This is a genomic window from Leuconostoc sp. C5, assembly GCF_056530425.1.
On sequence record NZ_CP134351.1, the window covers coordinates 152501 to 383186 of the forward strand.

The window sequence follows — 230686 nt, forward strand, 5'->3', positions numbered from 1 at the left end:
GTCACGCAGGAGATCGCGGGTTCGAGCCCCGCTGTGACCGTTCATTGGGAACAATGAGATGGCTCTGTAGCTCAGTTGGTAGAGCAATGCATTGAAGCTGCATGTGTCGGCGGTTCGATTCCGTCCAGCGCCATAGGGAGAGGATCCCGAAGAAAAGCTTGCGAATGTAGTTCAATGGTAGAATTCCAGCCTTCCAAGCTGGCTATGCGGGTTCGATTCCCGTCATTCGCTTTTGTCTATGTAAGAGTAGGCAAGGGGAATACGGGCCATTAGCTCAGTTGGTTAGAGCGCTGTGTTGATAACGCAGAGGTCCCAGGTTCGAGTCCTGGATGGCCCATTAAGAAGTAGGAGAGGTTTAACTCTCCTTTTTTGTTGCCTTTTGGTAGATAATGGGTTAAAATGAGAACATCAGTTACCATAAGTAGCGCATTTTAGAAAATCATTGGTTGATGAAAAATGGTACGCGTGAAACTCCAGTAACAAACAGTTTAGCAGGTAATGCTGCTCGGGATCACCGTTATTGATAATGAAGTGTTATGGTTTATTTATATAATCATAAAAATTGGGTGGTACCACGGAAATGCGTTTTTCGTCCCTTGTTTAGCGACGAGAGAAGAACGCGTTTTTTATTTTATGAAAAAGAGGACATATTAAATGTTAGATATACGTTATATGCGTAAAAACAGCGCAAAAGTCAAGCAACGTTTAGAATACCGTGGCGTTAACCCAGAAACAATTGACGAGTTATTGGAACTTGACCAAAAACGACGGGATTTGATCCAAAAAGTTGAGTCTCTTAAAGCACAACGTAATGATGTATCAGATAAAATTGCTTTTGCTAAGCGTCAAAAAGAAGATGCTAGTGAAGCAATTTTGCAAATGAAGCAAGTCGGGGCAGATATTAAGAGTCTTGATAATGAGCAAACATTGCTGGATGAACAGGTTCGAGAAATCGCTGCTCATTTGCCAAACTTGGCTGCTGTTGATGTACCAGTTGGGCCAGATGAATCTGCTAACGTAGAACAACGAAAGTGGGCCCCAGAGGAATATGGATCACGTCCGCATGCCTTAGAAGAAGCATCGTGGGTTAAAGCTCATTATGAAATTGGAGAGAATCTGGGGATACTTGACTTTGAGAGAGGCGCAAAAGTTTCTGGTGCCCGCTTCTTATACTACGTTGGTGATGGGGCAAGGCTTGAACGTGCTGTCTATAACTTTATGTTAGATGAGCATAGGCAAGAAGGTTACACTGAAATGATCACGCCGATTGTGGTGAATGATTCAGCAATGTTTGGAACAGGACAATATCCAAAGTTTCAAGATGATGCTTATCGTGTAGAGGGATTGAATCAAACATATATTCCAACAGCGGAAGTCCCTTTGACTAACTATTATTCAGGTGAAGAATTGCCAAGTGAGGACTTACCAATCAAGTTCACTGCGCTGTCACCTTCTTTCCGTAAAGAAGCGGGATCGGCAGGTAAAGATACGCGTGGATTAATCCGTTTGCATCAATTTAATAAGGTTGAAATGGTTAAATTTACCAAACCAGAAGATTCTTACGAAGAATTAGAAAAGATGACACTAGATGCGGAAAACATTTTACAAAAATTGAATTTGCCTTATCATGTGATTGTATTGTCAACAGGCGACATGGGATTCTCAGCAGCAAAAACATATGATATTGAGGTCTGGATGCCACAGCAGAACGTTTATCGAGAAATTTCTTCAGTATCAAACACTGAAGATTTCCAAGCCCGTCGAATGCACATTACCTATCGTGATGCAGATAATAAGTTACAGCTTGTGCATACATTAAATGGTTCTGGTCTAGCAGTAGGGCGAACAGTAGCGGCTATTTTAGAAAACTATCAAAATGAGGATGGTTCAGTAACTATTCCAGAAGTTTTGCGACCTTATTTAGCCGGACAAGAGAAGCTTGAGCCAACAACACACCATTAATTCAAAGGAAGGGTCTATATTTTGGACTCTTTTTTTGGTATAATTAGTCATATAATACACATATTTTGCAGTAATATACAAAAAATAGATTTTAGAGGAGAAACGAGCGAACTTATTACTCGCACGTTAAAAGTAATGGCCAATCCAATACGTAAATTAGTTGATAATTCAAAGCAACAACTAAAGAAATTAAATAAAATTGCCGATCAAGTCGAAAGTTATGCAGACACTATGGCTAGCATGTCAGATAGTGAGTTACAGGCTAAAACTGGAGAATTCAAGTCAAAAATTGCTGATGCAATTGATGGTATTGAGGACAAGGATAAGCAAAATAAGGCTTTGGCAAAAGTTTTAGACGAGCTGTTACCAGAAGCTTTTGCTGTGGCGCGGGAGGGAGCTAAACGAGTTCTTGGTTTGTATCCTTTCCATGTTCAAATCATGGGATCCATCGTATTACACGGTGGAAATTTAGCTGAAATGCGCACAGGTGAAGGTAAAACCTTGACAGCAACAATGGCTGTTTATTTAAATGCGTTATCAGGTCGCGGTGTGCATGTTGTTACAGTGAACGATTATTTATCCGCTCGAGATGCGGAACAAATGGGTCAATTATACAATTGGCTTGGATTGACAGTCGGTGTCAATGTTGGTGATGCGCCAGCAGAAGAAAAGCGTGCTGCTTACAACGCTGATATCACTTATTCTACCAACTTTAACATCGGGTTTGATTACCTACGTGATAACATGGTACGACGCGCAGACGAGCGTGTTATGCAACGAGGATTGAACTTTGCACTTATCGATGAAGCAGATTCAATTTTGATTGATACGGCACGTACACCTTTGATTATTTCTGGACCAGGTTCAGGAGTCTCCCAACTTTATGCTCGCGCTGACCGTTTCGTGAAAACTTTGCAACGTGATGAGGACTTTAAGGTTGATGAAGAAGCCAAGGCGACTTTGTTAACACCTGAAGGAATTCACAAAGGCGAGATATTCTTTAACTTGAATAACTTATATGATGCTGACGATACAGCCTTAACGCATCATATTGACCAAGCCTTGCGGGCTAATTTTAATTACATTAAAGATAAGGATTATGTCGTTCAAGATGGCGAGGTTAAGTTGATTGATCAGTCAACGGGCCGTATTTCTGAAGGAACACGTTTATCAGACGGTTTGCACCAAGCTATTGAAGCTAAAGAAAACGTCGAGATTCAAGAAGAAAATAAATCAATGGCGCAAATTACTTATCAAAATTTGTTCCGTATGTATAAGAAACTTTCAGGTATGACTGGAACCGCTAAAACTGAGGAAGAAGAATTACGTGAAATTTACAATATGGAAGTAATCAGTATTCCTACGAACCGTCCTGTTAGACGTGTGGATAAACCTGATTTGCTTTATACGTCTATTCGTGCCAAGTATAATGCGGTTGTTAAATTGATTGTTGAATTGCATGAAAAGGGACAACCTATCTTAATTGGTACGGGATCTGTCGAAGATTCAGAATTATTATCAAAAATATTGATGACGAAAAATTTGCCTCACAATGTTTTAAATGCCAAAAACAATGCCAAAGAAGCTGAGATTATTGCTAATGCCGGACAGCGTGGTGCAATAACTGTTGCAACCAACATGGCTGGTAGAGGGACTGATATTAAACTTGGTCCTGGTGTTGCGGAACTCGGTGGGTTAGTTGTTATTGCCACAGAACGTCATGAATCACGACGTATTGATAATCAGTTACGTGGTCGTGCAGGACGTCAGGGAGATGAAGGCTTTTCACAATTCTTTCTTTCATTGGAAGATGATTTGATGATTCGTTTTGGTGCTGAACGTGTCCGCTTGATGATGCAGAGAATGAATTTGGATGAAGATACAGTGATTACCAATCGGTTTATTACTCGTTCTGTCGAATCAGCCCAAAAACGTGTTGAAGGAAACAACTATGATACACGTAAAAATGTTTTGCAGTACGATGATGTTGTACGTGAACAACGTGAATTGATTTATCATGAACGTGATGTTGTCATTGATGAATCAGAGTCATTGGAATGGGTTTTGATGCCAATGGTTGAACGTACTATTAACCGTGTCGTGGATGCTCAAACGAAAGAGAAGAAGTCTTCCGATTGGAATCTGCCGCAAATTGTTGCTTTTGTTGGCAATGCCCTAGCACATGATGATGCCGTTACAGTGCAACAACTGCAGGGATTGACTCGTGATGAAATCAAAGCAAAATTATTAGAGCTAGCGAAGTTGAATTATAAAGAAAAGCAAAGCCAGCTTTATGATCCAGAACAAATGTTGGAGTTCGAGAAAGTTGTTATTTTGAGAGCAGTTGATCAACACTGGACAGATCATATAGATTCTCTTGATCGGTTGCGTCAAGGTGTTGGTTTACGTGGATATGGACAATTAAATCCACTCATCGAATATCAAAGCGAAGCATTTGCGAACTTTCAAAAAATGATTGCAGATGTTGAATATGACACAACACGCACATTTATGAAAGCTGAAATTCGTCAGAATTTACGTTCTTAATATACAAATAAAAGCGAACTTTGTTCGTTTTTATTTTGAAAGGAATTAATATGGAAATTATTGATGCAAAGCATGCCGTCAGTGATATGCAGGAGAATATCGAACGTTTTCGCGGAACGCTCGATATGGAAGCACTTACGGAAGAAATTGCTGATTATGAAAATCGTATGACGGAACCTGATTTTTGGAACGACAATGAAAAAGCGCAAAAGGTTATTGAAGAAAATAATGTTTTAAAAAATCGTCGTGATTCATTTTTGAATTTAACAAATCAAGTTGAAGAATTAGAACTATTAATAGAAATGGCTGTGGAAGATCCTGAGGATGAGGACACGCTAGGTGAACTTGAAGCAGGGGTTGCGAAGGCGCAAAAAGATATTGATGCTTATAATTTAGAGCAACTATTAACTGAGCCGTATGATGCAAATAATGCCATTTTAGAAATTCATCCAGGTTCTGGTGGTACTGAGTCGACAGACTGGGGTGCTAACCTATATCGTATGTACACGCGTTGGGCACAGCAACATGATTTTCAAGTTGAAACCTTAGATTATCATGCAGGAGATGAAGCGGGTATTGATAGTGCAACGATTAAAGTAACTGGACATAATGCCTATGGCTTTTTACGAAGCGAAAAAGGTGTGCACCGTTTCGTAAGAATTTCTCCTTTTGATAGCGCTGGTCGACGTCATACGAGTTTCGTATCAGTTGATGTAATGCCTGAGCTAGACGATTCAATTGAGGTTGAGGTACGTGATGATGATGTTAAAATGGATGTGTTCCGTTCTGGTGGCGCCGGTGGACAAAACGTCAACAAAGTTTCAACAGGTGTTCGTCTAACGCATGAACCGACAGGAATTGTTGTTTCATCAACTGTAGAGCGTACTCAGTATGGTAACCGTGATTATGCCATGCGTCTGTTGAAAAGTAAGCTATACCAGTTGGAATTAGAGAAAAAAGAAGCTGAGCGTGCGGCGTTGACAGGCGAAAAAATGGAAAATGGTTGGGGATCACAGATTCGCTCTTACGTTTTGCACCCCTATCAAATGGTTAAGGATCATCGAACAAATTATGAAACTAACCAACCACAAGCAGTACTGGATGGTGATTTAGATCCTTTCATCAATGCGTACTTGCAGTGGCAGTTATCACTTAAAAATCCTAATTAATAAAAAGTCGAAACATTACTGTTTCGACTTTTTAAATTTTATAAGTATAAAATAGACTAAACAAAAAGATTTCCTAATAAATGTTTAATAGGTTATAATATAAGTCAATATAAGACGTAGGCAGCCTAATTTTAAGGAGGCAAACATGGATAATAATTATACACCAAGTGCGCAAAATGTATTGGTTTTGGCACAGGAACAAGCAAAGTATTTTAAGCACCAAGCTGTGGGTACAGAACATCTTTTACTCGCCCTAGCAATAGAAAAAGAAGGCATCGCCAGTAAGATATTAGGTCAGTTTAATGTTATGGACGATGATATTCGTGAGGAAATTGAACACTTTACAGGATATGGTATCACTAGTCGGTATGATAAAAACATCTATTTACCTTATTCACCAAAAGCGGCAGATATTTTACATCAAGCGAATGAAGAGTTGCGTGCTTTAGCACAATCAAAAGTTGGAACAGAGCACATTTTGTTAGCTTTATTACAGGATGAAAGCATACTATCTTCACGAATTTTACTAGCATTAGACGTTAATTTACAAGATATGCGTCGTGCAATTCTTCGAAAATTAGGCATTACTGATGTGCGGAAGCAAATGAAGCAACAGGAGAAGCAGCAAGCATCAGCGGGAACCCCTACTTTAGATGGATTGGCACGTGATTTGACTCAAATGGCGCGAGACAACAAAATTGATCCAGTAATCGGTCGCCCAAAGGAGGTTCGTCGTGTTATACAAATACTATCCAGACGAACAAAAAATAATCCTGTATTGATTGGAGAACCTGGTGTTGGAAAAACTGCCATTGCTGAAGGACTGGCACAAAAAATCGTAGACGGTGAAGTACCTGAAAACTTAGCCAAGAAACGGTTGATGGCATTGGACATGGGGTCACTGGTTGCAGGAACAAAATATCGTGGAGAATTTGAAGACCGATTAAAAAAAATCATTGAAGAAATTTATAATGATGGCGAGGTCATTCTATTTATCGATGAGTTGCATACATTGATTGGTGCAGGTGGCGCCGAAGGCGCCATTGATGCATCGAATATTTTAAAGCCAGCATTAGCACGTGGTGAATTGCAAACTTTGGGTGCTACGACATTTGATGAGTATCAAAAATATGTCGAATCCGATGCAGCTTTAGAGCGCCGCTTTGCATCAGTAACAGTTGATGAACCAACTCAAGATGATGCTATTGCTATTTTGAAAGGAATTCGTTCTCATTTTGAGAAACATCATCAAGTTCAGATTGATGATGCAGCTATTGAAGCGGCTGTGAAACTTTCGGCTCGCTATATTTCGGATAGATTTTTGCCCGATAAAGCCATTGATTTGATGGATGAAGCTGGAGCAAAAGTACGTATTGATGCCACTGGGAAAGCAACACCAATATCGAAAGCCAAGGTTCGTTTTGCAGAAGTTCAAGCGGAAAAAGAAGCTGCTATTACGTCATTGGACTTTGAAAAGGCAGCCCAGTTGCGCACTGAAGAGATGAAATTGAAGCAGAAACTGGCAAAGTCAGAAGCTAAAGATACTCAAAATAACCAAAAAGAAAATGCTGAACGATATTCGCTTCATGTTACAGAAGAAGATATTGCTGAGGTTATTTCGCAACAAACCGGTGTGCCTGTTATGCAAATGGAAAAGAACGAGCAACAACGTTTGGTCAATTTGGAGTCAGTTCTGGGGCGCCGTGTTATTGGACAAAAGACAGCTATATCCGCAGTGGCTAGAGCAATTCGTCGTGCTCGTTCTGGATTAAAAGACCCTAGTCGCCCGATTGGTACATTTATGTTTTTGGGACCAACTGGTGTTGGAAAAACAGAACTAGCTAAAGCGTTAGCTGAAGCAATATTTGGCAGCGAAGATAACTTGATTCGAATTGACATGTCAGAGTATCAGGAACGTTGGTCATCTAGTCGTTTGATTGGTTCGGCACCCGGATATGTTGGTTACGACGAAGGTGGCCAATTAACGGAGCAGGTTCGTAATCATCCCTATTCTGTTGTCCTATTGGATGAAGCGGAAAAAGCGCATCAAGACATCTTTAATTTAATGTTACAGGTGTTTGATGATGGTTATTTAACGGATTCAAAAGGACGAAAGGTTGATTTCAAAAACACAATCATCATTATGACTTCCAATCTTGGTGCAACACGATTGCGTGATGAAAAATCAGTTGGGTTTGGTGCAGTTGATTTGAAGGACGATCACGAAGCAGTAGCTGCAAAAATACGTGAAACCTTAAAAGAAACATTCCGACCAGAATTTATTAACCGACTAGATGAAGCTATCGTGTTTGAAAGTTTGACGAAGCCTGAATTGCATGAAATTGTCAAGCTAATGAGTCGTTCAGTTCTACAGCGTGTTGCTGAGCAAGGTATCAGTGTTAAGATAACACCAGCAGCAATTGACGTAGTAGCTTCAGCGGGATTTGATCCCGAATATGGTGCGCGTCCAATTAGACGTGCACTCCAAACTAAAGTTGAAGATGCATTAAGTGAAGAATTACTGCGAGGTAATATCACAACTGATGATGCGGTAACGATTGGTGCCAAAAATGGTGAAATCAGAATTAGCACAAAGCCATTAAAGAAAGATACGACAAAAGCGTAAGTTTTTAAAGTAAAAATAATATGTAAAGATTAGTGATTACCCAACCACCGCTTAAAAACGGTACAAAGGGTAATCTTTTTTGTTGTGAGTATAATAGATAGAGTAAAGCCAGGCAACAACTGATGAGTAAAGTACAAGAAAAAATAACAGGCGTGTTTGATAGTACTAAACTTAGTAGTACCGGTATATCACCACTGCCTAATGTGTGCCGATGTTTTACAAGAATTATAGATAAAATTAAAATGAGGACTGTTAAACACAGATGTGCAGCATCATGATGAAGTATAAGTAGATAGCCTATCCAGGGGAATAAAATATTCGCGTGTATGCTTTGTTTCGAACAGTCTTCTAACGATAAAAATAATAATAAGACTCCTGTAATCCAAGTTACAGGTGTAGCCCATAAGAGTGTGCCAATTAATATATAAGACAATTCAAAAATAGCATAGTAGTGACCAAAATGAGCATGACAATAGCGACATTTGTTGCGTAGAACACATGCCGAAATAACTGGTATAATATCAAACCAAGCTAAATTATGATCGCAATAAAAACAAAAAGAGCGTTGTATTTTCAAAGAGACACTGTTGGACAACCGAGCCGCAGCACATATAATAGTTGAGACGATAATACTATTAAACAAAAAGACAAATATATTTTCCATAACTTATCATACGTTGTGGTAATCATTTTTTCATTTAGCATGGAAAGTTGTTAAAACCTATTGACAACACGGCTCAAAATGGTATTATATTGAACGTGCTTTTGAGTAATCTGTTCTGTGACATCGTCACACTGTGCTGAACGGCGCTGTAAAGGCAATTGTCAGCAGATTTTCAGTGATATGATTTTTGGAAATATAAAAATGATACACCTGGAACTGTGAAATTAATGAAAATTTAAAGGAGACTGTAGCATGCCTACAATTAACCAACTGGTTCGTAAGCCACGTAAGTCAAAGGTTTCTAAGTCAAAATCACCTGCTTTGAACTTTGGCTACAACTCAATGAAGAAGAAGGCAACTAATAATGCTGCACCACAAAAGCGTGGTGTTGCTACTCGTGTTGGAACAATGACACCTAAGAAGCCTAACTCAGCTTTGCGTAAGTACGCCCGTGTGCGTCTTTCAAACTTATATGAAGTAACTGCATATATTCCAGGTATTGGACACAACTTGCAAGAACACTCTGTTGTTTTGATTCGTGGTGGCCGTGTTAAGGATTTGCCTGGTGTACGTTACCACATTATCCGTGGAGCTTTGGATACTGCGGGCGTTGATGGTCGTATGACTTCACGTTCAAAGTATGGCACAAAGGCACCAAAGAAGTAAGAAGGAGACTGACTAATGCCACGTAAAGGTTATACTAAGCGTCAGGAAATTTTGCCTGACCCAATTTACAACTCAAAGCTCGTTTCACGTTTGATCAACAAGTTGATGCTTGATGGTAAGCGTGGTACAGCTTCAACAATTTTGTACGATGCTTTTGATCGTATCAAGGAAGCAACTGGTAACGATCCATTAGAAGTTTTCGAACAAGCTATGGAAAACATTATGCCAGTATTGGAAGTTAAGGCTCGCCGTGTTGGTGGTTCTAACTACCAAGTGCCAATCGAAGTTCGTCCAGATCGTCGTTCAACTTTGGGACTTCGCTGGTTAGTTAACTACTCACGTTTGCGTAACGAACATACAATGGATGAACGTTTAGCTAAAGAAATCATGGATGCCGCTAATGATACTGGCGCATCTGTAAAGAAGCGTGAAGACACACACAAGATGGCTGAAGCGAACCGTGCATTTGCACACTACCGTTGGTAAAAATTTGATACTGAGGCTAGTAGATAATACAACCCTTGGTATGCAGATAGTGTACAATTGTCATAGATGGTGTTTGTCACACACAAGCACCGTCAAAAAGCGAACACAACTATGTGTCGCTTTTTGTTGCATATAGAACTAAACCAGGAGATAACTCACAATGGCAAAACGTGAATACCCACTAGAACGTACACGTAATATCGGAATCATGGCCCACATTGATGCGGGTAAGACAACGACTACTGAACGTATCTTGTACTATACAGGTAAAATTCACAAAATTGGTGAAACACATGATGGTGCTTCACAAATGGATTTCATGGAACAAGAAAAGGAACGTGGAATCACTATCCAATCAGCTGCTACAACAGCTGTATGGCATGGTTTCTTTGACCAATTCGCTAAAACACCTTACCGTGTCAACATCATTGATACACCAGGGCACGTTGATTTCACAATTGAAGTTGAACGTGCATTGCGTGTTTTGGATGGTGCCGTAGCGGTTTTGGATGGCGCTGCCGGTGTTGAACCACAAACTGAAACAGTTTGGCGTCAGGCAACAACATATGATGTACCACGTATCGTATTTGTTAACAAAATGGATAAGTTGGGTGCTGACTTCCAAATGTCAGTGGATTCAATTCACGAACGTTTGCAAGTTAATGCAGAAGCTATTCAATGGCCAATTGGTGCTGAAGATGACTTCGAAGCGGTTATTGACTTAATCACACAAGAAGCATACTATCCTGAAGATGATTTGGGCGAAAAGTGGGCACCTCGTGAAATTCCTGAAGAATTGAAGGAATTAGCAGAAGAAAAGCGCAACACATTGATTGAAGCTGTAGCTGATGTTGATGATGATTTGATGGAAAAGTATCTTGAAGGTGAAGATATTTCAATCGAAGAATTAAAAGCTGCAATTCGTCGTGCTACTTTGGCATTGCAATTCTACCCAGTTCTTGCAGGCTCTGCCTACAAGGATAAGGGTGTCCAAATGATGTTGGATGCGGTTGTTGATTATTTGCCAGGACCTTTGGATGTTAAGCCATATATCGCTAACGACCCAAAGACTGATGAAGAAATTGACTTGATTGCTGATGATTCAAAGCCATTTGCTGCTTTGGCATTTAAAATCATGACTGATCCATTCGTTGGTCGTTTGACATTTATGCGTGTGTATACTGGTACTTTGAAGTCTGGTTCATACGTACAAAACACATCTTCTGATACTCGTGAACGTGTTGGTCGTTTGCTACAAATGCATGCTACTTCACGTACTGAAATCGAAGAGGTATTCTCAGGTGATATCGCTGCTGCGATTGGCTTGAAGAATACAACAACTGGTGATTCATTGACAGATGTTAGTCATCAATTGATTCTTGAATCAATGGAATTCCCAGAACCTGTTATTGAATTGGCTATTGAGCCAAAGACAAAGGCTGACCAAGACAAGTTGTCAAATGCTATTCAAAAGTTAGCTGAAGAAGATCCATCATTCCGTGCAACAACAAACCAAGAAACTGGTCAAACTTTGATCGCTGGAATGGGTGAATTGCAATTGGATATCATGGTTGATCGTATGCGCCGTGAGTTTAACGTTGAAGCAACCGTTGGTGCGCCTCAAGTTGCTTATCGTGAAGCGTTTACCAAGACAGTTCAAGCTCGTGGATTCTTCAAACGTCAATCTGGTGGTAAGGGTCAATATGGTGATGTTTATATTGAATTCGCACCAAACGAAGAAGGCGCTGGCTTTGAATTCGAAGATGCTATTGTTGGTGGTGTTGTGCCACGTGAATACATCCCTTCAGTTGAAGCTGGTTTGAAGGATGCATTAAATGCTGGTCCTTTGGCTGGATTCCCATTAGTTGACTTGAAGGCTAAGTTGTATGATGGTTCATATCACGATGTCGATTCTAGTGAAGCTGCCTTTAAGATTGCTGCATCATTGGCTTTGAAGGAAGCTGCAAAGACGGCTGGTGCGGTTATTCTTGAACCTATCATGGCTGTTGATATTGTTGCACCTGAAGACAACCTTGGTGATGTTATGGGACATGTCTCAGCTCGCCGTGGTATGATCGAAGGTCAAGAATCACGTGGACCTGTATTGGCTGTTAAGGCTAAGGTTCCTTTGTCAGAAATGTTTGGTTATGCAACTACTTTGCGTTCAGCTACGCAAGGTCGTGGTACATTCCAGATGGTATTTGACCACTATGAAGCTGTTCCTAAGAACATTCAAGAAGAAATCATCAAGACAAACGGTCAAGAAGATTAATTCTAATATTTAAATATTTAACTGACAGATGGTTCAGTATAAACGGCGTCACTCATATTGAGTGACGCCGTTTTAATAGGAAAAAGTAAAATGCTGAAAAATAATAAAAATCATAGTAAATTTTTAGTACCCGGGATAATTGTTGTGGGAATGGTTTTACGCTTACCCTTCACGTCTATTCCACCGATATTGGGGAATATTGCGCGTTCATTGCATGTACCGGTTTCTAGTCTAGGAATCTTAACAACGATACCTTTATTGGCGTTCGCCATTTTTTCAGTTTTTGCGCCAAAGGTAGCACAAAAGTTGGGGTTAGAACGTGCTTTCACACTCATGCTTGGATTGCTTATTATTGGTTCGTTCATTCGAATCTTAAATACACCGCTTCTCTACATTGGTACGGCATGCATAGGAGTTGCAATTGCACATATGAACGTTTTATTGCCTAGTGTGATTCGAACGTATTTCCCACAAAAAGTTGGTTTTATGACTTCGATATTTACATTTAGTATGATGCTAGCGACTGCTATAGGGGCTGCGTTATCGGCACCTATTACTGCTGTAACTGGTTGGCATACATTTATAATTTTGTTAACAGTTTTACTAATAATCGCATTACTTGTTTGGTTACCTAATCAAAATTTTGTTCATAATAATCAAACAACTGTTAAAACAAAATCTGAGAATGTTTTGAAACCCAGTATTTGGCGAAATAAGTATGCTTGGCTATTGTTGTTTTTTAGTGGTGTACAGTCAATTATGTTTTATATTCTATTAGCCTGGGGACCAACGATGGCAGTGCAGACCGGTTTGTCGGCTTCTACGGCCAGCCTGTTTGCTGGCTTGAATTCATTGATTGGTCTGCCATTTGCTTTGTTTATTCCATCAATTGTTGCCAGACTTGATAGTGGGCAACGGCAGTGGCTAGTGGGGATGTTCTCAATATTGGGCACTTTAGGATATATGTTGTTACTTTTCCCGCAAGGAACGTTTACCTATTGGCTGATCGTTAATCTATTAATCGGGGTTGGCACATCAGCATTATTCCCATACTTAATGACAACGTTTAGTCTAAAAACTAGTAATGCAGAACAAACAGCACGGCTGTCTGGCATGGCACAAAGCGGTGGCTATTTATTAGCTGCAACTGGGCCACTGTTATTTGGTTATGCATATGGTTGGTTTCATTCTTGGATTCCGCAAATTATTATGTTAATTATCTTATTTATTCTGATGACAGTTGCAATATTAATTGTGGAAAATCAAGATAAAATTTTGGATTAAAAAGCGCAAGTCATCGCGCTTTTTTTGTTTTTATAATTAGTGTAAAATGTATTCTATTGAAAAGATTCGAGGGTGAGCAAGTGAGTGAGAAACAAGTACCAATTATTGCTTTTAATCAAGTAGATTTGTCTTTTGGAGATACACATGTTTTAAATAATGTTGATTTAGAGATAGAAGCTGGTAAATTTTATACTTTACTTGGACCATCTGGTTCAGGAAAATCAACTATCTTGAAACTGATTTCTGGACAGCTAACGGCTGACTCAGGAGATATATCTTTTGAAGGTCAACGTGTTAATGATGTACCTGCGGAAAAGAGAAAAGTGAATACCGTATTCCAAAACTATGCATTATTTCCAAATATGAATGTTTTTGATAACGTTGCTTTTGGTCCGACTCTAAAAGGAATGAATAAGACGGAAATTAAGAACAAAGTGAAAGAAATGCTTAATTTGGTCAAGTTAAGTGATTTTGTTGATCGCGAGATTGATGAGTTATCAGGAGGGCAACAGCAACGCGTTGCGATTGCGCGTGCTTTGGCTAATGACCCAGAGGTTTTATTACTTGATGAGCCTTTGTCAGCTTTAGACTACAAGCTACGTAAAAGTATGCAATATGAACTTCGAGAAATTCAACAGCGCTTAGGGATTACTTTTGTTTTCGTGACACATGACCAAGAAGAAGCATTGGCTATGTCTGATTGGATATTTGTTATGAATGATGGTGTAATTCAACAAAATGGTTCACCAGAAGATATTTATGATGAACCAATCAATCACTTTGTTGCTGATTTTATTGGTGAGAGCAATATTGTTGATGGCATCATGAAGGAAGATTATGTGGTCCATTTTGTGGGTAAAGATTTTGAAAATGTTGATGCAGGAATGCGCCCCAACGAGAGAGTTGAAGTAGTGTTACGACCTGAGGACTTAGATTTGACGTCCATTGAAAATGGTAAATTAGTCGTTACTATTGAAGACCAGTCATTTAGAGGAGACTACTATGAAATTACGGCTAGAGATGATGATGGCAATGAATGGCAAGTTCAGGCAACAAATTCGGCAATAATTGGTGCTAGAGTAGGTTTGACATTTGATCCTGAGGATATCCACATTATGCGATTTAATGAGTCTGAGGACGATTTTGATGCGCGTCTGGAAAGTTATGAGGACGATGATGAAATCTAAACAACAACGTCAAATATTTTATATTGTTCCTTATGGCATCTGGCTATTACTATTTGTTATTGCGCCATTGATACTAATGTTATTTCAGTCATTTACTACTGCTAGTGGACATTTCACATTTAGCAATTATGCGGCCTATTTTGGCAGTGGAACATATTTGCGAATGACTTTCAACTCAGTATGGTACGCATTTTTGATAACAGTGATTACTTTAGTGATTAGTTACCCAACTGCCTATTTATTGAATCAACTGAAACAAAAACAGTTCTGGCTATTGTTAGTCATATTGCCTACATGGATTAATTTACTGTTAAAAACGTATGCTTTTATTGGACTATTGTCCAAGACTGGGACTGTGAATAATTTCATTTCACTTTGGGGCATTGCGCCCCAACAGCTCTTATTTTCGGACTGGAGTTTTTTGCTGGTAGCGGCGTATATCGAAATTCCTTTTATGATTTTACCCATTTTTAATTCGTTAGCGGAGATTGATTCAAGACTTTCTCAGGCTAGCCACGATTTGGGTGCTAATAAGTGGCAGACACTCCGCTACGTTATCTTCCCATTGTCGATGCCAGGTGTTAAGGCCGGTATTCAGGCAGTGTTTATTCCTAGTTTGTCATTATTTATGATTACACGCTTGATTGGAGGTAATCGAGTGATTACCCTAGGAACCGCAATTGAAGAGCACTTCTTGGTCACACAAAATTGGCAAATTGGTTCAACGATTGGCGTAGTTTTGATTGCTGCAATGATTGCTACAATGCTGCTGACACGTGATCGTGCACGTAAAAATCTAAGAAAGTGAGGTATGGCTAATCATGCATAAAAAATTTAGATGGTCTAATTTGTATTTAGTGTTTGTATTTGTTTTGTTGTACTTACCTATTTTCTTTTTGATTATTTACTCCTTTAATGCAGGAGATGTTATGCAAGGATGGGATGGCTTTTCGTTGAAGCATTACACCGAGCTCTTTGTCGACACAAGAATTTTAGAGATTGTGGTTAACACATTTCTGGTTGCGTTATTATCTTCACTACTGGCTAGTATAATTGGCACAGCAGGGGCCCTATATATCTATAATCAACGTCATCAATTGGCGAAAAATATTTTCTTGTCACTTAATAATATTTTACTTGTTTCTCCGGATGTTATTATTGGCGCCTCATTTTTAATTCTATTTACCGTTGTTGGTTTTACACTCGGTTTTACTTCCGTTCTACTTTCGCATATTGCTTTTAGTATACCGATTGTTGTTTTGATGGTATTACCTCGTTTACAGGAGATGAATCCTTATTTAGTCACCGCAGCCAAGGATCTTGGTGCCAATAATTTACAGATGTTGTCTAGGGTAGTATTACCAGTTATATCACCGGGAATTTTAGCGGGATTTTTTATGGCGTTTACTTACTCACTGGACGACTTTGCAGTGACGTTCTTTGTAACAGGAAATGGTTTTTCAACTTTGTCAGTTGAAATATATTCCCGTGCGCGCCAAGGGGTTAGTTTAGAAATCAATGCGTTATCGGCCATGATGTTTTTGGTTTCACTACTATTAGTATTAATCTATTATTTTATTTCCAACAGATCTTCTAAAGGCAAAAAGCGCGGCGGAACAAACCTTGTAATGCCAGCTACGGAGGGACTGTAAGATGAAAAAATTATTATCCAGTGTAGTGGGGATATTAATTGTTGTTGCTTTACTCATTAGTGCGCAGCATTATTTTTCGGCACAGACAGGCACGGGGGACAAGAGCGGCAAAGTTTTGAATTTATATAACTGGGGAGATTATATTGATCCTGCCTTATTAAAAAAATTTACCAAAGAAACTGGCTATAAAGTTAGTTATGAAACTTTTGATTCAAACGAAGCGATGTATATGAAAGTTAAGCAAGGCAGTACATCGTACGACTTAGCAGTGCCTTCAGAATATATGATTGAAAAAATGAAAGCAGATAATTTACTATTACCACTTGACCATAGTAAATTAACTGGTTTGAATAATTACGATAGTCGTTTTCTAAATCAATCTTTTGATAAAGGCAATAAATATTCGGTTCCCTACTTTTGGGGTACACTTGGCATTATTTACAATGATAAATATGTCAAAGCCAAAGACATTCAACATTGGGATGATCTTTGGTCATCAAAGTTTAAAAATCAAATCATGTTAATTGATTCAGCAAGGGATGTTTTGGGTATCACTTTAATTACACAAGGGAAGTCCGTGAATAATAAATCGGTAGCTGATTTAGCTGCAGCACAAGGAAAACTAACAACCTTGATGCCGAATGTCAAAGCGATTATTGCTGACGAGATTAAAATGTATATGGCTCAGGATGAAGCTGCAATAGCCGTCACCTATTCTGGTGAAGCTGCAGAAGCAATGGACAAAAATTCTCATTTGCATTATGTTGTGCCTAATGAGGGATCGAATTTGTGGTTTGACAACATTGTGATGCCAAAAAATGCTAAACATAAAGCAGCAGCATATGCATTTTTGAATTTCATGAGTGAACCGAAAAACGCTGCTCAAAATGCAGAGTATATTGGTTATGCTACACCAAATAAGAAGGCGTTGTCGTTATTACCAAAATCAATTCGGGAAGATAAACAGTTTTATCCAGATGAAAAAACAGTCCGAAATTTACAAACATATGATGATTTAGGACAAAAATGGACAGAGAAGTATAATGATGCATTCTTAGAGTTTAAGATGACGCAGCGATGAAATAAAGTTAGTAGATTTAGTTGTGGAAATTTATTGAAAGAGGGTAATAAACATTTTTAAATTAAAAGAACAAAACCCTTGCCTTGCAAGGGTTTTTCTGTTATTATATTTAAGTACGCTTTTGGAACAGTAGTAGTAAAACCCTACCGAAAGCCTAGTGTATCAATGTTTAGCGATGATGATTAAGGTTGCGACACGCGCGGCCGCGTTGCCATGGGCGCGCAAAACACAAGCAGTGTTGTCGGTTTTTAATCGAAGTTAGCTGATTTACAAAATCAACGAGGAGGCATGAAATAATGGCACAAAAGAAGATCCGTATCCGTTTGAAGGCATACGAACACCGTATCTTGGACCAATCAGCAGAAAAGATTGTTGAAACGGCCAAGCGTACGGGCGCAGAAATTGCTGGTCCTATTCCGCTACCAACTGAACGTACATTATATACAATTTTACGTTCACCACATAAGCATAAGGATAGCCGTGAGCAATTTGAAATGCGTACGCACAAGCGTTTGATCGACATTGTGAACCCTACTGACAAGACAGTTGACGCATTGCGTAAGCTTGAATTGCCATCAGGTGTTGCAATTGAAATCAAGTTGTAATCCATAACGGATATAACTTTCATGCCTCATTGAGGCAAAATTAAAATAAGAAAAATATTTAAGGAGATTAGTCATGACTAAAGGTATCTTAGGCCGCAAAGTCGGTATGACTCAGGTTTTTACAGAATCTGGTGAATTGATCGCCGTGACTGCTGTTGAAGCAACACCAAACGTCGTTTTGCAAGTAAAAAATGCAGAAACAGACGGATACAGTGCTATTCAACTTGGTTACCAAGACAAGCGCACAGTTTTGTCAAACAAACCTGAACAAGGCCATGCTTCAAAAGCAAATACGGCCCCTAAGCGCTACGTTCGTGAAATCCGCAATGCGGGAGACGAATTTAACGTTGGGGATGAGATTAAGGTTGACACATTCCAAGCGGGCGAATACGTCGACGTAACAGGAATCACGAAGGGACATGGTTTCCAAGGTGCTATCAAGCGTTTGGGACAGTCTCGTGGTCCTATGACTCACGGTTCTCGTTACCACCGTCGCCCAGGTTCAATGGGTGCTATTATTAACCGCGTTTTCAAGGGTAAGCTTTTGCCAGGACGTATGGGTAATAATAAGCGAACAATGCAAAATATTGCCATTGTTCATGTTGATGTTGAAAACAATTTGTTGCTTTTGAAGGGTAACGTACCTGGTGCTAACAAATCACTTTTGACAGTCAAATCAACTGTAAAAGTAAACGCAAAGCATCCTGAAGTTAAGATGGCTAATGCATCTGCATCTGCTACTAACTCAGAAGAAGCTTAATATAAATTATATAGAAAGGAGAACAATCAATCATGACTAAAGTTGCTGTATTAAAGCAAGATGGTAGTCAAGCTGCAGAAATTGAATTAAATGACGCAGTATTCGCCATCGAACCTAACAACGCCGTTATTACTGATGCAGTATTGATGCAACGCGCATCATTGCGTCAAGGTACACATGCTGTTAAGAATCGTTCTGCGGTTTCTGGTGGTGGACGTAAGCCTTGGAAGCAAAAGGGTACTGGTCGTGCACGTGCCGGTTCAATTCGTGAACCTCAGTTCCGTGGTGGTGGAATTGTTTTCGGACCTTCACCACGTTCATATGCTTACCGTATTAACCGTAAGGCATATCAATTGGCATTAAAGTCAGTTTTGTCACAAAAAGTCGCTGATAACAAGTTGGTAGTTGTTGATGCTTTGTCATTTGAAGCACCAAAAACACAAGACTTTAAGAAAGTTTTGGCAAACTTGTCAGCTGATAAAAAGACATTAGTAGTTGTTGATGAAGACAACGAAAACGCAATCTTGTCAGCACGTAACTTGGCTAATGTTCAAGTTATGACAACAAAGGGTATCAACGTGCTTGATGTTGTTAATGCAGATAAGCTGGTGATTGTTCAATCATCAATCGAAGAAATCCAAGGAGGTCTTGCCTAATGGATGCACGCGATATTATCCGTCGCCCTATCATCACCGAAGCTTCAATGGCGCAAACAGAACGTAAGCGTTATGTCTTCGAAGTTGATACGCGCGCAACAAAGCCTGAAATTAAAAAAGCTATCGAAGAAATCTTTGAAGTTAAAGTTTCTGGTTTAAACACAGCGAACGTTCGTGGCAAGAAAAAGCGCCAAGGCCGTTATGTTGGTTACACACGTAAATTAAAGAAGGCAACCGTTACGTTGTCAAAAGATTCAAAAGATATTCAAATCTTTAACGAAGGTTAATCTAAATAGGAGGATAAGACATTGGCTATCAAGAGTTATAAGCCAACTTCTGCCGGACGTCGTAATATGACGACTTCAGATTTCGCTGAAATCACGAAGACAACGCCCGAAAAGAGTTTGTTGGCCAAAAAGTCAAAGACTGGTGCACGTAATGCATCTGGTCGTATGACAGTTCGCCACCATGCTGGTGGACATAAGCAAGCCTACCGTATCGTAGACTTCAAGCGTACTAAAGATGACAAGACAGCTACTGTAAAAGCTATCGAATATGATCCAAATCGTACTGCTAACATTGCTTTGTTAGTATACGAAGATGGTATCAAGTCATATATCTTGGCGCCAAAGGGATTGAAGGTTGGCGACAAAGTTCAATCTGGTCCTGATGCCGACATTAAGCCCGGCAATGCCTTGCCATTGAGTGCTATTCCTGAAGGTACTTTGATTCACAATATCGAATTGAAGCCTGGTAAGGGTGGACAATTGGCTCGTTCAGCTGGTGCATCAGCACAAATTTTGGGACGTGATGGTAAATATATCATCGTTCGTTTGACTTCAGGTGAAGTTCGTTTGGTATTAGCTACAAACCGTGCAACAATCGGTGAAGTTGGTAATGCTGAGCATTCATTGATTAACTGGGGTAAAGCTGGTCGTAACCGTTGGCGTGGAAAGCGTCCACACGTTCGTGGATCAGTTATGAACCCTAACGACCATCCACACGGTGGTGGTGAAGGTAAAGCACCAGTTGGTCGTCCAAGTCCTATGTCACCATGGGGTAAGAAGACTGCCGGTAAGAAGACTCGCGATAAGAAGAAGGCTTCAACAAAGTTTATCGTTCGCGGTCGTAAGAGTAAGTAAGGGAAAGGAGACAACTAATGGCTCGTAGTTTAAAAAAGGGACCATTTGCGGACCCACACTTGCTTAAGAAGATTGAAGCGCAAGTTGATTCTGAAAAGAAATCAGTGATCAAGACTTGGTCACGTCGTTCAACAATCTTCCCAAGCTTCATCGGCTTTACAATTGCCGTTTATGATGGTCGCAAGCACGTTCCAGTTTATGTGCAAGAAGATATGGTCGGACACAAGTTAGGTGAATTCGTACCAACTCGTACGTTCAAGGGACACAAGAACGACGATAAAAAGACTGGTAAATAAGGAGGAAGTGAAAAATGGCTGAACAAGTTACATCAGCTCGTGCGACTGCTAAGATCGTTCGCGTTGCCCCACGTAAGGCACGCTTAGTTCTTGACACTATTCGCCGTAAGAGCGTTAACGAAGCATACGCAATTTTGAAGTTCCTACCTAATACTTCTACTGAAGATATTTACAAGGTTTTGAACTCAGCAGTTGCTAATGCTGAAAATAACTTCTCATTAGACCGAGAAGATCTTATTGTGAAGGAAGCCTTTGCTAACGAAGGACCAACGCTTAAGCGTTTCCGCCCTCGTGCTAAAGGTTCTGCTTCACCTATTAACAAGCGTACAAGCCACCTAACAATTGTGGTTGCTGAGAAGGAGGCAAAGTAATGGGTCAAAAGATTAACCCTACTGGATTCCGTGTCGGCGTTATTCGCGACTGGGATGCAAAGTGGTTTGCTGACAAGGCTGACTATGCTAACCAACTTCACGAAGACTTGCGTATTCGTAAGTATATCGAGAAAAACTTAGCAGATGCCTCAGTTGATCGCATTGAAATTGAACGTACAACCAAGTCACGTGTTGACGTTTCTATCCAAACTGCCAAGCCAGGAATGGTTATTGGTAAGGGTGGTTCAGAAGTTGAAAAGCTTCGTACACAATTGGCAAAGTTGACAGACACAGATGAAAAAGGTCGCTCAAAGCGCGTCTTTATTAACATCGTAGAAATCAAAAAGCCGGATTTGAGTGCACATTTGGTTGGACAACAAATCGCTGGTGATTTGGAACGCCGTGTGGCTTTCCGTCGCGCCATGCGTGGTGCTATCCAACGTGCCACTCGTTCAGGTGCTAAGGGTATCAAGGTTATGGTTTCAGGTCGTTTGAATGGTGCTGATATTGCACGTATTGAACAATATACTGAAGGTACAGTGCCTTTGCATACTTTACGTGCCGATATCGATTACTCATGGGATGAAGCAATGACTGCTTATGGAAACTTGGGTATCAAGACTTGGATTTACCGTGGTGATGTATTGCCACAAAAAAAGAACAGTAAGTAAGGAGGGAAGCAAACATGTTAGTACCAAAGCGTGTTAAGTTCCGTCGTGTACACCGTGGTCACATGCGTGGCGAAGCAAAAGGTGGCAAGACGGTAACATTCGGTGATTTTGGCTTGCAAGCAACAACTTCAAGTTGGATTACTAACCGTCAAATTGAAGCTGCTCGTATTGCAATGACACGTTATATGAAGCGTGGTGGTAAGGTTTGGATTAAAATCTTCCCTCATAAGTCATATACATCTAAAGGTGTCGGTGTTCGAATGGGTAACGGTAAAGGTGCACCCGAAGGTTGGGTTGAACCAGTTAAGCGTGGCAAGGTAATGTTTGAAGTTGCAGGTGTTCCTGAAGCAACTGCTCGTGAAGCATTACGTTTGGCACAACACAAGTTGCCTGTACGTACAAAGATTATTGCTCGGGAGGCTGAATAATGGCTAAAGCAAGTGAATTGAAAGAATTGTCACTTGCGGATTTGCAAAAGCGCGAAGCCGAATTCAAGGAAGAATTATTCAACCTACGTTTTCAATTGGCTACTGGTCAACTAGAAAACACGGCGCGTATCGCACAAGTTCGTAAGGACATTGCACGAGTTAAGACAGTTATTCGTGCACAAGAATTGGCAAACGCCAACAAATAAGACGAAAGGAAGAAGCTGAAAAATGAGTGAAGAACGTAATACTCGTAAGGTTTACCAAGGACGAGTTGTTTCAGATAAGATGAACAAGACAATTACTGTTGCTGTTGATACTTATTTGACACATGATGTCTACGGTAAGCGTGTCAAGTACACAAAGAAGTTCAAGGCCCACGATGAAAACAATGCTGCCAAACAAGGCGATATTGTTCAAATCATGGAAACACGTCCTTTGTCTGCAACTAAGCACTTCCGTTTGGTTAAGATCGTTGAAGAGGCTGTTATTCTTTAATGCTCTACCCAAAACGTCGTAATTAATTGCTAACAAGGAGGAAGAACCATGATTCAACAAGAGAGTCGTTTAAAAGTGGCTGACAACTCTGGCGCACGTGAAATCTTGACGATTAAAGTGCTCGGTGGTTCAGGCCGTAAGTTTGCTGGTGTAGGTGACATGATTGTTGCTACAGTTAAGCAAGCTATCCCTGGTGGTAACGTAAAGAAGGGTGACGTCATTAAGGCTGTTATCGTTCGTACTGTTTCTGACGTTCGTCGTGCAGATGGCTCATACATCAATTTTGATGAAAACGCCGCTGTTATCGTGAAGGACGACAAGTCACCAGTAGGTACACGTATTTTTGGTCCGGTTGCACGTGAATTGCGTGACAACGACTATATGCGTATCGTTTCATTGGCACCAGAAGTGCTCTAATACTGACAAGGAGGAGCCAAATCATGTTTGTAAAAACAGGTGATAAGGTTCGCGTCATTGCCGGCAAAGATAAGGGAAAAGAAGGCACAATCACTAAGACTGTTGCTGGAAAAGATCGCGTCGTTGTCGAAGGCGTGAACATCGTTAAGAAGCATCAAAAGCCTTCTAACGAATATCCACAAGGTGGTGTTATCGATATCGAAGCACCAATCCATGTTTCTAACGTGCAATTGCTTGACCCTTCAACTAACGAACCAACGCGTGTTGGATTCAAAGTGGAAGACGGCAAGAAAATTCGCGTATCTAAAAAGTCTGGTAATGTACTAGGCTAATATCGAAAGGTGAAATCATTTTCATGGCTAATGCTTTAAAAGAAAAATATGTTAATGAAGTTCAACCTGCTTTGATCGAAAAGTTTAACTTTAAGTCATCAATGCAAGCCCCAAAGATTGATAAGATCGTCTTGAATATGGGTGTTGGTGATGCGGTTTCAAACTCAAAGAACTTGGATGAAGCGGTTGAAGAATTGAAGTTGATTGCTGGTCAACAACCAGTTATCACAAAGGCAAAGAAGTCAATCGCTGGGTTCCGTTTGCGTGAAGGTATGTCAATCGGAACAAAGGTTACACTACGTGGAGAACGTATGTATGACTTTTTAGACAAGTTGATCAACATTTCATTACCTCGTGTTCGTGATTTCCGTGGTGTATCATCAAAGGCCTTTGATGGCCGTGGTAACTATACACTGGGTATTCGTGAACAATTAATTTTCCCTGAAATTGACTTTGACAAAGTTAACCGCGTACGTGGTTTGGACATTGTTATTGTTACGACAGCGCAAAACGACGAAGAAGGTCGTGAGTTGTTAACACAAATGGGAATGCCATTTGCTAAGTAATTGGTAAATAAAAATGTTGTTGCTCTAAATGAGTGACGCGTTTTTAACTGTTATTGACAGAAATAGTCTATAATAGTTAAGAGCGTGTCATTTTGCATGATTACGTTCAAAATAAAAAGGAGGATATCGATAGATGTCTATGACTGATCCAATTGCTGATTTTTTGACTCGCGTTCGTAATGCCAATTTGGCACGTCACGAAGTAGTTGAAGCTCCAGCATCAAAAATTAAGAAGAGCATCGCTGAAATCTTGAAAGCAGAAGGTTTTATCCGTGACTTTGAATACATCGATGACAACAAGCAAGGTGTTATCCGTGTATTTCTCAAGTATGGGGAAGATCGTAATCGTGTGATTACAGGAATTCAACGTATCTCTAAGCCAGGCTTGCGTAAGTATGCTAAGGCTGAAGAGTTACCAAAAGTTTTGAACGGTTTGGGAATTGCTATTATCTCAACTTCTGCCGGTGTTATTACTGACAAAGAAGCACGTTCTAAGCAAGTCGGTGGCGAAGTTATCGCTTACGTTTGGTAATATATCTAAGAAAGGAGACTTACCATGAGCCGTATTGGAAACAAAACAATCACTTTACCAGCTGATGTAACTGTATCTCAAGAAGGTGCAGTTGTGACAGTTAAAGGACCAAAGGGTGAATTGTCACGTGAAATTGTTTCAGCTATCACAATGACTGTTGAAGGGAACGAAGTTTCTTTCAGCCGTGATAGCGATGACAGCAAGACTCGAGCATTGCATGGCACAACTCGTGCTAACGTTGCAAATATGGTCGAGGGTGTATCTGAAGGTTTCACTAAGACATTGAAGCTTGTCGGTGTTGGATATCGTGCAGCAAAGTCAGGATCAAAATTGACTTTGAGTGTTGGATACTCTCACCCTGTTGACTTTGAAGATCGTGAAGAATTGAGTGTTGAAGTACCAGATGCTTTGACAATCAAAGTTTCAGGAATTTCAAAGCAAAAGGTTGGCGATTTAGCAGCTGAAATTCGTGCCGTACGTTCACCAGAACCTTATAAAGGTAAAGGTATTCGTTACGAAGGCGAAGTTGTACGTCGTAAGGAAGGTAAGACAGGAAAGTAATTTATTACTTTTTGTCTGCCAAAACTTTATTAATAATAAACTTAAAATGGCATTTGCCATAAGAAAAGGAAAGCACAGCTATGATTTCAAAACCAGATAAGAATAAGCTCCGCGTAAAGCGTCATAAGCGCGTTCGTGGAAAAATCTCTGGTACTGCTGCTCGCCCACGTTTGAACGTTTTTCGTTCTAATGCAAACATCTACGCTCAATTAATTGATGACGTAGCGGGTGTAACGCTAGCAAGTGCCTCAAGTCATGATGCCGAAGTAACGGGATCAAAGACAGAACAAGCAGTTAAAGTTGGTGAGTTGATCGCTTCACGTGGTAAGGCCGCAAAGATCGAAGACGTTATTTTCGATCGTGGTGGTTACGTTTATCATGGACGTGTTCAAGCACTAGCAGATTCAGCCCGTGAAAACGGCTTGAAGTTCTAAGGAAAGGAGGAATATAAAAATGGTTGAATTCGTTAATCCTAAGTCACTTGGTGAATTAGAAGAGAACGTTGTTGCTATTAACCGTGTCACAAAGGTTGTCAAAGGTGGTCGTCGCTTGCGTTTCGCAGCTTTGGTCGTTGTTGGTGATAAGCAAGGACACGTTGGTTTTGGTACTGGTAAAGCACAAGAAGTTCCTGAAGCTATCCGCAAGGCTATTGAAGATGCTAAGCGTAAGTTGATTACTGTGCCAACAGTTTCTACAACTATTCCTCATGATGTCCTTGGTGAATGGGGCGGCGGTAAGATTTTAGTTAAGCCCGCCGAAGAAGGATCTGGTGTTGCCGCTGGTGGTGCAGCACGTTCTGTTATGGAACTTGCTGGTATTGCCGATGTGACTGCTAAGTCACTTGGTTCAGCAACACCAATTAACGTTATTCGTGCTACTTTCGACGCTCTTACAAGCTTGAAAGATGCCGAAGAAGTTGCTAAGTTGCGTGGTGTTTCTTTAGAACACTTAGCTGAATAAGGAGCGATAAAATGGCTGATTTGAAAATCACTTTGATTAAGAGTGCGGTTCATCGCTTACCTAAGCAACGCGCGATCGTTAAGTCTCTTGGACTTGGACGCGTATCTAGTTCAGTGGTGAAGCCTAACAACGAAGCTACACGTGGTGCGATTTTTCATATCGCTCACCTAGTTAACGTTGAAGAAGTTAAGTAATTACACAATTAAAATAGGAGGTACCGAAAGATGAATTTGAACGAATTACAACCAGCTGCCGGTTCACGTCATGTACGTAACCGTGTTGGTCGTGGTACATCATCTGGAAACGGTAAGACATCCGGACGTGGTCAAAAGGGTCAAAAGGCTCGTGGCAAAGTGCGTTTGGGGTTTGAAGGTGGTCAAATGCCTTTGTACCGTCGTATTCCAAAGCGTGGATTTACTAACATTTCACGTAAGGAATTCGCAGTTGTTAACTTGAACAAGTTAAACAGCTTTGATGATGGTACAGAAATTACACCAACACTTTTGATTGAAAACGGTATTGTTAAAAATCAAAAGTCTGGTATTAAGATTTTGGCTGTTGGTCAACTTGAAAAGAAGTTGACTGTTAAGGCACATAAGTTCTCTGCAGCAGCAGTTGCTGCAATCGAACAAGCCGGTGGGTCAACTGAGGTACTTTAATGCTTAGCACGTTATTTAATGCAGTACGTGAAAAGGACATTCGTAAAAAATTAGGGTGGACGTTTTTTATTCTGTTTATTTACAGAGTTGGAACGCACATAACTGTGCCTGGTGTTAACCCTTCTGCTATGTCTGAGATGGCTAGTTCCGGATTAATGAACATTTTGAACATCTTTTCTGGTGGTGGCCTGACAAACTACTCGTTGTTCGCAATGGGCGTGTCACCATACGTGACAGCACAAATTATTGTACAACTTTTGCAATTAGATATCGTGCCTCGCTTTGTTGAATGGAGTAAGCAAGGTGAAGTTGGTCGCCGAAAATTGAATAACGCTACACGGTGGTTAACGCTTGTTCTTGCGTTTGTTCAATCTGTTGGTATCACAGCTGGATTTAATTCATTGTCATCCTATGGATTAGTGAGTCAAACCAATAGCGTAATGTCATTTGTTGTAATCGGTTCTGTTATGACTATTGGAACATTTTTTGCAATGTGGCTTGGTGAAATGATTACTGAAAAAGGCTTAGGAAACGGCGTTTCAATGATTATTTTTGCGGGTATAATCGCCCAAGCACCAGAAGGTTTCTATGAAATTTTCAAAGAAAATATTCTGCAAGCAGACAGTAGTGACATGCTTAATGGTTGGATATTTGTTGTTGTATTAGTTATAGCGATGATTTTAGTGGTTGCATTTACGACATGGTCTTATGAAGGAACTCGTCGATTACAAATGCAGTATACGCGATCTGCCACATCATATGGTAGCGAAGCATATCTGCCACTAAAAGTAAATGTTTCTGGCGTTATACCGGTCATATTTGCCTCATCATTTATTAGTACACCACAAACGGTTATGTTAGCTTTTCAAGACAAATATTCATCAGCCCAGTGGTACCAAATTATGCAACAGATATTCAGTATGACAACGTTGCCTGGTGCAATTTTATATACTGCATTGATTGTTGTTTTCACATATTTTTATGCCTTTGTTCAAGTTAATCCTGATAAGTTATCAGAAAATCTACAAAAGCAAGGTGCATATATTGTTGGTGTTCGTCCCGGTGCAGAAACAAAAGCTTTCGTTTCAAAACTCTTGCTAAATTTGAGCTTTGTGGGATCAATTTTCTTGGGTGTTGTTGCATTGGTTCCGTTGATTGCATCGGATGTCTGGGGACTCAATGAAAAGATTGGTCTTGGTGGTACAAGCCTGTTAATTTCAATAGGTGTCGCTTTGGATCTAATTCGCCAAATTGATGGTTTGATGCAGAAAAAGAATTACGTTGGATTTATTACAAAAGATCAGTTAGCAGCTCGGGAGGCAATCAATGGCTAAAAATTTGATTTTGTTGGGTTTGCCAGGTGCTGGTAAAGGCACACAAGCAGACTTTATTGTGAAGGATTATTCTATTGTTCATATTAGTACTGGAGATATTTTCCGTGCTAATTTGGCAGAGAATACTGAATTAGGACAAAAGGCGCGTCAATTCATGGATGCGGGCGACTTAGTTCCTGACGAAATCACAAATGCTATGGTTGCTGATCGTTTAAACCAACAAGACGTTGAAACTGGTTTTATGCTTGATGGGTACCCTCGTAATGAAGCACAAGCAGTATTCCTAGATAAGTATTTATCAGATAACGGTAAATCTGTGTCAGCAACATTATATTTTGAAGTTGCTGATACATTGTTGCGCGAACGTCTTTTGGGACGTGGTCGAGCAGATGATACACCCGAAGTTATTGACAACCGTTTGGCAGTTAATAAAGCGGCTAACTTGCCTTTGGTAGATTATTATCAAAAAGCAGGTGTGTTGCACACAATCGATGGCGGTCGTGAACTTGCTGATGTGTATCATGATGTTAAGGAAGTTTTGGACAATTTAAATTAATTATTCAAAACGCCATTGTTGAGAGATATCAGTTTTTCTGGTATAATTTGATAGGTTAAGCACTTATCAACAATGTTGAACATTATAAGCACAGGAGGTTAAGTGCGTGGCCAACGATGTCATTGAAATCGAAGGTAAAGTGAAAGAAACTTTGCCAAATGCGATGTTCCAAGTGGAACTCGAAAATGGTGCTGTGATCTTAGCGCATGTATCTGGTAAAATCCGAAAGAATTTTATCCGTATCTTGCCAGGTGATCGTGTTACCGTTGAAATGTCACCATACGACTTAACGAAGGGTCGTATTACTTATCGTTTCCGATAAGTAAAAGATATAATAATCAGTTAACCGAATAGGAGGAATAGATTATGAAAGTACGCCCATCAGTTAAAAAGATGTGTGATGCTTGCCGTGTTATCAAGCGTAATGGTCGAACAATGATCATTTGTTCTGCTAACCCCAAGCATAAGCAACGCGCTGGAAAGTAATTTCTGCGTGTTATAAATATTGATTGAATAAAGACATAACTGTCATTTTCAAAAATACTAAAGGAGGTAAATTGTTATGGCTCGTATAGCAGGTATAGATTTGCCACGTGACAAGCGAATTGTCATTGGCTTAACTTACATCTACGGAATCGGTAATACTACTGCACAAAAGGTCTTGGCTGAAGCTGGCGTTTCTGAAGACGTTCGCGTACGCGATTTAACGTCTGACCAAGAAGATGCCATTCGTGCAACAGTTGACAAGTTAAACTTGCAATTAGAAGGTGACTTACGTCGTAAGGTATCACTTGATATTAAATCATTGCAAGAAATTGCATCATACCGTGGCATTCGTCATCGTAAGGGCTTGCCCGTTCGTGGACAAAACACGAAGAACAACGCTCGTACACGTAAAGGCCCAGCTAAAGCAATTGCTGGAAAGAAAAAGTAATTTACTTTTTCTTGTTGTATCCTCATCGATGCGACACATGATTATCGCAACCAAAGTTGTGTAATGTTGGTTAATTTATTTTAACCCGAGAAATTATAAGAAAGTATTGAAAAGGAGGCAAATAAATGGCAGGTCGTACAACGCGTAAGCGTCGTGTGAAGAAGAATATTGAATCTGGTGTGGCTCACATCCATTCAACATTCAACAACACTATTGTAATGATTACTGATGCACAAGGTAACGCAGTTGCTTGGTCATCAGCTGGTGCACTTGGCTTCAAAGGAAGTCGTAAGTCAACACCATTCGCTGCTCAAATGGCGGCGGAAGCTGCAGCAAAAAGTGCCATGGAAATTAACATGCGTACAGTTGCAGTAACTGTTAAGGGTCCTGGTTCAGGTCGTGAATCAGCTATCCGTGCTTTGGCAGCAGCTGGCTTGGAAGTAACATCAATTAAGGATGTTACACCAGTTCCCCATAACGGATCACGCCCACCAAAGCGTCGTCGTGTTTAATTGAATTTCATTGCTCTTGCTGTGAAAGAAGGGGTAAGAATTTACAGATGATTGAATTTGAAAAGCCAAATATTCATAACATCGAAGAGGATGCCCGCTACGGCAAATTTGTTGTAGAGCCTCTTGAGCGTGGATATGGTACGACACTTGGTAACTCGTTGCGTCGTATCTTATTGTCTTCGCTTCCTGGCGCAGCCGTTAATACGGTGCAAATTAACGGCGTGGTTCACGAGTTTTCAACCGTGGATGGCGTTGTTGAAGATGTCACACAAATTATCTTGAACCTCAAGAAGGTTGTGTTGGCGATTGACTCAGATGATGAACGTTCACTTGAAATTGATATTCAAGGGCCGGCAGATGTAACAGCTGCAGATTTGCAGGGTGGTGCTGATGTTGAAGTTTTGAATCCTGATTTGCATATCGCTACTGTGGCAGCAGGTAAGTCATTACATATGACAGTCACGGCAGTCAAAGGTCGTGGATATACATCAGCTGATGAAAATAAGAAGTTACGTGATGAAATGCCCATTGGTGTTTTAGCCGTTGATTCTATTTATACACCTATCGAACGTGTAAACTACCAAGTAGAAAACACACGTATCGGTGCGCGTGACGACTATGATAAGCTTACTTTTGATATTTGGACAAATGGTTCTATCAAACCAAGTGATGCCTTAAGTTTGGGTGCTAAGATCTTAGCTGAGCATCTTGGTTTGTTCATGGATATTTCTCCTGTAGCTGCTGAAGCTAGTGTTATGGTTGAAGCAGAGCCTGTTGCTGCTAGTGCATCAGATTCTGCACCAATTGAAGATCTAGATTTATCTGTTCGCTCATATAATTGTCTCAAACGGGCCGGTATCAACACTATTGTAGAGTTGACGGATCGCACTGAAGCTGACATGATGAAAGTGCGTAACCTCGGTCGGAAATCACTTGACGAAATCCAAGAAAAGCTCACTGATATGAACTTAGGATTTCGCAAGGAAGATTAACACATGTCTTTAAATTAAAAAAAGGAGGATTCACCAATGGCATATCGTAAATTGGGTCGTACATCTTCACAACGTAAAGCTATGTTGCGTGATTTGACAACTGATCTTTTGATCAATGGTCGTATTACTACTACTGAAGCACGCGCTAAAGAAGTTCGTAAGACAACTGATAAAATGATTACATTAGGTAAGCGTGGCGACTTAAACGCTCGCCGTCAAGCAGCTACTTTTGTTCGTAACGAAGTTGCGGACGTTATAGAAGATGGCGACGATGTTAAAGTACAATCAGCTTTGCAAAAGTTGTTTGATGATGTTGCACCTCGCTTTGCAGAACGTAATGGTGGTTATACACGAATTCTCAAGACAGTCCAACGTCGTGGCGATGCTGCGCAACTGGTTATCTTGGAGCTCGTTGATTAACAAAAAAACTTGAGAATTTATTTCTCAAGTTTTTTTTTTTGCTAATTTTTACGATTTAATAATAATGTGGCAAGATGGCTTAATTTTTGTCGTAATGCATTATTTGGCAATTTATTCAGGAGATCATCAAGTTCCTGACTATATTCAGCTAAAAGAGAATTTAGACGCGACATGGCATCACTTTCAAGAACAACATTGTGAATGTGTACGAGTTGATCATCGGTAATTCCATCTCTCAAAGCCAGTAGTTCCTTCAATTCTGCATTGATATCTGGATTTTCTAAAGCAAATAAGATAGGTGCTGTGTATATGCCATTTCGAATATCTTGACCAGCAGGTTTACCGAGTGAAAGCTGTTCAGTAATTGACTCAAAATCAAGATAGTCATCTAATAACTGAAAAGCAATGCCAAGATTCTCACCCAGTTTACCTACAACATCAAGTAATTGAGAACTTACACCATCTGAGCTTGTGGCTCCAAATAGGACACTGAGTTTAAATAAAGCAGCTGTCTTACCGGTGATTTGGGTGAGATAGTTATCAAAAGAAGTGTCAGTTAAATATCGATTGTGTTTTTGTGTTAATTCACCAAACAAGATATTTCTTAAAGCTTCTAATGCTAGCTTATTTGCTTGAATATTATCAGCATCATTTAATAGTGATAACATTCCAGTAAGCAAGTAATCGCCGGCATAAACAGCTGTATCCTTACCAAAATGTGCTTGAATACTATCTTGTCCGCGTCTCAGTTTGGATTCGTCAATGATATCATCGTGTATTAGTGTAGCAAGGTGCAAAAGCTCAATACTTGCTCCTAACACGATAGCTTTCTGATTGTACGGCGCATCAGTTAATTCGGAAAAAAGTAATGTCAGTGCAGGACGAACTAATTTTCCAGCACTAGCTTGTGAACGAATAGCATTATCAATTTCTGAAAAACCAATACGCCAACTTTCAGACATTTCTATTAATACATTTTGAAGCGGTGGGTTTAATTCTGGGAAAGTGTCCCAAATTTTTGGTAACGACGGCATTGCCATGGGAGTCTCTTTTCATTGATTATGTACAAAGTGCGAGAGTAATGATCCTCACACTTTATTATTATAACTTATTTTTCTAATTCATTATATGTTGATTTTGCTTTACCATACCAGAGACCACCAAAAATCTTTTGGAGTAGCGGCACGACATAAAAATCTAAACCAAATCCACGACCAGAACCGTTCATAATTGCCAAACTACTCAACATGACAAACCAGTGCGTGAGTTCAAACGAATGTGTTGCTCCGGAAACAATCGTAAGGAGGATTGATAATAAGCCCAAAGGCCACGTAAATAGTCCAAGTAAGATACCTGCGCCAGTAACAATTTCAATAAAGCTAGCAAGACCACTTTGCCAGAAGAAATTGTTTAAATCACCGGCATTTCCTAGTGCAACTAAAATCCAGAATATACCTAAAAACAAACGTAGTGGTGTTGACCATAGGACATTGCCAAGACGTGATATGCTTCCCTTGAACGGGTTACGGCCGTCTTCTGTACGGAAGAATTCATCCAACATATAATGGAAGATGGAATAGGCTGAACGGATTTGAGAGTAGAAGAAGAGGTTGATACCGTGCTTTGCAATGCTGGCGATAAATCCTGAAAAGTTAAGGCCCATTAAGCTAGCGACAGTGTAATGGGATCCAATTGAAACCGCGAAACCGTGATACTTTACAGCTTCAGAAAATGTTTTGGCTTTGCCTAGGCCAAAATCAGCAAGGATATTAGCAGACGCTGCACGAGCAGCACTTTCAGCACCTTCAACGGTTTGTGGGATTGGCCCGGTTTTTTCATCAACGTAAGAAAGTGTATCTCCAGCCACATAAATGTCCTTTTCTGGAGTGCCATCTTCTTTAGTGGCGCGCATATAATCATCAGCCTCAATACGACCACCACGGCCATATTTGAATCCCCAGTTTGATATGAATGATTTGGCTTTGACACCAGCAGTCCATATTAATGATTTTGTTGGTAATGTCGATCCGTCTTGGAAGAATACACCATTCTCATCGACCCCAGTGACTCTTGAGTTCAATCGTATATCAACACCATTGTCCTCCATATATTTGAAAGCCTTGTCAGCTAATTTGCGGTCTTTTAACATGTTTAGGATAGAAGGAGATGCCTCAAGTAGGACAAGCTTAATTTCGCTTTCATCTAATTTGTAAGTTTGAGCCAATACTTTACGTTGTTCGATAAATTCGCCCATTAGTTCGGCGCCCGTGAAACCAGATCCTACAACGGCAATAGTTAACATTTGTTCACGCTTGTCGGGATCAAGCTCAGCGGCTCCTTGACCAATAATGTTTTCAACGTGATTTCGAATTTTAAGTGATTCTTCCATTGACCACAATTCAAATCCATGTTCTTTAACGCCTGGCGTACCAAAATCGTTTGACTGACCACCAACTGCTAAAACAAGTTTTTCGTATGGAATATCACCCTGGGTTGTTGAGATTGTCTTTTTATCTTTATTGATATTTGTTACTTCAGTCGTTAATAATTTAACATTCTTATCTTGGTAGAAGAGATGTTCTAAATCTTCTTGCACATGTTTTGGTTTAACACGTTGAGAAGCAACTTCATGTAACTCTGTCATGTATGTAAAGTATGAATGCTTATCAACTAAGATGATATTATATTCTTTATGACTTCTTAGCTTTTTAGACAATGTTTTTGCTGCGAAGACGCCACCAAAACCGGCGCCGACAATGACGATATTTTTCTCGTTCATGGGATGCTTCCTTTGTGAAATTTATTGTTTATTAGCGTTTTACCTCTTCTAGTATAGACTAGTTTATGCTAATTTACTAGGTTTATGAGAGTAGTTCTTTGTGAAAATATGGAATTTGTATTGTGAAATGGTTCCACCTATTTTTTAGAGAAAAATATGCTAAAATAAGTAGTAATGGTTAAAGCGATAAAGATAGACAATTTAAAGTATAGTTATGACGAACGCTCCTTATTCAGCGATTTTAATTTAGATATTGATGCTGGACAATGGGTTGCATTGGTGGGACACAATGGCTCTGGTAAATCAACTTTGGCAAAACTGATTTTAGGGCTTTTAGTGGCAGAACAAGGTGATATTGATGTTTTTGATGAACGTCTGACTGTCGAAACTGTGCACCATGTCCGATCAAAAATTGGCATGGTTTTTCAAAATCCAGATAACCAATTTGTTGGTGCAACTGTTGCTGACGATGTTGCTTTTGGTCTAGAAAATATCCAGGTTGAGAGCTCGGAAATGCCTCAAAAAATAGATAATGCACTGACTATTGTTGGCATGCAAGAGTTTAAAAATCGGGAGCCACATACACTGTCAGGTGGACAAAAGCAACGCGTTGCCTTAGCAAGTGTGTTAGCACTACAACCCAAGATTATTATTTTAGATGAAGCGACTGCAATGTTAGATCCTGATGGCCGCGCTACGGTCATGGAGACATTACAGAAATTAAAAAAGCAGTTTGGGAAAGAGTTAACATTAGTGACTATTACGCACGATATGGATGAAGCGACACTCGCTGACCGAGTAGTGGTTATTAATGACGGGCAAAAAATCCTAGATGGTACACCAGCTGAAGTTTTTTCACAACGAAAAGCGCTACATGAAAATGGATTAGAGCTACCTTTTGCTAATGAGTTAGCATTTCATTTAAACGAGAAACCTAATAAATATATGGACGAAAGAGAACTGATACAGTGGCTATCAACTTTGAACAAGTGAATTTTAGTTATGGTGCTGGTACAACTTTAGCGCAGCCAATTCTGCATGATATTAATGTAACGATACCGGATGGACAAGTAACGGCAATTATTGGTCAGACTGGTTCGGGCAAGTCAACTTTCATACAACATTTAAATGGCTTATTGAAACCTACAACAGGACGAGTAGTTATTGATGATTTTGTTTTGACGAGCGACTTGAAGGAAAAAAACTTAACCTCTTTGCGGGCCAGAGTGGGTATGGTTTTTCAATTTCCAGAAAATCAGTTGTTCGCAAATACAGTCTTAGAAGACGTCATGTATGCCCCAATAAATTTTGGTTATGCTAAAGCAGATGCTGAGTTTGCGGCAAAAACTGCCCTGAAACAGGTGAATGTCTCTGAGGAATTATGGGATAAATCACCTTTTGAACTTTCGGGTGGACAGATGCGTCGTGTTGCTATGGCAGGGACGTTGGCAAGTAATCCAGATATTATTGTTTTAGATGAGCCAGCTGCTGGCTTAGATCCAAAAGGGCAAAAAGAATTGCTTGCAATTGTGAGAGGACTGAAAGAAGCAGGTAAACTGGTAGTTTTCATTTCTCATCAAATGGATCATGTAATTGCTGTAGCTGACCATGTAATTGTGATGCATGATGGTGGTGTTGTGGCAGAAGGAACGCCAGTTGAAATATTCAATAAAGATCTGGTTTGGTTTAAAACGGTTGCTTTGGATTTGCCTAAGGCAGGACAGTTTGCGGAGCAGTTGCGTCAAAAGGGACATATATTGCGGCATCGTCCATTATTATTGACGGAATTAGCGACTATGTTAAATGAGGAAAAACGGCATGAATAATATTATGATTGGCCGTTTTGTGCCAGGGGATTCTTGGATTCACCGTTTAGATCCAAGAACTAAAATGATTGGAACCTTTATTTTTATTTTTGTGATGTTGTGGTCAACATCGTGGGCGACCTATGCATGGTCAGCGGCTTTCGTTGTTTTAGCAATACGCTTAACAAAGCAGCCATTTAGACTTTATTGGGATGGATTAAAACCAATTTTTTGGCTAATTCTATTTACAGTGGTCTTGCAGCTTTTTTTTACGCCGGGAACACCAGTATTATTACATGCTGGACCACTAAAAGTGACGATTCCGGGCATTATTAATGCTATTTATGTTATGATTCGTTTTGTTTTAATCATTTTGATGTCAACAATTTTGACGTTAACAACGCCACCGACAAGTATTGCAAACGCGTTAGAATCTTTATTGAAGCCTTTGAAAAAGATCCATGTACCAGTAGCTGAACTTTCATTGATGCTATCAATCGCGCTGCGTTTTGTACCACTGTTAATGGATGAAACGCAAAAAATCATGAATGCACAAAAGTCACGTGGTATGAGCTTTTCAACAGGGGGACCAATTAAAAGAGCCAAAGCTATTGTGCCATTACTTATTCCGCTGTTCGTGGGTGCATTACAACGAGCACTAGATTTAGCCAATGCGATGGAGGTTCGTGGATTTCAAGACGCCACACAACGAACAAAGTATCGTGTACTATCTTATGGCAGCAATGATCGCAGCGCGTTTATAGGATTAATCGGGTTTACGATTATATTTATTGGTATTAAATTTTTTATAAAATGAGGCAATAAGAGGAGAAATTTATGCCACGATATAAAGCAGTTATAGCTTACGATGGTGCTGAATTTTTTGGGTTTCAATTGCAAACAAAAAACGGTGTTGAGTCTGTACGTACAGTCCAAGGGGAGCTTAATAAAGTCATCAATAAAATGGCAAAGAACCCATCACCGCAGATTAAAGTAGTAGGTGCATCGCGCACTGATACGGGTGTTCATGCTTTTGGTCAAGTAGTTCATTTTGATTTGCCATTCAATATTGATCCAGAAGGCGTGCGCAAGGGGATGAATACGTTGTTGCCATTTGATGTGGTTGTAAATCATGTAGAACATGTTTCTGATGACTTTCATGCACGATTTAATACACATTCTAAGCGGTATATTTATCGTGTATCTACGACTGACTACAAGGATCCTTTTAAACGCAAATACACGGGACATTTCCATTGGAAACTGGATATAAACAGAATTAAAGCTGCTTTACCTGACCTCTTAGGTGAGCATGATTTTGCTAGCTTTGCTGCCTCAGGAAATGAAACGGCTACAACTATTCGTTTGATTACTCGGGCTGACGTTGATGAGAAACCAGAAGAACATGAGATAGTATTCACCTTTGAAGGGAATGCTTTCTTATACAATCAAATCCGTATCATGGTTGGTGTACTATTAGAAATTGGTACCGGAAAACGACCAGTACATGATATTGTTCGACTGATAGAAGTTAAGGATCGGGAACAAGCTAGGTATACTGCACCAGCAAGTGGCCTATACTTGGACGAGATTGATTACAATTGAACAATATTTGTTATAATGAAACCAGTACTACTTTAAGGGGGGAGTAATTATGACGTTTTTTGAAGAGTATATTCAAGCTTCACGAGGGCTTGTTTTCGTGGCAACAACTAGAGATAATCAACCAAGTATTCGAATCATGGGATTTGCGGTCAGTCCAGAACGTGAAAATCTGTGGTACTTTAACGTTGATCCGACATCATATAAAGTTCATGATATCGATAATAATGACAAGGTAGCTATCATTACGCCATTTAATGAAAATGGCGCACGTATTGAATCAAATAATGCAACTATGAGACGTTCTGATAAAACATGGGCAGATGTTAAACCATTATTTATTGACAACAAATCTTATATGCAGGGGCACCCAGATATCGAAAATGAGATTGTACTGGAACTCCACATTCATTCTGCTAGTCTTGCGTCATATGGGTATAAAAAAGATGTTAATTTTGAGTAAAATAATTGACATGAGACGCTTTTTTGGTTAAGATAGAAGACGGTATTGTTTACCTCACGATAAGCCCCGGAAACTTATTGTAAATGCTTGGCAAGGAACGGCTGAGTCAGTAAACAACTAATCAAAGGAGCGCAAACATGCGTACAACATTTTTAGCAAAACCAGGTGAAATCGAAAAGAAGTGGTATATTATTGATGCAAAAGACGTCGTTTTGGGACGTTTGTCAACAGTAGTAGCTTCAATTTTGCGTGGTAAGAACAAGCCAACGTTCACACCAAACGTTGACATGGGTGACAATGTCATCATCATCAATGCAAGCGAAGTTAAGTTGACTGGTAAGAAGGCCACTGATAAGGTTTATTACCACCACTCAAACCACCCAGGTGGTTTGAAGGCTCGCACAGCTGGAAACTATCGTGAATTCAACCCTGAAAAGTTGCTTGAGTTATCAATCCACGGTATGTTGCCAAAGAACACTTTGGGACGTAAGCAAGGCTTGAACTTGCACGTGTATGCAGGATCAGAACATGATCACGCTGCACAAAAGCCCGAAGCACTTGACATCAACAAGTTAGTTTAAGAAAGGAGAATCTCAATTATGACTACAGCAGTACAATATGCCGGCACAGGTCGTCGTAAGAACTCAGTTGCTCGTGTACGTTTGGTTCCAGGTAATGGCCAAATCACAATGAACGGCAAGTCAATCGAAGAATATATTCCTTTTGCTAACTTGCGTGAAGTTGTTTTGCAACCATTTAACGTTACTGAAACATTAGGTAACTATGACGTATTAGTTAACGTTATTGGTGGTGGTTATTCTGGTCAAGCTGGTGCAACACGTCACGGTATCGCCCGTGCTTTGTTGACAGTAGATCCTGATTTCCGTGCAGCATTGAAGGCAGCAGGTTTGTTGACTCGTGACTCACGTATGAAGGAACGTAAGAAGCCAGGTTTGAAGAAAGCCCGTAAAGCATCACAATTCTCAAAGCGTTAATATTTTTATTATATCGGCGTTTAAAAACACTTTTCTTTTATTGAAAAGTGTTTTTTTGATTTGATATCACGTTGCTAGTAATTTAAATGTGATATACTGTTCATGAATTTAATCTTCATTTTGAAGCACTTAAAACTCTGTTTTTTAGTTTTTGTTTAGATACAGATAAATCATTTGAGGAGTACATCCATGAATTTTGACCAACTACTTTACGCGGAAGTTTTGGCTCAGCATAATTCTATGCAGAAAGCTGCTGATGTACTACACATCAGTAAGTCTGGACTAAGCATAGCCATACATCAACTTGAAAATGAATTAGAAGTAACTCTTTTTGATAAATCATCATCTGGAACTAAGCTAACCTCAGAAGGAAGACAATTATTGTCTTCAATTTCCGATATTTTACGTTTTAAAAATAATCTTGAGAAAACTGCTACGATTGTTGCTAATCCTCAAAAGCATCAAAAAGTTTCAATTCATTATATGAACACAATGTTAAAACCTTTTATCAGCACCTTTATTGATAATTATGTCGCTAAATTTGAAAATGTTCAGGTAAATATTAGTTGTCACGAATTTGAATCAATTGTTCGTCGTGTACGCAGTCAAGAAATTGATGCCGGCTTTATCGCAATAAATAATATCAATGATGAAAGCATTAAAAATTTAGATTTCACACCAGTTTGTGACAGTAAGTTAGTTTTATTTTGCGCACCGAATAATCCGCTAAATGCTTTGAATCGGCCGATATCTTTAACAGATTTAAAAAAACAAAAATTTAGTCTTTTCAATGATAAATTCCACGATGAAATTTTCGAAAGATTACAATTTCAATGTGGACCGTTATCACTTGTGTTAAGAGTCGATGATGCTTGGGCAATGAACCAAGCAATAATTAATTTAAACACCGTCTGTTTTGGTAGAATTGTTCAAGGGAATTTATCTAGTAATACAGATTTTTCGAAGCTTAAGATCATTGATATTGGTCATGTTTTTGATGATGATTTCAAGCTCGGTTGGTTAACTAATCCAAATTATATGATATCCGAGAAAGCCCAAGAATTACTGAGAGATATTACTGCAGAAGTAAAAAAAGATGCTCAATAAAGAGCATCTTTTTAAGTTAAATTTATTTTGTTCCGTCGTGAGTTACAGCGTCGCCTAGTTTAACATCTGTGAGCGTTTTAAGATAGTCTATGCCAGGCATATCGAAATATGCTGTGTTTGCAAGTAGATCAATCAATCCTGGTGTTAGATGTGATTCTTTCACTGATTCTTCGTTGAATTCTAAGAAAATATGGTCAGCTTGACCGTTTTTGATTTTATAACCAATTTGGTTGTCAATTAAAGTGGGGCGTCCTAAACTTACAATATCAACATATTGCAGAGCATCCTTCATTTTCTCAACTGTGTGGATACCGCCAGCAATCATCAGAAGAGCTGGCTTTTTTACTCGTTCTCCGAGTAGTTGTGCATAGTTTTTATCAGAATCGGTTGGCGTCGCAGTATAATCATTTGTCGAAAGGTGGACATAGTCAAATTCAAAATTTTCGGTCAATTGGTTAACTAGTAATTGAGCTTCGTGCCATGTATAGCCGATATTATCTTCGTGAACCTCTTCGGGGCTAATTCGATAACCGATAATAAAGTCTTTTGGGGCAATTTCCTTGGCTACCTTGAATACTTCTCGTGCGACTTCGAGGGCAAAATTCATCCGTTTTTCAAGACTACCGCCCCAAAAGTCAGTGCGAACATTAGAATAAGCAGAAAAAAATTCTTGATGCAAATAGTGATTTGCTCCGTGAATTTCGATGCCATCAAAGCCACTAGCAATTGCACGTTTTGTTGCGGTACCGAAATCTTTTACAATTTGCCAGACTTCATCTTCGGACAACTCGTGTAAAGGATAACTAATCCATGGAAAATCAATGTTTGAAGGTACCTCTACTTGTCCGCCGAGCGCATAGCGATACTGTGCCTCACGTCCAGAATGGACTAGTTGAAGGATAGCTTTATTACCATCTTTTTTTAATTTCTCAGTGATTTTTTTAAATCCTGGGACAAAACTATCGTCATAAATTGCTAATTGTTCACGGTCGGGTGCCCAAGAACGTGATGGACCGCCATTAGGACTGACGCTCGTGTACTCAACAATTACCATACCAGCTGATTGTGAACGGGCATTATAGTAATTGATTGTGTCTTGTGTTACTTTTTCATTTAAGCCACTATTTGTCAGCATAGGTGACTGAGCAGTCCTAGTATCTATTGTTGCGCCATGCCGAAAAGTTACCTTGTCTATTAAGTTTTTCATTATAAGAGCCTCCGTTTCATAAACAAAGTATAACATTTCACAAACTTTTCGGAATTTCTAAAAAATGAATGGATCGTCAACTTTTATTGAACACAACAGAATTTGAACGTGATGTGATGCCTAATAATATATTCATTTTATATTATTCTACATTAAAAAAATGGCTTCACCATATGAAAATAAAGCTTTTTCAATTTTAAAATAATTATGCTTCATTCGATGGATTATGTCATTCGTTCATAAATAATCCAAGCGATTAAGTATGTTAAAAACACAAGAGTCAGCATATTTGTTAACATTACAATAATAAAAATGCTTATACTTGTGATGTTTGTACTTATTGATAGACTGCGGTGAAAGGAATATGGATTGTATCATTGCAAATGCTATCAGCGGGGTAGTAATAATATTGCCTGTTTGCTCGAAAATAATTTTTTTCATGTTTGATTTTCCTCATTAATAGTGAATAGATCAGTCAGTGGTGTTTTCAGTGCTTGTGCTAACTGGAAGGCCAATATCAAAGAAGGTGTATAGTTTCCTTTTCTATAGAAACAATAGTTCGCCTTGAAACACCAATTTATTTTGCTAGAGATTCTTGCGTCAAATGAAGCGATTTTCTAACGGGTTGAACATTGTTATTAATTTTCATTAGAAGCCTCGCAATATTGATGAGCAATCTACTTCACTTTTAAATGTAATCACAACATGTAATTATCACAAAAATGCTTGCCATGTCTCTCAGTATTTGGTATACTATTATAGTTGTTTGAGATATGGGAGTGTAGCGAAGTCTGGCTAAACGCGACGGACTGTAACTCCGTTCCTTCGGGTTCGTAGGTTCGAATCCTACCGCTCCCATTGCCGATAAAAGCTAACGGCAAAATAAATTAGCTATTGCCCCTTCGCCAAGTGGTAAGGCATCGGTTTTTGGTACCGACATGCGCTGGTTCGAATCCAGCAGGGGCAACTATTAAAGGAATCCTTCGGGATTCCTTTTTTTGTATAAAATAAATTTTCAACACAAAGAAAAAGCTATACAATTAAGTATAGCCTTTGTTATAGTGCAGCTAGCGGGAGTCGAACCCGCACGCCCTAAACGGGCACAGGATCCTTAATCCTGCGCGTCTGCCAATTCCGCCACAGCTGCAAATATGAATTGACAACTATATAATTATACCCATTAAATCTAATCTCGTCAATAGATATTCAATGACAGCGAGCGTGTAATTTTGATAGAATAGAAGTAATGGAGAAAACACATGAGATTTTTTAATCGAAAAAAAACAGAAGTAATCACACCAGAAATACAGGCCCATAATGAAGCTTTACAAAATGAAAATGATGATTTATTAGATCAGATTGAAGCTTTGAAATTAGATGTTTCAGAACTGAAATCGGAAAACCAACATTTGACCGAACGCCTTTCACGTAGTAAGTACCAGCAAAAGTTAACTAAAACAGGTGGCGGACTGGCCGTTTTGTTTATTAGCTACATGTTGCTATCCTTGCTGGGTGAACCTTCTCGTTATATGATTTGGTTATTATTAATTGAGGCGGTCTTTATTTTTATGATGCTTAGAGGAGACGAAAAATGAGTCAACATAATGCTTCACGTATACCTTTTGTAGTTGCAAATTGGAAAATTAATAAGTTGCACGCTGATGTTGCAGAATTTTTGGACAAGGTGAACGGTAAGGTGCCTGCTGAAAATGTTGTGGAAACAGGTATTGCGGCACAAGATTTATTCTTGTCAGACATGGTTCGAGCTACAGCACAGTCACCCATACATATTGTCGCAGAAAATGTTCATTGGGAAGACAGTGGAGCTTACACAGGCGAAACATCACCAAAAGCATTGAAAGATATTGGCGCCAAATATGTTTTAATTGGGCATTTTGAACGTCGAAAGTTTTTTAATGAGACTGATTCAACAGTTAATTTGAAAGTCACTGCTGCACTTAGAAATGGCTTACGCCCAATTATCGATGTCGATGAGGATATGAGTACCTATGCCCAGTTTATGGACGCGGAACCCTCAGTGGCTCAAGTGGCTGCCGCGTTGGCAGGCGTCTCTGTTGACCAAATCCGCAACGTTACACTTGCGTATGAGCCCACATGGGCAATTGGATCAGGTGAGGCCGCAAGTGCGGTCCAAGCGCAAAAAGCAGCTCATCTGATACGTCAGACGCTGGCCAAGTTATATTCACCTGTTATTGCTGAACAAGTTCGCGTTTTATATGGCGGATCGGTGACACCAGACAACGCTCGCGAAATAATGTTGCAAAAAGATATAGATGGTGTGTTGGTTGGCACATCCGCTCTTGATCCAGAAAAGTTTCTACAACTTGTTGCCATTGCGCAAGATCCAGAAGTCCCAGAATTTAATATTGAGAATACTTAAAAAGCAGTGCCCTAAAAGGGTGAACTCAATAGTTGTTGCACATTACTTTGCTTTATGTATTGAGGAAATTTTTGGCTATGACTCTTACCCTGTGATATAATATACATGGTATATAACCGAAAACCAAAGGAGAATTAAAACATGTCTTTAATCACTGATATTATCGCACGCGAAGTCCTTGACTCACGTGGAAACCCTACACTTGAAGCTGAAGTTATCACAGAATTGGGTGGCTTTGGTCGTGGAATGGTCCCTTCAGGTGCATCAACAGGTGAACACGAAGCTGTTGAATTGCGTGATGGAGACAAGTCACGTTTTGGTGGTAAGGGAACAACAAAGGCTGTTGCCAATGTTAACGATGCTATCGCTAAGGCTTTGGTTGGTAAGTTCGACGTAACTGACCAACGTGCAATCGATCAAGCTATGATCGAACTCGACGGTACAGAAAACAAGGGTAACTTGGGTGCAAACGCTATTTTGGCTGTTTCAATCGCTGCTGCCCGTGCTGCTGCTGACGAATTAGGTGTACCTTTGTTCTCATACTTGGGTGGTGCAAATTCATACGTATTGCCAACACCTATGATGAACGTTATCAATGGTGGCGCTCACTCAGCAAACAAGGTTGACTTCCAAGAATTCATGATTATGCCTGTTGGCGCACCAACAGTTAAGGAAGCAATTCGTTATGGTTCAGAAACTTTCCACGCTTTGAAGAAGTTATTAGAAGCTGATGGTAAGGCAACTTCAGTTGGTGATGAAGGTGGATTTGCTCCTGACTTCGCTGATAACGAAGAACCTTTGAAATATTTGATCCGTGCGATTGAAGCCGCTGGTTATAAGCCTGGTAAGGATATCGCAATCGCTGTTGATGTTGCTTCATCAGAATTGTATGATGCAGAAACAAAGACATACAAGTTGCGTTGGTCAACTGGAGAAGAATTCACAACACCTGAATTTATCAAGTATCTTGAAGATTTGGCAGATCGTTACCCAATCATTTCAATCGAAGATCCTATCGACGAAAACGAATGGGAAGACTGGGCTGCAATTACCGCCGAATTGGGCAAGAAGGTTCAATTAGTTGGTGATGACTTCTTCGTTACTAACACACAATACCTTGAAAAGGGTATCAACATGGGTGCTGCTAACTCAATCTTGATCAAAGTTAACCAAATTGGTACTTTGACAGAAACTTTCGAAGCTATTGAAATGGCTAAGGAAGCTGGTTACACGGCTATCGTTTCTCACCGTTCAGGTGAAACAGAAGACACAACAATTTCTGACTTGGTTGTTGCTACAAACGCTGGCCAAATCAAGACAGGCTCATTGTCACGTACTGACCGTATCGCTAAGTACAACCAATTGATCCGTATCGAAGAATTGTTGGACACAACTGCTAAGTATAAGGGTATCCATTCATTCTATAACTTGTCAGCTGCTGCCCGCGAAGTTATTGAAAACAAGTAAAAAAAACTAAATCGGCCGTTTGGTCGTTTTTTTTTATATGAAATGATTAAAAACTATTTTGTCTTGCAAATATAAGTGAAAAAGGAGCAAGCACAATGGATGATTTGAAACGTTGCTCCTGGGTAGATAATTATCCAGATTCCAATATTATGACAACTTATCATGATGCAGAGTGGGGACAACCTAACCAATATAGTGACGAAAAGTTATTTGAACTGTTGACTTTAGAAGTGTTTCAAGCTGGGTTAAGCTGGGAGACCTCGTTAAAAAGACGTTCAGGGATGAACACTGCATTCCTCTCCTTTGATATTGATTTAGTGTCTAAAATGACAAACGAGGACATTGAACGATTAAAAAACAATCCTAATATTATTAGCAATAAACTAAAAATTACATCAACTATTCACAATGCACGAGTCATTAGACAGATTCGTCAGCAGAGGGGGAGTTTTTTTGACTATATGTGGTCGTTCACTGATGGTCAGATTATCAATCACCATATTACCAGTGGGGATGAAATTCCCAGTCAAAATGAATTATCGCAACAGATAACGAAGGACATGAAGAAACAAGGGTTTAAATTTATCGGACCGGTAATTGTGTATTCTTACCTGCAAGCAATAGGCATCATCAATGATCATGAACAGTGTTGTAGTTTTAATCCAGACAATGCAAGATTATAAGTAATAATGTAGTCATATTTTTTCTAATACAATCCTAATATTAAATGTGATAAACTACCCTTAGAGGGCTCAATCTATGGCAAAATTACAGGGTGTTATTCTTTTAAACACTGATGCTGCTGCATTGCAAATTGTTGACAGTCGTGGGCGTCAAATTGAGCATGTTAAGCGCGAATATAGCGAAAAAAATTTACCATTAGCTAGTTTTTCTGCTGAAGTGATGCAGCGTGCATTATCACAGCTACAACGATTCCAACAACTTCTTCGTGATTATGGTGTAGAAGATGTGCGTTTGTACGGTAGTGAAAACTTGTCCAAGATGCTGAATGCTATTTATTTTGTCGATCAAGTAGAAAATGTAACGGGCCTCGAATTACTTTGGCTAAATGCCAATCAAGAAAATTATTATCGGCAGTTGGCCTTGCGCGTTCATGATGAAAAAATTTTAAATGAACGGTACGCATTTGTACTAGGTGTTAGCTCTACAAGAATAGACTTATCCTATTTTGAAAATAATCAGTTTAAATTCTCGCAGCATTCAGCCATTGGACCAGTGCGATTAACACAGTCCATCAGAGATATGGCTGCAGAAATTACTGAAATACCAGATTTAATACCGGAATTTATTGATAGTAAATTAGCAGATTTTTGGCATATGTTACCGCCTTTTCAAGCAACTGATACAATTATTTTACTTGGTGCCGATGTATTAAATCAGCTGTTTTTAAATAAAAAGCCCAAAACTACAATTCATAAATCAGAGCTACAATCATTAATTCGTAGTTTTAATCAGATGAACAAACAAGCTATTGCTGAGCAATATAGCATTGATTTGAATGATATTTGGATGGTCTTCATGGAAGCTGTGTTGGTTGTCGAAGTGATGTCAGCTGTTGGTGCTAGTAATTTACATATGAGTAGCTTGACAGTCTTAGATGGGCTGGTCGTTAAAGACAACAATGCACAAAATGATATCATTACTGCCGCACGTGGTATTGCAGATAGATATATGGTTGAAGAGAAGCATCGAGAGTTGGTTCTGAGATATGCTTGGCGACTATTTGATCGTTTAAAAAGAATTCATCGATTGAGTGCGCGTGACCGGCTCTTATTAGGTGTCGCTGCTTTGACGCACGACGTTGGTAGTTTTATTAATTCTCAGAAGCATTATCAATATTCTGAAGAAATTCTAGAAGGAATTGATTTTCATGGATTATCAACCTCTGAGCAACGAATGATTGCGTCAATTGCACGGTATCATAGCGCTGAAACTCCTGATAATGCACTGCGATCAACGCAAGAGTTTTCTCCAAGGCAACGTATGCGCATTGCTAAAATGGCCGCATTATTACGCTTGGCGGATGCACTTGATGATAGCCGATTACAAAAAATTAGTAAATTAACTGTGTCTATCGGTACAGAAAAAATCACAGTAATCGGACAATCTGCCGCGGATTTGCAATTGGAAATGTATATATTTGCACAAAAAGCACATTTTTTTGAGGCTGTGTTTGGATTGCCCATTGTATTGAAACGTCAGGGGAAAAGGAGCTGAAAAGCACTATGACAGATCTGAAACAACACAAATATTATGTTAATCGTGAAATGAGTTGGTTAGCTTTTAATAAACGTGTGCTTGAAGAAGGGCGCGATACACAAAATCCTATCCTAGAGCGCGCTAATTTTTTGGCGATTACACAAAAAAACATGGATGAATGGTTCATGGTTCGTGTGGCAAGCTTACAACAACAAATGTTTGTAGGTCACGATAAGGTGGATGCATCTGGTTTATCGCCCAAACAACAGCTAATTAAAATTTCTGCCGCTGCAGGAGAACAAATTAAAAACCAGTACCAAATATTAAATCGTAGTATTATTCCGACCATGAAAAAGTTAGGTTTTTCATTGGTCCATAAAAATGATTTGACGAATGCACAAGTTAACTTTTTAAAGAAATTTTTTGAGAAGGAGTTACGTCCAGTCTTAACGCCGATGGCGATTGATAGTACACGACCATTTCCTTTTTTGGCAAATGATACGTTAAATATTGGTGTCCGTCTGAAAAAAAACGACGAAAAATCTGAAAAATATATTGCAGTATTACAGGTTCCAGAAACCTCTGGACGAGTAATCGCACTACCAGAAGAAAATCAAGTGATTTTAGTAGAAGATGTTGTGCAACTATTTTTAGATGCGCTTTTTCCAGGTTATACCATTAAAGAATCAAATGTTTTTCATATTTTACGTGATATGGAATTAGATGTTGATGATGATGAAGATACGCCCAATATTTTGCAAGAAGTACAAAGTAAATTGCAAGAACGGGAGCGTGGACAAGTTATCCGTGTGATTGTAAGTGCGAACACGGGTAAAATGTTGATGACCCAACTCATCAAAGCCTTACAGGTCCCTGATGATAGAATTTATGAAGTGAGTGGTCCGATTGATTTAACATTCATCAGTTCATGGTTGAAAGTAATTGATGCACCTACACTAGAATATACATCATTTCATGGGTACGAAAATCCCGACTTGACCGCTGATAAAATATTTGAAAGTATACGAAAACGCGATTATCTGTTGCATCACCCCTATGATTCATTTAAGCCAGTAGTTCAGTTTATTCAAACAGCTGCTATAGATGATGATGTGCTAGCCATTAAAATGACTCTATACCGTGTATCCGGCAATTCACCAATTATTAAGGCACTCTCTGATGCTGCTCAACGTGGCAAGCAGGTAACGGTATTGCTTGAAATCAAGGCACGCTTTGACGAGGAAAATAATGTCCATTGGGCGCGTGAATTAGAGCAAAAGGGCGTCCATGTGGTCTATGGACTTCGTGGACTAAAAGTGCATGCTAAAATGGCCATGGTAGTGCGACGGGAAAGTGATACTATTCGTCGATATGTCCATCTCGCTACTGGAAACTATAATGATGTTACAGCGAATTTTTATACGGATCTTGGATTGCTAACAGTGGATAGCGAATTAGGTGCAGATGTGGCTTCGATTTTTAATATTCTAACGGGTTACTCTGATCCGAGTTTTTTTCATCAACTGCATATGTCACCTAATGGCATTCGTGAGTTTATTTATGAAAAAATAAACGTCGAAATTAAGAATGCTAAGGCAGGAAAACCATCCGGTATTAAGATGAAATTCAATTCGTTATCTGATGAACGAATGATTCGTCATTTGTATGAAGCAAGTGAAGCCGGTGTACCAGTAGAATTGATAGTTCGAGGAATTACAATGCTCAAGGTTGGTATTCCAAAAGTCAGTGAAACGATAGCTGTGCATTCAATTGTTGGCCGTTTTTTGGAACATAGTCGGGTGTTCATCTTTCATAATGATGATAGTCCACAAGTTTATTTATCTTCTGCAGATTTAATGACAAGAAACTTAGATCGACGTGTTGAATTGTTATTCCCAATTCGCAATGCTGGTTTGTCTCAACAGGTGATTAATATTTTTGAAATCATGTGGGCAGATAATGTTAAAACACGTGTCTTACAACCAGATGGATCGTTTGATAAAATTGATCGTAGAGGCTTATCCTCTGTTAACGCACAAGAAATGTTTATAGCTGAATCTATGGTCAAACAAATTGAGTTAAAGCAACAACAGGACCGAGAAAATACGCAAAAAGAATTTGAGCCAATCAACAACCCGTTTATAGGAGGTGAATCATGACTGTTATAGCAGTAATAGATTTAGGATCGAACTCAGTACGGATGACAATTAGTAGATATCATCAAGATGGTCATTATGAAGTAGTGAATAGATTACAAGAGATGGTACGCCTCTCTGAAGGAATGAGTGAAAATAAAGTTTTACAACCTGAGGCTATTAAACGTACGATGAACGCCTTGAAGAATTTCAAGGAAACGCTGGACAAGTATCCAAAAGCGAAAATAAGAGCAGTGGCCACTGCAGCTGTCCGACAAGCAACAAACCAAATGGCATTTTTGACGGAATTTGAAGAAACAATGGGTTTCACGCTGCAAGTACTAACAGGTGAAGAAGAGGCACACTATGATTACGTTGGTATTGTTAATACACTAAACATAAACGATGCCTTAATTTTGGATACTGGTGGTGCCTCTGCAGAATTGATTTTAGTTCGAAACAAAGAATCAGTTCACGAAATAAGTCTGCCTATTGGCGCAGTGACGATTAGCGAAATGTTTCTTGAGAAGGATGTTATTAATGCGGATTCTTTGTTTCAAGCAACTGTAGCCTTAAGGCAAATGTTTGGAGATGTTTCTTGGCTCAGTGATGCCATGCATTTGCCGTTGGTGGCATTGGGTGGTAGCAATCGTACTTTAGCTAAAATTTCTCGACGTCAGCGAAAAATCACTGATATGCCAATTCATGGATACCATCTGAGTAAGCAAGATGCAACAGATATATATCAAAAGATATTAAGTAAAAATCTAGTTGAACGACAGAAAATGGCTGGCTTAGCCAAGGATCGTGGTGACATTATTGTCGGTGGCTTATTGCCGTTGGTAGAACTGCTGCTTTTTCTAGGCGGACAGCAGGTCATATTCTCACAAGCTGGTCTGCGGGAAGGTATTTTATTTGAAACGATTAGGCAAGAGACAGGGCAACATGTTATTGCGCCAGAACCCGCTTCAATGACGATAGACTAATAAAAAACAGCCAATATGATTATTGGCTGTTTTTTATTTATTTAATGATCCACCCGGGAGTCGAACCCGGATTTCAAGAACCGGAATCTTGCGTGCGATCCATTACACTAGCGGATCATAACTATTCAATTATAGCCTATTTTACTGGAATTTCAAAGTAAGTTTCGTCACCAATGTCAAATAATATATGCCCAGAAAACTGGTTCATCAAATCTGATTGAAACTTGGTCAGGTCTTCTTCAGATACTGGGACTACGACGTGAACATTTGTATCATACTGTGTGTCTATTATTTGATAATTATGGCTGTTTAGCCAATAATTTAATGTTTCGCCATGCTTATAATCAATGCTGATAGTAACTTGTAGACGTGTTAGTCGTTCCACAAAGTCAATTGACTCAAGTCCTTCAGCAATCGTGCCAGCGTAAGCACGGATCAGTCCGCCTGCCCCTAATTTAATACCACCAAAATAGCGAGTTACTACTGCAACAACATCATGTAGATCATTTTTTTGTAAGACCTCTAGCATTGGTATGCCAGCCGTACCACTCGGTTCACCATTATCACTATAGCGCTTAATGCTATCATTGTCACCTAAGACATAAGCAAAAACATTATGGCTGGCTTTATAGTGGATTTTATTTATTTTTTCTATAAAATCTCGAGCGTCATTTTCGGAAGTAATACGTGCCATGTTTAAAATGAAACGTGATTTTTTAATTTCTTTTTCCCATGTGAATGCTGTGGGCTTAATTGTGAAATATTTTACCATATAACGTATTATACAGCATGAATGATGAATATTTCTATGGTCGTCAAATTGTCCAACCAAAAGTGGAAACAACGACTAAACATATTATTGAACCTTTTATTGGGAAGAAGTGCCAACGGTGCGGACAGAAGAATACCGAGGAATTGCCTAACCAACATTATTACTGTAACGCTTGTTTGATATTAGGGCGAGTTAGTTCTCTTGATAATTTAGTTTCGTTACCGGAACCAAATCAATTTTCTGGTACTGCTAAAATGACATGGCAAGGTGAATTGACGCAACAACAGGAAAAAGTTAGCAATGAACTATTGGTGACTTTGTTTCAAAAAGGGGAACATTTAGTGTGGGCGGTTACTGGTGCGGGTAAAACTGAAATGTTATTCCCGGTTATCCACAAAGCATTGTGTCAAAGACTACGTGTAGCGATTGTTTCACCACGCGTAGATGTCATTGTGGAGTTAGCACCACGAATTCAGTCGGCATTTGAAGAAACTGAGCTAATGATATTACATGGCAACCAAAAAGAAAACTATCGATATACACAGTTAGTTTTAGCGACCACACATCAGATGTTGCGGTTTTATCATGCTTTCGATCTTGTTATTGTCGATGAAGTTGATAGTTTTCCGTTTGCAGGGGATGCCATGCTGGCTTATGCGGTGAATAAAGCCCGAAAGGAGAACAGTGCTTTAATTTATTTAACTGCGACACCAACACTAGCAATGCGAAAAAAAGCAGGTAAAAAATTACCGACCTCTTATTTGCCATTAAGATTTCACCAGCATGTCTTACCTGAAATAAAAGTAAGATTAGTTAGCAACTGGCGTAAAAGGCTACCGAACGTCATCAAAAAACAAATTATTCAGCTCATTACATCTAAACAACGATTTTTAATTTTTGTGCCAAAAGTCTCTGATTTAAAACCGCTACATCAAAAATTGCATCAATTATTTCCAAGTGTACAAAGTGATTACGTACATGCAGCTGATCCATTTCGACAAGAAAAAGTTAAAAAAATGCGTGACGAAAAGTTACAGTATTTAATTACGACTACAATATTAGAAAGAGGGGTTACTTTCCCAAGAATCGACGTATTAATTATAGGAGCAGACGATAAAACATTTAGTGAAAATGCGCTAGTCCAAATTGCAGGTCGTGTAGGGCGTAGTGCCGATCGACCCACTGGTTTAGTACAAGCATATGTACAACATATCAATTTAAAGGTTAGGGCAGCACAAAAACAGATTATCATGATGAATCGTCGTGGGGAAAAATTAAAGCGTAGAATGGACAACTAAAAAAGGAGAAGCTATGCATTGTGCATTGTGTCAAACACAATTATTTGAAGTAAATTCATTTTTGCAGTTTTTTGGCCTAATAAGACATGAAAATAGTGTGTTGTGTGAAAGTTGTCGTCACAATTTTGATGCAATCAATGATCAAAGTTGTCCAGCGTGCGGGCGACAGCAACTAAATAATGACGCATGTTACGACTGCCAAAGGTGGCAATTGAATAACAGGCCCAGCCTTCATCATCGGGCATTGTATCAATACAATGATGCCATGCGATTATTTATGCAACAATATAAATTTAATGGTGACTACAAACTACGTAAAATTTTTAATCGTGAGTTAATAAACCTAGTTCATACTTCAGATATGGATTTGGTAGTAGCAGTTCCTGTTAGCCAGCATACGATGATGACACGTGGATTTAATCAAGTAGCTAGCCTTCTAGAAGGCATTGAATTAACAGAAGCCTTACAAGTTAAGGTAACGAAAAAAATGCAACAATCACATTTTAATCGCAGAGCTCGCATGAAAAGAGAACAGCCATTTTCCATAATCGACGAAAAAATTATTGAAGGACAAAGTATTTTACTTGTAGATGATGTATATACGACTGGTAGCACATTGCACCACGCTGCCGATTTATTATTAGCACATGGGGCTGATTCTGTGAAAAGCATTTCATTAGCACGATGAAAATGAAGAAATTGTAATTTCGCGGTAAACGCTTACAGATATGTTATAATGATGATAGAACCAATATAAAATAACTGACTTGATGATAATATTTAGAATTTTATCATTAAAGAAGGAAATTTGGAGGAATTAGTTTATGTTAGATTACAATGTACGTGGTGAAAATATCACAGTCACAGATGCAATTCGTGAATATGTGGAAAAACGCTTGACGAAATTAAATCGTTATATCGAAGAAAATGCCAAGGCCAACGTTAACTTGCGCACATACAAGTCTGACAATTCTGGTAAGGTTGAAGTAACTATTGTGTTGCCTTACGTAGTTTTGCGAGCTGAAGATACTAATCAAGATTTATACGCAGCTGTTGATAATGTTTCTGAAAAAGTAGAACGACAAATTCGTAAGTATAAGACAAAGATCAATCGTAAATCCAGAGAAACTGGATTTAAAGGTATTGATTCGAAGGGTGAAATTCCTGAAGAAGAGGTAGATGATTCTGCTCTACAAATTGTTCGTACTAAGCAGGTTGATTTGAAACCTATGTCACCTGAGGAAGCTGCCTTGCAAATGGATTTACTAGGACATGTGTTCTTTATCTTCAAAGATGCAGAGTCAAATACTGATTCAGTAATCTATAAGCGGGCTGATGGAAAGTATGGCTTGCTTGAAACAGCTGAATGATATGCGTCATTGTGTATTATCAACTGCAAAGTGGGGAACATTTTTCCATAATTTAGTTAAGAATCGTAAAAGTTTATAAAGTTATCCAAAAGACCAGTTCAATTGCGTATGCTATATTAAGCAGAGTTTAAATTGAAGAGGTCTTTTATGTTTGGTTGGCAAACGATATTAAAAAATAAACACAGTTTAGTTAAGTGGCTATTAGCAATGGTGATTCCAGTAATTTTAGTTGCTGGGTACCTTGGAGCAACTAGTCATGTAACTCAGCATGCGAACCGTTTAAAGGTCGCTGTTGTTAATTTAGATAAGCCAGCGCAGTTTGAAGGTGAACAACAAAGCGTTGGTGCTAAATTGACTGATCAATTTAAGGCCAGTAAAAAGTTAGTGGTCAAGAAGTATAGTTCAGAGAAGTCAGCTCGAGAAGCCTTAAAGTTGGGACAGATTAGTAGTGTTATTGTTTTCCCAAATAAGATGACGCAGCAGTTGGCCAACTTTAAAAGTTCAGGCAAGAACGTGAATGTTAAACAAGTCATAGCTACTGGTAATAATCAATTTGCTACACAATATACGAGTCGTGTACTCGAAGACTTGATTAATGAAGCCAATGTAAAGTTGAGCATGGGTATCTCAAACGACTCTACCTTGAAAAATTTAGCAAAGCAAAGCAATAGTTTGGCGGACAAAACATCCGATTTGCAAGCCAATTTACAAGCTGTTGGGAATGCTATTGATACAGATACAGCTAAAGATTTGCAAACAGATGCGAGTGATTTAGCAACACAGTTAGCAACTTATTCTGTTGAGCTTAATACGGCCATTAGTAATAGTGACACCGACAAAATTAAAGAAGCAGCAGCTAAGATAAACGACGTTTCCTACAAAATGCAAACAACGGTAGTAGGGGGAATTAGTAATATTGTTGTGAATTTGAATAATACACAGGCTTTGAGTCAGAAGTCTGGTATTATCCAAACCGAAGCCACATCCGTAAAAAACGGTCAAACTGCTATCTCCAATAAATTAAAATCACTGCTTGGGGATAAGTCCGAGACGACCACTTCCTTGACGCAAATGCTTACGCTAAACATAACTGACATTAAGCCAGTTAAAAACGATGGACAAGTCATTTTGCCACAGGTATTGGCAGTTGGTGTGACAGTAATGGCAATACTATTTGGTTTGGTATTACCAATTAAACCAGAAAAGCCAGAAGCACTTGCGCTTGAACAATGGTGGGATAATTTCCAAATTGGTGGTCTATTGAGTGTTGTAGGTGCGTTGTTAATGACAACCAGTGTATTATTGTGGAAAATACCAATCACTCATTTTTGGTTCATTGTAGGAGTTGTCATACTAGCCGAGTGGATAATGCTAAGTTTTGTTTGGTACCTGAAACAACTATTTGGTCAAGCAGGCTGGTGGTTAGCTACAGGAATATCTGTTTTACAACTGATTATAGTTGCTGTTAGTTATCCAGCAATTGTACAAGATACAGCATTTGGTATTTCTAGACCATTTTGGCCATTAACAGCACTAATAAGTGCTGTCAACCACATTACGTTTAGTGGTGAAATACAGCAAAACGTAATGATCTTAGTAATTTGGTGGATTATACTTACTATTTTATTAGTCTCACAGTATCGTTTTAGGCAACGAAAAAGTTTGACAGAAAAAATTGATGAATAAAAAAAGCGAGCACATTTGAGCTCGCTTTTTTTTTGTCAATAAATTATGAATTAAATATAGTTGAATCATCGTTAAAGTTAGTAATTTTAGCATGGTCAGCAGCTAATTCAAGTTGCGTAACAGCACCATTTTTAACACTAATCTTGGCAAAATCATGATAGCCAAAATAATCAACAATAGCACGAATAGCTGTACCATGAGAGACAATTAGTACATTATCTCCATCTTGATGACGAGAAAGAATATCGTCAAAACCGTGTTGTATACGGTTTATAAACTGTTGATAGTCCTCTGCAATTTTGAAAGGGTCGCCTTCACGAATCAAGTCCATTGCTGCAGGCATACCATATTTAGCGATAACATCGGAAAAATCTGAGAAGGTATCATTTTTATAAGCACCAAGAGTTGTTAAGGCTAAGCCAGTGTGTACACCTTCAAAATAGCCAAAGTTTTCTTCACGGAAGTCTGGTAATTGGATAGCTTGATTGGGTGAATCAGATTTATTGTTGACTAAGATATATTGTGATGTGTGGATAGTTCGTGTTAAGCCAGATGAATAAGCACCATCGAAGTGTACGTTGGCCAGTCGAGTACCGGCTGCATAACCGTCTTGAATCCCTTTTTCTGTTAAGGGTGCATCGGACCAGCCTTGGAAACGATGCAAAAGATTAAAATAGGTTTCGCCATGGCGTACCATGTAGATGTTGACTGTCATAAGTTTCCTCCTGAAGATAACTATTTCCATTTTACCACAAGTGTTTTGGTAGCAGAATGAAAAAGATGCATTCCCGAAGGAATACATCTTTGATTAATTGGCAGCAACTTCATCTTCAGAATTTTTTTCTGAGGCTGCTTCATCCTCGTCAAAAATACCATTTTGATTTAAATCATCTTTTGGTAAAGGCAATTCTTTGACAATGAATTGAGAAATATAAGCATTATCATAATCCAATGCTGTCAACTCAAAGTTGGCGACTTTCATAGTGTCTCCGGCACGGAATTCGGGGTCATGATTCAAGACATATCCAGTTAAGGTAACTGCATCGTCATTTTCAAGTTCTTTGATATTGCGATTAAAGTAACGTTCAAAATCGTATAATGTCATCTTACCTGAGATCTTAAAACGGTGATCTCCGAGCTTTTCGATATAGTCATCAGAAACATCATCAATTTCATCACGTACGGTACCAAACAGTTCTTCATAAATATCTTTGTCAGTAATTAGTCCAGAAGTACCACCATATTCATCAACAACAATTGCAATAGGAGAACGCTTTATAATCATTTCATCCATGACATCATGTAAATCCATATTTTCTGGAACAGCTGGAATATCACGCATAATTTTGGAAACTGGATCAGATGACTTAATACGTGCTTGTCGTACTAAATCATAATTGAAAACATAGCCCAAAACTTTATCTTTATCGTTATCCGCTACAACGGGAAAACGTGAATATCGTTCTTGTAAGTATAAGTTGAGTCCATCCGCAATTGAGGCCGTAACATCGATGATGGTCATGGATGTACGATCGATCATTATGTCCACAGCGACTTTATCATTCATTTCAAACGCACGTTGCATGAAAGTAAGGTCTTCTTCATCTAGTTCACCAGCTGCTGCTGCATTCTTAGACAACGACAAAATTTCGGTTTGAGAATAAATGTCCTCTTCACCGTCTGTCCGGAAGCCAAGTAAATGGGTAATACCGTTTGACAAGTGATCTAATGTCCAAATCAAAGGAAACAAAGCAATATGGAAGAATCGTACAGGACGTACAATAAAGAGTAACACCTTGACCGGTGACTCAATTGCAATGTTCTTCGGTACTAAGTCGGTAAATACAGCGTGGACAATCGTGAAAATGATCATAGCGGCGACAGAAGCTACCGCGTGAGCATATTCAGCTGGGATAATCCCAGATCCAAGTATGATTTCAGCAACGGTTTCTTCACCAATCCAACCTAAAATCAAACTTGTTAACGTAATTCCGACTTGTGCAGTTGAAAGATATTCAGTTAAATGTGTTGTCATATAAATAGCATTGCTAATGTTACGTGAAGGCTTTTCACGAGTTTCTTGCAATGCCTTTAATGCACTTAAACGTACTTTTACTAATGAATATTCTGTTAAAGTAAACAAAATAGCTAGTAAAAGGACCACCAAAATAATGAAAAAATTGATGATCATAGACGGACCAGAATCCAAATTCGTAAACCTCTTTTCATATTATAACTAATACACATTATAACAAAGATCGTATGAGGACGTTGGATTTTATAACTTTCTTAAGGGTGACTATTGTCAGTATTAGACGTTTCTATGAAGTTAATGGGAAGGGAACAAACATATGGTTCTTGCGAGCAATTCAATATGATTTATAAAAAAAGTATGGTATTATAGAAATCTAAACAACATGCATGCATCAATGGAAATCCTTGATATAATAGGATTCTTTCCTTTTTATTGTCCTTTTATTTTCTAGCAGCCTTTTTTAAATAGGTTATTCAATTCATAAGAACATGCGTTCGCTGAGACAAAATTAGGGCTTGAAGAATTAATTAAAAAGGGTAAACTTAAAGTCAGTAGTTATTAGATTCAAAACAGAGGAAATAAATATAAAAGAGGTCGGTGTCATGGAAAAAGTTACAGTATATACAAAATACAATTGTGTGCAATGCAAGATGACCAAAAAGTTTTTAGAAGCGCAAGGTATACCTTTTAAAGAAATTAACATTGAAGAGGAAACACAATTTGTTGAGGAATTGAAGGCTAATGGTCATCGCCAAACACCGGTTGTGGCGGTGGAAGGCCTACCAGCATTTTCCGGATTCCGTCCTGATGTGCTAAAGAAAATTTCTGCTTGATTTTCGTTAACATCGTGCGGTGCAAAGCTTAGCGGTGTTTTTTATTACATTTTTTCTAGTAAGAGTGTTGATAAATTGCAGAAGTTTGTTGTCAATCAAAGGTAGTTCAAAATATAAAGTGTCAACACGGCAATCGATCACATTCAAAACCAAAGGACAATAAACTGATGTCATTAAAAGAGTTAGATTTAGAAAACGTAACATATTTTGATTTAAACAATCAAGTAAATATTCCAAAGAACAATGAAATTCAGCTTGATAAAGATCAAGAGGCATTGAACGCTTTTTTGGATGAGAATGTTTTGCCCAATGTGATGCATTTTGATTCCTTGCAAGAACGTCTGGATTGGATGTTTGATCATCGCTTCTTGGAACGTGAATTTATTCAAAAATACAACCTAACATTCATTGAAAAGTTATATACATATTTAGCGGGTGAACATTTTAAGTTTAAATCCTTTATGGCGGCCTTCAAGTTCTATAATCAATATGCGCTTAAAACTAATGATGGTGCATATTATATTGAAACATATGAAGATCGTGTTGCCATGAATGCTTTATATTATGCAGATGGGAATGAGAATTTGGCACTGCGTTTGGCTGATGAAATGATACATCAACGCTATCAACCAGCGACACCATCTTTCTTAAACGCGGGCCGAGCTCGACGCGGAGAATTGGTATCGTGCTTTATTATTCAGACTTCAGATGATATGAACTCAATTGGGCGGACCATCAATTCAGCGCTGCAACTATCCAAAATGGGTGGTGGCGTTGGTATCAATCTTTCAAATGTGCGTGAGGCTGGTGCACCAGTCATGGGTATCGATAATGCTGCCGGTGGTGTAGTGCCAATTATGAAATTGTTAGAGGACTCGTTTACATTTTCATCACAAGTTGGTGCTCGTCAAGGAGCCGGCGTCGTTTATTTATCAGTTTTTCACCCTGATATTTTATCTTTCTTATCCACTAAGAAGGAAAACGCTGACGAAAAGATACGAGTAAAAACATTATCTCTTGGGTTGACTGTCCCAGATAAATTTTATGATTTAGTCAAGCAAAATGAGACAATGTACTTGTTTAGCCCAGACGATGTTGAGAAGGTTTATCAACAACCGTTTAATTACGTTGATATTACTGCCGAATATGACAACATGGTCGCTAACGATAAAATCCGCAAGCAACGTATCGACGCGCGATCCCTTGAAGAAGAAATATCTAAGTTACAACAAGAATCGGGTTACCCATATATCATTAATATTGATACAGCTAATCGAACTAATCCAGTTCCTGGTAAGATTGTATCTTCTAACCTGTGTTCAGAGATATTACAAGTACAAACGCCGTCAGAAATTGACAATGAACAACATTATACAAAATTAGGTTCGGATATTAGTTGTAACTTAGGGTCGATTAATATCGTAAACATGATGAACACGAATGATTTCGGTGGATCTGTGGATACAATGGTCCGGGCACTAACCTTTGTATCCGATTCGTCTAATTTGGATGTTGTTCCTTCAATCGATTTAGGTAACAAAGAAAAACATGCCATCGGCTTGGGTGCTATGGGACTAGCAGCATATTTTGCACAAAATAAGATGTACTATGGAGATGAAGAAGCATTAGACTTTACATCAACATTTTTCATGATGCTGAATTATTATTCTATTAAATCTTCAATGGGCATTGCAAAAGAACGGCATGAAACGTTTTATCAGTTTGATCAATCGGGTTATGCGGATGGAACATACTTTGACAAGTACGTTGAAAAGAATTGGACGCCAAAAACCGAAAAAGTGGCAAAAGCCTTTGCTGGTTTTGATGTGCCAACAGAACAAGACTGGGCACAGTTAAAAGAAGACGTAGCAAAATACGGTATGTATAATGCCTATCGTCATGCAATCGCGCCAACAGGTTCTATTTCTTATGTTAACGATGCAACGGCCTCTTTGTTGCCAATTGTTAACAAAATTGAAGAACGTCAAGAAGGTATGATTGGTAAGGTTTACTATCCAGCACCGGGATTAAGCAATGAAACAATGCCGTATTATGTTTCAGCGTACGATACAGATATGCGTAGAGTAATTGATGTATATGCTGCTGCACAAGAACATATTGATCAAGGAATGGCGTTGACATTATTTATGCGTTCTACATTACCTGAACATTTGTACGAATGGAAAAATAATCGTACAAATAAAATGACGACGCGCGATTTGACCATTTTGCGTAACTATGCCTTTAACAAGGGGATAAAATCGCTTTATTATGTTCGTACGTTTACAGATGACAACCAAGAATCAGGTGTTAATGAATGTGAAAGTTGCTCAATTTAATTTAAAAGAGCGCTTAGCTATGAAATGAAGGAATTAATGACAACTATAAATATTCTTTATGCCTCTACTGAAGGTAATACAAAAGCGTTTATTGAAAAGTTAGCAGCTGTTGCTGAATCTAATGGTGATGGATTTTCCGCGCGTTTAATTGGTGATGAAACAGAATATGCAAATGAAACACAACCCTATGTTGCTTTCGTGCCGACTTATCTAACAGGCGGTACTGGAACAGGACCGGAAGTTAAAGAAATTTTTACAAATGCCTTGGGCGATTATATTGCATTTGGTAATAATGCGCGATACTTAAAAGGGGTGGTTGGTTCAGGAAACCGAAACTTCAACATCCAATTTAACTTGACAGCGATTCGCTATGGAAAAAACTTTGATGTTCCAATGATTGCAGCCTATGAATTGCGAGGTAGCAAGTTTGATGCAGAAAAGATATATAATAAGATAAAACCTTATTTTGGAGAATGACAATGGCACATATAAACAACGGTTCATACACAGCGATTAACTGGAATAACATTGAAGATGAATTAGATAAGGCGACATGGGAAAAGTTAACACAACAGTTTTGGCTAGACACCCGAATTCCTATTTCAAATGATTTACGTACTTGGCGTGGTAACATGTCCGAACAAGAACGCCAAACAATGAACTTGGTCTTTGGCGGCTTAACAACTTTGGATACATTACAATCACAAGATGGTATGGCGCAATTAAAGTTAGATGCCACGAATCAAAAAGAAGAAGCGGTATTGAATAATATTCAATTCATGGAATCAGTTCATGCCAAGTCATATTCATCAATTTTCGAAACACTAAATGAAAAAGTTGAGATTGAAAAGATTTTTGAATGGGCAGATTCTAACGAGTTTTTACAATATAAGGCGAATAGAATTAACGATATTTACCATAATGGTTCAGCGTTACAGAAAAAAATTGCTTCGGTTTTCTTAGAAACTTTCTTATTCTACTCAGGTTTTTACACACCATTGTATTTCTTGGGGCATAATAAAATGTTAAATGTGGCGGAGATTATTAAACTAATTATTCGTGATGAATCGGTTCACGGTACGTACATTGGCTATAAGTTCCAAATTGGGTTTAATAAAATTTCGGCTGAAGAACGTACAGAACTACAAAGCTGGATGTATGATCTGTTATATGAATTGTACGAAAATGAAGAGAAATATACACACGAGTTATATGATGACTTAGGTTGGACTGAACAAGTGCTCACATTTTTACGGTATAATGCTAATAAAGCTTTGATGAACTTAGGCCAAGAGCCAATGTTCCCTGACGGGGCTGAAGATGTTAACCCGGTTGTTATGAATGGTATTTCAACTTCTACAGCAAATCATGACTTCTTCTCAGGTGTTGGAAATGGTTATTTATTGGGTGAAGTTGAAGCAATGAATGATGATGATTATAATATTGGATTAGACTAAAAAAGAATCGCAATTGCGATTCTTTTTTATTTAAACTTCATCATGTGAGAAGAAGGATAGTGATGTAAGAAGTTTTGCTAATACTGGGTACAACTTCCCAGCAAATATAATCCAAGCGTATGCAAACAAGACAGCAGCTATTGTATCGCTTAAGTAATGTGCGTTAAAGTATATTCGTGACATTAAAGTCATTACGCCAATAACAGTTATTGCCCAAGAAATTAAGAACTGTTTTCGTGGCGATTCGATGTTAGGAATAACAAGCAAGGAAAGGATGAATATGACTGAAAATATACCAAACACATGACTGCTAGGGAATGAGGACCCTTGGTCGCTGAGTAAATGACCAACCGGACGGCTCCTATCGACGCTAAGTCGAATAATGGTATTGAAAATATTTCCTAGAATAATTGTGGTAACCGCCCAAATGGCTGGAATACGCAAATTAGCAAGTAGTAAGATGGCCGCTAGAATCAACACATAAATGACATCAAGGATGGGTGAACCTAGAAAGGAAAATACAGTCATCAAGATATCATTTAGACCAGTTTGAATGCCTGCCATGAATGAATGAATGCTATTATCAATGATGGTTGGAAATATAAACTTTATTTTGACAAAAACACTAATAATAAGGGCAGATATAAAGCAGATAATCGCATAACGCAATTGCTTATTTTTTACGGAAATAATCATTGTACTGATCTCCAGAAAGAGTTTTTTTAACTCCTTCTAGTATAAGGGATTCGCTATAGAAATTACAATACTATCATTTCTGCAATGCACAATCTTTATCTTCCAACGATGGAAAATTAGTTGCCTTTATAATCTGGGGCTAATTTGTTTACGGGTGGAGTGAACTTACGCATCGATTCAGCTAGATGTACAAAATTTGTTACTAAATGTTGGTTAGGTGCATTAACACCGTTTTTATCAGCCAAGTCTGCAATCCAACCGTTAATATAGTCCACTTCAGTTGGGCGTCCCTTGACAAAATCCTGATACATTGATGGGAAATGAAGCGGGTTACCAATATTTGAAACATAATCAACCTGCTTGACCATTTCATCGCGTGTTTCAATTAGTGTAATGCCTGCTGCCTCAGCAGCATCGTAAGCTTCATTAATTAATGGGCGAGCAATACCTTCAAGGAAGTTATCGTAGGCCATTAGCTGACCCATTCGTGACTGAAACATTGTGGCGATGGAATTTTCAACTGCGTTGAAAAATACTTTAGTCAATAGTGTACCCATAAAGTTTTCCGTATAAGAGGGGTTTAAGTGCGCTGCCTTGAAATCTTCTTGGATCTTATCCATAACCGTTGATGGTTTTTCGGTTAGATTAGCATAAACAGAGCTACCCATACTTTCTCCGCCCATGAAATCAACGTCGCCGTAATCATTTAAGACGGTGGCGATCATTGCTGTACCACCAATAATGTGTTCATCATCAAAATATTTTTGCAACTTTTCAATATGACCCATGCCGTTCATTGCACCGAGGGCAGTCTGTCCAGGTTTGAATTTTGGTGAAAGACGATCCAAGGTATCTTGGAGTTGCATTTGCTTCATGAAGAAAATCCAAACATCAGGGCTACCTTCATATTCTTCAGGAGAAAAAATGTTAATTTTAATTTCGTGACGGTCTTTGTGATCACGGGATTTCCAAACTTTATCACCTTGTTCGTGAATCTTATCGAGGCTTGCTTGCGTTGGTTCGACAAAATCAACGGGGACACCGGCATTTTCCTGAAGCAAAATGCCGTAACGAAGACCCATTGCACCGGCACCAACAACTGTGTATTTCATAATTATAATAACCTCCAAAGACTTGATGAGATAATACTAATCCTTTTATCACAAAAAGTCAATGTGATGGATGTATCAAATGGGAACTTTATTGACATCATGATGGCGTTTTTAATTTAAAGTAATCAATTAGCAAATCATATAACGTTCATTTAGCCTAGCTGATATAATATTAATGTATGCATATCGTATACTTAAACAATCAACAATATATCGCTCAAAGTGTTCACGCAACAACAATAGTTTCATTATTGTGTGTGTATATTTTGTTACGTCACACATTAAAGTCACTGCGCAATAAAAGCTTTTCATGGCGGGGTCTACTGGGGCGGGCTATTCTCTCGGTATATGCAACGTTGGTTGCTTCTTTTACACTAACCTTTTATAAATGGCCATCATTTGCAACATATTTGGCAGTGATAAAAGGATATGGCGGTTTTGGTCAGTACTCATTCGTCCATTTATCGCTGTTTAATGCAGATAATGTTGCCCTCAGCTGGTACCAGCTGACTGGTAATTTTATGTTACTGCTGCCGTTAGGGTTTATAGCTCCGTTCTTATTTCCAAAATGGCGGGGATTGCTTCGTATTGTGCCAAGAATATTTTTAACAACGTTAACTATTGAAATCATTCAGGGAACTAGCACATTCTTTTATCTTTCAAATCGTATCTTTGATATGAATGATCTTGCTGTAAACACAGCTGGGGGTGTGGTGGGCTATGTTATCTATCTGATAACAATTTTCGTTATGAAAAAAGATAAAAATTTTGTTCCAAACCATGTTGAGAAAGGCAATTTAAATGAGCACAATCTTTATATTAAGTCTTAATCTTGTATGTATTTATTTTTTCTTTTGGCTAATTAAACCAATAAACTTTGCCAGATTTATGCCATATACACCGCGTCAAGCAGCTTTTTTGAAAGTGGTACTCTCCATCATAGGAGGATATCTTTTGGCTAGCTTTTTTGTTTCAGCAACAAATTGGGTTATTCAAATACCAAGCACAATATTGGGAAATTAGCTTTTTTAAATTATTAAAGATATTTTTAGTTGAGCATCCCACTTGTATGAGAATCAAGCGTAAAAAGGTCTTTACAATATGTTATAATTTAATAGATTGTATATGAAAATAATTAACATTAATAAAAGTTAAAGTCTCGGAGACATGAAATGGCAAAAGATATTGGAATTGATTTAGGAACAGCCAATGTTCTCATTTACGTAGAAGGAAAAGGTATTGTACTAAACGAACCGTCAGTTGTTGCGGTTGATGATAAAACAGATCGAGTTTTGGCTGTGGGATCAGAAGCTTATCGTATGGTAGGACGCACACCAGGTAATATTCGTGCGGTGCGACCACTTAAAGATGGTGTTATTTCGGATTTTGATGTCACAGAAGCAATGCTAACCTATTTTGTTGACAAACTTAACGTTAAAGGATTCATGTCGAAGCCTAACATTATGATTTGCGCACCTACTAATATCACAGAGATTGAACGTAAAGCGATTATACAGGCTGCTGAAAAAGCAGGTGGGGCAAAGGTTTATCTTGAGTATGAACCTAAAGTTGCTGCAGTTGGTGCAGGACTGGATATTTTCAAGCCAATTGGTTCAATGGTGATTGACATGGGTGGTGGTACCTCTGATATTGCCGTATTATCATTAGGAGACATTGTTGTTTCTGAGTCCATTCGAATTGCCGGTGACAAAATGAATTTTGATATTGTTAACTTCTTAAAGCGCCGTCACAATTTAATTGTTGGTGAGCGTACTGCGGAAACAATCAAAATTCAAATCGGTTCTGCGCTGCAGGCTGATGAACCATTAACAATGGAAGTGCGTGGCCGTGATAATTTTGAGGGTATGCCTAAAACTGTAACGATCAACTCAAACGAAGTTGAAGATTCATTACATGATACGTTGCAACAAATTGTTCGTGCTGCACATTCCGTTTTGGCTAAATTACCACCTGAATTAGCATCTGACATTATTGACCGTGGTATCATGCTGACTGGTGGTGGCGCATTACTGCATGGCATGGATCAATTGCTTTCAGATGCACTGGAAGTACCGGTGGTAGTATCAGATTCACCGCTAGATAATGTTGCTAAAGGAGCAGGAGCCCTACTTGAACACATGAAATCAGGGCGCCGAGGATTATAATGAGAAGAAAAAATCAGAACTTTGACGTTGAATTAATTGTAAATGACCAACAAACACAAGTTTTAGTTGATAAGAAACAAATTGGATACATTGAAAAAGCTGATCGTGGTTTTGTTGGATTTTTTGGTCAACAAGCGATTATTAATCAAGCCAAAGACGAAGACGAAGCCTTGCAAGCTATCTTGGCAAGCTTTAATCTAAATCACTAAAAATAAGGCACGTTGTGACTAATCATGACGTGCTTTGTACATAATTTTTTTAAAGAAATAAAGCGGCTTAACAAAAATTGAATTGATATTTTTTTCTTTCAGTGTGCCGTTTTATATACTGGAGATGCTATGCAACAGACACGACAAACTTCAAGACGAACATCTGGATCAGAGCTTGATTGGGGAATCATTCTAGCTTTGTTGCTATTTATGATTATCGGCTTGAGTTCATTATATGAAGCAGCGACACATATGCAGGGTGCGACAACCTTAAGTGCTGTAAAAGTAGTGATGAACCAGGGCATATTCTGGTTTATAGGCGTATTATTAATTGTTTTTTTAGTCAGGTTTGACGGATCACAATTGTGGAAATTAGCACCTATTACCTATGGATTAGGCATCTTTTTGTTAGTAGCAGTGCTAATATTTTATAATCGAGCAATGTATGATTCTACGGGTGCTAGATCATGGTTTGTAATTGGCCCCTTATCATTCCAACCTTCTGAAGTTGTTAAACCGGCGTTCATTTTGATGCTGAGCCGTGTGGTTGCGCAGCATAATAGAAATTATCCGAATCATGCACTATCAACAGACTGGTTGTTGTTAGGTAAAATGGCGGTTTGTTTTATACCTGTTGCGGCATTAATTGCTTTGCAAAATGATTTGGGAACTTTATTGGTTTTCGTTGCTATTTTTGGTGGTGTTGCACTTGTTTCTGGGGTCACCTGGCGAATCCTTGCTCCGGTAATTATCTTGGGTGCGACCGTTGGCACAACGTTGTTAACTTTGGTTATTTCTTCAGCTGGTCGGACTATATTGAGCAAGTTGGGATTCCAATCTTATCAATTTTCTCGTATTGATACATGGTTAAACCCCGCAAATGATACGTCAGGGAATGGATATCAAACTTATCAAAGTTTAAAAGCTATAGGTTCTGGTCAATTAACAGGCAATGGATGGGGAAGTCTTAAGGTGTATGTACCTGTGCGCGAATCAGACATGATTTTTTCTGTTATTGGGGAAAGTTTTGGCTTTATAGGTGGTGCGTTCCTAATAGCGTTATATTTCGGTTTAATTTATTTATTAATTCGTGCCACTTTTAGAGCACAAAGTGCCTTTTATGCCTACATTGCCACTGGTGTTGTAATGATGGTATTGTTTCACGTCTTTGAAAACATTGGTATGAGTATTGGATTATTACCACTGACAGGTATTCCATTACCGTTTGTTTCACAAGGTGGTTCCTCATTGTTAGGAAACATGATTGGTGTAGGATTGATTCTTTCTATAGGTTACCAGCGTCAAAATAGCACGTTTACAGAAACGACAGGTTTTTTTATTTGATGATAGAATTAGATGAATTAAAAAAAGAATTTATAACATTGCGTCAAAAGGTGCGTAATGGGGATGTGTTCCAATCATTAGGAGAATTAATGAAGGAATCACTACATAAAATGCCCCCGCAATCTTTAACAACTGTGTCGTTGCCTGTTGATGGTGAATTTGCGTTAAAACGTATGCAGAACTATACGCAACGGGCAGATCAAATGACCGAATCAGAAACAGCGACGGAAGATTTTGACTTTCAAGTGAAGGACGCAGATTTGGCGTTGATTGTTGAACAGTTAGCTAGTCCGTTGCCAAAGTATCGAGATACGGGAGCATTCTTTTTCTTAAGTGATATGATTCAAAATGATTTGCTGTCAGAGGAGCAATTGCGTTGGCTAACAGATTATCTTGTTTCGGATGAGCAATTATTCGCTCATATCTTAGAACCACAGAATGACGCCATTTATCGTCGTTCCTTTAGTGTGTTAGTTTTATCTTTGTTATTATTTTCAAACCGTATAAAGACACCTTTTATGTCTGAGACGCAATTAAATCATGTTATCGATCAAGTTGCATTGTATGCCGCTTTGGAACGTGATGGACGTGGCTTTATTGATGAAAATGGTTGGGCGCATGCTTTTACGCATATTGGAAACGCTGTCGCAGAGATCTTCTTAATGCCTGATTTAGTAAGGGCCGATAAGGTATTTGTTCTGGGTGCGGTTCTCGCTGGTTATCATGAATTATCACAGCCGTTGACTTTTGGCGAAACAGAACGTTTGGTAGAAGTGATTACCCATATCTCCAAGCAACATGAGTTGTATGCAGATTATCTATTATTAACTTTAAAAATGTGGCGAAAAGATTTAGTGACCCAAACGCCACCAAAGACACAACAACAATGGCAACAATTGTATAACCGATCACAGTTTTTCCATGAAATTTTGCTACGTGGAAAAAATGAAGTACCAGAGGCGGTATTTGATTATGTGAGCGTTACAAAAAACTATTTAGCATAATAATTTAAAATGTTTATTGCACATACAAGGTGAGGACGGAAAGATGACTAAAAAAAGAGTAGCGCTTATTTTTGGAGGTAATTCCTCTGAGCACGACGTATCAAAGCGTTCAGCGCAAAATTTCTATAATGCAATCGAAGCAACTGGTAAATATGAAATTATTGTTTTTGCAATTGCCCAAAATGGTTTCTTTTTAGATACGGAAAGTTCTAAGAAAATACTTGCGTTAGAAGATGAACAGCCCATTGTGGACGCCTTCATGAAAACTGTCGATACTAGTGATCCATTGGCGCGCATTCATGCTTTAAAGAGTGCGGGTGACTTTGATATTTTCTTCCCTGTAGTTCATGGTAACTTAGGAGAAGATGGTACACTGCAAGGTTTATTTAAACTATTAGATAAACCATATGTGGGGGCACCGTTACGTGGCCATGCGGTAAGCTTTGACAAAGCTTTGACTAAAGAACTATTGACGGTAAATGGTATTCGCAATACTAAATACATTGTGGTGGACCCTGAGTCAGCAAACAATTGGTCGTGGGATAAGATTGTGGCTGAATTAGGCAACATTGTGTTTGTTAAAGCTGCTAATCAAGGATCTTCAGTGGGAATTTCACGTGTAACCAATGCCGAAGAATATACTGAAGCATTATCAGATTCATTCCAATATGATTATAAAGTTTTGATAGAAGAAGCAGTCAACGGTGCCCGAGAGTTGGAAGTTGGTGTGATTGGTAACGATCAGCCGCTTGTCTCTGAGATTGGCGCACATACAGTGCCAAATCAGGGTAGTGGGGACGGTTGGTATGATTATAATAATAAGTTCGTTGATAATTCCGCTGTTCACTTTGAAATTCCTGCTCAGTTATCCCCAGAAGTAACAAAAGAAGTTAAACAAATGGCTTTAGATGCTTATAAAGTATTGAATTTACGTGGCGAAGCGCGAATGGATTTTTTGTTAGATGAAAATAATGTTCCCTACTTAGGTGAACCAAACACGTTACCAGGGTTCACGAATATGTCGTTATTTAAACGTTTGTGGGATTATTCTGATATTAACAACGCCAAGCTAGTTGATATGTTGATTGACTACGGGTTTGAAGATTTTGCACAAAATAAAAAATTGAGTTACTCATTTGTGTCACTTGGAGAAGAAAAGATAGGGAAGTTTAACTAATAGAATTTAGTATTAGTAGCATTTCCACTTAGATTTATTTAAAAAATTTATTAATAAATACTTTAGCCCTGCAATGGAGAAGTTCATGGTACAAGTAATTTCACAAAATGAACATCGTCGTCAACAGATTATTGAAGCGGCGACAACAATCTTTTTATCAAAGGGTTTTGAGCAAACAACAACGCGAGATATAGCAAAGAAAGTAAACATTAGCCAACCCGCTTTGTATCATCATTTTGGTGATAAGGAGTCATTATTTGTTGAAGTAATTTCACGTGTTGGCGAGTCGACCTATACGGATATGCAAAGTATTTTATCACAAACGTATGCTGAACCAATCGATCAACTGGTTGATTTAACACAGGTTATTGTACTTCGGCATCCACGTGATGTATTTAGATTAATACATGACAGTTTTGATTCATTATCAGCAACGCATCGAAGTAAACTGGGCATGATTTTTGGACGGGATTACGTCGGTCCAATTGCACAATTTTTTGAAAGTATACAGTTGCGTGATAATGTTGATGCACAAATAGCTAGCTCATTTTACATTACTAGCTTATCGCCACTGTTTGGTGAATTTCATTCACTGGGTGAACAAATAACAATGCGTGAAAGAATTCAACAATTGTTGGACCTCATTTTATATGGGGTAGAAAAAAAATAGTATCAATGGTATGATACTAGAAGAATATGGAGGCTGTCCGATGGCTAGTCACAAAGTATCATTAGCGTGCACAGTTTGTGGATCACGCAATTACACAGTAACATTATCAAAAGATCGAACAGAACGTTTGTCAGTAAGTAAGTTTTGTCAACACTGTGGCAAGCATACATTACATCAACAAACAAAATAAGGGATTCAAAATGATTAACTATTTTAAAAACGTTGCACAGGAAATGAAAAATGTCACTTGGTTAACAGGTGAACAGACATCTAAGGAAACAATTACAGTTATTACTGTATCGATTATTTTTGCGTTGTTCTTAGGTGGCGTAGATTGGCTATTGCAACAAGGATTTAACTTCTTACTGGCGAAATAGTTTTTTTTTTGATATACTAATAATTACTGATACCAAGGACTCTGATGGGTTCTTTTTTATTTTGAAAAGGGGTAAACAATGTCTGAAGAAATTGAAAAATCATGGTTCGTTGTGCATACATATTCAGGGTATGAGCACAAGGTTAAGGCTAACCTAGAATCACGTACACAAACAATGGGAATGTCAGAGCAAATATTCCGTATCTTGGTTCCCGAACAAGAAGTTACAACCATCCAAGACGGTGAAGCTAAGCAAACTGTTGAAAACGACTTTCCAGGTTATGTATTAGTAGAAATGGCGACGCCATATGAAGATAATATGACAGACGAGGCTTGGTATGTTGTCCGTAACACACCAGGTGTTACTGGTTTCTTAGGCTCCCATGGTGCCGGATCAAAGCCAAATTCTTTGCTTCCTGAAGAAGTCGATTTGCTTATGAAGCGTATGGGTATGGTTACACGTGAGCAAGTTGATTTGGATGTTGCAGTAGGACAAACAGTTAAGATTATCTCTGGACCGTTTTCTGGTATGGAAGGCGTAGTAACCTCTATTGATCAAGAAAAGCAAACTTTGGAAGCTACTGTAGCAGTGTTTGGACGTGAAACACCAACAGAACTAGACTTTTCAGATGTTGATACAACGTTAGATTCTTTATAATTAGAAAAGACGACTAAAAGCATTGAGTTTTTGGTCGTTTTCTGTTATGATGTTATGGTATGTCATTGACATGCGTGGGAGCAGCACTAAAGCTGTGTTTCACCACAACACGAGGAGGAAAATATCGTGGCTAAAAAAGTTGTAAATGTAGTTAAGCTACAAATTGCCGCCGCTAAAGCAACGCCGGCACCACCAGTTGGACCCGCATTGGGACAAGCTGGTATTAACATTGCGCAATTCACTAAAGAATTTAATGCGCGTACTGCAGACCAAGCTGGATCAATTATTCCAGTTGAAATCTCTGTTTTTGATGACCGTTCATTCGAATTCGTCACAAAGACACCACCTGCAGCTGATCAATTACGTAAGATTGTTGGTAAGGGTTCAGGTGAACCTAACACAAAGAAGGCTGGAAACGTTACTCTTGACCAAATCCGTGCTATTGCGGAAAACAAGATGTCTGACTTGAATGCTAACGATATTACAAACGCTATGCGTATGATCGAAGGTACAGCACGCTCAATGGGTGTAACTGTTGACGGTGTTGACTTGACTGTTGAAGGTACAGCAATCAAGGAGGACGCAGAATAATGACTCAAAAGCATGGTAAAAATTATGTAGCAGCAGTTGCAAAGGTAGAAGCTGAAAAAGCTTATGCTTTAAACGATGCTGTTTCATTGGTAAAAGAAATTGACTTTGCTAAGTTCGATGCTTCTGTTGAAGTAGTTTTCAAGTTGAACGTTGACACACGTCAAGCAGACCAACAATTGCGTGGTGCTGTTGTGTTGCCAAACGGAACAGGTAAAGATAAGACAGTCGTTGTCTTCGCGCAAGGCGATAAGGCTAAAGAAGCCGAAGCTGCTGGTGCCGATGTTGTCGGTGCTGCTGATTTGGTACAACGTATCCAAGGTGGATGGTTAGACTTTGATGTAGCTGTTGCTACACCTGATATGATGGCTCAAGTCGGTCGCGTAGGTCGTGCATTGGGTCCTAAGGGATTGATGCCAAACCCTAAGACTGGCACAGTTACAATGGACGTTACTAAGGCTGTTTCAGATGCCAAGGGCGGACAAGTAACATACCGTACAGATCGTGACGGAAACGTCGCAGTTCCTGTTGGTCGTGTATCATTTGAAGAAGGTAAGTTGGCTGAAAACATTAAGTCAATCGCCGAAACAGTTCTTAAGGCTCGTCCTGCTGCTGTTAAGGGTACTTACGTACAACACGTGTCAATTTCATCAACATTTGGTCCAGCCGTAACGTTGGATATTAATACATTGTAATTTGACATTATCAACTTCGTTTGGTAAAATTTATTAAGTAATTGAATCCATTTTGCCTAAGACTCAGGTGATGCTTGCATCTTAATATCCTGCCGAGGAAGTTTAAAAAAACTTTTCCCGTGTGTCTTCTAGCGCACGGGATTTCTTTTGCAAAATAAATTTAAAGAAAGGAGATATATCATTATGAGTGAAAAAGCTATTGCAGTTAAAGCACAAAAAGTTGAAGAAATTGCTGACCAATTTAAGGCAGCTGCTTCTGCCGTTGTTGTTGATCCTCGTGGATTGACAGTTGCTCAGTCTACTGAATTACGTCATCAATTGCGTGAAGAAGGTGTTGTTCTTGAAGTTATCAAGAACAAAGTTTTGACACGTGCTGCTGAGAAAGCTGGTTACGCTGAATTGAACGACATCTTTGCCGGACCTTCAGCAGTTGCCTTTTCAAACGATGATGCAGTTGCACCAGCACGTATCTTGAAAAAGTTTGCTGATGAAAACGAAGCCTTGGAAATCAAGGGTGGTGTCGTTGACGGCACTATCGCTAATATCGATGACATTAACAAGTATGCATCATTGCCTTCACGTGAAGGTTTGCTTGGTCAATTGATGGCAGAATTCCAATTCTCAATTCGTTCATTTGCATATGCTGTTAAGGCAGTGCAAGACAAGTTGGAAGAGGAATCTGCAGCTCCTGCTGCAGAAGCATCAACGGATGCTGAATAATATTTAACTAAAAAAACATAAAAAATCATTTGGAGGATTTAGATCATGGCTTTTGATAAAGACGCGATCATCGCATCATTGAAGGATGCAACGATCTTGGACTTGGCTGACTTGGTTTCAGCTATCGAAGAAGAATTTAACGTTTCAGCAGCAGCTCCAGTAGCAGCTGCTGGTGCTGCTGACGGTGCTGCCGCAGCAAAGTCAGAATTTGACGTAGAATTGACTTCAGCAGGTACTGCTAAGGTTAAGGTTATCAAGGCAGTTCGTGAAGCAACTGGCTTGGGCTTGAAGGAAGCTAAAGACTTAGTTGACAACGCACCTTCAGTTGTTAAAGAAGGCTTGAGTGAAGACGATGCCAACGCATTGAAGGAATCTTTGGAAGCAACTGGTGCTTCAGTTACTGTGAAGTAATCTTTCTCAACATAAAAAAAGGAGTACTTTTGTACTTCTTTTTTTGTACATAATACATATTATAGGCAGTTATTATTTTAATCTAAAGGAGCTAGTACAATGACAGAAAAGAACATTTCTGGAGAACAGTATTTTACAGCTAATCCCAACGCAGAACATCATTATCAAAATTTTGATTTTGACTTGCTAGGGCATGAATTGCATTTTACAACGGATAGTGGCGTGTTTTCAAAATCTACCGTTGATTTTGGGACAAGAACAATGTTGGATGCTTTAGAAAAAACAAGTATACCTATTGGGAAGGTACTGGATTTAGGAACAGGCTATGGTCCTGTAGGTCTTACTGTGGCAAAAGCATATCAGCGTCATGTAGATATGGTTGATGTTAATGAAAGAGCGTTAGATTTAGCACGCAAAAATGCCCAACAAAACGGTGTTGCTCAACGAGTGAATATTTTTAAGTCGGATGTTTACGCAAGTATTAGTGATAAATATGCACTGATTTTGGTTAATCCACCAATTCGCGCTGGAAAGCAAGTTGTGACTGCAATGCTTCAAGAAGCAGCTAACTATTTACAAGATGGCGGAAAGCTAATTGTGGTGTTGCAAAAGAAGCAAGGCGCACCTTCGGCTCAAAAAAATATGTCACTTGCTTTTGGTAATGCTAAGGTGATTCATAAAAACAAGGGATATTACATTTTGGAGAGCACTTATGGCACAAATACCAGCATTTAGTGACGAACAAATTGATTATTTCATGCAAGAGGCGTTGAACGAAGCTAAAATTGCTCAAAGTGAAGGTGAAGTGCCAATTGGTGCTGTTATAGTTTATGAAAACCAGATGATTGCGCGTGCGCACAATCATCGGGAGGCGGATCAGTTAGCCACTGCCCATGCAGAATTACTAGCAATCGAGTCTGCCAATACAAAGCTTAAGTCTTGGCGGTTAGAAAACACAGCATTATTTGTGACGTTAGAACCTTGCATCATGTGTGCTGGCGCAATTATTAATGCACGCATTCCGGTTGTTTATTATGGTGCTAATGACCCTAAAGGTGGTGCTACGCGCTCCCTATATTCTCTATTAGAGGATAATCGGTTGAATCATATGGTTAAAGTGTACGAAGGCATACGTGGTGAAGAATCTGGTCTATTATTGCAGCGTTTCTTTAGCAACATCCGTGCGAAACGTAAAATTCGTAAAGCAATTGCAAAGTAAATAATTGCTATTTAACATAAAAAAAGTTTATAATAGCATGTAGAAAATAAAAGAGGCAAATGAATGCAAAATCCGAACGCATGGCGTACTGATAAGGACTATATAAATATTATTGATGATTTGTTACAGCATGAAGAAGTGCAACAACTGGCACTCTATACACAACATCATTTTTCTAACCGTTTAACTCATTCAATTTCTGTATCATACCAATCATATTTAATCGCAAAGAAGATTGGTGCTGATGAAGTGGCAACTGCACGAGCAGGTTTACTTCATGATTTGTTTTACTATGATTGGCGCGTAACAAAGTTTGACGAGGGATCACATGCTTATGTTCATCCACGTATTGCGTTGAAAAATGCGCGTAAAATTACAAATATCAGCGATAAAGAAGCTGATATTATTGTAAAACACATGTTTGGTGCAACAATTGCCTTACCAAAGTATCGGGAAAGTTGGATTGTTTCATTGGTTGATGATTTTGCGGCAGTTAATGAATACCTAATTCCTAAAACTTATCTGACTTATTTTAAGTGGCAAGAAAAATTGGCAACGAAATTTGTATCTGTATTTGCTTAAAGTCACAAAATTAGATATAATATAAAAGCAGGCAAATGTCGGCTCTCGAACCGGGTCAGGACAGGAATGTAGCAGCCCTAAGGTTGTTCGATGTTGTGCTTGTGTACATAAGTGGCCGCTTAGCGGTCTTTTTTTATAAAAACAAATGTTATAAATCGGTGGTTTTATGCAAACTAAGAACCCCAATATGATATAAAACATATAGCCGACAAGTAGCACCAAACATGTTTACCAATGATATATGGAGGTGATGAAATTGGCATATCAAGCATTGTATCGCGTCTATCGACCACGTTCTTTTGATGACATGGTTGGTCAAAAAATCATTACACAGACGCTAAAAAATGCAATAGCGACGCAACAAACAGGACATGCGTATCTATTTAGTGGTCCTCGTGGAACTGGTAAGACATCAGCTGCTAAAATTTTTGCACGTGAAGTTAATGGTATAGCGCCGGAAACTGATGATTCACAAATTCCTGATATTATTGAAATAGACGCTGCCTCAAATAACGGTGTTGACGAAATTCGAAACATTCGAGACGGGGCAAATTATGCGCCAATAGAATCTGAATATAAAATTTATATTATTGACGAGGTTCACATGTTATCCTCGGGCGCTTTTAATGCACTATTGAAAACATTAGAAGAACCACCAGCTAACGTTAAGTTTATTTTAGCAACGACGGAGCCACAAAAAATACCAGCAACTATTTTATCTCGGACGCAGAGATTTGAATTTAAACGCATTGATAATGATACTATTCAAGCTAGGATGGCTGAAATTCTGCAAAAAGAGGGCGTCTTGTTTGACGACGATGCACTTCATATTATTGCAAATGTTGCAGAAGGTGGGATGCGTGACGCTTTGTCAATTTTGGACCAAGTGTTAGCTTTTGGCGCTGATCATGTAACGCTTGAAAATGCTTTGCAAGTTACCGGATCCACAACAGCATCACAGTTAGTGACCTATTTGCAGCAAGTAAGTAATTACGATACAGAATCTGCCCTTCAGACACTACACGATATATTGTTAGAAGGAAAAGATGCAGTACGTTTTGTAGCAGATTTGTTAGGTGTGTTGCGTGATGTGATGTTAGCGGAAGTTGCCCCAAATTTAATTAAAACGACGGCACCATTGGCTGATTTGAAGGCCTTAACAATCAAGTTGGGTACTTCCCGTATTCAGCAAATGATGGTCACTTTGGATGATATTCAAAAACAGTTGTTACAGACTATGCAGAGTGATGTATATTTGGAGCTACTCACTGTTAAACTGTCTATGCCAGAACCCGAACAAACTGTACCCGCAAAACAATCCTCCAATGTGATTAAAGAAAAACCTCAAAATATTGATGATATTGTTAAAGCGTCAAAAAATACAGAAGTTCATGAGGAACAAGTTGTTGAACCAGCAATAGAAAAAACACCCGTAGAAGTGCCTGCTGTAGAGAATGCTGAATACGAGAATTTGTTAGTGCGTACTGGACAAAATGCAGTATTTGCAGTCTTAATTGCTGCAAAACGTGATGCCTTAGCACGAGTTAAAAACGCTTGGTCCGACTTATTGCGACAATTTAATGTTACGCAACAGGCAATGCTGACCATAGCCGAACCCGTTGCAGCAAGTGAACAGGCTGTAGTCTTGGCTTTTGATTATCCTGTGTTATTAGAACAGGCGCTACGCGATGCTACATTACAAAACCACTTGGTGCAGCAACTACAATCACAGAATTTACCAAGCGAACTAGTGTTTATTTCACAAGACGAATGGACCTCTGATCGTGCATCGTATGTGAATAAATTAAAAACTGGCGAAACACCTCAAATTCAATTAGAAGATGTGCCTCGAGTGAAAGCTGCCAATTTATCAGCGATTCCTACAAAAACTCCGCAAGAATCAAGCAATAAGGAGTTAAAAATTGTTAGTGAGGCTAAAGAATTATTCGGCGAGGATCTCGTGAATATCGTTGACTGATTAATATAGGAAGGAAATATGTTTAACGCAGTGCGCGTGAGGCATTTTGAAAATATGCAATACCCTGAACCTATCGCTAAATTAATAGATAGTTACACGAAGTTACCTGGCATTGGTCCCAAAACGGCCACAAGGCTAGCTTTTTATACATTAGGTATGAATGAAGAAGATGTGCAGGATTTTTCTAAGGCATTGATTTCCGCAAAAACTGATTTAACTTTCTGCTCTATTTGTGGTAATATTACTGCAACTGATACCGATCCATGCGTTATTTGTCGCGATCAATCACGTGATCAGTCAACTGTTTTTGTTGTCGAAAATTCACGTGATGTAATGGCGATGGAGAATACGCGAGATTATCACGGCCTATATCATGTTTTAAATGGTGTTATTTCTCCTAGCGCAGGAACAGGACCAGAGGATATTAATTTACCAAGTTTGATTCGACGTTTGTCTGAGCATGAAGAAATTAAAGAAGTAATTGTCGGCACTAACGCGAATGCTGAAGGAGAAGCTACTGCTATGTATTTAGCACGTTTACTGAAACCGGCTGGTATCGCAGTTACCCGTTTAGCACATGGTTTAGCTGTTGGATCTGATATTGATTATGCTGATGAACTAACACTCATTAAAGCAGTACAAGGACGGACAAAATTATGATATTTGGCAAGAAAAAAACTGGATTGCGCAAAGAGTATGATAGAGCACTTGTATTTCAAATTGATAAAGCAAAAATTGACTGGGATACGGCAAGAAACTCTGAAGCAGCATTACTTGATGGTCAAGTAAATTTACGGCTCATACAAGCGCAAACGGCACTGGCACGTGCTAAATTTAATTATTTATATCGTGAAGCACGTCGTCGTAAAACAGTTGGGCACATGCAAACCCATGTTTTAAAAACAGATCGTATTTAATCATTAGACAAATTACTCATAAGGACTGTTATGCCAAAACCAATATTTATATCATTCGAAGGACCTGAGGGCGCTGGAAAAACAAGTGTTCTTGAGGCATTGATTTCAGAACTAAAAACTAAACTTGGCGATGATTTGGTAACTACACGTGAGCCAGGTGGGAATCCAATTTCTGAAGCAATTAGATCGATTTTACAGCCAGAAGAAGATAATGGCATGGATAAACGAACTGAGGCGCTCTTATATACAGCTGCTCGACGTCAACATCTCGTGGAAAATATTAAACCAGCATTAGATCAAAACAAAATTGTGATATCTGACCGCTATGTTGATAGCTCACTTGCTTATCAAGGGGGCGGTCGTGGCCTTGGGATCGACAATATTTGGGAAATTAATCAATTCGCAATTGATGGTCTATTGCCCGATATGACAATTTATCTTGATGTGCCTGTTGAAATTGGTTTGGCACGCGTAAATGAGAATCGTCAGGGTAAAATTGATCGACTAGATAAAGAGAGTATTTCCTTTCATCAGAAGGTTCGAGAGACATATTTAAAACTTCAAAGTGAATTTTCTGATAGAATTAAGATAGTAGATGCTACGCAACCACTTAACAAAGTCATTGATGACACGCGGATACTCATCAACCAAATTCTGGAGGACAAATCATGAAATTAGTTACAGCAATTGTGCAAGATAAAGATACAACAAAACTCAGTAATGCTTTTGTGAAGGCAAATATTCGTGCGACACGTTTAGCCACATCAGGTGGTTTCTTAAGATCAGGAAACACAACGTTTATGATTGCCATTGAAGATGAACGTGTACCAGAAGTTATGGAAATTATTAAAAAGGTTTCACAGAAACGTAAGCAATTTATGGTGCCACCTATCAGCCTGGATGCTAGTGGTGACCACGCGGGTGCTTATCCAATTGAAATTGAAGTTGGTGGTGCGACGGTATTTACTCAGAGTATTGATTCATTTGAACAGTTCTGATGTTACCAGATTTTGCAACAATTGCACAAAAAAATTATCCAGCGCAACTCGCTCATTTTAATGATTTACTGCAACAAGATAAGTTGAGTCATTTATATTTGTTTGTTGGTCCAAGCCAGTCCGCAAAACTGGCTTTTTCGCGTTATATAGCTTGGCAAGTTGTTCATGCTGATGAACGCAATGCCTTACGAATTACTGAGAATGAACATCCAGACGTACATATCACAGCGCCTATTCCGCCAGCTACTTCACTAAAAGTGGCTCAAATTCGTGATTTAACACCTGAATTTGTAACAACAGCCACTGAAAGTCCACGGAAAATATTTATTTTAGATGCGGTTGAAACACTCACAGCAAGCGCAGCAAATTCCTTGTTAAAATTCATTGAGGAGCCTGCTGGACCACAATTAATTATGATGCTTACGGAAAACATGTCCGATGTTTTACCGACGATTAGATCGCGCGCGCAAGTAGTTCAGTTAGCATCAGCTATTGCCAGTGATGATGATGATTTAATGGACGGTGATTGGCAAAAGCAGACCCAATTAGTATTGTCTAAATGGTTTGAGCTTATGATGCAGAGACGAATTGAAGCATTTGCATTTGTGCAGACAAAGATTATTAGTCAATTAAACGACACGAAGCAACAGCAGTTATTTTTAAATTGGTTACATGAGTTGGCCAGAGATACAATTGTTTATGGCCAGATTCCCGATGAACGATTAGCTTTTCCCAATCTAATTGGGCTATATAAAACATTACGACAGCGCTATGATATGTATCGATTGGTTAAAGCAAGTGATGAAGTATTTGCTGACGATAAATTGCGTAAAGTGAACCTATCGTTACAAGCACGGTTAGAAAAAATGACACTAGACGTCATAATCGCTCTGGGGGAATAAAATGCAGCAACAAAAAAGTTTTGAAAATCAAGAGACAGGAACACTTTTTTTAGTTCCAACACCTATTGGTAATTTGCAAGATATGTCGCCAAGAGCTATTGATACATTGCGCGATGTAGATATAATTGCTGCTGAAGATACACGCCACACACAACAGTTACTAAATCATTTTGCAATCACGACAAAACAAACTAGTTTCCATGAACACAACTGGCAGGCGAAAATCCCTGGCCTTATTGCAGATTTACGAAATGGGAAAAATGTAGCACAAGTTAGTGATGCGGGGATGCCTTCTATTTCTGACCCAGGTAAAGAATTAGTTGCGGCAGCTGTGGCTGAAAACTTAGCCGTCGTACCGATTCCTGGTGCAACGGCTGGTGTGACAGCATTGATTGCCAGTGGTTTAGTGCCGCAACCGTTTTATTTTTATGGGTTCTTACAACGTAAAAATAGTGAACAATTGGCAGAATTACAGCAGTTATCCACAATGCGGGATACAGTCATTTTTTATGAATCACCACATCGATTAAAGCAAACTCTAGTAAATATCCAAAAAGTAATGGGTGATGAGCGTCGTATTGTTTTAGCACGAGAGCTAACAAAACGCTATGAAGAATTTATTCGTGGAACTATTGATGAACTAGTTTCGTGGTCGCAATCAAATGAAATTCGTGGTGAGTTTGTAGTAATGATTGATGGCTTTCATGGAGAAATTTCTGAACCAGATAACAGTATTGCACTGACTGTCCAAGAAGCAGTATCAGCACTGATTAAAAAGGGCTTAAAGCCTAACGCAGCAATAAAACAAATAGCAAAGGAACGAGGCCTTGATAGACAAGCAGTATATGCGGACTATCACGAGATAGAGTAGTATGAAAAAGTATGAAATAAAAAGACGTGTTGAATATTATGAAGCTGATACAACACAAAAATTATCTTTACCAATGATTTTAAATTATGCTGTCTTAGCGTCTAAATGTCAGAGTGATGAACTTGGCGTGGGGCAGGACTTCCATTTAGGTCGAGGCCTTGGCTGGATCATCTTACAATATGAAGTAATAATTAAGCGACGTCCTAAAATTGGTGAAATAATTCGTATTCAGACCTTTGCTACACAATACAATCCTTTTTTTGTTCGTCGACCATTCGTCTTTTTAGATGAAAATGATAATGAAATTATTCGTGTTGATTCTATTTGGACTATGATAGATATGACAAATCGTCGCATGGCACGTTTACCACAAGATATAATTGATCAGTATGATGCCAAAAGAGTTAAGCAAATTTCACGAATCCCTAATCCTGAGAAGTTTTCAGATGATGATCAATATACTGAAAGGGACTATTATGTGCGATACTTAGATATTGATGGTAATAAGCATGTGAACAACTCGAAGTATTTTGAATGGATGCAGGACGTTATCGCACCAGAGTATTTGTTAACCCATGAAATCACGTACATTAATCTAAAATTCGAAAATGAAATTCGGCTTGGACACACGATTTTATCGCAAGTAGTTCAAAATGATAATAAATCCAAACATCGCATTATGATGGAAAATGTAATAAGTGCAGAAGCAGAGTTCAAGTGGCGGAAAATTTGATATAATAGTGTGTAGAGGAAAAAAAGATATGGCTATTTTAGTTCTTGGTGGAGCCGGTTATATCGGTTCACACATGGTTAAGCGTTTGATAGAAGCGGATCGCGACGTCGTTGTTGTTGATGCATTGTTTACGGGGCACCGCGAAGCGGTTAATCCAAAAGCAAAATTTTATCAAGTTGATATTCGTGATAAGACAGCATTGTCGGAAGTGTTTGACAAAGAAAATATCGAACAAGTTGTTCACTTTGCAGCCTTTTCAATTGTTCCAGAATCTGTAGCAAACCCACTAAAGTACTTTGATAATAATACTAGTGGTATGATTACTTTGCTAGAAGTGATGAAAGAACACGATGTTAAACAAATTGTGTTCTCGTCAACGGCAGCTACTTATGGTAATCCTGTTAATATTCCTATTAAAGAAACAGATCCGCAACGACCAATTAATCCTTATGGTGAGTCAAAGTTAATGATGGAAAAAATCATGGCTTGGTCTGATCAAGCGGATGGTGTTAAGTGGGTTGCATTGCGCTACTTTAACGTAGCTGGTGCTGCCGAAGATGGTACAATTGGAGAAGATCACGCGCCTGAAACACATTTAGTACCAATTATTTTGCAAGCCGGTTTAGGTCAACGTGAATATATTGAGATGTTTGGTGATGATTACAATACTCCTGACGGTTTCAATGTTCGTGATTATGTCCATGTGTTGGATTTGGCTGATGCTCATATTTTGGCATTGAAGTATTTAGCCGATGGAAACGATTCAAACCAATTTAACTTGGGATCTGCTACTGGATTCTCTGTTAAAGAAATGGTAGAAGCAGCTAGATCAGCTACTGGTGTTGATATTCCCGCCAAGATTGGCCCCCGCCGAGCTGGTGACCCTGATATTCTGATTGCTAATTCAGACAAAGCACGTGATGTGCTTGGCTGGGCTCCTAAGTATGATAATGTACAAGATATTATCAAAACAGCCTGGAATTGGCACAAAAACCATCCATCAGGATATAATGACAAGTAACATAATTCTTAAATATAATCCTATCAAGAGAAGTGATTCTAAGTTATTTAGAATCTTCCTTGATAGGATTTTTTTATTTATTCGAAAATAAGATGAGTTTATTGTAATTTAAAATTAATGATTGATTAATCTAAAGGGAAGTAATATACTTGTAAGTACGTAAAAAATTACAATTTAAAGATAAACGAGAAATAAATATGCAAATGTTATCTGAAATAGCTGGAAAAGGGACTTACATCATTAGAGAATTGACTGGTAGCCGGCGCTTAACCAAACGACTAGCAGAGATAGGGATTAAAGCGGGGAAAAGTATTGAAGTAATTTCTTTGCCTGATCATACTTCAGGGCTGATTATCTATTTTCAAGGGCAACGTTTAGCGGTGAGCAATGATATTGCTAGTCAAATTAGTGTAGCACCAGTCAGTGAAATTACCACGGATCATTTTAAAACGTTATCCGATATGCCCATCAATAAACCAGGCGTAGTAGCCAAAATACTTGGTAATAAAGCACTGCGTAAGCGCTTGATGGATATGGGCATTACAAAAAATACCGTTGTTAGAATTGACCGTGTAGCGCCTTTAGGAGACCCGATAGAGTTGGTTGTCAGGGGCTATAAGTTAAGCTTAAGAAAAAGCGACGCACAACTAGTAGTATTAACAGAGATTTAGTCTATGAATAAACAATGTACAGTAGCCTTAGCAGGTAACCCAAACAGTGGGAAAACAACACTCTTTAATTTATTAACAGGTTCGCATCAACACATTGGAAATTGGCCAGGCGTTACTGTTGAAAAAAAGTCAGGTCGTTTAAAAAATAATCCTGACATCATTATTCAAGATTTACCTGGAACTTATTCCTTATCAGCATATAGTCCAGAGGAAGTAATCACTCGTAACTTTTTAATTAATGATAAACCTGAACAGATCATCAATGTGCTCGATGCTACAAATATTGAACGTAATCTTTATTTTAGTTTGCAATTAATGGAAACTGGTGTACCAATTATTTTGGCTTTGAATATGTTGGATTTACTAGTAAAGCAAAGGCAATATCGAATTGATACCAAAAAATTATCTTATTTGCTTAATGTACCGGTTGTTAGTATTAGTGCGTTAAAAAAGAAAAATATCAATCAGCTGACTAAACAGGTTATTGCTAACACTGACCAGCCACAAACCTATCCACATCCAGTTTATGATAAGCGGTTGGAATCGGCATTATCCATGATTGAAGAACAGATTGATGGAATTATCGAAGCAGATCAGTTGCGATGGTATGCGATTAAGCTCTTTGAGCGTGATGAAGCAGTTGGACATTTAAAATTAACGGCACAGCAGCAAACTGAAATTGACAATATAATTGATACAGCAGAAAAATTATTTAATGATGACAGTGATAGCATAGTTGTTAATGCACGCTATGACTATATAGAACGCATCATAAACATGTGTGTAGTACGAACAAGTGATTTTTCAATGAGCATGAGTGATCGTGTTGATATGGTAGTCACTAACCGGATTCTTGCATTACCTATTTTTATATTTGTCATGTGGATTGTGTATTTCTTATCGATCCAAACCATTGGAACAATAGGAAGTGATTGGGTGAATGATGTATTATTCGGGGACTTTATTCCGAATAGTGCTAATGCAATTTTAACGTATTTGCATGTTTCAGTATGGTTGAAGAGTTTAATTATTGACGGTCTTATTAATGGTATTGGGTCTGTGTTAGGTTTCTTACCACAAATTATGATGCTCTTTTTGTGCTTAAGTATTCTAGAAGACTGTGGTTACATGGCGCGAATTGCGTTTGTTATGGACCGCATTTTTCATCGTTTTAATCTTTCAGGGAAATCATTCATCCCCATGTTAATTTCAACAGGCTGTGGTGTACCAGGCATCATGTCGACACGAACGATTGAAAGTAAAAGTGATCGCCGTATGACAATTATGTTAACGACTTTTATGCCATGTTCAGCTAAGTTAACCGTTATTGCGCTGGTCAGTGGGACATTTTTTCCAGAAAATTCATGGGTTGCACCAACATCATATTTTATTAGTATTTTGACAGTTGTTGGCTCAGGTATTTTTTTGAAAAAAACAAAGCTCTTTTCAGAACCGCCAACGCCATTTGTAATGGAACTGCCTGCTTATCATTTGCCTAGTATTGGTAACGTTAGCCACAGTGTGTGGATTAAAGCACATGCCTTTATCAAAAAAGCAGGGACTATAATTTTTGCGTCATGTGTTGCCATCTGGTTTTTGTCCAATTTCAATTTTCACTTTCAAATGGTCGATCAAAACGACAGTATCTTAAGAGACATAGGTATGGTTATAGCACCTATTTTTGCACCATTAGGATTTGGTGACTGGCATGCGACCGTTGCAGTGATTGCTGGTCTAATTGCTAAGGAAAATTGTGTTAGCACATTAAACATTACTTTTGGTTCATCAAGCACTGCCTCATTTATGAGCACCTTAAGACAAACTTATTCCCCTATGGCGGGTTATTCGTTTCTTGTCTTTAACTTATTATGTGCACCTTGTTTTGCTGCCATCGGTGCTATGTATAAAGAATTTGGTGATGCACTTTGGACTTGGCGCGCGGTAATCTATCAAACCGTTGTGGCTTATATGTGTGCGCTCAGTATTTTTCAAGTGAGTGAAATCATTCAAGGTAATGTTTCGGGGTACTTTGTTGCGTTATCATTCATCGCTATTGGGTTGATGCTATATGGTATTTTTATCAAACGTGAGCGCCCGCAACAACTAGAATTGTATTAGAAAGGTCAGTCAATATGTCAACATTTATCATAGCTGCTATTATTTTTATCTTGTTTGCGTTGGTCATATACAATAAATTTTTTAAGAAAAATGCTAGTGGTAGTTGTCATGATTGTGTCGACATTGGTTGTCCGCTTGCCGATCAATCAAAAATGTTAAGAAACAAAAAAAGCCATCATTAAAACACGAAACCCCGATGAACTAACGCGTTCATCGGGGATTTTTTATTATGAGAGAATATTTGAGAGAGAAGAGAATAGTATATTCGGGAGAGAATATAAGTTTATTTATAGTCGCGGGGAGAGCGCGACTTGGCTCCCTTTTACCATGGGGTTTCGTGTTTCTGATGTGATCGCCATCAGTCATACTGCTTATATTTTTTAGTCCTCCAAAAATTTAGATTTTTTATTTGTTATATTTTAATTCAACTAGGCTTGTTGTTTGAGATAACTTGCTTTGTTGATGTTTATAATATAACGTTCTAAAATTAAATTCATGTAAACTGAAGATAAAGTGAACATTAAATGATTATTTCTCTGTTGAATCACGCACAACGAGTTCACCATCTAACACAGTACGTATAGTGTTAGATGGGTTGGTATCGCGTACAGTACAAAACAGTTCATAAATTTTTTTCCCAGTTTGGTAAAAATCATATTCAAAGCTAGTTAAGTTTGGTGTAACGGTCGTACTTAAATCGGATCTACCAAATCCAATATATTGGGCATTTTGTCCAGTTGCTAAACCAGCTTGAAGAGCACCGATTGTGATGCGATCAGTCGCGCCAATAATTAAATCAAAATTTTGGGACTGCATCGCTTGTTGTGCGGCTACTTTTGCTTCTGCTATGCTGAACTTTGAATCAACGACAGTCACCTTGCTAGTTGACAGTTTTTTTCTAATATTGAGAAAACGATCATGACCAATGGCCCAATCCATTGTTTCATCAATTTTTAACAGTAAAGTATTTTGAGGATGCAGTGATGCAGCAAATTCACCGACAACAGTTCCGGCTTGCAGATCGTTCATGACTACGCGATGAAAGTTAGGTTCTTCTTGTCCTTGGATAACTACTGGTGCATCAAATTCAGTTAATGCGTTACGTAACTCGTCGTTTAAATTAGCTGTTAAAACAATCAAGCCACCAACATTTTGTGTACGTAATTTTTCAATAGCAGCGAGCTCACGTTTAGTCGATTGATAGGTATTGACGATCAAGAAAGTATCATTTTCGTTTGCATCATCTAGCCCACGGAGCATTTCAACTTGGGCGGATGAATCGAGCCGAGGCACAATCACACCTATCGTGTGATTGACTTTCTGTTTTAAACTTTGCGCAAAGGTATTGGGCTGGTAATTATTTTCGGTAACAACTTTGTTTATTTTTTCACGTGTTTTAGCACTGACCGGTCCGCCATTCAAATAGCGGGAGACAGTGCTTTTTGCTACTTGAGCCATATTAGCAATATCAGTTATTGTCAATTTTTTTTCCATAGACACATATTACCATGAACGCAATGAAAGCGTTGTCATTAACTTGTAATATTTAACTTAAAAAGGAGGTTGCAATTATTTTTGAAAGCGGTTACAATTAGTTTATAAATAAATGGAAACGGTTCCAAAAAACTTAAAGAAATTTAGAGGAGCAGCAAAATGGATCATAATAAAGTAGCAAAGCGTATTGCCGATGCTGTCGGCAAGGACAATATTGTAGCCGCTGCACATTGTGCTACGCGTTTACGATTGGTGATCAAAGATGTTAAAAAGATCAATCAGGATGCCTTGGACAACGATTCCGATCTTAAAGGAACATTTAACGCTAACGGACAATATCAAATTATTGTTGGACCAGGCGATGTTAATGGTGTTTACGATGAATTTGTTAAAATTACCGGTGTTGAGCAAGCTTCAACTGCCGATTTGAAAAAAATTGCAGCACAATCAGGAAAAAGAAATCCTTTGATGGATTTGGTTAAAGTATTGTCAGATATATTTGTTCCTTTGATTCCAGCTCTGGTTGCCGGCGGTCTATTGATGGCATTGAATAACATTCTAACTGGTGAGGGAATGTTTGGCGCCAAATCTTTGGTTGAAATGTTTCCGCAAATCACAGGTTTAGCAGAAATGATCAATCTGATGGCTTCTGCACCGTTTGCATTCTTGCCGATTTTGATAGGAATTACAGCAACAAGACGTTTTGGAGGAAACGAAATTCTCGGAGCAGCTGCTGGTATGATGTTAGTTATGCCTAGTTTAGTCAACGGATATAATGTTGCCGAAGCGGTTGCCACTGGGAAGATGCCAACATGGGACTTGTTTGGTTTGTCAGTTGCGCAAGCTGGTTATCAAGGTCAAGTGTTACCGGTGATCGGTGTGGCTTTCATCTTAGCTAACTTGGAAAAGTTTTTCCATAAGCACTTGAAAGGTGCTATTGACTTTACGTTTACACCGATGTTGTCTATCATATTAACTGGGTTTATCACATTTATTGTTGTGGGTCCGGTATTACGAATTGTCTCTAATGGTATTACTGATAGCTTGACATGGTTGGTTACGACGTTTGGCTTTATTGGTTACGGGGTCTTTGGTACATTCTACTCTGCTATTGTTATTACTGGTTTACATCAGAGTTTTCCGGCAATCGAAACACAGTTGTTGGCAGATGTTGCTAAAACAGGTGGTGATTTCATTTTCCCTATTGCCGCTGCATCTAACGTGGCACAAGGAGCTGCAACATTTGCTATTTATTTCTTAAGCAAAGGGGATGAAAAAGTACGGGCATTGGCTTCATCATCAGGTGCTTCAGCCATGCTGGGTATTACTGAACCAGCAATGTTTGGTGTTAACTTAAAATATAAGTTTCCATTTTTCATCGCTCTGGGATCAGCAGGAATTTCAAGCTTAGTAATGGGATTGTTCCAAGTGATGTCATCGTCGCTGGGACCAGCTGGTATAATTGGCTTTATTGCTATTCCAGCTAACAAATGGGTAGGATTCTTCATCGCCATTGCGTTATCATTCGTGATTGCTTTTACAGCAACCCTAGCTTACGGTCGTTCACACATGCCAGTTTCTAAGTCAGGTAATAGACTAGCAAATCCAGTAGTTACTGAACATGAAGCAGGTTTTGAGGTCGATGCACCTGTTTCAGGTCATTTAATACCGTTAGCTGATGTCCCAGATAATGTTTTCTCAACTGGAATGATGGGCAAGGGTGTAGCAATCGAACCGAGTGATGGTACGATTTACGCGCCGGCCGATGGTGAAATTACAGTAGCTTATCAAACAAAACATGCCTATGGATTGACGACGGATGATGGGGTTGAGATATTAATTCATATTGGCTTAGATACGGTTAATCTTGAAGGTCAGGGATTTGAAAGCTTTGTAACGCAAGGACAAAAAGTTAAAAAAGGTGATAAATTAGGTACCTTTGATACGAATACTATCAAAAAAGCTGGATATCCTGTTACAACTATGGTCATTATCACGAACACAAAAGCATTTAATGATGTTGCGGTAGATGAAGCTTTCGATAATGATATCCAAGCAGGCCATCAGATTATAACGGCCATACCAAAAACTAGTGATTCAGCTGTTGGTGCGCCAGCATAAATACAAAAAAGGGGAAAACGTATTTATCAAGAATACGCAACTAAAATAATTCATGTTTATTAAAGATGACATCAATCATTTTGAAAAATATCATTTATATCCAACACAAGGATTATTGAATGATCCAAATGGACTTATATATTTTAAAGGACAATATCATGTGTTTTTCCAATGGAATCCACATGCTTGTAACCACAAATATAAGGAATGGGGACATTTTGTTTCAAACGACTTGAAAACATGGACTCGTTTAGAAACAGCTTTAAAGCCTTCACTTCCAGACATGGACTCAGCTGGAATATATTCTGGTACAGCATTTGTTAAAGATGATAAGTTATATGTCTTCTATACAGGTAATGTTCGCGATGAATCTGGCCGGAGTGTGGCGTCTCATCAAATGTGGGCCGTTAGTGAGGATGGGATTCACTTTGAAAAACTTGGTGAACTATTCCCTCATCCAGAAGGTTTTACAAAAGATGTTAGAGATCCTAAAGTTTGGCAGGGGAGAAACGGGCGATACTATTTGATGGTAGGTGCACGATCAAATGAAAATATAGGTGACATTCTTATTTATGAATCGGAAAACTTTAGTCAGTGGCAATTACATGGTTCGTTAATTGAAGGTGAATTAACTGATATTCGTGGCTATATGATTGAATGTCCAGATTTAATTGAGATAGATGGTAAGCAAATTTTAATGTTTTCACCGCAAGGATTACCAGCGGATGAAGAGAACTATCGCTATCAAAACATTCATAACACAGGTTATGTTGTCGGTACTTTTGATGAAGAGACGTTACATTTTAAACCAGAAACTTCCTTTAAGGAAGTTGACAAGGGATTTGAATTTTATGCGCCACAAACCATGCATACCAATGAGGGCCGTAAAATAATGTGGGGATGGGCTGGTATGATGACACCAGAACGTGAAGCTTCGACTCCAACGATTGCTAGCAACAATTGGGTTCATGTGTTAACGATTCCACGCGAATTACACGTGACGTCGGACAATCTTTTGACACAGACACCTATTTCAGAAATTTTGCATACAAAACCTTTGACGAACTTTGGTGCTATTAATGTAGGTCAATATACAATTGATTCTCACGACAATTGGACATTATCTTTTGGTGAAAATATGACTTTAGTTCGAAACAAAAATCAACTTATATTATCACGTCGGCAGTGGGAAAATGGTGAAATTGAAAAAAGGCTGGTTGTAGGAGATATTAATCACACATTATTAATTGTTGACACAGATATTATTGAAGTGTTTACAAACAATAATCAATCAGTCATGACGGCACGTTATTTTTAAGCATTGAAAATATTTGTGTAAACGATTACAATGTAATTGTAGTAACTGGTTAACGTCTAACACAAACACGATAATTTCGTGAAGAAGGAGCAATTAAATCATGGGTTTATTAGGAGCAATTGAAGCAGGTGGAACGAAGTTTGTGGTCGCTGTTGCGGATCACGATTATAATATTGTTGAGAGAACATCATTCCCTACACTTGATGGTCAAAAAACAGTAGAGCAAGTCATCGCTTTTTTTGATAAGTTTGACGACATCGACGCAATTGGTATTGCAGCTTTTGGACCAATTGACATTGTAGAGGGATCAACAACATATGGTCACGTTCTAGATACACCAAAACGCGGGTGGTCAGGATATGATTTTCTGGGTGCAATGAAAGACTGGCGTGATATTCCTTACTATTGGACTACTGACGTTAATGGCGCAGGATGGGCTGAGTTTGAAACTGGTGCAGCTAAAGATGTTAATAACATGGTTTATTTGACAGTTGGTACTGGTGTAGGTGCAGGAATTGTCTCTGGTGGCAAGTTAGTTGCTGGATATGGACATCCTGAAGCAGGACATATTTTCTTACAAAAGCATCCTCTTGATAAATATGAAGGTCATTGCCCATTCCATGGCGATAATTGTTTGGAAGGCTTAGCTGCTGGTCCAGCAATTGAAGAGCGTTGGGGACGTAGTGCGAAGGAAATTCCAGATGATGATGTTGCCTGGAAGATTGAAGCCTTCTATCTTGCGCAAGCAGCCCTTGATTATACAATGATTTTACGCCCTGAAAAAATTGTTTTTGGTGGCGGTGTACCTCATCGTGAAATCTTATTCCCATTAATTCGCGAAAGTTTTGCTGAGCAAATGAGTGATTATTTAGCAGTTCCTGATTTGGATGAATACATCGTACCCGTTGCTAATGGCGATAATGCCGGCATCTTGGGTTGCTTCTATTTGGCAAAAACATTACTTTAATTTTCAATTTATCCTCAGTTTACGTGAGTTTAATTTTAGAACGTTATATTATAAACATCAACAAAGCAAGTTATCTCAAACAACAAGCCTAGTTGAATTAAAATGTAACATTCGATAAATTTATGATCTGGAGGATTGGACAGTATAAGCGGTATAACTGATGAGCATCACATCAGAAACACGAAGCCTCACGGCAAAAGGGAGCCAAGTCGCGTTCTCCCGCGCGACTATAAATAACTCATATTCTCTCCCGAATATACTATTCTCTTCTCTCTCAAATATTCTCTCTCATAATAAATATCCCCGGTGAACGCGTTAGTTCATCGGGGCTTCGTGTTTCTAGTAGAATTTTTATGATAATTAGATATTATGTTGCACGATATTTAAAAATATGATAATATATTTTATGTTGTGAAATACGAAAAATGGTCAGCTAGCTCAGTTGGTAGAGCAACGGACTCTTAATCCGTGGGTCCAGGGTTCGAGCCCCTGGCTGACCACTATATGAAACCAGCAAACTTTGTTTGCTGGTTTTTATTTTAATTTTAAATATCGAGGAGAGGAAGAATGCAACGGAATGTCGGGAAGCAGCTTAAAAAGCATCTGCTTTTAATTGTGTTGGTTATTATGTTGATTGTTGTGGTTGTTATTTGTTTTTTTAATACTAAACAACCAATCAAGAACACTGGAAAGATCGCTAAAACGTCTTCTGTAAAAAAAGTATATGATTTACCAAAAGGTGTAAAAACGACAGATTGGAATTTAGTATTAGTCAATAAAAATCATTCCTATCAGACAGAATTGAACTTTACGAAGGTTACTGTCGATAGTAAACAAATTGATCAACGAATCGCACAAGCCCTTGCAAATTTTCGTTCAGCAGCTCAAAAGGCTGGTTACGCGACAACCTTAGTATCGGGATATCGTTCCATTGCATATCAAACCACTGTGTATAACAATTCAATTAGTCAATATGAATCAAATGGGATGAGCGCGACAGAGGCCAAACGACTGACTGAGTCCGTAATTCAGGTACCAGGATCCTCGGAACACCAAACGGGACAAGCAGTTGATTTAGCAGGTAATGATGCCTTGGCTGCCTATCCCTCATTAGAAGCAGGTATGGATAAATTCAAATCACAGCAGTGGTTGATGAAACACGCACCGGAATATGGATTTATCCTACGTTATCCGAGTGATAGTCAGTCTATAAAGGAGACGGGGATTGACTATGAATCTTGGCACTTTAGATACGTTGGTGTGTCCAATGCAACATATATTACTAATCATCACCTCACGCTAGAAAAATATATTCAAACTTTGAAAAAGGCGGGTAGATGATACAATATTTGACCATCAAAACAATTGCTCAGCAGGAATAATGTAATTTTGATATACTATATTAGTAATATTTTTATTTGAAACTAAGGAGAAATGGCATGATTGTACTATCAGGCACCATCGGCGCTGGCAAAACGAGTTTAACGAAAATGTTGGCAAAACATTTAGATTCACAGGCGTTTTATGAAAGTGTTGATGATAATCCAATTTTGCCATTATTTTACCAAAACCCTAAAAAATATGGTTTTTTGCTGCAAATTTATTTTTTAAACAAAAGGCTAGAACAAATAAAAAGAGCCCAAGTGGATGCCAAAAATATTTTAGATCGTTCTATTTTTGAAGATGCTTTACTATTCCAATTGACAGCTGATTTGAATCGCGCAACGCAAACTGAGGTAGATATATATCAGTCATTGGTTAATAATATGATGGCTGAAATTCCTGGTAGCGCAATGTCTAAGGATCCTGATTTATTAATTCATGTTCGTGTTAGTTTTGATACTATGCTCGCAAGAATCAAAAAGCGTGGTCGTTCATTTGAGCAAGTTGAAGCAAATCCGGGATTATATGACTACTACAAAGAACTTAATTCACGTTATGATGATTGGTTTGCGGCGTACGACCGATCACCAAAAATCCAGATTGATGGTGACCATTTTGATTTTGTGGAAAATGAAGAGTCAGGTGCAAAAGTCTTGGACATGATTGATGCTAAATTAGCACAAACTGGTGTACTATCATTTTGAGAAATCCCGAAACTTTTGAAGTTAGGGATTTTTTTGATATAATAATTAAAATTAACTAAGGAACATATAATGAATAGTTGGCATAGAATTGTTGTTAAAGTCGGCACGAGCACAATTGTTAATCGTGATGGGCAAATTAATTACCCAGTCGTTAATCGGTTGGCACAAACACTTTCCAGTTTACAAAAATCTGGTCACGAAATTTTATTAGTTACATCCGGGGCAATTGGTGTGGCATTGGATCAGATGAATCTAGAAAAACGACCACAAGAAATTCCACAACAGCAAGCATTAGCTGCCATTGGTCAGGGATACTTGATGTCATTGTACAATCAAAGTTTTGCATTCTATCAACAATTAATTGGACAAGTTTTATTGACGTATGATGTGTTCGACAATAAAGCGATGCTTGAAAACACAATGAATGCCATTGAAATGATGTTTTCACAGCACATCATTCCCATTGTTAATGAAAATGATGTGATTGCAGTTGATGAGCTTGACCATCAACATTCATTTGGCGATAATGACCGCTTAGCTGCTATTGTGACACGTGAAATTGGTGCCGATGGATTAATTATTTTGAGCGATGTCGACGCGTTGTATACGGCTAATCCTAATATTGATGAATTTGCACAAGCCATTGATAAGGTAACGAAAATTACCGATGATATTCGTATGAGCGCCACCGGATCAACTTCTGGTTTAGGAACAGGTGGGATGAGCACAAAACTTGCTGCTGGTGAATTTGTGATGAAAAATGGTGGTAAAATGGTGTTAATTAATGGTAATAATCCAGCCTTGATTTTAGAAGTAATAGCTGGTAAAACGGTGGGAACATTATTTCAAGGAGAATGAGTCTATGAACGCAGTGGAAGAAATTGGTAAGCGTGCCAAATTAGTGACTTCTGATGTCGCTAATTTGGCAGTAGATATTCGTAATCAAATATTATTGGATATGTCGTCAGCCCTGGTAGCTAACTGGCAAGAAATTGTGGCAGCTAATAAAAAAGATTTGGACGCGGCTACGCAGCTCTCGGGGCCAATGCGTAATCGATTGACGCTTGACCAAAAAACAATTGGCGGTATTGCAGCGTCGCTGTCAGCGGTCGCTAAGTTAGCTGATCCTTTGGCAGGTCCATATGACAATTGGAAAAATCATACAGGATTTAAAATTGTTAAAAAAACAGTGCCACTAGGGGTTGTGGCGATGATATTTGAGGCGCGCCCGAATGTGACCGTAGATGCTGCCGCATTAACCTTTAAATCAGGTAATGCAGTTATTTTACGCGGTGGTAAAGAGGCTATCGAGTCAAATATTATCTTAACGAATATTTTGCGTAATGTGTTACGTAAACACAATTTAAACCCAGATATAATACAGTTAATCACGGATACAACACATGATTCAGTCAACACATTACTAAATTTGCGTGACTATGTTGATGTATTAATTCCGCGTGGTTCAGGTCAGTTTATTGATTTTGTTGTAAAAAATGCAACGGTACCGGTTATTGAAACTGGCGCAGGTAACACACATATATTTGTGGACGAGAGTGCCAAGCAGGATGAGGCTATTCGTGTCATTCATAATGCCAAAACACAAAAACCAGCAGTTTGTAATGCTGCCGAAAAACTATTAATTCATGAGGCAATTGCGGGTGAATTTTTACCAAAAATTGTCGATGATTTATTGGCTGCTGGTGTAGAGTTGCGCGGGGACCAAAAAGCCCGTAGTATAGATAGTCGAGTAATTGGCGCAAGTGCTGAAGATTGGGATACTGAGTATAACGATTTAATTATGGCTATAAAAATTGTTCACAATAACGATGAAGCAATTACCTGGATTAATGACCACACAACCCATCACTCAGAAACAATTATCAGTGAAGATCTTAATCATGTTACTGATTTTATGAATACTGTTGATGCTGCTGTTGTTTATCAGAATGTTTCAAGCCGATTTACTGATGGTTTTGAATTTGGATTTGGCGCAGAAATTGGTATCTCTACACAAAAGCTTCATGCGCGTGGCCCAATGGGACTAAGTGCGTTAACCACAATTAAGTATGAAGTATTCGGTGAAGGACAAATTAGAGAATAAGCACAGTATTTTTGACCCAAAAAAATGATCCACGATACGGACAACTAGGTTTGGTGTCGTATCGTGGATCATTTTTATGTTATTGAAGCACAGTTAGCATTAGATTTTGAAAATCATGAACAAATCTTTTTGAATCAACTAAAACAGCAGCTTTAGTAGTTGTTGGGACCAAAAGTTTCTCTTTATCACCGATTGTGCGGCCATAATCGCCACTTTCTTTATCGTATGTTACCCGCATTGCTAAGGCAATTGATGTAACATAGCTAGGATCGATTCCAACAGCAACTGCTAGTGGATCGTGGAGGGCAGCACCATTTTTATTGATGTTTAAGTTAGCATACGCATCAATATAGAAATCCATTAAGTCAGCAAATTTTTCTCCGGCTAAGGTTCCTAGTGTACGCCATGCTGCAGTTTCTTTTTTCGTTAGCAGCGTGCGGAGGGTAACATCAAGGCCAACCATTGTTAGGTTTTGCTGATGAACGAAAGCAAAGTCAGCCGCTTCAGGGTCTTGGTGAATGTTTGCTTCGGTAAAAGGCGTTACGTTACCTGGTACAGTTAAAGCACCGCCCATTAGCGTTGTATTACCAAGCAAGGTAGCCACGTCATTATCTTTTTCAATCGCTGCAGCCAAATTGGTGAGAGGCCCAGTTGGAATAAAAATTAGGTTTTCTTTATATTGATGAGCAGATTCAATTAAAAAATCAACAGCTGATTGGGTTTCGATTTGTCTTGGTGAAGTTTCTAAGGTGATTTCACCTACGCCATTTTTACCGTGAATAAGCTGTGAAATAGGCATAACTTCAAAATTATTGGTTGTACTTGAATGACTAGCACCAATAAATACAGGGACATCGTCAGCACCAAGTAAATGTAATAAATTCAGTGAGTTTTGTGCGGCCGTTTCAACAAGTGTGTTACCATAACTAGAGATAATACCAATCAAATCGACATTTGGATCAGCTACAGCGTAGGCGAGCGCCAGAGCATCATCCACGCCAGTATCCAGATCAAGAATCATTTTTTTAGTAGCCATAAATTGTAATTATGTGCAGACGCACATTTCCTCCAAATTGTAATATATATTAATTATAACGGACGAAAACTATTTTTGTTTTAAATTAACGCAATGTTAGAATGACGTTGCAATAAAGTAAAATCGGAGAATATTTAAATGACAGAGTTATATGATGTAGCAATCATAGGTGGTGGACCAGTTGGTATGTTTACAGCTTTCTATGCCGGATTACGTGATACTAAAGCAGTTCTAGTTGAAAGTTTAGCAACACTCGGCGGACAAGTGACATCGTTATATCCTGAGAAAAAAATTCTTGACGTTGCTGGATTCACAGGAATTAAAGGATCAGCATTGATTGATTCATTGGATGAACAAATGAAGTTATTTCCAATTGATATCAAAACCTCAACAACTGTGACTAATGTGACGAAAACAAACGACTTATTCACAGTGACCATCAACAATGGTTCGTCATTTCAGGCTAAAACAATCATCATCACAACAGGTAAAGGCTCTTTTGAACCACGCAAGATGCAGGTGTCCGGCGTTGATCAATTGGTTGGCCAAGGTATTCACTATTTTGTAACGAATAAACATGATTTTGATAACCATGATGTAGCGATTGCTGGTGGTGGTGATTCAGCTATTGATATGGCTACGATGCTTAATGAATTTACCCATTCTACAAGAATTATTCACCGCCGGGATCAATTTCGTGCAATGGAGCAAAGTGTGAAACAACTGAGCCAATCATCCGTTATCAAAGAAACGCCGAAAAAAGTATCACAGATTGAAAAACAAAGTGATGGTAAATTGAAAATTACGTTAGCGCAAGTGAAGAATGATCAGGTAACTAATGATATTTGTGTTGATGATTTAATTATTAATTATGGTTTTATTTCGGAAAATAAAATTGTGCATGGTTGGGATATACAACCAGAAAATGAAGGACAAGCGTTTTCCGTCGACCAAGCAATGCAGACGACGATACCCGGCGTTTTTGCTATTGGGGATGCTAGCCACTATGAGGGGAAAGCAGATTTAATTGCTGTTGGATTTGGTGAAGCGCCAACAGCAGTTAATGCTGCAATTCGATTTTTTGATCCACAGCGACGTGGCCCCGGCCATTCGAGTTCAATGGTTATTCAAGATGGAAAACTTATATAAGTAAAAAAGTAGTAGATGAGTATATCATCTACTACTTTTTTAAAAGCTACTTAGCGGAATCTAAAACAGTTGCTTCTCCTGTGGCATAATCAATTTGAATGCCTGGCTGTACGTTGAAAATCCAATAGTTTAAGTTCAGTGTTTTGCCGTTGTCTTCAACTGATTTAGCCATATAGTGAACACCACGAGCAAGACGTTCGTTGCCAACATAAAGTGGCGTGACCTGTGCACGGACCGTAATAGTTGGATTGTTTTGGATAGCATTGCGAATATCATTTTCAGGGACGAGCTGACCTGGATAGGCATTTTCAACACGTGTACCCGTAATCATATTTTCTGTGACCATAGTGGGTAACCCGAAAAATTGATAGCCCACAATGTGAGATTTATTCCAAAGCGCTTGCATACCATTGCCCAATTTAACGTTAGGGTTATCATGATAACCACCGACCCACTTAGTACCATCGTAGCGATCGTTAATAAACCAACCGGATGGGCGGACAGTGTAAGGAATACGATCCGGCCGTTTAGTAACTTTTGATATGGCCGACTTACTGGCCACGAAATTTCCTTGTTGCGAACGGCCTAACGAATCAAGAGCTGAGAGGCTTAACCCATCAACTGGATTGAGCTTAGATGCTTGACTTGGGAAAGTTTCTTTCATTTGGTCGTCTGTGAAGGTTGCTTTATTGTTGTTGACATGAACGATGTCACCATCTAGCGTTCCATCCCATTTTAAGTTGAGCAGGGCCTGATCAGATTGGGCAGTTACTGTTGGATGAGATGTTTCAGTAGAAGTATTTGTCGATTCGTAGTTTTGCCACAAATAAAATCCGGCAACAACAACTAGAATCAGAAGGGATAGTATCTTATTTTGTGGTTTGCTTTTGCGTCTATAAGTGCGTTTTCGTGCCATGATTCTCTCTCTTTCAAGTTCTTATATCATAACATTTATGCTACGCCAAAACATCAACAAAAACGATAATAGAAATCAGCGTTCCAGTTCCCACTCGGCTTTGAATTGCGCTAAGAATGATAGCATGAACTGTTGACGACTTTCAGAAATTGTGCGTGCTGTGTCTGTATTTAATTTGTCCTGAATAAGTAATAATTTTTCATAAAAATGGTTAATTGTCGTACTTTTTTGATTGCGATAATCAGTTTTATTTTGTGGTAAATGTGGTTGAATTTCTGGATCATATAATACACGATTTTTTACCGCACCATAAGTAATTGCTCGTGTGATGGCGATAGCTCCCATAGCCTCTAAACGATCAGCATCTTGTACAATTTGTCCATTGATATTGAGCTCTTGAGTACCTTCTAGTGACTTAGACCAAGACATATTGTCGATGATATAGGTGATTTCTTCTATCATTTCTGGATGAACGCCGATAGATAGAAGAAACGAAATCATATTATTTTTTGCTGCAAGAATATCTTCTTGACTATCGTATAATTTATCATCATAGACGTCATGCAGCAATGCGGCAGCACGTACAACAAAAGCATCTGCTTTTTTCTCATGGGCAAGAATCTTGTTAGCTAGTGCAAGGACGCGATTAATGTGATCAATGCTGTGTCCAGTATTATCTTTAGTGAGTGCGTCTTTCATATAACGATTAATCATTTCAAGTTGATCCATTTTAATTTCCTTTAAGTTTTATTTCGATTGCTTATTAATTAGTTTAAACTAATTAATAAGCAATCGCGTTTAAAAGTTGGATTAATTCGTAAAAGTTTCAATATATCATAAATAATAACTTGAGTCTCTATGAAAAATTATTGATTTTAGTTATAATTATTTTAATATAACTTTACCTCATACGGTAAAAATCATGCTTAACGTAGAAAGAGACGATTCTTTTTATTGTGAGTGTTTTAAAGAAAGAGGAAGACTCATATGTCAGAACCAAATAATATTTTGTTTAATACCGGAAATCACACTGATTCGGCTGTCATTTATGACAAGTTTTCAAAGGCAGAACAGCAATTTTCAGTAAAAAAGGATAAGACCTTTTATATTACCACGCCAATTTACTATCCGTCTGGTAAGTTGCAGTTGGGAAACACTTACACAACGGTGCTTGCTGATGCAGCAGCACGATACCACCGCTTACTGGGTGAAGATGTTTATTTTTTAACAGGTACAGATGAACATGGATTGAAAATTCAACAAAAAGCTGAGGCTGCGGGTATATCTGAGATAGATTTTCTTGATGGTATGGCGAAGCAAATTAAAGACTTGTGGAAGCTAATGGATATTTCATATGACGATTTTATTCGCACTACAGAAGATCGCCATGAAAAAGCAGTCGCTAAAATCTTTACGCAATTACTAGAAAATGGGGATATTTATAAAGGTGAGTATGAAGGTTGGTACTCTGTTTCTGATGAAGAGTACTTTACAGAATCTCAATTAGCCGAAGTCTATCGTGATGACGCAGGCAAAGTAATTGGTGGGAAAGCACCATCAGGGCATGAAGTTGAGTTAGTTAAAGAAGAAGCATACTTCTTCAAGATGAGTAAATACGCTGATTGGTTACTTGATTATTACAAAACACATCCAGAGTTTATTCAGCCAGAAGCTCGAATGAATGAGATGATTAATAATTTCATTGCACCAGGTCTGGAAGATTTAGCGGTAACACGTACATCATTTGACTGGGGTATTTCAGTACCAGGGGATGAGAAGCATGTGATTTACGTTTGGATTGACGCATTAGCTAACTATATTACTGCTCTAGGTTATAATTCGGACGATACAACCCTATTTGATAAGTTCTGGCCTGCAAACGTTCAACTTGTTGGAAAAGAAATCGTTCGTTTCCATACTATTTATTGGCCAATTATGTTGCATGCATTGGGATTAGAGTTGCCTAAATCAGTTGTAGGTCATGGTTGGCTTGTGATGAAAGACGGTAAGATGTCTAAATCAAAGGGTAATGTAATCTATCCTGAAGTGCTTGAAGAACGCTATGGTCTAGATGCAGTTCGCTATTATTTATTGCGTTCAATGCCATTTGGTAATGATGGTGTATTTACACCTGAAGATTTTGTGGCGCGTGTTAACTATGATTTAGCTAATGATTTAGGTAATTTGTTGAATCGTACAGTAGCCATGATTAATAAGTATGTGGATGGGGTTATTCCCGAGCTACTAACCGGTAAGACTTCTTTTGATGAAGACTTGGTTCGAACTGTAGAAGATGCCATTGTTGAATACAACAAAAACTTTAAAGAATTACGTACTGCTGACGCACTTGAAAGTGTTTGGAAAATCATCCGTCGTGCAAATAAGTATATTGATGAGACACAACCATGGGTGTTGGCAAAAGATGAAAATGAAAAGGAAGTTTTGTCTAGCGTAATGGCTCATTTAGCTGGTGCATTACGGGTTACTGCTGTTTTGTTACAGCCAGTATTAACACAAGCACCAAAGAAGATTTTTGATCAATTAGGATTAGATTATTCTGACAAAGGTGTTGCTATTGCAGGTTTGACTTTCAGTAAGTTACCAACTGGCGGTCATGTTGTCAAGAAGGGTGAACCAATTTTCCCACGCCAAGACGTTGAAGAAGAAGTGGCCTTTATTTCAGGACTAGTTTCAAAAGATACCAAAGGTAAAGGGCGTGCGGTTAAAGAGGCAGCAAAAGAAGCAGCTCAGGTGGCGCCATCTAAGGATTTGATTACTTATGATGATTTCGATAAAGTTGAAATCTTGGCTGCTAAAATTACGGCAGGAGAAATTGTTGCTAAATCTGAAAAATTGTTAAAGTTTACGCTTGATGATGGATCAGGGAAGCCACGCCAAATTTTGTCGGGTATTCGTAAATGGTATTCAGACCCTGCTGCTTTGGTGGGTAAAACGGTTGCTATTGTTGCCAATATGAAGCCACGAAAAATGGCTGGTGAACTTTCTGAAGGGATGATTTTGTCGGCTGAGAAGAATGATATTGTTACTGTAACGATATTGCCGGATTCAATTGAACCGGGTTCAGGAATTGAATAATAAAAGAGCAGCTCTTCGGAGTTGTTTTTTTATTTGATTTGACGAAAGGACAATTGTTAACTAAAATTAACTATAAAGTAAACATTGTGATAATAGTGGAGGAAAGTGATGAGTACAGCTGATAAACTGTTAGCTTTGTTGGTTAATACAGCAGGCGAGTGGGTGTCTGGTGAAGCAATTGCGCAACAGTTAGGGATTACCCGAACTTCTATATGGAAGTCTGTTAAAAAGCTTGAGTCTCAAGGACATCTCATCGAGAGTGTTCGTGGGCAAGGATATCGATATGTAGAGGGCGCTAAAATTTCTGCTGTTGGCATTAAAAAGTATTTAAAATCAGATGTGGATCTGAAAGTCTTTGACACGATTGACTCGACTAATGTGTATGCTAGAGAGAAGCTTTCTTCTGGCGAAATTACTAAAAATACGGTTATTGTTAGTGAAAGCATGTCGGCGGGAACTGGTCGATTAGGAAGAAAGTTTTTTTCGCCGAAAAATACGGGTATGTACGTCACTTTTGCTTTGCCACTACCTGTGGAGACGATAGTAAACCCCGGCCGATTAACTACTAGTACCGCAGTAGCTGTCTCAAAAATGGTTAAAGAAGTATTTGATATCGATATTCAGTTTAAGTGGGTCAACGACTTATTGTACAATAACAAGAAAGTTGGTGGTATTTTGACCGAAGCCATTACGGACTTTGAAAGTCAACAGTTTTCATCTTTAGCTGTGGGTATTGGTATGAATCTTGCCACGCCTGATGGTGGATTTCCAGATGAAATTTCTCAAAAAGCAGGTGCGCTGACTGATGAAATGGCTGTATCAAGAAATGAAGTTGTAGGTTCTTTAATTAATCACTTTTTTGATATGTACCAGGATTATCAGGACGGGCATTATATACCGCAATATCGCAAAAAGGTGGTTGGTGTTGGACAATCAGTAGAACTAAAGCGTGGTCAGGTGAACTTAACGGGGATAATTAGAGAAATCGATAATGATGGTTGCCTCGTGCTTGATACGAAGCGGGGCATAGAGCGCATTAATTCTGGTGAAATTACTAAATTACTGTTGCCAAATAATGAATACCAGGGTTAGACACTAAAAAAGCAACTACACAGACTGTAGTTGCTTTTTTAGTGGATTCTTTTGATAATTTGTAACTCTACTAAGGTTACAAAAAAGATTAAACCAACATCAATTAAAAAATCAAGTAAACTGGTAAAACCTTGTATACCAGTGACGTTAATTATGTTACCTATGTAAAATTTAATAATAAAACACTTGTATGCAAAACCAATTAAATGAACCATAATTAAGCAGAGATAGTTACTGACCAAGGTATTCAAAAATTGGTGATGGCTAAATAGTTTGTTGCCCTTTCTAATGATAGCAGCAAAAAATGGCATTAGTGTAAAAGCGATTAAGAAACCAAACGTTGTCTTGAATATATAGCCTAGTCCGCCACCAGATGCAAATATGGGTAAACCGAGTAATCCGGAAACAAGGTAAAGCACTGTCAACCAAGAACCATACTTGGCACCGAGAATCGGATAAACTAAAAAGATAAAAGCCGTTTGTAGCGAAATGTAGTCGTAAAAAGGAATCGGAATAGCTACTTTGGCAGAAAGCACCAATAGAGCAAAGTAAATACCTATTTTACAGATAGTTTGTGCACTAACGCTAACGTTCGTCTGTTGATACATAATATATAATCCTCTCAATATTAGATGTTACCCTTTTTTATTAAAATGGATAACAAAAACAATTTACTATAAATGCATTTCTTTGTCAAATATGTTACCCTTTATATATGATTTGGTTAACAAAAATCTGGAGGAAAGCATGCATTATAAGAAACGTAGTCAAGAAGTACTATGGTTGCCATTCACGCAAATGAAAACGTTGTTCCTGGTATTTTGGCTGCTGGGAAGATGTTGACGGGAGGATACTTACCATTAGCCATCACTATGATATCTGAAGCGATCTATCAAGTTTTTTATGATGATTACGATGAAATAACATTGTTTCGCGGTCATTCTTATACGGGTAATCAATTAGGTTGTGCTGTGGCATTGAATTGGTTAGAAATAAAGAGAAGCGACAACCTTTTGACCCTGATTTAAGAGCAGTTTGGTGAGCAACATTAACCATGCGAAAACTTGGCTTGCTCACAAGACCATTGGGGGACACAATTGCATTCTTGCCGCCATTGATTGCAACAAAAGAAGAAATGAAGCAAATAATTGTCATAATTAAAGAAGGCATTCAAACTGTCATGGAAGAAATGAATCATGAAGAATAAGGGCTATTTTATTACAGGAACTGATACGGAAATTGGTAAAACCTTTGTAACGGCCAGGTTGGCACGTTATTTCAATAAGCACAATCAAGATATTGGTGTCTTTAAGCCATTGATGAGTGGTACACGTAGAGAAAACCCTTGTAGCGATGCCTATATTTTAAAATCCGGTGCAAAGGTTTTGGATGGTTTAGAAGAAATTAACCCTTTTCAATGGGATGAAGCGCTCGCACCAGCCTTAGCTCAAAAGCGTGCAAAAACAGACTATTCATTAGATGATGTACTGAAAAAATATAATGTATTAGCTCAGAAACACAAGGGCATGTTGGTTGAAGGAGCAGGCGGCATTACAGTACCATACGGCGATGATTTTACCGTCACGGATTTAGCGTGTGCGTTGAATTTACCGTTGATTATTGTGGCACCAAACAAACTAGGTGTGATTAATCATATTATATTAACCATTGAATTTGCTAAAAACCATGATTTAACAATAGCGGGGATAATTTTTAATGGTGTCAAGCACAAAGGTGTGGTAGAAGATACGAATTTAACACTATTAAAAGAGATGACTGATGTACCAATAATTGGTGAATTACCATGGATTACCAATCAGATAAACGCAGAATTACCTTTGGAAAAGTACTTGGATATAAATCTGTTATGTGATTTATTGATCATAGTGGATAATCAGATTAAATAACAAATAATACTATAAATTTTGAGATTAATGAGAGTACTATCTGCACTCATGTTAAGAAAAAAACAAAATGTTATATTAAGCAGCTACATTCGCTCAAAACTGCACTTTGTGCTATAATAATGGTGTTGACTAAAGTCAAAAATTTTTGGAGGATCTAAAACACATGACTGTTAAGATTGGTATTAACGGATTTGGACGTATTGGTCGTTTGGCCTTCCGTCGTATTCTTGAGTTGTCAGACAAGGCTTCAGATATTGAAGTTGTTGCCATCAACGATTTGACAAGCCCAGATATGTTGGCATACTTGCTCAAGTATGACTCAATTCACGGTACTTTGAACGCTGAAGTTTCATCTGACGACACAGGTATTGTTGTTAACGGTAAGCACTATGCTGTTTACTCAGAACGTAACGCTGCTGACTTGAAGTGGGTTGCTAACGATGGTGTTGATTACGTATTGGAAGCTACTGGTTTCTATACATCAGCAGAAAAGTCACAAGCTCACTTGGATGCAGGTGCTAAGAAGGTATTGGTTTCAGCTCCAGCCGGTGCAGTTCCTACAGTTGTCTACGGTGTTAACCAAGACATCTTGACTGCAGATGACAAGATTGTTTCTGCTGGTTCATGCACAACGCAATCATTGGCTCCAATCGCTAACGTATTGGAACAAGAATTCGGTGTTAAGACTGGCTTGATGTTGACAGTCCACGCTTACACAGCTTCACAAAGCTTGCAAGATGGTCCTAAGTCAGCTAAGTTTGCAAAGCGTCAAGCTAATCGTGACGCAGCTTCAAACTCATTGCCACATTCATCTGGTGCCGCAAAGGCAATCGGAATGGTTGTTCCTTCATTGGATGGTAAGTTGACTGGTTCAGCTATCCGTGTTCCTGTTCCTGATGGTTCAATTACGGAATTAACTGCAGTCTTGAAGAAGGACGTTACAGTTGAAGAAGTTAATGCAGCTATGAAGAAGTACGAATCAGATTCATTTGGTTACAATGGTGACGGATTGGTATCTACTGATATCATCAACGACACACATGGTACTGTCTTCGATCCAACACAAACTGAAGTTGTTGCTGGTGAAGGACAACAATTGGTTAAAGTTGCTGCATGGTATGACAACGAATACGGTTTCACTTCAAACATGATCCGTACATTGTTGCACTTCGCTACTTTGTAAGATAGATTATTCTGTTTTACCTGTTAGTGTACTAAATCATAATATTAGAAAACACACTTCGGTGTGTTTTTTTATTGTAAGGTATTCTATTATGTATATTTTTTGAAAAGAGGCAAGCAAATCTTAAACAAATGGCTACTTGTAGGTACTTATAGTAAAAAATATGATATACTTTATTCAAATATCGAACAGGAGTTCTATTTGTGAAAGTTGCATTTTCATCTGATAATCATTTTGATTTAAATAAAATTAATGTTGAACGCGCTATGCGGGCACAAGCGCTCTATTTGTTGAACAAAAATGTGAACGTTTACGTTATTGCTGGCGATTTGTTTAATGACTTTAAGCAATCCTTAGCATTTGCGCGTAATATGCAAGACTTAGTAAAAAACAAATTAACCATTCGTTTTTTGGCTGGGAATCATGATATGGGTAAAAATGTTACATATGAAGAACTTGAAAGTGATATCGACGAGTTATATTTTCATAACAAGTACATTGACTTAACTGATGATATCCGACTTATTGGCAACAATGGTTGGTATGATTATAGTTTCGTCGGTAATGATTATACAGAAGAAGAAATTCAATCGTTTAAAAATAGCTATTGGTATGACCGACGCATTAAGCAACCAATAACTGATAAAGAACGTTTTGATATTAACCTAAAACAAATTAAGGATCAGCTCTTGGCTGCGGGCAACAAACAGACTATAGTTGTGAGCCATTTTGTGCCACGTGAAGACTATATTAAACGTTTTCCAAATGGGAACACACGATTGGATATAGCAAATGCGTTCCTTGGCAGTTCGAAAATTGGTCAAGCTGTCGATCAATCATATACCATTGCAACAATTACAGGGCATTTGCATTTACATCCCGCACCGTTAAAGTTCGGTAACAATGTTTATTATAATGCTGCTGTGGGTTATAGTACTGAACGTGTTCACGAATGGTCAAGTGATGATTTTCTAACAGAATGGCAAAAAAGACTAGTTGTACTTGAATTTTAAAACACCGGATAGGTGTTTTTTATTTCTTAAGGAAACACTATGATTTTAGAATACTTTGACAATCGAAATAAATTATGATAATATTTTGACTATCAGATATTTCGATTATCAAAGTATTTTAAAAAAGGAATCAATTATGCCAGTTCTTACAACAACAGAAATTATGGATTTAATTCCCAATCGTTATCCTATTCTTTATATGGATTACGTGGAAGAAATGGTCCCAGATGAATCAATAGTCGCTGTCAAAAATGTGACCATTAACGAACAGTTTTTCCAAGGTCACTTCCCTGGAAATCCAGTGATGCCAGGTGTTTTAATCATTGAATCACTAGCCCAAGCAGCATCAATTTTGATTTTGTCATCACCGCAATTTCAAGGTAAGACAGCTTACATGACAGGAATTGATAACGCTAAATTTAAGAGAATGGTTAAACCAGGCGATGTATTGAAGTTACATGTCACATTTGGTAAGCTACGTGCTAACATGGGCAGTGTGTTAGTTGAAGCCAAAGTCGATGGTAAAACAGCTACATCAGCCGAGTTGATGTTCGTTGTGGCGCCAGATGAAAAAGATGAATGAAGCAATTACAACTGATTTTGAACAAATAAATACTGAACTGGTTGGTGTATTTAATAATGTCATGTGGATAGAAGAAGCTGCTTTAAAACGCAGTTACTTCTCTGATATAACCTTAAAAGACATGCACACCATTGAAGCTATTTCAATGTATGATGAAAAAAGTGCTTCACAGGTCGCAAAAATTATTCATTTGACACCAAGTTCTATGACAGCAGCCATTGATAAATTGGTTGAAAAGGGTTATGTTGAGCGACGTCGTTCCAGTAAAGACAGGCGTGTGGTACGATTAGGCTTAACGCATAAGGGGCGTGTCGTTTATCGCGCTCATCAAGAATTTCACAGGGATTTAACGCACAATCTGGTAAAAAATATGTCACCAAACGACGTGAGCGTTGTCAAACAAGCGATCCATAATTTGGTTAGCTATTTAGCACAGATAATTAATCATTAAAGAGGGGAATTATGGAACAATTGAAAATCGTTGCTTCAGCACGTCAAATTCCAGATCGACAAGTGACGAATCAAGAGCTCAGCACAATGATGGAAACTGATGATGAATGGATCTATACTCGGACAGGTATTCATCAGCGTAATGTCGTGACAACGGAAAACACTAGTGATTTAGCCAGTGAAGTGGCAAAGAAAATATTGGTGAAAAGTGGTGTTTCACCAGACAGTATTGACTTTATCATTGTTAGCACGATGTCACCAGACAGCCTATCACCAAGCACGGCAGCAATTGTCCAGGCTAACATTGGTGCCACTAATGCATTCGCATTCGACTTAAGCGCAGCTTGTTCTGGTTTTGTTTATGGATTGAGTGTCGCCTCGAGTCTGTTAATGTCACGCTATCAACGTGGATTGATTATTGGTGCAGAAGTGTTATCGAAATTAGTTGATTGGAAAGATCGAACTACGGCAGTTTTGTTTGGTGATGGAGCTGCAGGGGTACTTGTGGAACGAACACAGGATAATGTTGGACTTTTAGGTGAAGAACTTAGGACTTTTGGTGAAAAGGGTGACAATTTAGTAGCTGGTAGGTTTGCGAATACAAACCCATTTTCGGAAAATATTAGCCCGTTAGACCCTTATTTTCATCAAAATGGTCGGGAAGTATACAGCTTTGCAACTCGTGAGGTTCCCGAAGCACTCCAAGCAGCCTTAGAGACAGCTCAAGTTACGGCTGACGATGTTGATTATTATCTATTACATCAGGCAAACGCACGTATTGTATCTTCCATTGCTAAACGGTTTGGGCAGCCCGTATCTAAGTTCCCAACCAACATGGCTTTAAATGGTAACACTAGTGCAGCAAGTATCGGTATTTTATTAGATGAATTGATAGAGTCTAATACAATTCATGCTGGTCAAACGATTGCCTTTGCTGGTTTTGGTGGTGGTTTAACTGTCGGCGCACAAATTTGGAAAATTTAAATCTATCGGTGTAGTCGGCTGCACCGCAAAAATCTAACGAAAATACATAAAACGGATTTTAGGAGAAAAACACTCATGACAGACGCAGAAATTTTTGACAAGACAAAAGAAATTTTGGTTGATCAATTTGATTTAGAAGAAGATGAAGTTTCATTAACAACCGATTTAACAAATGATATTGACGCTGATTCATTGGACTTGTTTGAAGTTTTGAACCGTGTTGAAGATGATTTTGATATTAAGTTGGCTGTTGCTGAAGATATCAAGACTGTTCAAGATTTGGTTGATAAGATTAAAGAACAATTAGCAGCGTAATTTAGGTGACATTTTGTCACGTACATAACATAATTTTTAAGGATGAGAACATGACAGTTAAAACAATGAACCCTATTTTTGAAAAATTAGGCATGAAATACCCAATTGTTGAAGGTGGGATGACATGGGCTGGAACAGGTGCGTTGGCAGCTGCTATTTCAGAGGCTGGTGGACTTGGCTTTATCGGCACAGGTTATTGGCATGGTGATGACGTTCGTAAAGAAATCAGACGTGCAAAAGCTCTGACAGATAAGCCTTTTGGCGTTAACGTAATGTTATTAAGTCGTCATATTAGAGAAGTTTTTGATGTCATTATCGAAGAAAAAGTTGCTGTAGTTGCAACTGGAGCAGGAGACCCATCGCCATTTTTGGATGAGTTACATGCTGCTGGTATTATAGTAATGCCTGTCGTTCCCTCAGTTTCATTAGCACGTATGATGGAAAAAAAAGGGGTTGACGCGGTTATTGCTGAAGGTATGGAATCAGGTGGGCATATTGGTATGCTGACTACGATGACATTAGTACCGCAAGTAGCCGATGCCGTTAATATTCCAGTAATTGCTGCTGGTGGTATTGGTGATGGACGTGGTGTTGCCGCTGCGTTTATGCTTGGTGCGGCTGGTGCACAAATGGGTACAAGGTTTCTGACAGCTACTGAATCAGAAGTTCACCCTAACTTTAAGTCAAAAATACTTAAAGCTAAAGATATTGACACTATCGTTACGGGTAATTTGCTTGGTAATCGTGCCCGTGTTTTGAAAAATAAAATGGCAAAGTCATTTGTTAAAAATGAAGTAAACGAATTACAAAAAGAAAAGCCAGACGCTGCAGCCATTGAAAAACTTGAATCTGGTACACTACGTCGTGCTGTTCAAGAAGGTGATAAAGAAGGCGGTGCATTCATGGCCGGTCAAATTTCTGGTTTGATTAAGGATGAGAAGCCTGCAGCTGATATCTTGTCCGACATTTGGGCGCAAGCTACCGATTTAATGGGTATTGAAAACACAACATTGTAAGTAAAGAATCCGATTGGTTTCGGTTTCATTGTTTATATATAGTATATGGGGTTTAACATGAAAATTGGATTATTGTTCAGCGGGCAAGGCGCACAGCAAGCCGGCATGGGCACAGATTTATATGAAGCACTTCCTGAATATAAATCAACAATCGATCGAGCTTCTGAAGTTTTAGGATATGATTTATCTGACGTGATGAAGAATGCTGATAAAATTGCACAAACGCAATATGCACAACCTGCTATCTTATCTATGAGTAATGCCATTGTGAATGCTTTGGGTAGTGCTTTGCAACAGCCAGTTGCAGCTCTAGGATTGAGTTTAGGCGAGTATTCGGCGTTGACTGCAGCTGGGGCCATGAACTTTGAACAAGCTGTTGCTATTATCAAAGATCGTGGGCGATATATGCAAACGGTTGGAGACGCAAATCCTGGTAAGATGGCGGCAATAATGGGCGAAGATCAAAAGCTCATTGAAGCTGTTTTAGCTCAATTGCAGGCCAAAGGAAAGCAAGTTTTCCCAGCAAACTATAATACGTTTGCTCAACTGGTCATTGGCGGAATTGCTGCTGATGTTGACGAGGCAAAAGCGACATTAACAGCGGCTGGCATCAAACGTACGATTGATTTGCCAGTCTCTGGTGCATTTCACACCCCATTATTGAAAGACGCTGCTGTTCAGTTATCTGAACGGTTGGCAACTGAAGCATTTACAGATGTGAATTATCCTGTTTATTCCAATACAACAAGTGAACCGTTTATTATCGCGGATCTCCATGAAACGTTGACTAAACAAATTGTATCGCCAACATATTTCGCGCAAGCGATGAAAAAAATGTTAGATGCAGGTGTTGATACATTTATTGAAGTTGGTCCTTCGGATACATTGATTAAGTTTGCTAAAAAAATTGCTCCCAAGGATGTGAAACGATACGCTATTAAAGACTTAAAAAGCTTTAATGAAGTAAAAGAATTGCTCACAGCAGAAGAGGTATAACATGGCAGATTTTACAGATAAAACTGTTTTAGTAACAGGCTCATCACGTGGTATAGGACTTGCAATTGCAAAGGCATTTGATGCTGCAGGAGCAAACGTCATTTTACATGCACGTTCAGAAATTAGTCCTGAAACTTTAACAGAGTTTAAGTCAGAACCAAAAACATTACAGTTTGATATTGCTGATGCAGAAGCAGCAGAAGACAGTTTGAAAGTATTATACAAGCAAGAAAACTTTTCAGGTATTGACATATTAATCAACAATGCCGGTATTACAAAGGATCAGCTAGCTATTGCAATGACACCAGCAGATTTTGCACAGGTTGTTAACGTAAACTTAAACGGTACTTTTAATGTGACACAACCTGTATTTAAAAAGATGATTCGACAAAAGCATGGGGCGATTATTAATCTAGCCTCTGTTGTTGGATTAATGGGTAACATGGGTCAAGCGAATTATTCTGCATCAAAAGCTGGTCTGGTCGGCTTGACAAAGACTCTAGCTAAAGAAGGTGCACGTCGCCACATCCGAGTAAATGCGATTGCCCCTGGTATGATTGTTTCAGATATGACTGGTGCTTTGCCAGAAAAGACACAGGAAGAGATTCTAAAAAATATTCCATTATCTCGTTTTGGTGAAGCTTCGGAAATTGCAGATGTAGCATTATTCTTGGCAGGTAATGATTATATTACCGGTCAAACAATCACAGTTGATGGTGGGTTATACATTTAACGCACAATTTATTGATGTGAGGCACTGAGAACATAAAGAAAGGAAATGCGTCCTCGGCCATTTGATTTAAATTCATTAGTATAATGTCTTTTTAATCAGTGTCCGTCCACGCTCTTAATATTATGACACGCGTAGTAATTACAGGACTTGGCGCAGTAACGCCATTAGGAAACGATACACAGTCTTTCTTGGACGGTATTTTCAATGAAAAAATTGGTATTAAACCAATTACAAAATTTGACGCATCAGAGACGGGAATCACTGTGGCAGGACAGGTTGATGGTTTTGATCCCGCAGCTCGCGTTGGTAAGCGTGATGCACGTAAGATGGATTTGTTTTCACAGTATGCGGTTGATGCTGCAGATCAGGCTTTGACTAATGCTGGATTAAAGGCAGAAGAAGGTGCTGAAGCACCAACCACTGTTGCTGATTCTACTCGATTCGGTGTAATTTTAGGTAATGGTATTGGTGGGTTGACTACTATACAAGATCAAGTAATCAAGATGCATGATAAAGGACCACAACGTGTTAGCCCATTGTTTGTGCCTGAATCAATTCCCAACATGGTATCAGGAAATGTTTCGTTACGTTTTGGTGCAAAGGGTATTAATTCAACAATTGTTACGGCTTGTGCTTCAGCAACAAATGCGATTGGGGAAGCGTTCTGGCGTATTCAATCTGGTAAAGCCGATGTCATGTTAACTGGTGGTTCAGAAGCAACGGTTAACGAAATTGGTATTGCTGGTTTCGCAGCCTTGACTGCGTTATCAAAGGAAGAAGATCCAACACAAGCTTCAAAGCCTTTTGATAAGAATCGTCATGGATTTGTTTTGGGTGAAGGTTCAGGAATTTTGGTTATTGAAAGTCTAGAACATGCTCAAGCACGTGGTGCTCATATTCTTGCGGAATTAGTTGGTTATGGTGCATCATCTGATGCATATCACATGACGTCACCATCCCCAGATGGTGAAGGTGCTGCACGCGCAATTCGCGATGCATTAAATGACGCTAATTTGGAAGCCAATCAAATTTCATATATCAATGCTCACGGAACAGCAACAGGAGCAAATGATTCGGGTGAAGCACATGCTATTGCCACTGTGTTTGGAGAAAATACAGTACCTGTTTCTTCAACAAAGGGAATGACAGGTCATTTGCTTGGTGCTGCTGGTGCCATAGAAGCTTTGATTTCTGTAGGTTCTTTGACACGTGGTGAATTACCAGTAAACGTCGGTCTTGATGAACAGGACGAGGACACTAAGGTAGTTAATTTAGTTGATCAAGAAAACAAGCATCAAGCACCTGAGTATGTAATGAGTGCTAATTATGGTTTTGGTGGTCACAACGCTGTCATCGTATTTAAGAAATGGCATGAAGGAGTGTAATTGATGAGTTTAAATATTGAGGAAATTCGTGGATTAATTGCTGATTTAGAGAACAGTTCTTTACGCGAATTCAAAGTTGTTGATGGCGAATTCAGTTTGCATTTATCAAAGAACAAAAATGAAGCAGTCGTGAACGCGCCAGTTCAAACTCCAGTTGTTGCTCCTGCCGCTGTTACATTAGATCAAGCTCAAGTAGCTGCAGAACCTGAAACGCTTAAAACAGGAACTGAAATTGTTGCTCCTATGGTTGGAACAGTATATTTGCAACCAAAACCTGATGCACCAATGTTCAAACAAGTTGGTGATAAGGTCTCAGTGGGAGAAACAGTTGCTGTGATTGAAGCGATGAAATTAATGACAGAAATTCATAGTGAAGTCAGTGGAACAGTAGCCGAAATACTAGTTGCTAACGAAGAAGTAGTAGACTACAATAAGCCACTCTATAGAATAACAACAGATTAAATGTAATTTTAAGGTTTGTATCGGTATGAAATATAAATATCATACAAACGTACATAATACATACTACGAAGGAGCCAAAATGTCGATTCTAAACACACAACAAATTCAAGAAATATTACCTCACCGTTATCCAATGCTTATGCTAGATACAGTGGAAGAATTAGTACCAGGTAAGAGAGCAGTAGCAATTAAAAATATTAGTGTCAATGAAGAAATTTTCCAAGGCCATTTCCCTGGGAATCCAACTTTCCCGGGTGCTTTGACTGTCGAGGCATTAGCTCAAACTGGTGCGGTTGCACTGTTATCTATGCCTGAATTTAAGGGTAAAACGGCTTACTTCGGGGGCATTAAAAAGGCTCGTTATCGTAGAATGGTTCGTCCAGGAGATCAACTACGTTTAGAAGTTACTTTGGATCGTTTGCGCGGACCAATTGGTACTGGCAAAGGTATTGTTTGGGTTGGTGACAAAAAAGCGACAACAGCAGAATTGACGTTTATTATTGGAGACTAAAATGTTCAAAAAGGTTCTAGTGGCAAATCGTGGTGAAATCGCGGTGCGTATTATTCGGACATTGAGAGAAATGGGTATTGCATCAGTTGCTGTTTATTCAACAGCGGACAAAGATAGCTTGCACGTTCAAATTGCTGATGAAGCAATCGCAGTTGGTGGTGTTAAGCCAACAGATTCATATTTGAATATGAAAAACATTCTGAGTGCGGCACTATTAACAGGTTCTGAAGCTATTCACCCAGGATACGGCTTTCTGTCAGAAAATGCTCTATTTGCTGAAATGGTTGGCGAAGTAGGAATTAAATGGATTGGCCCACGTCCAGACACAATTGAATTAATGGGTAACAAAGCTAATGCTCGTGAAGAAATGCGTCAAGCAGGTGTTCCGGTTATTCCTGGATCTGACGGTTTCATCCGTGACTTTTCCGAAGCTAAGGTTGTTGCTGATCGTATCGGATATCCTTTGTTGCTAAAAGCCGCTGCTGGTGGTGGTGGAAAAGGCATGCGTTTTGTTTATAGCGAAGATGAATTGAGCGACAAATTTGATGATGCCCAAAATGAAGCGCGCCTGTCTGTTGGTGATGATCAAATGTACATTGAAAAAGTGATGGAACATGTCCGACACATTGAAATGCAGCTTTTGAGAGATGAAAATGGTCATGTTGTCTATCTACCAGAACGTGATTGCTCATTACAGCGTAAAAATCAAAAGGTGTTGGAAGAGTCACCTGCTGTAGGTGTAACGCCTGAGATGCGTGCTTATTTAGGTGGTATTGTAACAAAAGCTGCGCAAGCGATCAGGTATGAGAACACTGGAACAATTGAATTTTTGCAAGACCATGAGGGCAATTTTTACTTCATGGAAATGAATACTCGTATCCAGGTTGAACACCCAGTCACTGAAATGGTAACCAATTTAGATTTAATTAGATTACAAATAGAAGTCGCTGCAGGGCAAGATTTACCTATAACACAGGACGATATTCAAGTTAATGGTCATTCCATCGAAGTACGCTTGACGGCCGAAAGACCTGAAAGTAATTTTGCACCAAGTGCAGGCACAGTTGATCTTGTATTTTTACCTACCGGAGGACCTGGTGTTCGAATTGATTCCGCACTATTTGTGGGCGATAAAGTCCAACCATTTTACGATTCAATGATTGGTAAATTAGTGGCGAAGGCAGATACTCGTGAACAAGCGGTTCAAAAAATTCATCGCATTGTTGATGAAACTGTTGTGCATGGCATTTCTACAAGTTTAAATTTCCAAAAAGCTTTATTGGAAGATCCACACGTGCAGCGTGGCGAATTTGATACACGCTATTTAGAAACTGAATTCTTACCACGGTGGACTGAGAGCTTATCAGAAGATGAATAATACAATGCCGCATGCGTTTGACGTGTGCGGTATTCTAGTAAATGGAGACATTTAATATGGACTTATACAACAATAAAAATAGCGATACATCAAAAATTAAAAGAGATGCTTCGGTTAATGATCGCATTCCTGATGGTCTTTTTCTAGCGTGCCCATACTGTGGTGCACAAATGTACAATAAACAGCTTGGCAAATATCGTGTGTGTGCAAAGTGTAATTATGGTTTTCGTCTCCAAGCATGGGAACGTGTTGAATTATTGACTAAAAACTTTGAAGAAATGGATTCAGATATCCAAATGGATCATCCAGAGTTTCCAGGTTATGCAGAAAAACTAAAGCGGGCACAGTCACAAACTGAGTTGGCAGAATCTGTTTTGACTGGAACGGCTGACATTGAAGGGGAACAGGTGGCTTTAGGAATCATGGATTCTTACTTCATGATGGGGTCTTTGGGTTCAATGACAGGTGAAAAAATTACGCGCTTGTTTGAATACGCAACGGCTCATACGTTACCGGTTGTTTTGTTCACTGCATCAGGTGGCGCACGTATGCAAGAAGGAATTGATTCCTTAATGCAGATGGCCAAGGTTTCAGCAGCTGTTGCAGCCCACCAGGAAGCTAAGTTATTGTACCTAGTTGTGCTAACTGATCCTACAACTGGCGGAGTAACTGCAAGTTTTGCTATGCAAGGGGATGTTACTTTAGCTGAACCACATGCGCTTGTTGGTTTTGCTGGGGCAAGAGTGATTGAATCAACAATACATGAAAAACTACCAAAAGACTTTCAACGGGTAGAGACATTATTGGAAAATGGTTTTGTAGATCAAATTGTACCTCGATCAGAATTAGCTCAACTGATTGCCAAAATTGTTAGATTACATACAGCGGAGGCCGAATAAATGCCTGATATTTTAAGTGGATTGAAATTATTTAAACGTGAATTAACGCCAGCGCAAGTGGTTAAAAAATCCCGTGAAGACCGTTTTATGGCGCGGGAAATCATTGATGGCATTTTTACAGACTTTGTCGAATTGCATGGTGATCGTCTCGGTGGTGACGATATGTCTATCATTGGTGGCATTGCATTTTTAGCAGACCGGCCTGTTACGGTGATTGTTGTTGACAAGGGTACAGATATTCATGACAAGTTGAGCAAACGTAATGGTTCGCCAGAGCCATGGGGCTACCGTAAAGCTCAACGTCTAATGCAACAAGCTAATCGATTTAATCGTCCAATTATCATGTTTGTTAATACACCAGGTGCTTTTCCAGGCAAAGAGGCTGAGGCGCAAGGGCAGGGTGAGGCAATTGCTAAATCAATCCTAGACTCAATGAAGTTAACCGTTCCAATGATTTCTATCATATATGGTGAGGGAGGCTCTGGTGGTGCACTTGCATTGGCCACGGCTGATCAAGTTTGGATGTTCCAAAATGCAACCTATTCGATACTATCACCAGAAGGATTTGCATCCATTCTTTGGAAAGATAGCAAACGTAGTGAAGAAGCAGCGGCTGTTATGGGACTAACTGCTAAAGATCTCTTGGAGAAAAATGTTATTGAGTATATTATTCCAGAGTCTCGTAATCATCCTCGAGTTTTCAACTTAATTCGGAAGCGGTTAAATGACGAGATACATACATTGAATCAATTAACACCAGATGAACTATTAACGAAGCGACGTAACCGCTTTAGAGCATTCTAATCCGATAAATATGTTATAATAAAGTCTCTCAGATAATGGGTAGATTTTAGACGGGTCTGTTTTTGGAATTCGACAGGTCGTTTGGAGCATTGATTGCGTTTCGCCATCCGGGCGCAAAACGGGCAGAAATTTTAACTGCAAAAAACGAAAACTCTTTCGCTATCGCTGCCTAAAAACCAGTGATGCGTAGCTTAATCTTGGTTGCTGGCGTCTGAGGTTAGGCCATAAAAGGCCAGATCGTACTGCTTCTTACATCTGGAAAAGCAGTATTAAATCAATCAGGTTAGTTATATTGAAGAGCCTTGAGCTATGGCAGACAATATAATGAACTACAAATAATAGCCCTATAAACGTAGATATTGGTGTATCGGGCGATTTGGACAGGGGTTCGACTCCCCTCAGATCCATTTAGTATTTCATGGCGTTGCATAAGGTTTCAAAAACCTTGATGTAGCGCCTTTTTTTATGAAAAACGTTGATTGTGAGGAAAAGTAAAATGGAGTCACTCAACTTAATTGAAGGCGCTGTTGCACGTGTGTACCAATGTGACGTAACACGAGTATCAGAAGAATCACAAAATAACGAATATGAAGGGACAACTTTATTTGTTGGTAACAAAAGTCTTCGTATCCGTTTGGCGAAGAAAACACCTACTAAACAAGGATACTTTGTCGTGTTGTGGGAAAAAGACGACAGAGGTCAAAATAAACCATTTGATGCGTACAATAGTCCTGAGTTATTAGTGGTTTGTGTGATAGATAATCAGCAAAAGGGAGTCTTCATTTTTCCTAAAGTGTTACTGGTACAACAGAAAATATTGAGTTCGCAGCAAACCAAAGGAAAAATGGCTTTCAGAGTTTATCCAGATTGGGTAGTTGAATTAAATAAAACTGCCCAGCAAACACAAACATGGCAGAAAAATTACTTTGTGGATTTGTCAACTGATCAAGTTGATGAAGATAGGTTTAAAAGATTGCTTTCTAAATCTAACTGTTGATTAAGATACTATGAAATAAATACCAGTTATGCAGCGTCTTGAATATCTGCTTGACGAACTGTCTAATTTACGGTAACATTAAAATAATCTTAGAGGATTAAGCAAGCGCACGTCTAGAGAGTTGATGTTTAGTGGAAATCAATCGTGTTAATGCCCAAGGTTGCTGAGAATTATAATTAATCATATTAAATAAATAAGCGGTCGTTTAAAAACGACAAATTAGGTGGTACCACGGTAGAAAGATCGTCCTAATCTCTGTAATTTGAGATTAGGACGATCTTTTTTCGTGTTACGACTTAAAAGAAAGGAATTAACTATGCGTGATATTGATATGTCAACAAAGTATGATCCAACTTCTGTTGAAGCTGGCCGTTATGACAACTGGCAAAGCAAAAAGTTATTTGCACCCGAATCAAACAAAGAAATTCAAGGCAATGAGCCAGAACCTTATTCTATTGTCATTCCACCTCCTAACGTTACCGGAAAACTTCATTTAGGGCATGCATGGGATACGACATTACAAGACATGATCATTCGCCAAAAGCGGATGCAAGGATTTGATACCTTGTGGTTGCCCGGAATGGATCACGCTGGTATTGCAACGCAGGCAAAAGTTGAACAAAGATTACGTGGTGAAGGTGTTTCACGTTACGATTTGGGTCGTGAAAAATTTGTTGAACAAGTATGGGACTGGAAAAACGAGTATGCTACTACCATCAAGCAACAATGGGGTAAGATGGGGCTGTCACTTGACTTTGACCGCGAGCGCTTTACGCTTGATGAAGGTCTGAATAAGGCTGTTAACAAGGTATTTATTGATCTATACAATAAAGGATTAATTTACCGTGGGGAATATATCATTAACTGGGACCCACAGGCAAGAACTGCCTTATCTGACATTGAAGTTATTTATCAAGATGATGCTGGCGCATTTTATCACGTTAAGTATCCATTTACAGATGGGACAACATTCGACGGAAAAGATTACATTGAAATTGCAACCACTCGTCCAGAAACAATGTTTGGGGATGTCGCTGTTGCGGTCCATCCTAGCGATGAACGATACAAAGATTTGATTGGTAAAAAGGTTTTGGTGCCATTAGTTGGTCGTGAAATTCCGATTATTGCAGATGAGTATGTAGAAAAAGATTTTGGTACTGGTATGGTGAAAATCACACCAGCCCATGATCCTAATGATTTCCAAGTGGGTAATCGTCACGATTTGGAACGCATTAATACGATGACTGAAGACGGTCATTTAAATGAATTTGCTGGTACATACAATGGCATGGATCGTTTCGATGCTCGTAAAGCAATTGCCGCTGACCTTGAAGCTGGCGATTACATGCTAAAAGTAGACCCAATTGTTCATTCTGTTGGTCATTCAGAGCGTACAGGTGTTCAGGTTGAATCACGTCTATCAACGCAATGGTTTGTTAAAATGGAACCATTGGCTAAACAAATTTTAGACATGCAAAAGAATGACGATGAAAAGGTTGAATTTGTACCAGCACGTTTTGAAGATACATTTTCACGCTGGATGGAAAATATTCGTGACTGGGTTATTTCACGTCAATTGTGGTGGGGTCATCAAATTCCTGCTTGGTACAAAAATAAAGGAACAGATAAAGAAGAATTATATGTTGGTACTGAAGCACCAGCAGGTGACGGCTGGGAGCGTGATCCGGATGTTTTGGACACATGGTTTTCATCTGCTCTATGGCCATTTTCAACCATGGGTTGGCCAGAAAAGCTAGACGGTGACTTCGCCCGTTATTATCCAACAAATACATTAGTAACTGGCTATGATATTATTTTCTTCTGGGTAGCACGGATGATGTTCCAGGGGAAAGAATTTACTGGACAACGACCTTTTAAAAATGTCTTGATTCATGGTTTAATTCGTGATGGTGAAGGGCGTAAAATGTCAAAATCATTGGGTAATGGCGTTGACCCGATGGATGTTATTGAAAAATATGGTGCTGATGCATTACGCTGGTTCCTAGTAACGGGGTCAACTCCGGGACAAGATTTACGATTTACTTACGAAAAGATGGATTCGGCTTGGAACTTCATTAACAAAATTTGGAATGCGTCACGTTATGTTATTATGAATTTGGATGAAGATACACCATCTACGTTACCAGATATGAGTCAATTAACATTAGCTGATCAATGGATTTTGTCACGTTTGAATACAGTGGTTACGAATGTAACACGTAATTTTGACAAATTCGAGTTTGGTGAAGCAGGACGTGAGTTGTACAACTTCATTTGGTCTGATTTTGCCGATTGGTATATCGAAATGACCAAGGAAACTTTGAATGGTGATCAAGATAAGGCACCAGTTCAGCAAACATTGGCCTACGTATTGGATCAGACATTACGTCTATTACAACCAATCATGCCATTTGTTACTGAAGCTATTTGGCAGGAAATGCCAGCTCAAAATGGCAGCGAAGCCGATTTTGCTATTGTAAAATATCCGGTCGTGCACGAAGAGTTAAGCAATCCTGACGCAGAACAAGCCTTCAAATCGTTGCAGGATTTGATTGTAGCTGTTCGTAATATCCGAGCAGAAGCAAATGCACCAATGTCTACACCAATTGATTTAATGATTCAAACCACGGATGATAGTTTGAAGCACATTTTTGAAGCGAATGCTGATTACATTAATCGTTTTGCTCATCCTAAAACGTTAACAATCAGTGATGATGTGCAAGCTCCTAATTTGGCAATGTCACAAGTAATTTCAGGTGCTGAAATTTATGTTCCACTGGCTGAGCTGATTGACATTGACGAAGAAATAACACGCTTACAAACTGAAGTGAAAAAATTTGCTGGGGAAGTAAAACGAGCTGAAGGAAAACTAGGAAATGATAAGTTCGTTTCTGGGGCCCCTGAAGCGGTTGTTGCTGCGGAAAAAGAAAAATTAGCTGATTGGCAAGCCAAACTTAACGCAACAGAAGAAAGATTACAGACATTAAAAGCAAATCAATAGAAATTATAAAATCACTCTTAACAGGGTGATTTTATTTATTATTTGACAAGGTAATGAGCAATAGTTTTGTATGGTAAAAAAATCAAGTAGTGGACTTTTTTCTTAAATTCGATACAATAGTTAGAGTATAAAATAGCGTGTAATATATGGCAGTATGCAATTTTTTAAGGAGAGTTACAATGTCCGGAAGTAAAATACTCGCAAGTGCACATTATGTACCTAGAGACATCGTGACTAATAATGATTTAGCAAAAATCATAGATACCAGTGACGAGTGGATTCAGGCTCATACTGGTATCAAAACGCGACATATATCATTGCAAGGTGAAAATACGAGTGATTTAGCGACACGTGCCGCGGAGTCAGTATTGAGCCAAACTGATATTAAACCAGAAGATATTGATTTAATTATTGTAACAACATTTACCCCAGATGGATTGGCACCGTCAACGGCAGCATTAGTACAGCGCAATTTACATGCTGAAAATGCTTGGGCCTACGATATTGTAACAGCTTGCTCAGGGTTTGTTTTTGGATTAAGCACAGCTGACAAGTTTATTAAATCTGGTCAATATAAGAATGCATTAGTCATTTCTGCGGAAGTCAACTCCAAAATGATGGATTTCAAGGATCGCACCAGTACTGTCTTTTTTGGAGACGGTGCAGGAGCAGTGCTGATGACAGCTGATGATGCCGGTGTTGTGGAAGCTGAAAAAATGCACACAATCGGGAATGCCGATGTTGTACATTCAGGGCGAATAGCACCACTGACAAGTCTATCTGTGGATAACTATCCAAAAATAGATGCTTTTTCACAACAAGGACGTAATGTATTTGATGAAGTAACAACTATTGTTCCAGATCATATCCGCAATTTTTTGAGTGAACATAATTTATCAACTAGTGATATTGATTACTTTATACCCCATCAAGCAAATTTACGTTTGATCGAGTATATTGCAAATGATCTCGGCGAACCAATGACAAAGTTTTCAACAAACGTTGTTACGAATGGTAATACATCATCTGCTGGGATCGCTATTGGACTAGATGAATTAAATAAGTCAGTTAGCTTAAAAGGAAAACGGGTATTGCTAACTGGATTCGGTGCTGGCTTTACTTATGGCAGCATGCTTTTACAATTTTAAAGAAAACCTTAAGAGTTTTAGTTGGATTTAATAATATTGAAATGGTGAAAAATGCAAAATGAAGCGTACTTTTTCACCATTTTTATGTGGAATGAGTTCATTTTTAAATTATTAAAAGGTCTTAAAATACCTATGTATCAACGTTTATTCGAGTATGACATATTTCAGTAATATTGTTACAATATTGATATAGTCGCACAATACACACGTTACAACAAACGGATATACTAATTAATGTTATTAAGATTTGCTTAACAGTAAATCTAAAATTTAATTATTACGAGTTAATACAATTCATTCAGGAGTTACATAAGAATATGGGTAAATTTTTTAAGAAGACTTTATTGACTACTGCAGCTGGTGCTGCGGCCTTTGTTGGTGGACATGCAGCAGCTTCTGCTGATACAGTAGAAGTGCAATCAGGCGACACTTTGTCAAAGATTGCAGCAGCAAACAATACTACTGTTGATGCGTTAGCTAAGGCTAATGGAATTAGCAACAAAGATTTGATTTTAGCAGGTTCATCACTAGAAATTAACGCAACACAAGAAGTTTCTGGTTTATCAGAAGACGGTACATCATATACAGTGCAATCAGGTGATACATTATCAAAGATTGCTGAAAAAACTGGTGTAGATGTATCAGTATTGTCTTCATTGAATAGTTTGTCAAATACTGACCTTGTTTTGACTGGACAAGAATTGTCATTGAAGGCTTCAACTACTCAAGCAACCAGTTCAGCTGCTACAACTGTGACAGCAGCTTCTGCACAATCTTCATCGGTTGACACAAGTAATTTGAAATATATTGCAGCAGCTGATACAGACAGCAATAACTTTATGACGCTTGATGAATATAATACATATGTTGCAAATGGTGGCTCAACATCATCAGCTGCGACAGAATCATCAGCTACAGAAGATATCACATATATTGCAGCAGCAGATTCAGATAATGATGGTTACATGACAATGGCTGAGTATAATGCATACAAAGCTAACGGTGGGTCATCATCAGCGCAAGCCACCACATCAACGGCCTCATCTTCAGCAAGCACATCAAGTGCTTCATCATCAACTAGTGACAATATCACTTATGTTGCTGCGGCTGACACTAATAATGATGGCTACATGACAATGGCTGAGTACAATGCGTACAAGGCTAATGGCGGTTCAACATCTAGCGCATCATCAGCTTCTTCGTCAACGCAAACGACAACTACTAATACTACTGCCACTGCAACAACAACTAACGTTTCAACTGGTAGCACAACGGCAGATGCAACAATCAACGCATGGAATGCAAAGCGTGCAGAATTAGGATTATCACCCGTTACAATTTCTGCATCATTGACTTCACAAGCTCAAAGTCGCGCACAATCAATTGGAACATCGTCAAACTGGTTTAGTACACATATGTCTTCCGGTACTGCTGAAGTTGTTGCAAATGGTTTTGGTGCTGGATCTTCTGTTATTAATGCTTGGTATTATGAAACAGGTATGGTGAACGGCGGGCACACAGCATTTATTGTTAACCCTAACTTCACACAAGCAGGTGTTGGCTATTACAACGGTTGGATTGTTATTAACGCACAATAATATGCAAAATGATTATTTAAAATTAGCATTAGATAACTTAGGAAAAACATTCAACGACTACAATAGTGGTCGTTTTGTTGCTCAACAGCTTATGAGAGCGCAAGTACCATTACCCGAAGGATCGCATTGGGATGCTTCACCAGCGCATCTCATTAAACAAATGCATCATTTATTGGGCGTTTTACAAGCGACACCAGGAGATTTGCTATTTTGGGGCACACAGAATGCACCATATGAAGTGGGTATTTATGTCGGTGGGAACCACTTTATTGCTGTAAATAACGGGGACCATGTGGCAAAAATTCAAACGTTATCAAGAAACTGGTATCCATGTATTGCCGGTTCTATATTTTGACACACAATTGTCATTTAGATGTTTGTTTTGTTACAAAAGAAACTCCTTTGATATATTGACAACAAAGTGCAAAGTACAGAAAATATCCATGACACAGCGGATTGCTATACTAGGAATTGTCGAGAAGACGGAAAAGAATTTAAATTAAAATATATTACTGAATATGAGTCCCTATTAGGAGTTTGACTATTATGAAAAAATCTACTATTGCTAAATCTGTCGTTACAGCTGCCGGTGCTTTTGCCGTTGCTGGTGCTGCTCAAGTTTCTGCTAATACTGTATCAGTTAAAGCTGGTGACACACTTTACAAGATTGCATCAGCAAACGGTACAACTGTTGACGCTTTGGTTAAAGCTAATAACATTTCAAATGCTAATTTGATTTTTGTTGGACAGCAACTACAAACTGCATCTTCATCATCAACTACTACACAAAGTTCATCATCAGAGAGCTCAACTACAACAACTTCATCATCTAATGGTTCATACACTGTTAAGTCAGGTGATACATTAAACAAGATTGCAGCAGCAAATGGTACAACGGTAGCAAATTTGGTAGCAACTAATAACATTTCAAATGCTAACTTGATTACTGTTGGTCAAACATTGAAGTTATCAGCTTCATCAACTTCAAGCTCAACAACAACGCAATCATCAACTACGACAACTCAAACAACATCAAATAACACAGCAACTGCCTCAAATGGTTCATACACTGTTAAGTCAGGTGATACATTAAACAAGATTGCGGTAGCAAACGGTACAACAGTAGCTAACTTAGTAGCTGCTAATAACATTTCAAATGCTAATGTGATTACTGTTGGTCAAACTTTAAAGTTGTCAGCATCATCTGCTTCAACTTCAAGTTCATCAACTGCAACAACATCACAATCATCAAGTTCTACACAATCATCATCAACTTCTAATAATACTGCTTCAACATCAAATACAAGCAATACAAGCAACAGCTCATCAACTTCAACAACAGCTGATGCTACTATTAATGCTTGGAATGCAAAGCGTGCTACTCTTGGCTTGTCACCAATTAAGATTTCAGCTTCATTGACAGCACAAGCTCAAAGCCGTGCACAAGCTCTTGCAACATCATCTAACTGGTTTGGTTTGCATGAATCATCATCAACTCCTGAAGTTGTTGCTAATGGTTTTGCTGCAGGTGCAACTGTAATTAATGCTTGGTACTATGAAACAGGTATGGTTAACGGTGGTCACACTGAATTTATTGTTAACTCTAGCTTCACCGAAGCTGGTGTAGGTTATTATGACGGATGGATCGTCATTGACGCACATTAATAACACCAAAAAGTGGATAGTTGCTATCCACTTTTTTTGTGTTCTCATGTATAGTAGAGTGCAGAGGTATAAAAAATGTTGTACAAATTTACTGAATTAACAAAAGAAGAATATACAGAATTTGAAAAGCAAAGTTCTGTGGGTACCTTTTTACAATCAGGTGAACAAGCTGAATTATTACAAAAACGAGGCTATAAAATATGGTTGTTAGGTATCAAAGCTGACGACAAGGTAGTGGCTGCAGCGTTGGTCATGCGTGAAAAGGTACATATGGGATACATCTTTTCAATTGATCGTGGGCCATTATTGGATTTTGAAAATCATGAATTGTTGGCTTTTTTCATGTCTAATTTCGTAAAGTTTTCACGCGAGAATAAAGGGCTTTATATTGAAGTAAGGCCAAATGTGACTTTGAAAATGACGAATAACCATGGCGATCTTCTAGGTGAAGAGAATACGGTGTTTATCGAAGAGATGAAAAAGCTTGGATTTACTCATTTGCCATTTGTAGATGGTTTCACTACAGCTGGTTCTCCAGAATGGGAGTATATCAAAGATTTGTCAGAATTAACCGATGAGAAATCTGTTCGTGCCTCGTATAATAAGAAGGCTCAGTATTATTTAAAAAAGAATGCTCAGTTCGGTATCCGTTTACGTCAATTAACACGAGATGACTTGCCAGATTTTAAGGAATTAACACAAAAAACTGCCGATAGGTTACATTATAAAGATAAAAACTTGAATTTTTATCAAACAGTATATGATGTGTATGGCGATGAGGCAACATTTGTCTTTGCTGAACTAAACTTTGACAACTATATTAAGGAAGAGAATGAAAAAATCTCTGAATTAGATGCCAAACTGGCCAAAATTAATCAGAAGATCGAAAAATATCCTACGAATGATAAATTTAAGCGTCAGTATGCTGAATTTGATGATCAAAAAAATCAACATAGCAAGCGCATATTAAAAGCGGAACAACAGAAAGAAGCTGCTGGTAAATCGACAGTCGTCGTCGCTGGTGCATTATTTATACAGCAACCTCAAGAAATGAATTATCTGTATTCAGGCACTTATGAAGAGTATATGGACTATTACGGCCCTTATCAAATACAAGACGTTATGATCAACAAGGCAGTTCAGGCAGGACTCAAGCGCTATAACTTCTACGGCATTGCTGGAAAGTTCGATGGTAGCGATGGTGTACTAGGATTCAAAACGACTTTTGAGGGACAAGCACGTCAACTGGTAGGAAACTTCATGATGCCTGTTAATCCCTTTAAATATGGCGTCTATCGATTGCTCAAAAAAATGATGGGCCGTGCTTAAAATGAGCTTTTTTAGCGAGTAAAACCCGTTTTGTGGTATGGTATATAAGGTAATTATTAAATTGGCGGTACACAATACTTATGAAACACAATCCATATCTAGAAGAGCGAGATAATAAAAATGACGCACGTGCTAACTTACCAACACGTCTGCGAATTTTGTTGTTTATATCGTTTATACTAATGGTTGCCCTAGTTGTACAATTAGGGTTTTTAACGATTAAGCAGGGAGCCAATTATTTGGCTGAAGTCAACCGAAGTGAAGAGACCGTTGAAAAAGGAAATACACCACGAGGTTTAGTTTACGACTCAACCGGCCGTGTTCTGGCTGGAAACAAGGCGCAAACGGCGATTACATTTACGCGTGGTACTAATATTACTTCTAGCACAATGCGAAGCACTGCAATTAAACTTGGAAAATATTTGACAGTTGATACGACCCGCCTCAGTGATCGTTCTAAAGCTGACTTTTATTTGGCTGACGCAACTAACGCGGCTAAGGTGCAGAAACGCGTTGCTAAAGAACATAAGAATGGTAGTAGCCTGACGACATCAGAGATTAATAGTCTGTCGGTAAGTTATGTAGAAGAGCATAACTTGCTTTCAAAAGTTAGTGATAATGATGCAATGATATTTCAGCGGATGAGCGGTGCTTATTCATTGTCAACGACATTTATCAAAGAAGACGATGTGACAGAAACAGAATTAGCGGAGATTGGCGAGCGTTTAAGCCAATTCCCTGGTATTAAGATAGGTACAAGCTGGGCAAGACAATATCCTGAAGGAAACGATTTTAAGGCTTTGATTGGTACAGTAACTAGTGAAGATAATGGGTTGCCAGATGATAAGTTACACACACTCTTAGCACAAGGATATTCACAAAATGAATCAGTTGGTAGTTCTAATTTGGAATCTAGCTATGAATCCTTATTGAAGGGATCAGCCTCACAGACTGTAGTTACAACTGCTTCTGACGGTACGGTAAAATCATCTTCTGTAAAATACAAAGGGCAGTCTGGAGATAGTCTTAAATTAACCATTAATGCTGACTTTCAGAAAGAAGTTCAGAAAATTTTGGAAGACAATTTACCAACTGGGGATGTTCAAGGTGCTTATGCTACAGTAATGAATCCCTATACTGGCGGTATCTATGCTATGGCAGGCGTAGACAGAGATTACTCAACCGGAACAAAAACAGCTGATCCGTTGGGAAATATTAACCATGCTATTGTCATGGGATCTGTGGTTAAGCCGGCGGTATTAGCTACAGCTTTCCAAAAAGGTGTGATTACTCCCTCAAATTCTACATTGTTGGATCAAGCTATTAAAATTGCGGGAACACCAACAATCACATCATATTGGAATAAAACAGGTACGCCTGTTTCAGTTGATGCACAAACAGCCTTAGAGCGTTCTTCGAACACTTATTTCGTTCAATTGGGTATGAAGATTGGTGGACAGACTTATAGCTCGGGATCGGCATTAGCATTGAATTCTGATGCCTTTCAGACATTACGTAATGGGTTAGGACAATTCGGATTAGGGACAAAAACAGGTATTGATGTCAGCGGAGAAACTGCTGGTTATCGCGGAGATACTACAGGGTCAAATATTGGTAAATATTTGTACGAATCATTTGGTCAATATGACACCTATACAACACTTCAACTTGCACGATACGTTTCTACAATTGCTAATGGTGGGTATTTGATTCAGCCTCATTTGGTAAGCTCAATATTACAAAGTTCAACTAATAGTTCAAAAAAGCGTACAGTGTGGACAGCCACACCGAATATACAAGGGCAAGTTCAGTTGGATTCTGACGAATGGAAAGTAATCCATGAAGGAATGAATCGTGTTGCAAATGGTACGGACACGTACAATACTGGTGGAACAGATATACATAAACTTGAACCACATGTTTATGCTAAAACAGGAACCGCCGAAACAACAACCAATGGACATACGACTTATACAGAATCCATTGTTGCTTATGTACCGGGACAACCGATGGTCATGGCCATGGCTATCCCAGGTATGAATAATTATTTAGATGGTACCAATGGTAAGATTGCGGCAAAAATAATTAATGCTTACTGGAAGTATGTTCAAAATAAACCATAACTTTATAAAAAAGACAGTAATCATGATTACTGTCTTTTTTATTCTTACCTATTTTGCTATATTTCTAAATAGATGTTATAATCTATTTAGAAATATAGCAAAATAGGTAAAGGAAAGAAATAATGAGTTTACAAAATACACTGAAAGCGATTTCGAATCCTGTCAGGCGTGATATTCTTACGCTACTGAAAGAAGGGCCTCAGTCAGCGGGAAGCATTGCGGATCATTTTGAATTGAGTAAAGCAACAATATCATCACATTTAGCCCAATTAAAACAAGCTGATTTGATAAGAGAAGATAAATATAAAAATTTTATTTATTATGAATTAAATTTATCTGTGTTTGAAGAAGCCACATTATGGTTGAAAGGATTTACTAATGAAAAATAAAAAAAGCTTTTTACCACTAATTATTACCTTGTTACCCATTTTTTATGGGCTAATATTGTGGACGAAGCTGCCAGTTGAGCTTCCAATCCATTTTAATATTAACGGAGAAGTGGATAGATATGCTAATAAAGTATGGCTTATCATTATTTGGCCAATAATAGCAACACTCTTGCACCTGTTTCTAATTATTTATCGTACGAAAATAGTTGCTCGTAGTCAAAATAATAAAATGCATACAATTATTAGTTGGTCTATTCCATTAGGCAATAACATTTTATTATCTTATATATTTGCTTATGGATTAGGTAATCACATCAATATAACTAGTATATTGTTGCCGACTATTGGCATTTTATTTATAGCATTAGGTAACTACATGCCCAAAACACAGCGAAATCGCTTTGTTGGGATACGAATACCAACCGCGCTGAATAATGATATAAATTGGTTTAAGACGCAACGTATTGGTGGTTTGATGTTTGTTGTTGGCGGGTTTATGATGATTGGTGGTGGTTTTTTAGGAATGATTTCTGAATTTTGGACTATAGCATTAATGATTCTGTCCTTAGTATTAATTACTGTCGTACCGATTATTTATTCGATTAGATCAAGCCATAAAGCTTAACTTGAGTCGGCATAGTAGTGTTTTTCACATTTGATCAAACAGAAGAAATAAATAAGAAACTAAAATATTTAAAGGAAAAGATTGAAAAAGAACATGACTATTGTATACTAGATTACAACTAGTCAAAAGTAGTGTACTAATTTAACTATTTTTAAAAGGGTTGCATATTAAACGACATAGTAAATTCAAAAGAGGGAGAAAAAGTATGTCATTTTTAGAATTAAAAGATATTCATAAATCCTATTTTTTAGGAAAAGATGAATTTCCAGTTTTGAAGGGGATCAACTTATCATTTGATAAAGGTGAATTTGTTTCCATTCTTGGTGAATCAGGTGGCGGTAAATCAACACTAATGAATATTATTGGTGGCCTTGATCGAAACTTTTCAGGTGATGTGTTGATCAACGGAAATCGATTAGATCATAAACAAGAAAAGAAGTTAGATGTTTATCGTCGTGAGACGATTGGCTATATTTTCCAAAGCTTTAACCTAATTAATTATCAAACGAACTTGGAAAACGTTGAAACCAGCTTAAACATGACTACTTTATCATCCGCGCAACGTAAACAACGTGCCATGGAATTATTGGAAAAAGTTGGTTTGAGCGAGCATGTTCATAAGTATCCATCACAACTTTCCGGTGGTCAAAAGCAGCGTGTCGCCATTGCGCGTGCGTTAGCAGCAGATCCTGATGTCATGATTGCTGATGAACCAACGGGCGCATTAGATTCTGTGAATACCACTGAAGTACTGGAGCTTCTTGAGCAAATCGCCCAAGAAGGTAAATTGGTTATTGTTGTTACGCATTCACAAGCGGTAGCTAATTACGGAACGCGTATTTTGCACATGGCTGATGGAAAAATTGATGAAGAAAAAAATTTGAAAGACAAGTTTGAGGCACCATCGGCACCTGATCGGTTAACATCGAGACCGTTGTCAACTAGATCAGTTTGGGACATGGCCTTTGATCATTTGAAGTATAAAAAATTACAAAACTTTTTGATTATTCTCGGATCGGCTATTGGTGTTTTCTCGGTAATACTATTCCTCGGATTGGGTAATGGTATTAAAGGGTATATTAATAATCAAGTTAGTTCGTTGGCTAACCCTAACTATCCAACTGTTGTTAAGAACACGTTAGATGATGATGATGCGTCAAGCAATGAACGTGTTCAAGCCAGAGCGCAAGCATCAACAACAAATTACTCGTCGATTGTTTTTTCTGATAATGTAATTAAAAAAGTTAGTAATGTAAAAAATGTTGCCAAGACTTATCAAGGATATGAGTTTAATGGTGCTGTATTCAAGTACGGGAAAGCACAATCACAGGCTGGTACGCAGGTACAAACATGGTCACCAATCTATGCCGACAAAGTCATCAAGGCGGGGCACAAGCCATCTGGTGACAATGAAATTGTGATTGACAAAACATTTGCTCAAAAAGCTAATAAAAATTGGAAATCTTTGATTGGTAAGAATATCACGTATACTTACGTAGCTTATAATCAAAATAATCAAGCAGTTCCTGTGACATCAACAATGAAAATTGTTGGAATCACTGACGGCGGACAAGCTGGTACAGTGTTTGCAACTACATTTGCTGCAATGAAAAAAGACTTAGCAAAGGCTAATGCCATGACCGAAGCTAACTATTTGACATTAAAGGTTAATGATACGGAAAACGTAAAGTCAACAGTGAGTGCGGTTAACAAAATCAAGGATAATGGTAAGCAAGCCGTCGTGGCAGTATCCATTGGTAGTGTGCTAGACACGATTAACACAATTACAAGTTTGGCTTCATATGTATTGGCTGCCATTGCCGGAATTTCATTGATCGTATCAGCGATTATGATTATTGTGACAACTTATATGTCTGTTTCTGAACGTACCAAAGAAATCGGTGTATTGCGCGCACTTGGTGCACGTTCAAAAGATATTCGTGGTTTATTTACAAATGAAGCGCTGTTAATGGGAATCATTTCAGCTGTTCTTGGTATTGTCACAGCTTATCTAGGACAATTTGCTATGAACGCAGCTTTGTATGGCTTAATTAAATTTGATATTGTACAGGTTTCTCTTGGTAATGTTATATTTGCGGTAGTGATTTCTCTTGTTATCGCTCTAGTTGCTTCATTTGTTCCTTCGCGTCGAGCGGCTAATTTGAATACGATTGATGCATTAGCAGCTGATTAATATGTTGAACAAAAAACATTCACTTCTTGTGAGTGTTTTTTTGTTATTGATTAGACATGTTATAAACAAAAATGTCAACAAAAGCTCTAAAATAAATCGGCTAACCTAATTAATATGGCGTTATTATTAACTTAATTGTATTAGCGCCATTCTTGGTTTTAATGGTATAATATTAAATCAGGATATCCCTGGGGGTACAAAACAATGGATAATAACATGAGTCGAATGGCACGTCAAAATCAAGCGCCAAGACCAGACGATAAGCAACCACGAAAACCTAAAAGACGACATAAAAAATGGCGTTGGATTGTTAGTATAATTGTTATTCTGTTGATTATTGGTGGCGTTGTGATATCGATGCTATTGAGTAATATCAAAGAATCGGTTGATACAATGCATCGTAGTGCGAATATTACAAAAGCTCGCGATGTTAACCAAGTCTTAAAAGATGGCAAACCATTTTCAATTTTAGTACTAGGTACAGACACAGGTGCTTTAGCACGTGATCGAACAGGGTTAACCGATTCTATGATGCTAATCACTGTTAATCCAAAATCTAAAACAACGACAATGTTGTCAATCCCTCGTGATATTATGGTTTCAATTGTCGGTCGAGAAGATACTTTTCCACAAAAACTTAATGCTGCATTTCCAATTGCTGGTGTTGGGGCAACGATGTCTACGTTGCAAAACTATTTGAACGTACCAATTGACTTTTACGCTCTGGTTAACATGGGCGGACTTGAAAAAGTTATTGATCAAGTAGGTGGCGTGAAAGTTAAGTCTCCACTAACATTCACTTATCAGCCTGAAAATGACAAGTCTGATGTTTATAAATTTTACAAAAATCAAGAAAAATATGAATATGCCTCTGATGGTAAGAATTTTAAAACGTATACGACAATGGATGGCTACGCCGCGTTGTCATTTTCAAGAATGCGTTATGACGATCCAGAGGGAGACTACGGTCGACAAAAGCGTCAACGGCTAGTTTTGAAAGCTTTGGTTAAAAAATCAGCCAGCGCTAAAACTCTACTGAATGCAAAGTTTATGAAATCAATATCTAAAAATGCAGAAACAGACTTAACTTATAATAATGTGACAAAAATTGCTTTATCTTACATGGCAGCCACTAAAAATCAGAAATCTGATCATTTACAGGGCGTTGGTGATATGTATAATGGTGTGAGTTACCAAATGGTGAAAGCATCAGAAAAGCAACGTGTTACAAATCTACTACGCAAGTCATTAAACTTGGGCAGTAAAACAACAGGCACACAGTTTGGTAGTTCGGTACCCGTACTATCTTATGGCGTTGCTGAATATAACTTAAATGTTATTGGTGAAACATTAGACGCGCAATAAAAAAATACTTCCCTCATATTTGTTTGAGGGAAGTATTTTTTTATTTGAATTACTCACGTGTTTTTGCTTTGGTAAAGGGAATGCCATCGCGCCAAAGATAGCCACGATAGTAGCTTTCCATTGATATAATCTGTGTTAACGAGGTGAGTGGTAGTACCCATTTTAGCCAAACCATATCTGTCTTGAAAAATGGGATAGCCATCATGGCAGCAGTCACTAAATAAATTAAAGCCCGCCCCTTTAGTGATAGTTGCCGATCAAAAACAGCTTCGTCAACGTACTTTTGATAATATTTATTGTTGTGTAGCCAACTATCTAGCTTTTTAGAAGATTTAGACCACAAAATTGCGGTTAGGACATAAAATCCTGTTGTTGGCAAGCCGGGAATCCATATCGCGATGGTACCAATAGCAAAACTGAGCGCCCCAAGGGCAATTAATAGTATTTTCATATATATAGTGTACCATCACATGGTACAATTAAACTAATAAAATTGATTAGGATGTCTATATGAGCTATTTAGCAATCGTTGATCTTGGTAGTAATTCTGCCAGAATGGTAGTCGAAGAGCTGCATGATGATGGTACTCATACTGAGTTAATCCGCGAAAAAAGAGACACGCGCATTGCTCAAAATATGGGAGAAGAACTACTACTAAAAGAAACACCAATTTTGCGTACTATTGAGGCGCTAAAATATTTTCAATCTAAATATATCAATTTTCATCCGAAAGTCCGTGCGATTACAACGGCAGCAGTTCGTATGGCTAAAAATCAAACTGAGGTTTTAGATCGTGTCGCACGAGAAACGGGAATTCAGTTTCAAGTTTTGACGGGTGATCAAGAAGCATATTATGATTATTTGGGTGTGATCTCAACCTTAAATGTTACCGAGGGTGTGATTCTAGATACTGGTGGTGCTTCAGTTGAATTGATTGCTGTGGATAATCGACGCAGCAAGGAAGCTGTAAGCTTATCTTTTGGTGCAGTTACTTTATCAGAACAATATCACTTAGCTAATAATATCATGCCGAACAATCTGGCTTCCGCAAGTGATTATATATTAAGTCAGTATAACACGTTGCAGTGGTTGGAAACGCAATACCAAAAGCCAGTTATTTTATTAGGTGGGGCAAATCGTTCGCTCGCGCGTATGGCACGTACACGACTTGGTGAAACCGAAGTAAGTATGATTCATGGATTTGAGATGCCAGTTGACTTAGTTGAGCAGATTTTTGAAGAAATCCGACAGATGACACGAAAAGAACGTGAGAAAATTGCCGGATTAGAAACTTCTCGCGCTGATATTATCGTCAGTGGCTTACTACCATTATTGAATCTTATGAGAAAAATTAATTCACCTAAAGTTATATTTTCAGAAAGCGGGGTTCGCGAAGGTCTAATTGCTGAGACTTTAGCACAGCAGGATGAGTAAAAAATTTTATGAATTAACACCCGATGAGCGTTTACTCGCATTAAATTTAAAAGAAGATATACGATTATCATTTTCAAGTCGTCAAAGCCCAGTTAACGCTCAAATGGTTGAGAATTACATTAGTGATTTTCGCATGCCAATGGGCGTTGTTCATGATATTCTGATTGATGAACAACATTTTAGTGTGCCGATGGCTATTGAAGAACCAAGTGTGATTGCAGCAGCTAATAATGGTGCCAAAATGTTATCTAATGGGGTTCATGTCATCATGGCGGATACTGCTATGATCGGCCAAATGCTGCTGGTTGATGCTGCTGGTGTGGATGAATTCATTAACTTACATCGCGATGAGATTTTTGCTAAGGCAAAGCAAGCCAAACCATCGATTTATAAACGCGGTGGTGGTTTGCGTGATGTTCGAGTAAGAAACATCTCGAAAACGGAAACGAGTGTTGACTTTATTATCGACACAAAAGACGCAATGGGCGCTAATATTGTTAATACAATTTTAGAAGCAGAATTACCATTGTTTGAAAAGTTCATACCTTTAGGTGTGATTTTATCTAATTATGCCACAAATCAATTGGTCACAGTGACTGGTGATGTCGATTTTGAGCGCATAGGTGGTCGTGAAGTAGCTCAGAAAATAGTCGCATTAAACCATTTTTCCAAAAACGATCCTTACCGTGCAACTACGGAGAATAAAGGTCTTTTTAACGGCATTAGTGCTGTGGTTTTGGCGACGGGTAATGATTGGCGAGCTGTAGAAGCTAGTGGTCATGCCTATGCAAGTCGTGATGGTCAATACCGTGGTTTAGTAACTTGGACAATTTTAAACGGTAAACTTCATGGTGAGCTGACATTGCCTATATCTGTTGGCACGGTTGGCGGTGCAATTTCGGCTATGCCAGATGCTAAGCAGGCCTTGTCAATCATAGGTGATGTGAATGCTGACACACTTCGTGGTGTGATTTTATCTGTTGGGTTGGCGCAAAATTTAGCAGCCTTAAAATCAATTGCCTCAGGCGGTATTCAACGGGGACACATGCGAATGCAGTATCGCGCGTTAGCGATGCAAGTAGGCGCAAAAACTGATGAAATTGCCGCAGTAGTATCACGGCTAATATCCCTCAGTCATGTGGATGCAAGTGTTGCCAAAAAAATATTAATGGAGATAAGAAATGAACCCAAAAATTAAAGATTTATTGGATAACGTTAATGGTGTCTATCCAGGAACTGTGATGACACGTGTTAATGGAGGAGAGACTGGGGAATTACATATCGACCAAGTTTCACAAGAAATTTTAGGACAACGTTTGCTAATAGAAATTGCTAACAAAACTGAGAGTGATTTCTTGCTTGGTAATGAGTTATTAAAAATGCTATTAACATTAAATGGCATTGCCCCACAAGTATTTTTTGCGCTAACATTCAATGATGGAAAATTAGACGATCAGCTGATACAAATTGCAACGCGCATGCATCGTACAGTTGTTCATGCAATCACCTATCGTGAATTAGCTAAGCAAGGCATTACAACTTCTGCGACGGTAAAGGCTTATTTTTCTGGGCTTAACGCTGAGTTAACGCCTGAAAATGGTGAAGTGGATGATGAAAGTTTATGGCGTTTACTCATGATCTTGGATGCATTAGTATTTGCTAATACGATTTCTGACAGCAGTTTTGTTGCCGAGTTGCAACAAAAATATCCGCTAGCTTACACGGCCGCGAGTTCGCTTATTAAACCTGTAATGGCAGCTGATCTGAAGCAGGCACGTAATATTCGTCATCAAATGGTTTCTTTGTTTGAAGGCATTGACGAAGTATTGACAAGATGGGGCAAACCTACTGTAAACGCTAAAGAATATGTCACATTAACAAGTGTCTTGTCAAAACGTCAATTAGATTTACCAGTTAATCAAGTATTTACAATATATCATTCGGAAATGACCGATTTTCAGACGCAGAAGACAGCTTACGTTGGGCTAAGTAAAAATGATAATCAAAATAGTTTTGTAGTATCGCCACCGGATAATGAAGCTGATAAACCAACCTTTTTCAAAGAACTGTATGCTCTAAAAGTGTCGGAACTATTCCAAAAGTTAGCGCTACCTTACATTGAAAGAGACTAAATTAATTATTATCAGTTAACATTCATAAAGAAAGGATATTCATGTTAGTCACAGCAGAAATTCAAAAGCGCTTTGACAACGCCAAAAATATTGTATTCATGACCGGAGCGGGTGTTTCAACTTTATCAGGAATACCGGATTACCGTTCTAAAGGTGGTATTTATGATGGCATTAGTTTGCAACCTGAATACCTATTGAGTGCAACAGCTTTTCATAATGAGCCCGAAAAACAGTATCAATTTATGATTGATAATATGTACTTTCCCGAGGCTGTTCCAAATGTTATTCACAAAAAAATGGCAGCTTTAACTCGACAAGGTAAGGCCAAAATTATCACGCAAAATGTTGATGATTTGCATGTCAAAGCGGCATCGGATCCAGAAAAATTGATCCGTTTTCATGGCTCATTATATGATGTGTATGCGCCTGTTGATGGCCAGAAATCTCCCTATCAGGATTACTTGCATGCAATGAGACGTGCAGACAATGCCCTATTACGTCCGCGAATTACATTTTACGAAGAAATGCCTTTTGACGTTAAAAAATCAGCCCTATGGGTACGAAATGCTGATTTAATTGTTATTGTAGGCACTAGCTTTAAAGTTTATCCTTTTGCTGGATTATTGCAGTATGCTAGTCCGGCAGTTCCGGTGATGTCAATCAATTTTGAACGTATTGCTACGCCATTTGATGTGGATCAGATTGTTGGGGATGCAGGCGAATTCTTTTCAGAGTTAAAAGTTTAAATAAATATGAATACCTAAAAAGTAGCAGATTAATCTGCTACTTTTTTAAATATATGAATTATTTTTCAGATAAAGTGTTAAAATAGAATCGAGGTGAAAATATGAAGAAACCAATGGAGCAGTTAAAAATGAAACAAATGCCTTATTTAATAGGTATTTCTTTAAATATGATTTTTGTTTTATCTGAGTTAGTATTTGCTAAATTAGCACATTCAACCGCACTATTTGCTGATGCTTTCCACAACTTAAGTGATGTATTAGCATTAATGATCGCTTGGCTTGCAGTTGTAGTATTTGGTCTACAAGCCACTAAACGGCATACTTATGGATGGCATAATATGTCCATTTTAGCTAGTGTATTTAATACAATTTTGTTAATATTTGCGGTGATAACGATTTTTTACGAGAGTATTCGTAATTTGATTTTGCCAGAAAATACTGTTACTACAGGCTGGTTAGTGATGGTTGTTGCAGCGGTTGGTATCGTGATTAACTTTGCCACTGCTATGCTTTTTAAAGCATCAGGTGTTCCTGATGAACATGGGCATCACCATGAACAAGATTTGAATGCCAAAACAGCTTACATTCATCTTTTAGCTGATGCTGGTGTGTCGGTTGGCGTGATTATTGCTGGACTTTTAATCCAAGTTACTGGTTGGCACGTCATTGATCCTATCGTATCAATGATTATCGGTGTTATTATTGCCGTGACTTCATGGCCAGTTATGAAATCAACATTTAACTTAGCATTAAATGGGGTACCTGATAATGTGAATGAGTCAGACGTTTTGCGATACTTATCAACACATGAAGGTGTGGAACAACTTCACGACTTACACATTTGGCCTCTTTCTACGACTGAAGCTGCCATGACTGTTCATCTATCTGTTAAAAAGAATGTAGATGAACAAGAATTATTAGCAAATATCTCTAGTGACCTACGAGAAAAATATGATATTAGCCATGTCACCATTCAAATTGAAACAAACGAATTTGATCAGTCTTGTAATGTTATTTGATATAAAGATAAAATTATGTCACGTAACTAATTTGTAATATTTTAATAAAATAGCGTTTTGCCCCTTTAATACAATGTTTTTCTATCATAAAATTGATAATACACAACTTTATTTTTTGTAAGTAAAAAATTTTTGTTGACGAATTTAGAATTGGGTGTATTATAAAGTATGTATTAGAGCGATTATAGCCGAGTTAGGTAATTTTCATAAGCTTTCAACAGCCAAGTTGAATGAAATTCTTTATGAAATTTATTTAGCACTTGATGTTTTATTTTGGTGTTTATCAATTGTCAAAAAGTGAATATTTCACGATATTTCAGTCAAGTCGAAATTCGTTTATTTAGCTCTGAGGAGAAATCTAAAGGAGAGATAGAATGCAAGATTCTACAAGTGTTAATCCGAAACATCACCTTGTTCAAAAAACTGAGGATGATTTAAGTTTATCGGATGTTAATGGTTCCATAGAAGTACCAGAAAATGGGTCATTTTGGCGTAAATTATTGGCCTTTTCTGGTCCCGGAGCCTTGGTGGCCGTTGGCTATATGGATCCGGGTAACTGGGTTACTTCGGTAGCCGGTGGTGCGCAATACCGTTATACATTGTTGTCTGTTGTTTTAATTTCTAGTTTGATTGCCATGATGCTACAGTACATGGCCGGTAAGTTAGGAATTGTTAAGCAAGAAGACTTAGCGCAAGCAACACGTGATCGTACAAATAAAGTTGGTGGATTCGTACTATGGATCATGACTGAATTAGCATTGATTGCTACAGATATTGCCGAAGTTATTGGAGGGGCTATAGCACTTCACTTATTGTTCGGTTGGTCAATGATTGCATCTGTTCTGACCACAGCTTTTGATGTTATTTTGTTGCTATTGTTGATGAAATTTGGTTTCCGTAAAATCGAAGCTATTGTCATGACATTGATCATTACTATTTTGGTTATTTTTGCTTATCTAGTTATTTTATCAACACCACAATTATCAGCACTGTTTGGCGGTTATTTGCCTCAGTTACAGACTTTAAGCTCACATACGCCAATTGGTGGTGGTGATTCTCAGTTAACATTAACATTGGGAATTATCGGTGCCACTGTTATGCCACATAATCTGTACTTGCATTCATCAATATCTCAGACACGTAAAGTAGATAGAAGTAACAAGTCAGAACTTAAAGAAGCTGTTCGCTTCATGACTTGGGATTCAAATATTCAGTTGTCATTGGCATTCGTTATTAACTCATTATTGTTGATTTTGGGTGCAGCATTATTCTTTGGACATGCTGATAAAGTTGGTACATTTGGTTCAATGTATAACGCTTTGAAGGATAATTCAATTGCTGGTGCTATTGCATCACCAATTCTATCAACATTGTTTGCTGTTGCTTTGCTTGCTTCAGGACAAAACTCGACAATCACTGGAACGCTTACTGGTGAAATTGTCATGGAAGGTTTCTTGCACTTGCGCATTCCAATGTGGCTACGTCGTGTTGTTACTCGTGGTTTGGCATTGATACCAGTTGTTGCCTTCACATTGATTTATGGTGGATCTGAAGGTAAGTTAGATGATTTGATGGTTCAATCACAAGTCTTCCTTTCAATTGCTTTGCCATTTACTATGGCACCATTAATCTATTTCACGTCTTCAAAGAAGATTATGGGAGAAGAATTTGCTAATCCAAAGTGGATTGCAACCTTAGGGTGGATTGCATTTGCTGTTCTGACTTATTTAAATGTTCAACTTGTCGTCCAACAATTAATGGGATCTTAATCAATATAGATACTAAGCGATACTAAAGGAGAGATAAAATGAGTGAATTAAACTTAAACATCGAACCAACACAATTTAAGAACATCTTAGTTGGTGTTGATGAATCAGAACAAGGTTACTTTGCTTTGGCAAATGCGATTCATCAAGCTAGCGAAGATGGTGCCACATTGACAATAGCAACAATTCTTGAAATGGGTGACCTATCAGCAATCGAAGCGCTACACCTTGACTTTATCAAGGAAAAGCGTGCTGAATTTGAAGCTAACCTCGTTCGTTACAAGGAATATGCGTTGTCAAAAGGGGCTACGAACGTTGAAACAGTTTTCGAAGATGGTTCTAAAGCTGGAGAAGTATTAGTCCAGAAAATTGCGCCACAAGTAGGTGCTGATTTAATTATTGTGGGTGCGCATTCTCGTGAAGGCTTCTGGGGATCATTAGGATCTCAAGCAGCTTACATTGCTCGCCATGCAAAAGTATCTTCAATGGTTGCACGTAAAGAGAATTAAACATCATTAATGAAAAGTCGCTAGATAGCGGCTTTTTTTGTTTTATTTAATACATTACGATATGGAGGCTGTTATAATTAAAATATGAAAAAAGAAGCCATCATAGAACTTGAAAAAATATTTAAACTATTAGGCAATAAGCAACGTCTGATCATTTTAGAATTGCTCAGAGAGCGCTCGTACAGTGTTTCAGAGATTATCAATTCTTTAGGTATGGAGCAATCTGCTGTATCACACCAATTAAAACTGTTGCGTGAGGCGCAACTTGTTGAAACAGAAAAACGTGGCCGCGAAGTATTGTATGGGTTAAGTGATTCACATATCTTAATTTTATTAGATAATGCGCTTAAACACGTGAGCCACACCATCACAGGAAATGTTAATGATACAACACGTCAAGTCAAACAAGAAAAGCCAAAAAAAGGTTGACGAACAAATATTTTACTGGTATTCTAATATAGTTGTTTAATATTTAACGCCGCTGTGGCGGAATTGGCAGACGCGCTGGACTCAAAATCCAGTGGTGGCAACACCGTGTGGGTTCGACTCCCACCGGCGGCATCAACAAAAGTAGTAAACATAAAGCATTACACAATTATTGTGTAGTGCTTTTTTTGATCGTTATTTTTAAAAATGATGTTTTGTATCGTAAATGTAATACATTTTGTATCGTAAATGTAATACATTTTGTGTGCAAATGTTTTTCATTGTGCTAGAATAAAAAAATAGAGTAAATTTATGATGAGAATGCAGCGAGGAAAATATAATGAAAAATTGGCAAAAACTCACACTTGTGGGAGTAGCCCTTGTAGCGGTAGTTGGTGGCACTCGTGCTGCTGGATTGTGGGGAAATAGTGGGAACAGCAATGATAAGACACTTCGCTTTTCATTACCAACACCACTAAACGGGCTAGATTCAGCGACAATTACTGATGAATATTCGATAACAGTTGTTGGTAACGCTGGTGAAGGCTTAATGCGAGCCGATAAAAATGGCAAGCCACAACCAGCATTAGCTAAGTCAGTTAAGTCATCTAGTGACGGTAAGACCTGGACAATCAAGCTGCGTAATGGGCTTAAGTGGTCCGATGGTAGCAAGTTAACTGCTAAAGATGTTGTGTATGCTTGGCAACGTGCCAATGATCAAAAAACGGCTTCGGAGTATGCCTATTTGTATAGCGGTATTAAAAATGCTGATGCTATTCAGGCAGGTAAAGTTGATAAGAAGGACCTCGGAATTAAAGCGAGTGGGAATACATTAACTGTTTCACTAGAAAAGCCAATGCCACAATTTAAGAGCTTGCTAACATTTCCAACATTTTTCCCACAAAAGCAAAGTTTTGTTGAGAAATATGGCAAAAAATATGGCACAACAGCAAGCAAGACATTATATAATGGTCCGTATACTTTTAAAGGATGGAATGGAACCAATAACAAGTTTAAACTTGTGAAAAACAAGTATTATTGGGATGCAAAAAATGTTAAAACACCTGAAATTGATTTGCAAGTTGTTCAAAAGCCAGAAGTGGCTGTACAAATGTATAAGACGGGTAAGTTAGATTCAGCACTGGTTAATACGCCACAATTGTCACAGGCCAATAAAACAAATAAGGGCTACCGAATAACACCACAAGCCACAACGGTATTCTTAGCATATAATCAATCAGGAAATGTTAAAGCTCTAAATAACAAAAAAATTAGACAAGCACTGAATATGGTTACGAATCGTTCCGAGTTGAATTCCCAAGTTCTATCGGGCACTTCAACACCAGCAACATCATTTACACCTAAAGGCTTAAGTACTGTGAATGGTACGGATTTTGCCACATATGCTAAGCAAGATTATACGTATAATAAATCAGAGGCACAGAAACTATTCAAAGAAGGACTAAGTGAACTAGGTGAAAAGTCGATTACGCTTGAAATTGAAGCTGATACAGACCGAGTAGCAAATGCCAAAGATGTAGTCAACTATCTTCAAGGACAATGGAGTAAAAACTTGCCAGGTCTAAAGGTTACCGAAAAATTTGTACCATTTAAGCAGCGTTTGCAAGATGGAACTGACGCTAATTTCCAAGTTATGCTGACACAATGGGGAGCTGATTATGCCGAACCGACAACATTCCTGGATCTGGCTTCAACTGGCAATGCAAACAATTATAATCATAATTCTAATGCCGATTACGATGCTTTATGGAATAAGGCTAAGGGAGCTGATGCGACGAATGATACAAAGCGAGCTGCTGATGAAAAGGGACTTGAGAAGATTATTCATCAAGAAGCAATTTTGAACCCACTATATTATCAGGCACAGCCAGAATTGGTTAACCCCAACATTACTGGTTTCTATCATCATGCGGTCGGTGTACCACTGGACTTTAAGTTAGCTGCTCGTAAATAATGATTAGATAAAAAAGCACGCTAGAAAGCGTGTTTTTTTATTAGGCAATATGGTAAAAAAGAAAATAAAAAACCACGAAGCAGAATCTAAATCAAACTTGCTTCGTGGTTGCTGCAATCGAATCGACCGCTTTTCCTATTAAGCGGCCAAAACGATTGAGCGTTTTCCGTTAGAATTACTCAAAAGTTATGACCCCCTTTCCTAGATTGCTTATACAATAAATCTACTAAGCAGAAAAGTCAAACCTTTTGTTCTGGTATAATGAATTGAATAATATATAGAGGTAAAATAATGACGATTCCACTTATTTTTGATACTGATCCCGGCATTGATGATGCAGCAGCAATCGCAATTTTGTTAACTAATGATGACTTTGAAGTACGTCTGATTACGTCTGTTGCCGGTAATGTTTCGGTTGATAAGACAACAAACAATGTTTTGAAATTAACACACTATTTTAATCGACCAGACGTTAAGGTGGCCCGTGGTGCTGAGAAACCACTAGTCAAACCATTTAAGGATGCATCAAATATTCATGGGAAGAGCGGAATGCCAGGTTATGAATTTGGCGAGCTTTCTACCAGAACTATAAGTAAAAAAGCTGTAGATGCTATTCATGAAACGCTGAATAGCTATGATGATCAAACGACATTAGTAGCCGTTGGTGCATTCACTAATATCGCAAACTTAATTCAAAAGTATCCACAAGATTTACAAAAAATAGAGCGATTAATCGTAATGGGTGGTTCGCTTACCGGTGGGAATTTAACATCGGTGGCAGAGTTTAACGTATTTACAGATCCGGACGCAGCGAAAATTGTTTTTGAAAGTGATTTGGATATCACAATGATTGGGCTTGATGTTACTGAAAAAGCGTTGTTAACCAAAAAATCTATGTCTGAATTACTTCAGATGAATGGGACCGGAAAAATGCTGATGGGACTGTTTGGACACTATCAAGATGGTTCTAATGCTGGTGGTAAACCAATGCACGATGTCAATACACTTTATTACTTACTGCACCCTGAAAAATACAAATTAGAAGATTTATGGGTTGATGTCGTGACAGATGGACCTGCGATTGGTGCCACGGTAGCTGACATTCTTCATAGTACGCATAGCCAAACGAATGTTCATGTTGCTAAGGATATCGATGTACCTGCATTCAATGCTTGGTATTTACTACAAATTTCTGGTATTTCTGATGGAAATATTAATGCTGGAAGGCTTGAAAATTAAGCGTTTTTTAGGTATTCTGGTATTAGCTGAAACTGGCGTTTTTTCGTGCTGAATTAACTGAAATCGGAGCAGAATATTGACAAACGAAGACTTCATCGAAGCATTAAGTAGTGCTGGTATAACTTTAACAACACAGCAGGTTCGGCAATTTGAACGTTATTACGAGTTGCTGGTCGCAACTAATGAACACGTTAACTTAACGGCTATTACTGAAAAAAAAGACGTGTACTTAAAACATTTTTATGATTCTTTAACTGTAGCAATGTATGAACAAAAGTTAAAAAGCTCTGAAAGCACTTTAATTGATATTGGCACAGGCGCAGGTTTTCCGTCATTACCCTTGAAAATAGCCTTTCCAGACTTAAAAATTACAATGGTTGATGCGTTAAAAAAACGAGTTAATTTTTTGCAAGAAGTGGTTGATACGCTCGACTTAACCGGCGTAGAAATCGTTCACGGGCGCGCAGAAGATATAGGACAAAATCCAAAGTACCGGGAAAATTTCGATTATGCAACGGCTCGAGCAGTTGCCCGTACTAGTGTTTTGGCTGAGTATACATTACCTTTTGTTAAGATTGGTGGCAGATTCTTAGTCATGAAGGGATCAGCTGCCCATCAAGAGCTCCTCGATGGTCAAAAAGCATTAGCTATGCTTGGCGGTCAGGTTAACGAAGAGTTTGTATTTACACTACCAAATGGTGATCAGCGTTATATACAGATAGTAGATAAAAAAACAAAAACACCTAAAAAATACCCTAGGCAAGCTGGAACACCAAGCAAAAAGCCAATCTCATAAATAAAGGAGGCACCTAAAATGGCGCAAATAATTGTATTAGCTAATCAAAAAGGTGGTGTGGGTAAAACAACAACCAGTATCAACTTGGGCGCAGCATTGGCACAAGCTGGACAACGTGTGTTACTGGTTGATATTGATGCACAAGGGAATGCTACAAGTGGGTCAGGTGTTGATAAATCTTTGTTAGAGCACGATAGTTATGATGTAATCGTTGAACAAACGCCACTTCACGAAGTAATCGTAGCGACTGATAATTATGACCTAGTCCCAGCTACCATTCAATTGTCCGGTGCTGAGATTGAACTCGCTAAGCAACCGCAACGTGAGTATCGTCTAAAAACGGCACTTGAAACAGTGCGTGATGATTATGACTTCATTTTAATTGATAATCCACCAGCTTTAGGACTAATGACGGTCAATGCATTTACAGCTGCTGATGCCATTCTTATCCCGGTACAGACCGAATTTTATGCTTTAGAAGGTCTAGGACAACTACTAAATACGATTGAACTTGTTCGGCAGCAGTTTAACCCAGATCTTGATGTTGCTGGTATTTTGTTAACAATGTATGATGGACGAACGAACCTCGCCAAGCAAGTGGCCCAAGAAGTGCGTAGTTATTTTGATGATAAGGTTTATGATACAATCATCCCACGTTCGGTACGCCTGAGTGAAGCGCCATCTTATGGACAAGCGATTATTGATTTTGATCCACGGAGCGTGGGTGCACAAATGTACAACAATCTCGCACAGGAGGTTTTGAAACAATATGGTAAGTAAAAAAGGCGGGCTTGGCAAAGGCATGAATTCACTTTTTGGCGCAAATAATGTGTCAAAAGAAGCCGTTGAACATACAAAGGTGGTTACAAAAGAACAAGAAGCAACGGAACAAGTCGTTAAGTTACCATTGAAAGATATCCAACCTAATCCGTTTCAACCGCGGCATCATTTTGATGAAAGCAAGCTAAAGGAATTATCAGCATCTATTACAGAAAATGGTGTTTTGACACCAATTATTGTACGTCAAATTGGTCAAAAATTTGAAATCATTGCTGGTGAACGTCGTGTTCGTGCTTCAAAATTATCTGGTTTGAAATCAATTTCAGCTATTGTACGCCATGTCGATGATGACACGATGGCAGCACTGGCGTTGATCGAAAATTTACAACGTGATGATTTGGACGCTATCGAAGAAGCACAAGCTTTTGACGCACTTATGACACGCTTGCAAATGACACAGGCAGAAGTAGCTGAAAAAGTTGGTAAAGATCGCGCTACCGTCGCTAACTTACTGCGCCTATTGAAATTGCCGGAATCAGTACAAGTACTGATTCAAGATGGTGAGTTATCAATGGGACAGGCGCGAGCATTACTAGGATTAAAAAAGAAGCCGCAAATCGAAAAAGTAGCAGAAACAGTTGTTTTCCGTGGATTGAATGTTCGTCAAGTGGAAAACTTGGTCAGGCAAATGAATGAGGGTGTACCCGAACCCAATACGAAAGAAATTTCACCCTTTGCTGTTTCTTTGTCTAACCAATTAGAAGAAAAGTTTGGGACCAAGGTCAAAGTCAACGCGGGCCGTAAGGGAAATGGTAAAATTGAAATTAATTATGTTTCCAATGAGGACTTAAGTCGCATTTTGGCATTGTTAGATATTGAGGTGGACTAATGGCAATAGCACCGGACTATAAACTTCATGATATCGTTGAGATGAAAAAGCCGCACGCTTGTGGCGCCAATTCTTGGGAAATTACACGTGTTGGTGCTGATATTAAGTTGTCATGTACGAATTGCGGTAGAGGCATTATGATGTCGCGTTTTGATTTTAACAAACGAATAAAAAAGATTTTACAAGTAGCAAATCAGAAAGAAGAATAAAATGGCACTAACTGCTGGAATCGTCGGCTTACCAAACGTCGGCAAATCAACACTATTTAATGCAATTACTAAAGCTGGTGCTGAAATGGCAAACTATCCGTTTGCTACGATTGAACCAAATGTTGGCATGGTAGAAGTCCCAGATAATCGCTTGGCGCGTATCCAAGAAGTTGTACCTGCTGATAAAATTATTCCAACCACGTTTGAATTTACCGATATTGCTGGTATTGTCAAAGGCGCTTCTCAGGGAGAAGGTTTAGGGAATAAATTTTTAGAAAACATTCGTCAGGTAAATGCTATTGTGCATGTTGTACGAGCTTTTGATGGGGATGAAATTATTCACGTGAATGGGGTAGTTGACCCGTTAGATGACATTGAAACAATCAATACTGAATTAATTTTGGCTGACTTAGAAGCTGTTGACAAGCGTTATTCTAAAGTTGCACGTGCGGCAAAAGGGAATGATAAAAATGCCAAAGCTGAGTTTGTTGTACTAGAAAAAATCAAACCAGTTCTTGAAGCGGGCAAGTCTGCTCGCACCATTACATTTACTGAAGAAGAGCAAAAAATAGTTAAAGGTTTGTTCTTATTGACAACAAAACCTATTTTATACGTTGCCAATTTGGCTGAAGATGATATGGCAGATCCAATGGGATCAAAGTATTTCAATCAAATTAAAGAGTTTGCTGCCACTGAAGGAGCTGACGTAATTGGCTTGTCTGCTAGCGCAGAAGAAGAAATTGCTCAATTGCCAGAAGAAGAAAAAGCTGAATTCTTAGAAATGGCTGGAGTAGAGGAAGCTGGTTTAAATAAGTTAATTCGAGCAGCCTATCACTTATTAGACTTACGAACGTTTTTCACTGCAGGTGGTAAAGAAACTCGAGCATGGACATTCACTGCGGGATCAAAGGCACCCCAAGCTGCTGGTGTGATACACTCTGACTTTGAAAGAGGATTTATCCGTGCAGAAACAATTGCATTCTCGGATCTTGATGAGTTAGGGTCTGTTAAAGCAGTCAAAGAAGCCGGCAAATTACGTTCAGAAGGTAAGGAATACGTTGTACAGGACGGCGATATTATTGAATTCCGTTTCAACGTGTAAATGGCGCTGATCGCGCTGTACATAATATTTTAGGGAGACATTTTATGTCAGAACAAAAAAGAGAATTGACGAAAAAAAATCAGGATTTTATCTTTCAATTTAAAAAGCTGTTAGCTCAAAATAGTAAATTGACTGGTGAACAAATTGAAGGTATTGTGACTGAGGTTGAAAATAATCTTCTTGAAACCCAAGGGAAAGGGCAGACAGCAGCGCAAATTTATGGTACGCCAACAATGGCTGTTCAGCAGTATCTTGATCCTAAGCGAACGGCCAAGAAACTTTTTGATTATAAATTTAGTACTTTGGCACTCGATACATCTTTAGCCATCTTCATGTTATTTGCTGTGGTATTTGGTTTGACATTGTTCTTTTCCAAAAATGCTAGTAACCAAGGTGCGGGAATCGTTTCCTTGCTTCTTATCGCAGCATTGGGTGGCTCAATCTATACAGGTGTAGTCTTAAAGTTAACACCAAATCCTAAAGCAAAAGACAAACAAGAACCAACGAGTCGTCGATGGGTTTACCTGTTAATGGCTGTTGTGGCTTGGCTTGGAGGATTTTTGATATTAGGTATGTTACCGCAGGTAATTAATCCAACCTTACCACCAGTTGTATATATTATTCTTGGTGCCGCAGCATTTGGTGTCTTCCGTTGGAACCGTAAGAAATACGGTTTAACAGGTGGGTTCTTCGCAATCAGTCAATTATCACAGCAAGCACGTTTAGAAGCATCTAAAAAATAGTTACTATTGTTGCAGACATTTAAGAGGATAATATAAATGAAAATTTTAGTAGTTGATGATGACATCGAAATTGCAGAATTACTTGAAATTTACCTAAAAAATGAAGGCTATGAGCCAATTATGGCTGACGATGGTAAAGAAGCACTTTCTAAGTTGAATACAAATCCAGACATTGCTTTAATGATTTTGGATGTTATGATGCCAAACATGAACGGTTTAGATGTTGTAAAAACTGTTCGTAAGGATAGTCGCATTCCTATTTTAATGTTGTCAGCAAAATCTGGTGATATGGACAAAATTCAGGGACTAATTACAGGTGCGGATGACTACGTTACCAAGCCATTTAATCCGCTTGAGGTCATGGCTCGTGTTCGTTCATTATTGCGACGCGCGGAGAATGCTGTTCAAGATCAGACACCAGATGTCTTGGACATTGGCTCGCTAATAATTAATAAAGACAGTCACGAAGTCAAGACTTCTACAGGTGATTTGGTCAACTTAACGGCTTTAGAGTTTGGTATTTTGTATCTATTAGCATCGCATCCTAATCGTGTTTTCTCGGCAGATGATATTTTCGAGCGTGTCTGGCAACAAGAATCTGTTGTTTCTGCAAAAACCGTTATGGTGCACGTTTCACATTTGCGAGATAAAATTGAAGAAGCCACAAATGGCGATCAAGTTATTCAAACAGTTTGGGGCGTTGGTTACAAAATTGAAGTGAATCAATGACAAAAGTAGCATTGATATTAAAGCACAATCGTACTAAAATATATTATTTGGTAGTGACGATATTGTTACTACTTCTTTTTAGTTGGACATTCATGACTGGCTTTGATGCACTAAGACACCGATTTTCCTTTATATCGTTTAATATTTGGAATGTTTTAGAGTTTGTGACTTTTGTTTCAGGAAATATTGGTATTGTGTTTTGGCAGTACTTGAAGTGGCGCCGTGATGAAAGTTTGTATCGTTTGATTAGAGAGATGCGTCAGGTCGCACGTGAAAATTCTGACATGACAATTTCGTGGCGTGCTCCTTATGCGCCAACAACTCAAGCGCTGATTGATGTATCTAATACAATTGCTGAAAACACTCGTCGTATTAGAGAAGAAGAACGTCAGAGTGAACGTTCTAAGGATGAGATGATTACCAATATATCTCATGACTTGCGAACACCACTAACCGCTATTATCGGTTATCTTGGCTTGGTTGAAATGGGACAAGCATTGAGTGAAAAGGATCGAAAAAAGTATATTCACACAGCGTATAGTAAGTCTAATCAAATGAAGGTTTTAGTTGAGGATTTGTTTGAGTACTCACAGACACAGGCACAAGATGCTGCTTTAAATATTACGTCTCTCAGTCTAAATGATTTGTTTGGCCAATTACTTGCTGGTTATGAATTAGAAGCACAAGAGAAGAATATTGCATTGAATCAATTAACAAATCCTGAGATGATTGTTATTGAGGCTGACTCTGATAAATTGGCACGCGTCTTAATGAATTTGGTTTCTAATGCGTTTAAATACGGTGATGGAGCTACTTTCATAAAACTTACGGCACAAATTGATGATAAAAATGTTGTTATTCGTGTAACGAATGATGGTGTCAAGATACCAGATGAGGCAATTGGGGATATTTTTGATCGATTTTATCGTGTTGAAAGTTCGAGAAATAGTAAAACAGGTGGCACAGGATTGGGACTTGCCATCGTGAAGGGGATTGTTGTACAGCATTATGGTAGTGTAGCTGTTGAGTCTGATGATGATATGACTTCATTCATTATTACATTACCGTTGAAGCAGACATGAGGGGAATATGTTACAAAATAAAAAGCATCAAGTGAAAAGAATATGGTTTATTATCATTGCATTAGTGGTTGTATTATTGGCTATATTTTTTATGGTCCCTCGTCATGAGCAATCAACGCAATCAACAACCAAGGTAGCAACAGTCGATGATCAGCCGGTTCAATTAAACACCAGTGCAACCTCTGCTTTAGTGGTTGATTTGACTACGGGGCAAATTTTGGGCCAAAAAAATTCTTCAAAACAGGTAGCTATTGCTTCGCAAAGTAAAATGTTGACAGCGTATGGCGTGCTTAAAAGTATTAAGTCAGGAAAAATAAAATGGTCTACGATGGTCCCAATTACTAGTAAGGCAGATTTATCGAAAGAAGACAGCCATTTGTTTTCTCATATCGCGATCAAAGCTGGAGACAAAGTATCAGTTCGTGAACTTTACGATGTCATGTTTGCTAATTCTGCTAACGATGCGGCTTTTGCATTGGGTGAGTTTGTGACTCCTAAAGGGGAAACAACACAACAGGCACTAGAATCATGGGCTAAAGAACTTCATTTGAGCGGTTCACAATGGTACAATTCTGCTGGACAGGTTAATGAGAATGCTTTTGAAAATGAAATCTCTTCGGCCCCTAAAACAGCTTCTAATAAAGCCAGTAATCAGCAACTAGCTATGATTGCACGAGCTATCTTAGAATTGGATCCTTCCCTGCGTCAATTATCAAAAAAATTAACGATTTCTTATCATATGACGCCTAACTTTGTTGTGACAGATAAAACTGATTATTGGCAATTAATGACTGAAACAATGCCCAACCTTAGTAACCCCAACCAGTTAACCATAGAGGGGCTTAAGACGGGATCTTCGCCTGAATCTGGTGCTGGATTCACTGGTTTAATTAAAGATAAAAACGGTCACGAATTCATAACTGTAGTCAATGGTATTGCTAATTACATGGATGAAACAAAGCGTTATCAAGAATCTCTGCGTATTGTTGATCAGGTATTAGCACAAAAACAGCCAAACTATATTAAAGAAAATCAAACAGTTGGCCATTTAAAAACGTTGACGTTTCCAAATACGAAGCAAGAACATATAATTGTTAAGGCTGCACAAACAAGGCATTATTGGACAAACAAGGGTGTAAAATTGGCATTTACACAACCTACTTTTGACTCAAAGTTAGCCAATATAAAAAAGAACCAAACCGTGGGCTATACAACAGCAGCGTTGAATGCTCAATATCTGCCTTATGCTCAAAAAACAGAAAAAAGGATTTCATTAAAATCAACTTCCTCATCAAAACCAGTTAATTGGTTTGTTAAATTTTGGCGTGATAGAACAAAATAATTGTTAAATTGACCATAATTGGTCTTTTTTTATGTCATCAAATACTTCTCGAAAAACTTGCTACAAGACTAGAAAGGTGTTATTATATTGGTATAGACCAAAAAGGTATAGACCAATTTGAAAGAGGTTGGATTATGAACATTATTAGAGTAAAAGATGTTGAACAAAGTGCAGAAAAAGCACTCGAAATCTATCAAAATGCTGTGCAACATGGTGCGAAGGTACTGGGTTTGGCAACTGGATCAACACCAATACCCTTATATCAAAAATTGGCAACTAGCCAAATCAATTTTTCTGAATTAGTGTCGATAAACTTGGATGAATATCTTGGCTTGGATGGCGAAGACGAGCAGAGCTATCGTTATTTTATGACTAAACACTTATTTCAATATAAACCATTTAAACATTCCTATGTTCCAGACGGTAAGTCTGAGGATCATGAAGCAGTAATTAAAGCTTATGACAGAATTATTGCTGAGCATCCAATCGATTTACAATTATTGGGCATTGGACGCAATGGACACATTGGTTTTAATGAACCAGGAACATCGTTTGATTCAACTACTCATATTGTGAATCTTACACAATCTACAGTTGCCGCCAACGCTCGTTTCTTTGAGAAGGAGTCGGATGTGCCCACGCAAGCAATTTCTATGGGAATTGCTTCAGTAATGTCTGCAAAGAAAATTTTGCTGATAGCCACTGGAGAAAGCAAAGCAGAAGCAGTGGCAGCTACTATCAATGGTCCAATAACCGAAGATGTACCAGCATCTATTCTTCAAAAACATTCAGACGTTACGATCATTATTGATGAGGCAGCAGCATCAAAGTTGTGATAGAATAAACTTGTAACCGATTTCATAATTTTTAATAGGAGTAAAAAATGGCACACATTACATTTGACACAAAGAACATTGAGAATTTTGTTGCAGATCATGAACTTGATGAAATGCAACCGCTAATCACAATGGCGGACGAGCAGCTTCGTAATCGAAGCGGTGCTGGGGCAGAATATTCTGATTGGATTACCTTACCAACAGATTATGATAAAGACGAATTTGCCCGCATTCAAACTGCTGCTCAGAAGATCCAATCTGATTCGAAAGTCTTGGTTGTTATTGGTATTGGTGGCTCATATCTTGGCGCAAAAATGGCTGTTGATTTCTTGAATCCAATGTTTAATAATGAATTGGCTGACAATCAACGTCAAGGTGTTAAAATTTATTTTGCTGGTAATTCAACATCTGCTTCGTATATCAACGATTTGGTACGAGTAATTGGTGATCAAGACTTTTCAGTTAATGTTATTTCAAAGTCTGGGACAACAACAGAACCATCAATTGCTTTCCGCGTGTTCAAACAATTATTGGAAAAGAAGTACGGTGCTGAGGCCGCTAAGCAACGTATTTATGCTACAACTGACGCGAACCGCGGTGCATTACATGATGAAGCAAAAATTTCAGGATACGAGACATTTACAATTCCTGATGGGGTTGGTGGTCGCTTTTCTGTCTTAACGGCGGTCGGTCTTCTACCAATTGCTGCTTCCGGCGCTGACATTGAAGCCTTGATGACAGGTGCTAGAGATGCTCAAGAAGAGTATTCTGATTCAGATATAAAAAATAACGAAGCTTACAAATATGCTGCTGTTCGTCGTATATTGTACGACAAGGGTTATACAACTGAACTATTGATCAACTGGGAACCAACGATGCAATACTTGTCTGAGTGGTGGAAACAGTTGATGGGAGAGTCAGAAGGTAAGAATCAAAAGGGCATCTATCCATCATCTGCAAACTTCTCAACAGATTTGCATTCTTTGGGCCAATATATTCAAGAAGGACGTCGTGATTTATTTGAAACAGTTGTTAAACTAGATAATCCAGTTTCAAATATTGATCTTCCTCATGAAGATGGCAATAATGACGGGTTGCAATACCTTGAGGGCGTTACAATTGATGAAGTAAACACAAAAGCTTCGCAAGGTGTTACATTGGCTCACGTTGATGGCGGGGTACCAAACTTGGCTGTCCACTTGCCAGCACAGGATGCCTATTCATTAGGATATTTGATTTACTTCTTTGAAATCGCTGTTGGTGCATCAGGATACACATTCGGTATTAACCCCTTCAACCAACCAGGTGTTGAAGCTTACAAAACAGCAATGTTTGCCTTATTGGGTAAGCCTGGTTATGAAGAACAAACGAAGGTTTACCGGGCTCGTCTAGGAAAATAAGTTAATTAATCATATTTTATAACAGTATGCTCTTATCTTAAGTTTAAGGTAAGAGTTTTTTATATGAGAAAATAAAAAAGGCCTAGCAGGCCATGATAATATGATGAAAAATTGATTAGTTATTGAAAAAAATTTTGGACAGCATGAAAGGCCATTTCGGTGCCAACAAAATAAAGCGTGTCACCACTTTCAATGACAGCATAAGGTCCAGGCGATACTACAAGTTCTTCATTATGTAAAATAGCGATTATTGTTGCGCCAGTATTTTGCCATATATTCAGATTGCCAATTGATTCACCAAGTTGCTTAGAAGAATCTGATAAGCTAAATTCATAAGGCGTTAGTGGGTTATGACGCTGTACACGTTGCGTTTGGTCAAATAAAGCCGTTAGGGAATCAGAAAGACTATTTAAAGACGTTCTTTGGGTCTCAATTAAATCGTTAATCTGATCATGAATTGTTTGAATATTAGTAGTTTCTTGAGCCTGATTTAAAAAATATTTTGCTCTTTCACGTGATAATACTTCAATACCACTACCGTGTATTGGTTTAACAATATCGAGGTCCGATAAAATATTAATAGCCTTTCGGGCAGTTTCGGCTGAAACACCAAATGTTACTGACAAGGTTGACCTAGCGTGAAGCTTGGAACCAACCTTGTACTCATTATTAACGATTTTTTCAGCTATTTGAAAGGCTATTTTTCGGTAACGCGGTTCTCTGATTTTTGACATTTTTATATCCTGCAAGTTCAAAATTTGACACAAGTGACAATCTATGTAAAAATTAAAGTTGTCAATTAAAGAGACAACTTGTTATAAAGTATAGGTTGTCACTATATTTTATACGGAAATTCGAAAAGAAGCAAGGAGGAGATGTGTGTGGTGTCATTAGAAATGATGTGCATGATGTAGTATTTTTATATTACGCGGCACCACCACTTTAGAACATGCCAAAAGTAGAAATTAAGCATCTCACCAAAATATTCGGTAAGCGTCCAAAAGCTGCGATGAAAATGGTGAAGCAAAACAAAAGTAAGAACGAGATCGTTGAGAAGACAGGGAGCACGGTTGGTGTCTATGATATCAACATGTCCATTGAAGAAGGCGAGATTTTTGTCATCATGGGTCTTTCTGGTTCAGGAAAATCAACTTTAATTCGCTTGCTAAACCGTCTGATTGAACCAACTGCGGGTCAATTGTTTATTGACGGTCAAGAAATTACTAAATTGAATAAAAAACAGATGATAGAAATTCGTCGTAAAAAAATGAGTATGGTTTTCCAGAACTTTGCTCTATTTCCACACCGTACTTTGTTAGAAAATACAGAGTATGGTTTAGAAATTCAAGGTGTAGGCAAAGAAGAACGCCGTAAACGAGCAGAACAAGCCTTAGAAAATGCCAAATTGCTATCGTTTAAGGACCAATATCCACACCAATTATCTGGTGGTATGCAACAACGAGTTGGTCTGGCTCGTGCACTAACCAATGATCCTGATATATTATTGATGGATGAAGCTTTTTCAGCATTAGATCCATTAGTACGTGGTGAAATGCAGGATGAGTTGCTAGATTTACAAGCTAACGTTGAAAAAACAATAATCTTTATTACTCATGATTTGAACGAAGCGCTTCGTATTGGTGACCATATTGCCATTATGAAAGATGGTCGTTTACAACAAATTGGTACTGGAGAAGAGATTCTTACGAACCCAGCCAATGATTATGTGAAAACATTCGTGGGTGATGTTGATCGTTCTAAGGTATTGACGGCTGATAGTATTATGATCCCAGCTTTAACATCGAACATTTATGTTGATGGGCCAACTGTTGCTTTGAGAAAAATGACAGCAGAAGAAGTTTCAGGCCTCGTTGCAGTCAATCGTCACCGTCAACTTGAAGGCTATTTGTCATCAGAAGAGGCGGTTCGCGCACGTCGTGAAAAGTTGCCACTTGCAGATGTTCTAACAGAAATGCCAAAGATTAAACCTGACACGCTTATCATGGATATTATGCCTATTATTTACGATGCTCAGACACCTGTGGCTGTTGTAGATGATGATAACCGTTTGAAGGGTGTTGTTATTCGTGGCGCGGTATTGAAGGCGCTTGCTGATACAGAAGGGGAAGATGACAATGAATAATTTAGTAAGTATTCCAAAAATTCCACTTGAAGATTGGGTCAGTTCAGCGGTTTCATGGTTAACTACTAATTTATCCGGATTTTTTGATGCCATTCAATCTGGCGGTCAATACATAATGGATGCTTTAACAAATGGTTTAACTGCTGTACCCATGCCACTAATGATTATTGGTATCACAGTAATTGCCATTGTTACGACACCGAAAAAGATTGGCTTTCCGTTATTCACACTTTTGGGACTTTTGTTAATTGCCAATCAAGGACTTTGGTCTGACTTAATGAATACCGTTACATTGGTAATCATGGCGTCTATTGTTTCGTTGATTATTGGTATACCCCTTGGAATTTTAACAGCAAAGTCACAAAAGACTGCGGTAGTTGTTCAACCAATCTTAGACTTTATGCAGACTATGCCAGGATTTGTTTATTTAATTCCTGCTGTTGCCTTCTTTGGAATCGGTGTGGTTCCTGGTGTGTTTGCTTCGATAATCTTTGCCCTACCACCGATGGTTCGTATGACTAGTTTAGGTATTCGTCAAGTTCCAGTTGATTTGGTTGAAGCAGCTGATTCATTTGGATCAACTACTTGGCAAAAGTTGTTTAAATTAGAACTTCCTAGTGCAAAAAATACTATTTTAGCAGGCGCTAACCAAACAATCATGTTGGCATTGTCGATGGTTGTCACAGCTTCTATGATTGGTGCACCAGGTCTTGGGCGTGGCGTCTTGTCTGCGGTTCAACACGCTGATGTTGGTTCTGGATTTGTTAACGGGCTTGGATTGGTGATCTTAGCTATTGTTATTGATCGTTTTACACAAAAGTTTAACACCCAACCCGGACAAAAAGCGGTGACAAAGCCATGGCGTCGTTGGACAGTACTTGCGGCTTTGTTGGTTATGATTGGTGGAGGTGTTGTCAACACTTTGACTTCCGATAAAACAACAGGTCAAAAAGTTACTATTGGCTATGTTGAGTGGGATTCAGAAGTTGCCTCTTCGAATGTGCTGGCTGAATCATTACGTCAACATGGATACGATGTCACGTTAACGCCATTAGATAATGCTGTTTTGTGGCAGTCGCTATCTAATAATCAAATTGATATTTCAGTTTCAGCATGGTTGCCAGATACACACAAAGCTTTGTATGATAAGTACAAAAATGATGTAACATTGCTTGGCCCTAACTTGAAAGGTGTTAAAACTGGATTAGTTGTTCCTGATTATATGGATGTAAATTCCATTAGTGATTTAACAACTCAAGCAAATAAGACAATCACAGGTATTGAGCCGGGGGCCGGTGAAATGGCCACAGCTGCTAATGCTTTGAAGTCGTATTCAAACTTATCGGGTTGGAACTTATCATCCTCATCTTCTGGTGCTATGGTATCAGCATTGGATAAAGCTTACAAAAATAAGCAAGATGTTGTGGTGACCGGTTGGTCACCACACTGGATGTTTAGTAAGTACCACTTGAAGTTCTTATCTGATCCAAAAAACGTGTTTGGATCTGGAGAAACCATTAATACGATTGTGAATAAGAAGTTTAAAACTTCTAACCCCAAGGCCTATAAGGTTGCTGATAAATTTAATTGGACGAAAGATGACATGGAATCAGTCATGCTCGATATTCAAAATGGTCAAACACCAAAGCAGGCTGCTGCTAAATGGATTAAGTCACATCAAAAGTTAGTTGATAGTTGGTATAAATAAAAAAATAACGCTAAGCTGAAAATCAGCCTAGCGTTATTTTATTTGTTATTCTGGATTGTCATCCTCTTATCTTGTTCAACGATAAAATGGCACAAGTCTCCGTCATCAATACGTGTAGGATGTTCTTTTAGAAACCGTTTGTATAGGAAAGCAATACGTGGTTTAAAAATCAATGTATTGGGTGCCACTAAATCATCACTCAGTAACTGATAACTGCGAATCGCATACGTCATAAGTTCATGTTCTCGTTGCCATGATTCTTCGCTTAGTCCGTTTTTTTCGACAAACAAATGTTGACGTTCTGCATATCCCAAAGATTGTTGAAATCGATTTAAATTGTTAGGATCAATAGAAGAGTCAGGTCCAATGGCAATCATTGTTTGTTTAAAACTAGCTATTGCTTCTGGTGTTGCGTGTTTCGTTAATTCAAAACGTTGAAAGGGAATGCCAGTGCTAGTCTGACGTTCTTCATATTTGTACCATTTGGGATTTGTTAAAAAGTATGGTGTATTGTTCAAATGTGCTCCTCCGTTTACTTGTGGCGCAGTCTTGCTGCTAGTTGTTTCATAATTGGTTCATCAGAGTAAGATAGAACGTTTCTGGCGTAAATACCTTGACCAAACCATAGTAGTAAGAATAATGTGATAACAGCAATGAGTAATGCACTTATGGCTGCAGGCCATCCCTCAGTATGCGTAACAAGACGTATTGGCATCATACTTTGAGAGGCAAATGGCATATAACTAAGAATGCGAATCAAGAGATTATTCGGCATTTGAGTCATGATAAAGCTAAATACATAGCCAACCATAGCAATCATGGAAATGGGTTGAATAGCCTGCTGAACTTGTGCATTATCATTAATTAGGGAGGCAATCATTGACGTTAGCACTAAGTACAGCGCAACAGAAACAAGAACAAAAATTACTGCATAGATTATAAATGATAATGTCACACCATTTAAGTTAGATGCTAATCCTTTTACAAAACTGTTTTCTTTAAAGAAATTGAAAGTTGTGAATCCGGCGATGACGTAGATTAGCAGATGTGTGGTTACCAGAGCAAAAATACCGATGATCTTTCCAAAATATTGTACGCGTGCAGACGTCGCTGCCAATAGAATTTCCATAATGCGAGATGATTTTTCATTGGCGATTGCATTTGCAATCATTGATGTATACCACATGACTATAATAATAGTGATGATACCAATTGCACTGGCTATTAATTGGTTAGCGCTTTCAGTATTGCCACTATTAGTTGATTGTTTTGCTTGTTTGACAACGCTTTTCAAGTTATAAGGTTGCACTAAATCAGCAGTTTGTTCAGCAGTTAGTCCATATTGAGTAGCTTTTTGGGAACGTGATAAGTTACCTAATATAGCAGTAATCTTTTCTTTTGGAATCTGTTCACTTTTAGGCTGTGTGGTAATTGTGGCTTCATTCTTGTTGACGGTTAACACACCATCTAACTTTTCGTTTTGCAGTGCTGTATTGGCTTTTTTCTCATTGGTTATGTTGGAAACATGGATGTCTAATTCCTTTTCCGATTGAACTAAAATACTGCGGACTTCTTGGTTGCCAACAACAGCAATATTGGGTGTTGTATTGCCTTGCATTTTGGTAATGCCAAATATAACTGCACCAGCTAAAGCAGCGAAAATCAAGGGAGAAATCACAAGCATCCAATAACCGCGTGATTTAAATTGGCTGAGAAAAGTGTCTTTAATAACAATAAAAAGTTGATTAGTCATGAATAGCGACCTCCTGGCGGAAAATGTCATCGAGTGTTGGTGGTTGTTGGCTGAAGGCTGGGATATAGCCATTTTTTGTAACGAGGTCAAACACACGGTGCCCAGCTTCCTCTTCTGACAAAATTAAGTCATAGCCAACACCATGTGGCGTAACTGAGGCGACACCATCAATAGCTTTTAATGCTGCACTTGAAGTGGAGGATTCCACATAGACACGTGTGCGACCAAATTGTTCACGGATATTTTGCACAGGACCTTGGAGAACGATTTTTCCACGTTTTAACATAGTTAGATCGTCAGAAATTTTGGTCACGTTGTTCATGTCGTGACTTGAAAAAATAATCATTGCACCATTATCACGTAAGCGTATGATTTCATCCATCATTAAGCTTGTATTGACAGGATCTAAACCAGAAAAAGGTTCGTCGAGTATGAGTAGACTGGGTTCAAAGATTAATGAAGCGATCATTTGAACTTTTTGTGCGTTTCCTTTGGAAAGTGATTGCACTTTATCACTTACTTTACCAACGACATCAAGGCGTTTCATCCAATCTTTCAATGCAACGCGGGCATCTGAACGTTTCATACCGTGTAATTCTGCAAAGTACAATATTTGTTCTTCAACGGTCCGTTTTTGGTATAAACCACGTTCTTCGGGTAAGAAACCTATACGCTGTTTATCATTTTGGGTAATTGGCTGGTCGTTCCAAGTGATTGTTCCTGATGTTGGTTTAATGAAGTTTAAAAGCATACGGAAGGTGGTCGTTTTACCAGCACCGTTTTGCCCAATGAGTCCCATTACTTTTCCTTCGGTAAGCGTCATGTTCATATTAGAGACAGCAATGTTTTGTCCGAACGTCTTGTTAAGATTAGTCAGTTGAATCATCTTTTTATTCCTTATAATATTTTATTTAGTATATATCGCACACCACTATTGAACAAATAAATTAAGACAATTAAGAGATATAGATATGCAGCTCTTCGGTCCCAATAAAAAGTTGCCCAGCAAATAGCAATATAACTTACAATTAGTAACATAATAAAAGTTATTGTATTTGCGCGGTGAGTAATTTCTTGCAGTCGTTCGTCTGTTGCCTTTATTTTGCTTTTGTGTAGATACTTGCGATTATGAAATAGTATTCTAGATGTAATTATGGTACCGATACCCCCGCCAAGTATACCGGATGAAAATCCACGTAGAAAACTTCGCGAAGCTGGTGACTTTTGCAAGCTTGCTAAAAGCATTGTAATAGCCACAGTCAATATGATAACGATTGTCAAAAAATTAACTTGATATTTGATTTTTGCACGATATTCGTCGTCAGTTATTCCTGGTTTTGGTGATGCGAATAGTTTATTAATCATTTTTTCCCCCTTCAAAAATAAAGACATCTTCAATCGGTAAGTCAAAGAACTCGGCAATTCGATGTGCCAAAAACAAAGAGGCATTATATTTACCTTTTTCGAGTGATATCACGGTCTGACGCGTTACCTCAAGTTCAGCAGCAAGCTCTGCTTGAGTTAATTTACGTGATTTTCTTAGTTCTTGAATACGATTTATCAAAGTATGCCTCCTATAGTTTGGCTATTCAACAAAAATAGTATAGCGTACTTTACATTAAATGTAAAGTTTTGCTTACATTTTGAAAAGGTTGCATTTATAGGAAATAAGAACTATAACTAAGGTATAGAAAAGGGGGCCGAAACATGGCTGATGAAAAATTTGAAACATTGGATCTTCCAATGAGCGAAGTCTTTAGTTGGAGCGAGGACAAAACCCCACTACGCGATGCATTGTGGAACCATTATATGGACACAAGCAACAAAAACACTTTGGAAACTTTGAAACACTTGAAGGCTTATGAAAGCATGAGTTCTGATGAAGTTAAGCTTGAAGCTGAAAAAGTATTGCAAGAAGCATAATCGGATAAAAAGAGATTGATATTGTTTCAATCTTTTTTTGTTGCAAAAACCATTGACGCATGCTGGTTTTTTCGGTATACTTAATATTTGTTATGGCGCTATGGTCAAGTGGTTAAGACGTCGGCTTCTCAGGCCGAAATCGAGGGTTCGACTCCCTCTAGCGCTATTAGTATATTTCATGGCGTTGCATCAGGTTTCAAAAACCTTGATGTAGCGCCTTTTCTTATGAAAATTGTTGCATTGTATTTCGTAATAAATTGGAAACATTATAAATACGCAAGTGGGCAGTATAACGGCATATAAGCCGTTTTTTATTTGTAGAAAAGGAAGTGAGTAATAGTATGGAATTTTTAGGATTAGTTATTAGCTTAGCTGATGAACTATTTGATGTAGACGATAATAAGCCATTTGGCTTTAAATTTTGGCTGTCTATATTTGTATGGTTAATCATGCTTAGTGGGTTTATAGTTGTAGCTACAGTATTTATAATTTTATTTCCAGCTGTGTTTTTAAAAATCCTAAATACTATTTGGCTTGCGGTGATGGGTATAGAAATATTGTTAGCATGGTTTTGTTATTATTCTGGTAAACGTGTAGTAATATGGGCATTTCAAATTAAAAATAATATACAAGCACACTGTAAGTAAGTGTTGCATCAATTTTTAATAAATGATCTACGAGCTTGGAAAGCTGGTCTATGTTTTAGCGTATATCTGTTATTTATTAATTTAATCAACCAATGTCAATTAATTACTTTTATTTACACTTAAAAACCTGTACACAAAAAAGCCCCTGATTAATTTTAGGAGTTTTTTATTATCGATAAATATACAGATGGCGGTATAGTTTTTGAGCAACAGATAGAATGATGAGTGGGCTAACTATATGTATGCCTCACATAACATAGGTGTTCCCTATGTATCTAAAGCTCACTATGAAAACAATAATGGCGATAACCGCCACTGCTGCTCTCAATTGAAATGTTTTACTTTTGGTATCTATCCTGTTCATATTATGTTGCTTTCTAAAATGTTCATATTCTGATTCAGCATCAAAAACTTGTTTATTTTGGGGTACCTAAAACAGTCTTAAAAACCGATCATTCCATATGTTCTCATAAAATTGCACAGTTTGTTTTGCACTCATGTAGTAATTGTCTAATGTGGTGCTAAGTCCTTTTTTCATTTGCAATTCATAGCCCAAACCGTGTGTCATTTTGATTGTGGTGTCAACACAAAACTCTGTTTGAGCACCACAAATTTCAATGCTACGAACATCGTTTTCGTTGAGTACTTTTCTTAGTTTAGTGTGATAGAAAGAATTGGCATGTGTTTTCTGAATGAAATAATCATTTGGTTGACTATCAATTTCGGGGATGATTTTCCAAAGAAAGCTTCCAAATATTAATTCTTCGTCGTTATGTTGGATAAAAATAATCGGTTTATGTGCATGACGATAAGCCGTAATGCGACTGTTTATACCAGTCACACATTCTTGAATGTTAAAAATGTCCTGCGGCTCTTTACAAACGCCATTTTGAAAATCAATAACTAGTAGTGTGTCTGATATTGGTAACATCATTTTTCCTTCTTTTAAGTTAAGTGTTCAAATTTAGGGAGCCACTAAACGAATAGAAAGACGTATTATAGTCCAATATTATTCGTTTTCTTTCACTTACTCTTACCATGAACTAATACATTAGTATCTTCGTAAATAAGCTATTTGAATTACAACGTTATATTAACACATTAAAAAAACATATGTTGATGCACGAATAAAGTAGCTGCGTATTTTAAAGGTTTGTTAAATACATAAGTTGCGGTGCCAGTGACATTAATTTTGTACAAGCACTGGTACGTCATAAAATTTTTCTTCTTATATATTATCAAAAAAAGGCCAATCAATATCGTTATTGATCGGTCTTTTTTATATCAAGTTGAGATGAATATACGAACAAATGGTGATAATTTTTAGAACTAGTAGATAGGAAGTATTGCTTTACGTTGTGCAATGTGAACAAATTTAACATAATTATTGTTTAATTGATTTATAACGTGTATGATGTATTTTAACACCTAGTTAATTTTATGATTATAATAATGTTATTTAACCGGTTAATAACTTTATAAATTAATATATAAAATATTGTTCTTTATTAGGTTCTTATAATTTTAATTTCATCGATGAAGTAGGAGGCGTTTTATGAATAATTTTTTTCAACCACACCTTATATGGGAATATTTGCCTGATGTATTGTCAGCATTACCGACAACGCTGTTGCTTACTCTAGTATCAACAATCATTGGCGTAATCGTCGGCGCAGGTATTGCGTTTGTCAAAATGGAAGATACACCAATCTTTAAACAAATTGCAGTAGTCTTCACTTCTTTTATTAGAGGGACACCAATTTTGATACAAATGTTTTTAGTTTATTATGGACTGCCTATGTTTCTAGGATATGTGGGCATTAACACAGATGACGTCAGCCCATTAATCTATTTATTTATTACATATGGGTTGAACATGGCGGCTTTTCTTTCAGAAATCATTCGTGCCGCATTGGAAAGCGTGCCAGCAAGTCAACGTGAAGCGGCTTTAACTTCAGGTTACACAAAGCGTCAGATGTATTTTAAAATTATTTTCCCTCAGGCAGTAATTATTGCGGTGCCCAGTTTTGCGACAATGGTCATTTCGTTGCTGCAAGATACATCATTGGCATTCACAATCGGTGTATTAGATGTTGTTGGTAAAGCCAAAGCATTGGGTACGGCGACATTTCACACAGTTGAGGCTTACATTAGTGCGATGATCATATTTATTATTTTAAGTTTCATTTTAGAAAGATTCTTCCGTTGGATTGAAAAGCGCAGTAACTTTACGTCACGCAAAACACCAATTTTGGCTAATAATCCTGTGATACCAGTGATTGAGACACCAAAAACAACTTAATATATACACAAGATGTTGATAAATGAGAAGAGAGCTAGAGGAGTAATATTATGCAGAACAAAGCAAGTCGTAGCAAGGGCCTATGGATTGGTATTATTGTAGTCGTGGTAGCAGTTATTGCGGTCGCATTATTACACAATAACGGAAAAAGCAGTGGATCATCTTCTAAAGTACAGACAATTAAAGTTGGTTCCGGTAACGATGCTCAACCCTTTGCTTATTTAGATAAAAGTGGAAAACCAGTTGGTATGGATATTGCTTTGATCCAAGCCATCGATAAAAAGTTACCACAATATAAATTCAAGCTAACACTATCTGATTTTCCTACGTTAATCACAAACTTGAAGAGTGGTAAGACAACGATGGCTATGGAACAGATCGAACAGAATACAGAACGAAAGCAAGACTTTAAGTTTGGAAGCGTTGGCTATACTGTCTGGGATACCTTGTTGGCTACAAAGAAATCAACCGGCGTTTTGAACTCATTTGCGGATGCAAAAGGAAAGAAGCTTTATGTTACTAATTCAACGAACCAAGCAACTCTAACAGATGCTTACCTAAAGAAAAATCCTAATGCATATTCAGTTGTACGTGGAACCTACACAATGGAGCAAGTTGCGCAAGGAATCAATTCTAACCAGTTTAACGTTTACCCAGCTCCTAAGTATTCAATTGATTTGTTGAATCGTCAATTCAAAACGAAATTAGTCTATGGAAAAGCTGTTAACCATTCTAACGCTTATCCAATGTTTAATAAAAAGGCTGATCCAAAATTGGTTAAGGCTGTTAACAAGGCAATGGAAGAATTGAAGAAGGATGGCACAATTAAGAAGTTGAGTAATAAGTGGTTAAAGGGCGATTATGTACCTAAGGATTAGTGGAGGATTTCAATGAACTTTGATATTGGATTTATATTTCAAGTGGTAGTTAAATTAATTCCATACATCCCCATCACGATTTACATGGCGTTTGTTAGTTTAATTCTTGGCGGATTATTAGGATTAGTCATCGCACTAGTACGACACTATAAAGTGCCGGTATTATCACAGTTGTTTACCATCATGATTACCATTCTTAAAGGCGTTCCCTTGATTTTAGTTTTTTTACTTATTTTCATGGTTACTTCCCAGAATTTTAATCGTGTGGCTAAAGCACTAGGATGGCATATGCACTATGGTGATTTACCAATGAGCCTTCTAGCAATCATTGGGTTATCCTTGATGGCAATGGTTGGTCTGAGTGAGGCATTCCGAGGTGCTTTTGAGTCAGTGAAAACTGTTCAGTTTGACGCTGCACGATCACTTGGTATGACCAACTTGCAGACAATTCGTCGTGTGTTAATACCCCAAGCATTTCCAGTCGCTTTACCAATGATTATTAATATGTTGATTAACTTAATCAAAGGTACAGCAATTGCATCATTAATTTCTGTGGTTGAAATTTTCTCAACGGCAACGCAAGCCGCTAGTTCTAACTATAAATATTTTGAAGCTTACATTGCTGCGGCAATCATTTACTGGTTAATGACAATTGTTATTGAACGAGCTGCTGTTCTATTAGAAGGACGTATGGATAAAAAGACAAGGAGGGCGTAATAATGATTGAAGTTAAGGATGTCCATAAAAGTTTCAATGATAATGAGGTCATTAAGGGCGTTAGCTTGTCTTTAAATGAGGGTGAGGTAGTGACCATTCTAGGGCCATCTGGGTCTGGAAAAACAACCTTCCTACGTTGTTTAAATTTTTTGGAAACAGCCGATTCAGGATCAATAACGGTAAATGATGAGCAAGTTACATTTGGTCAAGCAAATGCGAATGATATTCTACAGTTGCGACGACAAATGGGGATGGTATTTCAAAACTATGCGTTGTTCTTAAACAAAACTGCAAAGCAAAACATCATGGAACCCATGGTTATTGTTCATGGATTTAGTGTTAAAGAGGCTGAAGTGCGTGCCGCTGAATTATTGGAAGCTGTCGGTTTACCAGATCATGGTGATTATTACCCAGCACAATTATCAGGTGGACAAAAACAACGTATCGGTATCGCACGAGCATTGGCAGTCCACCCAGCGGTATTACTGTTTGATGAACCAACAGCGGCATTAGACCCAGAACTTGTGGGCGAAGTGCTTAAAGTCATGAAAGGGGTTAAAGATGCCGGTGTAGCCATGATTGTAGTGACACATGAAATGCAATTTGCGTACGAAGTGAGTGACCGGGTTATTTTTATGGCCGATGGCGTGATTGTGGAGGAAGGAACGCCGCAACAGATATTTGAAACACCGAAAGAAGAACGAACAAAAGCATTCTTAAACCGTTTTACAGTACAATAAGCGATTAATAATTTTAAAGGAGACTGCGTAATATGTCAGAAAAGCGTTATGAATTTGCAACACGGGTAGCAGGATTGCTCCCAAATCCTTTGCGGGAACAAGCCAAACATGTTCAAGAGGCTGATGATTATATTAAACTAACTTATGGTTATCCTAGCAATCAGGCCTTTCCTGTTGAAAAGTTGGCCAAAATTTCTGAAAAAATTTACCGTGATCACGCATTTGACTTTATGCAGTATGGTGAAACCGAAGGAATTCCGAGATTAAGAGCACAAATTAAAGAAAGATTAGCAAAATACCAGTCTTTAGATGTTGAAAATAATGATGTTTTGATTACTTCTGGTTCGACGCAAGGAATGGATTTGGTTTTTAAAATATTTGTGAATGAAGGTGATATTGTTCTAACTGAAGAACAAACATTTGTTGGCGCAGTTAATGCGATTAAATCTTACGGGGGCACGGTGCAAGGGTTACCATTTGATTTCTCGGCTGGAAGTATTGATACATCAGCCTTGAAAGCCACACTTGAAGCGGACACGGAGCATAGGATTAAAGTGTTGTACTTAATCCCAACTTTTCAAAATCCGATTGGCACATCAATGCCACTTGAAAAACGTCAAGAAGTATATGATATTTGTCAGGCACATGAAGTCATGATTTATGAGGATGATCCATACGGTGATTTGCTGTATGCAGAAAAAACAGCCATTCCAAAAATTAAATCATTTGATCAGACGGGTAATGTCATTTACGCAGGTTCTTTTTCAAAAATATTAGCGCCAGGATCACGTTTGGGATACTTATTAGCACCAAAAGACGTATTCGATAAATTAGTTTTGATGAAACAAGTTGCCGATTCGTTTGCCAATTTATATTGGCAATATTTGGCTAGTCAGTTGATAGACGATTACGACTTTAATGAACATATTGATTACTTACGCCAGCTTTATAAGGAAAAAATGGACACAATGATTTCATCGCTAGCCCAAAAGTCTGATGATAATATGGCATTTGTTGTACCAGATGGTGGTTATTTCATATCAGTTAAACTAAATGACGATATAGAAACCGAAGCATTTTATGACGAATTGGAACAGCGCCACATCGGTGTCATTCCAGGCAATATTATGAGTGCAGCAGGTAGCGGTTATGAGCAATACTTTAGATTGAACTTTACGTTACCCACATTATCTGAAATCAAAATTGGCATTGAAAGAATTTCTGAGGCAGCAGCGGCGGCAAAACAAACTAAGTCCCCAGTAATTTGAGAGACGGGCATATGAAAATACTATTTTTTAACGTCTCAGCTGTAGAGAAAAATATTATCGATGAGTGGGCTGACACACAACCGATTTCTGTTAAAACGTTACCTGTTTCGATTGACTACGATAACATTGACTTAACTCGCGATTTTGATGCTGTTATTTTTTATCCAGGAAAATCTTTTCAAACTGATGAAAAGTTATATGCTCGATTGGCAGAGAATGGTATGAAACAAATTTCTGTCAAATCAACAGGTTATGATAATATTAATTTCGAATTTGCTGAAAAATATCACCTGACAATAACTAATGTTCCTGATTATTCGCCAGAATCTGTATCGCATTTTACAGTGATGAGCGTGCTCATGTTGTTACGTAATTTACCGCGATATCTTGATAGCCCAGAAACGACACAGCGAAAAGAGTTTATGGGAAGAGAATTGACAGAAGTGACCGTGGGCATATATGGTGCTGGTCGATTGGGCAGTCTTGTGGCTAAGACGTTGAAATTCATGGGTGCACGGGTAATGATGAATTCTCGTAGTCTGAAGCCAGAGTTAATTGGATCAGGCATAGAATTTGTTGATTTTAAACAGTTATTAGTTGAAAGCGATGTGTTGAGCATTCACGTGCCACTAAATAAACAAACTTTCCATAAATTTGACTTTGATAATCTTAGTTTAATGAAACAAAATGCCATATTAATTAACACAGCTCGAGGTGAGATAGTTGATACATCAGCACTGATAACGCACTTACAGCAAGGAAAATTTCAAGGTTTGGCACTTGATGCATTGGAAGATGAGGATACGAAAGGATTTGCAACAAATCCCTACTACCAGTCACTTCATAAATTTGAGAATGTATTGCTGACACCGCATATTGCGTATTTTACGAAGGCAGCTGTTCGTGATATTGCAATAACCGCATTAGAAAATGCACGTGATATTGTTATTGAAGGTAAATCAGAGAATACTGTTGTACAATAGGAGGTAAGCAATGAGTTTTATTGAAATTAAAGATGTACACAAGTCCTTTTACCAAAAAGAAATTTTAAAGGGTATTGATCTAACCTTGCATAAAGGTGAAGTTATTGTTATCTTGGGCCCATCAGGTTCTGGTAAAACAACTTTCTTACGCTGTTTGAATACACTTGAAAAAGCAGACAAAGGACAGATTAAGATCGATGATGTGACAAAAGATTTTACAGTAAAAGATCGTCAAAATACACGAGACCTAATTTTAAAGACAGCGATGGTTTTTCAAGGGCATGCTTTATTTGATAATATGACGGTATTGCAAAATGTTATTGAAGGTTTGATTCGTGTGAAAAAAATGGATCGCGAAGCGGCCACAAAAATTGGGTTGTCAACTTTAGACAGAGTTGGGCTATCTGACCGAGCAAATTATTATCCTGTTCAACTCTCTGGTGGGCAACAGCAGCGTGCAGGGATTGCTCGAGCAATGGCGATGCAGCCAGAACTATTATTGTTTGATGAACCAACGAGTGCTTTGGATCCTGAATTAGTAGGTGAAGTTTTATCCGCTATGAAAGAGTTGGCACAAGAAGGGCACACGATGATTGTCGTCACACATGAAATGCAATTTGCTTATGAAGTGGCAGATCGGGTATTATACATGGAAGGTGGCGTTGTGGTAGAGCAAGGTCCACCAGAAGAAATATTTAATGCACCAAAAGATAAGCGGACTCAACAATTTTTGGCACGACTATCGGGTAAAAATTTTGGAGATCCAGAATTGGTAAATTCATGATGCAGAATAATCAACAAAGTTTGGACAAAGTAAAAGGCGCAGTCAGTACTCAAAGCAGAGATACTGATCAGCGTCTTTTTACCAAGGATTTTATCATTCTAATGATGATTAACTTCTTGGTTATGACAGCAGTTACTACTCAAATGGGTACGCTGCCACTTTATGTAACCCATTTAGGTGGTAATTCGATTATGTCGGGATTAGTTGTCGGCATCTGGGGATTGGCTGCTCTTTGTGCGCGAATTCCAGTTGGCAAGTTACTGGACACATACGGTCGAAAAAAATTAATTTTTATTGGTTTAGCAATTTTGATGGCTGATTTTTCTATGTTGATTTTTTATAGTACAATTGCTAGTTTAATTGTTTTAAGAGCGCTACAAGGGATTGGTAATGGTACCCAATCTACGTCGGTTGCAACTATGGTAGCTGATAAGTTACCGAAGCAAAAGTTATCAATTGGTTTGGGGTATTTTAGTATATCGCAAACTTTACCGGCCGCCATTGGTCCTGCAATAGGGTTAGTTGTTGTTGAAAATTTTGGATTTCAATCACTTTTCTATTTTAGTTTGTCACTGATTTGTCTAGCGTTTGTTTTATCATTTTTCGTTAAAGATAATTATACTCATGTTGAAAAATCTAAGCATGTAGCAGATGAGAATACAGGCTTTCTTGATTTAATTCGTCTAAAAAGTGTGTGGGTGCCAAGTCTAATTGTTTTTGTGGTTTGTTTCGCAAATGCTGCTGTTACAGCGTTTTTAGTCCAATTTGGTGAGCAAAAAAATTTATCAGCGACGATTGTTGGGTTTAGCTTTACTATGCAGGCGATTATTGGTGCTTTAGTTCGTGTTTGGTTTGCGAAGTTATATCTATACTTTAGGTCTTATGTGTTAGTAATAGCCGGTATATTAATGATTGCCTCAGCCTATTTTATGATTGCTTTTGGTGCAACGGTGGAATGGTTAGTTTTAGCCGGTGCTTTGAATGGATTTGGATTTGCATTGCTTATTCCGTTGATGAATGCAGTGGTTTTGAAGAATGTTTCCTCAGCACAACGTGGTCGGGCAACGGCAATTTTTTCCTCTGGTACGGATGTCGCCTATGGCTTAGGGGCGTTTATGTGGGGTGTAGTTGCCAATTTTATCGGTTTCTTTGGAATGTATTGTCTCACGGCTACAATGGTCATTGCAACTTTGTTGTTAGTAATCGCCCATAATCGTTTGTTAAATGAATAAAAAAGAGAAGAGGGCGGCACCATGCCCGAGGTGTTGATTAAGTTGACAGTGTTCGGATTTTTCACGTACAATAGTAAAGTATCAAATTACCATTTTCGTGGTAATTTCAACATGACATGGTCGATACGTTGCTAGAAATGGAGAAGAAACATGGCAAATGAAAAACATCCTGCAGTATGGTATGAACACCTTCATACTGAAAAGTATACAGGTGCTCGACGAGGTCGTATTCACACGCCACATGGTACGTTTGAAACACCGATGTTTATGCCTGTTGGCACACAAGGTGCTGTGAAAGGCGTGGGCACGCGTGAATTAAAAGACATTGGTTCACAATTCATTTTAAGCAATACATATCATTTATGGGTACGTCCAGGAGATGAATTAATTGCTGAAGCAGGCGGTTTACATAAATATATGGGATGGGATCAGGCTATCTTGACTGATTCTGGTGGCTTTCAAGTTTTTTCATTGTCCGATGCACGTAAATTAAAAGAAGAAGGCGTAACTTTCCAGAATCATGTTAATGGTGACAGAATGTTCCTATCACCTGAAGTAGCCATGCGGATTCAAAACAACCTTGGATCTGATGTTATGATGCAGCTAGACGAAGCCATTCCTTATTTTGAAACATATGATTATATCAAGAATTCAATGCAACGCTCGCTGCGGTGGGCTGAGCGAGCCAAAGTAGCGCATAAGAAGACAGATACGCAAGCTTTATTTGGTATTGTTCAAGGAGCAGGTTTTAAAGCTTTACGAACTGAATCGGCCAATAACTTGGTGGATATGGATTTACCCGGATACGCAGTTGGCGGTCTATCAGTAGGTGAGTCTAAAGCTGAAATGAATCGGGTTCTGGACTTCACTATGCCCCTGTTACCAGAAGATAAGCCACGTTACTTGATGGGCGTGGCAGCACCAGATTCATTGATAGACGGTGTGATGCGCGGTGTTGATATGTTTGATTGTGTCTTACCAACTAGAATAGGACGCAAGGGAACGTTAATGACACGTTACGGTCGTGTTGTCATCCGAAATTCAAAATATAAGAATGATTTCACGCCATTAGATCCTGATTTGAGTTATTACTCACCAAATCCTATTCGTAAGGAACAATTTGGCAATTTAGCACAATATGATATACCAGGCTATAATCCTTTTAAAACATTAACTCGTTCTTATTTGCATCACCTATTTAATGCAAATGAATTATTAGGTGCGCAATTAGCTTCGGAACATAATTTGCGGTTCTTGTTACAATTCATGGAAGATATGCGTACTGCTATTGAAAACGATGAACTATTGGCTTTCCGTGAAACTGTTATGGAAGAATATGGATATAATAAGCCTAATGCACGATTATTCTAAGTTTGGTATAATAATAGTATTAGCAAAATGAGTAAAAGTTACCGTGAAATGGAACGCGTAGCTAAACTCGCTTAGGAAAGTAGGAGTTAGAATGTCGTTGAATTTGATTTTGCCATTAGTAATTATTGTGGCAATGTTCTGGTTTATGTCACGTCAGCAAAAGAAGCAACGTGAACAACAACAAAATATGCAAAAAAGTTTGCAAAAAGGTAGCAAAGTTGTTACAATTGGTGGTTTGCACGCAGTTGTTGATAGCGTGGATAATGCTGCAAAGACTGTTGATTTAGATGCTGAAGGTGTTATTTTAACATATGAATTATCAGCTATTCGTTCTATCAGCAATCCAGTAGATACTGAAAAGCCAACTGTGGCTGATATTACACCTGCTGATAAGGTCGAAGAAACAAGTGAAAAAATTACTGACGATGCTGAAAAGCCAGCAGATGACAAGTAATATATAGTGGCAGTATAATAAAAGGAAGCGCAAGCTTCCTTTTATTATGGAGAAAATATGAAAACAGTCACAAAAGTTATGTCGGATGGTACAAAAATTGTATATGATGAATACGGTAATGATCAGTTGAAGACTGTTTTTTTATTACATGGTAATGGTAGCTCAGCCCACTATTTTAAACGTCAATTACCCAGTTATACAGCGTACTTTCACGTTATTGCAATAGATTCTCGAGGACACGGTCGTTCCACCAATACTAAAAAATCTATTGATATGGCAGATGTGATTCGTGATATCGATGAATTGAGACGAGAGCTGTCTATCGATAAAATAATCATAGTTGGTTATAGTGATGGCGCTAATATTGCATTGAAATATGCCGTTGAAAATCAGAATCATGTTTCTAGAATGGTTTTGAACGCACCTAATGTAACAGCAGATGGTGTTTATCGTATTTTATGGTGGGGGGATGCTATTGCACGATTTGGAACTGAATTATTTTCACCAATTAGTCAGAAAGCTCGTCGCCGTCATATGCAACTACATGTCATGAGTGAACCATTGGATATTACACGGGCACAATTAAAGGTGTTAACAATACCGATATTATTTGTTATTGGGCAATTTGATATCGTTAAACGGCAACACATTGAAAGTATTTCCAAAATTATGCCGGTTGCCAAAGTTATGATTCTGCGTGGGCATGGGCATTTCGTAACCTACACAAATCCGCGGAAGTTTGCACAGTTGATTACACCATTTTTACTTGGGGGAAAGCATGAAGGGCATTAATCACGTTTTATCAAAGTTAATTATATTAGTTATTACGTTGGTGCTGATTACTCAGCTGTTCATTATGACACGAGAAATCACGTGGCATGCAATATTGTCGACAATGAATGATATTGCTTGGTGGCAAATGGTATTGCTACTTCTAGCTGGATTTTTGGTGATCATGCCAACGTTATTCAATGATCTTATTTTGCGCGAATGGCAAGGCTACGAACTAACTACGAGTGAAGTGTTACAGCGTGCGTGGTTAGTTAATGTTTTTAACTTAAATGCTGGTTTTATTGGTATTTTAAGTGTATTTTTACGACGTATTTTTTATAATGATCAACCAAAACAAAAGCCGATTAAGCCGTATATACAAATGTACATACTCGGTCAAAGTGGTCTACTCTTCGCAACTGTCGTTGCTTTTGTCATTTTAATATTAGATGCCAATAAACAATTAACTGAACAATTAGTGTGGTTAGCCCTGTTTATTTTAGTGGCTATCATAGGGATAATTGTTTCCTTTAGTAAGCGGATAAATATTTGGCAAAGTTTGAACAGCACAGTTGTTGCACGTTTCATAATTAACTCAGTTATTACGCTGTCCGCTCAAGTGGGGTTGTTTATATTAATAGGTCGTATTATTGACATTGATATTGGTCCTTCAGAAATCATACTTAGTTTTATTATTTCTAGTGCAATTGCTCTGATTACCATGACACCCGGAACTTGGGGTTCGTTTGACGTTGCGATTATTATTATGTTGTCGTTTTTTGATGTAGCTCGTGTGGATAGTTTTATTTGGCTCATATTATATCGTGTTAGTTATAATTTGTTTCCTTTATTGAGCGCTGTGGCTCTTTTGTTTTTACGTATTTCTAAACGAATCAATGCTAGTTTTCGAGGTGTACCGCATTATGTTGCCCAATCAGTTGTTCACCAATTTTTGATTATTATACTCTATTTATCTGGTATGTTGCTTGTCTTAGCAGGGACGATGCCCAAAGTTGCAGAACAAATATTTGTTTTTAATCACCTACGTTCTTGGCCGGTCACATATACTTTAATCAACCAATTACCCAATATTTTATTTGGTTTTTTGATCCTAATTAGTGCACGTGGCATTGCTAATCGTGTACAACGCGCTTATGGGGCGACTATTGTTGTCTTATTGCTAGTAGCTACATACGTATTTTTCTTTTATCAGTATGTGGCACCGTTGTTTTTTATAGCCGTTATTTTGATAGCGGTGTTATTTAGTAAAAAGTCTCTGTATAGAAAGCAATTTATTCACTCTTGGGAAGAGCAGGCTGTGGATTTTCTGATTTGGGCGACGCTAATTATTAGTTATTTGGCTTTGGGCGTGGTTAATCTACCTCCAATTCATCGCCATTTTCCTCATGTTGGCAACATGCCATCCATGCATTGGTGGTACGTAGGTCTTATTATTATCAGTGTTGTCTCTGTTTCTGGTTTAGCTTTGTCTAAATTTTTGCATTCACAGCAGATCCCGCTTGGTGTGGGGTTAGATGAAGCAAGAGTGAACAAAGTTCTGACTATTGGTGATAATCACTACACTAATCTCGTTTTTTTGGGGGATAAAAGACTATATTTTTATCGAATTGATGATGAAGATGTTGTGGGTATTCAGTTTCGAATTATTAACAACAAGGCGATGGTTATGGGGGACCCTTTTGGGAACGAAAAGTACTTTGCTGCTGCGATGGAGCAATTTGTAAACGAAGCGGACGTACTTGGTTATATGCCAGTTTTTTATGAAATTAGCGAAAACATTGCCATGATGGCTCATGAATTTGGTTATGATTTTTTTAAACTTGGTGAGGAAGCATTAGTTATTCTTGATGATTTTTCGACTGCTGGTAAAAAAATGCAGAATATTCGTTCAGAAATGAATCAAGCAACGCGTGCTGGTTTCAAATTCAAGGTATTAGAACCACCATTTAAGCATGACGTGTTGCAGCAAATGCAACTAATTAGTGATGAATGGCTTGCTGGACGTGAAGAAAAAGGATATTCACTCGGATTCTTTGATGAAAATTATTTGCAGCGTGGTCCAATAGCTGTACTTGAAAAAGAAGGACAAATCGAAGCGTTTGCAACGTTAGTGACTTCATATACAGAACAACAAATGACAGTTGACTTAATGAGATTTACGCATGCTGCTCCGAATGGTGTCATGGATGTTTTATTCGTCAACGTATTTGATTATGCTAAACAGCGGCATTTTAAAATATTTAATTTAGGTATGTCACCTTTGGCTAATGTTGGCCAGCATCGTCAAAGTTTTGGACGTGAGCGCTTGGCTAATTTGGTCTATCAATTTGGTTCAAAGGTTTATTCCTTTGAAGGATTGCATCATTATAAAAATAAATTTACCAAAGTTTGGCAACCTATGTACATTGGCTACTCAAGAAAAAGTAGCATTATTGCCGTTATGTTTGGATTGCTGAAAATAGACAACAAAGGAGTGAAACATGCACCAAAAAGCGATATGAGATATACTAGAAGCAATTAAAATAGGAGGAAAAACATTTAGGATAGCGTTATAATTTGCTAAATGTTCTGATAGTTAATGGCAATGCATCAATATTTCATGGGAATGAGTCAGCTTGAACTCATTAACCGAGCTCCAGGTTTTTTTAAATACCAGCCCCATAGTGTAGCGGCACATTCATGGAAAGTAACTCAAATTGCTCAATTTTTAGCCGATGTCGAGGAACAAAATGGCGCTCAAATTAATTGGAAATCAGTTTATGAAAAAGCTTTAAATCACGATTATACAGAAAGATTTATCGGCGACATTAAAACGCCAGTGAAATATGCGACGTCAACATTGCGTTCCATGTTAGCTGATGTTGAAGAATCAATGACTGAAAACTTTATTAAAACAGAAATTCCTGAACAATTTCAAGCCGCATACACACGACGCCTAGGCGAAGGGAAAGATGACACGATTGAGGGCAAAATTTTATCTATTTCTGATAAAATTGATCTTCTCTATGAAGCATACGGTGAATTAGAAAAGTTTAACCCTGAACCCGTTTTTGTGAATATTTTTCAAAGCAGCTTGGAAGCGCTCGCCGAATTTAAAGATATGGCCAGTGTGAAGTATTTGGCAAAAGAAATATTACCAGAAGTTTTTAAGGAAGATTTCATTCATAAGGATTTATTGTTTGACCTAGCTAAAAGTTTGTTACCTGATTTTGCCGAGGTGGTTAATAATTAATATGGAAAAAAATTACATTGCGCGCATGCGTGAAAAAGTTGGGCACGAAGGCATGATATTTGTCTCTGCATTTGGCGTATTGTGGAACGACGCACATGACGCAATATTACTAGAAAAACGTTGGGACTCCGATGAAGGCTGGGGCTTCCCTGGTGGTTATCTTGAGTATGGCGACTCACCAATGCAGGCTGTTACACGAGAATTTAAAGAAGAAACTAACCTTGATGTTAAAGTTACTCGTATGTTAGGGATCGCCACAAATGAGGTTAAAAAAAATTCTTGGGGTGATGCGCAAGAAACCATTGGAATTGGTTTTGAAGTTGAGCATGTTGGTGGTGAGATGTTGAAAGATGGTACTGAAACGCTTGATTTACAATTTGTGCCTGTTCATCCAGAACCTAAAATGTTCGTCCCACAAGCACAAAAAACAATGCATCTTATATTGACGCAAAACGAGATTAGTGAACAACCTTGGATGAGGGAGAAAAACGAATGAAACTTTATGTTGTACGTCATGGTCAGACCATATTTAATACATTAAACAAAGTGCAGGGATGGGCTGATACACCGCTAACCAAGAAAGGTGAAAAAGATGGCCAGGAAGCTGGGAAAAGATTAAAAAACGTAGCTTTTGACGTAGCTTTTTCTTCTGATACTTCACGTGCTATGCATACGGCAGAATATATCCTAGCTGAAAATATCCACGAGCATACTAAGCTACAAATTACACCAGAGTGGCGTGAATACTTTTTCGGTAGCTTTGAGGGTGGTAGTAATGATGTGATGTGGGGTGCTGTGGCTAAAGAATTTGGCGTAAATAAAGGCACACCAGATGCTATTGCTGCAGAAGTTCAAGACATGACAGCGATTATGAATAAAATTTACGAAGTGGATCCAGAGCATCTAGGTGAGAACGCCACACGTTTTTGGCAAAGAATAGACGCTGCATTGGAAAAACTCCTGATGACACAAAAAGCCAATGCTAATGTCTTGTTAGTTACGCACGGTCAGCTCATTGGTAATTTGGCACAGCACTATGGCCATTTTCTCGGGGCCGAAAGACCAAAAAATGGTGCTGTGGCAGTTTTCAATCTTGATGACGACGGTTTGCAAGTGGAACTTTTTAATGATGTTAACACCGTATTTTGATAAAATATGGTTAATATTTTATATTTTTTTAAGGATTAAATTTAGCCAAACAAATCGTTTAATGATAATGTTTTCATTGTTGTTTCAGAAAACATACTCGTTATTTTCTTCACAAAAATTGTATTAAACGATTGACATTTTATGGTGGAACCGGTTACAATATTATGGTAAGCGATTATCATAATTGAAGGAGATAATATGGTTAAACAAGATAGCCTGCTCACTAAAATTGCTTTTTTGGGCATTTCATTTGTCTTGACAAGTGCATACGCTATTAACGGCGCATTGCCACAAATGACAGAGGCGTTGCATATTTCATCCACCGAAGCGCAAGTGCTGGCCACTACACCTTCTATTACTGTGACTATTTTTGTTCTTTTGAGTAGCTTTATAGCTGCTAAATTAGGTGATAAAAATACAATCATTTTAGGTGTAACATTGGTCGGAATTGCTGGAATGATACCATTTTTTACCGATTCATATGTGATCATTTTAGCATCACGAACGGTGTTAGGTGCTGGATTTGGTATTTTCAACTCACTGGCAGTGTCCATGATTGCTGTGATGTACAACGGAAAAACACGTTCTTCGATGCTTGGATACCGTGCAGCTGCTGAACAAGTTGGACAAGCTGTATTAACATTGTTAGCAGGATTGTTGTTAGCGTTTGGTTGGCACGCAACATTTTTGGTATACCTAATTGCATTTCCGATTTTGTTCTTGTTCATTAAGCGGGTTCCTGATACATCAGAAATGACACCGCTTAAGACAGAAACGACGGACAGTACACAGGTAGAAGAGGTAACTCGTATTAGTCCATTGGTATTGGTACTGACATTCTTTGCTGCTTTCCTTGTTATTGATTATATGGCCATTCAACTTAGCTTTCCATTTATGGCGGCTGACTTGAAGGGCGACGGATACAATACCTCACCAATATTGTCAGCTATGCTGATTGCAGCAACAATTGGTGGTGTAACATATGGTTGGTTTATGGCAAAGTTTGGTCGTTTCACATTACAAATTGGATTAGTATTAATGGCGATTTCAAATTTCTTGGTCGCATTTTCAAATGGTAACTTTGGTATGTTGATTTTAGGGGTTTTATTAATAGGATTCCCCCTACAATTAATTTCACCATTTATTTTTAATCAATTACCAAAGTTGGCACCACTTGCACGTCAGTCATTGGTAACGTCAATCATATTAATCGGATTTAACGTTGGTGTATTCATTGAACCGATTGTAGTTGCAGCTTTTGCAAAGATGATTGGTCATGGTGGTGGTAGCGCTGCTTCTTCAGCATATGCTACTATTCCATATCTGGGTTCGGTACTTCTTATTATCGCAATTATTACAGTTATAACTAATAGAAAACAGGAGAAATAACTATGGAAATTCAAAATAAAGCAATGCTCATCACATACGCTGATTCATTGGGTAAAAACTTGAAGGATGTTCGCAAAGTCTTGAAAGAAGATATTGGTGATGCAATTGGTGGTGTTCACTTGTTGCCATTTTTCCCATCAACGGGAGACCGCGGTTTTGCACCTTCTGATTACACACGTGTTGATTCAGCATTTGGTGATTGGAGTGATGTAGAAGCATTAGGTGAAGAATATTACTTGATGTTTGATTTCATGATTAACCATATTTCACGTGAATCTGTTATGTATCAAGATTTCAAGAAGAATCATGATGAATCAAAATATAAGGATTTCTTCATTCGCTGGGAAAAGTTCTGGGCCAAGGCTGGTGAAAACCGTCCAACACAAGCCGATGTTGACTTGATTTACAAGCGTAAGGATAAGGCACCAACTCAAGAAATTACTTTTGATGATGGTACAACTGAAAACTTGTGGAACACATTTGGTGATGAACAAATTGATATCGATGTAAACTCAGCTATCGCTAAAGAATTTATCAAGACAACGCTTGAAGACATGGTGAAGCATGGAGCTAACTTGATTCGTTTGGATGCCTTTGCATACGCTGTTAAAAAAGTTGATACAAATGACTTCTTCGTTGAACCTGAAATCTGGGACACATTGAACGAGGTTCGTGAAATTTTGACACCTTTGAAGGCCGAAATTTTGCCAGAAATCCATGAACACTATTCAATTCCTAAGAAGATCAATGATCATGGTTACTTCACATATGATTTTGCTTTGCCAATGACGACACTTTATACATTGTATTCAGGTAAAACAAATCAATTGGCTAAATGGTTGAAGATGTCACCAATGAAGCAATTTACTACTTTGGATACGCACGACGGTATAGGTGTTGTTGATGCGCGTGACGTCTTGACTGATGAAGAAATTGATTATGCATCTGAAGAGTTATACAAAGTTGGTGCTAACGTGAAGAAGACTTACTCTTCTGCTTCATACAACAACTTGGATATCTACCAAATCAACTCAACATATTACTCAGCTTTGGGAAATGATGATGCTGCGTACTTGCTAAGCCGTATCTTCCAAGTGTTCGCTCCTGGTATTCCACAAATCTACTATGTTGGTTTGTTGGCCGGTGAAAATGATATTGAATTACTTGAATCTTCAAAAGAAGGTCGTAACATCAACCGTCATTACTACTCAGTTGATGAAGTTAAGGAAGAAGTTAAGCGCCCAGTTGTTGCTAAGTTGTTGAAGCTTTTGTCATGGCGTAACAACTTTGCTGCATTTGATTTGGACGGATCAATTGACGTTGAAACACCATCTGATACAACTATCAAGATTACTCGTAAGGATAAGTCTGGTGAAAATGTTGCAGTCTTGGTTGCCAACGCTGCCGATAAGACATTCACAATCACTGCAAATGGTGAAGAAATCTTAGCCAACACAGAAGCTGATAAGCAACAATTGTAATTTTAAATATATGAATGATTAAAAAATCAGTACGAAGAGTACTGGTTTTTTATGTACTTAAAAATAGGGAATAATTGGTATATTTTACATTGACAGGCAAAGTAATCTTTCCTATACTAGTTGCGTGTTAAATAGTTGAAAAATAGTATTCGATAGCGTAATATTAGTTTTTAATGTCTTGAAAGAGGAAATGAAATGCAAATTTTAAAAGAACATGCAAAGCCTTATGCTCGTGATATTATGTTTTCAATTATTGCGGTGGTGATAATGGCTGTTGCATCATTGTGGCAACCACGATTGCTTCAGCAAGTTATGAAAGCAATTATCGCTGATGATCAAAATAAGGTTGTTGCTTACGGATTTCAACTGTTATTTTTAGCTTTAATCGGATTGGTTGCTGGTGTAATTAATACAATTTTTGCCTCCAAAGTTTCACAGGCGATTGCTGCAGATATTCGTGCACACGAGTATAAAAAAATACAATCATTTTCATTTGGTAATATTGAAAAATTTTCAGCGGGTAACTTGGTTGTCCGTATGACAAATGATGTCAATCAAGTGCAGCAATTAATCATGATGATTTTACAGTCTTTGACACGTATTCCAATATTGTTTGTTGGAGCCTTTATTTTGGCATTGATTACATTGCCACGTTTATGGTGGATTGTAATTTTAATGGTTGTACTGATTTTTGTATCTTCGCAAGTAATTTTTAAACAAATGGGGAAGTTTTTCTCCAAAATTCAAACATTAATTGATAAGACGAATACGTTGGCCAAGGAAAATCTTCAGGGTGTTCGTGTTGTCAAGTCTTTTAACCAAGAAAAAAATGAAACAAACCGTTTTACGGATAATTCCAATGAGTTGACGCATGTCAACACGACTGTTGGCTATTTATTTTCGACTATGATGCCGATGTTCATGTTGATATCTTATGTTGCTATCGGTACAGCTATTTTATTCGTAGGTCGCGATGTTGTCAAACATCCCAATGATTTAGTTGCGATTGCTTCTTTTACTTCTTACTTAATGCAAATATTCTTTGCCATTATGATTGGTGGTATGATGGCTACCTTTGCATCTCGTGGTTTTGTCTCGCTAAGACGTATTAAAGAAATTTTAGATACGACTCCAGACTTAACGTACGCTCAAGATGCGCCTGATCGTGATTTGAATGGAAATATTTCATTCAAAAATGTTTCTTTCACCTATCCTGGAGATACTAAACCAGCTTTGAAAAACGTATCGTTTGATATCAAAGCAGGTGAGATGATCGGTATCGTTGGTGCAACTGGATCAGGTAAAACAACACTTGCCCAATTAATCCCAAGATTGTATGATCCTACTGAAGGTGTGGTAGCTGTTGGTGGTGTGGATCTCAAATCAGTAAACGAAAAGTCGTTGCGAGCTGCGGTTTCGTTTGTTCTACAAAAGGCCATATTGTTTAGTGGTACGATTGCAGCAAATTTGCGTCAAGGTAAAAAAGACGCTAATGAAAAGGATTTCCAAAAAGCTGTTGAAATTGCACAGGCTGCGGAGTTTGTTAATCGTTATGAAGATAATTTTGACCACATTGTTGAAGAGCGTTCTGCCAATTTTTCCGGTGGTCAAAAACAACGTCTTTCTATAGCAAGAGGTGTTGTTGGTAGTCCTAAAATATTGATTTTAGATGATTCAACATCGGCTTTAGATGCTCGATCCGAAAAGCTGGTTCAAGAAGCACTTGACCAGGAATTAAAAGGAACGACAACAATTGTAATTGCTGAAAAAATCAGTTCAGTTATTCATGCCAACCGCATTTTAGTAATGGATGAGGGTAAGGTAGTAGGCATCGGTGCACATCACGAGTTGCTTGAAACTTCACCGGTCTATGCTGAAATTTATCAAACACAGAAAGCGAAAGGGGCAGAATAATGACAGATATTAAACACGCAATTAAATATTTTGCAAAGTATCTTAAGCGTTATTGGTTAGCATTGTCTTTCGTAGTTGTTGTGACAATAGCCTCAACTTATTTCCAAGTTAAAGCACCAGTGTATATGGGAAAGGCAATTACAGAATTATCGACTTATTTAGGTCAATACTTGAATCCTCAAACGCATGCTGTTGCTAGCAAAACACCTTTCTATCATGCGCTGGAAGCAATGATGATTTTCTTTACTTTAACTGCAGTAACAATGTTCATTTCTAGTTTTATATCTAGTCGTATTAGTTCAGAGGCATCAGGCCGGATGAGAATTGGTCTATTTGCTAAATTGCAACGGATGACGATTAAATATTTTGACACGCATCAAGATGGCGAAATTTTATCTTTGTTTACGTCTGATTTAGATAATATTTTTAACGCGATGAACCAGGCCATTTTCCAACTTTTATCACAATTCGCTTTGTTTGTTGGTATCATTATTATGATGTTTCAGCAGAACGTCAAATTAGCATGGGTAACTATGGCTTCAACACCAGTTGCTATTATTGTCGCCTGGTTTGTAATCAGTCGTGCTAGAAAATATATTGACACGCAGCAAGATGAAACTGGCCGCATGAATGGTTATATTAATGAGCAAATCAATGGTGAGAAGATTATTATTACGCAAGGATTGCAACAAGAATCAATCGCTAATTTTGGTCCGTATAATGAACGAGTGAAGCAAGCTACTTTTAAAGGACAGATGTATTCTGGTATGCTGTTTCCTCTAATGCAAGGCTTGTCATTGTTGAACTTAGCTATTGTGATTTTCTTTGGGTCATGGTTAATTGTTCATGACGGTATGGATAAGTCGGTTGGTTTGGGATTAATTGTGGTGTTTGTTAACTATTCACAACAGTATTACCAACCAATCACACAAATTACATCTATTTATAATATGTTGCAGTTAGCTGTTACTGGTGCAAGACGCTTGAGCGATGTCCATGAACAAGCTGAAGAAGTTAACCCCGAAAGTGGTCAGAAATTAACTAATTTAAAGTCGGGTGTTACCCTAGAAAATATTCACTTTGGATACAATGATGACAAAGAAATTCTTCACGGTGTTTCAATTGACGTTAAAAAAGGGGAAATGATAGCCCTTGTTGGTCCGACCGGCTCAGGAAAGACAACGGTCATGAACTTATTGAATCGATTTTATGATGTGACTGAAGGATCCGTAAAGTTTGATGGCACCGACGTTCGTCAGTTAGACTTGAAGTCTTTACGTGATCATGTTGGCATTGTGTTACAGGAATCAGTATTATTTAGTGGTACTGTCGCAGATAATATTAAATTTGGTGAGCCAGATGCTACCGAAGAAGAAATGATTGATGCTGCCAAGCAGGCGAACATCCATGACTTTATTATGACACTTCCAGAAGGTTATCAGACCAAAGTAGATGACGAAAATTCGGTCTTTTCAACAGGTCAAAAACAATTATTATCAATCGCCCGCACAATTTTGACTAATCCGGATTTCTTAATATTAGATGAAGCAACATCTAATGTAGATACGGTGACAGAGGCAAAAATCCAAGCGGCGATGGATAATGTTATTGCTGGACGTACGAGTTTTGTTATTGCGCACCGATTGAAAACAATACTGGGTGCTGATAAAATTGTTGTTCTTAAAGATGGTCGAGTTATTGAAAAGGGCTCGCATCAAGAATTAGTTGCTGAAGGCGGATTTTATTCAGAATTGTACCATAATCAAATGGTATTTGATTAACATAGTAAAAATCAACAAATAGTTTGAAGTCCTGTGTTATAAAGGATGGAAAATGATTTGTTGTTTTTTTTTCGTGAAGAACAATTGCATCAGTATTCGACCATTTTTACGTAAAATGTTATAATAGCAGTATTGCTTTTATAGAAAATTTGTATATTTTTGAACATTGGAGAAAACAATGAACATTGGTTTGTTTACGGACACGTACTTTCCACAAGTCAGTGGAGTTGCGACTTCGATTAAGACACTTAAAGAAGCACTTGAAAGTCAGGGGCACGAAGTTTATATTTTTACATCTACTGACCCCAAGGTACCTAAAAATAAATTTGAATCGCATATTTATCGTTTTTCAAGCCTCCCATATCTTGGATTTAAAGATCGTCGACTAGCATTTCGTGGCTTGATTCAAGCTGTTGAAATTGCCAAATCTGTACAACTCGACATTGTACATACCCAAACAGAATTCTCTTTAGGTTTAATGGGTAAATTTGTGGCGCGACAGTTAAAAATTCCTGCTGTCCACACCTATCATACGATGTATGAAGACTACACCCATTATTTTGCTAAGGGGATGTTGATTGGACCGCATGGTGTGGGGCGTATTATGAAGGGATATATGGTTAGTATGGCAGGTGTTATTGCGCCGTCAAATCTCGTTCAAGATACGCTTCGTCGTTACGGTGTGACCGTGCCTATGAGAGTTATTCCGACAGGTGTTTGTTTACCAGAGCATGGTACGAAACAAACTAACTTACGAGAAAAGTATCACTTTTCTGAATTGCAGCCTATTGTTCTGTCGCTGGGACGCTTAGCGTTTGAAAAGAATATTAGTGTGACAATTTCCGTATTTTCTGAAGTATTACAGACAATACCCGAAGCACGTTTAGTAATTGCTGGTGATGGTCCAGCACGTAAATCTTTAGAAGAGCAGGTCGAAGAACTAGCGCTTGAAGACAAAATAATATTCACAGGGATGGTCAATCATGATGACATCTTTGATTATTATAAGATGTCGAATGTGTTTGTAAGTTCTTCAGATACTGAAACTCAAGGATTAACATTTATTGAGGCGATGGCAGCAGATAGACCATTTGTGGCTATACATTCACCTTACTTAGATAATTTAGTTGATAATGAAGCTATTGGTACGTTGGTGAGCGATTATGATGAACTACTAGCAGGTATCACAAAATATCTTAAACGACCAAATACAGAAGAAGATATTGCCTATCGGCATAAAAAAATGAAAGACGTGGATGCAAACACCTTTGCAACACGTGTTTTAGCATTTTATGATGATATTTTGGCCAGTTATCATGCTAGCGACGTGGAAGATGAGTATCCCAATGATGAAGAGGTGGGATATATGAAACGTATCTTACGTAATCCATTCAGGAGAAATTAATTGAAAGTTTTACTTTATTTTGAAAATCAAAATTTAATAGCTAAGTCTGGTATTGGACGTGCGTTAAAGTTACAAAAAGAAGCCTTATCTTACACAGATGTTGAAGTAACTACTGATACCAAGTCCCTTGATTACGATGTACTGCATATTAATACATACGGTGTGAATAGCCATCATATGGTCAATAAGGCACATAAATTGGGTAAAAAAGTTGTTTACCACGGTCATTCAACTTATGAAGATTTTCGGAATTCCTTTACTGGTTCTAATACCATTGCCCCGTTATTTAAACGATACTTAGTATCGCTTTATAGTAAGTCTGATGCGATTATTACGCCAACACCTTATTCGAAGCAGTTACTACGTGGATACCGTTTAAATCAACCGATTATTCCTATTTCTAATGGTATTCCCCTAGAAAAATATCAGCATGATGATGATAAAATAAAAAAGTTTCGTGAATACTTTGACTTGGCAGATGATCAAAAAGTGATTATGAGCGTGGGGCTTTTCTTTGAGCGAAAAGGTATTTTAGACTTCGTTGAACTAGCAAAAAGGCATCCTGAGCATGTTTTTATTTGGTTTGGCTACACTGATTTACGATTAGTACCTAATAAGATAAGTCGTTTGATAAAAGGTAATCATCCACGAAATTTAATTTTTCCTGGATATATTACTGGGGATGTCATTCGTGGTGCTTTTCAAGGTGCAGATTTGTTTTTGTATCCTTCTTACGAAGAAACGGAAGGCATTGTGGTACTAGAAGCTTTAGCTTCCAAGCAAAAGGTTTTGGTTCGTGACATTCCAGTATATAAAAAATGGTTACAGGATGGGGTAAATAGCTATAAAGCCCGTGATTTCGATGAGTTTGAAATCAAAATGCAAAAAATTTTAACTGGGGAATCACCAAATTTAAGTGAATCAGGCTATAAATTAGCCCAAACACGTGACCTACCTGAAATTGGAAAACAATTACAGGCGGTATATAAAATGGTGTTAGAAGGGTGAGTAATCGCGATGTTCAAACGTGATAGAGTATCAATGATTATCGTTGTTGTTCTGACGGCTATTGTCGTTTATTTTTTAACAAAAGAATTAAGTGGTAAAGGACACCAACTGTCCGTGGCGTTGGAAAATCTGGATTGGCATTGGTTACTGTTTGGCCTGTTCACGATGATTATATCAATTTTCCTTGAGGCGGCTGCTACAAGGGCCTTATTGAGCAAAGAAGATCGGCGCCATACCTCGGTTTTATCCTTATTAAGAGTTCCGCTACTAAACTTATTGGGAACAGGAGTCACGCCATTTGCTACTGGAGGCCAGCCGGCACAACTATATGGTTTATCGCGATCTGGAGTAGAAACTGGGCGGGCGATGTCTGTTATTCTCATGAAGTTTTTAGTCTATCAAATTGTTGTTGTGGTATTCTTTATAATAGGCTATGTCTCTGCCGAACACTTTATTTATCAACAGGTTAATCCCACTTTCGCAACATTCATCCCCTTTGCCATAGCGATTCATGCTGTAGTAATTATTGGTATTATATTGGTTATGTTTTGGCCATCGTTAACATTACGCTTGGTCGATTTAGTGGCAATAGTTGTAAAAAAAATGATGCGTCGCGAGCGTTTTGAGCGATTAATTGCGAATGTTAAGCAAAAGATTGATAATTTTCATACCGAATCACGTCGCGTAATTAGCAGTTGGCAATCATTGGTTGGCGCCACTTTTTTTACGTCATTACAACTGATTACGTTCTATATGATACCTTATTTTGTCATACGTGCTTTCGGCTATCAGTCTGTCAATCCATGGCTGATTGTAACGATGAATATTATGATTGTTATGGTGATTTCCTTGTTCCCAATCCCAGGTGGTGTTGGTGGTGCAGAGCTTAGCTTTCAATTATTGTTCTCACCTTTTGTTAAAAATCCAGCAACATTGATTCTCGTTATCTTACTTTGGCGATTTATTACTTATTATTTTGGTATCTTTGCAGGGATAATTGCTTACCTTATTCCTGCTCACCATGATAGGAGGAGTGACAATGCTTGACAACAAATACAATACGAGTGATTTGAAACAAATTTTAAGTCGGTTACGTGCTATGATTGATTCAACAGATGGCAGCGTGCAAACGCGTCGATTTGATGCTTTTGGCATTGAAGCTTTACAGGTTACGTATGATCAATTGACAAGGATCTGGACAGTTCAGGAACATCGTGAAATTCGACAGTTTCAGTTTGATGATATTGATTTAGTTGCAATTGAAATTTATGATGTTTTACATGATTTCAAACTAATTTATTAGGAGGGTGCCCAACACATGCTATTAGGATGTTATCGGGCACGTTTATAACAAATGATAAGTTTATTAAAACGAATCTCAAATCCCAGAAACCTCTGGCACCAAGTTAAACGAACTATGGATACATCGGCGCCAATAGTTTGGTTTTTCATATTAAACGTCGTTCTTGTGTGGTTGAAGACGTATGCTGAATACCACATGAACTTTAATTTGGGTGTGGAAGGATCAACGCAGCAATTTTTGCTATTTTTGAATCCCATCCCGACGGCTATTATATTTTTAAGTATTTCCTTGTATTTTCGTGGCGTAACCAGTTATTGGTTGGCAATTATTTTTAATTTGATTCAGTCAATATGGTTATTTGCGAATATGCTATACTACAGAGAATTTTCAGATTTCTTATCCATGGGTATTTTGGGTTCGGGTAGTTCAACTGGAACAAATCTTGGTAAATCAATTGCGGCAATTATTCATTGGACGGATTATCTTGTCTTTATCGATATTGTGATCTTAATCTTGCTAGTGGTTTTCAAGCAATTAACGATTGATCATAAAGGCGTTCAAAAAAAGTTTGCTATTTTAACGACGCTTTTTGGTGTCATCTTGATGTTAGTAGATTACGGCATCGCATCAACGGATCGTTCAGGTTTGTTGACCCGTTCGTTTGATAATAATTACATTGTTAAATATTTAGGATTGAATGAATATGCTGTATTTAACGCTGTACAAACTTATAATCAAACTGAAAGCCGGAAGCGAGCAAAGCCATCCGATTTAGCTAAAGTAAAAAAGTTTGTTGCTACGCAAAAACTGCCTGCCAATATTCAGTATTATGGTACGCAAAAAGGTAAGAACGTCTTTATGATTCATTTGGAATCATTTCAGCAGTTCTTAATAGATTATAAAGTTGATGGGCAGGAAGTCACACCCAACCTGAACCAGTTCTATCATGACCAAAACACACTAAGTTTCGATAACTTCTATAACCAAGTTGGTCAAGGGAAGACATCTGATGCGGAGATGATGCAAGAAAACTCACTATATGGTTTGGCTACAGGTTCTGCTATGGTCAAGTATGGTACGAGTAATACGTTTGAGTCATTACCAGCTATCTTAGGACAAAGAGGCTATACAACTGCTGCCTTTCACGGGGATGTTGCAAGTTTTTGGAATCGTGATAATACCTATAAATCATTTGGCTATAATTACTTTTTCTCTAAAGCTTATTATGCTAATGCAAACAAAGCAAACTATAACATTGGTTATGGGATGAAAGATAAAATTTTTCTGCGAGATAGTGCGAAGTATATTGAACAGCTCCCACAACCATTTTATGCGAAGTTAATAACCGTAACAAATCATTATCCATATGATTTGGATAAACAAAATATCAGTTTCCCAGCAACAAAAACTGGAGACAAAACTGTTGATGGTTATGTTCAAACTGCTCACTATTTGGATCAGGCATTCGCTGAGCTGATGAGTTATCTCAAAAAAGCTGGGTTGTATGACAATTCTGTATTTGTGCTGTATGGTGATCACTATGGAATTTCTGAAAATCATCAGGATGCTATTGCACAGCTACTTGGTAAAGATAAAATTACTAACAATGATTTAGCTACTTTCCAAAAAGTGCCATTCATGATTCATGCGACAGGGCTAAAAGGTGGTATTGACCATACATATGGTGGTGAAATTGATATGTTGCCAACTTTAATGGATGTGCTTGGCATCCCAGATAATAATATGACAATGTTTGGACAAGATATGCTATCCTCGAAGTACGATGGTAAAGTAGTTTTCCGTGATGGTGATTGGATAACGCCAACGTATACGAAATACAATAACCAGTATTTTAATACTAAAACTGGTGATCAAGTTACGCTCAAATCAGATAAAAAGTTGCAAAAAGTGGCAAAACAAATGTCCGCTTATGCAACCAAAGTTTTGGGTTACTCCGATGCAGTTATTACAGGCGACTTATTGCGCTTTGATACTTCAAATTCTGATTTTAATCTTATTAACAAAAAGAATTATAATTATAAAAAAACAGAGGGACTGGCTTCGCTTAAAAAAGTACTCAAGTCTAATCCTTCGAGTGTATTAGCCAAGAACAAAGGCAAATCAACACTTAGCGACTATGTCACAGATGCACCGGAATTAAAAACAGATTCTGATGACGATGACAAGTAGTCACAAAAAACGAACAAAACGCTCATGTAGAACGTTTGTTCGTTTTTTGTTATAATGGGATGATAGTGTATTAATTGTGAAATAATACTGAGCAGATTTATGAAAAGAGAACGTCAATGATAGAGCGACAGATAGAGCATGAATTTGAAATTAAGTCTAAATATGAACCAACCGGTGACCAGCCACAAGCCATTGAAAAACTAGTTGGTGGAATCAACAATCATATTAAAGAACAGATATTACTCGGAGCTACGGGAACAGGTAAAACATTTACCATTTCAAATGTCATTAAGGAAGTAAAAAAGCCAACGTTGGTTTTAAGTCACAATAAGACTTTAGCTGGGCAGTTATATGGTGAGCTAAAAGAATTTTTTCCTAATAATGCAGTAGAATATTTTGTCTCTTACTATGATTATTATCAGCCTGAAGCTTATGTCCCAAGTTCTGATACGTTTATTGAAAAAGATTCAGCTGTGAATGATGAAATCGATAAACTACGAAACTCCGCGACTAGTTCGTTACTTGAACGTAATGATGTCATTGTAGTTGCTTCCGTCAGTTCTATTTTTGGTTTAGGAGATCCGCACCAATATAAGGATCATGTTATCAGTTTGCGTGTTGGATATGAATATGAGCGTGATCAATTAATGCGTGATTTGATTGATGTGCAGTTTACTCGTAATGACATTGATTTTCATCGTGGAACGTTTCGTGTTCGTGGTGACGTGATCGAAATTTTTCCTGCCTCCCAAGATGAAATGGCTTTGCGAATTGAATTTTTTGGTGATGAAATTGATCGTATCCGAGAAATTAATTCTTTGACAGGAGAAACAATAGCAGAACGTGACCATGTAGCTATTTTTCCAGCAAAACATTTTATGACCGATGACGACCAAATGCAAGTGGCATTGGACGGTATCCGTCAAGAAATGAACACTCAGGTTGAGCTATTCAAAAAAGAAGGTAAGTTATTAGAGGCGCAGCGTATTAAACAACGTACAGAGTATGATTTGGCGATGCTCGAAGAAATGGGATTTGTTGGCGGCATTGAAAACTACTCACGTTGGATGGATGGTCGTCAAGCGGGTGAACCACCATTTACATTGATTGACTTTTTTCCAGATGATTTTTTGATTGTTATTGATGAAAGTCATGTTACCATGCCACAAATTCGCGGTATGTTTAATGGGGATAAAGCTAGAAAAGAAACGTTGGTTAACTATGGCTTTCGTTTGCCAAGCGCATTAGACAATCGGCCATTAAAACTTCCTGAATTCGAAAAACACGTTAACCAGATTATTTATATGTCAGCGACACCTGGTGATTATGAAAATGAGCGTGTCGATTCAAAACACGTTATTCAACAAATTATTCGACCAACGGGGTTGCTTGATCCAGAAGTTGAAGTGCGACCTGTTATGGGACAAATTGATGACTTGGTCGGGGAAATAACGAAGCGATCGGAGCGTGATGAACGTGTGTTTATCACAACGTTAACCAAACGTATGGCTGAGGACCTAACTGATTATTTGAAGGATTTGGGAATAAAAGTAGCTTATTTGCACGCGGATATCAAAACACTTGAACGTACGGAAATTATCCGTGATTTACGCTTGGGTAAATATGATGTTTTAATTGGTATTAACTTATTGCGTGAGGGGATTGATGTTCCTGAAGTATCCTTAGTAGCTATATTGGATGCTGATAAAGAAGGATTTTTGCGTAATCCACGTTCATTAATCCAAACTATTGGCCGTGCCGCACGTAATGAAAATGGACACGTTATCATGTATGCGGATAAGATGACTAGATCCATGCTTGAAGCTATTGATGAAACAGCCCGCAGGCGAGAAATTCAGATGCAATATAATACGCAACATGGTATTACACCGAAAACAATTAAGAAAGATATTCGTGACCTGATATCTGTCACACATGCTGCTACTGAAGAAAAAGTTGTTGATTTGACAAAGGTGGCGTTTAACGACTTACCTAAAGATGAGCAACAGTCTATTGTGGATAATATGACGAGTCAAATGAAGGCGGCTGCTAAGGCACTTGACTTTGAAGAGGCAGCTCAGTTACGCGATACGGTATTGGAATTAAAAACACGTGCTAATCTTTAATTGAACTGATATAAACGAAAAAGAGAAAATAATGGCAAAAGATCATATCGAAATACGCGGTGCTCGCGCTCATAATTTAAAAAATATTGATGTAAATATTCCTAAAAATCAACTCACAGTCGTTACTGGTCTATCTGGATCAGGTAAATCATCATTAGCTTTTGATACCCTATACGCAGAGGGGCAAAGGCGCTACGTGGAAAGTTTAAGTTCTTATGCACGCCAATTTTTAGGTCAAATGGACAAACCAGATGTCGATTCTATTGATGGTTTATCACCTGCTATTTCTATCGACCAAAAAACAACATCTAATAATCCACGCTCAACCGTTGGTACAGTGACTGAAATCAATGATTACTTCCGTTTACTATACGCACGTGTTGGGCGACCGGATGATCCAAAAGATGGTACAAAAATTATGTATACAATCGATCAAATGGTTGAATATACATTGAATAACCTGCCTGAGGGTACAAGATTACAAGTATTTGCACCAATCATTAGAGGAAAACGTGGATCGCATGAAACAGCATTTGACCATATGCGCAAACAGGGATATATTCGAGCTCGTGTAGATGGAGATATTATTGAGATTGATTCACAGCAGTTGAGTCTTAATAAAAACAAGCCTCACGACATTGACGTTATGATCGATCGAATTGTTTTACGTGGCAATTCTCGGTCACGTCTATTTGACTCGATTGAAGCAGCTGTTCGTTTGAATGACGGCCAAGTTGAACTTGATGTGGTAACTCGTGATGATGAAAATCCAGTTGCACCATTAAAGTTTTCTGACCACTATCTTGGAGAGTTGAAGGATTTTCGTGCAGGGCGATTAGAACCGCGCTTGTTCAGTTTCAATGCACCATTAGGAGCTTGTGAGTTTTGTCAAGGTTTGGGTGTCACGCGCGAAGTGGATATTGATTTAGTAATTCCGGACGATGCGAAAACCTTGAATGAGGGAGCTATTCTGCCATGGAATCCAATATCATCCAATTATTATCCGGAAATGTTGCGTCAATTTGCTGAGCAATTTGCTATTGACATGGACACACCATTTAATAAACTTCCTAAAAAACAACAAGATTTAATTCTGAATGGTTCTGATGAAAAGGATTTTCACTTCCATTATAAAAATGATTTTGGCGGGGTTCGTGATGTTGATATCCCCTTTGAGGGAGTAATAAATAACATTGCTCGCCGTTTCACGGAAACAAATTCAGATTTCACGCGCGAGCAAATGACTCATTATATGACAGAATTAAAGTGTAAAGCCTGTGGCGGTTATCGCCTAAACAAGGCCGCACTTTCAGTCAAAATTAATGGCAAACATATTGGTGAGGTGTCGGAGTTACCGGTTGATCAAGAATTGGCATTTTTTAATAGTGTTTCCTTGGGACAACAGGATAGTGAGATTGCCTCGCCTATTATCAAAGAAATTAAGGATCGTCTTGGCTTCCTACAAAGCGTAGGTTTAAAGTATTTAACACTTTCTCGTTCAGCACGAACGCTTTCTGGCGGAGAATCTCAGCGAATCCGTTTGGCTACTCAGATTGGATCTAATTTATCAGGAGTTCTTTATGTTTTAGATGAACCTTCCATTGGTTTGCACCAGCGTGACAATGATATGTTGCTAGAGTCAATGCATCGTATGCGTGACTTAGGAAATACCTTAGTTGTTGTCGAGCACGATGAAGATACAATGCGTGCGGCTGATTATTTGATAGATGTCGGCCCGGGTGCTGGTGCTTTGGGCGGTACTATTGTGGCTAGTGGCACGCCAGCTGAAGTTGAAGCCAACAAAAGCTCATTAACTGGACAATATTTATCTGGGAAAAAATTTATTGCAATACCTGCCAAGCGCCGAAAAGGGAATGGCAACTGGATTACGGTGAAAGGCGCCAAAGAAAATAACTTAAAAAACATTACTGCAAAGATACCTCTAGGAAAGTTTGTTGCGGTAACAGGTGTTTCAGGTTCTGGTAAATCAACATTAGTCAATACAGTGTTGAAGCGAGCTTTGAAACAAAAACTAAATAATAACTCTGAAAAACCAGGTGCGTATCGATCGATTGAGGGCACTGAAAATATAGAACAAATAGTTGATATTGATCAATCACCAATTGGACGTACACCACGTTCTAATCCTGCGACCTATACAGGTGTATTCGATGATATTCGTGATTTGTTTTCACAAACAAATGAAGCTAAAATGCGTGGATACAACAAAGGACGCTTTTCCTTTAACACAAAAGGTGGTCGTTGTGAGAATTGTCGTGGCGATGGTGTGATCAAAATAGAAATGAATTTCTTGCCTGATGTGTATGTAGCCTGTGAAGTTTGTGGTGGTACTCGTTATAATTCAGAAACGTTGGAAGTTACCTATAAAGGCAAAAATATATCACAAGTCTTAGACATGACTGCTTCAGAGGCACTTGAATTTTTCACGCCTATTCCAAAAATTGCTAAAAAGCTACAAACGATTAATGATGTGGGCTTGGGTTACGTAAAACTAGGGCAATCTGCAACGACCTTGTCAGGTGGTGAAGCCCAACGTATGAAATTGGCATCGGAACTTCATCGACGCACTAATGGTAAAACAATTTATATTCTGGATGAACCAACTACTGGTTTACATACTGACGACATTGCTCGCTTGCTAGAAGTGCTGGAACGGCTAGTAGATGCTGGCAATACTATTGTAGTTATTGAGCATAACTTGGATGTGATTAAGTCAGCTGATTGGATAATTGACATGGGTCCAGAAGGCGGCGCTGGTGGTGGAAAAGTTTTGGTCGCCGGCACACCTGAAAAGGTGATGAAAACGGCAGGATCTTATACCGGTAAGTACTTGAAAGAAGTAATTGAGCGCGATTTGTCACGAGCTTAAACAAGAAATCTCTCAAGCAACGACTAAAACCACCTAGCAATTTGTTGGGTGGTTTTGTGTTAAAATGAATGTAAGTATATGGAAGGTTAACTATTATATGAAACCCAAAATCGTCATTATTGGTGGTGGTTCGGGTCTACCTGTAATTATCAAGCCGCTTGTGAAACAAGAAGTTGATTTATCAGCAATTGTGACAGTGGCTGACGATGGTGGATCAAGTGGACTACTACGAAACTACATTAATATAGTACCTCCCGGAGATATTAGAAATATCCTCGTAGCAATGGCAGATACGGACGCGGAATTTTTAAAGGTTATGCAGTATCGTTTTGATGCAAAAGATGATTTTTTTGCCAAGCACGCTGTTGGAAATCTAATTATCGCTGCGATGACTGAAATGCATGGAAATATTTTTGATGCGGTGCAATATCTAGCTAATTTTATGCATGTTCAAGGGCATATTTATCCTGTTTCTAACGAGCCTCTAGTGCTACATGCTGAATTTAAGAATGGCAACACAGTTGCTGGAGAAGCTGAAATAACACATGCACATCAAACAATAGACCATGTTTGGGTAACAGGTGATGAACCGGGTGAAGAGCCTAAAGCTGCTCCAGAGGTTGTTGAAGCGATTTTGAGTGCGGACTTAATTGTCTATGGTCCCGGAAGTCTGTTTACATCAATTTTACCTAATGTAGTTGTGCCTGAAGTCCGTGAGGCATTACAGCTCACTAAAGCCAAGCAAGTTTACATTGCCAACATTATGACTCAAAAGGGCGAAACTGATGCTTATACAGATGCACAACATCTCCTTGCTTTAAATGCACATATTGGCATGCAAGCAATTGACTATGTCATTTCAAATAGTGAAAAGGTTCCTGATGATTTTGTCGACTTTCAAAAGTGGAATGAGGTTTCTAATCAGGTGAAGCTTGACGAGCAGGCAGTTGTGGTTCAAGGAGCAACTCAAATTTCAGGTGATTTTTTGCAGTTACGTGACGCTGGTGCATTTCATGATGGTCAAAAAATTACTGAAGAATTATTGAAAATTTTGGAGCAGTGCTAAATGTCATATGCAGCAGATGTAAAAAAAGAGCTGACTGGTTTGATTGTTCATGCCGGAAATGCAAAAGCTGAGTTGGCAGCTTTAATGAGAATGAACGGGGTTAGTACCCTTGGTTTTGATCAAACAATTCGGGTACAAACTGAAAACGCTGCCATTGCCCGTCGAATTTATACACTCTTAAAAGAAACTTACGTTGAAGTTGAAGTTGAAGTCAGCGTAACAGATCACAATCATTTATCACAACACAAATCCTATGGGGTATTACTAAAAACTAAGATTGATGAGGTACTGGATGATTTAGGTATTGATCCATTTGGCTTACATCCAGAAGTACCTCCGCGTATGCTAAATCAAGTTGACAAACGGCGTTCTTTTTTACGCGGTGCTTTTTTGGCTGCTGGATCAGTTAATTCACCAGAACGAGCTAACTATCATTTGGAAATTTATACGACCCACGAAGAACTAGCTGAGCAATTGATGATAATGATGCAAGAATTTGATTTGCCATCAAAAATTTCTGAGCGAGGTAATGGTTTTATTGTCTATTTGAAACGCGCAGAAAAAATCGTGGACTTTTTGCAAACAATTGGTGCGACTCAATCTATGCTCAAGTTTGAGGATATTCGTATGATGCGTGATATGCGTAATTCAGTTAATCGCCTGGTCAATGCTGAAACAGCAAACATGCAAAAAACAGCAATCGCAGCTAATAAACAAGTTAGTCAGATTAATTTAATTATTGATACATTGGGTAGTCTAGACATATTACCAAAAAAACTGCGTGACATCGCGAAGGCAAGATTAGAATATCCTGATGAAACGTTGGCAGAATTAGGTGAAGTACTAGATATTAGTAAATCTGGTGCTAACCATCGCATGCGTAAATTAACACAACTGGCAACAATGATTGAGCAAGGTATAGACTATGATTTAACAAAGTTGTAAAACTTTTTAGCACTCTCGTCTCTAATGTGCTAAAATATATATAAGTTAATTATTAAATTAACCACTCTAAGATATGAGGTAAAATATATGTGGCCAGGAGTTATTGAACAAACTGCCAATGGACGTGAAAATTATGATTTACCATCACGTTTGTTAAAAGATCGTATTATTTTGGTACAGGGCGAAATTGAAGATAGTATGGCAACATCAATCGTTGCGCAATTGCTATTCTTAGAAGCTCAAGATCCAACAAAAGAAATTTCTATGTATATCAATTCACCCGGAGGATCGGTGACAGCTGGATTATCAATCACTGATACAATGAATTTCATTAAGGCACCAGTAACAACTATTGTAATGGGCCTAGCGGCATCAATGGGAACAATCATTGCTGCATCCGGTGAAAAAGGGCATCGTTTTATGTTGCCAAATGCTGAATACCTCATCCACCAACCAATGGGCGGTGCTGCCGGTGGAACACAGCAAACTGACATGGCAATCATTGCAGAACAATTGACGAAGACACGTGCCAAGTTGAACAAAATTTTAGCTGATGCTTCAGGTAAGGATTTGAAGGTAATTGGCCGCGACACTGAACGTGATAATTGGATGAGTGCTGAAGAAACATTGGAATATGGTTTCATTGATGGTATTTTAACAAAATCAGGTGAAAAACCAGCAACAAAGTAATACGCAATACACGAAAAAAACACCATATCAAGGTTTTATTACCTTGGTGCGGTGTTTTTGTATATTACTTATTATCTAAAACGATTTAAATTTTCGACGCTTGAAACATGATAACCTTTCTTTTCTAAGCGTTTGATAAGTTTTTCCAATTGCTCGCTATCTTCTTGCAAGGGAAGCGTGAAGAGAACAGTTAAGGGTTTAAGCTCAGATTGAATGGTAAGTAGTGATTCAATATTTGAATAGCGTGTGATGATTTTAGAAATTTTGCTCAAATCCCCTTGAGTGTTATGTGTTGAAATAGCTATGGCAACACCCCCAGAACGGACTGACCAACTTTGTGACAATAAGTCCATTAAAGCATCGTGCGTAAAAATACCATAAAACTGATGATTTTCATCTAAGACAGCAATAAATGGTAAATCTCTAATCGCAAAAAAAACTTCATAAAATTTACTATTCGTGTAAATGAATTTTGTTGAGTTGCGCATAATGGCTGTTGCAGGTAAGTTCATATTCCCGTTTTTTGCAACGTGTTCAAAAACGTGTTGTTTATAGACATTACCACGAAAAAGCTTGCCTGATTCGTCAAGAATAGGCATGGTGCGTGTGTGTGCATTTTCTGGATCATTAAAAATATCGTACACTTCTTGAATTGTTGCATTTTCGGTTACGGTTGTTAACTCCGATTTAGGGATTACCAAAGATTTTTGAAACATTATCCTGTCCTAATCTAATTTTTTTATCATTAAATAGCCATACAATATGATAACACAAAATTGTAGTGTGTGCGTGGTATACTGGAGGTTAGATTATTTTAGAATGCTTTATGAGGAATAGAAACGTGAAATTTATATTTGGACTTGGAAATATTGGTGCAGAATACGACCAAACACGCCACAACATTGGCTTTATGGCTGTTGATGCTTTTGCGACAGCAAATCATATGTCATTTTCTCCAAGTAAGCAATTTGCTTTGGTTGCTAAGACAATCATAGGCGGAGAATCAGTCATGTTGGTTAAGCCAACAACATACATGAACGATTCTGGTAAAGCCGTTCGAGCCATTCTGGACTATTACGACGGAGATGTTGATGATGTATTAGTATTGGTTGATGATATGGATCTACCATTTGGTAAAATGCGTTTTCGTGCGAAAGGATCGGCGGGTGGTCATAATGGCTTAAAAAGCATCATGACGCATACTGGTTCCCAGACATTTCTGCGTTTGAAATTTGGACTAGGGCATCCTGTTCATGAGCAAAATGTAGTTGTTAATTATGTTTTAGGAAAATTTACTGCAGCAGAAAAACCAGACATAGACGCAATGTTGGACCGTAGTACGCAAGCGATAGCGGATTGGATTCAAGGTGCCACAGCACCTGAACTAAGTAATCGATATAATGGATAAATGACATTAATAGACTTTTTAAGTGACACAGTAACAATTAAAAAACTTAACGAACAGGCAACTGTGGGCTCAGCACAGTTGCTTTTAGGCGTGAATGGCACCGCTCGTGCGGCTAGTATTGCTGCCTTATACCGTAAAAATCCCCGACCAATGTTGATTATATCTGACACGCAAGTGCATGCTGATCAATTTTTCGATGATCTGTCATCTTTGCTTGAAGATCTGGTCTACAACTTTCCAGCAGAAGAGTCTATTGCCACAGAAATGGCAATTAGTTCTTCTGAATTACGACTACAACGCGTACAAACATTACTTGCCTTAAAAACAGAAAAACCTATTATTGTGGTTACAAGTTTGGCAGGTGCAGAACGTTTGGTACCTAAAAAGCAGTCACTGGAACAAGCACATTTACATGTTAAAGTTGGGGATGCTTACAATTTGAATGTCATTAAAAACACTTTAATGATGATGGGATATACGCCAACTAAATTAGTTCAAACACCAGGTGAATTCGCACATCGAGGATCAATTGTTGATGTTTATCCAATTACCTTTGATGATCCTATTCGACTTGACTTTTTTGATGATGAATTGGACCAATTAAAGAGCTTTGATGTTGCGACCCAAAAAAGTACCACTAGTTTTGACGAAATCAATATTGAACCGGCGACAGATTTTATCGTATCAGAGCATCAGTATGACCAGGCTAAGTTAGCGATTGAAAGCGCTTTTAGCGATTACCGCACCAATCTAAGCGGGGTTGATAAAAAGCATGCCACGGATGGCTTTGCTCCCACACAGTATATGTTGAACGAACGAGAACGAGGTAGTGTGTTAGTGCCATATGCTCCTTTTTTCTTTGATGGCCAGACAACCCTACTTGACTATTTTCCAACTGATTCGTTAATCATCATTGATGAATACACACGATTAATGGAAACGCGACTTCAGCAAATGACACGTGATCAGGAATGGATTGAGCAGCAAATTGAAGCGTATCAGTTATTACCAAAACAAACTTGGCGAACTGAAATCACCGATTTATTAGCAAGTAATCAACATGCGACAATCTACTTAGCTAATTTTCAGCGTGGACTCAACCGAATTAAGTTTACCAATGTTGAAGAAGTGACAACGCGCCCAGCAAATCAGTATTATGGACAAATTCCTGCCTTGAAAAATGATTTAATATATGCACAGGAATCTGGTATTACAATGGTGTTATTAATTCCTGACGCTAAACGACGGGCTAACTTTTCTCGTAGTTTATCTGAATTAGAAGTACCGGTCACTGAGACGCGAGATATAGTGAAAAACCAAGTACAAATTATGCCAGGTGAGCTATCAGCTGGATTTGAATGGCCAAAATTACATTTGACCGTACTAACTACACATGAACTATTTACACAAGCAAAGCATTCCGCACCGCGAACCCGCAAAATTGCTAACTCAGAGCGTTTGAAATCTTATAATGAATTGAATGTGGGCGATTACGTTGTTCATATTAATCATGGTATTGGTCGCTATGAAGGCTTGCAAACAATTGAAGCTGACGGTGGAAAACAGGATTATCTAACAATTGCTTATCAGCAAAATGCGAAAATATTTATTCCTGTCACACAACTTAATCTTATTCAAAAATATGTTGGTGCATCTGATGTTGCTAAGAAACCTAAGTTAAACAAATTGGGTGGTAGTGAGTGGGCTAAAACAAAAAGACAAGTTGCGGCAAAAATTGAAGATATTGCTGATGATTTATTAGAGTTATACGCTAAACGTGAAGCGCAGCAAGGGTACGTTTTTCCACCGGATGATCATGCCCAAATTAAGTTTGATGATTCTTTTGGTTACCCAGAAACACCTGATCAAATTCGCAGTATTGAAGAAATTAAAGTTGATATGCAAAAGCTGCGACCAATGGACCGGTTACTTGTGGGAGACGTTGGCTTTGGAAAAACTGAGGTTGCCTTGCGTGCTGTTTTTAAAGCTGCTCATTCTGGTAAACAAGTCGCCTTTCTAGCGCCAACTACAATTTTGGTTCAACAACATTATGAAACAATGTTGGCTAGATTTAGTGATTTTCCAGAAATTAAAATTGGCGTATTAAGTCGTTTTCAAACGCCAACCCAGAACAAAATGATTATTGAGCAGCTTCAAAATCACGAAATCGATGTAGTTGTCGGTACGCACCGTTTGTTGAGCAAAGATGTGGACTTTTCAGATCTTGGTTTACTAATCATAGATGAAGAGCAGCGGTTTGGTGTTAAACATAAAGAAAGACTAAAACAGTTACGAACAAGTGTTGATGTCCTAACATTGACTGCAACACCAATTCCACGTACGCTTAATATGGCTATGGTGGGCGCCCGTGATTTATCTGTCATTGAAACACCACCTGCAAACCGATATCCAATTCAAACTTATGTTTTGGCAATGGATTGGAAAATAGTTCGTGATGCGATTGAAAAAGAAATTGCACGTAACGGTCAAGTTTTTTATCTACACAATCGTGTTGCTGACCTAGACCGTATTGTTAGTCAAATAGAAGAATTAATTCCTTCGGCGCGTGTAGCTGCAATTCATGGGCAGATGTCAGAAACACAGCTTGAAAGTATCCTATATGACTTTTTGAATGGACAATATGATGTTCTAGTAACAACCACAATTATTGAAACAGGTGTCGACATCCCTAATGCAAATACTTTAATTGTCGAAAATGCTGACCATATGGGGTTGGCACAGCTTTATCAATTGCGTGGTCGTGTTGGGCGTTCGACACGTTTAGCGTATGCATATTTTACTTACCCATTTACGCGTACACCCTCAGAAGAAGCCGAGAAAAGACTTGAGGCCATACGCGATTTCACGGAACTCGGTTCAGGTTTCAGAATAGCTATGCGTGATTTAAGTATTCGTGGTGCAGGTGATTTGCTCGGTAAACAACAACACGGATTTATTGATTCAGTGGGTTATGACATGTATACTCAAATGTTGAAAGATACTGTGGCACAAAAACAGGGGAAACAAGTTACGACAACCCAACCAGAAACGGATGCAGAATTAATCTTAGGTGTGCTAGCTTATTTGCCAGATGAGTACGTTAGTGATAATGCACAAAAAATTGAATTGTATTCTCGCATTCGTCAGGCTAGAACGGATGCAGAATTTGAAGACATTGAGTCTGATATGCTTGACCGCTTTGGTGAAATGCCAGATGAGGTGGCACGATTATTGCTCGTAGGTCAAATTAAGCAGTTAGCTGATCAGTCACAAATTACGAATATACGACGCCAAAGAAAACAATTAATTATGACATTTAATGAAACAGCAACGAAAAACTTAGCTGGAGAAGCCATATTTGAGACAATGGTTGACGTGCCGTTAAAAGCAGCTGTACGAACAGAAGAAGGTAATTTACAAGTGATCTTCACTGTGAACGATGTCGCAGAAAGTAGTATCTGGCTCAATATTTTACGGAACTTTTTGTTAGTCATTATTGATAAATTATCAGCAAAAACATTAAATGAACTTCATCATTAAATATAGGAGAAGAATATGCGTTTAGATAAATATCTTAAAATTTCGCGGTTAATTAAGCGTCGGACGGTCGCCAAAGAGATTGCTGACCAAGGACGAATCTCAATTAACGGTAAAGTTGCTAAGTCATCATCAGATGTGTCCACAAATGATGAATTAGAAGTACGTTTTGGAAACAAAACGCTGACAGTTAAAGTACTCAAAATTGTTGAAACAACCAAAAAAGAAGAATCTGCTGACATGTATGAAGTTATTAGTGAGAAATTTCAGCAAGATTTTCGTAAAATTGGTGACGAATAATAGCCAAAATGTTTAAGTTAGTTTAAATATTATTGTAAAATGATAAAGAACGTGACAAAATTACATTAGGTAGAATTCACTATGGCGGGTAATTTTAAAAGAAGACAATCAAATATTACACCGTTAAACCCAGCGATAGCACGTGAAATTAAAAAATCAGAACGTGCTAACTCGGAAGCGGCAAAACATTATCGCAAGGCGCACGCGCGACGGGAGAAAAAAATTCTTCTTTTTGGCGGGTTGATAGCGATAATTTTTGTTGTGCAACTCTTGATAGGCCAAGTGAAGTTGCATGCGGCTAATCAAGAACTAACGAATACACAAGATCGTTTGGAAAAAGTCCAAAAAACCAATACTGATTTAACTGCTGATACAAAACGTTTAAAAGACGCAACGTACTTACAGCAACTACTACGAGACAAATATGGTTATTCAAAGCAAGGAGAACTTGTTTATAATTTACCATCCGATAATAATTAAGGAAGCGCCCTAGGGGTGCCTTTTTCGTATATGACAGAAAAAATTTTGCAAACTATACAACAGTATAATTGGCCAGAGACAGTTATCGTTGCAGTTTCTGGTGGTGTTGACTCCGTAGTTCTAGTTCATGCGTTGTCAAAAACTAAGGCCAACCTTGTTATTGCACACGTGAATTACAGGTTACGTGAGGAAAGTGATGAAGATGCTGCCTTCGTTCGGCAGCTTGCGACTCAAACTGGTGCCATATTTGAAGAACAGGTCTGGCAACATATTCCTGACCATGCAGTGGAAAAAGCAGCTCGTCAATTTCGTTATGATTTTTTTGAGGAGTTAGCTCAAAAGTATCACACGAATACAATCGCTGTTGCCCATCACGCAGACGATCAAGCAGAAACAGTCCTTCTTAAGATGATACGAGGAGGGCAACTACAACAAATGGGTGGCATGCAAACAAAGAACCATAAAGTTATTAGGCCCTTTTTGTCGATAACTAAACAAGAACTAATTACTTATGCACAGGATAATCAGTTGGGGTGGCGTCAGGATAAAACGAACTTTGACGTTGATTATACGCCGAGAAATTTATTGCGTAACGATGTTTTACCAAAATTAACAACTATTAATCAACGAGCCGTCAGACATATTAATAATATGGCCGCACAAATTTTACAACAACAGCGGTTAATTGATAATCAGGCTAAAATATACGCTAATGATATTCAAGACTGGCAGAAGATTCCTACACTTTGGCAACTACCAACACTGAAATATTGGCTCCAAAAAAATAAGCTATTTAACATTAAAGAAAATCAACTGCAGCAAATGATTCAATTGTTGAGCAATACCCATAAACCGAATGGAAAAATTGCTCTGGCAGATAATTTTGAGTTCATAAAAAATTATCAAAAAATTAGTATACAAAAACAACAAAATATGGCGCAAGTTTTGACGCCAGTTATGTTAAAATTGAAGCAATGGCATTCTTTTGCAAAAACAACGTTCATGTGGACTGATAATGTCCCTATGAACGGCCAATCATTTATCAAGTTTCAGCTTACGCGTTCATTACCATATCTAAGCTTGCGCCCAGCAAAAGCGAGTGATAAAATTGCTCTCATAAACGGCCATAAAAATTTACGACGTTTAGCAATTGATGAGAAACTGACGCCGCAAGAACGTACAATGATGTGGGTTCTTGCGACAGCCGATGATGAAGTAATTGCAGTGCATTTACGCAGTAATCAGTGGCGTGTAAATGCGGATTTTGCTGTTAAAGAAAATACACAGCCATATTGGCTCGTATGTCAAATTGAGGAAACCTAAGTGGATAACGATATACAAGAAGTGTTGTATGACCAAGAAAGTATTCAAAAAGCGGCAGAGCGTTTAGGAAAACAAATTACCCAAGATTATGCGGGTTCAACGCCTTTGTTTTTATCAGTGCTGAAAGGCGCCTACCTTTGGACAGCTGATTTACTGCGCGAAGTAGATTTATATGCTGAACTAGAATTTATAAAAATCTCTAGTTATCATGGCGGTGTCTCAAGTTCTGATGAAATAACGCTCGTAACAGACGTTCGCTCAGATGTTCGAGGACGAGATGTTATCATTTTAGAAGACATTGTCGATACTGGACAATCATTACTTTTTTTGAAAGAATTACTTGCGAAACGTGGTGCAAAATCAATTAAAGTAGCGACTTTACTTGATAAGATTGAAGGTCGAAAAGTCGAAGTTGATGCTGACTATGCAGGATTCAATGTCCGTAATGAATTCGTAGTTGGTTACGGCCTTGACTATGAAGAGCACTACCGCAATTTACCTTATGTCGGTATTTTGAAAAAAGAAGTATACACTAAATAAACTTCGAACAAGAATTGAGGAAATACAATGAACAATAATAAAGGTGGCTTCTTACGAAGCAGTGTATTCTATATTTTCATATTTCTTGCTGTTGTAGGAATGGTTTACGGCTTGTTTGGTAACGATAAGACAACCACGAAAACGATTACATCAAGTGAATTTATTAAAGCACTGAATGATAAAGAATTGAAGTCAGTTACAGTACAGCCTGGTAACAGCATCTATAATGTTACTGGAACGTATAAGAAGGCACAAACAGCAACCAAGGATAAGGGACTTAGTTTATTCCAACCTACACAAAAGGTAACTAAGTTTACGTCAACTTTGCTACCCAATGATGCGTCGCTAAAGTCAGTGACAGACGCTGCTACAAAGACTAAAACAGAATTAGTGACTAAACAAGCTGAAAATTCTGGATTTTGGTTAAACTTGTTGGTATCCTTAGTACCCGTTTTGTTGATTGTTGCGGTATTTTACCTGATGATGAACCAAGCTGGCGGCGGAAAAGGTGGTCAAGGTGGCATGATGAGCTTTGGTAAATCCAAAGCCAAACCTTCAGATCCCAAGGATAACAAAGTACGTTTTGCTGATGTTGCTGGTGCCGAAGAAGAAAAGCAAGAACTGGTTGAAGTTGTTGAATTTCTAAAAGCGCCAAAGAAGTTTGTGAACTTAGGGGCCCGCATACCAAAGGGTGTATTGCTAGAGGGACCTCCCGGAACAGGTAAAACGCTTTTGGCCAAAGCTGTTGCTGGTGAAGCTAGCGTACCATTTTTCTCAATGTCAGGATCAGATTTCGTAGAAATGTTCGTTGGTGTTGGTGCATCCCGTGTTCGTGACTTATTTGAAAATGCTAAGAAATCTGCGCCAGCCATTATCTTCATTGATGAAATTGATGCAGTTGGCCGTCGTCGAGGAACAGGCATGGGCGGTGGTAATGATGAGCGTGAGCAGACTTTGAACCAAATTTTGATAGAAATGGACGGTTTCGAAGGTTCTGAAGGTGTTATTATTTTAGCATCTACTAACCGTTCTGATGTCTTAGATCCAGCGTTGCTTCGTTCAGGTCGTTTCGATCGTAAGATTTTAGTTGGAGCGCCGGATGTTAAAGGACGTGAAGCAATCTTAAACGTCCATGCAAAGAACAAGCCATTGGCAGACAATGTTGATTTGAAAGCTATTGCTCAGCAAACTCCAGGGTATGTTGGAGCGGATTTGGAAAACTTGTTAAATGAAGCGGCATTACTTGCTGCCCGTCGAAACAAGTCCAAAGTTGATGCTGCAGATATTGATGAGGCTGAAGATCGTATTTTCCAAGGTCCAGCCAAGACAAACCATAACATGTCTGAATCAGAGCGTCGTACAACTGCCTATCATGAAGCTGGTCATGCGTTAGTAGGATTAGTTCGTTCAGAAGCTTCAGTCGTTCGAAAAGTTACTATTGTTCCGCGTGGTCGCATTGGTGGTTATGCCTTAATGACGCCTAAGAATGATCGATATAACTTAAAATATTCAGAGGCTAAGGAGCAACTGGCAGGTTTGATGGGTGGTCGTGCCTCAGAAATATTTATGTTTAACGAAGCTAGTTCAGGCGCGTCAAATGATTTCCAACAAGCAACTGGTTTGGCTCGTCAAATGGTTACGGCTTTCGGAATGTCTGATAAGTTAGGCATGGTTCAACTTGAAGGTAATGCTAGCGTTGGCTATGCTGATCAAGCTGGTAACCGTGCATACTCTGAAGAAACAGCTCGTTTGATTGACGAGGAAGTACGTCGTTTGGCACGTGAAGCATTTGATGATGCTATTGCTATATTGCGCGACAATAAAGACAAATTGACAGCAATTGCTGAGGCTCTACTTGAAGTTGAAACATTAGATGAAAAGCAAATCAAGGATATTTATCTAACAGGAACCTTTACTCGTAAGGATATCCAAGATGATACAGAGCTTGCAAAAGCAAAGTCGTTTGAAGAAGCAAAAGCTGCTGCTGATGCTAAGGATTCACAAGCTGAACAACGCTTTGAAAAACAAGATGAAGAAAAGTCATCTGACGATCACTCAGAGTCCAAAAATGAGGATACTGATTCAACAGATAAGTCAGAAACAGATGACAATAATACAGAAAATAAGTAAAATAGAAGTTGACGGTGACGTCGACTTTTTATTTTGTCATGTGTTTAGCAAATACAAAAGTAATAAACTGTTAAATAAAAAAATATTAAATTAAACATAGGGAAAATTATGGCAGATCAATTTATCAAAGCAATTACTAAAAACAAGTATTTTCGTACGTTTGCCATAAATGGGACCAATCTCGTCCATCAGGCAGCGCAAATCCACGAAACATCGCGTATTGCTGCTGTTGTTCTTGGACGTGGTTTGTTGGCCACGACCTTGACAGCTCAGGCCGTTTTGAAAGGTGAAGAAACCTTATCAACAAAAATTAATGGACGCGGACCAATTGGCAATGTTGTAGTAGAATCTGATGCTAAAGGAAGTGTGCGTGGCTACGTAACCAACCCTAACCTTGAGACACTTATAAATGAAGCGGGACAGCTTGATGTGGCTAAAGCTGTTGGAAAAAATGGCTTTCTACAGGTTACAAAGTTTGCTCCCTATTCTGATCCTTACATAGGTCAGAGTCAATTGGTTAGCGGAGAAATTGGGGACGATTTTACATATTACTTAGCACAATCAGAGCAAACACCATCGGTTATAGGTGTTTCCGTTTATATGAACAGTGATGATACGGTTGCTGGAGCAGGTGGCTTTCTTGTTCAGGCGCTACCTGACGCTACTGATGAAGCAATTGATCAACTTGAGGTAGCTCTAAAAAATATGAAACCACTTTCTGAAATGATTCAAGAAAGATATACGCCATTAGAAGTGCTTGAAGAAATTTTTGGGAAAGGTGAAGTTGAGATCCTTCAAACAGCTGGCATCGGTTTGGCCGCAGAGCCATCCAAAGACGCTTATGCTAAAATGTTGCTCACACTTCCAGCATCTGAAATTCAGGCAATGATCAAAGAAGACCATGGCGCTGAAATTGTGGGAAAGTTCTCCGGAAAGCGTTACTTTTTCACAGAGGAACAATTATCCGAAATTTTGAAGCAGATTGAAAAAAATAACGAGTGACTTTGAGATTATTGTTTTTTTTTGGTATGATATTTAGTTAGTAGGCGTGTATTTAAAAAACGCGCAATAGGGAAGGATTTTATACAAATGGCTGAAGAAAAAGCCCTTAATGATCAAATGCTAGCGCGTCGACAAAAGTTGGCAACAATCGTTAGTGATTTACACTTAGACCCATTCGGTAAGCGATTTGAACGTACAGCAAAAGCGCAAGAACTGCATAATCTATATGATGCCAGCTCTTTAGAAGAGTTAGAGAATGCAAAACATGAAGTTGTTATTGCAGGTCGTATGGTTGCAAAGCGTGGCGCAGGTAAAGTTATTTTCGCTGATTTTCGTGATGTTTCTGGAAAAATTCAGGTTTATGCAAGACGTGATGATTTAGCAGATAATTATCCGATTATTAAAAGAGCAGATTTGGGTGACTTCCTTGGAATCAAGGGAATTATGATGAAGACTGAAGCTGGTGAATTAACAGTTTTGGCTACAGAATTAACACATTTATCTAAGGCTCTTCGTCCAATGCCTGATAAGTTCCATGGTATTTCTGATGTTGAAACACGGTATCGTAAGCGTTACTTGGATTTGATTGCCAATGAAGATTCTTTCAAAAAGTTCCAAGAACGCTCACATATCATTTCTGCTATTCGTGCATATATGGATAGAAATGATTTCCTTGAGGTTGAAACGCCAATTTTGCAAACTGAAGCCGGTGGTGCTGCAGCCCGTCCATTTATCACACATCATAATGCTTTGAATATTGATATGTACATGCGTATCGCAACAGAATTGTACTTAAAGCGTTTGGTTGTGGGTGGCATGGAACGTGTATATGAAATTGGCCGTATTTTCCGTAATGAGGGTATGGATCCAAAGCACAATCCTGAGTTTACAACAATGGAGTCATATGCAGCTTATATGGACTTTACAGATGTTATGGACGAAACTGAAGGTATTTTCAAAGCTGCCGCTTCTGTCGTCTCAGATGACTTGAAAATTACTTATCAGGGAACTGAAATTGATCTTGGTACAAAGTTTGCGCGCAAGCATTTAGTTGACTTGATTAAAGAACAAACTGGTATTGATTTTTGGCAGGAAATGTCTGTTGAGGATGCGCAAAAATTAGCAGATGATAAGCATGTTAAGTATGAAAAATACTGGGGTGTTGGTCACATTATCAACGCATTCTTTGAAGAGTTCGTTGAGGACACTTTGGTACAACCAACATTTGTTTATGGACACCCAGTTGAAGTGTCACCACTCGCTAAGAAAAATACCGATGATCCTCGTTTTACTGATCGTTTTGAATTGTTTATTATGGGTAGTGAGTATGCGAATGCCTTTACTGAGTTAAACGATCCTATTGACCAACGTGCACGTTTTGAGGCTCAAGCGGCTGAACGTGAGAATGGTAATGACGAAGCTGAAGGCATTGATGAAGACTTCATAGAAGCTTTGGAATATGGTATGCCACCTACAGGTGGACTTGGTGTTGGTATTGATCGTTTGGTCATGTTATTGACTGATTCTGACACAATTCGTGACGTTGTGTTGTTCCCAACAATGCGTCCAGAATAATAAATCATTGACAAGTCGTTACACAATTAGTTATAATAATATAGTTGTGTTAGCGACATTATTCCGACTTAGCTCAGTTGGTAGAGCACCTGACTGTTAATCAGGTTGTCGCCGGTTCGAGCCCGGCAGTCGGAGTTTTATGAGAAGCAAATCATCTTGATTTGCTTCTTTTTTATGTGATAAACTGTTGACAGATTTTCTCACTCATGGCATAATAATATAGTTGTGTTAGCAACGTCATTCCGACTTAGCTCAGTTGGTAGAGCACCTGACTGTTAATCAGGTTGTCGCCGGTTCGAGCCCGGCAGTCGGAGTTTCGCCGACGTAGCTCAGTTGGTAGAGCACGGGTATCGTAAACCTGGGGTCGGAGGTTCGAATCCTCTCGTCGGCACTATTATGCATATCTTGCAAAGCAAATCATCTGAGGTTTGCTTATTTTTTTACAATGAAAAGGACGCAATTGAAAAACATGATTGTACTATTCAATAAACCGTACAATGTTTTAACTAAGTTTACTGATGCTGAAGGGCGACCAACTTTGGCTGACTACATTGATATTCCACGGGTTTATGCCGCTGGTCGTTTGGACATGGACAGTGAGGGCCTATTATTGCTGACTGATAGCGGTAAACTGAATCATGAATTGACTGATCCTGATAATAAAGCCTATAAAACTTATGTTGTTCAAGTAGAAGGGGTCCCAACAAAGTCACAACTAAAGCAACTTGAGCAAGGTGTGGCGTTAAAAGATGGGTTAACTTTACCAGCTAAAGTCAAACGTATTCCTTACCCAAAATGGTTATGGGAACGAGAGAAGCCAATCCGTATTCGTAAAAACCAGCCAACGAGTTTTATTCAATTAAAAATAAAAGAGGGCCGTAATCGGCAAGTACGCCGTATGACAGCAGCTGTTGGTATTCCAACGCTACGCTTGATACGGACACATATTGGTGAATATCATATTGCCGACTTAAAACCAGGACAATATCGAATTGTGAAGTAATGATTTTGTGGTGCAAAAGCATCATAAACGGTTATAATAGTAAAAGATGTAAATTAAAAGAGGTGACCTCATGGGACGTAAATGGGAAAACATTAAAATGAAGAAGGCGCAGACTGATGGTGCTGCCGCTAAAGTTAACAGTAAGTATGGCATTGAAATTTATGCTGCAGCGAAGCAAGGTGGCAGTCCAGACCCTGAGGCTAATTCAACATTAAAGTTTGTTATTGAACGTGCTAAGCAAGCACAAGTGCCAAAGCACGTTATTGAACGTGCCATTGAAAAGGCAAAGGGTTCAGGGGATGAAACCTTTATCGAGGGACGTTACGAGGGATTTGGACCAAACGGTTCATTGATTATTGTAGATACGTTGACATCAAACGTTAATCGTACAGCTACAAATGTGCGCACAGCTTTCAATAAAAATGGTGGAACTTACGGTGCTGCTGGCTCTGTTAGTTATTTATTCGATGAAACAGGCGTGATTGTTTTTGAGGGTGAAGATGCCGATGCTACGTTGGAAACACTGCTAGACGCTGAAGTTGATGTTCGTGACGCCGAACAACAAGATGATCATATTGTTGTTTATACAGAACCAACTGCTTTGCATCAAGCAATTGCTGCTCTGCGTGAAAGTGGTGTGAGCGATTTCTCAACTACGGAAATCAGCATGTTGCCACAATCAGAAATGACACTGGCAGGCGAAGACTTAGAAATTTTCGAAAAGTTAATTGATGTATTAGAATCTGACGATGATGTTCAAAAAGTTTATCATAACGTTGAATTATAATAATAAATAAAAAACGCAATGGCATTCATTGCGTTTTTTATTTGTGAATTAATTTTGTGCAAAATGCCGGTTCGCAAGAGAAGCAATATATTTGGAAAAATCAATATGTTCATTAAAAGGTTGGACAACATCAAAGATTTCGCCACCTGCCTGTTTGAAAATATCATGATTTTCAACGTGAATTTCTTCGATGGTTTCCAAGCAGTCGGCTACGAATGCTGGAGTTGCTACTAGGACACGTTTGATACCTTGGCTGGGCAGTGACATTAGTGTATCACTTAAGTATGGTTTGACCCACTCAGTTGGCCCAAATCGTGATTGGAAAACCTGGTGAGTATTATCAGGTGTTAACGGCCCAACGCGCTCTAAAACGCCTTGTGTGGTTGCTGTACAGTGGTCAACATAAGGGTCACCACGACGAACATATGATTCGGGAACACCATGATAACTAATGATTAAACGATCATAATCGTTTTTAGCCCACGCCTCGCGAATGTCTCTAGCTAATAAATCCAAATAGGCTTCATCGTTGTAAAATGACTTAACAATGTTAATGTTTTTGTCGGCCTTATGGACTTGATCAATGACTGATTGTGTTGATGTAACAGAATATTGGGGAAACAGTGGCAATACAACAATGTCGTCAGCGCCCGCCAGACGCATTTCTTTCAGTGTTTCTGCAATGTTAGGCTTACGATAAGTCATTGCACAACGAACAATCCAGTTTGGTTGTAATTGCTGTACTTGCTCAACTTGTTTTTTCGCATAGACCATTAATGGCGAACCGTCTTTTCGCCAAATTTTTTGGTAAAGTTCAGCTGATTTAAACGATCTCTTAGGCAAAATTTTACCTCTTAAAATGGGTTGCCAGAGTAGTCTGGGCATTTGAATAACGTTGGTATCTGATAGAAACTCTTTTAAATATGCTTTCACATCATCTGGATGTGGGGAGTCAGGGGTGCCTAGGTTGACTAATAATAGACCTTTTTTATTCATATGGAAGCGATCCTTATCTAGTTTAATATTTAATACTATAACTCAATTTTTGACTAAAATGTATGTCGAAAAGCCAAAAATTGTGATAAGGATAACTATTGTCCTTTTATTTAGAAATTATTTTTGCTTACAAAAATAATTCGAATTTGTTAATAAATACTATATTTTTTTCTCGGATTGTTTGCTCTGACATTATAGTATGTCGAGACTATGTTTTTTAAGCCTTAAATCATCAGCACAGTTTATTTTGAAAATTGAAATAATTTCCATAACAATAGAATTAGGATTGAGTAATGTCAGCATATTCGTCGTGGAGAAAAAAGCCTGACAACGTCTAAAATAAAAGGAATTGTTGATTATTTAAGAAGAGATAATAAAAAGCCGCAACCGGAGTTGCGACTTGATATAGCTCGTGAGAGAATCGAACTCTCGATTCCGCCGTGAAAGGGCAGCGTCTTAGCCACTTGACCAACGAGCCATGGTCAATAATGTCAATCTGTATCAGATGACTATAATATAATATCAAGTTTTTAAGTAGTCGTCAAGTTATTTATAAGTATTTTTGGACAAGTAATTATTATCATTTCAGTTTAAGCACTTGTCTTCTTTGGATATCAATGCTAGACTATTCTATGTGAAATTTAGCTGATATAGTATCGAATAATGGTCGATTGTTTCTAGCCAGCACCCATGCTGGAACTATCATAAACATGTTATTTAATTGATAGCCACTCGTGCGTCAATTTTTTATTTTCCATTGATGTATTCATACAAATAGGCTGATGAGTTACATAATTGTATAGGAGAGAATAATGGAAAAATTATTTCAATTGAAAGAAAATAAAACTACTGTCCGTCGTGAAATCATTGCTGGGATTACGACATTTGTATCAATGGCCTATATTTTCTTTTTGAACCCTCAAATTCTAGGGCAAGCTGGTGTGCCAACACAAGCCGTATTTTTAGCGGCTATTCTAGTAGCAGTTTTTGGTACATTGTTTATGGGCTTGTTTGCTAATGTACCGTTTGCTTTGGCACCAGGTATCGGCATGCAAGCATACTTCACGTATACTATCGTGTTTGGCTTCGGATTTACCTGGCAGCAAGCATTGGCTATCGTATTTTTAATTGGTGTAGTGGATATTGTCATTACGTTGACACATGGTCGCCGTGCAATTGTTAAGGGTATTCCAACTGAATTAAAAGCGGCTATTGGTGGTGGAATTGGGTTGTTCGTTACTTATATAGGGTTGAAAAACGCCGGTTTTATCAATTTTATTGTTGATCCTAGCAATATTATGACGCTAAATGGCAAACCGTTCACTGGAGAAGTACATGGTGCGGTAAATAGCATCTTGGCCAATGGTGGTGTAACACCAGAATTGACTAAATTCAACAACGCTAGTACCTTATTAGCATTAATTGGTTTTGTTATTTTGGTTGTGTTGGTGATGCGAAAGGTGCCTGGCGCATTCCTTATATCATTGATAGTGACCACATTAATCGGTATTCCAATGGGTGTTACGAATACGCATATTGGGGCTGGAACCTCAGTTAGCCATGCCTTCGGTGAATTGGGGCAGGTGTTTGGTCAATCATTAGGTGCTCAAGGATTGGGCAGCTTATTTAATAACTGGCATCATGCGTCATTAGCGTTAGTTACGATTTTTGCTATGGGCCTAACCGGATTATTTGACGCTATTGGCACATTAATTGGTATCGGTAATCAAACGGGCATTTTTTCAAAGGAAGATCAGAAGTCATTTGAGTCTAGTAATGGCTTTAACTCTAAAATGGATCGTGCGCTAGTTGTTGATACATTTACAACAGCATTTGCTGGTATTGTTGGTACATCAAATACGACAACCTTCATTGAATCAGCATCAGGGGTTGCAGCCGGAGCAAGAACAGGCTTGGCCAATGTCGTAACAGCTGCAGGATTTGCCTTAATGATCTTATTTGCTCCTTTGGTTGGTGTTGTGCCAACAGCAGCTACATCTCCACTACTTATTTTGGTGGGTATTATGATGATGGGCGAATTTAAGAAAATTTCATGGGAATCATTAGAAGTTGCGTTACCTGCTTTCTTTACTTCTGTGTTTATGGCCTTTAGTTATTCAATTTCTTATGGTATCGCTGCTGGTTTCATTTTCTTTATTATCGTGAAATTTGCTTTAGGAAAGTTTAAGGAAGTCTCACCAGTGTTATTAATCGTATCTGCATTCTTCTTGCTTAACTTTGCTGTACTTGCATTTATGTAATGTCAGTGAATTATATTAACAGGTATTTTCATTACTTGTATTCAACCGCTTATCACAAAAGCGGTTTTTTTATGCCCTCAATTGCTACAATAAAGCCAATATTAGAAGGGTGATAATATATGTTAAACATAAAAAATTTAAGTGTGTCTTATGGAAGAAAAGTTGCCTTAACGGTGCCAAAACTATCCATCAATAAGGGTGAGATTATAGGAGTAATGGGTAAATCTGGCTCAGGGAAATCAACGTTAGTTAATAGCTGTCTCGGGTTAATTCCTTTTAAGGGTCAGGTGAGAATTGATACCGATGATGTTGGCATCTTAATGCAGGAACAGCACTACGTTGATACGATGACAAATCAAAAAATGATAGAAGGCATGCTGAACACGCGTATTAAGCGAGATAAAAAATTAACTGAGTTAATTGATTTTTTTGATTTTAGTGACCAACTATCACTTCATTTTAAAAACTTATCTGGTGGACAAAAACAACGAATGAGCTTGATTATGGTACTTTATCAAGAACCAGAATTACTATTTTTGGATGAAATGACGACGGGACTTGATTTTGAAAGTCGGCAAGCACTAATTAGTCAATTGAAAATCTATTTTAAGCAACACCAGACGACTGTTCTGATGGTCACGCACTACGCACAAGAAATTGAAGCGTTAGCTGATAAACTTCTAGTTATTCATGATGGACAAGTAAAAGCTTTTGATGAACCCAAAAATTTGTTTAAGCAGTATATAGGTTATTCTGCTTTTATAGTAGACAATCATACTGAAAAAAGCATCAAAGTCCAACAACCAGAAGATGAATACAAGGTCGCACGTCGACTGATTGATGATGGGGATGACTTTAGGCGGACACAAAGCGATATTGAATTAGTTTATACGGAAATTATGAAGGGACAGCGGGCATGATTAAAAAAAGGAAGTTAGTCTTTGAATTTCAAAATTTATTAGGCAATATCATTACATTATTTTTTGGGTTTGCGTTTGCACCAATGATGGCATTAGTGTTTGGCAATAGCTATGCTAACGTACCGCAAGCTTTGAACCAACTTTACCTGGGCTTTTTTTGTACGATACCGCTTTCGATGGTATTTGTTGGTTTTAGTTCATTATTTTCACAAGAAGTCGAGCAAGGTTTTACATTGCGTGCCGAACTTTTCGGTTATTCGCGCGTTTCACAAGCCTTACACAAATTTATGGCACTAACAGTGTTTGTTCTATTATCAAGCATCATCTACTCGTGGATTTTTCTATCACATTTTAATTTGCCTCTGCCAAATGCAGTAATCATCGGTCAAATGGCAATATTTCAAATATTAAATACAGCAGTATATTTCATCATTGTTTTTATCCTGACAACGATTTTGAAGAAATTTTCCCGTGTCTATGGTATTTCCATGATTAGCTATTTTGCTATCATGATTATTTCAGGAATTATGGGTAATATGGATGTCGGTAAGTTAGGAGATTATTTGCCAATCAAATTATTTGTCACCAATTATACCAATCATCTTAATGACACTGATTATATATCTGGTAAAATAGGTCTATATCTACTTATTTTATTAGGTATTCTGGGTGTGATTTTGAAAGTGATTGTGAGAAATAAAAATGGAAATAAACATCAATATTGATGATAAATTGAAAGATGTTCAAGTTGTTATTTCAGGTAGTGATATTGAGCAATTAGCAGATATTGCGCAGTATCTTAAATCTAGAAACACACCTTCACGACAGCTTGCTATCAAAACAGCTGACAATATTCGTGTTGTAGATAAAGAAGATATTATTTTAGTTGAAAGTTATGGAAATGATTTAACTTTTACACTCAAAAATAATCACAAAATCACAACTAGAAAAACGTTAAAAAGGTTTTTGGAAGAAAACCAAAAATCTGATTTCGTGCAAATTTCCAAATCAGAAGTAATGAACTTATCTTATTTGTCGAAGATGGAATCTGCGTTTTCCGGTAATTATTACGCTTTTTTGACCAACCAGGCTCGAGTAACCGTATCTAGACGGTTTATCAAAGGTATTCTAAAAAGATTAGAAGGGAACGCAGAAGATGAAGCATTTTAAAGAGGCAATTGTATATCTATTAGTTGGCATTGGCGTTGGATCATTTATCTCTCTATTATCGTTTACCTTAAATCATGCAACACCATCGATGAAGCAATTTGGTCTGTTAATGACCATGAGCGCAATTATGGGCTTATTATCTCTCATATTTGAGTATGACAAGATAACGTTTATTACACAGCTCATTAGCCATTTCATTTTGGAGATGTTGACATATGGATTTTTCATTTGGTTAACGTTTGGAAGTGCAGTGATTACGTTTACTAATATACCAACATTTGTGATTACTTATGTCATTATTTTTATCTATTTTAGGAAACAAGGCAGAGATAATGCGCGCCGTATTAATGAGCAATTGCAAAAAAATAAGCCGAAAAAAAGTGATTCAACAAATTAATGCGATGTTGAATTGCTTTTTATATTGGTTATACATTCATGGTTTAATTTTCTAGTTGACCGTCTTCGCGGATTAACTTGTAATCTGTTAAAATAGAATAGGTCAACTTTAAGAAAGATTAAAAATATTCCTTATGCCAAACTACCTTATTTTAACTGAAAAACCTTCAGCGGCAGCCAATTTTACGAAAGCGCTTGGTGGAAAAACAGGAGTTTTTAGTGATTTTACATATAAAATTACGAATTTACGTGGTCATGTTATGACCTTAAAAGATCCTGAAGAGATGGTGGCTGAAGATTTAAAAAAGCAATATAAATCTTGGTTGGTGAAACATTTACCATGGAATTTAGAAGATTTTTCTTGGGCACGGACTTATATTCGCCAACGTAATATTCGTACAGGAAAGATTGAATCAACCAAAAAACTTATTGATGAATTGAAAAAGGAGTCCAAATCAGGGTACGATGCGATTGTAATCGCAACTGATACAGATCCTTCCGGAGAAGGGGAACTACTCGCTTGGGAAGCATTAGACGCAATTGGCTGGCGTGGACAGGTATTACGGGCTAATTTTATGGATGAGTCAGTGTCCGGCATTCAAAAAGCCATGCACCAATTACGAAATGTTTCCGTTAAAATGGCGGATGGGGAGTATGTAAAGGGTGAAAGTCGTAACCGCTGGGATTTTGCGTCTATGCAACTTACGCGAATTGCAACTACCGCCGCTAAAAAAGAAGGATTTAAAGTGGTCGCGCGTGAAGGTCGGTTGAAATCTGTTATTGTTTGGCGTATTTATCAACAACTTGCAGCTATTAAAAATTATATTAAAACGCCATATTTTGAAGTGAAGTTTAAAGATCCAGCGGGGCATATTTTTGGACGAGTGACACCGCAGGGAGAGGTAATTCCTTGGCGTTTTGCAACAAAAGAACAAGCAAAAGTCGATTTTAACAATTATCATGAAACTGAAGTTATTAATGAAAAACACCAAACACGTACACAAGCACCCGGTAAGCTGTTAGATTTAGCAGGATTGGCTTCTATATTGGCACCTCGTGGGTTTTCTTCCAAAGAAGTATTAAGTACCTATCAAAAAATGTATGAAGCACAGATCGTGTCTTATCCGCGTACAGAGGATAAGACAGTGACGCCGGAACAATTTAATGAGTTATTGCCGTTGATTGATCAAATTGCAGGCGTCGTTGGTGTTGATAAGAATTTACTAACACACCGTTCACCACGAAAAACACATGTTAAGTCACAAGGGGCACACGGTGCCAATCGTCCTGGTGAGAATGTGCCACAAACTACGCAATCTTTAGCAAAATTTGGCTCTAGTGGACCAGCGATTTATGAAGTTTTGGCTAAAAACTACTTAGCGATGTTAGCAGAAGATTACGTTTATGACCATGTTACGGCTAATTTGAAAGATTATCCGGAATTCAAGACAGCCTTCAACATCCCAATTAAGCTAAACTTTAAGTTAGTCTATGATTCACAAAAAGCTATTAAGGTTGAAGAAGGTGAAGAAGAGGAGTCAATTAGTGGCCAATTAGGTCCGCAAGCAATGCCATATTTACATGAAGGTGCGAATCCAAAGCCACAGGTACCGACGACCAAATGGATTATGGCGTTTTTAGAAAAGCATAACGTTGGAACTGGTGCGACGCGCGTATCAACACTATCTGAAATGTCTCGTGGCACCAAAGCCATGTTAACTGAAAAGCGTGGTAAATTAGGTTTGACGGAAACTGGAAATGTATCTGCAATCATGGTAAAAGATACTTGGATTGCTTCACCAAAAATCACAAAGCGTTTATTCGAAATGATGGACCAAGTCGGCCGATTTGAAATGACGATGGTTCAAGTACTGGATTCAGCGACAAAAGTAGTTGAACACGATATGCCGATTATGTTAGACAATGCGCAGACACTTGAAACATTGCTTGGTAAGCCCAAACCAAGTATAAAAAAGCCACGTAAAACATCTGAAAAAATGACCGGTATCTGGCAAGGACAGGAAATTACCTTTGCTCGCGAATGGAGTGGGCACGTTTTTACAGATGAAGAACTGCAAAAGCTACTGACTGGATCAGAAGTCAGCTTTCCAGCTAAGTCTAAACGTGGCAAATCATACACGGCTGTTGGAAAAATGGCGAAACAAACTTTTAAGGGGAATACTTTTTATGGTTTTAAGTTGAACCCAAAAACAAAAAAAGCATAGTCAACATAGGGTTGATTATGCTTTTTTGTTTATTAATGTGTTTTCTTTTTACGTTTATCTGACAACAAAGCGATAGGAGAGCAAAGTAGTAATAAGAAAGCACATATGACATAGGTTTTACTGAATGCATGGCTTAGGGATGTATTTTTTTCCTTTTTAATTTCTGATAAAGTACTTTTCAATTCATCCCTTTGAGCCAGCAATTTAATGGCTTCTAATATGTTTTTTTGACCATTTAGTAAAGTTAAGGTACCATCAGATAGCGCAATAATACTGTTGTTTAACACTTTATTTGTTGTGGTTGTGCCCGCTAATTTTTGTAAAGAATCATTGATTTTTTGATTTCCCTCACTAATTTTAAATGTGGCATCATATAGCTTTCGGTAGTCTGTGCCTTTTTTAGGTCGGGGCAGGTTATTTTTGTTTAAAGCAGCATGCTTTAATTGTTTAGTAAATTGTTTTTGTCGCGACGTATAGTTGACATTTTTTTGATCATTGCTTGAAAAAATCTGCCTGATTCCGGATTCTGCAGTATTTTTAACATTTGGAGATAAGTTTTTTCGATTGATTATGGCTACGGAATGATTTTGTATATGAGACTTGGCTGTTGATATATTAGTATTGAGGACAGTAACTAATACGGCAATTCCCAGACAAGTACCAATTTGGCGGGAAGCATTCGTAATACCAGAGCCAATGCCAGTTTTTGATTTTGGTAAGTGCCTGACGGAAGAAACAAAAGAAACCGTAGAGAAACCGAATCCTGAACCGATAATAATCGAGAAAACAATCATTACTCTTTTTGGTGTTGTTGTAGTTATAAATGAGAATAATAGTAGGCTACCAGCTATAAGTAGCATACCAATCAAGTTTACAGGGATAGCACTGATTCTATCAGATAAACGTGTAGCTAGGGGCATTGTCACAGCAATAGCTAACGAAACGGGTATAATCATTAAAGCAGCATGCAAAGCATCATAGTTGAGTACATTTTGTAGATAATAATTAAAAATAACAGCTGGGGCGACTAGCACAAATCCAGTCGCGAAATAAATAATACAAGATGAAGTGAATGTTTTTTCACGAAAAAGATTAAGTTCGACAATGGGTGAACTAACTTTTAGTTCTATCAGAATAAACGTGATTAACCCGATGATGCCAGCTAAAAAGCTTGACAAAATAAGCGTTGATGTCCAACCGTACTCACGGCCTTCAAGTAAACCAAAAGTAATTCCTGTTAATGATATGGTTAAAAAAAGCATGCCAGAAATATCGAAATGACCAACAAGTGTTTCATCAAAAGACTCTTTTGTAAAGAGCAGTACTAGTAGTAGAGATATTAGGCCAATCGGTACATTAAGGCCAAATATCCAGTGCCAAGACATATATTCCAAAATAAAGCCACCAGCAGCAGGGCCACCAGCTGCCGCAAGGGCAGTAATGGCACCTACAATTGCCGCAATTTTTGACATGTGTTGTTTACCAAAGAGTTCAACGCCCATGGGCAATACCAGTGGTGTAATTATTGCGCCACCCAATCCTTGAAAAGATCTAAAAACTAAAAGATACATGAGTGAGGGGGCAAACATGCAAGCTGCCGAAGATCCTGCGAAAAGAAGTAAACCAATAATCATGAGTTTTTTTCGACCAAATTTGTCGCCTAATTTTGTCGCTGTAATCATAAAAACGGCTAAGGCAAGCGTGTAGGTAGTAGCAACCCAACTAACTCCTGCCAAATTAGTATTGAATGTCGTCATTAGTTTTGGTAAAGCAATATTGACTATGGTGCTGTCTAATGTCCCCATAAACACGGCGATTGTCAGACCAATGAATCCCAAACGTTTTGTTGATTTAATCATCTTAAAATTCTCCTACTATTTTTATTCACCTTGTTTTCTCCTTTTTGTGCATCGTTATAAAAGTGTACAATTGTAGTGACGCTTGACACAGAAGTGTATTCATGTCACAATTGTGCCAACAACATATAGTATAGGCTTAAAAAAATGAAATAGAAGCGCTGAAATAAAATTGTAACTAGTTACACAGATTAAAAGATTTGTGTCAAATATAGGAGGAACTTGATGAATAACCGAATGTCGTTGCAAACAAGAGAATGGGTGCGGAGTGCATTCTTGGAGTTATTGGATGAAGTAGAAGATATTAAATCAATTACCATTTCAGATATTAGTAAACGATCAGGAATATCAAGGAGAACATTTTACCGCTACTATGCCTCTAAAGAAGATATTTTGACGGAATACATTGATATCCTAATTGAGCAGTATGGTAATGACTTACGCTCAAAAAAATTAGCAAATTTCAAAGAGTTTATCGTTTATTTTTTTAATTATTGGGGTCAGTATGATCACGAGTTGTTTATATTACAAAAGAACGGTTTATTCACCTATGTGTTAAGTGAGTTTAACAAAATGATCCCTGAGTTGTACGCGACTATTTCTGCGCCTTGGCATATTCAAAAAGAGGTGAATAGTCGTGAAATAATATATACAACAAGGTACGGGGTTGGCGGCTTATGGAACGTATACGGGGAATGGCTTGAATTTGATCGTGAAAAGATTGAAATAACGGAAGTTGCCAAAATACTAATCCAATCGTTTAATTCCTTATAAAAAATTAGGAAAGAATACACATCAACATACAGTTTTATAAAATTCTTGTGTTATTGTATAATTAAGAGAATTACATGAGAAATTATTTATAAAATGAAAGTGTGAAAATGAATGAACTATAATGCACCACATCGACATGCTGTAATTGAGTTGTCGCAATCAGCAGTTGTGCATAATTTAAAAGTGATTAAAGAGAACACGCATGCCAAAGAGATTATGGCTGTTTTGAAAGCTAATGCTTTTTCGCATGGATTACCTGAGATGGCCTCTTTGAGTATTACAGCTGGGGCTACCCGCTTTGGCATGGCCATGCTCGATGAAGCTTTGATATTACGTGATTTGGGCTATATACAACCAATTGATGTACTCGGATTAACAGATCCACGCTATGCGCGATTGGCTGCTGAACGTAATATTACGCTAGCTTTTAGTACTAAGGAGTCAATAAAAGCAGCAGCTGAACAGTTAGCTGGTACAGGATTGACATTAAAGGTATCGTTACCCGTTGACACGGGCTTAAACCGTATTGGTTTTAAAAGTCGTGAAGATTTAGTGGCAGCAATTCAAGAGGTATCAGCGCAAGATACACTCATTTTTCAAAGTATGTGGACGCATTTTGCTACTGCAGATACACCAAATGTTGGCTATGTGGATTTTCAAATTTCTGAATGGCAGCGCTTGACACATGATTTACCAGTAGAACCAAATGAAAAGCATTTTGCGAATACGGGTATTGCTACTTGGTATCCCAAAAAAATTAATACGGATATTGTTCGTTTGGGTATTGGATTATTTGGCATTAATGGTTCTGTCCCAATAATGTCGATGCCATTCGAGTTGATACCAGCTTTATCATTGAAAGCTAAGGTTGTTAACAGCAAGCCGCTGAAAAAAGGTGATGCGGTCGGCTATGGGGCAGAATATCATGCACCAAATGATGGGTATTTGATTACTATTCCAATTGGACATTCTGACGGTTATCCGTTCAATGGGAGTGGCATGCGCGCTCTGGTTGCGGATGGACAAATTGGTCATATTGTGGGGGGCGTAGCCATGGATCAATCAATGATCTTTGTTACTAATCCAGTTGCAGTTGGCACTACGGTGACCTTAATTGGTCGTGTTGGTGATCAAAGTATAACGATGCAGGATTTGGCTGAGCATACACAAAGTAGTATTGTGGCGTTAATGAATGATTTTGCACCGAGATTGCAACGAATAATTGTTTCATAAAAAGAAAAAGGTGAACGACATCAAGTCGTTCACCTTTTAAAATTATTGCCCCTGCTGGATTCGAACCAGCGCGTAGTGGCACCAGAAGCCACCGCCTTACCGCTTGGCCAAGGGGCAATTACTTTATATATTTTACAGAATTTGTTATCAATTTGCAAGTGGAAATTAGGAGATAAATTCGTTATACTGGTTAAAATACTTTAAGGGGGAATACTATGCAATATGCAACATATGAAAATACAGTCGCAAAGTTAGCTGCGCATCATATTACGATTTCAGATATCGCGCGAATAGCCTTTAACAATGAGCAATCGTATGTCGAAGGATTAACAATTGAACAAGTAGAAGATGCAGTTGAAAGTATCTTACATAAGCGAGTTGTTCAGCACCAGGTATGGGTTGGTTTAGAACTTGATCGTTTGGCCGAAGCTCATTTGCTAGAAGCACCATTGCAAGATTTGGTTGAAAATGATGATGGGCTTTTTGGTGTTGATGAAACTATCGGTACAGCAATTGCAATGTCCTTTGATACAATTGGTGTCACAAACTATGGTTACATTGATAAAACAAAAGTTGGCCTTGTCGGCGAATTAGATCGTAAAGGAAAAACTTCTGAAGCGGTAACAACGTTTGCAGATGATATTGTGGGCGCACTGGCCGCAGCTGCAGCATCTAAGGTTGCGCACAAGTATGCGACCGGTAGAGTTGATTCTGTTCTACCAAACCAAGATAACGCTTAGGCGTTATTTTTTTGTAGTTAAATTTGCATAATAGGTCTAGACCAATTATACTATAATTATAGACTTCATTATTATCGTTGTAGAGGCAAGATTGAGGAGGAATGTGCTGCGTGGTGACTTCACTTCGCGTACGAAATATTATGGCAAAACTAATTAAAAACATTGATCTTTACACAGGGTATCAACATATGGAAGATGCCTTCATGCGTTTTACAGATACGGTTGAGGAAGTCGGTTACATGATTGACTTCAAGGAAAAAGCTGATGACGAATTGATTAATGAGGCATCAGGAAAGATAATTGTTCCAGGGTTTATTGATGTTCATAAACATGGCGGTTATGGATTAGACACGATGGATGGTGATCCCGAAAAGTTAAACGCCATGATTAATAAGATGGTTACGGAAGGCATTACATCACTATTCCCAACAACAATTACACAGTCACCAGAAAATATTGAACGTGCTTTAAAAAACATTGATCAAGTCGCCAAAACTAATCCGGTTATTCAGGGGATTCATTTGGAAGGACCTTTTATTAACAAAGTCTTCATGGGTGCACAGCCTGAAGAATATATTATTGATCCAAACACAGAACTTCTGAAAAAATGGTATGCACTTTCAGGCGAACGTATTCGATTAGTGACCTATGCGCCAGAAAATGGCGGTATTCCTGATTTTGAAGAATTTATGCTACAGCATAACATTATTCCATCAATTGGACATTCTAACGCGACACGAGCACAATTGGTACACTCGCGTGCAACACATATTACTCATTTGTATAATGCCCAAAGGCCATTACAACATCGTGAACCTGGTGTTACAGGACATGCTATGCTAGAGGACGCAATTACTGGTGAATTAATCGCTGATGGTTTTCATATTGTACCTGACATGTTACAATTAGCTTTTAGAATCAAAGGCGCTCAAAAATTAGAACTAGTAACAGATTCCATGCGAGCTGAAGGATTAGGAAATGGTATATCTGAACTTGGCGGACAAAAAGTTACTGTTAAAGATAAGCAAGCGCGCTTAGATAATGGTCACTTGGCTGGTTCTGTACTGGCTTATGATGATGCGTTCACCAACATTCAAAAATTCACAAGTGCTGATATTAATGATGCAGTGCAAATGAGTTCAGTTAACCAAGCACGTGAGTTTGGACTAACCCAAAAAGGCAACTTATCCGAAGGGAAGGATGCTGACTTTAACATTTTTGACAAGGAATTGCATTTAGAGGCGACGTATTCACTTGGTCGCCGTTTTGCACGGTAAAACAATGGCTAAACCTCGATATATTGAAATTCACAATCAAATATTGTCACGTATCGAAGCTGGTGAGTGGCGATCACAAGAACGTTTACCTGCTGAAAGAGATTTGGCACTTGAATTTAACGTGTCGCGTATGACATTACGCCAAGCAGTTCAAACATTGGTTGACGAAGGCATATTGGAGCGTAAAGTAGGATCAGGCACTTACGTCGCTGAACAGAAGGTTTCTGAACGTGCCCTGGGTGTCACTAGTTTTACAGAATTAATGGCAGCTACAGGTCGAACGCCGCATACGGTGACGGTTAGCTATAAGACCACGACGCCATCCGCTTCGGAAATTGAGCATTTGCAACTGGATAGTACAGATAAAGTATTGATCATGGAGCGTTTACGTTTGGGGGATGATGAACCTATTTTACTAGAACGTACAACCTTGCCAGTCCAATTAATTGAGTCATTCACTCGTGGCGCATTGACAGAATCATTGTACGCCACATTAGCATCAGCGGGGGTATACCCTGGACATGCTGAACAAACAATTACGGCCACGTTAGCAAATGAAAGATTGTCGGAATTATTACAGATAAAAAGAGGTGATCCAATTTTATCTGTGCGACAGGTCTCATATGATCAACATGATACGCCGTTTGAATATGTGCGATCATATTATGTAGGTGAGCGTTTCGAATTTACTTTAACAAGATAAAAAGATGGTCGATCTATGATCAACCATCTTTTTTTATTTATGATTAAACTTCTTAGCCAGGAAGTCACCGGTAACTTGAACAGTTAACACCAATATTAAGACAAGCAGTGTAGCGACCAAAGTTGTGTCAGTTGCAAAACGATTGTATCCGTATGAAATGGCCATATTACCTAGACCACCAGCACCAATGGCACCAGCCATGGCAGTTAAACCAATCAGACTAATTAAAGTCACAGTCGATACACGAATGATTTCTGAAAGGCCTTCCCGTAAATAAACGCCAAAGACAATATCCCAAAATGATGAACCCACTGACTGAGCAGCTTCAACAATTCCGCTGTCAACTTCGCTCAAGGCTACCTGTATTTGACGCGCATAGAAAGGGAATACACCCAATGATAATGGCACTAAAGCAGCTGTGGTACCAATTTGAGTACCAATGAGGAGCTTTGTAAATGGTGCGATAAAGGCCAGCAAAATAATAAATGGAATAGCACGGAAAAGGGACACGACCTTATCAAAAATCCAAAATGAAGCTTTGTTCGGTGCAATACCGTTGGGTGCAGTAATGATTAATCCAAGACCAAAAATTAGCCCAAGTATGCCACCAAAAATAGCTGACCAAAAAGTCATATACAGCGTTTGAATAATTGATGTCCACCAACCAGTATCGCCGCTCCAACCTTGATAAACAACGTTAGGGAATGTATTTGTAAACCATTGACTCATAATTAGTTGCCTCCTTTAAGAATTGTAACTTCAACATGATGATCATGTAATGTAGATAGGGCTGTTTGCACTTGCGTGGGTTCACCTGACAAAATAACAAGCAAAGATCCAACTGGTGTATCCTGCAAGACTTCGATATTACCATACAGAATGTTTGCCGTAACATTGAAATCACGGAACAAACTAGCGATTAATGGTTCATCAGTTGTTTCACCAACATATGATAAACGAGCAAAAATTTCGCCTTCTTTTAACTCATTAACTAGTGGTTCGTGCCTAATTGTTTCAATGGCTTTATCAATATTTGTAGCTGTTTCAATAAATTCTCGTGTCAACTGTTGCTTTGGCTGGGCAAATATTTCCAAAAGTGAGCCGCGTTCAATGATTTCACCATTTTGCATCACAGCCACTTTATTTGCAACTTCCTTGACGGCCTGCATTTCGTGCGTAATTAATACAATTGTTAAACCAAATTCCTGGTTTAGCTTTTTTAATAGGGCCAAAATTTGATTCGTTGTTCTAGGATCCAATGCGGAAGTTGCTTCATCAGAAATTAAAATTTCAGGATCATTGGCTAACGCACGAGCGATAGCGACACGTTGTTTTTGACCACCAGAAAGTTGTGAAGGGTATTGTTCTGCACGATCAGATAGATCAACTAATTCGAGTAGCTCAGCCACTTTAGCTTTCTTTTCATCGTCTTTTAATTTACTGTGTTGCAGTGCGAAGGCAACATTTTCTGTGACTGTTCGTTCATTTAATAAATTGAAATGTTGGAAAATCATTCCAATCTTTCGACGGCGAACACGCAAGTCATTTGTGCCAATGCGTGTTTTTTTAGCATCCTGACTATCAGCCTGAAAAAAAGTTTCTCCATTAACAG

236 protein-coding genes, 15 tRNA genes, 2 other RNA genes and 1 other annotated feature (2 of these 254 cut by a window edge) are annotated in these 230686 nt (G+C 38.3%); of the genes, 223 read left to right on the forward strand and 30 right to left on the reverse strand.

What is annotated here, in order from left to right; all coding sequences use genetic code 11:
* The 8 genes from RHP56_RS00855 to RHP56_RS00890 form a co-directional block, all read left to right on the forward strand.
* Positions 1-40: transfer RNA gene (locus RHP56_RS00855), tRNA-Asp, on the forward strand (it extends 34 nt beyond the left edge of the window).
* Positions 41-60: 20 nt separating this feature from the next.
* A tRNA-Phe gene (locus tag RHP56_RS00860) sits at positions 61-133 on the forward strand.
* 27 nt (positions 134-160) lie between these two features.
* Positions 161-231, forward strand: a tRNA-Gly gene (locus RHP56_RS00865).
* A gap of 32 nt (positions 232-263) precedes the next feature.
* A tRNA-Ile gene (locus RHP56_RS00870) sits at positions 264-337 on the forward strand.
* Positions 338-654: 317 nt separating this feature from the next.
* Complete coding sequence (gene serS / locus RHP56_RS00875; RefSeq protein WP_102753672.1) at positions 655-1962, forward strand: serine--tRNA ligase; 1308 nt, start codon at positions 655-657, stop codon at positions 1960-1962.
* 135 nt (positions 1963-2097) lie between these two features.
* Positions 2098-4509 (forward strand): preprotein translocase subunit SecA, encoded by a 2412-nt coding sequence (gene secA / locus RHP56_RS00880; RefSeq protein WP_011679122.1) that lies wholly within the window; start codon positions 2098-2100, stop codon positions 4507-4509.
* Positions 4510-4559: 50 nt separating this feature from the next.
* Positions 4560-5678 carry a peptide chain release factor 2 gene (prfB, locus tag RHP56_RS00885; protein ID WP_011679123.1) on the forward strand — a complete coding sequence of 373 codons (1119 nt, stop codon included), beginning with the start codon at positions 4560-4562 and terminating at the stop codon, positions 5676-5678.
* A gap of 145 nt (positions 5679-5823) precedes the next feature.
* Positions 5824-8304, forward strand: a complete 2481-nt coding sequence (locus RHP56_RS00890) for an ATP-dependent Clp protease ATP-binding subunit (RefSeq protein WP_011679124.1) — start codon at positions 5824-5826, stop codon at positions 8302-8304.
* A gap of 4 nt (positions 8305-8308) precedes the next feature.
* Here RHP56_RS00890 and RHP56_RS00895 read toward each other — a convergent pair whose 3' ends face one another.
* On the reverse strand, positions 8309-8968 hold the full coding sequence (locus RHP56_RS00895) for a prepilin peptidase (RefSeq protein ID WP_011679125.1): 660 nt from the start codon (positions 8966-8968) through the stop codon (positions 8309-8311).
* A gap of 252 nt (positions 8969-9220) precedes the next feature.
* On the opposite strand from RHP56_RS00895, the gene rpsL reads away from it, so the two are divergent.
* From rpsL to rplQ, 36 genes are all read left to right on the forward strand, one after another.
* Positions 9221-9634, forward strand: a complete 414-nt coding sequence (rpsL, locus tag RHP56_RS00900) for a 30S ribosomal protein S12 (RefSeq protein ID WP_004911305.1) — start codon at positions 9221-9223, stop codon at positions 9632-9634.
* Between the two features lie 15 nt (positions 9635-9649).
* Entirely contained in the window at positions 9650-10120 is a 471-nt protein-coding gene (rpsG, locus tag RHP56_RS00905; RefSeq protein ID WP_011679126.1) for a 30S ribosomal protein S7, read from the forward strand.
* Between the two features lie 160 nt (positions 10121-10280).
* On the forward strand, positions 10281-12392 hold the full coding sequence (gene fusA / locus RHP56_RS00910; protein ID WP_011679127.1) for an elongation factor G: 2112 nt from the start codon (positions 10281-10283) through the stop codon (positions 12390-12392).
* Positions 12393-12482: 90 nt separating this feature from the next.
* Complete coding sequence (locus tag RHP56_RS00915; RefSeq protein ID WP_011679128.1) at positions 12483-13676, forward strand: CynX/NimT family MFS transporter; 1194 nt, start codon at positions 12483-12485, stop codon at positions 13674-13676.
* An 80-nt stretch (positions 13677-13756) separates the two neighbouring features.
* Entirely contained in the window at positions 13757-14863 is a 1107-nt protein-coding gene (locus RHP56_RS00920) for an ABC transporter ATP-binding protein (RefSeq protein ID WP_011679129.1), read from the forward strand.
* A complete protein-coding gene (locus tag RHP56_RS00925) occupies positions 14850-15671 on the forward strand; it encodes an ABC transporter permease (RefSeq protein ID WP_036089524.1) in 822 nt (273 codons plus the stop codon). The genes RHP56_RS00920 and RHP56_RS00925 overlap by 14 nt, the downstream gene beginning before the upstream one ends.
* Positions 15672-15684: 13 nt before the next feature.
* Complete coding sequence (locus RHP56_RS00930; protein ID WP_011679131.1) at positions 15685-16515, forward strand: ABC transporter permease; 831 nt, start codon at positions 15685-15687, stop codon at positions 16513-16515.
* A gap of 1 nt (position 16516) precedes the next feature.
* Positions 16517-17596: an ABC transporter substrate-binding protein gene (locus tag RHP56_RS00935; protein ID WP_011679132.1), complete on the forward strand. Its 1080-nt coding sequence runs from the start codon at positions 16517-16519 to the stop codon at positions 17594-17596.
* A 296-nt stretch (positions 17597-17892) separates the two neighbouring features.
* Complete coding sequence (gene rpsJ / locus RHP56_RS00940) at positions 17893-18201, forward strand: 30S ribosomal protein S10 (protein WP_002816040.1); 309 nt, start codon at positions 17893-17895, stop codon at positions 18199-18201.
* A 73-nt stretch (positions 18202-18274) separates the two neighbouring features.
* Complete coding sequence (gene rplC, locus RHP56_RS00945) at positions 18275-18961, forward strand: 50S ribosomal protein L3 (RefSeq protein ID WP_011679133.1); 687 nt, start codon at positions 18275-18277, stop codon at positions 18959-18961.
* A gap of 32 nt (positions 18962-18993) precedes the next feature.
* Positions 18994-19617 carry a 50S ribosomal protein L4 gene (gene rplD / locus RHP56_RS00950; protein WP_011679134.1) on the forward strand — a complete coding sequence of 208 codons (624 nt, stop codon included), beginning with the start codon at positions 18994-18996 and terminating at the stop codon, positions 19615-19617.
* Positions 19617-19904: a 50S ribosomal protein L23 gene (gene rplW, locus RHP56_RS00955; RefSeq protein WP_002816036.1), complete on the forward strand. Its 288-nt coding sequence runs from the start codon at positions 19617-19619 to the stop codon at positions 19902-19904. Before rplD ends, rplW begins: the two co-directional genes overlap by 1 nt.
* A 21-nt stretch (positions 19905-19925) precedes the next feature.
* On the forward strand, positions 19926-20759 hold the full coding sequence (gene rplB / locus RHP56_RS00960) for a 50S ribosomal protein L2 (protein WP_002816035.1): 834 nt from the start codon (positions 19926-19928) through the stop codon (positions 20757-20759).
* 17 nt (positions 20760-20776) lie between these two features.
* Entirely contained in the window at positions 20777-21055 is a 279-nt protein-coding gene (gene rpsS, locus RHP56_RS00965; protein ID WP_002816034.1) for a 30S ribosomal protein S19, read from the forward strand.
* A gap of 14 nt (positions 21056-21069) precedes the next feature.
* Complete coding sequence (gene rplV, locus RHP56_RS00970) at positions 21070-21426, forward strand: 50S ribosomal protein L22 (protein WP_002816032.1); 357 nt, start codon at positions 21070-21072, stop codon at positions 21424-21426.
* The gene (gene rpsC, locus RHP56_RS00975; protein ID WP_002816031.1) at positions 21426-22097 is read left to right on the forward strand and encodes a 30S ribosomal protein S3; all 672 of its coding nucleotides are present in this window, start codon (positions 21426-21428) and stop codon (positions 22095-22097) included. Before rplV ends, rpsC begins: the two co-directional genes overlap by 1 nt.
* Before the next feature lie 14 nt (positions 22098-22111).
* A complete protein-coding gene (rplP, locus tag RHP56_RS00980; protein WP_002816029.1) occupies positions 22112-22525 on the forward strand; it encodes a 50S ribosomal protein L16 in 414 nt (137 codons plus the stop codon).
* Entirely contained in the window at positions 22525-22731 is a 207-nt protein-coding gene (gene rpmC, locus RHP56_RS00985) for a 50S ribosomal protein L29 (protein ID WP_002816028.1), read from the forward strand. The genes rplP and rpmC overlap by 1 nt, the downstream gene beginning before the upstream one ends.
* A gap of 22 nt (positions 22732-22753) precedes the next feature.
* Complete coding sequence (rpsQ, locus tag RHP56_RS00990; RefSeq protein ID WP_002816027.1) at positions 22754-23020, forward strand: 30S ribosomal protein S17; 267 nt, start codon at positions 22754-22756, stop codon at positions 23018-23020.
* 48 nt (positions 23021-23068) lie between these two features.
* The gene (gene rplN / locus RHP56_RS00995; protein WP_002816026.1) at positions 23069-23437 is read left to right on the forward strand and encodes a 50S ribosomal protein L14; all 369 of its coding nucleotides are present in this window, start codon (positions 23069-23071) and stop codon (positions 23435-23437) included.
* A gap of 23 nt (positions 23438-23460) precedes the next feature.
* Positions 23461-23769 (forward strand): 50S ribosomal protein L24, encoded by a 309-nt coding sequence (rplX, locus tag RHP56_RS01000; protein ID WP_011679135.1) that lies wholly within the window; start codon positions 23461-23463, stop codon positions 23767-23769.
* Positions 23770-23792: 23 nt separating this feature from the next.
* A complete protein-coding gene (rplE, locus tag RHP56_RS01005; RefSeq protein WP_002816024.1) occupies positions 23793-24335 on the forward strand; it encodes a 50S ribosomal protein L5 in 543 nt (180 codons plus the stop codon).
* Positions 24336-24468: 133 nt separating this feature from the next.
* On the forward strand, positions 24469-24867 hold the full coding sequence (gene rpsH, locus RHP56_RS01010; protein ID WP_002816023.1) for a 30S ribosomal protein S8: 399 nt from the start codon (positions 24469-24471) through the stop codon (positions 24865-24867).
* Between the two features lie 24 nt (positions 24868-24891).
* Positions 24892-25428: a 50S ribosomal protein L6 gene (rplF, locus tag RHP56_RS01015; protein ID WP_002816022.1), complete on the forward strand. Its 537-nt coding sequence runs from the start codon at positions 24892-24894 to the stop codon at positions 25426-25428.
* Between the two features lie 80 nt (positions 25429-25508).
* Positions 25509-25862 carry a 50S ribosomal protein L18 gene (rplR, locus tag RHP56_RS01020; RefSeq protein ID WP_002816021.1) on the forward strand — a complete coding sequence of 118 codons (354 nt, stop codon included), beginning with the start codon at positions 25509-25511 and terminating at the stop codon, positions 25860-25862.
* 19 nt (positions 25863-25881) lie between these two features.
* On the forward strand, positions 25882-26388 hold the full coding sequence (gene rpsE, locus RHP56_RS01025; protein ID WP_002816020.1) for a 30S ribosomal protein S5: 507 nt from the start codon (positions 25882-25884) through the stop codon (positions 26386-26388).
* Between the two features lie 11 nt (positions 26389-26399).
* On the forward strand, positions 26400-26582 hold the full coding sequence (gene rpmD, locus RHP56_RS01030) for a 50S ribosomal protein L30 (RefSeq protein ID WP_002816019.1): 183 nt from the start codon (positions 26400-26402) through the stop codon (positions 26580-26582).
* A gap of 30 nt (positions 26583-26612) precedes the next feature.
* Positions 26613-27047: a 50S ribosomal protein L15 gene (rplO, locus tag RHP56_RS01035; protein WP_010292117.1), complete on the forward strand. Its 435-nt coding sequence runs from the start codon at positions 26613-26615 to the stop codon at positions 27045-27047.
* A complete protein-coding gene (gene secY, locus RHP56_RS01040) occupies positions 27047-28381 on the forward strand; it encodes a preprotein translocase subunit SecY (RefSeq protein ID WP_011679136.1) in 1335 nt (444 codons plus the stop codon). Before rplO ends, secY begins: the two co-directional genes overlap by 1 nt.
* Entirely contained in the window at positions 28374-28937 is a 564-nt protein-coding gene (locus RHP56_RS01045; RefSeq protein WP_002816016.1) for an adenylate kinase, read from the forward strand. The genes secY and RHP56_RS01045 overlap by 8 nt, the downstream gene beginning before the upstream one ends.
* Before the next feature lie 106 nt (positions 28938-29043).
* Positions 29044-29259 carry a translation initiation factor IF-1 gene (gene infA / locus RHP56_RS01050; protein WP_002816015.1) on the forward strand — a complete coding sequence of 72 codons (216 nt, stop codon included), beginning with the start codon at positions 29044-29046 and terminating at the stop codon, positions 29257-29259.
* 44 nt (positions 29260-29303) lie between these two features.
* Positions 29304-29423, forward strand: coding sequence for a 50S ribosomal protein L36 (rpmJ, locus tag RHP56_RS01055; RefSeq protein ID WP_002816013.1), 120 nt, complete (start codon positions 29304-29306; stop codon positions 29421-29423).
* A gap of 76 nt (positions 29424-29499) precedes the next feature.
* Positions 29500-29871 carry a 30S ribosomal protein S13 gene (gene rpsM / locus RHP56_RS01060; RefSeq protein ID WP_002816010.1) on the forward strand — a complete coding sequence of 124 codons (372 nt, stop codon included), beginning with the start codon at positions 29500-29502 and terminating at the stop codon, positions 29869-29871.
* A gap of 125 nt (positions 29872-29996) precedes the next feature.
* Positions 29997-30383: a 30S ribosomal protein S11 gene (rpsK, locus tag RHP56_RS01065; RefSeq protein WP_011679137.1), complete on the forward strand. Its 387-nt coding sequence runs from the start codon at positions 29997-29999 to the stop codon at positions 30381-30383.
* Positions 30384-30430: 47 nt separating this feature from the next.
* A complete protein-coding gene (locus RHP56_RS01070; RefSeq protein ID WP_462794713.1) occupies positions 30431-31375 on the forward strand; it encodes a DNA-directed RNA polymerase subunit alpha in 945 nt (314 codons plus the stop codon).
* A gap of 36 nt (positions 31376-31411) precedes the next feature.
* Positions 31412-31795 carry a 50S ribosomal protein L17 gene (rplQ, locus tag RHP56_RS01075; RefSeq protein ID WP_002816006.1) on the forward strand — a complete coding sequence of 128 codons (384 nt, stop codon included), beginning with the start codon at positions 31412-31414 and terminating at the stop codon, positions 31793-31795.
* A 41-nt stretch (positions 31796-31836) separates the two neighbouring features.
* On the opposite strand, the gene RHP56_RS01080 is transcribed toward rplQ, so the two are convergent.
* The gene (locus RHP56_RS01080) at positions 31837-32835 is read right to left on the reverse strand and encodes a polyprenyl synthetase family protein (RefSeq protein ID WP_014324210.1); all 999 of its coding nucleotides are present in this window, start codon (positions 32833-32835) and stop codon (positions 31837-31839) included.
* A gap of 68 nt (positions 32836-32903) precedes the next feature.
* Positions 32904-34574 (reverse strand): NAD(P)/FAD-dependent oxidoreductase, encoded by a 1671-nt coding sequence (locus RHP56_RS01085; RefSeq protein WP_011679140.1) that lies wholly within the window; start codon positions 34572-34574, stop codon positions 32904-32906.
* Between the two features lie 174 nt (positions 34575-34748).
* Here RHP56_RS01085 and RHP56_RS01090 point away from each other — a divergent pair, with 174 nt between their 5' ends.
* The 8 genes from RHP56_RS01090 to RHP56_RS01125 all read left to right on the forward strand — a co-directional run bounded on the left by RHP56_RS01090 (position 34749) and on the right by RHP56_RS01125 (position 40546).
* On the forward strand, positions 34749-35567 hold the full coding sequence (locus tag RHP56_RS01090; protein WP_010282672.1) for an energy-coupling factor transporter ATPase: 819 nt from the start codon (positions 34749-34751) through the stop codon (positions 35565-35567).
* A complete protein-coding gene (locus tag RHP56_RS01095; RefSeq protein ID WP_011679141.1) occupies positions 35543-36400 on the forward strand; it encodes an energy-coupling factor transporter ATPase in 858 nt (285 codons plus the stop codon). Before RHP56_RS01090 ends, RHP56_RS01095 begins: the two co-directional genes overlap by 25 nt.
* Positions 36393-37196 carry an energy-coupling factor transporter transmembrane component T family protein gene (locus RHP56_RS01100; RefSeq protein WP_002816000.1) on the forward strand — a complete coding sequence of 268 codons (804 nt, stop codon included), beginning with the start codon at positions 36393-36395 and terminating at the stop codon, positions 37194-37196. The genes RHP56_RS01095 and RHP56_RS01100 overlap by 8 nt, the downstream gene beginning before the upstream one ends.
* A gap of 20 nt (positions 37197-37216) precedes the next feature.
* Positions 37217-37984, forward strand: coding sequence for a tRNA pseudouridine(38-40) synthase TruA (gene truA, locus RHP56_RS01105; RefSeq protein ID WP_010281220.1), 768 nt, complete (start codon positions 37217-37219; stop codon positions 37982-37984).
* A gap of 49 nt (positions 37985-38033) precedes the next feature.
* Positions 38034-38444 (forward strand): pyridoxamine 5'-phosphate oxidase family protein, encoded by a 411-nt coding sequence (locus RHP56_RS01110; protein ID WP_011679143.1) that lies wholly within the window; start codon positions 38034-38036, stop codon positions 38442-38444.
* A 137-nt stretch (positions 38445-38581) separates the two neighbouring features.
* The gene (rplM, locus tag RHP56_RS01115; RefSeq protein WP_002815997.1) at positions 38582-39025 is read left to right on the forward strand and encodes a 50S ribosomal protein L13; all 444 of its coding nucleotides are present in this window, start codon (positions 38582-38584) and stop codon (positions 39023-39025) included.
* A gap of 18 nt (positions 39026-39043) precedes the next feature.
* On the forward strand, positions 39044-39439 hold the full coding sequence (rpsI, locus tag RHP56_RS01120; protein ID WP_002815996.1) for a 30S ribosomal protein S9: 396 nt from the start codon (positions 39044-39046) through the stop codon (positions 39437-39439).
* A 189-nt stretch (positions 39440-39628) separates the two neighbouring features.
* A complete protein-coding gene (locus tag RHP56_RS01125) occupies positions 39629-40546 on the forward strand; it encodes a LysR family transcriptional regulator (RefSeq protein WP_050884513.1) in 918 nt (305 codons plus the stop codon).
* 22 nt (positions 40547-40568) lie between these two features.
* Here RHP56_RS01125 and RHP56_RS01130 read toward each other — a convergent pair whose 3' ends face one another.
* The gene (locus tag RHP56_RS01130) at positions 40569-41753 is read right to left on the reverse strand and encodes an oxidoreductase (protein ID WP_102753239.1); all 1185 of its coding nucleotides are present in this window, start codon (positions 41751-41753) and stop codon (positions 40569-40571) included.
* A gap of 775 nt (positions 41754-42528) precedes the next feature.
* Here RHP56_RS01130 and RHP56_RS01135 point away from each other — a divergent pair.
* Positions 42529-42611 (forward strand) — tRNA-Tyr (locus tag RHP56_RS01135).
* A 37-nt stretch (positions 42612-42648) separates the two neighbouring features.
* Positions 42649-42720: transfer RNA gene (locus tag RHP56_RS01140), tRNA-Gln, on the forward strand.
* A 95-nt stretch (positions 42721-42815) separates the two neighbouring features.
* Here the strand turns inward: RHP56_RS01140 and RHP56_RS01145 are convergent.
* A tRNA-Leu gene (locus RHP56_RS01145) sits at positions 42816-42900 on the reverse strand.
* Between the two features lie 112 nt (positions 42901-43012).
* Here RHP56_RS01145 and RHP56_RS01150 point away from each other — a divergent pair.
* The 7 genes from RHP56_RS01150 to ppx all read left to right on the forward strand — a co-directional run bounded on the left by RHP56_RS01150 (position 43013) and on the right by ppx (position 50962).
* Positions 43013-43348, forward strand: a complete 336-nt coding sequence (locus RHP56_RS01150; RefSeq protein WP_011679147.1) for a hypothetical protein — start codon at positions 43013-43015, stop codon at positions 43346-43348.
* On the forward strand, positions 43345-44154 hold the full coding sequence (gene tpiA, locus RHP56_RS01155; RefSeq protein ID WP_002815975.1) for a triose-phosphate isomerase: 810 nt from the start codon (positions 43345-43347) through the stop codon (positions 44152-44154). Before RHP56_RS01150 ends, tpiA begins: the two co-directional genes overlap by 4 nt.
* Positions 44155-44295: 141 nt before the next feature.
* A complete protein-coding gene (gene eno, locus RHP56_RS01160; RefSeq protein ID WP_011679148.1) occupies positions 44296-45621 on the forward strand; it encodes a phosphopyruvate hydratase in 1326 nt (441 codons plus the stop codon).
* 95 nt (positions 45622-45716) lie between these two features.
* A complete protein-coding gene (locus tag RHP56_RS01165) occupies positions 45717-46304 on the forward strand; it encodes a DNA-3-methyladenine glycosylase I (protein WP_011679149.1) in 588 nt (195 codons plus the stop codon).
* A gap of 76 nt (positions 46305-46380) precedes the next feature.
* Positions 46381-47859 carry a Ppx/GppA phosphatase family protein gene (locus RHP56_RS01170; protein WP_048592650.1) on the forward strand — a complete coding sequence of 493 codons (1479 nt, stop codon included), beginning with the start codon at positions 46381-46383 and terminating at the stop codon, positions 47857-47859.
* 8 nt (positions 47860-47867) lie between these two features.
* The gene (locus RHP56_RS01175; protein ID WP_102753237.1) at positions 47868-50000 is read left to right on the forward strand and encodes an RNA degradosome polyphosphate kinase; all 2133 of its coding nucleotides are present in this window, start codon (positions 47868-47870) and stop codon (positions 49998-50000) included.
* Entirely contained in the window at positions 49997-50962 is a 966-nt protein-coding gene (gene ppx / locus RHP56_RS01180) for an exopolyphosphatase (protein WP_102753236.1), read from the forward strand. The genes RHP56_RS01175 and ppx overlap by 4 nt, the downstream gene beginning before the upstream one ends.
* Before the next feature lie 136 nt (positions 50963-51098).
* On the opposite strand, the gene RHP56_RS01185 is transcribed toward ppx, so the two are convergent.
* Positions 51099-51734, reverse strand: coding sequence for a YigZ family protein (locus RHP56_RS01185; protein ID WP_102753235.1), 636 nt, complete (start codon positions 51732-51734; stop codon positions 51099-51101).
* A 17-nt stretch (positions 51735-51751) separates the two neighbouring features.
* Here RHP56_RS01185 and RHP56_RS01190 point away from each other — a divergent pair, with 17 nt between their 5' ends.
* The 4 genes from RHP56_RS01190 to RHP56_RS01205 all read left to right on the forward strand — a co-directional run bounded on the left by RHP56_RS01190 (position 51752) and on the right by RHP56_RS01205 (position 56088).
* Positions 51752-53032, forward strand: a complete 1281-nt coding sequence (locus RHP56_RS01190) for an ATP-dependent helicase ComFA (RefSeq protein WP_011679154.1) — start codon at positions 51752-51754, stop codon at positions 53030-53032.
* Positions 53033-53309: 277 nt separating this feature from the next.
* The gene (locus RHP56_RS01195) at positions 53310-53720 is read left to right on the forward strand and encodes a ComF family protein (protein WP_257999844.1); all 411 of its coding nucleotides are present in this window, start codon (positions 53310-53312) and stop codon (positions 53718-53720) included.
* 136 nt (positions 53721-53856) lie between these two features.
* Positions 53857-54402, forward strand: a complete 546-nt coding sequence (gene hpf, locus RHP56_RS01200; RefSeq protein ID WP_010291116.1) for a ribosome hibernation-promoting factor, HPF/YfiA family — start codon at positions 53857-53859, stop codon at positions 54400-54402.
* Positions 54403-54549: 147 nt separating this feature from the next.
* Positions 54550-56088: a YhgE/Pip domain-containing protein gene (locus RHP56_RS01205; RefSeq protein ID WP_011679156.1), complete on the forward strand. Its 1539-nt coding sequence runs from the start codon at positions 54550-54552 to the stop codon at positions 56086-56088.
* A 43-nt stretch (positions 56089-56131) separates the two neighbouring features.
* Here RHP56_RS01205 and RHP56_RS01210 read toward each other — a convergent pair whose 3' ends face one another.
* Positions 56132-56803, reverse strand: a complete 672-nt coding sequence (locus RHP56_RS01210) for a histidine phosphatase family protein (RefSeq protein WP_025267703.1) — start codon at positions 56801-56803, stop codon at positions 56132-56134.
* Between the two features lie 93 nt (positions 56804-56896).
* Positions 56897-58297: a hemolysin family protein gene (locus tag RHP56_RS01215; protein ID WP_011679157.1), complete on the reverse strand. Its 1401-nt coding sequence runs from the start codon at positions 58295-58297 to the stop codon at positions 56897-56899.
* Positions 58298-58725: 428 nt separating this feature from the next.
* Between RHP56_RS01215 and nrdH the strand changes: the two genes are divergently transcribed.
* The 4 genes from nrdH to nrdF all read left to right on the forward strand — a co-directional run bounded on the left by nrdH (position 58726) and on the right by nrdF (position 62752).
* Positions 58726-58956: a glutaredoxin-like protein NrdH gene (gene nrdH / locus RHP56_RS01220; protein WP_002815957.1), complete on the forward strand. Its 231-nt coding sequence runs from the start codon at positions 58726-58728 to the stop codon at positions 58954-58956.
* 167 nt (positions 58957-59123) lie between these two features.
* The gene (gene nrdE / locus RHP56_RS01225) at positions 59124-61295 is read left to right on the forward strand and encodes a class 1b ribonucleoside-diphosphate reductase subunit alpha (protein ID WP_014324222.1); all 2172 of its coding nucleotides are present in this window, start codon (positions 59124-59126) and stop codon (positions 61293-61295) included.
* A gap of 36 nt (positions 61296-61331) precedes the next feature.
* Complete coding sequence (locus RHP56_RS01230) at positions 61332-61772, forward strand: class Ib ribonucleoside-diphosphate reductase assembly flavoprotein NrdI (RefSeq protein ID WP_002815955.1); 441 nt, start codon at positions 61332-61334, stop codon at positions 61770-61772.
* Positions 61773-61774: 2 nt separating this feature from the next.
* Complete coding sequence (nrdF, locus tag RHP56_RS01235) at positions 61775-62752, forward strand: class 1b ribonucleoside-diphosphate reductase subunit beta (protein ID WP_010290839.1); 978 nt, start codon at positions 61775-61777, stop codon at positions 62750-62752.
* Positions 62753-62782: 30 nt separating this feature from the next.
* On the opposite strand, the gene RHP56_RS01240 is transcribed toward nrdF, so the two are convergent.
* Complete coding sequence (locus RHP56_RS01240; protein WP_010290837.1) at positions 62783-63448, reverse strand: phosphatase PAP2 family protein; 666 nt, start codon at positions 63446-63448, stop codon at positions 62783-62785.
* Positions 63449-63564: 116 nt separating this feature from the next.
* Positions 63565-64560 carry a ketopantoate reductase family protein gene (locus RHP56_RS01245; protein WP_011679159.1) on the reverse strand — a complete coding sequence of 332 codons (996 nt, stop codon included), beginning with the start codon at positions 64558-64560 and terminating at the stop codon, positions 63565-63567.
* A 179-nt stretch (positions 64561-64739) separates the two neighbouring features.
* Between RHP56_RS01245 and RHP56_RS01250 the strand changes: the two genes are divergently transcribed.
* The 31 genes from RHP56_RS01250 to RHP56_RS01400 all read left to right on the forward strand — a co-directional run bounded on the left by RHP56_RS01250 (position 64740) and on the right by RHP56_RS01400 (position 86769).
* Positions 64740-65390 carry a VanZ family protein gene (locus tag RHP56_RS01250; protein ID WP_102753232.1) on the forward strand — a complete coding sequence of 217 codons (651 nt, stop codon included), beginning with the start codon at positions 64740-64742 and terminating at the stop codon, positions 65388-65390.
* Positions 65362-65583: a DUF1146 domain-containing protein gene (locus RHP56_RS01255; protein ID WP_010290833.1), complete on the forward strand. Its 222-nt coding sequence runs from the start codon at positions 65362-65364 to the stop codon at positions 65581-65583. Before RHP56_RS01250 ends, RHP56_RS01255 begins: the two co-directional genes overlap by 29 nt.
* A 149-nt stretch (positions 65584-65732) precedes the next feature.
* The gene (gene mreB, locus RHP56_RS01260) at positions 65733-66725 is read left to right on the forward strand and encodes a rod shape-determining protein (RefSeq protein ID WP_002815948.1); all 993 of its coding nucleotides are present in this window, start codon (positions 65733-65735) and stop codon (positions 66723-66725) included.
* The gene (locus RHP56_RS01265) at positions 66725-66934 is read left to right on the forward strand and encodes a DUF2969 family protein (protein ID WP_025267704.1); all 210 of its coding nucleotides are present in this window, start codon (positions 66725-66727) and stop codon (positions 66932-66934) included. The genes mreB and RHP56_RS01265 overlap by 1 nt, the downstream gene beginning before the upstream one ends.
* A gap of 129 nt (positions 66935-67063) precedes the next feature.
* Positions 67064-68278 carry an FtsW/RodA/SpoVE family cell cycle protein gene (locus RHP56_RS01270; protein WP_011679160.1) on the forward strand — a complete coding sequence of 405 codons (1215 nt, stop codon included), beginning with the start codon at positions 67064-67066 and terminating at the stop codon, positions 68276-68278.
* Positions 68278-69282 (forward strand): DUF2785 domain-containing protein, encoded by a 1005-nt coding sequence (locus RHP56_RS01275; RefSeq protein ID WP_025267705.1) that lies wholly within the window; start codon positions 68278-68280, stop codon positions 69280-69282. Before RHP56_RS01270 ends, RHP56_RS01275 begins: the two co-directional genes overlap by 1 nt.
* Before the next feature lie 43 nt (positions 69283-69325).
* The gene (locus tag RHP56_RS01280) at positions 69326-70459 is read left to right on the forward strand and encodes a D-alanine--D-alanine ligase family protein (protein WP_014324227.1); all 1134 of its coding nucleotides are present in this window, start codon (positions 69326-69328) and stop codon (positions 70457-70459) included.
* Positions 70460-70544: 85 nt separating this feature from the next.
* A complete protein-coding gene (locus RHP56_RS01285) occupies positions 70545-71129 on the forward strand; it encodes a TetR/AcrR family transcriptional regulator (protein ID WP_011679163.1) in 585 nt (194 codons plus the stop codon).
* 40 nt (positions 71130-71169) lie between these two features.
* A complete protein-coding gene (rpmG, locus tag RHP56_RS01290; RefSeq protein WP_071951773.1) occupies positions 71170-71319 on the forward strand; it encodes a 50S ribosomal protein L33 in 150 nt (49 codons plus the stop codon).
* A 10-nt stretch (positions 71320-71329) separates the two neighbouring features.
* A complete protein-coding gene (gene secE / locus RHP56_RS01295; RefSeq protein WP_010293347.1) occupies positions 71330-71506 on the forward strand; it encodes a preprotein translocase subunit SecE in 177 nt (58 codons plus the stop codon).
* A 78-nt stretch (positions 71507-71584) separates the two neighbouring features.
* Entirely contained in the window at positions 71585-72163 is a 579-nt protein-coding gene (gene nusG, locus RHP56_RS01300) for a transcription termination/antitermination protein NusG (RefSeq protein WP_002815941.1), read from the forward strand.
* Positions 72164-72289: 126 nt separating this feature from the next.
* A complete protein-coding gene (gene rplK / locus RHP56_RS01305) occupies positions 72290-72754 on the forward strand; it encodes a 50S ribosomal protein L11 (RefSeq protein WP_010280693.1) in 465 nt (154 codons plus the stop codon).
* The gene (gene rplA / locus RHP56_RS01310; RefSeq protein WP_002815939.1) at positions 72754-73446 is read left to right on the forward strand and encodes a 50S ribosomal protein L1; all 693 of its coding nucleotides are present in this window, start codon (positions 72754-72756) and stop codon (positions 73444-73446) included. The genes rplK and rplA overlap by 1 nt, the downstream gene beginning before the upstream one ends.
* 37 nt (positions 73447-73483) lie before the next feature.
* Positions 73484-73602 (forward strand) — a sequence feature (ribosomal protein L10 leader region).
* A gap of 27 nt (positions 73603-73629) precedes the next feature.
* Entirely contained in the window at positions 73630-74166 is a 537-nt protein-coding gene (gene rplJ / locus RHP56_RS01315; protein WP_011679164.1) for a 50S ribosomal protein L10, read from the forward strand.
* A gap of 45 nt (positions 74167-74211) precedes the next feature.
* Complete coding sequence (rplL, locus tag RHP56_RS01320) at positions 74212-74577, forward strand: 50S ribosomal protein L7/L12 (protein WP_002815934.1); 366 nt, start codon at positions 74212-74214, stop codon at positions 74575-74577.
* Between the two features lie 99 nt (positions 74578-74676).
* Positions 74677-75312 (forward strand): class I SAM-dependent methyltransferase, encoded by a 636-nt coding sequence (locus RHP56_RS01325; RefSeq protein WP_096638884.1) that lies wholly within the window; start codon positions 74677-74679, stop codon positions 75310-75312.
* Entirely contained in the window at positions 75290-75796 is a 507-nt protein-coding gene (gene tadA, locus RHP56_RS01330; protein WP_002815932.1) for a tRNA adenosine(34) deaminase TadA, read from the forward strand. The genes RHP56_RS01325 and tadA overlap by 23 nt, the downstream gene beginning before the upstream one ends.
* Positions 75797-75859: 63 nt before the next feature.
* Entirely contained in the window at positions 75860-76378 is a 519-nt protein-coding gene (locus RHP56_RS01335; RefSeq protein WP_011679167.1) for an HD domain-containing protein, read from the forward strand.
* Positions 76379-76401: 23 nt separating this feature from the next.
* An RNA gene (gene ffs, locus RHP56_RS01340) (signal recognition particle sRNA small type) lies at positions 76402-76488 on the forward strand.
* Between the two features lie 140 nt (positions 76489-76628).
* Positions 76629-78356: a DNA polymerase III subunit gamma/tau gene (gene dnaX, locus RHP56_RS01345; protein ID WP_102753413.1), complete on the forward strand. Its 1728-nt coding sequence runs from the start codon at positions 76629-76631 to the stop codon at positions 78354-78356.
* Between the two features lie 54 nt (positions 78357-78410).
* Entirely contained in the window at positions 78411-79016 is a 606-nt protein-coding gene (gene recR, locus RHP56_RS01350) for a recombination mediator RecR (RefSeq protein WP_010280652.1), read from the forward strand.
* Positions 79013-79273, forward strand: coding sequence for a YaaL family protein (locus RHP56_RS01355; RefSeq protein ID WP_011679170.1), 261 nt, complete (start codon positions 79013-79015; stop codon positions 79271-79273). The genes recR and RHP56_RS01355 overlap by 4 nt, the downstream gene beginning before the upstream one ends.
* 30 nt (positions 79274-79303) lie before the next feature.
* Positions 79304-79945 (forward strand): dTMP kinase, encoded by a 642-nt coding sequence (tmk, locus tag RHP56_RS01360; protein WP_002815927.1) that lies wholly within the window; start codon positions 79304-79306, stop codon positions 79943-79945.
* Positions 79942-80271: a cyclic-di-AMP receptor gene (locus tag RHP56_RS01365; RefSeq protein ID WP_036089617.1), complete on the forward strand. Its 330-nt coding sequence runs from the start codon at positions 79942-79944 to the stop codon at positions 80269-80271. The genes tmk and RHP56_RS01365 overlap by 4 nt, the downstream gene beginning before the upstream one ends.
* Entirely contained in the window at positions 80271-81173 is a 903-nt protein-coding gene (locus RHP56_RS01370; protein WP_102753414.1) for a DNA polymerase III subunit delta, read from the forward strand. The genes RHP56_RS01365 and RHP56_RS01370 overlap by 1 nt, the downstream gene beginning before the upstream one ends.
* Position 81174: 1 nt before the next feature.
* A complete protein-coding gene (gene rsmI / locus RHP56_RS01375) occupies positions 81175-82044 on the forward strand; it encodes a 16S rRNA (cytidine(1402)-2'-O)-methyltransferase (protein WP_011679172.1) in 870 nt (289 codons plus the stop codon).
* A gap of 1 nt (position 82045) precedes the next feature.
* Positions 82046-82777 carry an acyl-[acyl-carrier-protein] thioesterase gene (locus RHP56_RS01380; protein ID WP_462794714.1) on the forward strand — a complete coding sequence of 244 codons (732 nt, stop codon included), beginning with the start codon at positions 82046-82048 and terminating at the stop codon, positions 82775-82777.
* 28 nt (positions 82778-82805) lie between these two features.
* Positions 82806-83798 (forward strand): UDP-glucose 4-epimerase GalE, encoded by a 993-nt coding sequence (gene galE, locus RHP56_RS01385; protein ID WP_002815920.1) that lies wholly within the window; start codon positions 82806-82808, stop codon positions 83796-83798.
* A gap of 197 nt (positions 83799-83995) precedes the next feature.
* Complete coding sequence (locus tag RHP56_RS01390; protein WP_010286710.1) at positions 83996-84469, forward strand: ferrous iron transport protein A; 474 nt, start codon at positions 83996-83998, stop codon at positions 84467-84469.
* Between the two features lie 3 nt (positions 84470-84472).
* Positions 84473-86587 (forward strand): ferrous iron transport protein B, encoded by a 2115-nt coding sequence (gene feoB / locus RHP56_RS01395; RefSeq protein ID WP_011679174.1) that lies wholly within the window; start codon positions 84473-84475, stop codon positions 86585-86587.
* Between the two features lie 14 nt (positions 86588-86601).
* A complete protein-coding gene (locus tag RHP56_RS01400; protein ID WP_085775736.1) occupies positions 86602-86769 on the forward strand; it encodes a FeoB-associated Cys-rich membrane protein in 168 nt (55 codons plus the stop codon).
* 346 nt (positions 86770-87115) lie between these two features.
* Here the strand turns inward: RHP56_RS01400 and RHP56_RS01405 are convergent, their stop codons facing one another.
* A complete protein-coding gene (locus tag RHP56_RS01405) occupies positions 87116-88081 on the reverse strand; it encodes a LacI family DNA-binding transcriptional regulator (protein WP_036089636.1) in 966 nt (321 codons plus the stop codon).
* A gap of 159 nt (positions 88082-88240) precedes the next feature.
* On the opposite strand from RHP56_RS01405, the gene RHP56_RS01410 reads away from it, so the two are divergent.
* From RHP56_RS01410 to RHP56_RS01445, 8 genes are all read left to right on the forward strand, one after another.
* Positions 88241-90202 carry a sucrose-specific PTS transporter subunit IIBC gene (locus RHP56_RS01410; RefSeq protein WP_102753420.1) on the forward strand — a complete coding sequence of 654 codons (1962 nt, stop codon included), beginning with the start codon at positions 88241-88243 and terminating at the stop codon, positions 90200-90202.
* A gap of 52 nt (positions 90203-90254) precedes the next feature.
* Entirely contained in the window at positions 90255-91520 is a 1266-nt protein-coding gene (locus RHP56_RS01415; RefSeq protein ID WP_011679177.1) for a glycoside hydrolase family 32 protein, read from the forward strand.
* 100 nt (positions 91521-91620) lie between these two features.
* Positions 91621-92487, forward strand: coding sequence for an ROK family protein (locus RHP56_RS01420; RefSeq protein ID WP_010292015.1), 867 nt, complete (start codon positions 91621-91623; stop codon positions 92485-92487).
* Positions 92488-92914: 427 nt separating this feature from the next.
* A tRNA-Lys gene (locus RHP56_RS01425) sits at positions 92915-92987 on the forward strand.
* A 67-nt stretch (positions 92988-93054) separates the two neighbouring features.
* Positions 93055-93828 (forward strand): M15 family metallopeptidase, encoded by a 774-nt coding sequence (locus RHP56_RS01430; RefSeq protein ID WP_102753421.1) that lies wholly within the window; start codon positions 93055-93057, stop codon positions 93826-93828.
* A 98-nt stretch (positions 93829-93926) separates the two neighbouring features.
* On the forward strand, positions 93927-94574 hold the full coding sequence (locus RHP56_RS01435; RefSeq protein ID WP_102753422.1) for a deoxynucleoside kinase: 648 nt from the start codon (positions 93927-93929) through the stop codon (positions 94572-94574).
* 69 nt (positions 94575-94643) lie between these two features.
* Positions 94644-95432 (forward strand): glutamate 5-kinase, encoded by a 789-nt coding sequence (proB, locus tag RHP56_RS01440; protein ID WP_002815906.1) that lies wholly within the window; start codon positions 94644-94646, stop codon positions 95430-95432.
* A 4-nt stretch (positions 95433-95436) separates the two neighbouring features.
* Positions 95437-96678 (forward strand): glutamate-5-semialdehyde dehydrogenase, encoded by a 1242-nt coding sequence (locus RHP56_RS01445; RefSeq protein ID WP_011679179.1) that lies wholly within the window; start codon positions 95437-95439, stop codon positions 96676-96678.
* A gap of 79 nt (positions 96679-96757) precedes the next feature.
* Here RHP56_RS01445 and RHP56_RS01450 read toward each other — a convergent pair whose 3' ends face one another.
* Entirely contained in the window at positions 96758-97714 is a 957-nt protein-coding gene (locus tag RHP56_RS01450; protein ID WP_102753423.1) for a nucleoside hydrolase, read from the reverse strand.
* Positions 97715-97852: 138 nt separating this feature from the next.
* Here RHP56_RS01450 and RHP56_RS01455 point away from each other — a divergent pair, with 138 nt between their 5' ends.
* Entirely contained in the window at positions 97853-98863 is a 1011-nt protein-coding gene (locus RHP56_RS01455; protein WP_011679181.1) for an NAD(P)/FAD-dependent oxidoreductase, read from the forward strand.
* 46 nt (positions 98864-98909) lie between these two features.
* Here the strand turns inward: RHP56_RS01455 and RHP56_RS01460 are convergent, their stop codons facing one another.
* The gene (locus RHP56_RS01460; RefSeq protein WP_011679182.1) at positions 98910-99779 is read right to left on the reverse strand and encodes a DNA/RNA non-specific endonuclease; all 870 of its coding nucleotides are present in this window, start codon (positions 99777-99779) and stop codon (positions 98910-98912) included.
* Between the two features lie 75 nt (positions 99780-99854).
* Complete coding sequence (locus RHP56_RS01465; RefSeq protein WP_011679183.1) at positions 99855-100508, reverse strand: HD domain-containing protein; 654 nt, start codon at positions 100506-100508, stop codon at positions 99855-99857.
* Between the two features lie 258 nt (positions 100509-100766).
* Between RHP56_RS01465 and metG the strand changes: the two genes are divergently transcribed.
* The gene (gene metG / locus RHP56_RS01470) at positions 100767-102875 is read left to right on the forward strand and encodes a methionine--tRNA ligase (RefSeq protein ID WP_011679184.1); all 2109 of its coding nucleotides are present in this window, start codon (positions 100767-100769) and stop codon (positions 102873-102875) included.
* A 108-nt stretch (positions 102876-102983) separates the two neighbouring features.
* The gene (locus tag RHP56_RS01475; RefSeq protein WP_102753333.1) at positions 102984-103967 is read left to right on the forward strand and encodes a biotin--[acetyl-CoA-carboxylase] ligase; all 984 of its coding nucleotides are present in this window, start codon (positions 102984-102986) and stop codon (positions 103965-103967) included.
* Between the two features lie 38 nt (positions 103968-104005).
* Here RHP56_RS01475 and RHP56_RS01480 read toward each other — a convergent pair whose 3' ends face one another.
* Positions 104006-104575, reverse strand: a complete 570-nt coding sequence (locus tag RHP56_RS01480; RefSeq protein WP_462794715.1) for a biotin transporter BioY — start codon at positions 104573-104575, stop codon at positions 104006-104008.
* 171 nt (positions 104576-104746) lie between these two features.
* Between RHP56_RS01480 and RHP56_RS01485 the strand changes: the two genes are divergently transcribed.
* The 31 genes from RHP56_RS01485 to RHP56_RS01635 all read left to right on the forward strand — a co-directional run bounded on the left by RHP56_RS01485 (position 104747) and on the right by RHP56_RS01635 (position 135020).
* Positions 104747-104995 carry an aminotransferase class III-fold pyridoxal phosphate-dependent enzyme gene (locus RHP56_RS01485; protein ID WP_025267725.1) on the forward strand — a complete coding sequence of 83 codons (249 nt, stop codon included), beginning with the start codon at positions 104747-104749 and terminating at the stop codon, positions 104993-104995.
* 26 nt (positions 104996-105021) lie between these two features.
* On the forward strand, positions 105022-105174 hold the full coding sequence (locus RHP56_RS01490) for a hypothetical protein (RefSeq protein ID WP_174221737.1): 153 nt from the start codon (positions 105022-105024) through the stop codon (positions 105172-105174).
* The gene (gene bioD / locus RHP56_RS01495; protein WP_462794716.1) at positions 105164-105874 is read left to right on the forward strand and encodes a dethiobiotin synthase; all 711 of its coding nucleotides are present in this window, start codon (positions 105164-105166) and stop codon (positions 105872-105874) included. Before RHP56_RS01490 ends, bioD begins: the two co-directional genes overlap by 11 nt.
* Positions 105875-106037: 163 nt before the next feature.
* On the forward strand, positions 106038-107057 hold the full coding sequence (gene gap, locus RHP56_RS01500) for a type I glyceraldehyde-3-phosphate dehydrogenase (protein ID WP_002815892.1): 1020 nt from the start codon (positions 106038-106040) through the stop codon (positions 107055-107057).
* A 203-nt stretch (positions 107058-107260) separates the two neighbouring features.
* Positions 107261-108070 carry a metallophosphoesterase gene (locus RHP56_RS01505; protein ID WP_011679188.1) on the forward strand — a complete coding sequence of 270 codons (810 nt, stop codon included), beginning with the start codon at positions 107261-107263 and terminating at the stop codon, positions 108068-108070.
* Between the two features lie 136 nt (positions 108071-108206).
* Entirely contained in the window at positions 108207-108653 is a 447-nt protein-coding gene (fabZ, locus tag RHP56_RS01510; protein WP_014324248.1) for a 3-hydroxyacyl-ACP dehydratase FabZ, read from the forward strand.
* On the forward strand, positions 108646-109104 hold the full coding sequence (locus tag RHP56_RS01515; RefSeq protein WP_011679190.1) for a MarR family winged helix-turn-helix transcriptional regulator: 459 nt from the start codon (positions 108646-108648) through the stop codon (positions 109102-109104). The genes fabZ (RHP56_RS01510) and RHP56_RS01515 overlap by 8 nt, the downstream gene beginning before the upstream one ends.
* Before the next feature lie 11 nt (positions 109105-109115).
* Positions 109116-110087, forward strand: a complete 972-nt coding sequence (locus RHP56_RS01520) for a beta-ketoacyl-ACP synthase III (protein WP_102753334.1) — start codon at positions 109116-109118, stop codon at positions 110085-110087.
* 75 nt (positions 110088-110162) lie between these two features.
* Entirely contained in the window at positions 110163-110402 is a 240-nt protein-coding gene (locus tag RHP56_RS01525; RefSeq protein ID WP_002815886.1) for an acyl carrier protein, read from the forward strand.
* 50 nt (positions 110403-110452) lie between these two features.
* Entirely contained in the window at positions 110453-111418 is a 966-nt protein-coding gene (locus RHP56_RS01530; protein WP_002815884.1) for a nitronate monooxygenase, read from the forward strand.
* A 57-nt stretch (positions 111419-111475) separates the two neighbouring features.
* Positions 111476-112414, forward strand: a complete 939-nt coding sequence (locus RHP56_RS01535) for an ACP S-malonyltransferase (RefSeq protein ID WP_011679192.1) — start codon at positions 111476-111478, stop codon at positions 112412-112414.
* 1 nt (position 112415) lies between these two features.
* Positions 112416-113147 carry a beta-ketoacyl-ACP reductase gene (locus RHP56_RS01540; RefSeq protein WP_011679193.1) on the forward strand — a complete coding sequence of 244 codons (732 nt, stop codon included), beginning with the start codon at positions 112416-112418 and terminating at the stop codon, positions 113145-113147.
* A gap of 122 nt (positions 113148-113269) precedes the next feature.
* On the forward strand, positions 113270-114532 hold the full coding sequence (fabF, locus tag RHP56_RS01545; protein WP_042251238.1) for a beta-ketoacyl-ACP synthase II: 1263 nt from the start codon (positions 113270-113272) through the stop codon (positions 114530-114532).
* 3 nt (positions 114533-114535) lie between these two features.
* A complete protein-coding gene (accB, locus tag RHP56_RS01550) occupies positions 114536-114994 on the forward strand; it encodes an acetyl-CoA carboxylase biotin carboxyl carrier protein (RefSeq protein WP_102753335.1) in 459 nt (152 codons plus the stop codon).
* Positions 114995-115073: 79 nt separating this feature from the next.
* Positions 115074-115505 carry a 3-hydroxyacyl-ACP dehydratase FabZ gene (gene fabZ / locus RHP56_RS01555; protein WP_102753336.1) on the forward strand — a complete coding sequence of 144 codons (432 nt, stop codon included), beginning with the start codon at positions 115074-115076 and terminating at the stop codon, positions 115503-115505.
* Between the two features lies 1 nt (position 115506).
* A complete protein-coding gene (accC, locus tag RHP56_RS01560; protein ID WP_014324252.1) occupies positions 115507-116883 on the forward strand; it encodes an acetyl-CoA carboxylase biotin carboxylase subunit in 1377 nt (458 codons plus the stop codon).
* Positions 116884-116939: 56 nt separating this feature from the next.
* Positions 116940-117782: an acetyl-CoA carboxylase carboxyltransferase subunit beta gene (locus tag RHP56_RS01565; protein ID WP_011679197.1), complete on the forward strand. Its 843-nt coding sequence runs from the start codon at positions 116940-116942 to the stop codon at positions 117780-117782.
* Entirely contained in the window at positions 117783-118586 is an 804-nt protein-coding gene (accA, locus tag RHP56_RS01570; RefSeq protein ID WP_014324253.1) for a carboxyltransferase subunit alpha, read from the forward strand.
* 52 nt (positions 118587-118638) lie between these two features.
* Positions 118639-118996: a transfer-messenger RNA gene (ssrA, locus tag RHP56_RS01575) on the forward strand.
* 86 nt (positions 118997-119082) lie between these two features.
* Positions 119083-119583 carry a MepB family protein gene (locus RHP56_RS01580; RefSeq protein ID WP_102753337.1) on the forward strand — a complete coding sequence of 167 codons (501 nt, stop codon included), beginning with the start codon at positions 119083-119085 and terminating at the stop codon, positions 119581-119583.
* A 316-nt stretch (positions 119584-119899) separates the two neighbouring features.
* Entirely contained in the window at positions 119900-122584 is a 2685-nt protein-coding gene (locus RHP56_RS01585; protein WP_102753338.1) for a valine--tRNA ligase, read from the forward strand.
* A 179-nt stretch (positions 122585-122763) separates the two neighbouring features.
* Positions 122764-123732: a beta-ketoacyl-ACP synthase III gene (locus tag RHP56_RS01590; RefSeq protein ID WP_050894821.1), complete on the forward strand. Its 969-nt coding sequence runs from the start codon at positions 122764-122766 to the stop codon at positions 123730-123732.
* Between the two features lie 317 nt (positions 123733-124049).
* Positions 124050-125330, forward strand: coding sequence for a LysM peptidoglycan-binding domain-containing protein (locus RHP56_RS01595; RefSeq protein WP_102753339.1), 1281 nt, complete (start codon positions 124050-124052; stop codon positions 125328-125330).
* Position 125331: 1 nt separating this feature from the next.
* Entirely contained in the window at positions 125332-125685 is a 354-nt protein-coding gene (locus RHP56_RS01600) for an NlpC/P60 family protein (protein ID WP_002815861.1), read from the forward strand.
* A gap of 191 nt (positions 125686-125876) precedes the next feature.
* On the forward strand, positions 125877-126995 hold the full coding sequence (locus RHP56_RS01605) for a LysM peptidoglycan-binding domain-containing protein (protein ID WP_102753340.1): 1119 nt from the start codon (positions 125877-125879) through the stop codon (positions 126993-126995).
* Positions 126996-127070: 75 nt separating this feature from the next.
* Positions 127071-128324: an aminoacyltransferase gene (locus tag RHP56_RS01610; RefSeq protein WP_042251210.1), complete on the forward strand. Its 1254-nt coding sequence runs from the start codon at positions 127071-127073 to the stop codon at positions 128322-128324.
* A gap of 80 nt (positions 128325-128404) precedes the next feature.
* Positions 128405-130447, forward strand: coding sequence for a peptidoglycan D,D-transpeptidase FtsI family protein (locus tag RHP56_RS01615; RefSeq protein WP_011679204.1), 2043 nt, complete (start codon positions 128405-128407; stop codon positions 130445-130447).
* 122 nt (positions 130448-130569) lie between these two features.
* Complete coding sequence (locus RHP56_RS01620; RefSeq protein WP_010290287.1) at positions 130570-130836, forward strand: autorepressor SdpR family transcription factor; 267 nt, start codon at positions 130570-130572, stop codon at positions 130834-130836.
* Positions 130826-131461: an SdpI family protein gene (locus RHP56_RS01625; RefSeq protein ID WP_042251207.1), complete on the forward strand. Its 636-nt coding sequence runs from the start codon at positions 130826-130828 to the stop codon at positions 131459-131461. Before RHP56_RS01620 ends, RHP56_RS01625 begins: the two co-directional genes overlap by 11 nt.
* Positions 131462-131666: 205 nt before the next feature.
* Positions 131667-133655 (forward strand): ABC transporter ATP-binding protein/permease, encoded by a 1989-nt coding sequence (locus RHP56_RS01630; protein WP_011679205.1) that lies wholly within the window; start codon positions 131667-131669, stop codon positions 133653-133655.
* Positions 133656-133859: 204 nt separating this feature from the next.
* A complete protein-coding gene (locus RHP56_RS01635) occupies positions 133860-135020 on the forward strand; it encodes an LCP family protein (protein ID WP_011679206.1) in 1161 nt (386 codons plus the stop codon).
* 49 nt (positions 135021-135069) lie between these two features.
* Here the strand turns inward: RHP56_RS01635 and RHP56_RS01640 are convergent, their stop codons facing one another.
* Entirely contained in the window at positions 135070-135471 is a 402-nt protein-coding gene (locus tag RHP56_RS01640) for a YbaN family protein (protein ID WP_011679207.1), read from the reverse strand.
* Positions 135472-135530: 59 nt separating this feature from the next.
* On the opposite strand from RHP56_RS01640, the gene RHP56_RS01645 reads away from it, so the two are divergent.
* The 22 genes from RHP56_RS01645 (at position 135531) to RHP56_RS01750 (ending at position 156174) form a co-directional block, all read left to right on the forward strand.
* On the forward strand, positions 135531-136454 hold the full coding sequence (locus RHP56_RS01645; protein WP_102753341.1) for a Ppx/GppA phosphatase family protein: 924 nt from the start codon (positions 135531-135533) through the stop codon (positions 136452-136454).
* Positions 136447-137652, forward strand: a complete 1206-nt coding sequence (locus tag RHP56_RS01650) for a hydroxymethylglutaryl-CoA reductase, degradative (protein ID WP_042251200.1) — start codon at positions 136447-136449, stop codon at positions 137650-137652. Before RHP56_RS01645 ends, RHP56_RS01650 begins: the two co-directional genes overlap by 8 nt.
* A complete protein-coding gene (locus tag RHP56_RS01655; protein WP_011679210.1) occupies positions 137636-138586 on the forward strand; it encodes a hypothetical protein in 951 nt (316 codons plus the stop codon). Before RHP56_RS01650 ends, RHP56_RS01655 begins: the two co-directional genes overlap by 17 nt.
* 41 nt (positions 138587-138627) lie before the next feature.
* Positions 138628-139332 carry an NAD-dependent protein deacylase gene (locus RHP56_RS01660; RefSeq protein ID WP_258984417.1) on the forward strand — a complete coding sequence of 235 codons (705 nt, stop codon included), beginning with the start codon at positions 138628-138630 and terminating at the stop codon, positions 139330-139332.
* A 101-nt stretch (positions 139333-139433) separates the two neighbouring features.
* Entirely contained in the window at positions 139434-140351 is a 918-nt protein-coding gene (locus tag RHP56_RS01665) for a cation diffusion facilitator family transporter (RefSeq protein WP_011679211.1), read from the forward strand.
* Positions 140352-140725: 374 nt separating this feature from the next.
* Positions 140726-142120, forward strand: a complete 1395-nt coding sequence (locus RHP56_RS01670; RefSeq protein ID WP_011679212.1) for an Nramp family divalent metal transporter — start codon at positions 140726-140728, stop codon at positions 142118-142120.
* 38 nt (positions 142121-142158) lie between these two features.
* Positions 142159-142626, forward strand: coding sequence for a universal stress protein (locus tag RHP56_RS01675; RefSeq protein WP_010290864.1), 468 nt, complete (start codon positions 142159-142161; stop codon positions 142624-142626).
* 84 nt (positions 142627-142710) lie between these two features.
* Positions 142711-143055 carry an ArsR/SmtB family transcription factor gene (locus tag RHP56_RS01680; protein WP_102753507.1) on the forward strand — a complete coding sequence of 115 codons (345 nt, stop codon included), beginning with the start codon at positions 142711-142713 and terminating at the stop codon, positions 143053-143055.
* Positions 143056-143103: 48 nt separating this feature from the next.
* Positions 143104-143187 (forward strand) — tRNA-Leu (locus RHP56_RS01685).
* A 205-nt stretch (positions 143188-143392) separates the two neighbouring features.
* Entirely contained in the window at positions 143393-145027 is a 1635-nt protein-coding gene (locus RHP56_RS01690; RefSeq protein ID WP_102753508.1) for a peptide ABC transporter substrate-binding protein, read from the forward strand.
* Positions 145028-145318: 291 nt separating this feature from the next.
* Positions 145319-146266 (forward strand): ribonucleoside hydrolase RihC, encoded by a 948-nt coding sequence (gene rihC / locus RHP56_RS01695; RefSeq protein WP_102753509.1) that lies wholly within the window; start codon positions 145319-145321, stop codon positions 146264-146266.
* Between the two features lie 76 nt (positions 146267-146342).
* Positions 146343-147062 (forward strand): 16S rRNA (guanine(527)-N(7))-methyltransferase RsmG, encoded by a 720-nt coding sequence (gene rsmG / locus RHP56_RS01700; RefSeq protein ID WP_011679216.1) that lies wholly within the window; start codon positions 146343-146345, stop codon positions 147060-147062.
* Positions 147063-147080: 18 nt separating this feature from the next.
* Positions 147081-147842 carry a ParA family protein gene (locus tag RHP56_RS01705; protein ID WP_004164768.1) on the forward strand — a complete coding sequence of 254 codons (762 nt, stop codon included), beginning with the start codon at positions 147081-147083 and terminating at the stop codon, positions 147840-147842.
* Positions 147832-148731, forward strand: coding sequence for a ParB/RepB/Spo0J family partition protein (locus RHP56_RS01710; protein ID WP_048592708.1), 900 nt, complete (start codon positions 147832-147834; stop codon positions 148729-148731). The genes RHP56_RS01705 and RHP56_RS01710 overlap by 11 nt, the downstream gene beginning before the upstream one ends.
* Positions 148731-148940 (forward strand): DUF951 domain-containing protein, encoded by a 210-nt coding sequence (locus tag RHP56_RS01715; protein WP_011679217.1) that lies wholly within the window; start codon positions 148731-148733, stop codon positions 148938-148940. The genes RHP56_RS01710 and RHP56_RS01715 overlap by 1 nt, the downstream gene beginning before the upstream one ends.
* A 1-nt stretch (position 148941) precedes the next feature.
* The gene (gene ychF, locus RHP56_RS01720) at positions 148942-150042 is read left to right on the forward strand and encodes a redox-regulated ATPase YchF (RefSeq protein ID WP_096638911.1); all 1101 of its coding nucleotides are present in this window, start codon (positions 148942-148944) and stop codon (positions 150040-150042) included.
* A gap of 44 nt (positions 150043-150086) precedes the next feature.
* Positions 150087-150785, forward strand: coding sequence for a DUF1129 domain-containing protein (locus tag RHP56_RS01725; protein WP_004164763.1), 699 nt, complete (start codon positions 150087-150089; stop codon positions 150783-150785).
* A 36-nt stretch (positions 150786-150821) separates the two neighbouring features.
* Positions 150822-151514, forward strand: a complete 693-nt coding sequence (locus tag RHP56_RS01730) for a response regulator transcription factor (protein ID WP_004164761.1) — start codon at positions 150822-150824, stop codon at positions 151512-151514.
* A complete protein-coding gene (locus RHP56_RS01735; RefSeq protein WP_102753510.1) occupies positions 151511-152596 on the forward strand; it encodes a sensor histidine kinase in 1086 nt (361 codons plus the stop codon). Before RHP56_RS01730 ends, RHP56_RS01735 begins: the two co-directional genes overlap by 4 nt.
* 7 nt (positions 152597-152603) lie before the next feature.
* Complete coding sequence (locus RHP56_RS01740) at positions 152604-153938, forward strand: D-alanyl-D-alanine carboxypeptidase family protein (RefSeq protein ID WP_102753511.1); 1335 nt, start codon at positions 152604-152606, stop codon at positions 153936-153938.
* A 134-nt stretch (positions 153939-154072) separates the two neighbouring features.
* Positions 154073-154774 (forward strand): glucosamine-6-phosphate deaminase, encoded by a 702-nt coding sequence (nagB, locus tag RHP56_RS01745; protein WP_102753512.1) that lies wholly within the window; start codon positions 154073-154075, stop codon positions 154772-154774.
* Between the two features lie 47 nt (positions 154775-154821).
* Positions 154822-156174, forward strand: a complete 1353-nt coding sequence (locus tag RHP56_RS01750; RefSeq protein WP_102753513.1) for a glucose-6-phosphate isomerase — start codon at positions 154822-154824, stop codon at positions 156172-156174.
* 119 nt (positions 156175-156293) lie between these two features.
* Here the strand turns inward: RHP56_RS01750 and RHP56_RS01755 are convergent, their stop codons facing one another.
* Complete coding sequence (locus tag RHP56_RS01755; RefSeq protein WP_011679222.1) at positions 156294-156908, reverse strand: GntR family transcriptional regulator; 615 nt, start codon at positions 156906-156908, stop codon at positions 156294-156296.
* 215 nt (positions 156909-157123) lie between these two features.
* On the opposite strand from RHP56_RS01755, the gene RHP56_RS01760 reads away from it, so the two are divergent.
* Together RHP56_RS01760 and RHP56_RS01765 are read left to right on the forward strand one after the other, a co-directional pair.
* Positions 157124-158317 (forward strand): quaternary amine ABC transporter ATP-binding protein, encoded by a 1194-nt coding sequence (locus RHP56_RS01760; protein ID WP_011679223.1) that lies wholly within the window; start codon positions 157124-157126, stop codon positions 158315-158317.
* Positions 158310-160025 carry an ABC transporter permease/substrate binding protein gene (locus RHP56_RS01765; protein WP_370367753.1) on the forward strand — a complete coding sequence of 572 codons (1716 nt, stop codon included), beginning with the start codon at positions 158310-158312 and terminating at the stop codon, positions 160023-160025. Before RHP56_RS01760 ends, RHP56_RS01765 begins: the two co-directional genes overlap by 8 nt.
* Before the next feature lie 38 nt (positions 160026-160063).
* Here the strand turns inward: RHP56_RS01765 and RHP56_RS01770 are convergent, their stop codons facing one another.
* From RHP56_RS01770 to RHP56_RS01790, 5 genes are read right to left on the reverse strand one after another with little or no spacing between them, the layout of a single operon-like run.
* Positions 160064-160543, reverse strand: a complete 480-nt coding sequence (locus tag RHP56_RS01770) for a substrate-binding protein (protein ID WP_102753514.1) — start codon at positions 160541-160543, stop codon at positions 160064-160066.
* A 14-nt stretch (positions 160544-160557) separates the two neighbouring features.
* Positions 160558-161778 carry an ABC transporter permease gene (locus RHP56_RS01775; protein WP_102753515.1) on the reverse strand — a complete coding sequence of 407 codons (1221 nt, stop codon included), beginning with the start codon at positions 161776-161778 and terminating at the stop codon, positions 160558-160560.
* A complete protein-coding gene (locus RHP56_RS01780) occupies positions 161771-162664 on the reverse strand; it encodes an ABC transporter ATP-binding protein (RefSeq protein ID WP_042251175.1) in 894 nt (297 codons plus the stop codon). The genes RHP56_RS01775 and RHP56_RS01780 overlap by 8 nt, the downstream gene beginning before the upstream one ends.
* 11 nt (positions 162665-162675) lie before the next feature.
* The gene (locus RHP56_RS01785; RefSeq protein WP_004164748.1) at positions 162676-163143 is read right to left on the reverse strand and encodes a hypothetical protein; all 468 of its coding nucleotides are present in this window, start codon (positions 163141-163143) and stop codon (positions 162676-162678) included.
* Complete coding sequence (locus RHP56_RS01790) at positions 163136-163342, reverse strand: helix-turn-helix transcriptional regulator (RefSeq protein WP_011679228.1); 207 nt, start codon at positions 163340-163342, stop codon at positions 163136-163138. Before RHP56_RS01790 ends, RHP56_RS01785 begins: the two co-directional genes overlap by 8 nt.
* 143 nt (positions 163343-163485) lie before the next feature.
* On the opposite strand from RHP56_RS01790, the gene RHP56_RS01795 reads away from it, so the two are divergent.
* From RHP56_RS01795 to RHP56_RS01805, 3 genes are all read left to right on the forward strand, one after another.
* On the forward strand, positions 163486-163701 hold the full coding sequence (locus tag RHP56_RS01795; protein WP_011679229.1) for a P8 family protein: 216 nt from the start codon (positions 163486-163488) through the stop codon (positions 163699-163701).
* 94 nt (positions 163702-163795) lie between these two features.
* Positions 163796-163867: transfer RNA gene (locus RHP56_RS01800), tRNA-Glu, on the forward strand.
* 175 nt (positions 163868-164042) lie between these two features.
* Entirely contained in the window at positions 164043-164348 is a 306-nt protein-coding gene (locus tag RHP56_RS01805) for a hypothetical protein (protein ID WP_096638915.1), read from the forward strand.
* A 430-nt stretch (positions 164349-164778) separates the two neighbouring features.
* Here the strand turns inward: RHP56_RS01805 and RHP56_RS01810 are convergent, their stop codons facing one another.
* Positions 164779-165279 carry a cysteine hydrolase family protein gene (locus RHP56_RS01810; RefSeq protein ID WP_102753801.1) on the reverse strand — a complete coding sequence of 167 codons (501 nt, stop codon included), beginning with the start codon at positions 165277-165279 and terminating at the stop codon, positions 164779-164781.
* Between the two features lie 624 nt (positions 165280-165903).
* Here RHP56_RS01810 and RHP56_RS01815 point away from each other — a divergent pair.
* From RHP56_RS01815 to RHP56_RS01955, 29 genes are all read left to right on the forward strand, one after another.
* Positions 165904-166650, forward strand: a complete 747-nt coding sequence (locus tag RHP56_RS01815; protein WP_011679231.1) for an amino acid ABC transporter permease — start codon at positions 165904-165906, stop codon at positions 166648-166650.
* Positions 166651-166700: 50 nt separating this feature from the next.
* On the forward strand, positions 166701-167528 hold the full coding sequence (locus RHP56_RS01820; RefSeq protein ID WP_011679232.1) for an amino acid ABC transporter substrate-binding protein: 828 nt from the start codon (positions 166701-166703) through the stop codon (positions 167526-167528).
* Positions 167529-167540: 12 nt separating this feature from the next.
* Entirely contained in the window at positions 167541-168245 is a 705-nt protein-coding gene (locus RHP56_RS01825) for an amino acid ABC transporter permease (RefSeq protein WP_011679233.1), read from the forward strand.
* Between the two features lie 2 nt (positions 168246-168247).
* A complete protein-coding gene (locus RHP56_RS01830) occupies positions 168248-168985 on the forward strand; it encodes an amino acid ABC transporter ATP-binding protein (RefSeq protein ID WP_011679234.1) in 738 nt (245 codons plus the stop codon).
* A gap of 32 nt (positions 168986-169017) precedes the next feature.
* A complete protein-coding gene (locus RHP56_RS01835) occupies positions 169018-170253 on the forward strand; it encodes an aminotransferase-like domain-containing protein (protein ID WP_102753246.1) in 1236 nt (411 codons plus the stop codon).
* 11 nt (positions 170254-170264) lie between these two features.
* Entirely contained in the window at positions 170265-171236 is a 972-nt protein-coding gene (locus tag RHP56_RS01840) for an NAD(P)-dependent oxidoreductase (protein WP_096638918.1), read from the forward strand.
* Positions 171237-171246: 10 nt separating this feature from the next.
* The gene (locus RHP56_RS01845; protein WP_014324282.1) at positions 171247-172020 is read left to right on the forward strand and encodes an amino acid ABC transporter ATP-binding protein; all 774 of its coding nucleotides are present in this window, start codon (positions 171247-171249) and stop codon (positions 172018-172020) included.
* Positions 172017-173252 carry an MFS transporter gene (locus RHP56_RS01850; RefSeq protein WP_042250992.1) on the forward strand — a complete coding sequence of 412 codons (1236 nt, stop codon included), beginning with the start codon at positions 172017-172019 and terminating at the stop codon, positions 173250-173252. The genes RHP56_RS01845 and RHP56_RS01850 overlap by 4 nt, the downstream gene beginning before the upstream one ends.
* 150 nt (positions 173253-173402) lie before the next feature.
* Complete coding sequence (tgt, locus tag RHP56_RS01855) at positions 173403-174623, forward strand: tRNA guanosine(34) transglycosylase Tgt (protein WP_011679239.1); 1221 nt, start codon at positions 173403-173405, stop codon at positions 174621-174623.
* Positions 174624-174714: 91 nt separating this feature from the next.
* The gene (gene yajC / locus RHP56_RS01860; RefSeq protein ID WP_011679240.1) at positions 174715-175077 is read left to right on the forward strand and encodes a preprotein translocase subunit YajC; all 363 of its coding nucleotides are present in this window, start codon (positions 174715-174717) and stop codon (positions 175075-175077) included.
* A 57-nt stretch (positions 175078-175134) separates the two neighbouring features.
* On the forward strand, positions 175135-175869 hold the full coding sequence (locus tag RHP56_RS01865; protein ID WP_011679241.1) for an alpha/beta fold hydrolase: 735 nt from the start codon (positions 175135-175137) through the stop codon (positions 175867-175869).
* The gene (mprF, locus tag RHP56_RS01870) at positions 175856-178390 is read left to right on the forward strand and encodes a bifunctional lysylphosphatidylglycerol flippase/synthetase MprF (protein ID WP_258984430.1); all 2535 of its coding nucleotides are present in this window, start codon (positions 175856-175858) and stop codon (positions 178388-178390) included. Before RHP56_RS01865 ends, mprF begins: the two co-directional genes overlap by 14 nt.
* A 57-nt stretch (positions 178391-178447) precedes the next feature.
* A complete protein-coding gene (locus tag RHP56_RS01875; protein WP_004164739.1) occupies positions 178448-179101 on the forward strand; it encodes a YfbR-like 5'-deoxynucleotidase in 654 nt (217 codons plus the stop codon).
* Between the two features lies 1 nt (position 179102).
* Positions 179103-179597, forward strand: coding sequence for an NUDIX domain-containing protein (locus RHP56_RS01880; RefSeq protein WP_004164738.1), 495 nt, complete (start codon positions 179103-179105; stop codon positions 179595-179597).
* Entirely contained in the window at positions 179594-180250 is a 657-nt protein-coding gene (locus RHP56_RS01885) for a histidine phosphatase family protein (protein ID WP_011679244.1), read from the forward strand. The genes RHP56_RS01880 and RHP56_RS01885 overlap by 4 nt, the downstream gene beginning before the upstream one ends.
* A 198-nt stretch (positions 180251-180448) precedes the next feature.
* Entirely contained in the window at positions 180449-181639 is a 1191-nt protein-coding gene (locus RHP56_RS01890; protein WP_011679245.1) for an MFS transporter, read from the forward strand.
* A gap of 2 nt (positions 181640-181641) precedes the next feature.
* A complete protein-coding gene (gene gtfA, locus RHP56_RS01895) occupies positions 181642-183120 on the forward strand; it encodes a sucrose phosphorylase (RefSeq protein WP_011679246.1) in 1479 nt (492 codons plus the stop codon).
* A 195-nt stretch (positions 183121-183315) separates the two neighbouring features.
* A complete protein-coding gene (locus RHP56_RS01900) occupies positions 183316-185034 on the forward strand; it encodes an ABC transporter ATP-binding protein (protein ID WP_102753244.1) in 1719 nt (572 codons plus the stop codon).
* Positions 185034-186815: an ABC transporter ATP-binding protein gene (locus RHP56_RS01905; RefSeq protein WP_025267765.1), complete on the forward strand. Its 1782-nt coding sequence runs from the start codon at positions 185034-185036 to the stop codon at positions 186813-186815. Before RHP56_RS01900 ends, RHP56_RS01905 begins: the two co-directional genes overlap by 1 nt.
* A 178-nt stretch (positions 186816-186993) precedes the next feature.
* Positions 186994-188220 carry a glycosyltransferase family 4 protein gene (locus RHP56_RS01910; RefSeq protein WP_011679249.1) on the forward strand — a complete coding sequence of 409 codons (1227 nt, stop codon included), beginning with the start codon at positions 186994-186996 and terminating at the stop codon, positions 188218-188220.
* Complete coding sequence (locus RHP56_RS01915) at positions 188221-189228, forward strand: LTA glycolipid anchor biosynthesis glycosyltransferase, IagA/BgsA family (protein WP_050884230.1); 1008 nt, start codon at positions 188221-188223, stop codon at positions 189226-189228.
* A 9-nt stretch (positions 189229-189237) separates the two neighbouring features.
* Positions 189238-190275: a lysylphosphatidylglycerol synthase transmembrane domain-containing protein gene (locus tag RHP56_RS01920; RefSeq protein WP_011679251.1), complete on the forward strand. Its 1038-nt coding sequence runs from the start codon at positions 189238-189240 to the stop codon at positions 190273-190275.
* A complete protein-coding gene (locus RHP56_RS01925; protein ID WP_004164725.1) occupies positions 190268-190531 on the forward strand; it encodes a YkuJ family protein in 264 nt (87 codons plus the stop codon). The genes RHP56_RS01920 and RHP56_RS01925 overlap by 8 nt, the downstream gene beginning before the upstream one ends.
* Before the next feature lie 51 nt (positions 190532-190582).
* Complete coding sequence (locus RHP56_RS01930) at positions 190583-192721, forward strand: LTA synthase family protein (RefSeq protein WP_258984433.1); 2139 nt, start codon at positions 190583-190585, stop codon at positions 192719-192721.
* A 116-nt stretch (positions 192722-192837) separates the two neighbouring features.
* Positions 192838-194847 carry an excinuclease ABC subunit UvrB gene (gene uvrB / locus RHP56_RS01935; RefSeq protein WP_281446926.1) on the forward strand — a complete coding sequence of 670 codons (2010 nt, stop codon included), beginning with the start codon at positions 192838-192840 and terminating at the stop codon, positions 194845-194847.
* 31 nt (positions 194848-194878) lie between these two features.
* Complete coding sequence (uvrA, locus tag RHP56_RS01940) at positions 194879-197737, forward strand: excinuclease ABC subunit UvrA (protein ID WP_011679255.1); 2859 nt, start codon at positions 194879-194881, stop codon at positions 197735-197737.
* A gap of 97 nt (positions 197738-197834) precedes the next feature.
* Positions 197835-198803: a gluconeogenesis factor YvcK family protein gene (locus tag RHP56_RS01945; RefSeq protein ID WP_011679256.1), complete on the forward strand. Its 969-nt coding sequence runs from the start codon at positions 197835-197837 to the stop codon at positions 198801-198803.
* The gene (whiA, locus tag RHP56_RS01950) at positions 198804-199748 is read left to right on the forward strand and encodes a DNA-binding protein WhiA (protein ID WP_011679257.1); all 945 of its coding nucleotides are present in this window, start codon (positions 198804-198806) and stop codon (positions 199746-199748) included.
* Between the two features lie 87 nt (positions 199749-199835).
* Positions 199836-200438 (forward strand): ATP-dependent Clp protease proteolytic subunit, encoded by a 603-nt coding sequence (locus RHP56_RS01955; protein WP_004164719.1) that lies wholly within the window; start codon positions 199836-199838, stop codon positions 200436-200438.
* A 71-nt stretch (positions 200439-200509) separates the two neighbouring features.
* Here the strand turns inward: RHP56_RS01955 and cbpA are convergent, their stop codons facing one another.
* A complete protein-coding gene (cbpA, locus tag RHP56_RS01960) occupies positions 200510-201154 on the reverse strand; it encodes a cyclic di-AMP binding protein CbpA (protein ID WP_011679258.1) in 645 nt (214 codons plus the stop codon).
* Positions 201155-201279: 125 nt separating this feature from the next.
* Here cbpA and pth point away from each other — a divergent pair, with 125 nt between their 5' ends.
* From pth to RHP56_RS02030, 14 genes are all read left to right on the forward strand, one after another.
* Entirely contained in the window at positions 201280-201846 is a 567-nt protein-coding gene (gene pth, locus RHP56_RS01965; protein ID WP_010291225.1) for an aminoacyl-tRNA hydrolase, read from the forward strand.
* Positions 201847-205386 carry a transcription-repair coupling factor gene (mfd, locus tag RHP56_RS01970; protein ID WP_059442301.1) on the forward strand — a complete coding sequence of 1180 codons (3540 nt, stop codon included), beginning with the start codon at positions 201847-201849 and terminating at the stop codon, positions 205384-205386.
* A 15-nt stretch (positions 205387-205401) separates the two neighbouring features.
* Positions 205402-205683: an RNA-binding S4 domain-containing protein gene (locus tag RHP56_RS01975; RefSeq protein ID WP_004164715.1), complete on the forward strand. Its 282-nt coding sequence runs from the start codon at positions 205402-205404 to the stop codon at positions 205681-205683.
* Between the two features lie 81 nt (positions 205684-205764).
* The gene (locus RHP56_RS01980; RefSeq protein ID WP_011679260.1) at positions 205765-206163 is read left to right on the forward strand and encodes an FtsB family cell division protein; all 399 of its coding nucleotides are present in this window, start codon (positions 205765-205767) and stop codon (positions 206161-206163) included.
* 30 nt (positions 206164-206193) lie between these two features.
* Positions 206194-207486: a tRNA lysidine(34) synthetase TilS gene (tilS, locus tag RHP56_RS01985; protein ID WP_462794717.1), complete on the forward strand. Its 1293-nt coding sequence runs from the start codon at positions 206194-206196 to the stop codon at positions 207484-207486.
* Positions 207487-208026 carry a hypoxanthine phosphoribosyltransferase gene (hpt, locus tag RHP56_RS01990; RefSeq protein WP_010277907.1) on the forward strand — a complete coding sequence of 180 codons (540 nt, stop codon included), beginning with the start codon at positions 207487-207489 and terminating at the stop codon, positions 208024-208026.
* A 27-nt stretch (positions 208027-208053) separates the two neighbouring features.
* Positions 208054-210156 carry an ATP-dependent zinc metalloprotease FtsH gene (gene ftsH, locus RHP56_RS01995; protein WP_011679262.1) on the forward strand — a complete coding sequence of 701 codons (2103 nt, stop codon included), beginning with the start codon at positions 208054-208056 and terminating at the stop codon, positions 210154-210156.
* Positions 210157-210264: 108 nt separating this feature from the next.
* Positions 210265-211158, forward strand: a complete 894-nt coding sequence (gene hslO / locus RHP56_RS02000; RefSeq protein WP_042250944.1) for an Hsp33 family molecular chaperone HslO — start codon at positions 210265-210267, stop codon at positions 211156-211158.
* Between the two features lie 87 nt (positions 211159-211245).
* A complete protein-coding gene (gene lysS / locus RHP56_RS02005) occupies positions 211246-212733 on the forward strand; it encodes a lysine--tRNA ligase (RefSeq protein WP_042250941.1) in 1488 nt (495 codons plus the stop codon).
* Between the two features lie 62 nt (positions 212734-212795).
* Positions 212796-212868 (forward strand) — tRNA-Asn (locus RHP56_RS02010).
* Positions 212869-212974: 106 nt separating this feature from the next.
* Positions 212975-213047 (forward strand) — tRNA-Asn (locus RHP56_RS02015).
* A gap of 4 nt (positions 213048-213051) precedes the next feature.
* Positions 213052-213124, forward strand: a tRNA-Thr gene (locus tag RHP56_RS02020).
* A gap of 78 nt (positions 213125-213202) precedes the next feature.
* Positions 213203-213736, forward strand: a complete 534-nt coding sequence (locus tag RHP56_RS02025) for an rRNA large subunit pseudouridine synthase E (protein WP_011679265.1) — start codon at positions 213203-213205, stop codon at positions 213734-213736.
* A 70-nt stretch (positions 213737-213806) separates the two neighbouring features.
* A complete protein-coding gene (locus RHP56_RS02030) occupies positions 213807-214523 on the forward strand; it encodes a YebC/PmpR family DNA-binding transcriptional regulator (RefSeq protein ID WP_004164706.1) in 717 nt (238 codons plus the stop codon).
* 48 nt (positions 214524-214571) lie between these two features.
* Here the strand turns inward: RHP56_RS02030 and hemH are convergent, their stop codons facing one another.
* Positions 214572-215519 carry a ferrochelatase gene (hemH, locus tag RHP56_RS02035; protein WP_102753247.1) on the reverse strand — a complete coding sequence of 316 codons (948 nt, stop codon included), beginning with the start codon at positions 215517-215519 and terminating at the stop codon, positions 214572-214574.
* Positions 215520-215925: 406 nt separating this feature from the next.
* Positions 215926-215997 (reverse strand) — tRNA-Glu (locus RHP56_RS02040).
* 334 nt (positions 215998-216331) lie between these two features.
* Between RHP56_RS02040 and RHP56_RS02045 the strand changes: the two genes are divergently transcribed.
* The 6 genes from RHP56_RS02045 to RHP56_RS02070 all read left to right on the forward strand — a co-directional run bounded on the left by RHP56_RS02045 (position 216332) and on the right by RHP56_RS02070 (position 222491).
* Positions 216332-217780 (forward strand): NCS2 family permease, encoded by a 1449-nt coding sequence (locus tag RHP56_RS02045; RefSeq protein WP_462794718.1) that lies wholly within the window; start codon positions 216332-216334, stop codon positions 217778-217780.
* Positions 217781-217899: 119 nt separating this feature from the next.
* Positions 217900-218700, forward strand: coding sequence for an ATP-binding cassette domain-containing protein (locus RHP56_RS02050; RefSeq protein ID WP_462794719.1), 801 nt, complete (start codon positions 217900-217902; stop codon positions 218698-218700).
* The gene (locus RHP56_RS02055) at positions 218697-219425 is read left to right on the forward strand and encodes a membrane protein (RefSeq protein WP_011679269.1); all 729 of its coding nucleotides are present in this window, start codon (positions 218697-218699) and stop codon (positions 219423-219425) included. The genes RHP56_RS02050 and RHP56_RS02055 overlap by 4 nt, the downstream gene beginning before the upstream one ends.
* On the forward strand, positions 219403-219870 hold the full coding sequence (locus RHP56_RS02060; protein WP_011679270.1) for a LytTR family DNA-binding domain-containing protein: 468 nt from the start codon (positions 219403-219405) through the stop codon (positions 219868-219870). Before RHP56_RS02055 ends, RHP56_RS02060 begins: the two co-directional genes overlap by 23 nt.
* A complete protein-coding gene (locus RHP56_RS02065) occupies positions 219857-220267 on the forward strand; it encodes a DUF3021 domain-containing protein (protein WP_014324309.1) in 411 nt (136 codons plus the stop codon). Before RHP56_RS02060 ends, RHP56_RS02065 begins: the two co-directional genes overlap by 14 nt.
* A 133-nt stretch (positions 220268-220400) precedes the next feature.
* The gene (locus RHP56_RS02070; protein WP_462794720.1) at positions 220401-222491 is read left to right on the forward strand and encodes a DNA topoisomerase; all 2091 of its coding nucleotides are present in this window, start codon (positions 220401-220403) and stop codon (positions 222489-222491) included.
* A 32-nt stretch (positions 222492-222523) separates the two neighbouring features.
* Here the strand turns inward: RHP56_RS02070 and RHP56_RS02075 are convergent, their stop codons facing one another.
* Complete coding sequence (locus tag RHP56_RS02075; protein WP_462794721.1) at positions 222524-224350, reverse strand: MFS transporter; 1827 nt, start codon at positions 224348-224350, stop codon at positions 222524-222526.
* Between the two features lie 222 nt (positions 224351-224572).
* Here RHP56_RS02075 and RHP56_RS02080 point away from each other — a divergent pair, with 222 nt between their 5' ends.
* Positions 224573-225121 (forward strand): TetR/AcrR family transcriptional regulator, encoded by a 549-nt coding sequence (locus RHP56_RS02080; protein WP_011679274.1) that lies wholly within the window; start codon positions 224573-224575, stop codon positions 225119-225121.
* Between the two features lie 111 nt (positions 225122-225232).
* Positions 225233-226354: an alanine racemase gene (gene alr / locus RHP56_RS02085; RefSeq protein WP_462794722.1), complete on the forward strand. Its 1122-nt coding sequence runs from the start codon at positions 225233-225235 to the stop codon at positions 226352-226354.
* Positions 226355-226399: 45 nt separating this feature from the next.
* Here alr and RHP56_RS02090 read toward each other — a convergent pair.
* A tRNA-Gln gene (locus RHP56_RS02090) sits at positions 226400-226471 on the reverse strand.
* A gap of 98 nt (positions 226472-226569) precedes the next feature.
* Between RHP56_RS02090 and RHP56_RS02095 the strand changes: the two genes are divergently transcribed.
* The 3 genes from RHP56_RS02095 to RHP56_RS02105 all read left to right on the forward strand — a co-directional run bounded on the left by RHP56_RS02095 (position 226570) and on the right by RHP56_RS02105 (position 229074).
* The gene (locus RHP56_RS02095; protein ID WP_004164692.1) at positions 226570-227094 is read left to right on the forward strand and encodes a phosphatidylglycerophosphatase A family protein; all 525 of its coding nucleotides are present in this window, start codon (positions 226570-226572) and stop codon (positions 227092-227094) included.
* Between the two features lie 140 nt (positions 227095-227234).
* On the forward strand, positions 227235-228371 hold the full coding sequence (gene nagA / locus RHP56_RS02100; protein WP_462794723.1) for an N-acetylglucosamine-6-phosphate deacetylase: 1137 nt from the start codon (positions 227235-227237) through the stop codon (positions 228369-228371).
* Between the two features lie 4 nt (positions 228372-228375).
* Positions 228376-229074, forward strand: a complete 699-nt coding sequence (locus RHP56_RS02105) for a GntR family transcriptional regulator (RefSeq protein WP_011679277.1) — start codon at positions 228376-228378, stop codon at positions 229072-229074.
* Positions 229075-229107: 33 nt separating this feature from the next.
* Here RHP56_RS02105 and RHP56_RS02110 read toward each other — a convergent pair whose 3' ends face one another.
* Both RHP56_RS02110 and RHP56_RS02115 read right to left on the reverse strand, forming a co-directional pair.
* Positions 229108-229803 (reverse strand): methionine ABC transporter permease, encoded by a 696-nt coding sequence (locus RHP56_RS02110; protein ID WP_004164688.1) that lies wholly within the window; start codon positions 229801-229803, stop codon positions 229108-229110.
* A 2-nt stretch (positions 229804-229805) separates the two neighbouring features.
* Positions 229806-230686 carry the 3' portion of a methionine ABC transporter ATP-binding protein gene (locus RHP56_RS02115; protein WP_011679278.1) on the reverse strand. It continues 199 nt past the right edge of the window, so 881 of the gene's 1080 nt are visible here — the last part of the coding sequence; its start codon lies beyond the right edge, outside the window — the gene reads right to left on this strand; its stop codon occupies positions 229806-229808.

Coding starts and splice junctions, on each gene's coding strand:
- RHP56_RS01400 (WP_085775736.1), top strand. CDS start 86,602: ATGTCAACATTTATCATAGCTGCTATTATTTTTATCTTGTTTGCGTTG.
- RHP56_RS01690 (WP_102753508.1), top strand. CDS start 143,393: ATGAAAAATTGGCAAAAACTCACACTTGTGGGAGTAGCCCTTGTAGCG.
- alr (WP_462794722.1), top strand. CDS start 225,233: ATGAACTATAATGCACCACATCGACATGCTGTAATTGAGTTGTCGCAA.
- rplX (WP_011679135.1), top strand. CDS start 23,461: ATGTTTGTAAAAACAGGTGATAAGGTTCGCGTCATTGCCGGCAAAGAT.
- RHP56_RS01920 (WP_011679251.1), top strand. CDS start 189,238: ATGTTCAAACGTGATAGAGTATCAATGATTATCGTTGTTGTTCTGACG.
- rplC (WP_011679133.1), top strand. CDS start 18,275: ATGACTAAAGGTATCTTAGGCCGCAAAGTCGGTATGACTCAGGTTTTT.
- gtfA (WP_011679246.1), top strand. CDS start 181,642: ATGGAAATTCAAAATAAAGCAATGCTCATCACATACGCTGATTCATTG.
- rplO (WP_010292117.1), top strand. CDS start 26,613: ATGAATTTGAACGAATTACAACCAGCTGCCGGTTCACGTCATGTACGT.
- RHP56_RS01405 (WP_036089636.1), bottom strand. CDS start 88,081: ATGGAAAAAAAATTGACAATAACTGATATTGCTAATATGGCTCAAGTA.
- ftsH (WP_011679262.1), top strand. CDS start 208,054: ATGAACAATAATAAAGGTGGCTTCTTACGAAGCAGTGTATTCTATATT.
- RHP56_RS01230 (WP_002815955.1), top strand. CDS start 61,332: ATGACAACTATAAATATTCTTTATGCCTCTACTGAAGGTAATACAAAA.
- RHP56_RS01420 (WP_010292015.1), top strand. CDS start 91,621: ATGGGTTTATTAGGAGCAATTGAAGCAGGTGGAACGAAGTTTGTGGTC.
- hpf (WP_010291116.1), top strand. CDS start 53,857: ATGTTAGATTACAATGTACGTGGTGAAAATATCACAGTCACAGATGCA.
- RHP56_RS01170 (WP_048592650.1), top strand. CDS start 46,381: ATGGCAAAATTACAGGGTGTTATTCTTTTAAACACTGATGCTGCTGCA.
- feoB (WP_011679174.1), top strand. CDS start 84,473: ATGAATAAACAATGTACAGTAGCCTTAGCAGGTAACCCAAACAGTGGG.
- rpmC (WP_002816028.1), top strand. CDS start 22,525: ATGGCTAAAGCAAGTGAATTGAAAGAATTGTCACTTGCGGATTTGCAA.
- secY (WP_011679136.1), top strand. CDS start 27,047: ATGCTTAGCACGTTATTTAATGCAGTACGTGAAAAGGACATTCGTAAA.
- RHP56_RS01635 (WP_011679206.1), top strand. CDS start 133,860: ATGGATAATAACATGAGTCGAATGGCACGTCAAAATCAAGCGCCAAGA.
- RHP56_RS01815 (WP_011679231.1), top strand. CDS start 165,904: ATGAATAATTTTTTTCAACCACACCTTATATGGGAATATTTGCCTGAT.
- RHP56_RS01480 (WP_462794715.1), bottom strand. CDS start 104,575: ATGTATCAACAGACGAACGTTAGCGTTAGTGCACAAACTATCTGTAAA.
- rpsH (WP_002816023.1), top strand. CDS start 24,469: ATGTCTATGACTGATCCAATTGCTGATTTTTTGACTCGCGTTCGTAAT.
- nrdE (WP_014324222.1), top strand. CDS start 59,124: ATGTCATTAAAAGAGTTAGATTTAGAAAACGTAACATATTTTGATTTA.
- RHP56_RS01210 (WP_025267703.1), bottom strand. CDS start 56,803: ATGACAGTCAACATCTACATGGTACGCCATGGCGAAACCTATTTTAAT.
- RHP56_RS00895 (WP_011679125.1), bottom strand. CDS start 8,968: ATGGAAAATATATTTGTCTTTTTGTTTAATAGTATTATCGTCTCAACT.
- accA (WP_014324253.1), top strand. CDS start 117,783: ATGCCTGATATTTTAAGTGGATTGAAATTATTTAAACGTGAATTAACG.
- mreB (WP_002815948.1), top strand. CDS start 65,733: ATGGCAAAAGATATTGGAATTGATTTAGGAACAGCCAATGTTCTCATT.
- RHP56_RS01645 (WP_102753341.1), top strand. CDS start 135,531: ATGAGCTATTTAGCAATCGTTGATCTTGGTAGTAATTCTGCCAGAATG.
- rplE (WP_002816024.1), top strand. CDS start 23,793: ATGGCTAATGCTTTAAAAGAAAAATATGTTAATGAAGTTCAACCTGCT.
- ychF (WP_096638911.1), top strand. CDS start 148,942: ATGGCACTAACTGCTGGAATCGTCGGCTTACCAAACGTCGGCAAATCA.
- RHP56_RS02075 (WP_462794721.1), bottom strand. CDS start 224,350: ATGATTAAATCAACAAAACGTTTGGGATTCATTGGTCTGACAATCGCC.
- RHP56_RS01085 (WP_011679140.1), bottom strand. CDS start 34,574: ATGAACGAGAAAAATATCGTCATTGTCGGCGCCGGTTTTGGTGGCGTC.
- RHP56_RS01465 (WP_011679183.1), bottom strand. CDS start 100,508: ATGGATCAACTTGAAATGATTAATCGTTATATGAAAGACGCACTCACT.
- rpsC (WP_002816031.1), top strand. CDS start 21,426: ATGGGTCAAAAGATTAACCCTACTGGATTCCGTGTCGGCGTTATTCGC.
- tmk (WP_002815927.1), top strand. CDS start 79,304: ATGCCAAAACCAATATTTATATCATTCGAAGGACCTGAGGGCGCTGGA.
- gap (WP_002815892.1), top strand. CDS start 106,038: ATGACTGTTAAGATTGGTATTAACGGATTTGGACGTATTGGTCGTTTG.
- RHP56_RS01165 (WP_011679149.1), top strand. CDS start 45,717: ATGGATGATTTGAAACGTTGCTCCTGGGTAGATAATTATCCAGATTCC.
- RHP56_RS01625 (WP_042251207.1), top strand. CDS start 130,826: ATGAAAAATAAAAAAAGCTTTTTACCACTAATTATTACCTTGTTACCC.
- RHP56_RS01390 (WP_010286710.1), top strand. CDS start 83,996: ATGCAAATGTTATCTGAAATAGCTGGAAAAGGGACTTACATCATTAGA.
- proB (WP_002815906.1), top strand. CDS start 94,644: ATGAATAGTTGGCATAGAATTGTTGTTAAAGTCGGCACGAGCACAATT.
- RHP56_RS01445 (WP_011679179.1), top strand. CDS start 95,437: ATGAACGCAGTGGAAGAAATTGGTAAGCGTGCCAAATTAGTGACTTCT.
- rpsG (WP_011679126.1), top strand. CDS start 9,650: ATGCCACGTAAAGGTTATACTAAGCGTCAGGAAATTTTGCCTGACCCA.
- RHP56_RS02045 (WP_462794718.1), top strand. CDS start 216,332: ATGGAAAAATTATTTCAATTGAAAGAAAATAAAACTACTGTCCGTCGT.
- nrdF (WP_010290839.1), top strand. CDS start 61,775: ATGGCACATATAAACAACGGTTCATACACAGCGATTAACTGGAATAAC.
- RHP56_RS01240 (WP_010290837.1), bottom strand. CDS start 63,448: ATGATTATTTCCGTAAAAAATAAGCAATTGCGTTATGCGATTATCTGC.
- RHP56_RS00930 (WP_011679131.1), top strand. CDS start 15,685: ATGCATAAAAAATTTAGATGGTCTAATTTGTATTTAGTGTTTGTATTT.
- rplA (WP_002815939.1), top strand. CDS start 72,754: ATGACTCAAAAGCATGGTAAAAATTATGTAGCAGCAGTTGCAAAGGTA.
- RHP56_RS01670 (WP_011679212.1), top strand. CDS start 140,726: ATGCAAGATTCTACAAGTGTTAATCCGAAACATCACCTTGTTCAAAAA.
- rihC (WP_102753509.1), top strand. CDS start 145,319: ATGACGATTCCACTTATTTTTGATACTGATCCCGGCATTGATGATGCA.
- RHP56_RS01590 (WP_050894821.1), top strand. CDS start 122,764: ATGTCCGGAAGTAAAATACTCGCAAGTGCACATTATGTACCTAGAGAC.
- RHP56_RS01825 (WP_011679233.1), top strand. CDS start 167,541: ATGAACTTTGATATTGGATTTATATTTCAAGTGGTAGTTAAATTAATT.
- RHP56_RS02030 (WP_004164706.1), top strand. CDS start 213,807: ATGGGACGTAAATGGGAAAACATTAAAATGAAGAAGGCGCAGACTGAT.
- mprF (WP_258984430.1), top strand. CDS start 175,856: ATGAAGGGCATTAATCACGTTTTATCAAAGTTAATTATATTAGTTATT.
- RHP56_RS02065 (WP_014324309.1), top strand. CDS start 219,857: ATGAAGCATTTTAAAGAGGCAATTGTATATCTATTAGTTGGCATTGGC.
- RHP56_RS00925 (WP_036089524.1), top strand. CDS start 14,850: ATGATGAAATCTAAACAACAACGTCAAATATTTTATATTGTTCCTTAT.
- RHP56_RS01275 (WP_025267705.1), top strand. CDS start 68,278: ATGATAGAATTAGATGAATTAAAAAAAGAATTTATAACATTGCGTCAA.
- rplR (WP_002816021.1), top strand. CDS start 25,509: ATGATTTCAAAACCAGATAAGAATAAGCTCCGCGTAAAGCGTCATAAG.
- RHP56_RS01535 (WP_011679192.1), top strand. CDS start 111,476: ATGAAAATTGGATTATTGTTCAGCGGGCAAGGCGCACAGCAAGCCGGC.
- rpmG (WP_071951773.1), top strand. CDS start 71,170: ATGGCTAGTCACAAAGTATCATTAGCGTGCACAGTTTGTGGATCACGC.
- bioD (WP_462794716.1), top strand. CDS start 105,164: ATGAAGAATAAGGGCTATTTTATTACAGGAACTGATACGGAAATTGGT.
- recR (WP_010280652.1), top strand. CDS start 78,411: ATGCAATACCCTGAACCTATCGCTAAATTAATAGATAGTTACACGAAG.
- RHP56_RS01580 (WP_102753337.1), top strand. CDS start 119,083: ATGGAGTCACTCAACTTAATTGAAGGCGCTGTTGCACGTGTGTACCAA.
- RHP56_RS01725 (WP_004164763.1), top strand. CDS start 150,087: ATGTCAGAACAAAAAAGAGAATTGACGAAAAAAAATCAGGATTTTATC.
- rplP (WP_002816029.1), top strand. CDS start 22,112: ATGTTAGTACCAAAGCGTGTTAAGTTCCGTCGTGTACACCGTGGTCAC.
- ppx (WP_102753236.1), top strand. CDS start 49,997: ATGACTGTTATAGCAGTAATAGATTTAGGATCGAACTCAGTACGGATG.
- RHP56_RS02110 (WP_004164688.1), bottom strand. CDS start 229,803: ATGAGTCAATGGTTTACAAATACATTCCCTAACGTTGTTTATCAAGGT.
- RHP56_RS01605 (WP_102753340.1), top strand. CDS start 125,877: ATGAAAAAATCTACTATTGCTAAATCTGTCGTTACAGCTGCCGGTGCT.
- RHP56_RS01380 (WP_462794714.1), top strand. CDS start 82,046: ATGAAAAAGTATGAAATAAAAAGACGTGTTGAATATTATGAAGCTGAT.
- nusG (WP_002815941.1), top strand. CDS start 71,585: ATGTCTGAAGAAATTGAAAAATCATGGTTCGTTGTGCATACATATTCA.
- RHP56_RS01255 (WP_010290833.1), top strand. CDS start 65,362: ATGAGCACAATCTTTATATTAAGTCTTAATCTTGTATGTATTTATTTT.
- RHP56_RS02070 (WP_462794720.1), top strand. CDS start 220,401: ATGCCAAACTACCTTATTTTAACTGAAAAACCTTCAGCGGCAGCCAAT.
- RHP56_RS01600 (WP_002815861.1), top strand. CDS start 125,332: ATGCAAAATGATTATTTAAAATTAGCATTAGATAACTTAGGAAAAACA.
- RHP56_RS00935 (WP_011679132.1), top strand. CDS start 16,517: ATGAAAAAATTATTATCCAGTGTAGTGGGGATATTAATTGTTGTTGCT.
- RHP56_RS02055 (WP_011679269.1), top strand. CDS start 218,697: ATGATTAAAAAAAGGAAGTTAGTCTTTGAATTTCAAAATTTATTAGGC.
- RHP56_RS01680 (WP_102753507.1), top strand. CDS start 142,711: ATGAAAAAAGAAGCCATCATAGAACTTGAAAAAATATTTAAACTATTA.
- RHP56_RS01760 (WP_011679223.1), top strand. CDS start 157,124: ATGCCAAAAGTAGAAATTAAGCATCTCACCAAAATATTCGGTAAGCGT.
- RHP56_RS01620 (WP_010290287.1), top strand. CDS start 130,570: ATGAGTTTACAAAATACACTGAAAGCGATTTCGAATCCTGTCAGGCGT.
- RHP56_RS01955 (WP_004164719.1), top strand. CDS start 199,836: ATGTGGCCAGGAGTTATTGAACAAACTGCCAATGGACGTGAAAATTAT.
- RHP56_RS01125 (WP_050884513.1), top strand. CDS start 39,629: ATGAATTTTGACCAACTACTTTACGCGGAAGTTTTGGCTCAGCATAAT.
- RHP56_RS01475 (WP_102753333.1), top strand. CDS start 102,984: ATGAGTACAGCTGATAAACTGTTAGCTTTGTTGGTTAATACAGCAGGC.
- RHP56_RS01530 (WP_002815884.1), top strand. CDS start 110,453: ATGACAGTTAAAACAATGAACCCTATTTTTGAAAAATTAGGCATGAAA.
- RHP56_RS00915 (WP_011679128.1), top strand. CDS start 12,483: ATGCTGAAAAATAATAAAAATCATAGTAAATTTTTAGTACCCGGGATA.
- RHP56_RS01805 (WP_096638915.1), top strand. CDS start 164,043: ATGGAATTTTTAGGATTAGTTATTAGCTTAGCTGATGAACTATTTGAT.
- rpmD (WP_002816019.1), top strand. CDS start 26,400: ATGGCTGATTTGAAAATCACTTTGATTAAGAGTGCGGTTCATCGCTTA.
- rpsJ (WP_002816040.1), top strand. CDS start 17,893: ATGGCACAAAAGAAGATCCGTATCCGTTTGAAGGCATACGAACACCGT.
- dnaX (WP_102753413.1), top strand. CDS start 76,629: ATGAAATTGGCATATCAAGCATTGTATCGCGTCTATCGACCACGTTCT.
- RHP56_RS01900 (WP_102753244.1), top strand. CDS start 183,316: ATGCAAATTTTAAAAGAACATGCAAAGCCTTATGCTCGTGATATTATG.
- RHP56_RS01730 (WP_004164761.1), top strand. CDS start 150,822: ATGAAAATTTTAGTAGTTGATGATGACATCGAAATTGCAGAATTACTT.
- RHP56_RS01630 (WP_011679205.1), top strand. CDS start 131,667: ATGTCATTTTTAGAATTAAAAGATATTCATAAATCCTATTTTTTAGGA.
- accC (WP_014324252.1), top strand. CDS start 115,507: ATGTTCAAAAAGGTTCTAGTGGCAAATCGTGGTGAAATCGCGGTGCGT.
- RHP56_RS01410 (WP_102753420.1), top strand. CDS start 88,241: ATGGATCATAATAAAGTAGCAAAGCGTATTGCCGATGCTGTCGGCAAG.
- RHP56_RS01820 (WP_011679232.1), top strand. CDS start 166,701: ATGCAGAACAAAGCAAGTCGTAGCAAGGGCCTATGGATTGGTATTATT.
- RHP56_RS01880 (WP_004164738.1), top strand. CDS start 179,103: ATGGAAAAAAATTACATTGCGCGCATGCGTGAAAAAGTTGGGCACGAA.
- RHP56_RS02080 (WP_011679274.1), top strand. CDS start 224,573: ATGAATAACCGAATGTCGTTGCAAACAAGAGAATGGGTGCGGAGTGCA.
- RHP56_RS01280 (WP_014324227.1), top strand. CDS start 69,326: ATGACTAAAAAAAGAGTAGCGCTTATTTTTGGAGGTAATTCCTCTGAG.
- tpiA (WP_002815975.1), top strand. CDS start 43,345: ATGAGTCAACATAATGCTTCACGTATACCTTTTGTAGTTGCAAATTGG.
- RHP56_RS02095 (WP_004164692.1), top strand. CDS start 226,570: ATGCAATATGCAACATATGAAAATACAGTCGCAAAGTTAGCTGCGCAT.
- RHP56_RS01245 (WP_011679159.1), bottom strand. CDS start 64,560: ATGAAATACACAGTTGTTGGTGCCGGTGCAATGGGTCTTCGTTACGGC.
- RHP56_RS01740 (WP_102753511.1), top strand. CDS start 152,604: ATGTTACAAAATAAAAAGCATCAAGTGAAAAGAATATGGTTTATTATC.
- RHP56_RS01735 (WP_102753510.1), top strand. CDS start 151,511: ATGACAAAAGTAGCATTGATATTAAAGCACAATCGTACTAAAATATAT.
- RHP56_RS01830 (WP_011679234.1), top strand. CDS start 168,248: ATGATTGAAGTTAAGGATGTCCATAAAAGTTTCAATGATAATGAGGTC.
- RHP56_RS01490 (WP_174221737.1), top strand. CDS start 105,022: ATGCGAAAACTTGGCTTGCTCACAAGACCATTGGGGGACACAATTGCA.
- rpmJ (WP_002816013.1), top strand. CDS start 29,304: ATGAAAGTACGCCCATCAGTTAAAAAGATGTGTGATGCTTGCCGTGTT.
- RHP56_RS01910 (WP_011679249.1), top strand. CDS start 186,994: ATGAACATTGGTTTGTTTACGGACACGTACTTTCCACAAGTCAGTGGA.
- RHP56_RS01750 (WP_102753513.1), top strand. CDS start 154,822: ATGGCACACATTACATTTGACACAAAGAACATTGAGAATTTTGTTGCA.
- RHP56_RS01270 (WP_011679160.1), top strand. CDS start 67,064: ATGCAACAGACACGACAAACTTCAAGACGAACATCTGGATCAGAGCTT.
- RHP56_RS01675 (WP_010290864.1), top strand. CDS start 142,159: ATGAGTGAATTAAACTTAAACATCGAACCAACACAATTTAAGAACATC.
- RHP56_RS01610 (WP_042251210.1), top strand. CDS start 127,071: ATGTTGTACAAATTTACTGAATTAACAAAAGAAGAATATACAGAATTT.
- RHP56_RS01090 (WP_010282672.1), top strand. CDS start 34,749: ATGGTTAAAGCGATAAAGATAGACAATTTAAAGTATAGTTATGACGAA.
- RHP56_RS01565 (WP_011679197.1), top strand. CDS start 116,940: ATGGACTTATACAACAATAAAAATAGCGATACATCAAAAATTAAAAGA.
- hslO (WP_042250944.1), top strand. CDS start 210,265: ATGGCAGATCAATTTATCAAAGCAATTACTAAAAACAAGTATTTTCGT.
- rplM (WP_002815997.1), top strand. CDS start 38,582: ATGCGTACAACATTTTTAGCAAAACCAGGTGAAATCGAAAAGAAGTGG.
- RHP56_RS01100 (WP_002816000.1), top strand. CDS start 36,393: ATGAATAATATTATGATTGGCCGTTTTGTGCCAGGGGATTCTTGGATT.
- RHP56_RS01925 (WP_004164725.1), top strand. CDS start 190,268: ATGCTTGACAACAAATACAATACGAGTGATTTGAAACAAATTTTAAGT.
- rpsQ (WP_002816027.1), top strand. CDS start 22,754: ATGAGTGAAGAACGTAATACTCGTAAGGTTTACCAAGGACGAGTTGTT.
- RHP56_RS01070 (WP_462794713.1), top strand. CDS start 30,431: ATGATTGAATTTGAAAAGCCAAATATTCATAACATCGAAGAGGATGCC.
- fabZ (WP_102753336.1), top strand. CDS start 115,074: ATGTCGATTCTAAACACACAACAAATTCAAGAAATATTACCTCACCGT.
- serS (WP_102753672.1), top strand. CDS start 655: ATGTTAGATATACGTTATATGCGTAAAAACAGCGCAAAAGTCAAGCAA.
- RHP56_RS01980 (WP_011679260.1), top strand. CDS start 205,765: ATGGCGGGTAATTTTAAAAGAAGACAATCAAATATTACACCGTTAAAC.
- fabF (WP_042251238.1), top strand. CDS start 113,270: ATGACACGCGTAGTAATTACAGGACTTGGCGCAGTAACGCCATTAGGA.
- whiA (WP_011679257.1), top strand. CDS start 198,804: ATGTCATATGCAGCAGATGTAAAAAAAGAGCTGACTGGTTTGATTGTT.
- rsmI (WP_011679172.1), top strand. CDS start 81,175: ATGCAGCAACAAAAAAGTTTTGAAAATCAAGAGACAGGAACACTTTTT.
- truA (WP_010281220.1), top strand. CDS start 37,217: ATGCCACGATATAAAGCAGTTATAGCTTACGATGGTGCTGAATTTTTT.
- rplN (WP_002816026.1), top strand. CDS start 23,069: ATGATTCAACAAGAGAGTCGTTTAAAAGTGGCTGACAACTCTGGCGCA.
- RHP56_RS01325 (WP_096638884.1), top strand. CDS start 74,677: ATGACAGAAAAGAACATTTCTGGAGAACAGTATTTTACAGCTAATCCC.
- RHP56_RS01945 (WP_011679256.1), top strand. CDS start 197,835: ATGAAACCCAAAATCGTCATTATTGGTGGTGGTTCGGGTCTACCTGTA.
- rpsI (WP_002815996.1), top strand. CDS start 39,044: ATGACTACAGCAGTACAATATGCCGGCACAGGTCGTCGTAAGAACTCA.
- RHP56_RS02025 (WP_011679265.1), top strand. CDS start 213,203: ATGATTGTACTATTCAATAAACCGTACAATGTTTTAACTAAGTTTACT.
- RHP56_RS01080 (WP_014324210.1), bottom strand. CDS start 32,835: ATGGCAATGCCGTCGTTACCAAAAATTTGGGACACTTTCCCAGAATTA.
- RHP56_RS01540 (WP_011679193.1), top strand. CDS start 112,416: ATGGCAGATTTTACAGATAAAACTGTTTTAGTAACAGGCTCATCACGT.
- RHP56_RS01755 (WP_011679222.1), bottom strand. CDS start 156,908: ATGTCAAAAATCAGAGAACCGCGTTACCGAAAAATAGCCTTTCAAATA.
- RHP56_RS01525 (WP_002815886.1), top strand. CDS start 110,163: ATGACAGACGCAGAAATTTTTGACAAGACAAAAGAAATTTTGGTTGAT.
- RHP56_RS01845 (WP_014324282.1), top strand. CDS start 171,247: ATGAGTTTTATTGAAATTAAAGATGTACACAAGTCCTTTTACCAAAAA.
- RHP56_RS01780 (WP_042251175.1), bottom strand. CDS start 162,664: ATGATTCAACTGACTAATCTTAACAAGACGTTCGGACAAAACATTGCT.
- rplD (WP_011679134.1), top strand. CDS start 18,994: ATGACTAAAGTTGCTGTATTAAAGCAAGATGGTAGTCAAGCTGCAGAA.
- RHP56_RS01930 (WP_258984433.1), top strand. CDS start 190,583: ATGATAAGTTTATTAAAACGAATCTCAAATCCCAGAAACCTCTGGCAC.
- RHP56_RS01640 (WP_011679207.1), bottom strand. CDS start 135,471: ATGAAAATACTATTAATTGCCCTTGGGGCGCTCAGTTTTGCTATTGGT.
- rpsM (WP_002816010.1), top strand. CDS start 29,500: ATGGCTCGTATAGCAGGTATAGATTTGCCACGTGACAAGCGAATTGTC.
- RHP56_RS02105 (WP_011679277.1), top strand. CDS start 228,376: ATGGCTAAACCTCGATATATTGAAATTCACAATCAAATATTGTCACGT.
- RHP56_RS01665 (WP_011679211.1), top strand. CDS start 139,434: ATGAAGAAACCAATGGAGCAGTTAAAAATGAAACAAATGCCTTATTTA.
- rplQ (WP_002816006.1), top strand. CDS start 31,412: ATGGCATATCGTAAATTGGGTCGTACATCTTCACAACGTAAAGCTATG.
- RHP56_RS01795 (WP_011679229.1), top strand. CDS start 163,486: ATGGCTGATGAAAAATTTGAAACATTGGATCTTCCAATGAGCGAAGTC.
- RHP56_RS01885 (WP_011679244.1), top strand. CDS start 179,594: ATGAAACTTTATGTTGTACGTCATGGTCAGACCATATTTAATACATTA.
- secE (WP_010293347.1), top strand. CDS start 71,330: ATGATTAACTATTTTAAAAACGTTGCACAGGAAATGAAAAATGTCACT.
- rplV (WP_002816032.1), top strand. CDS start 21,070: ATGGCTGAACAAGTTACATCAGCTCGTGCGACTGCTAAGATCGTTCGC.
- lysS (WP_042250941.1), top strand. CDS start 211,246: ATGGCTGAAGAAAAAGCCCTTAATGATCAAATGCTAGCGCGTCGACAA.
- yajC (WP_011679240.1), top strand. CDS start 174,715: ATGTCGTTGAATTTGATTTTGCCATTAGTAATTATTGTGGCAATGTTC.
- eno (WP_011679148.1), top strand. CDS start 44,296: ATGTCTTTAATCACTGATATTATCGCACGCGAAGTCCTTGACTCACGT.
- RHP56_RS01265 (WP_025267704.1), top strand. CDS start 66,725: ATGAGAAGAAAAAATCAGAACTTTGACGTTGAATTAATTGTAAATGAC.
- RHP56_RS01785 (WP_004164748.1), bottom strand. CDS start 163,143: ATGATTAATAAACTATTCGCATCACCAAAACCAGGAATAACTGACGAC.
- RHP56_RS01765 (WP_370367753.1), top strand. CDS start 158,310: ATGAATAATTTAGTAAGTATTCCAAAAATTCCACTTGAAGATTGGGTC.
- uvrB (WP_281446926.1), top strand. CDS start 192,838: ATGATAGAGCGACAGATAGAGCATGAATTTGAAATTAAGTCTAAATAT.
- rpsK (WP_011679137.1), top strand. CDS start 29,997: ATGGCAGGTCGTACAACGCGTAAGCGTCGTGTGAAGAAGAATATTGAA.
- rplW (WP_002816036.1), top strand. CDS start 19,617: ATGGATGCACGCGATATTATCCGTCGCCCTATCATCACCGAAGCTTCA.
- RHP56_RS01435 (WP_102753422.1), top strand. CDS start 93,927: ATGATTGTACTATCAGGCACCATCGGCGCTGGCAAAACGAGTTTAACG.
- tadA (WP_002815932.1), top strand. CDS start 75,290: ATGGCACAAATACCAGCATTTAGTGACGAACAAATTGATTATTTCATG.
- rplL (WP_002815934.1), top strand. CDS start 74,212: ATGGCTTTTGATAAAGACGCGATCATCGCATCATTGAAGGATGCAACG.
- RHP56_RS01595 (WP_102753339.1), top strand. CDS start 124,050: ATGGGTAAATTTTTTAAGAAGACTTTATTGACTACTGCAGCTGGTGCT.
- RHP56_RS01460 (WP_011679182.1), bottom strand. CDS start 99,779: ATGGCACGAAAACGCACTTATAGACGCAAAAGCAAACCACAAAATAAG.
- RHP56_RS01775 (WP_102753515.1), bottom strand. CDS start 161,778: ATGACTAATCAACTTTTTATTGTTATTAAAGACACTTTTCTCAGCCAA.
- RHP56_RS01810 (WP_102753801.1), bottom strand. CDS start 165,279: ATGTTACCAATATCAGACACACTACTAGTTATTGATTTTCAAAATGGC.
- fabZ (WP_014324248.1), top strand. CDS start 108,207: ATGCCAGTTCTTACAACAACAGAAATTATGGATTTAATTCCCAATCGT.
- secA (WP_011679122.1), top strand. CDS start 2,098: ATGGCCAATCCAATACGTAAATTAGTTGATAATTCAAAGCAACAACTA.
- uvrA (WP_011679255.1), top strand. CDS start 194,879: ATGGCAAAAGATCATATCGAAATACGCGGTGCTCGCGCTCATAATTTA.
- RHP56_RS01335 (WP_011679167.1), top strand. CDS start 75,860: ATGCAAAATCCGAACGCATGGCGTACTGATAAGGACTATATAAATATT.
- nrdH (WP_002815957.1), top strand. CDS start 58,726: ATGGAAAAAGTTACAGTATATACAAAATACAATTGTGTGCAATGCAAG.
- RHP56_RS01365 (WP_036089617.1), top strand. CDS start 79,942: ATGAAATTAGTTACAGCAATTGTGCAAGATAAAGATACAACAAAACTC.
- RHP56_RS01515 (WP_011679190.1), top strand. CDS start 108,646: ATGAATGAAGCAATTACAACTGATTTTGAACAAATAAATACTGAACTG.
- RHP56_RS01485 (WP_025267725.1), top strand. CDS start 104,747: ATGGTTGCCATTCACGCAAATGAAAACGTTGTTCCTGGTATTTTGGCT.
- RHP56_RS01840 (WP_096638918.1), top strand. CDS start 170,265: ATGAAAATACTATTTTTTAACGTCTCAGCTGTAGAGAAAAATATTATC.
- rpsL (WP_004911305.1), top strand. CDS start 9,221: ATGCCTACAATTAACCAACTGGTTCGTAAGCCACGTAAGTCAAAGGTT.
- RHP56_RS01905 (WP_025267765.1), top strand. CDS start 185,034: ATGACAGATATTAAACACGCAATTAAATATTTTGCAAAGTATCTTAAG.
- RHP56_RS01250 (WP_102753232.1), top strand. CDS start 64,740: ATGCATATCGTATACTTAAACAATCAACAATATATCGCTCAAAGTGTT.
- nagA (WP_462794723.1), top strand. CDS start 227,235: ATGGCAAAACTAATTAAAAACATTGATCTTTACACAGGGTATCAACAT.
- rplJ (WP_011679164.1), top strand. CDS start 73,630: ATGAGTGAAAAAGCTATTGCAGTTAAAGCACAAAAAGTTGAAGAAATT.
- fusA (WP_011679127.1), top strand. CDS start 10,281: ATGGCAAAACGTGAATACCCACTAGAACGTACACGTAATATCGGAATC.
- RHP56_RS00890 (WP_011679124.1), top strand. CDS start 5,824: ATGGATAATAATTATACACCAAGTGCGCAAAATGTATTGGTTTTGGCA.
- RHP56_RS01355 (WP_011679170.1), top strand. CDS start 79,013: ATGATATTTGGCAAGAAAAAAACTGGATTGCGCAAAGAGTATGATAGA.
- RHP56_RS01615 (WP_011679204.1), top strand. CDS start 128,405: ATGAAACACAATCCATATCTAGAAGAGCGAGATAATAAAAATGACGCA.
- RHP56_RS01520 (WP_102753334.1), top strand. CDS start 109,116: ATGGAACAATTGAAAATCGTTGCTTCAGCACGTCAAATTCCAGATCGA.
- RHP56_RS01650 (WP_042251200.1), top strand. CDS start 136,447: ATGAGTAAAAAATTTTATGAATTAACACCCGATGAGCGTTTACTCGCA.
- RHP56_RS02050 (WP_462794719.1), top strand. CDS start 217,900: ATGTTAAACATAAAAAATTTAAGTGTGTCTTATGGAAGAAAAGTTGCC.
- RHP56_RS01450 (WP_102753423.1), bottom strand. CDS start 97,714: ATGGCTACTAAAAAAATGATTCTTGATCTGGATACTGGCGTGGATGAT.
- RHP56_RS01045 (WP_002816016.1), top strand. CDS start 28,374: ATGGCTAAAAATTTGATTTTGTTGGGTTTGCCAGGTGCTGGTAAAGGC.
- rpsS (WP_002816034.1), top strand. CDS start 20,777: ATGGCTCGTAGTTTAAAAAAGGGACCATTTGCGGACCCACACTTGCTT.
- RHP56_RS01875 (WP_004164739.1), top strand. CDS start 178,448: ATGGCAATGCATCAATATTTCATGGGAATGAGTCAGCTTGAACTCATT.
- RHP56_RS01710 (WP_048592708.1), top strand. CDS start 147,832: ATGGTAAGTAAAAAAGGCGGGCTTGGCAAAGGCATGAATTCACTTTTT.
- RHP56_RS01705 (WP_004164768.1), top strand. CDS start 147,081: ATGGCGCAAATAATTGTATTAGCTAATCAAAAAGGTGGTGTGGGTAAA.
- RHP56_RS02060 (WP_011679270.1), top strand. CDS start 219,403: ATGGAAATAAACATCAATATTGATGATAAATTGAAAGATGTTCAAGTT.
- accB (WP_102753335.1), top strand. CDS start 114,536: ATGAGTTTAAATATTGAGGAAATTCGTGGATTAATTGCTGATTTAGAG.
- RHP56_RS01660 (WP_258984417.1), top strand. CDS start 138,628: ATGTTAGTCACAGCAGAAATTCAAAAGCGCTTTGACAACGCCAAAAAT.
- RHP56_RS01285 (WP_011679163.1), top strand. CDS start 70,545: ATGGTACAAGTAATTTCACAAAATGAACATCGTCGTCAACAGATTATT.
- galE (WP_002815920.1), top strand. CDS start 82,806: ATGGCTATTTTAGTTCTTGGTGGAGCCGGTTATATCGGTTCACACATG.
- metG (WP_011679184.1), top strand. CDS start 100,767: ATGTCAGAACCAAATAATATTTTGTTTAATACCGGAAATCACACTGAT.
- tilS (WP_462794717.1), top strand. CDS start 206,194: ATGACAGAAAAAATTTTGCAAACTATACAACAGTATAATTGGCCAGAG.
- RHP56_RS01415 (WP_011679177.1), top strand. CDS start 90,255: ATGTTTATTAAAGATGACATCAATCATTTTGAAAAATATCATTTATAT.
- RHP56_RS01175 (WP_102753237.1), top strand. CDS start 47,868: ATGACAGATCTGAAACAACACAAATATTATGTTAATCGTGAAATGAGT.
- mfd (WP_059442301.1), top strand. CDS start 201,847: ATGACATTAATAGACTTTTTAAGTGACACAGTAACAATTAAAAAACTT.
- RHP56_RS01150 (WP_011679147.1), top strand. CDS start 43,013: ATGAGATTTTTTAATCGAAAAAAAACAGAAGTAATCACACCAGAAATA.
- RHP56_RS01975 (WP_004164715.1), top strand. CDS start 205,402: ATGCGTTTAGATAAATATCTTAAAATTTCGCGGTTAATTAAGCGTCGG.
- RHP56_RS01110 (WP_011679143.1), top strand. CDS start 38,034: ATGACGTTTTTTGAAGAGTATATTCAAGCTTCACGAGGGCTTGTTTTC.
- RHP56_RS01195 (WP_257999844.1), top strand. CDS start 53,310: ATGCAACAATATAAATTTAATGGTGACTACAAACTACGTAAAATTTTT.
- rpsE (WP_002816020.1), top strand. CDS start 25,882: ATGGTTGAATTCGTTAATCCTAAGTCACTTGGTGAATTAGAAGAGAAC.
- RHP56_RS01890 (WP_011679245.1), top strand. CDS start 180,449: ATGGTTAAACAAGATAGCCTGCTCACTAAAATTGCTTTTTTGGGCATT.
- RHP56_RS01205 (WP_011679156.1), top strand. CDS start 54,550: ATGTTTGGTTGGCAAACGATATTAAAAAATAAACACAGTTTAGTTAAG.
- RHP56_RS01585 (WP_102753338.1), top strand. CDS start 119,900: ATGCGTGATATTGATATGTCAACAAAGTATGATCCAACTTCTGTTGAA.
- hemH (WP_102753247.1), bottom strand. CDS start 215,519: ATGAATAAAAAAGGTCTATTATTAGTCAACCTAGGCACCCCTGACTCC.
- RHP56_RS01715 (WP_011679217.1), top strand. CDS start 148,731: ATGGCAATAGCACCGGACTATAAACTTCATGATATCGTTGAGATGAAA.
- cbpA (WP_011679258.1), bottom strand. CDS start 201,154: ATGTTTCAAAAATCTTTGGTAATCCCTAAATCGGAGTTAACAACCGTA.
- RHP56_RS01835 (WP_102753246.1), top strand. CDS start 169,018: ATGTCAGAAAAGCGTTATGAATTTGCAACACGGGTAGCAGGATTGCTC.
- RHP56_RS01850 (WP_042250992.1), top strand. CDS start 172,017: ATGATGCAGAATAATCAACAAAGTTTGGACAAAGTAAAAGGCGCAGTC.
- RHP56_RS01430 (WP_102753421.1), top strand. CDS start 93,055: ATGCAACGGAATGTCGGGAAGCAGCTTAAAAAGCATCTGCTTTTAATT.
- RHP56_RS01190 (WP_011679154.1), top strand. CDS start 51,752: ATGAATGATGAATATTTCTATGGTCGTCAAATTGTCCAACCAAAAGTG.
- rplF (WP_002816022.1), top strand. CDS start 24,892: ATGAGCCGTATTGGAAACAAAACAATCACTTTACCAGCTGATGTAACT.
- tgt (WP_011679239.1), top strand. CDS start 173,403: ATGGCAAATGAAAAACATCCTGCAGTATGGTATGAACACCTTCATACT.
- RHP56_RS01655 (WP_011679210.1), top strand. CDS start 137,636: ATGAACCCAAAAATTAAAGATTTATTGGATAACGTTAATGGTGTCTAT.
- RHP56_RS01865 (WP_011679241.1), top strand. CDS start 175,135: ATGAAAACAGTCACAAAAGTTATGTCGGATGGTACAAAAATTGTATAT.
- RHP56_RS01455 (WP_011679181.1), top strand. CDS start 97,853: ATGACAGAGTTATATGATGTAGCAATCATAGGTGGTGGACCAGTTGGT.
- RHP56_RS01185 (WP_102753235.1), bottom strand. CDS start 51,734: ATGGTAAAATATTTCACAATTAAGCCCACAGCATTCACATGGGAAAAA.
- RHP56_RS01130 (WP_102753239.1), bottom strand. CDS start 41,753: ATGAAAAACTTAATAGACAAGGTAACTTTTCGGCATGGCGCAACAATA.
- RHP56_RS01370 (WP_102753414.1), top strand. CDS start 80,271: ATGTTACCAGATTTTGCAACAATTGCACAAAAAAATTATCCAGCGCAA.
- prfB (WP_011679123.1), top strand. CDS start 4,560: ATGGAAATTATTGATGCAAAGCATGCCGTCAGTGATATGCAGGAGAAT.
- nagB (WP_102753512.1), top strand. CDS start 154,073: ATGAACATTATTAGAGTAAAAGATGTTGAACAAAGTGCAGAAAAAGCA.